Annotated in this window: 185 protein-coding genes, 5 tRNA genes, 1 rRNA gene, 9 pseudogenes, 2 riboswitches and 1 other annotated feature; of the genes and pseudogenes, 24 read left to right on the forward strand and 176 right to left on the reverse strand. The window is 48.4% G+C overall.

Translation table 11 applies throughout. The annotated features are described in order from the left end of the window. The coding region (locus DW085_RS09355) for an RNA-binding domain-containing protein (protein ID WP_243033988.1) at positions 1-1,420 on the forward strand (1,420 nt) is incomplete at its 5' end. Between the two features lie 75 nt (positions 1,421-1,495). Then, positions 1,496-1,710 (forward strand): annotated as a pseudogene (locus tag DW085_RS20555) (type II toxin-antitoxin system YafQ family toxin); the annotation flags it as partial. 231 nt (positions 1,711-1,941) lie between these two features. Here DW085_RS20555 and DW085_RS09365 read toward each other — a convergent pair. Continuing rightward, positions 1,942-2,229: a hypothetical protein gene (locus DW085_RS09365; protein WP_107001445.1), complete on the reverse strand. Its 288-nt coding sequence runs from the start codon at positions 2,227-2,229 to the stop codon at positions 1,942-1,944. Between the two features lie 102 nt (positions 2,230-2,331). Next, the gene (locus tag DW085_RS09370) at positions 2,332-2,652 is read right to left on the reverse strand and encodes an AAA family ATPase (RefSeq protein WP_107001446.1); all 321 of its coding nucleotides are present in this window, start codon (positions 2,650-2,652) and stop codon (positions 2,332-2,334) included. A gap of 107 nt (positions 2,653-2,759) precedes the next feature. Here DW085_RS09370 and DW085_RS09375 point away from each other — a divergent pair, with 107 nt between their 5' ends. Further along, the gene (locus DW085_RS09375; protein ID WP_118468350.1) at positions 2,760-4,307 is read left to right on the forward strand and encodes a glucan-binding protein; all 1,548 of its coding nucleotides are present in this window, start codon (positions 2,760-2,762) and stop codon (positions 4,305-4,307) included. A 228-nt stretch (positions 4,308-4,535) separates the two neighbouring features. Further along, on the forward strand, positions 4,536-6,212 hold the full coding sequence (locus DW085_RS09380; protein ID WP_118468352.1) for an AAA family ATPase: 1,677 nt from the start codon (positions 4,536-4,538) through the stop codon (positions 6,210-6,212). Between the two features lie 203 nt (positions 6,213-6,415). Here DW085_RS09380 and DW085_RS09385 read toward each other — a convergent pair whose 3' ends face one another. The 3 genes from DW085_RS09385 to DW085_RS20560 form a co-directional block, all read right to left on the reverse strand. Then, the gene (locus DW085_RS09385; protein WP_243015228.1) at positions 6,416-7,942 is read right to left on the reverse strand and encodes an AAA family ATPase; all 1,527 of its coding nucleotides are present in this window, start codon (positions 7,940-7,942) and stop codon (positions 6,416-6,418) included. Positions 7,943-8,346: 404 nt separating this feature from the next. After that, on the reverse strand, positions 8,347-9,729 hold the full coding sequence (locus tag DW085_RS09390) for a glucan-binding protein (RefSeq protein ID WP_347475045.1): 1,383 nt from the start codon (positions 9,727-9,729) through the stop codon (positions 8,347-8,349). Continuing rightward, a complete protein-coding gene (locus DW085_RS20560; protein WP_347475046.1) occupies positions 9,723-9,944 on the reverse strand; it encodes a hypothetical protein in 222 nt (73 codons plus the stop codon). The genes DW085_RS09390 and DW085_RS20560 overlap by 7 nt, the downstream gene beginning before the upstream one ends. A gap of 632 nt (positions 9,945-10,576) precedes the next feature. Here DW085_RS20560 and DW085_RS09395 point away from each other — a divergent pair. Both DW085_RS09395 and DW085_RS09400 read left to right on the forward strand, forming a co-directional pair. Then, entirely contained in the window at positions 10,577-12,364 is a 1,788-nt protein-coding gene (locus DW085_RS09395; RefSeq protein ID WP_118492369.1) for a phosphotransferase, read from the forward strand. Positions 12,365-12,687: 323 nt separating this feature from the next. Beyond that, positions 12,688-14,058: an N-acetylmuramoyl-L-alanine amidase family protein gene (locus DW085_RS09400; protein WP_118492371.1), complete on the forward strand. Its 1,371-nt coding sequence runs from the start codon at positions 12,688-12,690 to the stop codon at positions 14,056-14,058. Between the two features lie 111 nt (positions 14,059-14,169). Here DW085_RS09400 and DW085_RS09405 read toward each other — a convergent pair whose 3' ends face one another. The 24 genes and pseudogenes from DW085_RS09405 to DW085_RS09505 form a co-directional block, all read right to left on the reverse strand. Then, positions 14,170-16,287 (reverse strand): glutamine synthetase III, encoded by a 2,118-nt coding sequence (locus DW085_RS09405; RefSeq protein ID WP_118492373.1) that lies wholly within the window; start codon positions 16,285-16,287, stop codon positions 14,170-14,172. 103 nt (positions 16,288-16,390) lie between these two features. Continuing rightward, complete coding sequence (gene fba, locus DW085_RS09410; RefSeq protein ID WP_022360285.1) at positions 16,391-17,254, reverse strand: class II fructose-1,6-bisphosphate aldolase; 864 nt, start codon at positions 17,252-17,254, stop codon at positions 16,391-16,393. A 118-nt stretch (positions 17,255-17,372) separates the two neighbouring features. Then, positions 17,373-18,857: a threonine synthase gene (gene thrC, locus DW085_RS09415; protein WP_118481948.1), complete on the reverse strand. Its 1,485-nt coding sequence runs from the start codon at positions 18,855-18,857 to the stop codon at positions 17,373-17,375. Positions 18,858-19,045: 188 nt separating this feature from the next. Next, on the reverse strand, positions 19,046-20,557 hold the full coding sequence (locus tag DW085_RS09420; RefSeq protein ID WP_243033989.1) for an SEL1-like repeat protein: 1,512 nt from the start codon (positions 20,555-20,557) through the stop codon (positions 19,046-19,048). 37 nt (positions 20,558-20,594) lie between these two features. Further along, on the reverse strand, positions 20,595-21,476 hold the full coding sequence (locus tag DW085_RS09425) for a TPM domain-containing protein (protein ID WP_117796045.1): 882 nt from the start codon (positions 21,474-21,476) through the stop codon (positions 20,595-20,597). Beyond that, complete coding sequence (locus tag DW085_RS09430) at positions 21,473-22,390, reverse strand: TFIIB-type zinc ribbon-containing protein (RefSeq protein WP_243033990.1); 918 nt, start codon at positions 22,388-22,390, stop codon at positions 21,473-21,475. The genes DW085_RS09425 and DW085_RS09430 overlap by 4 nt, the downstream gene beginning before the upstream one ends. Further along, on the reverse strand, positions 22,369-22,557 hold the full coding sequence (locus DW085_RS19755) for a hypothetical protein (protein ID WP_243033991.1): 189 nt from the start codon (positions 22,555-22,557) through the stop codon (positions 22,369-22,371). Before DW085_RS19755 ends, DW085_RS09430 begins: the two co-directional genes overlap by 22 nt. 5 nt (positions 22,558-22,562) lie before the next feature. Further along, positions 22,563-23,885 (reverse strand): SPFH domain-containing protein, encoded by a 1,323-nt coding sequence (locus DW085_RS09435; protein WP_118492375.1) that lies wholly within the window; start codon positions 23,883-23,885, stop codon positions 22,563-22,565. A 55-nt stretch (positions 23,886-23,940) separates the two neighbouring features. Continuing rightward, the gene (locus DW085_RS09440; RefSeq protein WP_243033992.1) at positions 23,941-24,834 is read right to left on the reverse strand and encodes an ABC transporter permease subunit; all 894 of its coding nucleotides are present in this window, start codon (positions 24,832-24,834) and stop codon (positions 23,941-23,943) included. Between the two features lie 7 nt (positions 24,835-24,841). Beyond that, a complete protein-coding gene (locus tag DW085_RS09445) occupies positions 24,842-25,804 on the reverse strand; it encodes an ABC transporter ATP-binding protein (protein WP_118293392.1) in 963 nt (320 codons plus the stop codon). After that, on the reverse strand, positions 25,804-28,260 hold the full coding sequence (locus DW085_RS09450; RefSeq protein ID WP_118492377.1) for a hypothetical protein: 2,457 nt from the start codon (positions 28,258-28,260) through the stop codon (positions 25,804-25,806). The genes DW085_RS09445 and DW085_RS09450 overlap by 1 nt, the downstream gene beginning before the upstream one ends. Before the next feature lie 196 nt (positions 28,261-28,456). After that, entirely contained in the window at positions 28,457-29,596 is a 1,140-nt protein-coding gene (locus DW085_RS09455; RefSeq protein WP_347475048.1) for a HAMP domain-containing sensor histidine kinase, read from the reverse strand. Next, the gene (locus DW085_RS09460; RefSeq protein WP_118492379.1) at positions 29,586-30,290 is read right to left on the reverse strand and encodes a response regulator transcription factor; all 705 of its coding nucleotides are present in this window, start codon (positions 30,288-30,290) and stop codon (positions 29,586-29,588) included. Before DW085_RS09460 ends, DW085_RS09455 begins: the two co-directional genes overlap by 11 nt. 158 nt (positions 30,291-30,448) lie before the next feature. Further along, positions 30,449-31,099, reverse strand: coding sequence for a hypothetical protein (locus DW085_RS19760; protein WP_243034000.1), 651 nt, complete (start codon positions 31,097-31,099; stop codon positions 30,449-30,451). A gap of 39 nt (positions 31,100-31,138) precedes the next feature. Continuing rightward, positions 31,139-32,404 (reverse strand): annotated as a pseudogene (locus DW085_RS19765) (polyphosphate kinase); the annotation flags it as partial. After that, on the reverse strand, positions 32,335-32,574 hold the full coding sequence (locus DW085_RS19770) for a hypothetical protein (RefSeq protein WP_243033993.1): 240 nt from the start codon (positions 32,572-32,574) through the stop codon (positions 32,335-32,337). The pseudogene DW085_RS19765 and the gene DW085_RS19770, both read right to left, overlap by 70 nt. A 2-nt stretch (positions 32,575-32,576) precedes the next feature. Further along, positions 32,577-34,142, reverse strand: coding sequence for an HD domain-containing protein (locus tag DW085_RS09470; protein WP_118293389.1), 1,566 nt, complete (start codon positions 34,140-34,142; stop codon positions 32,577-32,579). Between the two features lies 1 nt (position 34,143). Beyond that, a complete protein-coding gene (locus tag DW085_RS09475; protein WP_182430021.1) occupies positions 34,144-35,442 on the reverse strand; it encodes an ATP-binding protein in 1,299 nt (432 codons plus the stop codon). Between the two features lie 105 nt (positions 35,443-35,547). Continuing rightward, positions 35,548-36,672 (reverse strand): bifunctional chorismate mutase/prephenate dehydratase, encoded by a 1,125-nt coding sequence (locus DW085_RS09480; RefSeq protein WP_107001429.1) that lies wholly within the window; start codon positions 36,670-36,672, stop codon positions 35,548-35,550. A 3-nt stretch (positions 36,673-36,675) separates the two neighbouring features. Next, a complete protein-coding gene (locus DW085_RS09485) occupies positions 36,676-37,419 on the reverse strand; it encodes a lysophospholipid acyltransferase family protein (protein WP_118492381.1) in 744 nt (247 codons plus the stop codon). Between the two features lie 296 nt (positions 37,420-37,715). Next, positions 37,716-38,159: a type II secretion system protein gene (locus DW085_RS09490; protein WP_118472612.1), complete on the reverse strand. Its 444-nt coding sequence runs from the start codon at positions 38,157-38,159 to the stop codon at positions 37,716-37,718. Further along, on the reverse strand, positions 38,131-38,313 hold the full coding sequence (locus DW085_RS09495) for a DUF4250 domain-containing protein (protein WP_022360303.1): 183 nt from the start codon (positions 38,311-38,313) through the stop codon (positions 38,131-38,133). Before DW085_RS09495 ends, DW085_RS09490 begins: the two co-directional genes overlap by 29 nt. Before the next feature lie 20 nt (positions 38,314-38,333). Beyond that, complete coding sequence (locus tag DW085_RS09500) at positions 38,334-38,570, reverse strand: hypothetical protein (RefSeq protein ID WP_333490915.1); 237 nt, start codon at positions 38,568-38,570, stop codon at positions 38,334-38,336. A gap of 165 nt (positions 38,571-38,735) precedes the next feature. After that, positions 38,736-39,689, reverse strand: a complete 954-nt coding sequence (locus tag DW085_RS09505; RefSeq protein WP_118492383.1) for a hypothetical protein — start codon at positions 39,687-39,689, stop codon at positions 38,736-38,738. Between the two features lie 841 nt (positions 39,690-40,530). Here DW085_RS09505 and DW085_RS09510 point away from each other — a divergent pair. Then, positions 40,531-41,475 carry a D-2-hydroxyacid dehydrogenase gene (locus DW085_RS09510; protein ID WP_022360306.1) on the forward strand — a complete coding sequence of 315 codons (945 nt, stop codon included), beginning with the start codon at positions 40,531-40,533 and terminating at the stop codon, positions 41,473-41,475. 120 nt (positions 41,476-41,595) lie between these two features. Here DW085_RS09510 and DW085_RS09515 read toward each other — a convergent pair whose 3' ends face one another. The 9 genes and pseudogenes from DW085_RS09515 to DW085_RS09555 form a co-directional block, all read right to left on the reverse strand. Then, complete coding sequence (locus tag DW085_RS09515; protein ID WP_118492385.1) at positions 41,596-42,030, reverse strand: protease complex subunit PrcB family protein; 435 nt, start codon at positions 42,028-42,030, stop codon at positions 41,596-41,598. A gap of 55 nt (positions 42,031-42,085) precedes the next feature. Continuing rightward, the gene (locus tag DW085_RS09520) at positions 42,086-43,228 is read right to left on the reverse strand and encodes an ABC transporter ATP-binding protein (RefSeq protein ID WP_118492387.1); all 1,143 of its coding nucleotides are present in this window, start codon (positions 43,226-43,228) and stop codon (positions 42,086-42,088) included. A gap of 28 nt (positions 43,229-43,256) precedes the next feature. Beyond that, positions 43,257-44,333 (reverse strand): iron ABC transporter permease, encoded by a 1,077-nt coding sequence (locus DW085_RS09525; RefSeq protein WP_118492389.1) that lies wholly within the window; start codon positions 44,331-44,333, stop codon positions 43,257-43,259. A gap of 36 nt (positions 44,334-44,369) precedes the next feature. Next, positions 44,370-45,704: an ABC transporter substrate-binding protein gene (locus DW085_RS09530; RefSeq protein WP_243033994.1), complete on the reverse strand. Its 1,335-nt coding sequence runs from the start codon at positions 45,702-45,704 to the stop codon at positions 44,370-44,372. Between the two features lie 152 nt (positions 45,705-45,856). After that, positions 45,857-46,651, reverse strand: a complete 795-nt coding sequence (locus DW085_RS09535) for a sirohydrochlorin cobaltochelatase (protein ID WP_118492393.1) — start codon at positions 46,649-46,651, stop codon at positions 45,857-45,859. A 218-nt stretch (positions 46,652-46,869) separates the two neighbouring features. Further along, the gene (gene spoIIID, locus DW085_RS09540; RefSeq protein WP_117796058.1) at positions 46,870-47,151 is read right to left on the reverse strand and encodes a sporulation transcriptional regulator SpoIIID; all 282 of its coding nucleotides are present in this window, start codon (positions 47,149-47,151) and stop codon (positions 46,870-46,872) included. Positions 47,152-47,239: 88 nt separating this feature from the next. Continuing rightward, entirely contained in the window at positions 47,240-47,719 is a 480-nt protein-coding gene (locus DW085_RS09545) for an acyl-CoA thioesterase (RefSeq protein ID WP_107001412.1), read from the reverse strand. Positions 47,720-47,963: 244 nt separating this feature from the next. Continuing rightward, positions 47,964-49,178, reverse strand: coding sequence for a cytidylate kinase-like family protein (locus tag DW085_RS09550; protein WP_243033995.1), 1,215 nt, complete (start codon positions 49,176-49,178; stop codon positions 47,964-47,966). 13 nt (positions 49,179-49,191) lie between these two features. Then, positions 49,192-50,591 (reverse strand): annotated as a pseudogene (locus DW085_RS09555) (sodium:proton antiporter). Positions 50,592-51,457: 866 nt separating this feature from the next. Here DW085_RS09555 and DW085_RS09565 point away from each other — a divergent pair. After that, the gene (locus tag DW085_RS09565) at positions 51,458-52,351 is read left to right on the forward strand and encodes a glycyl-radical enzyme activating protein (RefSeq protein ID WP_107001410.1); all 894 of its coding nucleotides are present in this window, start codon (positions 51,458-51,460) and stop codon (positions 52,349-52,351) included. 347 nt (positions 52,352-52,698) lie between these two features. Continuing rightward, positions 52,699-54,252, forward strand: coding sequence for a BCCT family transporter (locus DW085_RS09570; protein WP_118293379.1), 1,554 nt, complete (start codon positions 52,699-52,701; stop codon positions 54,250-54,252). Positions 54,253-54,304: 52 nt separating this feature from the next. Here DW085_RS09570 and DW085_RS09575 read toward each other — a convergent pair whose 3' ends face one another. The 14 genes from DW085_RS09575 to DW085_RS09630 all read right to left on the reverse strand — a co-directional run bounded on the left by DW085_RS09575 (position 54,305) and on the right by DW085_RS09630 (position 67,844). Further along, a complete protein-coding gene (locus tag DW085_RS09575; RefSeq protein WP_107001408.1) occupies positions 54,305-56,563 on the reverse strand; it encodes an excinuclease ABC subunit UvrA in 2,259 nt (752 codons plus the stop codon). Between the two features lie 139 nt (positions 56,564-56,702). Beyond that, on the reverse strand, positions 56,703-56,942 hold the full coding sequence (locus DW085_RS20565) for a hypothetical protein (RefSeq protein ID WP_347475049.1): 240 nt from the start codon (positions 56,940-56,942) through the stop codon (positions 56,703-56,705). Between the two features lie 20 nt (positions 56,943-56,962). Beyond that, positions 56,963-57,295: a helix-turn-helix domain-containing protein gene (locus DW085_RS20570; RefSeq protein ID WP_347475050.1), complete on the reverse strand. Its 333-nt coding sequence runs from the start codon at positions 57,293-57,295 to the stop codon at positions 56,963-56,965. Between the two features lie 204 nt (positions 57,296-57,499). Next, positions 57,500-58,255: a HesA/MoeB/ThiF family protein gene (locus tag DW085_RS09585; RefSeq protein ID WP_182430848.1), complete on the reverse strand. Its 756-nt coding sequence runs from the start codon at positions 58,253-58,255 to the stop codon at positions 57,500-57,502. A gap of 20 nt (positions 58,256-58,275) precedes the next feature. Beyond that, the gene (thiS, locus tag DW085_RS09590) at positions 58,276-58,473 is read right to left on the reverse strand and encodes a sulfur carrier protein ThiS (protein WP_022360324.1); all 198 of its coding nucleotides are present in this window, start codon (positions 58,471-58,473) and stop codon (positions 58,276-58,278) included. A 39-nt stretch (positions 58,474-58,512) separates the two neighbouring features. Next, the gene (locus DW085_RS09595; protein WP_207662794.1) at positions 58,513-60,723 is read right to left on the reverse strand and encodes an aldehyde ferredoxin oxidoreductase C-terminal domain-containing protein; all 2,211 of its coding nucleotides are present in this window, start codon (positions 60,721-60,723) and stop codon (positions 58,513-58,515) included. A 15-nt stretch (positions 60,724-60,738) separates the two neighbouring features. Beyond that, on the reverse strand, positions 60,739-61,125 hold the full coding sequence (locus DW085_RS09600) for a 4Fe-4S binding protein (protein ID WP_022360326.1): 387 nt from the start codon (positions 61,123-61,125) through the stop codon (positions 60,739-60,741). Further along, complete coding sequence (locus DW085_RS09605) at positions 61,125-61,577, reverse strand: rhodanese/MoeB/ThiF domain protein (protein ID WP_022360327.1); 453 nt, start codon at positions 61,575-61,577, stop codon at positions 61,125-61,127. Before DW085_RS09605 ends, DW085_RS09600 begins: the two co-directional genes overlap by 1 nt. A gap of 13 nt (positions 61,578-61,590) precedes the next feature. Next, entirely contained in the window at positions 61,591-63,498 is a 1,908-nt protein-coding gene (locus DW085_RS09610) for a molybdopterin biosynthesis protein (protein ID WP_118492399.1), read from the reverse strand. A 74-nt stretch (positions 63,499-63,572) separates the two neighbouring features. Then, positions 63,573-64,802, reverse strand: a complete 1,230-nt coding sequence (glp, locus tag DW085_RS09615) for a gephyrin-like molybdotransferase Glp (protein ID WP_118492529.1) — start codon at positions 64,800-64,802, stop codon at positions 63,573-63,575. A 249-nt stretch (positions 64,803-65,051) separates the two neighbouring features. Beyond that, positions 65,052-65,192: riboswitch (molybdenum cofactor riboswitch) on the reverse strand. A gap of 142 nt (positions 65,193-65,334) precedes the next feature. Beyond that, positions 65,335-65,727, reverse strand: coding sequence for a hypothetical protein (locus DW085_RS19775; RefSeq protein WP_243033996.1), 393 nt, complete (start codon positions 65,725-65,727; stop codon positions 65,335-65,337). Then, positions 65,685-66,044, reverse strand: coding sequence for an ATP-binding cassette domain-containing protein (locus DW085_RS19780; RefSeq protein ID WP_243033997.1), 360 nt, complete (start codon positions 66,042-66,044; stop codon positions 65,685-65,687). Before DW085_RS19780 ends, DW085_RS19775 begins: the two co-directional genes overlap by 43 nt. Further along, a complete protein-coding gene (locus tag DW085_RS09625) occupies positions 66,031-66,714 on the reverse strand; it encodes an ABC transporter permease (RefSeq protein WP_022360331.1) in 684 nt (227 codons plus the stop codon). The genes DW085_RS19780 and DW085_RS09625 overlap by 14 nt, the downstream gene beginning before the upstream one ends. 209 nt (positions 66,715-66,923) lie before the next feature. Continuing rightward, complete coding sequence (locus tag DW085_RS09630; RefSeq protein WP_022360332.1) at positions 66,924-67,844, reverse strand: substrate-binding domain-containing protein; 921 nt, start codon at positions 67,842-67,844, stop codon at positions 66,924-66,926. Positions 67,845-67,972: 128 nt separating this feature from the next. Further along, positions 67,973-68,094, reverse strand: a riboswitch (molybdenum cofactor riboswitch). 587 nt (positions 68,095-68,681) lie between these two features. Here DW085_RS09630 and DW085_RS09635 point away from each other — a divergent pair. Both DW085_RS09635 and hypD read left to right on the forward strand, forming a co-directional pair. After that, positions 68,682-69,602: a trans-4-hydroxy-L-proline dehydratase activase gene (locus DW085_RS09635; protein WP_118468393.1), complete on the forward strand. Its 921-nt coding sequence runs from the start codon at positions 68,682-68,684 to the stop codon at positions 69,600-69,602. Between the two features lie 5 nt (positions 69,603-69,607). Continuing rightward, the gene (gene hypD, locus DW085_RS09640) at positions 69,608-72,055 is read left to right on the forward strand and encodes a trans-4-hydroxy-L-proline dehydratase (RefSeq protein WP_118492401.1); all 2,448 of its coding nucleotides are present in this window, start codon (positions 69,608-69,610) and stop codon (positions 72,053-72,055) included. A 158-nt stretch (positions 72,056-72,213) separates the two neighbouring features. Here the strand turns inward: hypD and DW085_RS09645 are convergent, their stop codons facing one another. From DW085_RS09645 to DW085_RS09805, 34 genes and pseudogenes are all read right to left on the reverse strand, one after another. Continuing rightward, positions 72,214-73,296, reverse strand: coding sequence for an ethanolamine utilization protein EutH (locus DW085_RS09645; protein ID WP_118492403.1), 1,083 nt, complete (start codon positions 73,294-73,296; stop codon positions 72,214-72,216). A 97-nt stretch (positions 73,297-73,393) separates the two neighbouring features. After that, positions 73,394-74,461, reverse strand: a complete 1,068-nt coding sequence (locus tag DW085_RS09650) for a 2-hydroxycarboxylate transporter family protein (RefSeq protein WP_347475058.1) — start codon at positions 74,459-74,461, stop codon at positions 73,394-73,396. After that, positions 74,419-74,685, reverse strand: coding sequence for a 2-hydroxycarboxylate transporter family protein (locus tag DW085_RS19785; RefSeq protein ID WP_243033998.1), 267 nt, complete (start codon positions 74,683-74,685; stop codon positions 74,419-74,421). The genes DW085_RS09650 and DW085_RS19785 overlap by 43 nt, the downstream gene beginning before the upstream one ends. A 21-nt stretch (positions 74,686-74,706) precedes the next feature. Then, entirely contained in the window at positions 74,707-75,852 is a 1,146-nt protein-coding gene (locus DW085_RS09655) for an SEC-C metal-binding domain-containing protein (RefSeq protein ID WP_182430849.1), read from the reverse strand. Positions 75,853-76,212: 360 nt separating this feature from the next. Next, positions 76,213-76,725, reverse strand: a complete 513-nt coding sequence (locus DW085_RS09660) for a nitroreductase family protein (RefSeq protein WP_117796070.1) — start codon at positions 76,723-76,725, stop codon at positions 76,213-76,215. A 29-nt stretch (positions 76,726-76,754) separates the two neighbouring features. Continuing rightward, positions 76,755-77,258 carry a transcription elongation factor GreA gene (gene greA / locus DW085_RS09665; RefSeq protein ID WP_022360596.1) on the reverse strand — a complete coding sequence of 168 codons (504 nt, stop codon included), beginning with the start codon at positions 77,256-77,258 and terminating at the stop codon, positions 76,755-76,757. A gap of 3 nt (positions 77,259-77,261) precedes the next feature. Further along, the gene (gene glmM / locus DW085_RS09670; protein ID WP_118492405.1) at positions 77,262-78,614 is read right to left on the reverse strand and encodes a phosphoglucosamine mutase; all 1,353 of its coding nucleotides are present in this window, start codon (positions 78,612-78,614) and stop codon (positions 77,262-77,264) included. A 179-nt stretch (positions 78,615-78,793) separates the two neighbouring features. After that, complete coding sequence (rfbD, locus tag DW085_RS09675) at positions 78,794-79,648, reverse strand: dTDP-4-dehydrorhamnose reductase (RefSeq protein ID WP_107001395.1); 855 nt, start codon at positions 79,646-79,648, stop codon at positions 78,794-78,796. Then, positions 79,648-80,670 carry a dTDP-glucose 4,6-dehydratase gene (rfbB, locus tag DW085_RS09680; RefSeq protein WP_022360599.1) on the reverse strand — a complete coding sequence of 341 codons (1,023 nt, stop codon included), beginning with the start codon at positions 80,668-80,670 and terminating at the stop codon, positions 79,648-79,650. Before rfbB ends, rfbD begins: the two co-directional genes overlap by 1 nt. Before the next feature lie 14 nt (positions 80,671-80,684). Continuing rightward, on the reverse strand, positions 80,685-81,578 hold the full coding sequence (gene rfbA, locus DW085_RS09685) for a glucose-1-phosphate thymidylyltransferase RfbA (protein WP_022360600.1): 894 nt from the start codon (positions 81,576-81,578) through the stop codon (positions 80,685-80,687). A gap of 178 nt (positions 81,579-81,756) precedes the next feature. Next, positions 81,757-82,536, reverse strand: coding sequence for a class B sortase (locus tag DW085_RS09690; RefSeq protein ID WP_118492407.1), 780 nt, complete (start codon positions 82,534-82,536; stop codon positions 81,757-81,759). Next, positions 82,505-82,993, reverse strand: coding sequence for a deaminase (locus DW085_RS09695; RefSeq protein WP_022360603.1), 489 nt, complete (start codon positions 82,991-82,993; stop codon positions 82,505-82,507). The genes DW085_RS09690 and DW085_RS09695 overlap by 32 nt, the downstream gene beginning before the upstream one ends. A gap of 31 nt (positions 82,994-83,024) precedes the next feature. After that, complete coding sequence (gene prfA / locus DW085_RS09700; RefSeq protein ID WP_107001390.1) at positions 83,025-84,101, reverse strand: peptide chain release factor 1; 1,077 nt, start codon at positions 84,099-84,101, stop codon at positions 83,025-83,027. A gap of 18 nt (positions 84,102-84,119) precedes the next feature. Continuing rightward, positions 84,120-85,118, reverse strand: coding sequence for a HemK/PrmC family methyltransferase (locus DW085_RS09705; RefSeq protein ID WP_118492409.1), 999 nt, complete (start codon positions 85,116-85,118; stop codon positions 84,120-84,122). A 32-nt stretch (positions 85,119-85,150) separates the two neighbouring features. Beyond that, positions 85,151-86,107 carry a DUF1385 domain-containing protein gene (locus tag DW085_RS09710; RefSeq protein WP_118492411.1) on the reverse strand — a complete coding sequence of 319 codons (957 nt, stop codon included), beginning with the start codon at positions 86,105-86,107 and terminating at the stop codon, positions 85,151-85,153. An 86-nt stretch (positions 86,108-86,193) separates the two neighbouring features. Continuing rightward, positions 86,194-86,403 (reverse strand): 50S ribosomal protein L31, encoded by a 210-nt coding sequence (rpmE, locus tag DW085_RS09715; RefSeq protein ID WP_022360607.1) that lies wholly within the window; start codon positions 86,401-86,403, stop codon positions 86,194-86,196. Positions 86,404-86,719: 316 nt separating this feature from the next. Then, positions 86,720-88,530, reverse strand: a pseudogene (rho, locus tag DW085_RS09720) (transcription termination factor Rho). Positions 88,531-88,795: 265 nt separating this feature from the next. After that, on the reverse strand, positions 88,796-90,118 hold the full coding sequence (locus DW085_RS09725; RefSeq protein ID WP_118492413.1) for a replication-associated recombination protein A: 1,323 nt from the start codon (positions 90,116-90,118) through the stop codon (positions 88,796-88,798). A 9-nt stretch (positions 90,119-90,127) separates the two neighbouring features. Beyond that, positions 90,128-90,835, reverse strand: a complete 708-nt coding sequence (locus DW085_RS09730; RefSeq protein ID WP_182427303.1) for a polysaccharide deacetylase family protein — start codon at positions 90,833-90,835, stop codon at positions 90,128-90,130. Between the two features lie 234 nt (positions 90,836-91,069). Next, positions 91,070-91,909 carry an undecaprenyl-diphosphate phosphatase gene (locus DW085_RS09735; RefSeq protein WP_022360611.1) on the reverse strand — a complete coding sequence of 280 codons (840 nt, stop codon included), beginning with the start codon at positions 91,907-91,909 and terminating at the stop codon, positions 91,070-91,072. 12 nt (positions 91,910-91,921) lie between these two features. Continuing rightward, positions 91,922-92,595 (reverse strand): annotated as a pseudogene (locus DW085_RS09740) (uracil-DNA glycosylase). 165 nt (positions 92,596-92,760) lie between these two features. After that, positions 92,761-93,423 carry a hypothetical protein gene (locus DW085_RS09745; RefSeq protein ID WP_118492417.1) on the reverse strand — a complete coding sequence of 221 codons (663 nt, stop codon included), beginning with the start codon at positions 93,421-93,423 and terminating at the stop codon, positions 92,761-92,763. Positions 93,424-93,587: 164 nt separating this feature from the next. After that, positions 93,588-93,959 carry a 50S ribosomal protein L7/L12 gene (rplL, locus tag DW085_RS09750; protein WP_107001383.1) on the reverse strand — a complete coding sequence of 124 codons (372 nt, stop codon included), beginning with the start codon at positions 93,957-93,959 and terminating at the stop codon, positions 93,588-93,590. A gap of 104 nt (positions 93,960-94,063) precedes the next feature. Beyond that, complete coding sequence (gene rplJ / locus DW085_RS09755) at positions 94,064-94,552, reverse strand: 50S ribosomal protein L10 (protein ID WP_022360614.1); 489 nt, start codon at positions 94,550-94,552, stop codon at positions 94,064-94,066. 47 nt (positions 94,553-94,599) lie between these two features. Continuing rightward, positions 94,600-94,734 (reverse strand) — a sequence feature (ribosomal protein L10 leader region). Positions 94,735-94,770: 36 nt separating this feature from the next. Next, the gene (gene ispD / locus DW085_RS09760; protein ID WP_107001382.1) at positions 94,771-95,538 is read right to left on the reverse strand and encodes a 2-C-methyl-D-erythritol 4-phosphate cytidylyltransferase; all 768 of its coding nucleotides are present in this window, start codon (positions 95,536-95,538) and stop codon (positions 94,771-94,773) included. 116 nt (positions 95,539-95,654) lie between these two features. Beyond that, a pseudogene (gene tsaD / locus DW085_RS09765) lies at positions 95,655-96,700 on the reverse strand (tRNA (adenosine(37)-N6)-threonylcarbamoyltransferase complex transferase subunit TsaD). Positions 96,701-96,828: 128 nt separating this feature from the next. Next, positions 96,829-97,740, reverse strand: a complete 912-nt coding sequence (locus DW085_RS09770) for a ribonuclease Z (protein ID WP_118293360.1) — start codon at positions 97,738-97,740, stop codon at positions 96,829-96,831. 221 nt (positions 97,741-97,961) lie between these two features. Further along, the gene (locus DW085_RS09775) at positions 97,962-98,204 is read right to left on the reverse strand and encodes a hypothetical protein (protein ID WP_181357235.1); all 243 of its coding nucleotides are present in this window, start codon (positions 98,202-98,204) and stop codon (positions 97,962-97,964) included. 116 nt (positions 98,205-98,320) lie between these two features. Next, positions 98,321-98,725, reverse strand: a complete 405-nt coding sequence (locus tag DW085_RS09780) for an ACT domain protein (protein ID WP_022360619.1) — start codon at positions 98,723-98,725, stop codon at positions 98,321-98,323. Between the two features lie 85 nt (positions 98,726-98,810). Next, the gene (gene rimI, locus DW085_RS09785) at positions 98,811-99,299 is read right to left on the reverse strand and encodes a ribosomal protein S18-alanine N-acetyltransferase (RefSeq protein WP_118492421.1); all 489 of its coding nucleotides are present in this window, start codon (positions 99,297-99,299) and stop codon (positions 98,811-98,813) included. Further along, positions 99,299-100,048, reverse strand: coding sequence for a tRNA (adenosine(37)-N6)-threonylcarbamoyltransferase complex dimerization subunit type 1 TsaB (gene tsaB / locus DW085_RS09790; RefSeq protein WP_118492422.1), 750 nt, complete (start codon positions 100,046-100,048; stop codon positions 99,299-99,301). Before tsaB ends, rimI begins: the two co-directional genes overlap by 1 nt. Positions 100,049-100,071: 23 nt before the next feature. After that, a pseudogene (tsaE, locus tag DW085_RS09795) lies at positions 100,072-100,496 on the reverse strand (tRNA (adenosine(37)-N6)-threonylcarbamoyltransferase complex ATPase subunit type 1 TsaE). Continuing rightward, positions 100,493-100,990, reverse strand: a complete 498-nt coding sequence (locus DW085_RS09800; RefSeq protein ID WP_118492424.1) for a YcxB family protein — start codon at positions 100,988-100,990, stop codon at positions 100,493-100,495. Before DW085_RS09800 ends, tsaE begins: the two are co-directional and overlap by 4 nt. Before the next feature lie 93 nt (positions 100,991-101,083). Next, positions 101,084-103,236, reverse strand: a pseudogene (locus tag DW085_RS09805) (Tex family protein). 232 nt (positions 103,237-103,468) lie between these two features. On the opposite strand from DW085_RS09805, the gene DW085_RS09810 reads away from it, so the two are divergent. After that, a complete protein-coding gene (locus tag DW085_RS09810; RefSeq protein ID WP_118492426.1) occupies positions 103,469-103,849 on the forward strand; it encodes a hypothetical protein in 381 nt (126 codons plus the stop codon). A gap of 93 nt (positions 103,850-103,942) precedes the next feature. Here the strand turns inward: DW085_RS09810 and DW085_RS09815 are convergent, their stop codons facing one another. From DW085_RS09815 to DW085_RS09835, 5 genes are all read right to left on the reverse strand, one after another. After that, positions 103,943-105,160, reverse strand: coding sequence for a homoserine dehydrogenase (locus DW085_RS09815; RefSeq protein ID WP_118492428.1), 1,218 nt, complete (start codon positions 105,158-105,160; stop codon positions 103,943-103,945). A gap of 5 nt (positions 105,161-105,165) precedes the next feature. After that, entirely contained in the window at positions 105,166-105,609 is a 444-nt protein-coding gene (locus DW085_RS09820) for an ACT domain-containing protein (RefSeq protein ID WP_107001373.1), read from the reverse strand. Between the two features lie 204 nt (positions 105,610-105,813). Next, the gene (gene prfB, locus DW085_RS09825) at positions 105,814-106,941 is read right to left on the reverse strand and encodes a peptide chain release factor 2 (RefSeq protein ID WP_117796089.1); all 1,128 of its coding nucleotides are present in this window, start codon (positions 106,939-106,941) and stop codon (positions 105,814-105,816) included. Between the two features lie 212 nt (positions 106,942-107,153). Continuing rightward, a complete protein-coding gene (secA, locus tag DW085_RS09830; RefSeq protein ID WP_117796090.1) occupies positions 107,154-109,736 on the reverse strand; it encodes a preprotein translocase subunit SecA in 2,583 nt (860 codons plus the stop codon). A 145-nt stretch (positions 109,737-109,881) separates the two neighbouring features. Next, positions 109,882-110,265, reverse strand: coding sequence for a hypothetical protein (locus DW085_RS09835; protein WP_118492430.1), 384 nt, complete (start codon positions 110,263-110,265; stop codon positions 109,882-109,884). 372 nt (positions 110,266-110,637) lie between these two features. Here DW085_RS09835 and raiA point away from each other — a divergent pair, with 372 nt between their 5' ends. Then, positions 110,638-111,165, forward strand: a complete 528-nt coding sequence (gene raiA / locus DW085_RS09840) for a ribosome-associated translation inhibitor RaiA (RefSeq protein ID WP_022360630.1) — start codon at positions 110,638-110,640, stop codon at positions 111,163-111,165. A 112-nt stretch (positions 111,166-111,277) separates the two neighbouring features. Here the strand turns inward: raiA and DW085_RS09845 are convergent, their stop codons facing one another. From DW085_RS09845 to trxB, 4 genes are all read right to left on the reverse strand, one after another. Next, positions 111,278-112,945 carry a formate--tetrahydrofolate ligase gene (locus DW085_RS09845; protein ID WP_118492432.1) on the reverse strand — a complete coding sequence of 556 codons (1,668 nt, stop codon included), beginning with the start codon at positions 112,943-112,945 and terminating at the stop codon, positions 111,278-111,280. A 125-nt stretch (positions 112,946-113,070) separates the two neighbouring features. After that, the gene (locus tag DW085_RS09850; protein ID WP_118492433.1) at positions 113,071-113,715 is read right to left on the reverse strand and encodes a cyclodeaminase/cyclohydrolase family protein; all 645 of its coding nucleotides are present in this window, start codon (positions 113,713-113,715) and stop codon (positions 113,071-113,073) included. Between the two features lie 254 nt (positions 113,716-113,969). Continuing rightward, positions 113,970-115,517 carry an SH3 domain-containing C40 family peptidase gene (locus tag DW085_RS09855; RefSeq protein WP_118492435.1) on the reverse strand — a complete coding sequence of 516 codons (1,548 nt, stop codon included), beginning with the start codon at positions 115,515-115,517 and terminating at the stop codon, positions 113,970-113,972. A gap of 211 nt (positions 115,518-115,728) precedes the next feature. Next, positions 115,729-116,646, reverse strand: a complete 918-nt coding sequence (gene trxB, locus DW085_RS09860; protein ID WP_118492437.1) for a thioredoxin-disulfide reductase — start codon at positions 116,644-116,646, stop codon at positions 115,729-115,731. A 448-nt stretch (positions 116,647-117,094) separates the two neighbouring features. Between trxB and DW085_RS09865 the strand changes: the two genes are divergently transcribed. Further along, positions 117,095-117,826 carry an SDR family oxidoreductase gene (locus DW085_RS09865; RefSeq protein ID WP_118492439.1) on the forward strand — a complete coding sequence of 244 codons (732 nt, stop codon included), beginning with the start codon at positions 117,095-117,097 and terminating at the stop codon, positions 117,824-117,826. Here DW085_RS09865 and DW085_RS09870 read toward each other — a convergent pair. The 7 genes from DW085_RS09870 to DW085_RS09900 form a co-directional block, all read right to left on the reverse strand. After that, the gene (locus tag DW085_RS09870; protein ID WP_118492441.1) at positions 117,823-119,247 is read right to left on the reverse strand and encodes an MBOAT family protein; all 1,425 of its coding nucleotides are present in this window, start codon (positions 119,245-119,247) and stop codon (positions 117,823-117,825) included. The genes DW085_RS09865 and DW085_RS09870 overlap by 4 nt on opposite strands. 558 nt (positions 119,248-119,805) lie before the next feature. Beyond that, positions 119,806-120,861, reverse strand: coding sequence for an electron transfer flavoprotein subunit alpha/FixB family protein (locus tag DW085_RS09875; protein ID WP_118492443.1), 1,056 nt, complete (start codon positions 120,859-120,861; stop codon positions 119,806-119,808). Between the two features lie 29 nt (positions 120,862-120,890). Beyond that, a complete protein-coding gene (locus DW085_RS09880) occupies positions 120,891-121,682 on the reverse strand; it encodes an electron transfer flavoprotein subunit beta/FixA family protein (protein WP_107001363.1) in 792 nt (263 codons plus the stop codon). Positions 121,683-121,755: 73 nt separating this feature from the next. Beyond that, positions 121,756-122,907, reverse strand: coding sequence for an acyl-CoA dehydrogenase (locus DW085_RS09885; RefSeq protein WP_107001362.1), 1,152 nt, complete (start codon positions 122,905-122,907; stop codon positions 121,756-121,758). 130 nt (positions 122,908-123,037) lie between these two features. Beyond that, positions 123,038-123,874 (reverse strand): 3-hydroxyacyl-CoA dehydrogenase NAD-binding domain-containing protein, encoded by an 837-nt coding sequence (locus DW085_RS09890; RefSeq protein WP_107001361.1) that lies wholly within the window; start codon positions 123,872-123,874, stop codon positions 123,038-123,040. A gap of 40 nt (positions 123,875-123,914) precedes the next feature. Further along, entirely contained in the window at positions 123,915-124,691 is a 777-nt protein-coding gene (locus tag DW085_RS09895) for an enoyl-CoA hydratase-related protein (RefSeq protein ID WP_022358585.1), read from the reverse strand. A 101-nt stretch (positions 124,692-124,792) separates the two neighbouring features. After that, positions 124,793-125,974, reverse strand: coding sequence for an acetyl-CoA C-acetyltransferase (locus DW085_RS09900; protein ID WP_107001360.1), 1,182 nt, complete (start codon positions 125,972-125,974; stop codon positions 124,793-124,795). A 505-nt stretch (positions 125,975-126,479) separates the two neighbouring features. Between DW085_RS09900 and DW085_RS09905 the strand changes: the two genes are divergently transcribed. Then, positions 126,480-127,823, forward strand: coding sequence for a butyryl-CoA:acetate CoA-transferase (locus tag DW085_RS09905; protein ID WP_118472575.1), 1,344 nt, complete (start codon positions 126,480-126,482; stop codon positions 127,821-127,823). Positions 127,824-128,042: 219 nt separating this feature from the next. Here DW085_RS09905 and DW085_RS09910 read toward each other — a convergent pair whose 3' ends face one another. The 5 genes from DW085_RS09910 to DW085_RS09935 form a co-directional block, all read right to left on the reverse strand. Next, the gene (locus tag DW085_RS09910; protein ID WP_118492445.1) at positions 128,043-129,722 is read right to left on the reverse strand and encodes a DUF5722 domain-containing protein; all 1,680 of its coding nucleotides are present in this window, start codon (positions 129,720-129,722) and stop codon (positions 128,043-128,045) included. A gap of 286 nt (positions 129,723-130,008) precedes the next feature. Continuing rightward, the gene (locus tag DW085_RS09915; protein ID WP_118492533.1) at positions 130,009-132,012 is read right to left on the reverse strand and encodes a heavy metal translocating P-type ATPase; all 2,004 of its coding nucleotides are present in this window, start codon (positions 132,010-132,012) and stop codon (positions 130,009-130,011) included. Positions 132,013-132,181: 169 nt separating this feature from the next. Beyond that, positions 132,182-132,400 (reverse strand): cation transporter, encoded by a 219-nt coding sequence (locus DW085_RS09920; protein WP_022358590.1) that lies wholly within the window; start codon positions 132,398-132,400, stop codon positions 132,182-132,184. 128 nt (positions 132,401-132,528) lie between these two features. Continuing rightward, complete coding sequence (locus tag DW085_RS09925; RefSeq protein ID WP_022358591.1) at positions 132,529-132,888, reverse strand: metalloregulator ArsR/SmtB family transcription factor; 360 nt, start codon at positions 132,886-132,888, stop codon at positions 132,529-132,531. Between the two features lie 716 nt (positions 132,889-133,604). Further along, positions 133,605-134,774: an iron-containing alcohol dehydrogenase gene (locus DW085_RS09935; RefSeq protein ID WP_022358593.1), complete on the reverse strand. Its 1,170-nt coding sequence runs from the start codon at positions 134,772-134,774 to the stop codon at positions 133,605-133,607. 716 nt (positions 134,775-135,490) lie between these two features. Between DW085_RS09935 and DW085_RS09940 the strand changes: the two genes are divergently transcribed. Beyond that, positions 135,491-135,757: a phosphopantetheine-binding protein gene (locus DW085_RS09940; RefSeq protein ID WP_118492449.1), complete on the forward strand. Its 267-nt coding sequence runs from the start codon at positions 135,491-135,493 to the stop codon at positions 135,755-135,757. On the opposite strand, the pseudogene DW085_RS09945 reads toward DW085_RS09940, so the two are convergent. The 21 genes and pseudogenes from DW085_RS09945 to DW085_RS10035 all read right to left on the reverse strand — a co-directional run. Further along, positions 135,754-135,978 (reverse strand): annotated as a pseudogene (locus tag DW085_RS09945) (SAM-dependent methyltransferase); the annotation flags it as partial. The gene DW085_RS09940 and the pseudogene DW085_RS09945 sit on opposite strands and share 4 nt — an antisense overlap. Before the next feature lie 45 nt (positions 135,979-136,023). Next, on the reverse strand, positions 136,024-136,551 hold the full coding sequence (locus DW085_RS09950) for a low molecular weight protein-tyrosine-phosphatase (protein ID WP_347475059.1): 528 nt from the start codon (positions 136,549-136,551) through the stop codon (positions 136,024-136,026). A 110-nt stretch (positions 136,552-136,661) separates the two neighbouring features. After that, positions 136,662-136,823, reverse strand: coding sequence for a hypothetical protein (locus DW085_RS19135; RefSeq protein WP_182430850.1), 162 nt, complete (start codon positions 136,821-136,823; stop codon positions 136,662-136,664). Between the two features lie 122 nt (positions 136,824-136,945). Beyond that, entirely contained in the window at positions 136,946-137,794 is an 849-nt protein-coding gene (locus DW085_RS09955; RefSeq protein ID WP_182430851.1) for an AAA family ATPase, read from the reverse strand. 218 nt (positions 137,795-138,012) lie between these two features. Further along, a complete protein-coding gene (locus tag DW085_RS09960) occupies positions 138,013-138,288 on the reverse strand; it encodes an AAA family ATPase (protein ID WP_118492453.1) in 276 nt (91 codons plus the stop codon). Between the two features lie 24 nt (positions 138,289-138,312). Beyond that, entirely contained in the window at positions 138,313-139,122 is an 810-nt protein-coding gene (locus DW085_RS09965; protein ID WP_118492455.1) for a DUF2971 domain-containing protein, read from the reverse strand. Positions 139,123-139,232: 110 nt separating this feature from the next. Then, a complete protein-coding gene (locus tag DW085_RS09970) occupies positions 139,233-139,832 on the reverse strand; it encodes a site-specific integrase (protein ID WP_118492457.1) in 600 nt (199 codons plus the stop codon). Between the two features lie 58 nt (positions 139,833-139,890). Next, complete coding sequence (locus DW085_RS09975) at positions 139,891-141,165, reverse strand: hypothetical protein (RefSeq protein ID WP_147353940.1); 1,275 nt, start codon at positions 141,163-141,165, stop codon at positions 139,891-139,893. A gap of 135 nt (positions 141,166-141,300) precedes the next feature. Then, positions 141,301-141,930 (reverse strand): site-specific integrase, encoded by a 630-nt coding sequence (locus tag DW085_RS09980; protein ID WP_118492461.1) that lies wholly within the window; start codon positions 141,928-141,930, stop codon positions 141,301-141,303. Positions 141,931-141,945: 15 nt separating this feature from the next. Next, on the reverse strand, positions 141,946-142,950 hold the full coding sequence (locus DW085_RS09985; protein ID WP_333489841.1) for a PDDEXK nuclease domain-containing protein: 1,005 nt from the start codon (positions 142,948-142,950) through the stop codon (positions 141,946-141,948). Positions 142,951-143,060: 110 nt separating this feature from the next. Then, the gene (locus DW085_RS09990) at positions 143,061-143,666 is read right to left on the reverse strand and encodes a type IV toxin-antitoxin system AbiEi family antitoxin domain-containing protein (protein ID WP_118492465.1); all 606 of its coding nucleotides are present in this window, start codon (positions 143,664-143,666) and stop codon (positions 143,061-143,063) included. 262 nt (positions 143,667-143,928) lie between these two features. Next, entirely contained in the window at positions 143,929-144,819 is an 891-nt protein-coding gene (locus DW085_RS09995) for a Fic family protein (protein ID WP_118492467.1), read from the reverse strand. Between the two features lie 271 nt (positions 144,820-145,090). Continuing rightward, complete coding sequence (locus tag DW085_RS10000; protein ID WP_118492469.1) at positions 145,091-145,378, reverse strand: ATP-binding domain-containing protein; 288 nt, start codon at positions 145,376-145,378, stop codon at positions 145,091-145,093. Positions 145,379-145,380: 2 nt separating this feature from the next. Beyond that, positions 145,381-145,545, reverse strand: a complete 165-nt coding sequence (locus DW085_RS19140; RefSeq protein ID WP_182430852.1) for a hypothetical protein — start codon at positions 145,543-145,545, stop codon at positions 145,381-145,383. Beyond that, positions 145,545-145,808, reverse strand: a complete 264-nt coding sequence (locus DW085_RS10005) for a DNA-directed RNA polymerase subunit alpha C-terminal domain-containing protein (RefSeq protein ID WP_118492471.1) — start codon at positions 145,806-145,808, stop codon at positions 145,545-145,547. Before DW085_RS10005 ends, DW085_RS19140 begins: the two co-directional genes overlap by 1 nt. A gap of 20 nt (positions 145,809-145,828) precedes the next feature. Further along, complete coding sequence (locus tag DW085_RS10010) at positions 145,829-146,353, reverse strand: O-acetyl-ADP-ribose deacetylase (protein WP_118492473.1); 525 nt, start codon at positions 146,351-146,353, stop codon at positions 145,829-145,831. Next, the gene (locus DW085_RS10015) at positions 146,354-146,695 is read right to left on the reverse strand and encodes an arsenate reductase family protein (RefSeq protein WP_118492475.1); all 342 of its coding nucleotides are present in this window, start codon (positions 146,693-146,695) and stop codon (positions 146,354-146,356) included. Position 146,696: 1 nt separating this feature from the next. Beyond that, positions 146,697-146,915 (reverse strand): aspartate dehydrogenase, encoded by a 219-nt coding sequence (locus DW085_RS10020; protein ID WP_118492477.1) that lies wholly within the window; start codon positions 146,913-146,915, stop codon positions 146,697-146,699. Beyond that, a complete protein-coding gene (locus DW085_RS10025; protein WP_118492479.1) occupies positions 146,902-147,375 on the reverse strand; it encodes a YaiI/YqxD family protein in 474 nt (157 codons plus the stop codon). Before DW085_RS10025 ends, DW085_RS10020 begins: the two co-directional genes overlap by 14 nt. A gap of 24 nt (positions 147,376-147,399) precedes the next feature. Beyond that, on the reverse strand, positions 147,400-147,771 hold the full coding sequence (locus tag DW085_RS10030; RefSeq protein ID WP_022358968.1) for a VOC family protein: 372 nt from the start codon (positions 147,769-147,771) through the stop codon (positions 147,400-147,402). Further along, positions 147,740-148,147 carry a DUF4186 domain-containing protein gene (locus DW085_RS10035; protein ID WP_118492481.1) on the reverse strand — a complete coding sequence of 136 codons (408 nt, stop codon included), beginning with the start codon at positions 148,145-148,147 and terminating at the stop codon, positions 147,740-147,742. Before DW085_RS10035 ends, DW085_RS10030 begins: the two co-directional genes overlap by 32 nt. Before the next feature lie 39 nt (positions 148,148-148,186). On the opposite strand from DW085_RS10035, the gene DW085_RS20180 reads away from it, so the two are divergent. Beyond that, positions 148,187-148,318 carry a hypothetical protein gene (locus tag DW085_RS20180; RefSeq protein ID WP_279221096.1) on the forward strand — a complete coding sequence of 44 codons (132 nt, stop codon included), beginning with the start codon at positions 148,187-148,189 and terminating at the stop codon, positions 148,316-148,318. A gap of 27 nt (positions 148,319-148,345) precedes the next feature. Here DW085_RS20180 and DW085_RS10040 read toward each other — a convergent pair whose 3' ends face one another. Further along, a complete protein-coding gene (locus DW085_RS10040; protein ID WP_118492535.1) occupies positions 148,346-151,192 on the reverse strand; it encodes a TetM/TetW/TetO/TetS family tetracycline resistance ribosomal protection protein in 2,847 nt (948 codons plus the stop codon). Between the two features lie 356 nt (positions 151,193-151,548). Between DW085_RS10040 and DW085_RS10045 the strand changes: the two genes are divergently transcribed. Next, positions 151,549-152,919 carry an MATE family efflux transporter gene (locus DW085_RS10045; protein WP_118492483.1) on the forward strand — a complete coding sequence of 457 codons (1,371 nt, stop codon included), beginning with the start codon at positions 151,549-151,551 and terminating at the stop codon, positions 152,917-152,919. A gap of 193 nt (positions 152,920-153,112) precedes the next feature. On the opposite strand, the gene DW085_RS10050 is transcribed toward DW085_RS10045, so the two are convergent. The 3 genes from DW085_RS10050 to DW085_RS10060 form a co-directional block, all read right to left on the reverse strand. Further along, complete coding sequence (locus DW085_RS10050) at positions 153,113-153,970, reverse strand: DUF975 family protein (RefSeq protein ID WP_118492485.1); 858 nt, start codon at positions 153,968-153,970, stop codon at positions 153,113-153,115. A 276-nt stretch (positions 153,971-154,246) separates the two neighbouring features. Then, positions 154,247-154,891 (reverse strand): cytidylate kinase-like family protein, encoded by a 645-nt coding sequence (locus DW085_RS10055; protein WP_118473028.1) that lies wholly within the window; start codon positions 154,889-154,891, stop codon positions 154,247-154,249. Between the two features lie 145 nt (positions 154,892-155,036). After that, the gene (locus DW085_RS10060) at positions 155,037-156,326 is read right to left on the reverse strand and encodes a galactokinase family protein (protein WP_107001339.1); all 1,290 of its coding nucleotides are present in this window, start codon (positions 156,324-156,326) and stop codon (positions 155,037-155,039) included. Positions 156,327-156,738: 412 nt separating this feature from the next. Here DW085_RS10060 and DW085_RS10065 point away from each other — a divergent pair, with 412 nt between their 5' ends. Then, positions 156,739-157,677, forward strand: coding sequence for a TIGR01212 family radical SAM protein (locus DW085_RS10065; RefSeq protein ID WP_118492487.1), 939 nt, complete (start codon positions 156,739-156,741; stop codon positions 157,675-157,677). A gap of 2 nt (positions 157,678-157,679) precedes the next feature. Here the strand turns inward: DW085_RS10065 and DW085_RS10070 are convergent, their stop codons facing one another. The 6 genes from DW085_RS10070 to htpG form a co-directional block, all read right to left on the reverse strand. Then, the gene (locus DW085_RS10070) at positions 157,680-158,939 is read right to left on the reverse strand and encodes a CapA family protein (protein ID WP_243023788.1); all 1,260 of its coding nucleotides are present in this window, start codon (positions 158,937-158,939) and stop codon (positions 157,680-157,682) included. Positions 158,940-159,008: 69 nt separating this feature from the next. Further along, positions 159,009-159,578 carry a DegV family protein gene (locus tag DW085_RS10075; RefSeq protein ID WP_347475061.1) on the reverse strand — a complete coding sequence of 190 codons (570 nt, stop codon included), beginning with the start codon at positions 159,576-159,578 and terminating at the stop codon, positions 159,009-159,011. Next, positions 159,470-159,850, reverse strand: coding sequence for a DegV family protein (locus DW085_RS20575; RefSeq protein ID WP_347475055.1), 381 nt, complete (start codon positions 159,848-159,850; stop codon positions 159,470-159,472). Before DW085_RS20575 ends, DW085_RS10075 begins: the two co-directional genes overlap by 109 nt. Before the next feature lie 273 nt (positions 159,851-160,123). After that, a complete protein-coding gene (locus DW085_RS10080) occupies positions 160,124-161,191 on the reverse strand; it encodes a type II CAAX endopeptidase family protein (protein ID WP_182430853.1) in 1,068 nt (355 codons plus the stop codon). Positions 161,192-161,239: 48 nt separating this feature from the next. Further along, positions 161,240-161,506, reverse strand: a complete 267-nt coding sequence (locus DW085_RS10085; RefSeq protein WP_118473033.1) for a DUF2007 domain-containing protein — start codon at positions 161,504-161,506, stop codon at positions 161,240-161,242. Positions 161,507-161,716: 210 nt separating this feature from the next. After that, a complete protein-coding gene (gene htpG / locus DW085_RS10090; protein ID WP_118492490.1) occupies positions 161,717-163,720 on the reverse strand; it encodes a molecular chaperone HtpG in 2,004 nt (667 codons plus the stop codon). A gap of 355 nt (positions 163,721-164,075) precedes the next feature. Here htpG and DW085_RS10095 point away from each other — a divergent pair, with 355 nt between their 5' ends. Next, entirely contained in the window at positions 164,076-164,570 is a 495-nt protein-coding gene (locus tag DW085_RS10095; RefSeq protein ID WP_107001332.1) for a DUF5721 family protein, read from the forward strand. Between the two features lie 43 nt (positions 164,571-164,613). On the opposite strand, the gene DW085_RS10100 is transcribed toward DW085_RS10095, so the two are convergent. Both DW085_RS10100 and DW085_RS10105 read right to left on the reverse strand, forming a co-directional pair. Beyond that, positions 164,614-165,144, reverse strand: coding sequence for a MurR/RpiR family transcriptional regulator (locus DW085_RS10100; protein ID WP_147352817.1), 531 nt, complete (start codon positions 165,142-165,144; stop codon positions 164,614-164,616). After that, positions 165,084-165,479 (reverse strand): MurR/RpiR family transcriptional regulator, encoded by a 396-nt coding sequence (locus DW085_RS10105; RefSeq protein WP_118492494.1) that lies wholly within the window; start codon positions 165,477-165,479, stop codon positions 165,084-165,086. The genes DW085_RS10100 and DW085_RS10105 overlap by 61 nt, the downstream gene beginning before the upstream one ends. Positions 165,480-165,733: 254 nt before the next feature. Between DW085_RS10105 and DW085_RS10110 the strand changes: the two genes are divergently transcribed. From DW085_RS10110 to DW085_RS10120, 3 genes are all read left to right on the forward strand, one after another. Further along, positions 165,734-166,576, forward strand: coding sequence for a carbon-nitrogen hydrolase family protein (locus DW085_RS10110; RefSeq protein ID WP_233430262.1), 843 nt, complete (start codon positions 165,734-165,736; stop codon positions 166,574-166,576). Beyond that, positions 166,577-168,157: a BCCT family transporter gene (locus tag DW085_RS10115; protein ID WP_118492496.1), complete on the forward strand. Its 1,581-nt coding sequence runs from the start codon at positions 166,577-166,579 to the stop codon at positions 168,155-168,157. 237 nt (positions 168,158-168,394) lie between these two features. Further along, a complete protein-coding gene (locus DW085_RS10120) occupies positions 168,395-169,345 on the forward strand; it encodes a DMT family transporter (RefSeq protein ID WP_118492498.1) in 951 nt (316 codons plus the stop codon). An 88-nt stretch (positions 169,346-169,433) separates the two neighbouring features. Here the strand turns inward: DW085_RS10120 and DW085_RS10125 are convergent, their stop codons facing one another. The 16 genes from DW085_RS10125 to DW085_RS10195 all read right to left on the reverse strand — a co-directional run bounded on the left by DW085_RS10125 (position 169,434) and on the right by DW085_RS10195 (position 184,023). After that, a complete protein-coding gene (locus DW085_RS10125) occupies positions 169,434-170,816 on the reverse strand; it encodes a sodium/glutamate symporter (RefSeq protein WP_107001328.1) in 1,383 nt (460 codons plus the stop codon). Positions 170,817-170,962: 146 nt separating this feature from the next. Beyond that, complete coding sequence (locus tag DW085_RS10130; protein ID WP_118293910.1) at positions 170,963-171,820, reverse strand: DUF6282 family protein; 858 nt, start codon at positions 171,818-171,820, stop codon at positions 170,963-170,965. A 3-nt stretch (positions 171,821-171,823) separates the two neighbouring features. After that, the gene (locus DW085_RS10135; protein ID WP_107001326.1) at positions 171,824-172,789 is read right to left on the reverse strand and encodes an alpha/beta hydrolase; all 966 of its coding nucleotides are present in this window, start codon (positions 172,787-172,789) and stop codon (positions 171,824-171,826) included. 259 nt (positions 172,790-173,048) lie between these two features. Further along, the gene (locus tag DW085_RS10140; RefSeq protein ID WP_107001325.1) at positions 173,049-174,221 is read right to left on the reverse strand and encodes a M14 family zinc carboxypeptidase; all 1,173 of its coding nucleotides are present in this window, start codon (positions 174,219-174,221) and stop codon (positions 173,049-173,051) included. 347 nt (positions 174,222-174,568) lie between these two features. Next, positions 174,569-175,705, reverse strand: coding sequence for a sodium ion-translocating decarboxylase subunit beta (locus DW085_RS10145; RefSeq protein ID WP_118492500.1), 1,137 nt, complete (start codon positions 175,703-175,705; stop codon positions 174,569-174,571). A 516-nt stretch (positions 175,706-176,221) separates the two neighbouring features. Continuing rightward, a complete protein-coding gene (locus DW085_RS10150; RefSeq protein ID WP_107001323.1) occupies positions 176,222-176,611 on the reverse strand; it encodes an Asp23/Gls24 family envelope stress response protein in 390 nt (129 codons plus the stop codon). 307 nt (positions 176,612-176,918) lie between these two features. After that, on the reverse strand, positions 176,919-177,236 hold the full coding sequence (locus tag DW085_RS20580; protein ID WP_347475062.1) for a SpoIIIAH-like family protein: 318 nt from the start codon (positions 177,234-177,236) through the stop codon (positions 176,919-176,921). Next, on the reverse strand, positions 177,209-177,649 hold the full coding sequence (locus DW085_RS20585) for a SpoIIIAH-like family protein (protein WP_347475057.1): 441 nt from the start codon (positions 177,647-177,649) through the stop codon (positions 177,209-177,211). The genes DW085_RS20580 and DW085_RS20585 overlap by 28 nt, the downstream gene beginning before the upstream one ends. 14 nt (positions 177,650-177,663) lie before the next feature. Further along, positions 177,664-178,344, reverse strand: coding sequence for a stage III sporulation protein AG (locus DW085_RS10160; RefSeq protein ID WP_118492502.1), 681 nt, complete (start codon positions 178,342-178,344; stop codon positions 177,664-177,666). After that, the gene (locus DW085_RS10165; protein ID WP_118492504.1) at positions 178,319-178,987 is read right to left on the reverse strand and encodes a stage III sporulation protein AF; all 669 of its coding nucleotides are present in this window, start codon (positions 178,985-178,987) and stop codon (positions 178,319-178,321) included. Before DW085_RS10165 ends, DW085_RS10160 begins: the two co-directional genes overlap by 26 nt. Before the next feature lie 3 nt (positions 178,988-178,990). Then, complete coding sequence (locus DW085_RS10170; protein ID WP_118492506.1) at positions 178,991-180,199, reverse strand: stage III sporulation protein AE; 1,209 nt, start codon at positions 180,197-180,199, stop codon at positions 178,991-178,993. Positions 180,200-180,247: 48 nt separating this feature from the next. Beyond that, a complete protein-coding gene (locus DW085_RS10175) occupies positions 180,248-180,634 on the reverse strand; it encodes a SpoIIIAC/SpoIIIAD family protein (protein WP_107001319.1) in 387 nt (128 codons plus the stop codon). Between the two features lie 172 nt (positions 180,635-180,806). Then, positions 180,807-181,001, reverse strand: coding sequence for a stage III sporulation protein AC (spoIIIAC, locus tag DW085_RS10180; protein WP_022359269.1), 195 nt, complete (start codon positions 180,999-181,001; stop codon positions 180,807-180,809). A gap of 13 nt (positions 181,002-181,014) precedes the next feature. Next, positions 181,015-181,536 carry a stage III sporulation protein AB gene (locus DW085_RS10185; RefSeq protein ID WP_107001318.1) on the reverse strand — a complete coding sequence of 174 codons (522 nt, stop codon included), beginning with the start codon at positions 181,534-181,536 and terminating at the stop codon, positions 181,015-181,017. Continuing rightward, on the reverse strand, positions 181,527-182,582 hold the full coding sequence (locus DW085_RS10190) for a stage III sporulation protein AA (protein WP_118492508.1): 1,056 nt from the start codon (positions 182,580-182,582) through the stop codon (positions 181,527-181,529). The genes DW085_RS10185 and DW085_RS10190 overlap by 10 nt, the downstream gene beginning before the upstream one ends. A 55-nt stretch (positions 182,583-182,637) precedes the next feature. Next, positions 182,638-184,023: an MATE family efflux transporter gene (locus DW085_RS10195; protein ID WP_117796871.1), complete on the reverse strand. Its 1,386-nt coding sequence runs from the start codon at positions 184,021-184,023 to the stop codon at positions 182,638-182,640. Between the two features lie 138 nt (positions 184,024-184,161). Between DW085_RS10195 and DW085_RS10200 the strand changes: the two genes are divergently transcribed. Next, positions 184,162-184,383, forward strand: a complete 222-nt coding sequence (locus tag DW085_RS10200; RefSeq protein ID WP_107001315.1) for a hypothetical protein — start codon at positions 184,162-184,164, stop codon at positions 184,381-184,383. Positions 184,384-184,410: 27 nt separating this feature from the next. Here DW085_RS10200 and rlmH read toward each other — a convergent pair whose 3' ends face one another. The 20 genes from rlmH to DW085_RS10300 form a co-directional block, all read right to left on the reverse strand. Next, a complete protein-coding gene (gene rlmH / locus DW085_RS10205) occupies positions 184,411-184,890 on the reverse strand; it encodes a 23S rRNA (pseudouridine(1915)-N(3))-methyltransferase RlmH (RefSeq protein WP_022359275.1) in 480 nt (159 codons plus the stop codon). Further along, positions 184,887-185,915 carry an alpha/beta hydrolase gene (locus tag DW085_RS10210; protein ID WP_118492510.1) on the reverse strand — a complete coding sequence of 343 codons (1,029 nt, stop codon included), beginning with the start codon at positions 185,913-185,915 and terminating at the stop codon, positions 184,887-184,889. Before DW085_RS10210 ends, rlmH begins: the two co-directional genes overlap by 4 nt. 83 nt (positions 185,916-185,998) lie before the next feature. Continuing rightward, positions 185,999-187,975: a DUF6320 domain-containing protein gene (locus DW085_RS10215; RefSeq protein WP_243033999.1), complete on the reverse strand. Its 1,977-nt coding sequence runs from the start codon at positions 187,973-187,975 to the stop codon at positions 185,999-186,001. Positions 187,976-188,066: 91 nt separating this feature from the next. Then, positions 188,067-188,768, reverse strand: a complete 702-nt coding sequence (locus DW085_RS10220) for a response regulator transcription factor (RefSeq protein ID WP_118468546.1) — start codon at positions 188,766-188,768, stop codon at positions 188,067-188,069. A 31-nt stretch (positions 188,769-188,799) separates the two neighbouring features. After that, the gene (locus DW085_RS10225; protein WP_118492512.1) at positions 188,800-189,579 is read right to left on the reverse strand and encodes a helix-hairpin-helix domain-containing protein; all 780 of its coding nucleotides are present in this window, start codon (positions 189,577-189,579) and stop codon (positions 188,800-188,802) included. A gap of 85 nt (positions 189,580-189,664) precedes the next feature. Further along, the gene (locus tag DW085_RS10230; RefSeq protein ID WP_022359281.1) at positions 189,665-190,096 is read right to left on the reverse strand and encodes a DMT family transporter; all 432 of its coding nucleotides are present in this window, start codon (positions 190,094-190,096) and stop codon (positions 189,665-189,667) included. A 182-nt stretch (positions 190,097-190,278) separates the two neighbouring features. Continuing rightward, a complete protein-coding gene (locus DW085_RS10235) occupies positions 190,279-190,962 on the reverse strand; it encodes an SIMPL domain-containing protein (protein ID WP_182430854.1) in 684 nt (227 codons plus the stop codon). Positions 190,963-191,205: 243 nt separating this feature from the next. Next, a complete protein-coding gene (locus DW085_RS10240) occupies positions 191,206-192,060 on the reverse strand; it encodes a bifunctional 5,10-methylenetetrahydrofolate dehydrogenase/5,10-methenyltetrahydrofolate cyclohydrolase (RefSeq protein ID WP_118492516.1) in 855 nt (284 codons plus the stop codon). A gap of 72 nt (positions 192,061-192,132) precedes the next feature. Continuing rightward, positions 192,133-192,465, reverse strand: a complete 333-nt coding sequence (locus tag DW085_RS10245) for an AzlD domain-containing protein (RefSeq protein ID WP_117796890.1) — start codon at positions 192,463-192,465, stop codon at positions 192,133-192,135. 41 nt (positions 192,466-192,506) lie between these two features. Further along, positions 192,507-193,253: an AzlC family ABC transporter permease gene (locus DW085_RS10250; protein ID WP_118492518.1), complete on the reverse strand. Its 747-nt coding sequence runs from the start codon at positions 193,251-193,253 to the stop codon at positions 192,507-192,509. A gap of 34 nt (positions 193,254-193,287) precedes the next feature. After that, the gene (locus DW085_RS10255; RefSeq protein ID WP_107001309.1) at positions 193,288-193,596 is read right to left on the reverse strand and encodes a hypothetical protein; all 309 of its coding nucleotides are present in this window, start codon (positions 193,594-193,596) and stop codon (positions 193,288-193,290) included. A gap of 5 nt (positions 193,597-193,601) precedes the next feature. Next, positions 193,602-195,314 carry a single-stranded-DNA-specific exonuclease RecJ gene (recJ, locus tag DW085_RS10260; protein ID WP_118492520.1) on the reverse strand — a complete coding sequence of 571 codons (1,713 nt, stop codon included), beginning with the start codon at positions 195,312-195,314 and terminating at the stop codon, positions 193,602-193,604. 34 nt (positions 195,315-195,348) lie between these two features. Next, positions 195,349-195,873 (reverse strand): M48 family metallopeptidase, encoded by a 525-nt coding sequence (locus DW085_RS10265; RefSeq protein ID WP_233430259.1) that lies wholly within the window; start codon positions 195,871-195,873, stop codon positions 195,349-195,351. A gap of 16 nt (positions 195,874-195,889) precedes the next feature. Beyond that, a complete protein-coding gene (locus DW085_RS10270) occupies positions 195,890-196,315 on the reverse strand; it encodes a hypothetical protein (protein ID WP_022358685.1) in 426 nt (141 codons plus the stop codon). A gap of 620 nt (positions 196,316-196,935) precedes the next feature. Beyond that, positions 196,936-197,009 (reverse strand) — tRNA-Arg (locus tag DW085_RS10275). Positions 197,010-197,165: 156 nt separating this feature from the next. Continuing rightward, positions 197,166-197,238: transfer RNA gene (locus DW085_RS10280), tRNA-Val, on the reverse strand. A 61-nt stretch (positions 197,239-197,299) separates the two neighbouring features. Then, a tRNA-Asp gene (locus DW085_RS10285) sits at positions 197,300-197,373 on the reverse strand. A 38-nt stretch (positions 197,374-197,411) separates the two neighbouring features. Then, positions 197,412-197,485, reverse strand: a tRNA-Ile gene (locus tag DW085_RS10290). A gap of 22 nt (positions 197,486-197,507) precedes the next feature. Next, positions 197,508-197,580: transfer RNA gene (locus tag DW085_RS10295), tRNA-Asn, on the reverse strand. Positions 197,581-198,081: 501 nt separating this feature from the next. Continuing rightward, positions 198,082-198,241, reverse strand: a 23S ribosomal RNA gene (locus tag DW085_RS10300); the annotation flags it as partial.

Consider the following 198,241-nt stretch of genomic DNA (forward strand, 5'->3'; position numbering starts at 1 on the left):
AGAAAGAAAGAAAGAAAGAAAGAAAGAAAGAAAGAAAGAAAGAAAGAAAGAAAGAAAGAAAGAAAGAAAGAAAGAAAGAAAGGTGAATAGTATGCTTTCGTTTGAGAATCAAGAGGTGGAATTTAAGCAAGAATATGTACCTGAGATTCGAAAAGAAGTAATTGCCTTTGCAAATGCTTCTGGAGGTACTATTTTGATTGGTGTTAGAAAAGATGGAGCAATTATTGGCGTAGATGATCCAGATGCAATCATGCTTCAGGTTGCAGGTTCTTTAAAAGATTCTATCGCACCTGATATTATGCCTTTTGTCAATATAAAAACTGTGGAAATTGACGGAAAAACGGTCGTTGAAATTAATATTGCAACAGGAACGAATCGTCCATATTATATTCGGGAAAAAGGTCTAAAGCCCAGTGGTGTATATGTTCGAAAAGGAAGTTCTTCACAACCCATGACAGATGAGGGCATCCGGGAAATGATCATTCAAAGCGGCAGATGTTCCTATGAAACAAGCCGAAGCATGAATCAGGATTTGACATTTGAGTATTTTGAAAATGAGATGCACAAACGAAAAATTGCGTTTGGAAGATCACAGATGCAAACATTAAAACTGATAGGTGATGATCATTTATACACAAATCTTGCATTGCTATTATCGGATCAATGTGAAGTAACAACAAAAGTGGCTCTTTTTCAAGGAACAGATAAAGCGGTTTTCAGAGATAGAAAGGAATTTTCTGGTTCTATTTTAAAACAATTGGAAGACGTTTATCAGTTTATTGATTTAAACAATAAAACGCAAGCCAGTTTTTCGGGTTTAATCCGTATTGATAAAAAAGATTACCCAGAAGAGGCAATCAGAGAAGCGCTTTTAAATAGTATCGTTCATCGAGATTATTCGTTTAGTGGAAGTAATATTATAAATATTTATGACGATCGTATAGAAATTGTCTCATTGGGAGGATTGGTTTCCGGACTGGAATTAAATTCTATTTTTCTGGGTGTATCGCAGCCAAGGAATCCTAATTTGGCAGCTATTTTTTATCGCATGATGTTAATAGAAAGTTATGGTACAGGAATTGGAAAAATTCAACGAGCCTATGGAGATAACGAAAAAAAGCCTTTTTTTGAAACAGCAAAAGGTGTTTTCCGTGTTACACTTCCAAATAGAAACGAAGGAATACAAAAGCTGTCAAAACCAAGGAAACGTCTGGTAGCAGTTTACCGACAGCCGCTATCTTCTGAAAAAGCTGAAATTCTCTCATATGTAGCAGAGCATAAAAAAATAACAAGAAAAGAAACCGAAGCGCTTTTAAATATAGGTACAACAAAAGCGTATAGGATCTTAAAGGAATTATCCAGTGCCGGAAAATTGCATATAAATGGTTCTGGAAAAAATGTTTATTATACAGGAGAGTAAGCGATTAGCTAAATCAGAACTTAAACGTGCAAACTGGAAGCTCGGATTCCGATTCAGCTTTGCTGACCTGAAAAGATGAAAGAAACCAAATATACCGTTAAATACACGACCGGTTTCAAAAAAGACTACAAACGAGCCATAAAGCGTGGCATGAAGATCGAGCTGCTGGAGCAGGTCGTAGCATTGCTGGCAATGGGCGAGCCGCTGCCGGATAAGAACCGCGACCATGACCTGTCCGGCGATTGGGCAGGTCATCGGGAATGTCATATTCTCCCGACTGGCTGCTTGTGGATGGTGTTTGTCAGCGTGTCAAAATTCTCATACTTGTCAATCAAGGCTATAAATTTCTCTGCTGATTTCTGGCTCTGCTCGTAGCCGGTAACAGCCTTTTCCAGTTCCGCGATCTCAATCTCAAGTTCGTCTTGAAACAAAAATGCTCTAAGTGATTTCTTCACTAACCATGACAAATATCATGATTAAGAAGTCACTTAGAGCATATATCATTTCTTGTTTATCTGTCTTTATTTTTCTTTTGGCTGCACGCAGCGGCTGAATCCCCGCTCGCTTACATAAAGTACGGCTGCGGCCGGAATTGCTGTTACGCAGACAACCAGCAGGTTAAAAATCCATTTAAAATTGGTAATGAAGTGCAGGCTCTGCGGAACTGTGATTTTATCATATAAAAATGCCAGAATCTGTGGATCTCTGGTTAAAGTAAATGCTAAAAATGCCACTCCGATTCCCAGCACAATCGCCATGCCAAAAAGGATTCCCCAGACACTCCAGGTTGTTTTTGTATTAGCTGTCATACTCGATTGCCTCCTTAAAATTGATGGCTTTAGTGTAACGCAAAGATGTGTTCCTTTTGTGAAGAATACATAAAATTTCTGGTTATCTTTGTAAAAAGTATTTTATATACAAAAAGCAGCATACAGAGGCACGATTTTCTTGTTTTCATCAAATACAATTAATGTTGTTTCGCGGACAATCGTCTGACTGGATATATGAGAAAGAATCGGAACCAAGTATTCAGGACTAATGTCTTCATCAAATGTCTGCTTAAGCTTTGGATTTGTATCAAAATTAAAGTAAACAGTATTTTCGTAATGGGTACGTCCAAATTCGAGAACAGAATAGGTTTTGCCTACCTGTCTGGCCCCCTGCAATATCAATGGTTTGCGATGTTTACTGTTTTTCCAGTATTCTAAAAATATTGTAATTTTTCGATACATGAAAACACCTCCCGATACTTTTCCATATCCGAAGTATAATGACCTGGTAATGCAGTTAGGATTTCGAGAAAAATATTTCAAAAAGTAAAAAGGAGAGTGCATTAATTATGAGAAAGCAGACTAAATTAGTTGCAGTACTTTCTGCAGCAGCTTTACTCGCTATGGGTGCTTCCATGACTTCTTTCGCAGCTGGTTGGGAGAAAGATGACGCTGGTGTTTGGCACTACTATGACAGCGACGATGAGATGGTAACAGGCGAGTGGAAAAAAGACGGTGGTAAGTGGTTCTATCTGGATGATGACGGCAACATGCTGACAGATTCTTGGGTAGACGATGACTACTATGTAGCTGAAGATGGTCATATGCTGACTAACGAGTGGAAGAAGACCGTGTCCGATGACGATCAGGATGATCCGGACGAGGATGGCGAAAGCTGGTACTACTTCGGCAGCAAGGGTAAAAAGACCACTTCTGATGATAAAAAGATCAATGGCAAGACTTACTTCTTCGATGAAGATGGAAAAATGCAGTATGGTTGGTATGCTGATTCTAACAACAACGTATACTACTTAGGCGAAGAGGATGACGGTGCTAGAACCAACTCTTCTTGGCTGTGGTTAGCTGCTCCGGATTCCGAAGATGATGATGAGAAAGATGCAGCAGATGCCGTAAGCCATGATTCTCAGAATGATGATGATCCGTGTGATGAAGAAGGTTGGTACTGGTTCGGTAGCGACGGTAAGATGTACAAAGACGCTAAGCAGAAAAAGATCAACGGTAAATACTACTACTTCAACAATCATGGTCAGATGCTGTATGAGTGGATCAATGGTGTTAAAGCAAACGTGGCTTCCAATGCAAAACTGGATAGCGATTCCATCGAAGCTACCGCTTCTGAAGTACGTTACATGAACGTAGTTGAAGAGGGCTGGAGAGCTGATGGCTGGTATCAGATCGATGGTGCTGATGCACTTAAGGCAGGCGATGATACCGATTGGTATTACTTCAAAGACGGTAAGGCTAAGAAAGCTGATGACGGTGAGAAGAACAATACTGACTTAACTGATGACGGTGCTAAAGTATATACCAAGAAGATCAAGATCAATGGCAAGAACTTCTGCTTCAATGAAATTGGTCAGATGCAGACTGGTTTACAGATGATCGATAAGAAATTCTACTACTTCGACAATGATGGTTATATGAAGACCGGCAAGATTGCTAATGTTGAAGAAGAGGATGATAACTACACCTACTACTTCGAGACCAAGAATGGTAAGAATGGTCAGGGTTATACAGGTGAGAAATCCGGTTACCTTTACTGGAATGGCAAGAGACTGGAAGCAGATGATGATTACAGAATCTATGTTGTAGATAAGAAATACTATCTGGTAAACAACAAAGGTAAACTTCAGAAATCTACTTCTAAAGAGTATGATGTAGAAAATTTTGGTGATGACGTTAAGTTTACGTTCAGAAACACATACGAGATTGCCTCTTCTACTAAAGATGGTTCTGAGGGCACCTATAAGAACGCCGCTACATTACCGAAGATTGAGCTGTTCGACAATGCAATTTATCAGGATGCACTGGGCGTTACACACTACGAGAATACAGATGCTTACGAGGCAGCACAGAACGCTGTAGCTAATAAATAATCTATATCTCAAATAACATTTAAAGAAGAGCTGTTACACAAACGTGTGGCAGATCTGAATAAAATGAAAAGGGTTGTGCACTTATATGGTGTAACAACCCTTTTTTGTTAGGGCGATTCCCAGGGGACTTTTTCTATCTTTTCAATCTCTTTCTCCACCTTGTTTCCCCCAGCCTTTCATGATATGATAATAAAAACAGCCTGATTTTTCGAAAGGAGCGATGATTCTATGACGAATCTTAATATTCCGGTTGGCGTCTCGGATTTTTCTCAGATACGTGAAAATGAATATTACTATGTGGATAAAACGGGACTCATTTCGGAATTATTAAAGAAAAGCACAGCAAACGTCACGCTGATTACTCGCCCCAGACGATTTGGAAAGACGCTGGCTATGAGTATGCTGGAACATTTTTTCGATATTCGACATGATAACCATTCGTTATTTCAAGATTTGGAAATCAGTCATGAATCAGCTATTTGTCAAACATGGATGAATCAGCGTCCGACTCTTTTTATTACCTTTAAGGATGTAGATGGGATTACATTTGACAGTGCTTTTGATATGCTGAAATTTGTCATATCCCAGATATGCATCGAATACTCTTATTTGGAGCAAAGCGATGCCGTCAGCGATGCATATAAAGAGATTTTTAAACGACTAAAAAATCAGACTGCATCTGCAACAGATGTAAAGGGTTCTATCCTGATTTTGATGAAAATGATGCAGGCTTATTATGGGAAGACAGTTATTCTTTTGTTGGATGAATACGATGTTCCCGTTGCGAAAGCAAGCAGCAATGGGTATTATCAGGAAATGCTGGAAATCATGAAAGCAATGATGAGTACCTCATTAAAAGATAATTCCAGCCTCTGCTTTGCGGTTGTGACAGGATGCTTGAAAATTGCTAAAGAAAGTATCTTCACTGGAACCAATAATTTTGTTTCGGATACCATCACAGATTCTCGATTAAATGAATATTTTGGCTTTACACAAAACGATGTAAATCAGATTTTAAAGGAATCCAATACTGCCGAATATTCGGATGAAATTAAAGCCTGGTATGACGGTTATCATTTCGGATGCTTTGATGTATATTGCCCGTGGGATGTGATGAATTATCTTCGGGATCTTCAGCATAATCCTTCCATGAAGCCTGAGAGTTATTGGAAGAATACAAGCGATAATGCAATTATTCGCTCTTTCATTGATTATGCTGGAAGCAGTATCACAATGAAATTGGAAAAATTATTGTCCGGCGGATATATTTTCCAAAAGATTGAAGAAAATTTAACCTATGATTATCTTCATTCTTCCGAGGATAACTTATGGAGTATTTTATATTTAACCGGTTATCTGACGCGCGTTCGAGAGATGGATATTCAAGAAACTATTCCAGATGGAACAACCGCGTTGATGATTCCGAATAGGGAAATCAAAGATATTTTTGAGTCAACAATTATAAAATGGTTTAACGAATCAACGAAGCATTGGAACCGCACAGAATTATTTCATGCGGTATGGGATGGAAACAGCGACAGGATGACGGATGAGATGAATAAACTTTTAAGAAAAACCATCAGTTATCATGATTACCGAGAAGACTTTTACCATGCATTTCTGGCAGGTATTTTTACTGGTGCCGGTTATGTGGTGGAGTCGAATAAAGAGCATGGAGAAGGACGAAGCGATGTGATTGTCTACGACTCTGAAAATGGACAATTGGCCCTTTTTGAAGTGAAATATTCCAGCACGCTTGACCAGATGAAACAATCCTGCCAAAAAGCACTTGCCCAGATCGATGAAAAAATGTATGCAAAAGAATTTGAGGATTCCTATGATAAAATTTTGTGTTATGGAATTGCTTTTTTTAAGAAACGCTGCCTGGTATATTTGAAAGATTGAATTAGTAAACGGTACAACGTTCGACCTTGACAAAAAGAGGACTCCGCCACCTCAGACTTCTCTGAAGTGACGGAGTCCTCTTATATCAAGCTATCAGCTTAATGATTCAGATTTGAATTGGATGTCAAATCACATCGGCCGCAAAAAGAGGATTTCTCAATCAACATCTCTTTTTACTGCCGCCGTGACAAATAACTTGCTTTTCATTTTTTAAATTCTAAAATTTTACATTCATGTTTTCGCGTCTTTAAATCATAATTGATTCCAACCAGCAGCATATTTCCTGAATAATCTTCCAGATTCTGGAAATATTGTTTTTTTAATATCTGGTGAATTGCGCCTTCGGCCGATTTGTTCCATTTTAGTTCGACAATCAAAGCTGGCTTATCCGGAAATTCTTTTCGCGGTAAATAAACTATATCTGCAAATCCAGATCCCGATGGAAATTCACGATAAACCTGATAAAAGTTTCTGGCAGCGTAGAGTGCCAGTGATACAGTATAACTCAGTGCATTTTCATTATTATACTGTAAATGGGATGTTTCAAAATGAGCCTGTTCCATATAGACAGCTACTTTTTCTTCATCTTTTCTCCAGATAGCATTAAGTAAATCAGCTGAGTTTTTCAATGCTTTCGAGACCTCTCCCCATTGAGAAACCGAAACCGCATTTACAAACTCTCCACGGATTTCATTATTCGGAATAAAAACTGATTTATGGCTGAAATCGTATCCAAGATATCCCAGATGAATCAGCAAAGTCAGGACATCATCCTCGCTGTGAAATGTCGTCATATCATTGCTGAAACTGCCTGTATTGACCGGTACCATTTCTCCGGCCATCATGCTGAGAACATCGTCTTTCAGCCCATCAAAATTCATGTCAATATATCCGCGCAGTGCCTCAAATGTTTCGGTCTGGTTCCAATAAGAATCGCAGATACCAGAAGTCATAGCAGCCACAACCGAACGCGGACTGTAAATAGAAGAGGCTTTTTCAAAGCGATATCCATCATACCATTCTTTGATTTCTGCCAAATCCATTTGATAATCTGAGCAGAGGCAGCGCACCTCATTTTCTGTGAAACCGACATATTGCGCCAGAACACCTGGATTTGCCATCGAGAATTCATCAAACATATTGAGCGCAGAATGGGTACCGTATTTTTTTATTGGCAATATTCCTGTCATATATGCCAGATGTATATGTGCCTTATCCTTTAGAAAATCACGAAGAAAATCCAGATATCGTTCCTGAGCCGCTTTATCTTCTGCGTATTCCCTAAAAATACAATCCCATTCATCAATGATTATAATAAATGGCTCATTTGTTTCAGCATAAATTTCCTTCATATTTTCCGTCAGATCTAATTCATCATAAAAATCAATCGTTGGATATTCACGGCGAATTTCTCTCATGAGTGAACGCCGGATCCGCTGAATCAATTCTTCTACATTAGAGCTTCGACTTAAAAATTCCTGGATATTTAAAAATATAGTTGTGTAAGTGTTTAAATATTTTTTATAATCTTTTGAACAGCTGATTTTTCGGTCTTTAAATAAAGTATCAGACTGACATCCCTTACTATAATAAGCAGCCAGCATATTGGCTGTAATGGATTTTCCAAATCTCCTTGGGCGGCTGACGCAGATATTTTTCTGGTTTGTTGCCAGCACACTGTTGGTATAAGAAATCAGCTCTGTTTTATCTACATAGATCTGAGAATGCACCGCTTCTGAAAAAGCTGCGTTTCCGGGATTTAAATATATACCATATGGCTCCCTCTCTTTTTAATAAACTGCACGTTTATCACACATCATGATAATTTGTTGTTTTTATTATCATATCATGAAAGAATCAGTGAAACAAGACTTGGAAGATATGCTTAAACTCAAAATGATAGTACTGCAGAGAGTTTTGCATATTCTATTCTTTAACTGACAGAGGGCAAATGCAGTCATACAGACAGGCTTCATTTACATTGCGACCACATAAAAAACTCCGCCATCTCGAAACACTTCGAGGTATCGGAGCTCTTTTTACTAAAAAAGAAGCGGCATTCCAGGAAATATCCTGAAATACCGCTTCTCAATTATCCTAGGTCAAATGACTAATCGAATAAAATTCAGATTAATTATTTGTTTAATCCTAACCAACCTTCAACAGCCTTAGTACCAGCCAGATTTGTGTAGGTATAAATATCGTCATCATACAGCTGGATGAACGGTACAGATACGATCTGATCCTCTGTAACAACATCTTTACCAAACTGAGCTTCTGCATCAGCAATCAGATCCTCAGCTTTGATTGTCTTACCGCTAGCTAAAGTAACGGATACAACTTTCTTGCCGCTGATCTCTACTTTTACATCATCCTCAGCGATGCCCTTGTTCTCGATGTCATACTTCTTGGAGGTCTTCTGAACTTTACCCTTGGTATTGGTCAGATAGATGTCTCCATCATAGTAGTACAGTCTGTAGTCATCATCTGCATCCAGTCTCTTACCGTTGAAGTACAGATAATCATCTTTCAGACCATTGTAGCCAAGACCATTCTTACCATTCTTGGTGTTGAAGTAGAATGTGTAATCATCATCGTCGTTCTCTACAGATGTTACGCGGCCAGTCTTCTGATAGCCGTTGGCATCGAAGTAGTAGAATCCGCCGTCAGCCTGGCAGTACTGTAAGCCATCCTGCATCTGACCTTTTTCGTTGAAGGAGAAGTATTTACCTTCAATTTTGATTCTCTGAACGTATACAGCTCCGTCATCATCGTAAGTAGCGAAGTCTTTGGAACCGCCATCAGCGTATTTAACTTCACCGTCATCGATGTAGTACCAGTCTGTATCACCATCAGCATCCAGATCCTCAGCGCCGTCGATCTGATACCAGCCGTTACCTCTGGAACCATCTTCAACTTCGTTGTAGTATCTCATTACGCTGGTTGTAGCTAATTCGCCCTTAGCAAGGTTACCATCAAGCTGTGCGTTGGAACCCTGTTCAACAGCCTTACCATCAATCCACTCGTACAGCATCTGACCGTGCTCGTTGAACATATAGTATTTGCCGTTGATTTTCTTCTTGCCTGTGTCATGATATGCTTTACCAGAAGACTGGAACCAGTACCAACCCTCATCATCACAGTTGTCATCTTCAGAACAATCAAGAACTACTTCCAGATCATCATCATCATCCAGATCGTTCTCATTGTTACCGGATTTCTCAAGCCACAGCCACTTAGACTCAGCTCTCCAACCTTCGTCCTCAGTACCTAAGTAGTATGCGTTGCCGTCTTCCTCGTGCCAGCCATACTGCATCTCACCATCTTCGTTGAAGTAGTAGGTCTTGCCATTGATCTTCTTATCTGTATCGGTAACTTTTTTACCTTTGTTGTTGAAGTAGTACCAATGCTCGCCGCCGTCTTCCGGATCATCTTCATCCTCATCAGCCATGGTCTTTTTCCACTCGTTGGTCAGCATATGACCATCTTCAGCTACATAGTAGTCATCATCTACCATGTATCTGTCTCCATCTCACCATCTTCGTCAAGATGGAACCATTTGCCGCCATCTTTCTTCCACTCGTCGGTTACCATCTCATCATCGCTGTCATAGTAGTGCCAAACACCAGCGTCATCTTTCTGCCAACCAGCTGCGAAAGAAGTCATGGAAGCACCCATAGCGAGTAAAGCTGCTGCAGAAAGTACTGCAACTAATTTAGTCTGCTTTCTCATAATTAATGCACTCTCCTTTTTACTTTTTGAAATATTTTTCTCGAAATCCTAACTGCATTACTAGGTCATTATACTTCGGATATGGAAAATTATCAATAGTTTTTTTACAGAATTTCCAACTTTTTATTTTGAAGTGGAATATTGTCTGTATTTCCTATGTTTCTCTTCCCTGTGAAGTACTGCCTTTCTCCGATACATTCACATTATAATACACGTTTTTCCAAAATACCATAACATTTATCTGTGCATTTTCTTACGGATTTTTTACGAAAATTCTTTATGGTTTCGTAATTGTATTTATATTTGTACAATCATGTTTTAACCGCCAAAATGCCTATATTTCCAGTATTTTTTACGTTTCTTATTTCCCACAGACCACCTTATCAAGCCTTTCGTCACTGTTCACGCATACGTGCCCAGTAACAGTCTTTATTCTTCCCCCCGCAGCATTGCTTTTTCCGTTTACTTTCTCTGTGTTTATGCTATAATGTTCATATATCACTTTTAATTTTATTTTTTGAACACACAACAGCTAGAACCTATTTTCACTCTTATCCATCTATAATGATGACGAAATACGTGAATATATATAAGAGAAAAATAAAAGAATTTAATAATTCAGGAGGTTTTATATGGATCGCTATGGACTGATCTGCCGGAGTTTCTATGAGAATCCGGATGTGACCCAGCGGGAGCTTGCTTCGATTTTGAATCTTTCCCTGGGGACTGTGAATAAATTGCTTGGGGACTGCCTGGAGGAGGCATTTCTCATGACGGATATGGATACGGGAAAATATCTGCTGACCGAACAGGGGCTTAAGTATCTGGAACAATTTAAAGTGGATGGCGCCGTCATTACCGCCGCCGGGTTTGGCTCCCGGTTTGTGCCGCTGACGTTTGAGACACCGAAGGGGCTTCTGGAAGTGTTTGGCGAGCGGATGATTGAGCGCCAGATCAAGCAGCTCCATGAAGCGGGGATCACGGATATCACAATTATCGTCGGTTATTTAAAGGAAAAGTTTGAATATCTGATCGACAAATATCAGGTCAAACTCCTCTATAACCCGGAGTACGCCACCAAAAATAATCTGGCTACGATCTACCATGCCCGCGAGCTGTTCCGCGGCCGCAATATGTATCTGCTTGTCTCGGACAACTGGATTCGAAATAATATGTACCATAAGTATGAGTGCGGCGCGTGGTACTCTTCCGTTTACATGGATGGTGAAACGTCAGAGTGGTGTCTTTCTTCTAATAAAAAGGGGCGTATCACATCGGTGCAGGTCGGTGGGCATGATTCCTGGGTCATGTATGGACCTGCGTTCCTCTCGCGTGATTTTTCCAACCAGCTGATTCCGCTCATTGAGGAAGCCTATCATCAGCCTGGCACAGAACAATGGTACTGGGAACAGGTTGTCGTCGATCATATCAAAGAACTGGATTTTTCGATGAACTGCCAGCCGGCGGATCAGGTCTATGAGTTTGAAAACCTGGAAGAGCTGCGCCTGTTTGATCCGAAATATCAGAATCATTCGGACAATGCCGCCATGCAGCTGGTCGCACACGTTTTCAATGTAAAAGAGGAAGCGATACACAACATCCGCTGTCTCAAATCTGGTATGACAAACCAGTCGTTCCTGTTTGAACTGGATGGAAAACATTATATCTGCCGCATTCCGGGTCCGGGAACAGAATTTCTGATTAACCGAAAAGAAGAGGAGGCTGTTTACAAGGCGGTCACACCGCTTGGCATTACCGAACATATTTTGTATTTTGACGGAAAAACCGGCTACAAGATCGCCCAGTATTATGAGGGCGCTCGGAATGCGGATGCAAAAAACCCGGAGGAGATGGCCGCCTGCATGGAGATGCTGCGGAAGCTGCATCATTCCGGCGTGACGGTTCCGCACACGTTCCGCATCCGGGAACGGATTGATTTTTATGAGAGGATCTGCCGCGGACATGAAGAAATGCTGTTCGAGGACTACCCGGCGGTCCGCGCCCGGATGAATGAACTGATGGATCGGCTGGATACACTGGAACGTCCTTGCTGCCTCTCCCATATTGACTCAGTTGCGGACAATTTCCTGTTTCTGCCGGACGGCTCCCTGCGTCTGATCGACTGGGAGTATGCAGGCATGTGCGATCCACTCATTGATATTGCGATGTGCAGTATTTATTCATATTATTCACAGGAAGAGCTTGACCACCTTCTGGAAGAATACCTCCAGCACGCCCCATCAGACGAAGAACGCTTTGTCACGTATGCCTATGCGGCGCTCGGAGGTTTCCTGTGGGCGCTCTGGGCGGTCTTCAAGAGTATGGAAGGACGCGAATTTGGCGATTACACGATCGTGATGTACCGGTATGCGAAAAATTATTATCGAAAAATTGTTTCCGAGGACTTGTTAAAATTGTAATATTTCCGTTAGGTATTTTACATTTATCTATGTTATACTTATAAAGTAATTTGATATGATACCAGGGTCAAAAGGTCAGAAGTTCGACGCAAGCTTGCTTGCAGGAGAATTTTTGACCTTGGGACCCGCCAAAAACATGAGTAAGTAGCCATTTTTCAAAGAAAAATGAGCGAATTACGAATGTTTTTGAAGATTGCGGGAGCATATAGTGCGGAGCATCTGGTATCAGAGGGGTCAAAATGCCTTTTGACCCCAACATCTTTGATATTAATTTCTACTGTAATCATAAATAACGATAAATCACATTGCAAGGGGGATACGCGATGCGGAAAAGATATGCAAAACTGCTTGGGCTTGCCTGCCTGATCGGTGCCATGGGGCTGCTTCCTTCTTCCCAGAGCCGTGCGGCCGGATGGCTGAAGGACGGAAACTACTGGTACTACATGACCGACGACGGTCAGAAGCATACCGGATGGGTACATATCGGAGAGAAATATTATTATATGGATGACTCGACCGGCAAGATGGTGACCGGATGGCGTCAGGATTCATCCACTTCCGCCTGGTATTATTTCAACCAGAGCGGCGAGATGATGACCAAATGGCAGAAAATCAACAACTACTGGTACTATTTTAACCAGTACGGTGTGATGCAGAAGGGCTGGCTCCAGCTTGATACGGTCTGGTATTATCTGGGCGATGATGGACGGATGTTTACCAACTGGCAGAAGATGGATAACGGCACCTGGTATTATTTCGGCACGGACGGGGCGATGCGGACTGGCTGGCAGAAGGTAAACAGCACCTGGTATTATCTCGACGAAAATGGAAAAATGCTGACCGGTTGGCAGCTTATTAAAAATGAATACTACTATCTCCATGATGGCAAGATGCTGACTGGCTGGCTCAATGACAGCAACGGAAACACCTACTACATGGACAAGACAGACGGCAATATGAGCCGCGGCTGGAAGCAGATCGACGGCACCTGGTACTATTTCAATGAGTACGGACACCGTCAGAAAGGCTGGATTAAGGTATCCGGCACCTACTATTATCTGGATGAGAACGGTAAGATGGCTTCGAACACAACCCTGACGATTGATTCGGTGAAATACACCTTTGCCAAGAGCGGTGCGTGCCAGAATCCACCGTCCAGTCTCTCCGGCATGAGCGACAGCTATTTTGACCCAAGTGCTTCACAGGGAACAGGGACTTCGTCTGGCAGTTCTTCTTCAAGCAGCACTTCGGGGCCAAGCGGAACGGCTTCGAACAATTCCAATTCAGGAACCTCCAGTTCAGGTAACACCAACAATTCGAATAGTTCCGATCCTTCGACCAGTTTTACTGCACCGGGAAGTTCCAACAGCTCCAGCTCGTCAAATGGTTCTTCGTCGGGCACAACCGTTCCGATTCCTGGAAGCGGCTACAGCAGTTCCACTTCCACGCCGGGCGGGACTTCCAGTTCGTCAGGCTCTTCGAATAACCAGACAAACAGCAGTTCCACCAGCGATACCGGCAATGTACCAAGCCGCATCTACAGCAACGGCACGACTTACACCGCACCGACGACATCAAGCTCCAGCTCGTCAGGCTCTTCGTCAAATTCATCCGATAAACGGATTAACGGATTTACCTCCAATCAGGGCGATACGATTCAGGAGGGGCAGACGCAGGGTCCTGGGCGGAAATAAACCGTATTTGCAAAATATATAATTGAAATAAAAAAGATTTTGACCAACGATTCATAGCCTATATCGATGGTCAAAATCTTTTTAATTAAAATCATACCTTCTAAAAGCTGCCTACACCTCAAACACCAAATCCCCATAACTCGGAAATGGCCATAATTCTTTATCTACCAGCATTTCCAGTTCGTCTGCCGGTTTACGGAGAGCTACCATCGCCGGGCACACCTTATGCAGATAGGCGAATGCTTTTTCTTTGTTATCCTTGATCGCAGATGCCTTTGCCAGGATATCTTTGAGTGCCGCCAATGCCACCTTCATCTCTGAGAGTTTATCAGAGGTCTCTAAAAGCAGTTCTTTCTGGACACTGACATCGGCCTCCTCACAGGCAGTCCGGACGGCTGTCAGGGAGGAAGCAAGCTGAGTCGTATATTTGACAACCGCCGGGATGATCTGCTTGCCTGCCATGTCGATCATCGTCTTCGCCTCGATGTTAACAGTCTTGGAATATGCCTCATACTCGATCTCGGCACGGGATTCCAGCTCGGTCCGGGTGTACACGCCAAATTCTTCAAAGAGCTTGATCGCTTTCTCGGTCCGGATTGCCTCGACAGAATCGATACCCGCTTTCAGGTTCGGGAGTCCACGGCGCTCTGCCTCTTTAACCCATTCCTCAGAATAACCATTTCCGCTGAAAATGATACGGCGGTGCTCTGCAAACAGACGCTTGATGATATCATGGACTGCGCTGTCAAAATCATCGCTGTTTTCCAATTCGTCCGCAGCCTCTTTAAACGCTTCTGCCACGATCGTGTTGAGCACGACGTTCGGGGATGAAACAGAATCCGAAGAACCAACCATACGGAACTCGAATTTGTTACCGGTAAACGCAAACGGTGAAGTACGGTTGCGGTCGGTTGCATCCTTGACAAAATCCGGAAGTGTCGCTACTCCCGTCTGAAGTACCTCGCCTTTCTTAGAATGTGCGGCTTCGCCCGTGCTGCACAGCTGATCGATAACATCCTCCAGCTGCTCGCCCAGGAAAATAGAGATGATCGCTGGCGGCGCCTCTGCCGCACCCAGACGATGATCGTTGCCCGGAATCGCGGTGGACTCGCGCAGCAGATCCGCGTGTCTGTCAACTGCTTTCATGATGCATGCCAGAACCAGAAGGAACTGTACATTTTCGTGCGGCGTCTCGCCCGGATTCATCATGTTGATGCCGTCGTCGCTCGTCAGGGACCAGTTGTTGTGCTTACCGGAACCATTGATTCCGTCAAATGGTTTCTCATGCAGCAGACAGGTCAGACCGTGATGTCCTGCGACACGCTTCATCGCCTCCATGACCATCTGGTTGTGATCGACTGCCAGATTGACCTGACAATAGGTTGGTGCTAATTCATGCTGTGCTGGTGCAACTTCGTTGTGCTGTGTCTTTGCACTGACGCCCAGACGCCACAGTGTCTCATTTAACTCTTTCATGAATGCACCGACTCTCGGACGGATGCTTCCAAAATAGTGATCATCCATCTCCTGTCCTTTCGGCGGCATCGCACCAAACAGGGTACGACCGGTGTAGATCAGGTCTTTTCTCTGTAAATATTTGTTCTTATCAACCAGAAAATACTCCTGCTCCGGTCCCACATACGGAATCACCCGGTGGGAAGTCGTATTTCCAAACAGGCGGAGAATCCGGAGTGCCTGCTCGTTGATTGCCTGCATGGAACGCAGCAGCGGTGTCTTCTTATCCAGTGCTTCGCCGCGGTACGAACAGAATGCAGTCGGTATGTAGAGTGTCACGCCCAGCGTATCTTCCCGCAGAAATGCCGGGGAAGTACAATCCCAGGTTGTATAGCCGCGTGCCTCAAAGGTGGAACGAAGTCCGCCCGACGGAAACGAGGATGCATCCGGCTCGCCCTTAATCAGCTCTTTACCGGAAAACTCCATGATAACGCGTCCGTTGGAATCCGGTACGGAGATAAACGCATCATGTTTTTCTGCCGTAATGCCGGTCAGCGGCTGGAACCAATGGGAATAATGCGTCGCACCGCGCTCGATCGCCCAGTCTTTCATCGCGTGTGCGACAACATCTGCGATGGACGGATCCAGCTCAGCTCCGTCTTCAATGGTTTTCTTCAGTTTTTTGTAAACACTTTTCGGAAGGCGTTCCTGCATCGCCTTGTCATTAAACACATTTTTTCCGAAAATTTCCGGTACATTGATAATCTCGCTCATTCAATCCCTCACATTAATATGAAAACAGACCGGACCGCCGGTATGTATATCCGCGTTGCGAAATGTACATCCCTGCAGTCCGGTCATGAACCTTACTTATTCATCAGGCTTTTCCGATAGAACCGAACAGTTCCATCTTTGTCTTAACCGTCTCTTTGATCGCCTCAAAACCAGGTGCAAGAAGTTTACGCGGGTCAAATCCTTTGCCCTGCTGATCCTTACCAGCCTCGATATACTGGCGGGTTGCCTCTGCAAATGCCAGCTGGCACTCAGTATTTACATTAATCTTCGCTACACCTAAAGAAATGGCTTTCTTGATCATATCTTCCGGAATACCGGTACCACCGTGAAGAACCAGCGGCATATCGCCTACTTTTTCTTTTACGGCTGCCAGCGTCTCAAAGCTTAAGCCTGGCCAGTTTGCCGGATATTTGCCGTGGATATTGCCGATACCTGCTGCCAGCATATCAACTCCGAGGTCTGCAATCGCCTTGCACTCGTTCGGATCTGCACATTCGCCCATACCGATCACGCCGTCTTCCTCGCCGCCGATGGAACCAACCTCAGCCTCCAGGGAAATACCTTTCTCCGCGCAGACTTTGACTAATTCTTTGGTTTTCTCTACGTTCTCGGCGATCGGATAATGGGAGCCGTCAAACATGATGGAAGAAAATCCAGCATCGATACATTTGTAGCAGCCCTCGTAGGTGCCGTGATCCAGATGCAGCGCAACCGGAACCGTGATGTTCAGCTCTTCGATCATCGCTTTTACCATCGCAGATACTGTCTTAAAGCCAGTCATATACTTGCCTGCGCCCTCTGAAACGCCTAAGATAACCGGTGAGTTCTGCTCCTGTGCCGTCAGTAAAATCGCTTTGGTCCATTCAAGATTGTTGATGTTGAACTGACCAACCGCATATTTGCCATCTCTTGCCTTCTGAAGCATTTCCTTCGCACTAACTAACATATACAAACCTCCTCGTTGTCTCTTTTTGATCTAACCAGAGTCTATTATATACCATAATTCAGTATTTGCCTAGCCTGTCAAAAAAATAACAGGCAATTATTTTAATATTTTGTAACTTTTACTGTAAAATCTCCGAAACGGTCTTCTCCATCTCCTCCGGCTTGCACTGGCGGTTGTGACGGATCTCTGCCTTGCGGATCTCCTCGATCGCCTGCGGGATCTTCACGCCGGATGCTTTCTCCATCTCGTCGATAAGCTCGAACTCGCCCTTGCCTTCTTCGCTGCCGAAGATTGCCTCCATGACGCTGCGGGAGAATTTATATGGGCTTGCCGTCGATGCGATAACTGTCTTCTTGGTATCGCCTGTCTCCTTCACATAGTTATGGTATACGCAGGATGCAACGCCGGTATGCGTATCGATCATATAACCGGTCTCATCGTAGAGACGCTTGATCTCGGCTGCATTTGCCGCCTGATCGGCATAGCCGCCGACAAAATCTGCCATGCGCGCACGCATCTCGTCGGTAACCGAATATTTGCCATCTTTCGAAAGCTCTTCCATGCGTTTCTTGGTCTCCTCCGCATCGCAGCCGGTGGAGAGATAAATCAGACGTTCCAGGTTGCTGGAAATCAGAATATCCATCGACGGGGAAGAGGTCAGGATGAATGGACGGTTCTTGTCATATACGCCTGTCTTAAAGAAGTCGTACAGAACTTTATTGTCATTGGACGCGCAGATCAGCTTGTCGATCGGCACACCCATCTGTTTTGCAAAATAAGCAGCTAAGATATTGCCGAAGTTTCCGGTCGGAACGGTTACATTGATCTTCTCACCGTTCTCGATCTCGCCGTTTTCAAGCAGTTTTGCATACGCATATACATAGTATACAACCTGTGGTACGAGACGACCGATGTTGATGGAGTTTGCGGAAGAGAGCTGATAGCCTCTGCCTGCTAATTCTTTGGCAAATTCTTTGTCACCGAAGATTTTCTTGACGCCGCTCTGTGCATCATCAAAGTTTCCGGAAATACCGACAACGCTTGTGTTCGCGCCCTTCTGGGTCAGCATCTGCAGCTCCTGCACACGGCTGACGCCGTCCTTCGGGTAAAATACGATAATTCTGGTTCCCTCAACGTCTGCAAAACCAGCCATCGCTGCTTTTCCGGTATCGCCGGAGGTTGCGGTCAGGATCACGATCGTGTTCTCCGCATGGTTCTTCTTCGCCGATACGGTCATCAGATGCGGCAGGATCGAGAGCGCCATATCCTTGAAGGCAATCGTGCTTCCGTGGAACAGCTCCAGATAATATGCTCCGTCTGCTTTGACAAGCGGCGCAATCTCTTCCGTATCAAACTTACTGTCGTAAGCGCGCTCGATACAGGTTTTCAGCTCTTCCTCTGTGAAATCAGTCAGGAACTGCTTCATAACTGCATAAGCTACTTCCTGATATGTTTTATGGGATAATTCTTCCAGGCTGCAATCTAACGCCGGGATATGATCCGGCATGAACAGGCCGCCGTCTGCTGCCAGTCCCTTTAAGATCGCCATCGAAGCCGTTACGTTGTTTTCACCGCCACGGGTACTGCTGTAATTGATTGCCATGATTTTCATCCTCTCTTTTTATCTTTCCCCGTCGTCCCCATCTTTGCAAAGGATGCCGGAGTCAAACTTTCTGCCATGTAAGTGTTCTGTGTGGTTTTGCAGTTCTCCCGCAAAGTTACGGAACCCCCTGCTCACTTTAGTTAAAAATTCTATCATACTTTATGGCACAGCGCAAGAAAAATCCCCCCTTAATACGTGATCTTCCAGCGCCCAAACAATCCCTTCTTAAAATGGGAAAACCGCCGTGAAGCACTCTCATTTCCCATCTCGATCGCCTTCTGGTAGCACTGTGCCGCCCGCTCGAGATCTTCCGGGGATTCATTTTTCCGTTCGTAGATAAATCCAAGCTCATAGAGTGCATATCCGTCACATTCCGTCTGTGCCGCCCGCTCAAAAAGCTCCTTCGCCTTATTTTCATCGGCGGTGCAGCCTTCTCCCTTCATATAGAGATAGCCTAACTTGGATGCAGACTGCAGACTTCCGGCTTCCTCGCACCGGTTCAGCCACTCAAATGCTTTTGCATAATCGCGGTCTACTCCCTCTTCGCCCTGGAAATACAGGCATCCAAGAATCTCCATGCACTCTGGATTTCCCTGCGAAGCGCCTTTTTCGTACCAGGAAACCGCCTGCTTCATATCAATCTCGCCGTTCAGACCATCCCGATAGATATTTCCAAGCTCCAGGCTTGCCTGTCCGTCGGTCTCGATCCCAGCTGCCTCCCGCAGAAGTTTTTCTGCCCGGACAGTGTCCTGCTCATCGGACGGGCGCAGATACAGGCGGGCTAACGGAAGCGCCGCCTCTTTGATGCCTGCCGCATATGCTTTTCCATACCAGTAAAACGCTTTTTCATCATCGCGCTCCACCAGTTCATCCTGATAGAACAGATTTCCAAGTTCTTCAAAGCTCTCCGCCTCGTTCCGCGCCGCGGCTCCTTCCAGCGCCTGAACGGCCGCCTGAATATCGCGCTCTGTGCCCTGTCCGTTTAAGTACATCTGCCCCAGATACAGCATGGCGCGGGAAGACCCCTGCTTTGCCGCCGCATAGTCATATTGGAATGCAGCTTCCCAGTCTTCTTCCTGGCGGTAATGTTCCCCCATCTGGAAGAGTCCCCAGACCTCCCCGCTGGCGGCGCACTGGTTCGCCCAGCGAAGTGCCTCTTTTTCATCTTTTTCCCGGTATGTACCATTCTGGCAGCATTTTCCCATCTTAACCATCGCCGGGATAATGCCGCCGTCCGCCGCCCGTTCGTACCAGAAGAGGCACTGCTCACGGGCGCTCTCAGTCTTCGGCATATAATCGGCCAGATCTTCCCACTCAACTGCCTCGCCCATCTGCCACGCGGCATAGACATCGCCCATCTCAGCGGCATCCCGCACCTGACGGTAACTTTCCTCGATGGAATAACGTGCCGACTGCTTCATCTGTTCGTCATACTGACCGGCGCGCAGCGCTCCTAACACTGCCCGGGCACTTCCCGCCGAAGCCCCCCGCAGGTAACATTCATACGCTTTTTTCTCATTGAACCCGACAGCCCCGTCCCCCCAGCTGTAACAGTGTCCTAAAAAGAACCATGCTTCTGCATCGCCCGCATATGCCGCCTCTTCCAGCCAGGTAACTCCCTGGGCGTACATCGCATCGTTACACTGTTTCCAGATCTGGTCTGCACCTTTCTCACATAAGCCTGTCATCAGGATTGTCATATATCATTCATCCGCCTTCCACACGAAATTGTATCAATTAAAACTTTCTGCCTCCACCGCCGTGCATCCTTCCGCTGCTGCCCTGATGTATGGTCGTCCTTCCAGCCGAACCGCCCGAAGCGCCCGGACCCGGATTTTTCGGAATCCGTCTGGTCACTACCGATCGGTTTACAAACTGCTCCTCATTTTGGACAAAATGCAGCGCACTGTCCGCCCGGTATGCCATATGGAAACCCAGCGACTGGCGGTGTTCTTTCTGCATCTTATACTGGCGCATCACCGAAAAGCACGGGAGTGCCGCCACGATCGCTGCCGCAACCGCCGCAAACAGCACCTCATACCATTCCAGGGAATGTTTTTTCTCCTCGCGCACCTGCGTATACTGTCCCGCCGGAACGCCCATCTCCAGATAATTTTCGATGCTGTCGATCGCCCCCAGCGCGCCTTCCGCATAGTTTCCATCCGCCACGCTGTCATATGCCGCATCCAGCACCTTCTCTACCCGCGCATCCGTCAGCACCTTCATCGCATACCCGGTGGTAGAAACGTATATCTCCCGGTTGTCCATATCGATCGAAAGCAGAATACCACTCGCATCGTCCCCGACGCCCAGTCCGTGGCTGTCGTAAAAATCATCGGCATAGCTTTCCGCCGATTCTCCCTGTGCGTCCTCGACTGTCAGTACCGCCAGATCGGCATCCTGTGAATCACGCACCTCATCGATCCGTGTCTCCAGCTCCTGCACTTCTTCCGCGCTGAACAGTCCCGCCTCGTCGAAGACGCGCGTGCCTTCCGCCGCCCATATAGGGCTGACCTGTGAAAATGAAATAAATGCTGCAACGGAGAAGCATATAAAACCTTTCAGCCGTCCATATTTCTTCTTTTTCTGTGTGACTCCCGCATTTTGATTCTCTATCATATCAGGTATCCTCCCAGCAGCAAAAGTACAAACACAGGAATGAAAATCGTCAAAAACAGGCGCACCAGTTTTTTCGAATCAACCGGCAGGACGCCGCAGACCTTTCCATTTTCCCCATTCATGGCAAAATAGTACATCTGCCCGTTCTTCGGATCCGGGTAGGTCATCATCCACACTGGAAGCATAGCATAGTTCCATTTTTCCCCCGTGATGGTCTCCCGGTGGTTCCGGATATCCACATGATCGTAGCCGGAGACGCTATTTTGCAGAGATTCTCTCGTATACTGCTTGATCTCCTGCTCAATCTCCTGTGCGAATTCTTCCTTTTCCCGGTCGCGCCGCTCCGCCCTAAATCCCAGAAAATAGCCTGCCTGAAACGGGCGCAGCTTCTTCATATCAAACGGAAGCACGGTCTCGGCAAGGCTGCGGTCCGCCTGCTTTAACGCGTTGCGCGCCACATCCTTGATGGGAAGCTCCGCCTTTTTCTCCAGATGGTAACGGCTCGTCTCGATATACTCGATCTCCCCCGACACCGTCACGCGTTTCCGCAGCGCCTCCGCCTGCATCTCACCGGATACCTGGCAGCTATACATCCAATATGGATAATAAATTCCCTCCAGATACTCCATCTGACGCGGCGAGTAGAAATCATCCGGCACATACTTTTTCTTCTGAATCCAGTTTTTAAAGATTTCTTTTGCCTTTTTCTTGTCGATCTCAAACGGAATCAGACCGTCCGGGCGGTATTTACCGTCCAGACTTCCCGAAAGAACCACCGGATTGTGGCAGTAACAGCAGTACGTGGACGCCGTCGTCTCCTGTGCCACAATCTCCGCGCCGCAGCTCGGGCAGGTATAGAGAACCATCTTAGACTCCGCCTGCTTCTGGCTCTCTATCTTTTCCGCTTCCGGCATTCCCCCCGGCTTCGAAGCTCCTCTGACTTTCTGGCTGCCTCTTCCATCTCTTTCAACGTCTCTTCCGTAAACGCTGAGAGGCAGTATTCACATTTAAATTTCTGCGTCTTCGGATCAAACACCAGCCCGCCGCCGCAGTTTGGACACTTATATGATTGTATCTCCATACGCCCTATGACCTCGGTTTTCCGCATTCGGAACAAAACTTACCTGTATTGACCGTTCCGCAGCTGCAGGTCCACGGACCGGCTGGTCTTGGCTTGCCGCACTCGGAGCAGAACTTTCCGTGGTTGACATTGCCGCACTCACAAATCCAGGATTCCTCCGGAGCTGCCGCACTGCCCTGCGGCGCTGCGTTCTGTCCTGCCGGTTGTGCATAGCCGCCCTGTGGTGCCTCATTCATCTGTCTCGGCTGCTGTGCATAACCACCCTGTGGCGCTCCATTCGCCTGCCCCGGCGCATAGCCGCCCTGCGGTGCCGCATATCCCTGCCGCGCCGCCTGCTGCATCTGCATCTGCTGCAGGTTGGACGCCGATGCGGCGCCCATAAATCCGCCGCCGAAGTTCATGCCGGCGCCCATTCCCATGAAGCCTGCCATCGCACCGCTTCCGTTGGAACCGGCTGCCTCAAAGCCGCGTGCCATCGCGCCCTGTACATACCCCTCGCGCACCGACGGGTCGCCGAGCATCGCGCCCTGATTCCGCATATTGATGAGTTTCTGCGATTCTTCATCATAGGAAATGCTGGCGATACCGACTGACTGGATCTCCATGCCACGCAGACGATTCCACTCTTCATCCAGCGTCTCCGCCATATAGCGTCCCAGTTCCCTGCCTTTGGAGGCTACAAAGGAAATCCGCACGCCATCCGCCGACATCTGGTTGATCGAGGTCTGCAGCGCTTCCAGGAACTCCGCTAAATACTGCTCATTGATGGAATCAATCTCCACCTGATCCTGATTTTTCGGAATAGCCTCCGCATAAAATTTCAGTGGATCCGTGATCTTGATGGAGTAAGTTCCATGTGCGCGCAGAAACAGCTCGGAATTATAGAATAAATCAAAATAGTTGATCGGCGTCCGTGTGCCGAACTTGATTCCCTTGATCTCCTGGAGATTAATATAGTAGACCTTCTGTGCATACGGCGTCTGTCCGCCATAACGCACACGGTTGAAGGATTCTTTCAGTGCATCGCCGAACTGTCCGTTAAACAGAGACGGCAGGGATGAATTCTGCACTGTATAATAACCCTCTTCCGCTGTATAATCAACGACCTTACCGCCGTCCACCAGCATCATAAACTGATTCGGGTACACATGGATCATAGAACCATTGGACACCGTTTCCGGTGTCCTCTTCCGGTTCTCCCCGCGGCGTGTCTGCACACCCGCTGAAAATACGGTCTGTTCCCCCATATTTTCCGGTTCAATCACTTCCAGCCACTGATCTGCCAGCCCGCCGCCGACCGCGTGTGCCGCTGCTCTGATAATTCCCATACTCACTGCCTCCTTCTCCAAATTCATAGTTTCTCTGTTTTTCTGCTTTTTCTATCTATCGGTTATCATTCCCTTTATTTTTCCCATGCCGATTCCATTTTCCCGGCGTGATCGCCCATACTGCTGCCGCGATCAGCACCATCGCCAGCATACACTGCAAAATCAGGCTGCACGCCGTCCAGTGTGCTGTGATCGCATTGTCTGGAAATACGCCAAACAGTGGCTCGAACCATTTTCTCATGTCGCCGCTTCCCGCCTGTCCGTTAATTACATTATAAAACGAGACAGCCGGATTGAAAAGAAAGAGATAGCGTAAAATGCCGGAACTTGCCATTTCCGATGCATTGAGATTAGATGCATACGAATCTGCCGCCCGGAACGCCATCCGGTATGCAAACAGATTGACCGCCATCGTTCCCGCCGTCAGCGCCACCACCGTCACATAGGAGCAGACGGTCGATACCGTCGAGCGGCGCAGCACCGATGAATAAAAGATCCCGATACTGCCCGTTAAAATTGCCACAACACCGTGGCACAGAAACAGCATCCCGATGTCACGCAGCGTAATACCCCCGTAGACAAATACGAGCGCCTGTACCGGAAGCGCCGAGACCGCCAGCACCAGCATCGTCACCAGCGAGGACGCCAGTTTTCCAAGCACCATGTCACGCGGCTCCATCGTGGTCGTCAGCATCAGTTCCAGCGTCTGGCGTTCCCGCTCGCCGCTGATACTGCTGGCAGTCAGAGCCGGCATGATGAAAAGCAGCATGATAAATTCGATCGAGGAGACGAACGTGTAGAGATCCAGAAACTGCGAATACTGGATCTCCGCCGTCGTCCTGACCTGATCCGCCACCGAATACATATTAAACAGTGCCACCGCCGCCAGGATACTGTTAAAAACAAACAGAATCGCCATCATGCGGATGCTGCGGCTTCCGACTGTCATTTCCCTCCTAAATACCGGATTCCATCTCATGTTTCAGCACCGCCCTCTCTTCTTCATGTTCTGTGATCTGCATAAACAGTGATTCCAGGCTTCCCTTCTCGCGCATAAAGCTGCTGACCATCACATCTGCATCGATAAGCTGCTGCAAAAGCAGCGCCTCATCCTGCCGATCCCCCAAAAAGCCCAGCTTGATCTCATCCCCCTGCACCGCGATCGTCTGCACGCAAGGATGGCTTTTCAGGATCGCAAGCGCCTTTTCTTTCTGGCTGAAAATCGAGATCAGAAGCGGATTGGACGAGTTGATCCGCGCAAAAATCTGATCCATGCTGCCCTGCAGAACCGTTCTTCCCTGCTCAATGATGCCGATCGAGGTACAAAGCTCTGATAATTCCGATAAAATATGGGAGCTGACGAGCAGCGTTTTTCCCTGATCGCGCAGTTCTTTCAGAATCGCCGTATACTCCACCCGGGTGCGAGGATCCAGCCCGGAAGCCGGTTCATCCAGGATCAGAAGATCCGGATCGTGGATGAGCGCCCGCGCCAGACATAGGCGCTGCTTCATACCTCTCGAAAGCCCGTCCACGAAAAAGTCCTCTTTATCTTCCAGCCGCACCTGTTCCAGAAGCGTATGGCAGCGCGTCCGCGCCTGCAGCCCCGTAATTCCGTAGCAGGATGCGAAAAATTCCATATATTCCGATACTTTCAGGTTATCATATACTCCGAAGAAATCCGGCACATAGCCGATCCGCCGCCGGAGTTCTTTTCCGTCTGAGTAAACATCCAGTCCGCCGATCTCCACCTCGCCCTCGTCGGGAACGAGAAGTCCCGCAAGAATCTTGAGCGTCGTCGTCTTGCCTGCCCCATTGGGACCCACGAATCCAAAGAGTTCCCCGTCCGCGACCTCCAGATTCAGCCCATCCAGCGCTTGAAAATTGCCATATCGTTTTCTGAGGTTTTTAATCGTCAGCATCACTCTCTCCTCCCTACGACATAGATTCTTGGAAGCTGGCTTTCCCAGCCATACTCTCCCGTCTGTTCCGGCACATATTTGACGGTCAATGTGTTCGACGGAGACAGGTACGGCGAAAGCTCCTTTGCCGAATACTCTGATTTCAGCTCAATCCGGTCATTGCGCCCGGTCTCATAGTTATAAAAATACATACTTCCGGAGAAGGATGACATATACGGATAGAGCGGATTTTCCGAAAATCGCGGTGACAGAGTCTCAAACGTAAGCTTTTCAATGACAAGGTCACTTCCCAGCGAATATTCGACCGTCGCAGCCTCCGCTGTTTCCCCGCTATACATTGTGTTGTACGCCGCCTCATAATTTCCGGCGAGCACCGTTGGATCTTCCTCAAGCGCCGAACGGTAAAGTTTTCCGTCTTTTTCACGGTTCAGCGGGATTGACTCGGTCACCATGCAAAATCCTTCCCGAAGTGTCCTCGCATCCGCCAGGAAATCTTCCTCTCCCTGGAGCTTCCGGGTTGAAAATGCCACCAGGCACGCCTCAGACGGATTGCGCCCCGCGCCGGAATCCAGATAAAAGCTCAAAAGTCTCGTCCACTCCTGCGCCTTTAAATAGTCCGGATCCTCAATCTCCGCTTTCTCATACTGATCCGCCCCGGTCACCATCTGTGCTGCCGCATACGAATAGCTGACCGGATAATCGCAGCTCTCCTTTCCATCCAGAGAAACCGTCTGCCCAGGCTCTAATCTTCCCAGCAGCACCGCTTTCCCATTGATGAGCAGAGCCGCATTCTCCAGCGGTTCCTCAAAACAGTTTTTTACCGTTCCCGACACCACGCCGTCAAAATAGGAAATATTTCCCTGAACGCCCATCGCGTCCGTTTTCTCCAGCTCACGACGCAGGGTAAACAGATTCGGTGAAAATGCGACCGTATCCCGCATTTTAATTTCGACCCGTTCCGGCTGATAAACAAAGTTTGTATGATACTCTTCCTCACCGGTAAAGCGCACCGCCGAAACCGCATCGTAATAGTAACTGCGCGTCATCGGGCGCACCTCATAGCCCGGCTTTAAGCTCACCGAATACGGCTTGTTATAAGGGCTTCGGATGTTCATATAAGTGGCTTCTTCCGCCTCTTCTCCCGAGGTATCCAGAATCGACGCATACGTCACAAACGGCTCCCGGAAGCGTGTCTTTACGCCCAGCGCATAAATAATGCCGGTAAACAAAAACGCCCCCAGTGTCACCGCCGGCAGATAATACCGGTAAATTCCCCGCTTTTTTAAGTAGAAATAGATGCCCGGACCGATCAAAAGCAGATAGACCACCACGATCACCGTATATGCCGCAACCTTCGGAAGCCGCCCCGCATTGCCGGTGTTGACCAGCCCCTGTACGCTGAAATACGAGCCCGAATAACCGTAGTAATCCTCCTGTGCCAGCTCGTCCACGGTATCACTTCCCAGCACCAGCGTATACAGCTTTTCAAATGAGGATGGATTGGCCAGACACAAATCGCTGATCGCATCCATCGAAAAGGCAGCTGCCACGATCCGCCCCTGTTTGCAGTTCGTATGGGATAACAGCGGGAACACTTCCCCCGCCAGCAGAGTGCTGCCGTTCTTCAGGTTCACATCGACGCATTCTGCCTGGATCTCCCCCGTCTGCTCGCCCGGTGCCGTCTCCCCGCCCAGACTGACCGGAACGATTACCGCATCCAGATACGGCGGCTCCAGCACCTTCTCTGCAAACCTGCCATAATTTCTCGCACAATCCACACCGCCGCCAAAGAGGATCGTACCGCCGTCTTCCACCCAGCGCCGCAGCGCCTCATACTGGACATCGCTGAGCGAATCCAGGTCAAATCCAGACACAATTACCAGATCCAGCGGATCGTAACCCAGCCGGTTATCCGGCGCCTGCTCGGCATCCAGAAAAACCGCCCGCGTCCGAAGCGTCCCATACCGGATGCCCGCGCCGTCTAAATAAGAAAGTGCCTCCGGCGTATCCGTCAAAATTCCGATATAGCTCTCCGCAACGTCCTCCTCAGAACCAAGTTTCAGACGTTTCCGGATGACCGTTTTCCCGTTTACATCCTGTACCGATACAAACATCTGATCTGCCCGCACACCCAGCGGGATATAATATTCTTGTTCAAACTTCTCCCCCGCTGCCAACGATACCGGATAAGAATACTGGTACGCCTCCAGACTGGACTGTGCGGTCAGAAACTCCAGCGTTCCCTCAAACGGCGCTGTATCATTATTCAGAAGGACCGTTACCCGAAGGTAACGGTCACTCTTTGCCGTATTGTCAAATCCATAGGAAACATCCATCGACAGCGGCGCATCTGCTTCCTTCTGTGAGGCATATGCGTACCCTGCAGGAAGGCAGAATAGTGCCATCCATCCGATCAATATCGCAAAAAAGAACTGTATTCCCCTCTTTTTCTGCATCCTTTCTCTCCCTATCTGTAACTGTTCACGCATACGTGCCCAGTAACGGAATTTGCCGTGGCTTCGCATTTAAATACGGCAAATTCCTGCTGCCACCATGTTTTCTTACGGCACTTTCGGTTCCAAAAGTGCCTACCTGTGAACAGTAACCAAAAATCCATTAAAATGTCTATCAGATTCTTTCCCACACTCGCCTTTACGGCGTCTGGAAATTTTCCCTGTTGATGTCAAAATTCGTCCGCAGGCGCACCGTAAAGACCGTTCCATTCAGATCGCTCGTTACCTGAATCGTGCCGCCGTGCATATCGACGATATTTTTGGCGATCGCCAGACCTAACCCTGTGCCGCCCGTGTTGGTCGATCGCGACTGTTCCACGCGGTAGAATTTATTAAATAAGAGAGGCAGCTCGTCTGCCGGAATCACGTAACCGTAGTTCGTCACCGAGACGGTCACGACCTCTTCCTCCGCATGAATCTGCACCAGCACCCGTTTTCCGTCCGCACCGTACTTGATCGCGTTATTGATCAGGTTGTCAAAAAGGCGCGCCAGAAGATTTCCGTCTGCCGTGATAACCTTGCCCGGGACATTGCTCTGCAGCTCGTAGGAGAGGTTTTTGTCCTTGAAGCTCGGATAAAATTCCTCCAACAGCTGGCTGAGCAGTTTGACGATGTCCACCTTCGACACGTGCATTGCCACTTTTCCATAATTCATTTTGGTAAAACCAAACAAATCTTCGATCAGTTTTTCCAGACGTTTCGATTTTGCATAGGCAATATCAATATATTTTTTCTGCATTTCTGCAGGAATCTCCACCTTGCCGGACAGAAGTTCAAGATAGCCGATGATCGAGGTCAGCGGTGTCCGCAGATCGTGTGCCACATTGGTAATCAGCTCGTTCTTCGTGCGCTCCGCCTCGCGCTCCTTGTCCATCAGATTCCGGATATCCCCGACCATCTTATTTAAATTGACCGCCATCGCCGTAAACTCGTCGTCGCCCCGCACCTCGATCGTCGTATTCAAATCGCCCTCGGAAATATTCTGAATCGCGGACGAGATCCGGCTGATATAGCGCATGGACCGCTCCTGGAGGGCAAAAAAAGTGACTGAGAAGATCGCGATGCCCGACAGAAGATAGACAAATGCCATCAGTGTCTCTGTCTCCGTCAGGCGCAGGAAAAAAGAATCCCGGTACCGCGTCTCCCGCAGATAGCTGCTGATCATCGAAACATTGGCAATCAGAAACACCTCCACCAGGCATGCCACCACGGTGCTGTAAACGATGTTCATGACCATCCGTGTCCGGAATCGGCGACTCATATCTTTTTTATTTTTCAATTTTGTATCCTACCCCCCAGACCGTTGTAATGATCTTGTTCTGTCGGGTGTCCTCCTTCATCTTGCCGCGAAGCCGTCTGATATGTACCATAACCGTGTTATTTGCCTCGTAGACTTTCTCATTCCACACCTTCTCAAAGATTTCATCGGTGCTGAAGACCCGCCCCGGATTGGATGCCAGCAGATACAGAATGTCAAATTCGATCGGCGTCAGCTTGATCTCCTCGCCGTACACCATCACTTTATGATTATCTTTGTTGATCGTGAGTCCTTTGATCGAGATCTCATTTTTAACCTGATTTCCTGCACCGCTCTGCGGATTTAACTGCGTATAGCGGCGAAGCTGTGATTTGACGCGCGCCGTCAGCTCCAGCGGGTTAAATGGTTTCGTCACGTAATCATCCGCGCCGGTTCCCAGTCCCAGAATCTTATCCAGATCCGCTGAGCGCGCGCTCAGCATGATGATCGGGATATTGTTCGTCTCCCGGATCTTGCGGCACATCTCCAGACCATCCATCCCCGGCATCATGATATCGAGAAGCACCAGATGAATCGTCTCCTTCTCCAGAATCTCCAATCCCTCTAACGCATTGGATGCTTTATATACTTTATAACCATCACTGACCAGATAAATCTCCACCAGATCGGCAATCTCTTTCTCATCATCCACCACCAGAACGTGTATTTCAGACATAAAAAAACCTCCCTCATATGTAATGCAGGTTCCCGGTATCTCTATGCGAAACACCAGACGAATATACCTGTTTCCAGTTTACCATATGGGGAGGATTTATGCTTTAAAAATTTATTACATTTTTGGAGAATTTTGCTTATCTGCGAACTGCAATTTCTTTATTGTTCCAGCGGAATAAACACCCTCATCGCCGCCGGGTCCTGCTTTTTTCCAGCTTCCTTCGCCGCCTGCACTGCCTCCGCACAGAAGGTATCCTGCGCGCAGACCGGCTCTTTGCCACGGCGGTTGCGTTTAGCGTAGGTTCCGTCCGGTCTCAGGTACTGCGCCTTGACATTGTCGGCAAGCTGTACCTCTAAGATGTGACAGATGCGTGCTTTCAGCTTCTCATCCTCAACCGGGAAGAGAATCTCCACACGACGGTCGAGGTTTCGCGGCATCCAGTCGGCACTTCCCATGAAAATCTGCGGTTCACCGTCGTTCTCGAAGTAGAAAATACGGCTGTGCTCAAGGAAATTTCCAACGATCGAGCAGACCGTTATATTCTCGCTTAATCCCGGAATCCCGGCGCGCAGACAGCAGATGCCGCGAACGATGAGCTGTATTTTTACCCCCGCATTGGACGCCTCGTAAAGACTCGCAATGATCTCACGGTCGCACAGGGAGTTCATCTTTGCCACGATCCGCGCTGGAATACCTTCGCGGGCGTTGCGCGTTTCCCGCTGGATCAGGCGCAGAAAACGTCCGCGCAGCCACAGCGGCGCCAGCGACAGCTTGTTCCAGCCAAGCGGCTCCGAATAACCCGACAGCATGTTAAAGACTGCAGTCGCATCCTCACCGATCAGCGGATCACAGGTTAAAAGACCGCAGTCGGTGTAGAGTTTTGCCGTCGAATCGTTGTAATTTCCAGTTCCCAGATGGACGTAGCGGCGGATGCCTCTTCCTCGCGGCGCACCACCAGCGTGATCTTACTGTGTGTTTTCAGCCCAGCAGACCGTAGATAACGTGGCAGCGGCTTTTTCCAGCATCTTCGCCCAGAGAATATTGTTTTCCTCGTCAAAACGGGCTTTCAGCTCAACCAGAACCGACACCTGTTTTCCATTGTCCGCCGCTTCGGCGAGCGCCGCGATAATCGGGGAGTTACCGCTGACACGGTAGAGTGTCTGCTTGATCGCCAGCACCTCCGGGTCGCGGGCAGCTTTCTTGATAAAATTGACGACCGGCTCAAAGGTCTCAAACGGGTGGGTCAGCAATATATCGCCTTTGCGGATATTAGCAAAAATATCATCCTCATTCATCAGCGCCGGAACCGGCTGCGGCGTGTACGGCGGTGTCTTAAATTCGTCAAAGCCCGGCAGACCGAACACCTTCATGAGAACGGTCAGATCAAGCGGTCCGTCAATCTCATAGATCGCGTGCCCGCCGACGTGCAGCTCCTTTTTGAGGATGTCTAAGAGGCGCTTGTCCGCCTTTTTCTCGATATCCAGGCGGATGACCTCGCCCCACTGGCGTTTCTTGAGCTTCTGCTCGATCTCCTTGAGCAGATCCTCCGCCTCATCCTCGTCGATGCTCAGATCGGCATTTCGCATGACACGGAACGGATGACAGCTGATAATATCATAATTTAAGAACAATTTGTCGATGTTCCGCTCGATGACTTCTTCCAGATAAATGATAGATTTGCCCTCCTGGCACGGCAGCTCCACCACGCGTGGAAGCCCGCCCGGCACGCAGACCATCGCAAATTCCAGCTCGCCGTCTCCCTTTTTCTTGCGAACCAGCGCGGCGATATTTAACGATTTATTGTGAATAAGCGGGAACGGGCGGGAGGAATCAACCGCCATCGGCGTGAGGACCGGGTAGACCGATTCCTCAAAATACCGATCAACGTACACCGCTTCTTCCTTCGTAAGCTTCTCATGCTCGGTGACCACGCGCAGACCGTGCTGTTTTAAGAGCGGCAGGAGCATCCGGTTGTAGGTCCGGTACTGATTCTCGACCAGCTCATGCGTTTTTCCATCGATCGCATCCAGCTGTTCCTGTGCCGTCATACCCGCAATATCCCGCTTCGTATAATTGGCGTGAACCATGTCCTTGAGGGATGCCACGCGGACCATGAAAAACTCATCCAGGTTCGACGCGTGATGCTTAAAAATTTCAGGCGTTCAAACAGTGGGGTCGTCTTATCGCGCGCCTCACCCAGAATCCGGTAGTTAAATTCCAGCCAGCTCAGTTCACGGTTTACATAATTTTCAGGTTCTCCGTATTTCAACACTGCATCCGACATCCTTATACCCCTCTTTTCTGCCTGAGTACAGGCCGTATTCCAAAGACTTCCTCAAAGAAATCTGCCTTCTGGTCAAATGAATACTGCTCCAGCACGATACTCTCCGGACAGTCCGTCGTAATCACCAGACTGCCGTTCCGCACAGCGATGCGGCTGTCGCTCAGCTTCTGGCGGTGGCTGCGGTCCATCGAATTGGCCAGACGCAAAATTGCCGTCAGCTTCGCAATCAGGATCGTCAGCTCTCTCCGGGAGGTTCCAAGCCCCGCATACTGGGACAGATCCGACTCCAGGATGACCTCATCGTAGGCATATTCCTGAATGTTGTAGCGCACGATATTGGCTACAACCTCGCGCTCCAGATGGGAAATTCCGATGATCTCCGTATCCATGATAATCTGGTACGAGCTTTCCGAACCGCGCGTGATGCTGACAAACTTGCCGCAGTCATGCAGTGTCGCTGCGATCTTTAAAAGCAGGCGTTCCCGCGCTCCCAGACCATGGTATTTTTTCGTTGCATCAAAGATCATCTCCGCCGACCGCTCTACCTCGCGCACATGTGCGCCGTGGCAGCGGTAGCGCTTCGCCATCTGGCGCGCCGTTGAGAGGATATCTGCCTCAAAATCATGATGAAAGCGGACCAGACGGTTTTCCTGTGCGTACTCTGCCGCGATACCATCACAGAGTGTCGTCCCCGGTGCCCAGATATAGGAAGCACCCGTCATGTCTAATACCTTCCGGTAGAGAATCGCACTTGGAATCAGTACTTCTGCGTAATCCTGCGGCAGCTCATAGCGCTCCTGAATCTCCTCCGAGGACATTCCAATCAGCTTCTCGCAGAACACGCCAAATTCCTTTGCCGTGAACCGCGCCCCGCCTTTTTCATGCATGCCGCGGCTGATCATATAGTTCATTGTCTCGCCGGTCGCAATCAGCGTCTCGATCTGATGCTCTTTTAAAAATATCTTCCGGAATGTGTATAATTCATTTTCTACCAGCTCGTCGATGATCGCCGGGATCTTCCGGTAATCGACGCGCCAGTGTGCTGACATTTCGCTTAAACGCAGCACGCCGAGCAGAAGGTTCTGCGTCGATACCAGTACCTCCTCATCAAAGAGGGAGATCTGGGTGCTTCCGAATCCGACATCCATCAGCGCCGCGCCATTTTTCACGGTGCGCTGGAATTCTTCCTCCCTGGCTGCAACAGCTTTATAACTCTTAAAACGCAGCTCCGAGTTGTTCATCGTGCGGACCCGGAGTCCGGTACGCACCAGAATCCGGTCCAGTACCATCTGGCTGTTCCGCGCCTCCCGAAGCGCACTGCTCGCAAATGCCCGGTAATCCGATACCCGGTATGTTTTCATCACTTCCCGGAACTTATTCAGGACCTCGCACATTTCCTCCACGATCTCGTGGCTCAAACGTCCGTCATTGTACGTGTCTTTGCCAAGCGCCAGCGCATGGCGCACATGATCGATCTCGCGGATTCCGGCGGAAGCAGAAATCTCGAAAATTCCCAGCTCCAGTTCGAAGGAACCCACATCAATAGCGGCAAAGGTTTTAACGGTCATATTACTTGATCTCTCCTTTCAGCTTGCTGCGTAAATTTGCAATAAACTGGGTGGCAGTACGTCCGGACAGCCCGCCGTGGCTTAACTCCCACTTGTTGGCTTCCAGAAGCAGATCTGCCTCCGGCATATGGATGTGGTATTTGTCTGCCAGCACGCGAACGATGTTCTGGAATTCTTTCTTGTCCGGTGAGCCGTAGTAGATCGTGACGCCAAAACGCGCAACCAGGGACAGTTTTTCCTGCACCGTATCGTTGGAGTGCAGATCGTCGTCCAGCTCGCGCTTATCACTGAATTTTTCGCGGATTAAGTGGCGGCGGTTCGATGTCGCATAGATCAGGACATTCTGCGGCTTGATGCCGAGACCGCCTTCAATGATTGCTTTCAGATATTTATATTCCAGCTCATATTCCTCAAAGGAAAGGTCGTCCATATAAATGATAAATTTATAGTTGCGGTCTTTGATCTGCTCCAGGACGTCTGACAGTCCGCGGAACTGGTGCTTATACACCTCGATCATGCGGAGTCCGCGGTCATAATACTGATTTAAGATCGCCTTGATACTGGATGATTTACCGGTACCGCTGTCACCGAAAAGCAGGCAGTTGTTTGCCGCGCGCCCCTCGATAAATGCCTCGGTATTCTCAATCAGCTTGGCTTTCTGCAGCTCATAGCCTACCAGATCGCTCAGCTCGATATGTTCCACGCGCGTGATCGGCTCGATATCGACCTGTTTTGCCTCGTCATCCATGATAATATGGAATGCTTTGTTAAGGCCAAACTTGCCAACACCAAATTCTTTATAAAATTCGGTCACGATATCCTGAAATTCCTGATCACTCTCCGCATTCTCCAGGGAAACCGATAATTCAACGATCCGATCGCGGATGCGGTGGTTGAACGCCTTGCTGTTTTCCAGCGCATTTTCGTAATGCTTCATCTCCGACCAGATGCCGTTCTCAGTCTCGTCCAGACGGGCAATATCCAAGGAAAAAAGCTCTCTGACCTGTGCAAAATCGTGGCGTGCAAGCTCGCTCAAGCTGCCGCCGACCGGTCCGATGATCTCACAGGATGTGCTGTAGGCATTTTCATTGTTTGCCATGCAGAACGCCAGGAAACAATGCCACAGGTTTCCGCGGAATCCATAGGTCACTGCCAGATCGATGAGCTGACTCGCGCATGCATATGCATCCGGGCGTGCCTCGCCTTCTTCTGGTTTTAAGAGGCTGCACATGTCGTCAAATAACTGCTGATACCGCAGGTTGCGATATAAAATCATCGTATTTTTTCTTTTTTCTTCCATCATTCTGCCTTTCCGGTTACCATCACATGCTTTACGGCACTTTCAGTGTCAAAAATGCCTGCCCGTGGACAGCAACCCATTCTGTCTTGTCCTAAGCTAAAGAGACTAGTAATTTCCTAATATTTTTACATTTTTCGCTTCGCGCATGATTCCGTACAGTGCATTCTGCACACCGGCATCCTCCAGGTTTCCCTCGATGTCCACGAAGAAGCGGTACTGCCAACTCTCCTCCGGGATCGGCCGGGACTCGATCATACGCATATTGACGTCATTGAAAATAAAATTGCCGAGCATGCTGTACAGCGTACCGCTGCGGTGCGGCAGCTCGAAACAGAGGCTGATTTTCTCTGCGCCCGCCTGATAGACGCGATCCTTCGCCAAAATCAGGAAACGGGTCGTATTGTCCGGACAGTTGTTGATCGGACCTGCCAGCTTTTTGAGCCTGTAAATCTCACCTGCCACCTCACCTGCGACTGCCGCCTGTGACGGATCTTTCTCATCGCGTACCTTCTGTGCCGCCACAGCATTATTTTCCATGCTGAGCTGCTGCCAGTCGTGCTGGTTTAAGAAGTCGCTGCTCTGCATCAACGCCTGCGGATGGGCAAAAACACGCTTCACATCGGAAAGTTCCGCGTCCGGTGTGCCAAGCAGGTAGTGATGTACCGGCAGAAATGTCTCCGCCACGATCACATTGTCGTATTTTAAAAGCAGATCATAGTTGTCCGTCACGGCACCGGCGGAAGAATTTTCAATCGGAAGCACCGCAAAATCAGCTTTTCCCTCCTGAATCTCCACCATCATATCCTCAAACCGGCGTACATGATGGATATCCGCGTCTTTTCCAAAGAACTGCAGCGCCGCCGCATGACCGTAAGCGCCCTCTAATCCCTGGAACACCACGCGTTTTCCGGCGGTTTCAAGCTTCTCCACCTTATGGAAGCCCAGATCCGGACCGCCGACGCGCCCTGCGATCGTCTGATACTGATACCGGCGGCTCAGCGTCATCATCTGCAAAAACAGCTCGGCAACCGCCTGCTTGTTAAACTCGCCCTCTGCCATCGCCTGAACTGACTCGATCTTCTGTTTCTCACGCTCGGCGTCGTAAACCGCCTTTCCGGTCGCGATCTTATACTCTGCCACCTCGCTGCAAAGGCGCATTCTCTCCTCAAATAACTTTTCTATCTGGGTGTCAATCTGGTCCAGACGCCCTCTTATCTCCAGCAAATCCATCTCTTAGCTGTTCTCCTTTTCCATCTCTGAAAGCATCCCTGCGATCTTTTCTCTCGTATATGCGCCGACAAACTTCCGGTTCTCCGGATCCAGCTCTTTCACGATGAACGGCTCGCCGAACTCAATCACGACATGGCTCGGACAAATAAGCGGAATATGCTTCTCAAAGACCTCCGCTGTTCCCTTGATCGCCACTGGAACAACCGGACAGCCAGATTTCTCTGCAATCTTCAAGCTTCCCTCTTTAAATGGAAGCAGATCTGAAAGCTGTTCATTTTTATTGCGGGTTCCCTCCGGAAAAATCCAGACAGAAACGCCGCGGCGCACCTTCTCGATCCCCGCCAGAATCATTTTTAAACCTTCTTTTATATTATTCCGATCTAAAAACAGACAGTTGACATTGAGCATCCATTTTGACAAGAGCGGAATCTTCTCCATCTCTTTCTTTGCCACAAATCCCATCAGTCCCGGAACCGTCGTATAGCCAACCAGGATATCAAAATAGCTCCGGTGGTTTCCCACATAGAGCACCGGGCGATCCTGCGGAATATTTTCATATCCGCGCACCTCTACCGTCACACCTGCCATTTTGAGCAGTTTTTCAAAAATATTACGCACCATCTGGGTGCTTTCTTCCTCCACTGCGACCGGATCTACCTGTCCCTGTTTATCCATACGGTGCAATGTGCCGATGGAACCAACAAGGAAGCTGACGATCGTTCCTACTATCTTTATCGCGCGAAACATACTGATACCTCTCTTTTCTCTTGTATCTGTCCGAAACCGTCTGGTTTTTATCCTGCTATTTTCATTTCCAGACAGACTGCTTTACTGTCTCATTATATAGAAAGAAGCAGGGTTTTACAAGACTTTCCTTGTAAGACATCCTGCCTCTGCTACTGTTCACGCATACGTGCCCAGTATCGGAATTTGCCGTGGCTTCGCATTTAAATACGGCAAATTCCTGCTGCCACCACGTTTTCTTACGGCACTTTCGGTTCCCAAAGTGCCTACCTGTGAACAGTAACCTGCCTCTCTATTTTTTATGGATTCACAATCTCCGTCTTTCCGCTGATCAGCGCTTCCACCTCGATTCCACCTATCTCGCACAAGATTCCCTCATAGCTTTCCAGTGTATCGCTGTAATACACGCTGTAGATAGACACATCCTCAGAAATCTCTCCATCCAGATAGTTTTCCAGCGGATTTTCTCCCAGATCCCGGAAAGAACCACCCAGATCCATCATCAGCTCCCAGCTTTCCGGATGAATGTCCTGTTCATCCAAATCATGTAGATACATCCAGAGCGCCATGCATAGAATCCTCGCCTCGGCTTTCGCCCGCACTTCCTTCGCTTTCTGTACCTGTCCGGACATGATCGGGATCGAAACTGCAACGAGAATCGCCACAATCCCGGTCACGATCAGCAGCTCTGCCAGCGTAAAGCCTGACCGTGCCCTAGCGGAACTGGTTCTTTTCTCTGTCATAGGTATATCCCACCGCCTGCAGCTTCTTCTCAAGCTCCGACCGTTCTGTATCAAACGCACTGCATAATTCATCTAAATCCGGGTAAAAATCTCTGAGCTGTGTGTTCACAAAACTCAGGCACATAATCGGATCGTTCGGTATTTTTCCTGCCATCTTTTTCCCTTTCTGTCCTTTTATTCATACTCAAACGTAACCGTCACATAGTAACCGCGGTCATTTTCCTCGATCGCCTTTACCACGCCGTGATCGGCGGGAATCCGGTCATTCAGCTTAAAAAGCCCCGACATCGCCACCGCCGGTTCAATCATATAATTGACATTAAACGGCGTCACCGACTCCGTCACCTCTACTGTCTGTCCGACTTCTACCAGTCCCGGACGTTCCATTTTAAATACAACATCTCTTGTCACGCCGTTTTTCCTCTTCTTTCTGGTCTGATCCCCAATTCTGGCTGCCGGCATATCCTCACGCCGTGCCTCTGATTTCAAATTTTTTTTACACGAACCATAACCGCCAGCTTACCAGTTTTCTAGTATACGGCACTTTTTTCCTTTTATCAACTGCGCCCACATAACCTACCGTTCGTTTTTTTCACGCGCCATCCGCCGCAGCTGCCGAAATCCAAGCCATGCCAGTAAAAGCAGCAGCAGACTTACACTGATCGTCAGTCCGTAGTGAATCCACCGTCTCCAGAACGGAAGCGGGAGGTTTTCCACCGGCGCAGTCTCTGTTTCCACCAGAGTTCCCGGATCCACTTCTATTTCTGTCATCTCTTCCACATCCAGTTCCGCTTTTTCATACTCCATCCGCCTCCGGTAACGCTCATATTCCGGAAGTCTGACCGTTCCCCCGTACACTGCCCGGCAATCCCATACGCGGCGTTTTGCCTGTACCGCCGCATTGCGGCACCAGATGCCAGCCTCATCCTGATAAGCATCTCCCTCCCAGCTTGCCGACTCAATCTGCACCTCATCCTCCGATAGCCCTGCACTTGCAAGCAGGTCTTCCCTGCACGCCTCCAACGGCGGCACTTTTTCATCATGCATCACGGCAGTTCCACCCAGCCGGTATGTGTCCGCCCCGTATTCGTGAAATACGACCGAAATCTCAAATCCATCCTGCCAGTGTTCGTTCTCATAAGAGGTTCTTTTCAGATCCAACATAACCGATACGGTCTTCCGGCTCTCCCGATCCTCCACCTCCATCGGCGCTCTCGCCGGGATCTCCTGTTCCCGCGTCACGGATGGATAGACCATCTCCCCCGAAACCTCCCGCGTTCTGCCGCGCACCGGCACCGCCTCTATCTCTGTCCCCACAAGCCGGTAGGTAATTTCCCCCTCTTCCAGATATTCTTCCGGCGCTTCTGGTATCTCAACCTCTTTCAAATAGGAAGAAGAATAACGGATCCGCCGTTCTCCCGCCTTATCTTCCTGTGCGTAAGCCTGTCCGCCGGTGCCCTGCAGGCACAGCAGCACAAACGTCAGCACTGCCAGCCTCCCGCCATATCTTCTGTCTTCTCTTTTCCCCATACATTCTCCCTTTCTGCCATTCCCCGGCAAATGTCTCCTGCCAGCCGAACCGCATTCTTTCGTAAGCACGTTCTAAATTTCCGTACTCCTCTCTCAACCTTCTCCATCCTTTCTAAAATTGTTATTGTTCACGCATACGTGCCCCGTAACGGAATTTGCCGTGGCTTCGCATTAAATGAACCGTAACCTGAAATTTTCTGTGCTGAGTTTAAATCAGCATAAAATACCGCATCACACACAAATATCATTCAAGATATAAGATGCCATGTTTTCTAAATGCCGATATGATGTTACTGTTCACGCATATGTGCCCAGTAACGGAATTTGCCGTGGCTTCGCATTTAAATACGGCAAATTCCTGCTGCCACCACGTTTTCTTACGGCACTTTCGGTTCCAAAAGTGCCTACCTGTGAACAGTAACGATATGATACTTATATTCAGCACTGCTCAATCATATGACTGCTATTTTTTTGTTTCATAGGACGCAGTTTCCCCTGAAACAAAAAATGCATTATGAAATTTCATAAATACCCGGATATTTCTGTGAATCACAGATGCCCTCTTTGCGGGCAGAATCATCGAATGCCGTCCGGAACCGGACTTTGAACTGCATCGTACCTTTATTATAGTCTGCCCTATCTCAAAATACAATTTATAAATCGCTCTCGCGGCATTTTCTACAAAAACACCTTTTTATCCAGCATTTACTTATAAGTGTTATATAAAAAATCGAATACGAGTTTCTTTTTGGTACGGCAAAATGACTTGACTGAACAGCAGATTTTAGGTATACTTGCATATAGGTACATTTTACAAAATAAGAGCGGAGGAAATTAAACTATGAAGTGTCTTATCATTGACAAAGTATACGCTGGTATTGCTGAAGAACTCAGCAAATACATGGAAGTTAAAACTGCAGAGAATCTGCCGTCCACCAAGGATCAGTTATTAGCTGAAATCGGTGACGTAGACGTTCTGATCATGCGTGTAGATCCGAAGATCGATCAGGAGATCATCGACGCTGCTAAGAACCTGAAGGTTATCGGCGTTTGCTCCGTTGGTCTAAACCACATTGATATGGACTATGCAAAATCCAAAGGAATCCAGATCTTCAACGCACCGGGCTTAAACGCTAACGCAGTTGCAGAGCTGACCATTTCCAAGATGTTAGATATCTCCCGTGGTACTTTCACAGCTAACTACGATGTAAAAGTAAAACACGAGTGGAACAAATATAAATTCGAAGGTCGTGAGCTTCGCGGCAAGACTCTGGGTGTTATGGGCTTCGGTCGTATCGGTAAGAGAGTCGGCGAACTTGGTCGTGCATTTGGTATGACTGTCGTTGCTTACGATCCATTCCTGAAACCGGAAGATTTCGAGAAAGAGCATGCAACTGGCATGTCCGTAGACGAGATGTTAAAGGTAGCTGATTTCGTATCTATCCACGTACCGCTGACACCAGAGACAAAGGATCTGTTCAACGCTAAGTCCATCGCTGAGATGAAGGATGATGCAGTTGTTCTGAACATGAGCCGTGGTGGTATCGTAAACGAGAAAGACATGTACGAGGCTCTGAAAGCTGGCAAGATCGGCGGCTACGCAGCAGACGTTATGGAGAACGAGCTGGCTGGCAGCGGTCTGACAGGTGATGATACATTCGCAAGCCCGCTGTTCGAGTGCGACAACTTCATCGTTTCCCCGCACATCGGCGCTCAGTCCGTAGATGCTTCCAGAGACATCGGACTTCACATCATTTCCAAGGTAAAAGAGGCTCTTTCCCTGTAATCAGGAAACCAGTCTTATACTCATATAGGAAATCCTGCGGAAATCGTTCTGCAGAAACTGCATAAAGACAGGAACCGGATGATACTCTCGCCGGTTCCTGTTTTTTTGTTTCATAGGAAACTACTGGAATACCACTGGTTCCTCCAGCAGTTCCGTCCGCAGCACAATATACGGATACGACGGCTCTTCCCCGGTCGGCTCGCTTCTCTCCGGTCCTTTTAACTCGGTCTTGACGATGATCGAATTGTCCGTCAGGTACAACTCCGGAACCGTAATGCTGTAGCCGCCGGTCTCCTGCTTGCCGTACCCGGCAGCTATGTAGAGGTCATTTCCGCTTGTGTAAGTCAGGCGGAAGGAATCGTTCTTCTTTTCTTCTATGATCTGCGACAGCTCCTGCGGCGTCTCATCGGGACCTATGACGGCAAATTCCAGATCCCGCAATTTTTCTGCCTGTTTTTCACCGCCGCATGCAACCGCATAGACCCCCGCCAGAAAGATTCCCATCACAGCCATAAGGCTTAGAAGCCATTTTTTCCTGCTTTTCTTACTTTTCATCAAATAAAAAACCTCCCGCTCCCCTGCACGCAGCCACGCGGCAAAATGCTTTGATTTACTGCATTTTATGAAGCGGAAGGTTGTGATATTCTATCTTTTTTCCTTTTTCCCTGGCATACGCCAGCAGCCGGTCGTTCGCCGCCGCCCAGCCCCCATACTGCCTGCGGCACGCAATCACGCACTGGCACGCATCCAGACATTCTCTGGCTTCTTGTTCCTTTTCCTCTGATATTTCTTCAAATGCGGGGACTGCAATCAATCTGGACGCCAATGTACAAGCCGCCGGATAATCTAAGTCGGCTTCCGATACGATCCCTGCCGCAAACGTGGTTCCAGCTCTCTGAAGCTGCCAGAAGACAGCGCGCCCGCTTCCTCCTCCTGCCAGCACAAACACCTCTGGTGCCCCCTCCGGACGTGGAAGCTCCATACTGCCGCCTGTCTGACGGAAGCGCCCTTCCTCGACCTGGAACAGCTCGGAAAGATGTTCCGGAGTCAGCATCTCTTCCGGGCGTCCAAACCGGCTTTCCTGCCCCGGGCTGACGCACAGCACCCAGTCAGAGACGCGCTCCGCCAGATCAAGTTCATGAATGGATAAAATGACTGCCACCTTCTTGCGGCGCGCCAGCTCCTGCAAGACCGACATAAATTCCAGCTTATAACGGATATCCAGATAGGAAGTCGGCTCATCGAGAAGCAGCAGTTCCGGCTCCTGACAGAGCGCCCGCGCCAGCATCACCCGCTGCCGCTGACCATCGCTGAGCGTCTGGAAGTCCCGCTCCCGAAGCTCTGATACCTGCACTGCCTCCATCGCCTCATCAACTGCCTTCCAGTCCTCCTCCGAGAGGACACCAAACCGCCCCGTGTACGGATAACGCCCGGCTGCCACAACATCCCGGCAGGTCATCCACTCTGCATGGATCTTTTCCGTAAACATGACCGCCATCCGCCGTGCGCGCTCCGTTCCCTTCATTCCCAGAAGGTCCGCGCCGTCTAGGTAAACCGCGCCTCCCATAGGGGGAAGCTGCGCGGCGACACTCTTTAAAATGGTCGATTTTCCGGCTCCATTCGGTCCGACTAAAGTCAGGATCTCACCCTTCCTTATCCCGATCCGGACTGGATTTAAGATCTGTTTTCCACCGTATCCAACCTGTAAGTCCTCTGTATAAAAGTAGATCTTCTCCTCAGTTTCTGGATTCATGGTATTTTCTCCTCTGCTTCTCTATGCTTCAGGTGCTCTTTCGATGTTTCCGCATCATCACAAAAATCACGACCGGCGCACCGAAGACAGCTGTTACCGTGCTGATGCTCAATTCCGTCGGGGCAAAGACCGTCCGCGCCAGCCAGTCGCTGATCAGGCAGAACACGCTTCCGCCCAGGAAACAGCCCGGAATCAGCACCAGCGGTCTTGTATCGGCAAACAGCCAGCGGATCAGATGCGGAACCGCGATTCCAACAAAGGAAACCGGACCGGCAAATGCCGCTACGCAGCCAGATAATATGCTGGACAAAATCACCATAAAGAAACGCAGTTGTGCAACACTGACTCCCATGCTTTTCGCATACGTCTCCCCCATCTGGTATGCGCCGATCGGCTTGGATAACAGAAACACCGCTGCCGCTGAGACAAAGGTCACGCCCGCCATGACTGCCACATTTTCCCAGGTCATACCAGAAAAACTTCCGCGCGACCAGTTATGCAGGTTGACAATATCCGCATCGCTGGCGAAGGTCACAACAAAATCCGTGATTGCCGAGCAAATATAGCCGATCATCACGCCCCCGACGATCAGCATCGCCATCTGTTCCATTTTCCGCGCGACCAGGAGCACAAACAGCATAGAGAGAAGCGCTCCGGCAAATGCCGCTGCCACCAGCATCCCCGAATTGATCGTAATATTCCATTCCAGAAATCCGACCATCACAAGTGCTACCAAAAGCTTTGAACCAGAAGAAATTCCCAGCACAAAGGGACCCGCGATCGGATTGTGGAAAAATGTCTGTAACAGATACCCTGACAGTGCCAGCGCCCCGCCAAGGATCAGCGCCGCCAGCGCGCGCGGCAGACGGATCTCCCAGATGATCGTCCATGCCATTCCACGCAGCTTAGGCTCCCGCAATTCCTCTAAAAATTCCATGAGTGGAACCGATACACTGCCCGAGCAGGCGCTCCAGATAAGCGACAGGAGCAGCAGCACAATCAGAAGCAGAAATGCGGCTGCGATCCGCACCTGTCTGCCTGCCTGCGTCAGGTTTCTTTGTCCTTTTTCCTGTTTTTGTCTGTTTGCTTCTGATACTGAACGCATCGTTTCTCCTATCTATCTTTATTATACTTTCCTTCCTCACGACTGCAATTTATACAGATATGTCCCATCTTCCTGGCTTCCGCTGAAAATCGCATGGATATCTTCCAGCATCGCTCCAACTGACATAGATTCCTGATAGAGATTCTTCGTCGTACACCAGACATTTCCCGCCTGTACCGCCTTGAAATCCTTGAGAACCGACGCTTTTGCCAAAAGCTCCGAAATTGAGTGAACCTCCCCGTCGATTGTGCTGTTATAAATCAGATAATCGGATTCTTTCGCGGCTGCATAAAATTCTTCCATCTGCATATTGACGGTCGAAGACCGCTTTCCGTCATCCCCCAGATGACCGAATATGTATCTGCCGCCCGCTAATTCTATCATTTTCGGTATATAATCAGAGGAACGGCGCACGTTCACGCTGCCCTGGTTCGTAATATAGAAAAATGCCGCCGACGGCTTTTCCGCCTGTGCCGTCTGTTCTGTTTTTACGCTCCCGCCTGCGTTCTCCACATCCGAACCTTCTTCTGTAACTCGCTGCAAAGCCGCTTCCTGCTTTGCAAATGCCGCTTCCGCCTCTTTTTCTTTTCCGGTCAGCACTCCATACAGGCGGATCCATTCCGTCCGTCCCAGCGGATGTGCTTCGTAGCTGGAATGATCCACAATCACCGGGATTCCGAAGCTTTCCAGCTTTTCTTTTACCTCCGGCGAATGGAGAATCATCGTATTTTCTATTGCCAGACCGCAGCCCTCCGAGACGATCCGCTCATAATCCGGTTCGCTGTACTTGCCTGCGTAGAGAATTGACCCATTCTCCATCGCCTCCTTTGCCTCCGGGATGTACCAGCCCGACGCATCGGTTCCCGAAAACCGGATATCCGGGAGCGCTCCCAGCATCCGGAACATATCCATGGTCGCGGTCGCTACCAGATAAATCTGTTTGACCGGGCGCTTAAGCACCTGGATCGAATCCGGAAGATCTTCCGGCACCTTTCCGCCCTCTGGAATCAGAAGAAAACGGCTTCCATCCGCAACCGAAACTGCTTCGTACTGTATCCCGTTCGCATCCTCATAGGTATCGACCGCAAACTGGGTCGCATAGGCAAGCTCCATCCGCGATTTCCAGGTCAGGAACGCACTGATCGCCTCACCCGGCTGTGGAAGTGATGCCTCCGCCACCTGTGCATCCACGTTTTCTGCCGGCTGGGACACTTTCGTACCTTTACCCGCCTCATTGGATGTCTCACTGGCAGATGTAGACGACGCTGCCGCCACCGCACTCTTTCCCGTATTTCCACAGCCGCTCAAGAGCAGCACCCCCATAAGCGACAGCCCTACCATCCTAAGTGCCATTTTCTTGTTACTGTTCACGCATACGTGCCCAGTAACGGAATTTGCCGTGGCTTCGCATTTAAATACGGCAAATTCCTGCTGCCACCACGTTTTCTTACGGCACTTTCGATTCCAAAAGTGCCTACCCGTGTACAGTAACCTTTTCTTTCCCATTATCCATCCTATTTTCTTCATTTTTCCCACTCTGCCTCTCTCACGTGCGCCACATACAGCTTCCGGATCGCCTCAACCTCTCCCAGTCCCCGGATGCGGCATTCCACCTGGTATCCGGCGCGTTCCAGGCGGCTCTTCCAGGAATCCTCCTCTTCACCTGCCATATCCTGATTCGCATGGTCGCCTGCAACCACCATGAGCGGCTGCAGCACTGCCCTCTGATAGTGTTTCTGCGCGCCCAATTTCTCGATCACCGCCTGTAAATCCGGCTGCGCCTCCACGGTTCCGATGTAATAATTTGCATAGCCGCCCGCGATCATCCTATCCTGCATCTTCTGATACACCTGATTGGAAGCCGCGTCCGTCCCATGCCCCATCAGGCAGAGTGCCGTTTTTCCATCGTCATATCCGCCCAATTCTCCTGTCATCGCCCGAATCACCGCATCCAGATCCGCTTCACTGGCAAGAAGCGGTGCTCCCAGCGCCAGCCGTTCAAAACGCCCCTGATTCGCTTCCACTTCCGCTTTTACATCCATGTATTCAAATCCATCCATCAGATGGGTCGGCTGCACAATCAGACTTTTAATCCCATCGGCTGCTGCCCGGTCAAGTGCCTCCTTCAAATTGTCGATCGACCGTTGATCCCGCTTTTTCAATTTATCAATGATCCTCTGGCTGGTAAATGCCCGGCGCACCTCATATGCCGGAAATGCCTCCGCCACTGCACGCTCAACCGCTCCGATCGTCTTTTCTCGGCTGTCATTGTAGCTTGTCCCGAAGCTGACTACCAGGATTGCCTGTCTTGGTTCCATCTATCATTCTTCCTCTTTGTTTTTTATCTTTCAATTCAGAATTTTCCCGTTCCTCCTACGCTGCCATATGCCTGAATCTGGCTGACATATAGCTTTATGAATCGAAGCTACTATAGCATATTTTGAAATAGTTTGCAATGAAGCAGAAAAAATGGCACTCCGCCCGTCCAGGCGGAATGCCCCTTTTTCTGCTTTCAGCTCCAATTTTACCAGCTTTTCTATTTCTCATCCCGGCTGCACGCGCGCAGCTGGTGCTCATGCTCATATTTTTCTTTCGTCGCCATCCCGCCCCGGATATGGCGTTCCGCTTTGTTGATGTCCAGTACCACACGCGCCCGGGATGCAAGCGGCGGATTGATATGGGAAAGGCGCTCGGCCACATCTTTATGCACGGTAGATTTACTGATCCCAAATTTCCGGGCCGCCTGCCGCACTGTCGCATTGTAGTCTATGATGTAATTAGCGATCGCAACCGCCCGTTCCTCGATATATTCCTTCATGGGAGTTCCCCTGAGAACGTTTTTTACATCTTATTACATCGGTTTCCGGTTTATGCAAATTCCCTTTCCCAAACAAAAACACTGCCGATTAGTAGTTCTCCGCACGGCGGTGTTTCCGCAAGTCGTTTCTCTTCACGCCAGCTTCCCACTCTGCCTTCTCCTCATCGGTCTCGACAAGCAGTCCCGGAACTTCCATCGGATGCTCGTTTTCATCCAGCGCTACCATAACCACATAAGCGGTATTAACCAGTTTACGTGCGCCGCTTAAAGACTCTACGAATGTATCGACGCGCACTTCCATGGAGGTTCTTCCAACGTAAGTCAGCTTACCCTCGATAATCAGGGTATTGTTCAGGTGGACTGCCTCTTTGAACTGCAGGTTATCAACCGATGCAGTTGTCGGATTGCAGTGCGCGTGGCGGCGCGCAACAACGGTCGCTACAACGTCGATCCATTCCATCAGCTGACCGCCAAACAAACGACCAGCACCATTTAAGTGACTATTTAATACAAGCTGTGTCTGGATAACAGCTGAATCCGCTACGCGGCGCATAATTCTTTCTTCCATAATTTATTTCTCCTTTCGAGAAGGATGCCTCTTCCAATCTCCCGCTTTCGAAGGACTTCCCTGTGATATGGTACCTAGTATACTGGCTTTCCCTCAAATTTGCAAGTATTCCGCCGCAAAAATTCTGAATCTTTTTAGTTATACATTCTATTGGCAGTAAACTATAAATGTAAAAAAACGACCGAAGAATCTGGGAGCAGCGTCTGTTGTCTTTCGCTGACTCCCATCATCTTCAGCCGTTCTCTTATTTATCCTCTTCCCGCGCCATGATCATCCGATAGATGAAATCCACGGTTCCATCGATACCGTAGCTGGCACTGTTGATACAGAGATCATAGTTGTTGGAATGTCCCCAGTTTCGGTTTGTATAATAATGATAGTACTGGCTGTGGACATGATCCAGATGCTTTAACATATGGCGTGCCTGCTTGACCGTCAGGGAACTGTCAATCTCCATCGCACGTTTGATACGCTGCTCAAACGGCGCCGTGATGTAGATACTGATATGCGGGATGTTGTTGTTTGCCATGATGGCATCTCCGCATCGTCCCAGAATAACAAAATCTTCCTTCTTCGCCATGTCAACCAGAAGGTCGCTCTCGTTGAAGAAGACCGCATCACGCTTCGGCAGTCCGTGGAAACGGCTGAACTCGCGCATACGCTGGCGCAGGGTCAGATGGCGCTCCGGGATGAATGCCTCACTCGGGTTTACATTGGCATTCTGATCGTGCGCCTGCTCTTTCTTGATTCCCGGCTTGATTCCGTAGCTGACAGAATCCTGTATAGAATCCTTCTGAGCCTCGAGACGTTTCAGAACCGCTTCAAAGATCTCCGCGTCGTAGAAATTGATTTTCAGCTTATCTGCCAGCTTAAATCCGATATTTACACCGCCGCTTCCGTAGGTCCAGCTGATACATACGATCAGGTGGTCATTTTCGGAGAAACGGTTTTTCAGGTTAAATGTATTCAGCTTCGCCAGCTCTGCGTTGATAACGTCGCCGCTCGCGAAACTGGTCGGCAGACTCATGACTTCGGTCAGAATCCGGTTGTACTCGGTCATGACGAGCTTCCGCTCTTCCTTATTCTCGATGGTACGCGCCATGTTTCCGATCAGGGCAATCTCACTTCGAACCAGGTTACCCTGCGGGCGTGTCAGCATCAGATGAGTCAGCTCATCCACGCAGCGCTTCCGGTCACGGTTGAAAACACGTCCCAGAGAAGAACCTAACTGTGCATAAACCTCCGCATCCAGATCGTAAATACTCTCCGCCAGTTCACGGATTCGTTTTTCATCTCTTCCAGGCACCGTGCTGCCCGGCTTCTTCCCTGCTGAATCCTTTTCGGCTGCATTTTCCGCACCCGTTACTTCATTCGCATACTGGGCGCTGTCCTTTTCAAGCGCCTGCTGCGTCTGATTTTCCATATTATCTGTATTGGTATGTTCCTGATTGTTGCTCATCGTCACTCACCCCCTATAAAAAGAATAACAGCATATCAAGTGCAAAGACCGGAACCAGAATACCGAACGACCAGAGCAGATATCCGAAGAAGGACGGCATACGCACACCGTTTTCATCCGCAATCGACTTAACCATGAAGTTCGGTGCATTTCCGATGTAGGTGTTCGCACCCATAAATACCGCACCACAGGAGATCGCCATCAGCATCTTGATCGGAACCGTTCCCAACGTCGTCACCATGCCCTCCGTAAATCCAAGCGCACCTGCCGTTGTTAAAAATACCAGATAAGTCGGCGTGTTATCCAGGAAGCTGGACAGCAGACCGGTCGCCCAGAACATTTCAAACGGCTCGGAGATGCCCAGGTTCGCGCCATTTGCTTTCAGAATCATCAGGCTGGCTGCATCGTGATGAAAATACCGATAAACAGAACCGCAACCTCCTGAATCGCGCCCCAGGTAAAATGGTTCTCACGGCGGATCTCAACCTTCGTGGTCTTGAAGGACAGGAAGGCCGCCGCCAGAATGATCACAATCTCAATGATGGCCGGATAGCTTAATTCTACCTCTCCAAACAGGTGGATGCCAAGCACCTTTCCGGCTGCATCCTGGAACTGCGGCATGGACGGTAAGGTACCGCTTAAAATAACGGCTGCCACGATCATAACCAGAAAAATCAGGTTGTGCGCGCCGCGCAGCTTCACTTCGGTACCCGGTTTGCTGATATCCGGTTTCAGGCCGCTCGCGATATCCTGACGATATGCCCTCTTATCAATAAAATAGAAGATTGTCAGCAGCACCAGCATATTGAAGAATAAGATCGGTGCCAGATGTAAGCTCCAGAAGAACGGTACGCCGCGCATGAAGCCCATCAGCAGCGGCGGGTCACCGATCGGGGTCAGACATCCGCCGATGTTGGATACAAGGAAAATAAAGAAGATAATGATATGACGTTTCTTCTTTCTCCATGCATTCATCTTGACAACCGGACGAATCATCAGCATACTGGCACCGGTCGTACCGATCCAGCTTGAAAGCAGGGTTCCCAGTGCCAGTAGTCCCACATTGACACGCGGAGAACCCGCCAGGTCACCGGACATCGTGATATTACCGGCGACGCAGAAAAGTCCAAATAACAAAATAATAAAGGTCAAATAGTCATTGACCAGGCATTCCAGAACCGTTTCCAGTGCTGTCCCCGCACTGTAACGCATCGCAAACGGAATGATAAAAAGAATTGACCAAAGAGCAACCGCATGAGGCTGGTGCTCTTCCCACCATTCTGCCTTCACAAGCGGCAGAATCGCAATACAGAGAAGCAGTCCCGCAAATGGAATACACATCCAGAGCGGCACAGAGGATGCCGATGCACCGCCTTCCTGTTCTGCTGCCAGAGCCGTCATCGGATTTGCCATCAAAAATAATCCCAGGCTCGCGCAAAACGCACTCAATCTTTTCACCTTCGTAACCTCCCAACTTTTTTCTTTTTTGTTTTACATTTTTCCATTTCAGCCACCCATTATAACAAGTTTATTTCCTAATTACAACCGTGTTTTTCACGTTGTAAGCGTGATTTTCCGTAAATTTTTCGTTAAAAGTACCTTATATTAATTCTTACTAATAAGTGTTGTAAGTCTGTGCTCATAACATAAACAAATACCTCTTTTGTGTATAGAAATTATGTATAATACTGTAATTTCACGTTAGTGCCTTTTTGTGTAATAGGGGATTCCAAGGAATTTCCTATTACACAAAAAACCGCCCGCCGATATCCCGACAGACGCTTCCTACATTCATATATAACTTTCTCTTGAAATATACTCTCTTTCCAGAGTTCATATTTCAATTCCATATCTTCCCCGCTATCTTCCATCTTTTTCCTGCAGCTGTTTTCGCGCTTCATTTTAAGCCAGCCGCCCGATCTCTCGCGGTATTCCTTCGTGGTTTCTTTTTCGATATGTGCCAGTTGGCAAATCTGCCGCTGTATAACCTGCTCTTTCGCAGCGTTCACACATATTCTCTCTCGAACCTGTTTTATTATAGCGCTTTTTTGTAAAATTTATTTCCACTTTTTTGTCAAATCTTTGTAAAAAAATCAAGCAGCAAATTGGAGAAACTGTCTCATTTACTTTTTATCTTCTTTATGCTATAGTTAGCCTGTATTTTGCATTCAGATGTATTACGAATCCATTCGGAAATTCCGGTGCCATCCCGTGCCGGAATACTCAATGTCTTATCGTGTTTTATAAATATCAGAAGGATTTTCAGGAGTATTGTATTCATGCAGGCGAATATATTTAAGATCAAACGAAATGAATTGGCTGACGGTTCCGGGCTGCGGACTACGATTTATTTTAAAGGATGCCCACTGCGCTGTGTCTGGTGTTCAACACCGCAGGCGCATGAGCGCCCGACCCGGATTCTCTGGGACAGTAAGCACTGTCTCTACTGCAATCTCTGTGTCAGCGAATGTCCCACCGGAAGTCTGGCATTTTCGGACAACCGTCTCACCTTTACCCCGGACACCTGTACATTCTGCCGTGCCTGTACGGATCACTGTCCTTCCCGAATGCTTCATTTCGTCGGTCAGATGATGGATATGGATGAAATCATGGAAAAAATTCTTGCCGACCGGGAGCTCTATGGAAATGGCGGCGTCATTCTCTCCGGCGGCGATCCGCTGATGCAGCCGGAAGCAGCCACCGCTGTCCTGAAAAAATGTAAAGAACACGGCATCCGCACCGCGATTGAGACGACCGCTTTCGCCAAACCGCTGGCTTTCTCCCGCTTCATCGCCAACGCGGACATGATTATCATCGATTTAAAACATTATTCTGAAAAGAAATATGTCCAGTTCACCGGTGTCTCAAATCATTCGATTCTGGAAAATCTGGACTTTGCCATCTCTATCGGAAAAAAAGTGGCGGTCCGCATTACCATTACCCCCGGCATCAACGACACGCTCATCGATGCCCGCAGGTATGCCCACCTTTTGTCTGAGCACCACATCAGACATGTAATTCTGCTCTCCTATTCAAATCTGGGGATCATTAAATATGAAAAATACACGCAATCTCCGACGCTTGCCCGCGAGCAGACCTTCTCCGGCCAGGATATGGAGAATTATGCGAATATGCTGCGCGGACTGGGATTTGATGTGCAGATTGAGCAGTAGGGAGGCGGCAAGTTTTTTCCATTGCCGCCTCCCATACATTTTTCTATCGATTCGTTACTGTTCACGCATACGTGCCCAGTAACGGAATTTGCCGTGGCTTCGCATTTCAATACGGCAAATTCCTGCTGCCACCACGTTTTCTTACGGCACTTTCGGTTCCAAAAGTGCCTACCCGTGAACCGGTAACATCTATTTCCTTGTTTCTCTATTTTTTCCCAAATTTTTCATTGATTTTTTTTCCACCCAATGCTATAATGTGTTCAATATTTAATTTATTTATCAAAAAATGAACATGAACCATTTGCAAAAATCCTCATTTTTACAAATGATTTAAAAGGAGGTTTCCCATGCAAAATCCACAATCCCAAACAGCGCCAGAGCCAAAACGCCTGGACTGGACCACGATGGTCGTCCCATTTCTTCTTATTATAATACTCTGTCTCTGCTTTCTGGCTGCGCCAGATGCATCCAAGGCAGTGTTGGAAAATCTCCGGAGCTTTCTCGGGGAAAACTTCGGTGTCGGCTACCTTGCCATCGGACTCGGCATTTTTCTTCTGTCAATCTACATCGCCTTTTCCCGCTACGGAACCATCCGGCTCGGAAAACCGGATGAGAAGCCGCTCTATTCCAATTTTGCCTGGGGTTCGATGATGTTTACCTCCGGACTTGCGGCGGACATTCTCTTTTACTCCCTGTGTGAGTGGGTTCTCTACGCCAATGACCCGCATCTGGCAGAAATGGGCAGTATTCAGGACTGGGCGAGCACATACCCGCTCTTTCACTGGGGTCCGATCCCGTGGGGCTTCTATGTCGTGCTCGCCGCTGCCTTTGGCTTCATGCTTCATGTGCGCGGCTGCCATAAACAGAAATACTCCGAAGCCTGCCGCCCGATCCTCGGAAAACACACAGACGGGCTTGCCGGAACCCTGATTGATCTGATGGCGGTCTTCGCACTGCTGGCCGGCACAACCACGACTTTTACGCTGGCGACCCCTCTGATGAGCCAGATCGTCTCCGAACTCTTCGGATTCGGCGACACCCGCCTCATCACCATCGCGATTCTGGCAGTCACCTGCCTGGTATATACCGTTTCCGTCGTGCGTGGCATGAAGGGCATCCAGAAGCTCGCGGCGTCCTGCGTCTACCTCTTCTTCGCTCTTCTGGCGTATGTGCTGCTGTTTGGCGGTGAAGCTCGCTATATCATCGAAACCGGCTTTTCCTCCATCGGAAATCTGGTACAGAACTTTATCGGACTCTCCACCTACACCGACCCACAGCGCACCACCTCATTTCCGCAGACATGGACAATGTTCTACTGGGCATACTGGATGGTCTGGTGCGTCGCTGCCCCGTTCTTCATCGGAACCATCTCTCGTGGACGTACGATCCGGCAGACAATCCTCGGCGGCTACGTGTTCGGGCTTGGCGGCACGTTTGTGAGCTTTATTATCCTCGGAAACTACAGCCTGGGACTCCAGGTGTTCGGAAAACTGGATGTCATGGGGCTTTATGCCGCCAGTGGCGACCTCTATTCCACAATCACTGCCATCATCCGCACGCTTCCGCTCGCCCCGATGGTTCTCGTTCTGCTCGCGGCGGCGATGATCGCCTTCTATGCCACCAGCTTTGACGCGATCGTACTGGTTGCCTCCGCCTACTCCTACAAGAACCTGACAAGCGAGGACGAACCGCACATGGCGATCAAAACCTTCTGGTCCCTGAGCCTGATTCTACTGCCGATGGTCCTCATTTTCAGTGATAATTCAATGGCAAACCTGCAGACCGTGTCCATCATTGCAGCATTTCCGATCGCGTTTATCATTCTCCTGATCGTGGCGGCGTTTTTTAAGGATGCGAAGAAATATCTTTCAAGCTGCCATGGTATTGAGCGAATTGATTGATTAAAAATATCCCGAATGCACTTTCCGATGCATTCGGGATATTTTTCTTTATCTATAAGCTCTCCCGCAGATACTCCCGCGTCACACTCCGCTCCGCTTCCAGCATCTCCTTCGGTGTCCCGGCAAAGAGCAGACTGCCGCCTGCGAGTCCGCCGCCCGGTCCAAGCTCCACGATATAGTCGGCGTCCTTCATCACATCCAGGCTGTGCTCGATGATAAACAGTGTATTGCCCTGATCGGTCATCCGGTTGAAAAGCTTCATCAGACGGCGGATATCGTCGAGATGCAGCCCGTCAGTCGGCTCATCCAGAATAAATATCTGTCCCCGCTCATCCAGCTTGCTCGCCAGCTTCACACGCTGCAGCTCGCCGCCGGAAAGCGTCGTCATCGACTGATTCAGGTGCAGGTAACCGAGTCCGACCTGTACCAGCGTATCGAGTTTCTTCACAAAATCCGCATCTTCAAAGAACTGGATCGCCTGACGGACGGTCATATCCATGACTTCCGCAATATTTTTTCCCTTGTACTGATAGTGCAGCACTTCCTCCGAATACCGCGTTCCGTGGCAGACTTCGCAAACCGTCTCAATCGAATCCATATATGCCATATCCGATATAATTACACCTTTTCCCTGGCACGCCGGGCAGGCGCCCTTGGAATTGAAACTGAAATATGCCTGTGCGACATGGTTCGCTTTCGCAAAAAGCGCCCGGATCGCATCCGCGATATCCAGATACGTCGCCGGGGTCGAACGCAGATTGATACCGATATCCTTCTGCCGGATCGAGATCACCTCGCCTGGATACTGACTCGTAAAATATTCCATCAGGGAGCTTTTTCCCGAACCAGCCACACCAGCGATGACCGTCATCACGCCAAGCGGCAGTTTTACGCTCAGATCTTTTAAGTTATGAAGCTTCGCGTGCTCAACCTGATACCATCCGTTCGGCTTGCGGTACTCCATCTTCATCGGCGTTTTCGTCCGCAGCATCCGCCCGGTCACAGTGTCCGCTTTCAAAAGGTTCTCGTAGCTTCCCTGATACATGATCTGTCCACCGTTTATGCCCGCTTCCGGTCCCATATCCACAATGTGATCCGCCAGAGCGATGACTTCCCGGTGGTGTTCCACAATCATCACGGTATTTCCGTGCTCTTTCAGCTTGATCAGCGAATTTTTGAGATTCTGGATATCGCGCGAATGCAGTCCGACGCTCGGCTCATCCAGCACATACATCATATCGGTAAGCGGCGAATTGATGTAACGCGCGATCTTGATACGCTGCGCCTCGCCGCCGGAGAGAGTGTCGGTTCCACGGCTTAAAGAAAGATAGCTGAGTCCGATCTCAATCAGCGCATTCATCCGCTTCAGGATCTCGGTCTTGATATCGCGCGCCAGCGGATCGTCGATCTGGCGGATAAACTCTGCCGCCTCCGGGATCGGCATATCCGAAACCTCGCAGATATTTTTTCCGTTAATCAGGCAGCTACGGATCTTTGCATTCAGTCTCGCCCCGTGGCACTCCGGACACGTAAAGGTGCTGACAATGCGATCCAGCTCCTTCTTGTGAAGCTGTCCTTCCTTAGATGTAATGATACTGCGGTACATACGCGGATAAATGCCCTCGTACTTCGCGGACTTCGGCCAGTTTGCCGGCGGGTTTTTCAGGCGGATCTGCGGCGAATAGAGAAATAAATCCATCTCCTCCTTCGAATAATCCTTGATCTTCTTGTCCAAATCAAACAGACCGCTGTACGCGTACCGCTTCCACCGCCATGCACCGGTCGTGAACGCCGGCCACTGGATAACGCCCTCATCGTTTAGGCATTTATCAAAATCCACCAGCTTGTGGATGTCCAGCTCCGTCACAACACCCAGGCCCTCACAGCGCTCACACTTGCCGCTCGGATGGTTGAAGGAAAAGCTGTCCGAATAGCCGACAAACGGTTTGCCCACACGTGAGAAGAGCAGGCGCAGCAGCGCATAGATATCGGTGTATGTGCCGACCGTTGAGCGGGAGTTTGCCACCGGCTTTTTCTGATCGATCACGATCGTGACCGGAAGATTCTCCATGCGCTCAACCTCCGGACGACCATATTTCGGCAGAAACTGCTGGACAAAACTTGGAAATGTCACATTCAGCTCCCGCCGCGACTCTGCCGCAATCGTATCAAGGCAGAGCGATGATTTGCCCGAACCGGACACACCGGTAAAAACCGTGATTTTCTTTTTCGGAATTTTCAACGACACATGTTTCAAGTTGTTTTCCGTTGCATTCACAATGCTTATGTACTCCTGATTTTCTCGTTCCATCTGGCATTTTTCCTTTCTTAAGCTGCATTTTCCCGTCCCAGTATTTTAAAAGTACTCCATTCTATCCTGATCTGCATGCGGCTATCACGCACAAAAGCAGACAGAAAATACCCATAAGAAGCATTTTCCGTCTGCTTTTTTATTTGGCTTCCTGCTTTACACGCACTCCGCCGAACAGCAGAGGCATTGTCTTTCTTGTATACTCTCCAAGCGCATAGCCACCGTCTGAAATGCAGTAATCATAGATGATTGCCCTCTCACAGAGTGCATACATATGTGCGATCTCGTAATATGGCATACTGCGGGTAATCTGCCCCCGGCGCTGCCCCTCATCGACCAGCTGATTTACCATCTTATAGTAAAAACGGTTCTGGTTCAAAAGATGCTTATCCCCCTTTGTCACCACCTGCGAGGAATAGAGTGACGCCAGAAGCCTACCGGGATATCCGACTCTATCAGATCATGTACACTGAAGCAGAGCGTCATAAGCTTGTCAAAGCTGTCCATCTCCGGATCCAGCGCCTGCATTACCTCTTCATACTTTGCATCAAAGATCTCTGGAAGAGATGCCAGAAGCTCATCCTTTCCACTATAATAATGATAGAAGCTTCCCTTTGATGTTCCAGACTGCAGGATAATCTCATCGATCGTCGTCTCCTCATATCCCTTCTCATGAAACAATTTCCATGCAACACGGGCAATTTTTGCTTTTGTGTTATTACCCTTCGCCATTTGCCTTTTACCTCTTAACTTCTCAATAATCGTAATTTCAGAGAAACATTCCTGGTCATCTAATTTACCTTTTTGTTTACCTGAATCCAGCCGAAAGCAGAGTGGATAATCTTCCTCATCTGCTTTCGGCAATCTAATTTATTTTATCATTCTTTTCCTGTGAAGTAAAGAGATTGTTCCATATGTCTATTTTTAATACCGTTTTCACGTCCGGTGAACTTTGGTATGTGTATGGCAGCTGCACTGGGGATGCACCGGAACTTCTATCAGATCCGTGGACCACGTTTTGGCATCAATGAACAGCATTTTTCCAATCAGCGGCTCTCCCTTGCCCAAAAGAAGCTTCAATACTTCTGCCGCCTGCATACACCCGATCATGCCGGGAATCACGCCAAGCACACCATAAGCAGCCGAATTCGGGTTTCCGGATGGGTCCTCTGCCTCCGGACAGAGACAGCGCAGACATGGTCCGTCCGATGCGAACACGGTAACCTGTCCCGCAAATTCACAGATAGCTCCATATACATCCGGCTTTCCCAGCTTCATACATGTGTCACTCAGCAGATAGCGGGTTGGAAAATTATCCGAAGCATCCACAATCACATCAAACTTTGCAAGAATTTCTTCTGCATTTTCAGCTGTAATTCCCTCTGGGTATACTTCTACCTGCACCGAATGGTTCCGGCTCTGAAGCTGCTCCGCCGCCAGTTCTGCTTTTGCCTTTCCAATGTCCTGTTCCCGGTAAAGGATTTGCCGCTGCAGATTGCTGACATCCACCCGGTCAAAATCAGCAATCCCGATCGTACCGACTCCTGCTGCTGCCAGATAGAGGCTGACGGGAGATCCAAGTCCCCCCGCCCCGACTACCAGCACCCGGCTTTCCGCCAGCTTTTTCTGTCCTTCTTCTCCTACCTCCGGCAGGAGAATATTTCTTTTATAGCGTTCTTTGTCTATCTCCAAACCAGCGTCTCCTTTCTGAATCAACCGCCCCCCAGTAAATGATAAATCTTCAAATCATCTGCTTCTTCAAGTGTTACTTTATCATAGTCTTCTGGCCAGACCAGCTGCCCATTTACCTTCACGACCAGCTTGGGCCAGGTAAATTTCATGTGTTCCATCACACCCCTGATTGTCAGTCCTTCATGCCAGTCCGGATATGGACGGTTATTCAGTACCATTATATCCACTTCCCTTCTGCAACGTATTAATGAATAGTCTTACTGAAGCGGCTCAACTACTTCCAAAAGCTCCGGAAGATCCATGCCAAGCTCTTTCAGGTGTGCAATTGTCGGAACACCGTTTAAATTCCAGCCGCGCTTCGGATATACCGCATCAATCAGCTTCTCATATTCCCCTTCTCTGTGCTTTCTGGTCGCAGCCATCTTTTCCTTTAAGGACATTTTTTCGACTTCTTCTTTTGTAAAACCAACCAGCTCTACCAGCTGACCATCGTAGCGCTCCTGACGGGACAGATATTCTTCTTCCGTAACCGGTCCCTGGGAACGGTATGGAATCGCATCGTTCGCACGCAGTCCCTTGCCAAGACGAATGTTGAAAACACGCTGGAAATTGTAGACGCGCTCGGACATTTTAATCATCTCATCCCTATCAATCTTGACCCCAGTAACACCATAATAAAGATCCAGATAGTTATCTACGTGCTCCGGTACCTTCGCCGGTTCATCGGTCAGGCTGTTGTCAGCCGGTACAATATCATTCCACGGCAGCTTGCAAAGTCCCAGAAGACCAAACCAGGTTCTAAACATCGGATAGTAATACAGCGCCTCCGCCTTATCCTCAAAGGTAGGAATCTGGTTATTTACCTGATCCATGAAAATCAGCCATGCCTCATCATGCTGCGGTCCCTTATTGGTCAGACCATAGCCGCCCTGCTGCGCCAAGGATTCTTTGGAAGCATACTCTGAATATTCAAGTCCCTTCTGTTCCATCGCAATATCATTCATGAAATCCATATCGCCCCAGCCCTGCGCTGCAAAATACTCTTTCTGCTTGTGGCTTCCAAGTGCCGCAATCTTGCCAAAGCCTTCGTTTCGCGCCATCTGGTGCAGCAGCTCCAGCTCCGCCTCTGCATTGCCCCATACAAGCTCCAGACCGCCGGTTCTCTCCTTATTCAGGATACCATTTTCATAGCATTCCATCAGGAAGGCAGTCATGGTGCCAAAGGAAATCGTATCAATGCCATATGTATCACAGTAGAAATTCACTTCCAGGATTACCTGCGGATCGGTTACGCCGCAGTTCGGACCAACACCGGCTGCTGTCTCATACTCCGGACCATCCACACATACTTTATGTCCCTTATACGGACCTGTCTTTAATTCAAACTGATCGGCTGTTTTAGCACACGCCATCGAACATCCATACCAACATCCGTCCGCTCCGCCCTGGGTCAGCCATTTATTTCTCCATACCTCCGGTGCCATCTCATCGATCTTATCCGTTCCGCCATATTTATAATTGCGCGTCGGCAGAATATCATAATCGCTCATGATACGCAGGGAGTATGCTGTTCCGGATTTACGCATTGAATTCTGTTTGTCATCCTGTGTCGCCACCTCACGATGGAATTTCAGGCCATCCCGGTTCAGGATACTGATATCATATACATGGTTCAGATTTGCTTTTACGCCTTTAAAATGGCATACCAGCGCTTTAATGTGCTTGTCCGCAAAGACACGTCCGATACCACCACGTCCAGCCTGTTTTAAGCGGACTACATTTCTTTTCGGATCATAGAATGTAAAATTCAACATAGAGAGGTTGCAATGATCCGCCGCTGAACCAGAACATACGACCGCCACGTTTTTGCGATCATTGTCATCCTCCGCATACATGGTTGTCAGCTCTTCTCCCAATACATGTGCATCTTTATGCTCTAACGGTGCTTTTTCAATTGAAACGGTTCCCTTATTGCCATCGATGACAATAATCACGTCTTCCTCCGCTTTTCCAGTCAGCTCGATCACATCAAATCCGGAGAATTTTAAGAATGGACCAAAATATCCGCCGACGTTTGAATCAATCGGGATATCTGTCATCGGTGAAATGCTGCATACCAGGCATTTTCCGGTACCGCCGTACTGCGTAATTCCGGCAATCGGTCCTGCCGACATGGTAATGGCATTTTCCGGAGAGTCCCACTTTGTATCCGGCTTCGTTGCATCCCACAGATAACGCAGGCAATAACCTTTGCCGCCGGTAAATTTTTCTTTGACCTCCTGAGGAATGTCGATCATATCGATGGTGTTATCTGTCACATTGATTCGAAGGCGCTTATCCGTATATCCATGATACAGCGGCTTTGGCTCATATGTAACCTGATTGAGAACCGTGTGGGCCTCTTTCATTTTTTTGATTTCTTCCATATCTGCGTCCGCATAACGCGGAAGATCACACATTTTAATCATGCCTTTCTCCTCCCTTTACTCTTCTACCAGACGGATCGCTCCGGTCGGACATGCTTTTACGCACAATCCGCACGCCGTACATTTGGACGGCTCCAGATAATCATCACACTGTACCATAACATTCTCCGGACAGAATCCAACGCACATCAGACAACCGGCACATTCTTTCTTGTTCAGCCGGTAAACGCCTCTCGCATCCTCCGTAATCACACCTGTATTGCACACTTCAGAACATTTTCCACACTGTGTGCACACAGCAATATGATGGCTTCCATCCTCCTTGTCGGTAATGCGGATGCAGGATTTCATTGGATCCGAAACCTTGTAAAATGCCTTCGAACAGGCTTCTTCGCACTGGTGGCAGCCAATGCAGAGTGATTCATCTTTCTCTAATCGTCTCATCACAGTTCCTCCTTTTTGCCTAATTTCATTATTTCATCCGAAACAGATACATATCCGTCCCGAATCACTTCCAAAAATATGGCTCCTGCCGAAAGGCGGCAGAAAACTCCTTTTTCATGGTAAATACACTCTGGAAAACACTTTTTTCCATACCCGGAGACGCGGAACACCGCCCCTCCCGCCGCCAGAAGATCCCCCGTATTTAACTGAGTGGTATCTATTCCCTCCGTTATCAGGTTTGCCTTGTAGCGACGGAAGCAGAGTCCCGGTTCTGTCTGCTTCTCCATCCAGTCCCGGGCTTCTCCCGCCAACAGCGAAGTCTGCCTTTCACCTCCCGCTGCATGCCGGTCACCCTCCATTCCGATCCCCCTTCGGAACCAGGCGCTCTCCACGGCTTCTCCCGGCTGTCCCCTCTGCCGGAACACATATAATTCACGCACAACTGCTCCCATCTAATCCCCTCTTTTATAAATATAAAATTTCTCCGGTTCTTGCCAGCCCATAACCACCGAGCTTCTCCACTCTCTCTGCAAACTCCCGGCTTTTCAAAACCGCCAGAAAATGCTGTACCGGTGGAAAATCCAGAAATCTGACTGGAATCGCAAAGTCATACTCTTCCCGTCCAATCTCAATAAAATCAAGTCCCATTGCCCTGGCTGCCGACTGGATTCCCATGCCCGCGTCTGCATCGCCGCCGGACACGGCAGCCGCCACTGCCATATGCGTTGCCGCCTCTCTGTCATATCCGTGAATCTCTTCCGGTGAAATACCGGCTTCCTTCAGCTTATAATCAAAAAGGACTCTTGTCCCCGCTCCTCTCTGTCGGTTGACATAATTCAAGCCACGTAGATCTTCAATTTCATGGATTCCAAGCGGATTTCCTTTTTTTACGATAATTCCCTGAATTCGCTCACCCCCCTTGACAAGTGCCATTTTTTCACCCGCAAACAGTTTTTTCAGGATCGCAATATTATATTCTCCTGTCTCTTCATCCAGCAGGTGAGTCGGAGCCAGATGCGCCTCTCCCCGCTTTAATGCCATTAAACCGCCCATACTGCCTACATGCGTACTGGAAAGGTAATTACCCGGGTACATACACGGCAGCAAATCTGCCATCACATCCAGAATCAGATCATGGCTTCCGATTGCCACTGCCGTACTTCCAATTTCCTCCAGAGAACGGTATAGCTCTACGTCAACGGTATCTCCCGCCTCGACCCCCTCGCTGTTCTGAGGAATCACACAGAACCCGTCTGCCCGCACCAGGCTCATCGCTGCTCCCGCCCCGCGCGCCAGTGGAGAAGCGACGAGCTTGTCGCCCACTTCTCCTACTTTCACCCGCACATACTCTTTATGTTTCAGGGATGATACAAGGCGTTTAGATATGACAGCCCGCACCGTCGTGCCGGCTGTTTCTGTACGTCCTGCCAGTTTCTGCAGCACAGGAATTACAAAATTTTCAAAGTTGATATAGGCGGATACCGGATATCCCGGAAGTCCGATCACCGGTTTTCCATTGACAATCGCCAATATTACCGGTTTTCCCGGCTTGATTGCCACCCCGTGTACCAGAACCTCCCCCAATTCCCGAAGTACATGAACCGTAAAATCTTCGGTTCCAGCACTGGAGCCGGCATTGACAATTACCATGTCATAGTTTTCAACCGCCTCTGCCACCTTTGCTTTCAATGTTTCATATTCATCCGCAATCGGCGGAAAACGATGGGGCGCACCGCCATGTTCCGTTACCAGTGCCTCAAACACTCTCGAATTCGATTCGATGATGTCCCCATCCCTGGGTTCCTGTCCCGGCTCTATGATTTCGGTTCCCGTCGGAAAAATCGCTACCGACGGCTTTTTCAACACCTCAATCTCTGTAATTCCGCCAGACAGGAGAACACCTATATCAATCGGGCGTATCTCATGATAACCGGGCATCAGCATCTCACCCGCTACGATATCTTCTCCGATCGGGCGCACATGCTGCCATGATGCAGCTGCATCCGTAATCTGCACCGAGCCATCCTCCTGCTCCAGCAGATCCTCCGCCATGATAACTGCATCGCATGGTGCGTGAATCGGATCGCCCGTATCCACCACTGTAAAATCTGTACCTGGATATAGGGTAAGTGGTTTCCGCTCCGATGCTCCTTTTGTTTTCTCTGCCTCAACCGCGATTCCATCCATCGCCGCCGCATTGTAAAGCGGAGAACAATATTTCGCATAGACTGCCTCTTTTGTAATCCGGTGCAGACTTTCCGTCACGGGAATCCATTCTGCCTTGGGTCTTAATAATTCCTCCAGTGCTTTCTGGTAAAGGGCTTTTGCCTCCTCCACCGGTGTATTATTCAGATATAAATTTCTCTTTCCCATCTCTGCCTCTATTCTGTTTCCACCAGGCTCTGCCGATCCTTTATTCTCCGTCGCCCTTCTGGAAGCAATTCATTTTAAAAACGGTATACCTTCACCTGCTCACCTTTCTTCAGTCCCTCCTGATTCATATCAATCAGAACGTAGCCGTCTGCCTCTGCCATCGTCGAAATCAAGCCTGATTTTCCAAATACCGGTTCTGCCTCCAGCCCCTGCGGAGCCATTTGAAGCTTTACCAGCAGGCAGGTTGTTTTTCCGGGTGCCCCCGCCAGGTTCGTTGTCATAAAGGCTTCTAGCGGAGGTTGATCTGGCTGACCGGTTACCTGCTTCCAGAGCCACACAAATAATAAGTGGAAAACGGTAAGCGCTGCTGCCGGATGCCCAGGAAGTCCTCCTAACAGCGTATGTTTCTCTTTATCATATCCCAGAATCGTCGGTTTTCCCGGTTTCAGTGCCAGCCCATGGGTAAATACTCCCTCCTTGGAGATGCGGTTTAATATCTCCATAGTCATATCTTTCTTTCCCTGGGAACTTCCTCCGGAGATCAGAATCAAATCACAGGCTTTGACCGCCTCCCTGATTTTCTCCTCTAAAAGTACTTCTTCATCCTTCACTGCCTCTGCCGAAACAAGCTCCAGACCTGTCTTCTTCACATAACATGACAGCGCCCATGTATTAATATCCCGCACCTGCCCCGGTCCAGGAACCTGATCGATCCTGACCAGTTCGTCGCCCGTCGATAGAACTGCCACCTTCCACGGTTTAAAAACCGGCACCTGCACCACGCCAAGCGCTGCCAACGTTCCCGCCTGCGCCGGGCCAATCCGGGTTCCCGCTTTAAGGACTATATCCCCGGTTTTTACATCTTCTCCCGGAAGCACGATGCATTTTCCATACGGAACATTTTCATACAGGGCAACCTCATCTGTTCCGAACCGTTCACTGTATTCTACCATCACCATGGCATCTGCCCCTTCCGGAACCATGCCGCCGGTCGGTACATAGGCACAGGTACCCGGTTCAATCTTTGATACCGCCGGATGTCCTATCTCTACTTCTTCCAGCACCTTCAGAAAAACCGGGATACTTTCTGTTGCGCCCGCCGTGTCCTTTGAACAGACTGCATACCCATCTACACTGGAACGGCGGAATGCAGGAATCATTTCCTCAGAGACAATATCTTCTGCTAAAATGCAGCCAGATGCATCTGCAAGCGCAACCCGCTCCGTCTCTGGCAGGCACTCTTTTGCCGCTTCAAGCAGACGTTTCCGCGCCTGCGCCAGCGTATCAACTTTCAATAACTTCATATTTCCTCCCTTGCGGCATGATTCTTCTTCGCGAAGGTATGCATCCATGCGAAGTGCTTTTGATTCATAGACCGCCTCTCCGAATGAAACAGAAAAACGAATACAGAAAACATTCCGCTCTCTGTATCCGTTCCTGATAATGCAGTCTGCCTCTTATGGCTTTCTGCTGATATGCACTTATCTACATCAGGCTTTGCTTGGGCTGGCGGAATTTACTGCTCTTTTCCAGAACTTCCGGGGCTTCATCCCGGTCATCCGAGAGCTATTCCTTTCCAATGCATCGTCTGATGCGGGGAGGCACCCGCGTTTCCCCGGATACCCATTGGCTTTTCTTCCATCCTGTCAATCGGTTCACAGCTTAGGCAGAAAAGCTCGAAATCAACTCTGTATAACTGCCGCTCTCGTGCGACAATTCTCTTTCTCATGATTTTCTACCTGAAATTATACCACATTTTCACAAACTGTGTCAATCATCCCAAGCAAAACTCTTTCCATTTTTTTCATATTCAGCGCAATCTCCTCACATTTTTATTCATATTTCTGAATTTTTTTCATTTTCACGATATGAAACCTCTGTATCTGCCAGATATCGGCGTATGGACGGGTGAGACGGGTGAAGAAGGATTTCTTCCGGTGTTCCAGACACCAGAACATTCCCCTGCTCCATAAAATGTACCTGGTCACAAATCTTGCGGACATGCACCAGCTGATGGCTGATTAGCAGCCATGTCATCTTATTTTTCGTCTGCTGCTCCCGCATCAGCTGTTCAAACAATTCTGTACTGTCAGGATCCAGGTTGGAAAGAGTTTCATCAACAATCACAAACGCAGGGTCAAATACCAGGGCCCTGATAAATGATAATTTCTGCTGTTCCCCGCTGCTCAGGGAACGGGCATACTGATTTTTTTCTGCAGAAGCCCACATCGTTCCAGCCAGGCATCCATCTTCGCCTCATCTGGGCGGATTCCCCGTATTTTCAGCGGATAGATCAGGTTCTGATACACCGTATCATGCAAAAGATACGGTCTCTGTGTTGTCATCGTGATATCCCGGGGTGTCAGTCCCTCGTAATCAATCCTCCCGCCATCTGGAACCAATATCCCCTGTATCAGCTTGGAAAGTGTTGTTTTTCCGCAGCCATTGGTTCCTATCAGACCATGAACCTTCCCGCTCTCCAGATACAGTTCCTCGATTTGAAGCGTAAACTGACCCATCTTCTTTTGCAGCTTAGAGATTTTCATCCGGTGTCTCCTCCTGTCTGAAATGTTCTGCCAATGTCTGTACCGCAAATGCCAGAAGCATCAGGATCACTCCCAAAAATACCCCTTCATAATAATCGCCTGCACCTTTCAGGGTTGAAATCGCAGTCGTCATTGTCCGGGTGCTGTTTTTTATATTTCCACCTACCAGAAAGACCGCCCCGACCTCACTGATGGAACGCCCATATCCAGACACAACCGCAAAATAAATTTCATTTTTCATTTCACGCAGCAGAAGCCGCGCGGTCTGATGCCGGTCAGCTCCCATCGTCCTGGCAAACGCCCGGATCGAAGGCGCCGTGCGGACCGCATATGAATATACCATTCCACAGACGATCGGAGTGATGATCAGAACCTGGGCTGCCACCATTCCTTTGATCGTAAATACCCATCGAAGCGCCCCAAACGGACCTTTTTTTCTCAAAAGCATATATGTGAGCAGTCCGATGACGACCGGAGGTGCTCCCATCAAGGTCCGGTTCACGCGGACTACCAGCTTTTTTCCTGGAAATTTCGTCTGCTCCAGCACAAGTCCCAGAAAAATTCCAAGCATGGACGCAATCAAGGTTGACCAGAAAGACATCACCAGCGTTACCCGGATAGAATCTATCACTCCGACCGTACCAAAAAATTTTGAAAACAGGTTTCCCATATTTTTTCTCCCAGCATATCCACTGAAACACCTTATGTTCTGCAGGCGTTCTCATTTTCTCAATTCTTAATGACAGAAAACCGGAAAAAGTGCATCCTCCCTTCTCCGGTTTCCTGTTTATACATTATAAATTCTGCAAGGTTCAACTGCCTGCTTTATTCGTTTAAATACGCTAATCCCAGCACTGCCGCATATCATCCGGCAGTATTCTATTTCTGCTCTGCATTCGGGAAGAATAACGGCTCGCCGTACTCCTTTACGCCGTATTCACCGATCAGCGTCTGGATTTCCGGAGAACAGATCCACTTGATAAACGTATTCGCCGCCTCGTTGTTGACATCCGGATATTTCTCCGGATTTACTGCGATAACGCCGTACTGGTTTAAAAGTTCCTTGCTGCCTTCACATACAATATCCATATCCGGGAAATCTGCCTTCTTGGCAAGCCAGGTACCGCGGTCAGACAGGCAGTAGCCACCTTTTTCATCTGCCATCGCCAGTGTATCAGCCATTCCAGCGCCTGCCGATACATAGTTTGGATTGCTCTCATAATCTGTAATTCCCAGCTTCTCCCAGATTCCGGTCTCCTTGTTATGGGTACCAGAGTTGTCTCCACGGGACACAAATGTCAGCTGCTCGTCCATGATCTGCTTAAATGCAGCGTTGATATCATCCGTCTTTGCAATCGGACCATCCTTCGGTCCTACGATCACGAAATCATTATACATAACCTGGAAGCGCTCTACACCGTAGCCGCTCTCCACAAATTCTTCTTCTTTTGCTTTAGAATGAACCAGTATCACATCGACTTCACCATCTTTTGCTTTCTGAATCGCATCACCGGTTCCTACTGCCGTCCACTGTAAGTCAATACCTGTATCCTCTAAAAAGATTGGCTTTAAGTAATCCAGAAGACCTGTATTATCGGTACTGGTCGTCGTTGCCATCAGAAGCGTCTCTCCGGATGCTTCCTTGGTCTCCTCTGCACTGCTTTCCTCAGCAGCCTCTGCGGTTGTCTCTGCGGCGCTTTCCGCCTCCGTTGTCTCTTTTGCGCTTCCGGAGCAGGCTGTCATAGACAATGCTGTCATGGCCGCCATTGCCAATGCAATGATTCTGTTTGTCTTCTTCATGAAATTGTTCTTCTCCCTTCTTTTGTTTAAGAATACGCTGAAAAACATTTCATCGGAACGAGACTCTGGCAGAGGATGCGCCGCCTTTTACCAGCTGCCTTTCTTCCTAAATAAGCAGCAGGTCCTACTTCTCTTTCCAATGCATTTCTTTCCAAATGCGGGAGGCATCCGAGTTTCCCCTGATACCCATTGGCTGTAAACCCTGACAATATACTGTGTTAGGTTTTTCAGCTCGAAATATAGTTTTCCTGGCTTCTGCTGTCCGGGTTCTTCTAATACTTCCCGAAACATCCTTATACATTTTTACTATACCATGTCAAAATTCCTCTTGTCAACCGGGCAACTTTCACATGAGCGAAATTTTTTCATTTTTTCAAGCTTCTTATTTATTTTGTTTTTTCTTTTCTACTGCTCTTTTCTACTGTTATTCTGGATTTTTAGTCTTTTTTCACTTCTATCTTGATTTTCCCTTTTCATATTTGTGCGATGCTCTTTTAACTGTGCTTAATTTTTTGTTTTTGTTTTGTATTTTATGAATATTCACACCATTTTATCTTTTCTACAATTTTCACTTTCTTTTCACGCATAATATCCTCACTTTTGCCGATTGTAAGCCCCATTTTTCTATGGTATCTTATATGTTATATTAATTTTCTTTTATAGTCATTCCGCACTCCGCTTGTTTCAGCGTGATCGGATGATTATTTTTCAGATTCGTCTGTTAAAAATTAAATTAATACATTTTTTTCAATTTACTCTTGTATTCTTGAGATGGTTGTAGTATTATAGACTCAGAACTAGAACACAGTCTAGTTTTTTGCAAAGGAGGGGGAAAGAATGGCAGAAACTCCTTACATATTTAACATCCAGAAATTTTCAACGCACGACGGCGATGGTGTCCGCACCACGATCTTCTTCAAGGGATGTCCCTTACGCTGCATGTGGTGCCACAACCCGGAGAGTCAGCATTATTATAAGGAACTGATTTTTCATCAGCACAAATGTACCACCTGCGGCCGATGCGTTGCAAAATGTAAACAGGGAGCCAATTCCATCGTAGACGGCAAGATTGTATTTGACCGTTCCAAGTGTACCGCCTGCGGCGTCTGTACCGACTGGTGCATCACAGAGGCCCGGGAGTTGGCCGGTAAGGAATACACGGTAGATGCACTTGTCAAGGAAGCGATGAAGGACAAAATCTTCTATGAGCAGTCCGGCGGCGGTGTAACACTCTCCGGCGGCGAGGTTATGGCTTCCCAGCATATGGACTATGTGGAAGAAGTCTGTCGCAAGCTCCACGAGAACGGTGTCAGCATTTTCATCGACACCAGCGGCTACACAGATTATAAGAATCTGAAGCGGATTCTTCCTTACGTAGATGTTTTTCTCTACGACATCAAGGTGATGGATCCGGAAGACCACAAGAAATATATCGGCGTTGACAATTCACTGATTCTTGAGAACTTAAAGAAATTAAGTGATGAGGGCGCTGGTCTTTACATCCGGCTTCCGATTATCCAGCAGGTCAACGCAACCGATGAACACATTGAAAGTGTCATCCATTTCCTGAAAGAAAACAATATTCACGCGCGTCAGGTAAACCTTTTACCTTATCATGACATCGGAAAGGGTAAATACGCCAGCCTCGACATGGAGTACCATGATGACGAGATGAGCGTACCGGTGTCCGAGCTTATGGAACACTTTAAGTCCATGTTCGAAGAACAGGGATTCAACAAAGTCAATATAGGAGGATGATTTAAATGGCAGAGAAAATTGATACTTCATTCGTAATCAACACACCAGAAGGTCTGTTAAAAGACAACGACCGCGGATGTACCGAGAGAATTAAAAGACTGAGAAGAATCAGCCATTCCACCCAGCCGCATCTGGATCTGGAAAGAGCAAAAATTGAAACCGATGTTTACAAAGAGTACGAAGGTTCCGTATCTGTACCGGTTTTAAGAGCTCTCGTTCTGAAAGAGTACTTCTCCAGAAAAACTCTTTACTTAGGCGATGATGAGCTGTTAGTTGGTGAGAAGGGCAAGGACCCGCAGTGTTCACCGACTTTCCCGGAGCTGTGCTGTCATACCATCGAGGATATGCACATCATGAACGATCGTAAACTGGTTAACTTCACCGTTACCGAAGACGATCTGAAGCTTCAGGAAGAAGAGATCATTCCGTACTGGAAGAACCGTGCAGTCAGAGAGCATCTCTTAAAAGCTATGACCCAGGAGTGGAGAGACTGCTATGAGGTTGGTATGTTTACCGAGTTCATGGAGCAGCGTGGACCGGGTCATACAGCCGGCGGCAAGAACTTCTACATCAAAGGCTACGGTGACTACAAGAAGGAGATCGAGCAGGCTATCAAGGATCTTGACTATTTCAATGATCCGGAAGCTTACGACAAAGAGCAGGAGCTTCGCGCTATGGATATCTGCTGCGATGCTATCATTATCTTAGGTAAGAGATATCATGATCTGGCTCTTGAGAAAGCTGCTGAGGAGAAGGATCCGGTCAGAAAAGCAGAGCTCGAGCAGATTGCAGCTAACTGTGCGGTTGTTCCGGAGCACAAACCGGAGACCTACTGGCAGGCACTTCAGATGTACTGGTTTACACACCTTGGTGTTACAACCGAGTTAAACCCGTGGGATGCATTTACACCAGGTCGTCTGGATCAGCATCTGATTCCGTTCTATGAAAAAGATACCGCTGCAGGTACTCTGGATGATACAAGAGCTCTTGAGCTTCTTGAGTGCCTCTGGGTTAAACTGTTCAACTCTCCGGCTCCGGTTAAAGTTGGCGTAACCTTAAAAGAGTCCGGTACATACGTAGACTTCGCAAACATCAACTCCGGCGGTGTTAAGGAAGATGGTACTGATGCAGTTAACGCTGTTTCTTACTTAATCCTTGACTGTATGGAAGATATGAGACAGAACCAGCCGAACTCCAACGTACAGATTTCCAAAGTTACTCCGGATAAGTTCTTAAAGAGAGCTTGCGAGATCGCTCGTCAGGGCTGGGGCCAGCCGGCATTCTACAATACCGATGAGCTGATTCAGGAGCTGGTAAATCAGGGCAAATCTCTGGTAGATGCAAGAAACGCTGGATGCTCCGGATGTGTTGAGACAGGTGCATGGGGAACCGAGGCTTATTGGCTGACCGGTTACTTAAACATCCCTAAGTGCTTACAGCTCGCTCTGTATGATGGCTACGATGTAATGTTCAAAAAACAGATCGGACCGCACACCGGCAAAGCAGAAGACTTCAAATCCTATGACGAACTGTGGAACGCATTCAAGACACAGCTTGAGTACATCATCGATGTTAAGATGCGCGGCAACCTGGTTATCGAGAGAATCTACTCTCAGATGATGCCGGCTCCGTTCCTTTCCATATGTACCGATGACTGTATCAAGAAAGGTAAAGACTACAACGCAGGCGGCCCGAGATACAACACAAGCTACATCCAGGGTGTTGGTATCGGCACTATTTCCGATGCACTCTCCGCTATCAAGTTCAACGTATTTGACAATCAGAAGTTTACCATGAAAGAACTCATCGACGCTATGAACGACGATTTCAAGGGCCATGAGGACATTCTGAACCTGGTTAAGAATAAAACTCCGAAATACGGCAACGATGATGATTATGCAGATGACATCATGGTAAGTGTATTCAATGAGTACAAAGATTATATTACCGGCAGACCGACCACCAGAGGCGGTGTATATCATGTAGATATGCTTCCGACCACCTGCCACGTATACTTCGGTGATGTTATGATCGCTACTCCGAACGGCCGTCTGGCTCATAATCCTCTGTCTGAGGGTATCTCTCCTGAGAAGGGTGCTGATATCAACGGACCGACCGCAGTTGTTAAATCCTGCTCCAAGATGAACCACTGTGAGACCGGCGGTACTCTGCTGAACCAGAAGTTTACTCCGGCTGCTATCGCAGGCGAGAAGGGTATTGACAACCTGGCTGCTCTGATTCGTTCCTACTTTGCTATGAACGGACATCATATGCAGTTTAACGTTATCGACCGCCAGACTCTGATCGAAGCTCAGAAGAACCCGGAGGAATACAAGGAACTGATCGTCCGCGTAGCCGGATACAGTGACTACTTCCGTAACCTGGATAAACCGCTTCAGAATGAGATCATTGAGAGAACCGAGCAGAGCTTTGGAGGCTGTGGCTGCTGTTAATTGCTCGCAACCGTTTGACAACTCTAAAAATCTTCATTGCAACATATTAATGCCTTCTATGAAAATGATATAGCCCCAAAAGGGCGGAAAGCCCCGGCAGCGAAACTGCCGGGGCTTTCTTATTTCTTTATCCTTATCTCAATATCAGATATTCCGCTCTACTCTGTTATCATTTTTGACCTTCTCATACAAATAACCGCCAGGGCAACTGCCAATCCGCCTGACAGCACCTTGCTGATCATATAGGCTGTTACCCAGTTTCCCGGTATCAGGGACGCTACAAGGGTCATCTGACCGCCTACCACATAGGCGCCTGCAACAGAGAAAGCCGCATTTAATACTTTTCCGCGCTTATCCATCTTGGAAAACAATGGCAGCATCGCAAGGCTCTGTATAAAGGAAAGGAACAGTCCGACAACTGCCTCCTCATTGATACCCAGGATCGCCCCGATGCGCTGGATCGGCTTTTGGAGACGTTTTAACGCCACCTGCGACAGCACCAGACCGCCGCACGCTGCGATGACCATACGGAGTACCATAAAAAGCATTTCCTCAATCAGAGCATTCTCGACAACCGCATACTTCGGCATAAAAATTCCGAAGACTGCCACACCAAACAGGAAAAAACTAAAAATACGGATCGCATTTCCGATGAAAATCATGATCTTCATCGTCAGCTCCGGAACCAGCACAAATGCCGCAATCAACACCACGCACAGCACCAGCACCGGGATCATATTAAAAAAGAGCTGACGGACAGGCAGACCCAGCATCAGACCTCCGACCGCCAGACCAGACGGTATGGCAATCAGCCCGAAGATGAATCCCCGCATCAGCTCTCCTATTTCATCTTTTCGAACGGCTGCCAGAAAGACCGGCAGCTGGTATCCGACCGTCATTCCCAGACTGCCTGCTACCATCGCACCGGTAAATGCTGCCAGCGCCGGTGTCGCCGCCAGCTTCTGTGCCATGCCAAGCGCCCCCATATCCGGCGCCAGAAGGCAGCTTGGAATGAGCGCCGGATCAAATGGCATATGCTTTGCCGCCTCCGCAATCGCTTCCGCGTGCGTCTGCACATATGTAACTCCGATCGCATAAAATCCTACCGTGGACATCGCCAGACCGCCCATCGTGGCAAGCCCCTTTTCAAAGTTCGGCATCAGCCCCAGCTTTCCTCCCAGTATCTCATCCAAAAGCCCGGCTGCCGCAAATACAAGCATGATCGCAATGAATATGTTCATAAGACCTACCTCTCAGCTTTTCCCTATTTCTCTATTCCCCTGTTTTCACTTATTTTCCCTCTATCAGGCACATTTCTCTGTCAATCACAATTCTTTTTTACCTCGCCAGCAGCTGTATCAGCACGCCCCCGATGGTCAGCATCAGTGCCCCGCAGGAACGCGTCACAATCTGTGCAAATGGAAGCAGTTCCATCCGTTTTGAACTGCTGAGCACCGCTACATTTCCGGAGCCGCCCATGTTCGTTGTACACATCCCCGCTGCGATCGATGATTCCAGCGGATAAAATCCCATCTTGATGCCGATCAATCCGGCGGTCAGTGTGATCGCCCCGACAATCAGCACGACACTGAGCAGATAAAATGGAGTGATCGTGTGTAAAATCGTCTTTAAATCAATCAGCGTCGCCCCGATTCCGGTCAGCGCCGCCGCTGTCCAGCTGTGGATCGCGAACTGTCCCCACTCTCTCGCCGCGTCCTCCAGGCGCTCTGAAAGGATTCCCGTTCCCTTCACAATCACAACTGCTACAATCATCCACGCATACGTCGGTACAATCGAAATAAAATGATGGCAGAGCGCCCCCAGTTCATAAAATGCCATTGAAATGATAAGCCCCGTACATAAGAGTGCGAAGGTCGGTTTCATCGGAGGCTGTTTCTTCACTTCGTGACCATCATTGACAAGGCAGCCATTTCCGGTCAGGGATGGCTTTCGCTCGCCGATATTATTGGCTAAACCGCCAAAAATGATCGCCACACAATTTCCCAGCACCGTCGCCGGTGCGATCCGCGTCAGGATCTGTCCGGCGTCCGTCCCCAGAACCGACGAATACATTGCCGACAGAGGCACTGCTCCCGCCGTCATGCCGCCGCTCGTCATCGGAATACCGATATACAGGATGCCTTCCAGAAAACTATCCCCCATCACCATACCGAGCAGACCTGAAAGTATCACGCCGACTGCCAGCGATATGACAGCTGTCGGAAGCAGTTTCACCGTTGCGCGGATCAGAAGCCCGCGGTCGATATTGAAAAGACTTCCTGTGATCAGCGCTGAGATATAGAAGACCAGAAATCCTTCTTTGTTGACAAAATTGTCCAGGATCTCATGCGTCTGCTCCGGAATTAGCCCCAGCGCCTGGATGACCGCCGCCCCCAGAATACAGATGACCGAGCCGCCAGGTACGTTTTCACAACCGGTGTATGATTTCCTAAAAAATTGAGTCCCCCGCCCAGCACCATCAGCGCAATCATGCCGCCGACCAAGCCTGCCGGAAGACAGTCCATATACATACAGACCACCACCAGCGCCAAGATGCCTAGATACAGAGGGATGGAAAAACCAGCGATCGTATTAGCTTTGCCAGATATTTCTTTCCTCTCTTGCTGCATTTTTCATTTCACCTCTGAGTATTAATTTCTTCCACAACACTTCTTATATTTCTTCCCAGATCCGCAAGGACACGGATCATTCGGATAAATCTTCTCCACCTTTTTCGCGGTTACCGGTGCTGGCTGGGACATTTCCGGCACCATCGCCGGCATGCCGCCGATCATACCTCTCTCACTTAATTCCCATGGTTTATTTCCACGGTTTTCTTTTGTTCTCGTATTGTTGAACGCATCCATGAGAAGTCTTAAAAATTCGCCCATCTGCTGCTCGCTCTGGAAAACAATCCCTTCTTCATGCATCTTATTCATCAGTTCTGCCGGTGATTTTCCTTCATAACTGCTGGCCCACGTCTCAAAGCACCATCTAGCCGCTTTCTCATACGGCACATCCAATTTTTTTATGAAATAGGACTCCAGCTCCTTATAAGCCAGTACCCCTGCCTCATACCCTTTCTGACAGATTTCATCCAACTGCTGTGCAGACGGAATATAGAATTTTTTATTCTGCTGCTGTTTCAACAAAGCAGTGAGTCCATCCCCCTCAAAAACTGGAAGATGTACATACAAGCCCCTCTCGGAATAAAGCGGATTCTCTTTCGGCAGGTTCTGCATTCCCAGTTTCTCCATCGGGAAAATGCAAGATTCTGTGATGTCCTCCGGCATTTCCTGCAGCATCCCGATCATTTCTTCGATCGTGCCTTTCACCTTCAATTTGTACAGTTCATACAAAATTTCCAGCGGCGCAATCTCATAATAATCGATAAAGAAGCTGATACACTTCATCAGCCAGCCTTTTTTGCTCTGAACCGCCCGGAATGCCTCATCGTCAATCCCGCTAAAACCCTGTGCAATCTCTTCAAAGACAGTAAAGCAGTCACTCACTTCCTCAAAACTTCCAAGTACGTATTTATATAACTGCATTCCATCCATAATCTCTTCTGCAGAAATTTTCTGTGGCTCGGTACAGGCTTTGCGAAAAAGCACCATCTGCTCTTTCGTCAGGCATGAAAGTCTACCCCGGAGTGCCTCTTCCGTCGTTAAATATTCTACAATTCGGTCAATCAGGTCATCCTTTTTAAGTCGGGAACAGTTCTTTAACTCGTAGCTTCTTGCTTCGTTTAATAAGTCTTCTTTGGTCCATTCTTTTAAATATTCTCTTAATAACATACCATTTCCTTTTCTCATCTTACATCGTTTCATGCTTCTCTTCATATTTTTTTATTATACTTTTAAATGCACATGGATTGCAAGATATATCGTTACATATTTCTGCTTCGCGCGAGTGCGCATCATTGACATTACACAAAAATACAGCCTGTCTCCAAACTTCTCAGGAAACAGACTGTATCGATTAAGGATTATGGTAAATAAAGGATTGTCGTAACTGTTCAGTAGGTCTGCGCATTTACTGCGCTGACCGTACGAAAACATGGGCCAGCAGGCAAAAATCCCATTGCCGCAGGCAATTTTTAATGGATTTTTGCGCGTGACTGTGAAGGTACTGAACAGTTACGGATTGTCTATATTTTACAGAAATACTGCCAGCTCTTCCAGAGGCTTGCGATCTGCATGCAGCCTGGACGGATGAGCTGTCTCTGCCGGATATCCAAGCGGCAGATAGGCCGTCGGCTGTAAGCCCTTCATCTCCGGGAACTGCTCCAGCAATTTTTCTGGATTAAACATACCAACATACGTTGTTCCCAGTCCCAGTTCTGCTGCCTGCAGCATCATCTGGGAAACCGCCAATGTCACATCGATCTCTCCATGGTTTTTCCCGTCCTCTTCCCGTTTCCAGGAAATCTCTGGATCATAGGCTGCTACAATCACAACCGGCGAATGAAAATGACACGCCGTACATGCATCCGCTTTCGCCAGAGCCTCCTCACTCTGCATCACGAAAAAGCGCTGTGGCTGTAAGTTATGTGCCGTCGGGGCTTTGCGTCCTGCCTCCAGCACTTTCTGTAATTTTTCCGCCTCAACCGGGCGGCTGTCAAATTTACGAAGTGAATAACGTGCATCACATAATTCTTCAAATTTCATAGTAATCAAAACTCTCCTTTGTATTGCAACTAATAACTACGAATCCGATCCGAATCCTCTTCTCCCGTTTTCTCGATCTTCCGGATCTCCACCACATAGCTGCTCTTATCGTTGACCTTCACTTCCACCTGGTCACCCACATGGTGTCCTTCGATCGCTTTTCCGAGCGGCGACTCGATGCTGATCCGGTTTTCCAGGGAATTGCCCCGGATGCTCGTTACCAGACGGTATACTTCTTCCTCGTCGTCATCCTCAAAATACAGGGTAACCGTATCATTCATTCCGACCTCATCCGGGCGGGATTCTTCCGATACGATCTTAGCGTGCTTCAGCATATTTTCCAGATAGCGAATACGGCTTTCATTCCGGTTCTTATCCTTCTTAGCAGCATAATATTCGAAGTTTTCGCTCAAGTCACCCTGTGCGCGCGCCTCCTTGACCGCCTCGATCGCCTCTTTGCGGACCACCAGCTTCCGATGGTCGATCTCTTCCTGAATCTTCTTTACATCACTTTCTGTCAGCTGCTCTCTCATGTCTTACTCTGCCAGTCCCTTTTTTTCTATCATTTCTATAACCTGTGCTACATATTTTCCGCAGATTTCATCCGTCGGTGCCTCGACCATCACGCGGATCAGCGGCTCCGTACCACTCGGACGAACTAAGATTCGACCGGTATCGCCCAAGGCATCCGATACCGTCTGAACCTCCGCCTGCACGTCGCGGTCTGCCTGCGCCGCCTCTTTATCCTTGACTCTGACATTTTTCAGAACCTGCGGATAAATCTGCACCTCATCAGCCAGCTTTGCAAGTGTCTCTTTCTTCTCCAGAATCACTTCCATCAGCTTTAATGATGTCAAAATGCCATCTCCGGTCGTCGCGTGCTTGCTGAAAATGATATGGCCCGACTGCTCGCCTCCCAGGCAGTGACCGTTCTGGGACATATTTTCATAGACATACTTATCGCCAACCGCCGTCTTCTCATAGGAAATGCCCTCGCGCTCAAATGCCTTATAAAGACCGAAGTTCGACATAACCGTGGTGACAACCGTATTGTTGACCAGCGTCCCCTGTTCTTTCATGTATTTTCCACATACATAGAGGATCTTGTCGCCATCCACCAGCTTGCCCTCACTGTCCACTGCCAGGCAGCGATCCGCATCTCCATCATAAGCGAATCCAACGTCCAGATGATTTTCAACCACATATTTCTGCAGTCCCTCGATGTGGGTGGAACCGCAATTTGTATTGATATTCAGACCATCCGGCGTGTTGTTGATGACATGTGTCTCCGCGCCCAGTGCGTCGAATACGTTTTTCGCAATCGCGGAAGCGCTTCCGTTTGCACAGTCAAGACCTACCCGCATATTTTTGAAAGACCGTGTTGCCAGGGAAATCAGATAACCGATATAGCGGTTGCGTCCCGCCGCATAGTCAACGGTGCGTCCGATCGCATCGCGCTTGGCAAATGGAATCTCGCCCATCTCGCCATCCAGATACGACTCAATCTTCTCGATCGTCTCCTCCTCCAGTTTCTCGCCGCGTCCGTTGATAACCTTGATTCCGTTGTCATAGTATGGATTGTGGCTTGCGGAGATCATGATACCGCAGTCAAACTCCTCGGTGCGTACAACATACGATACACTCGGAGTGGTTGTCACGTGAAGCAGATAGACATCTGCGCCGGAAGCGGTCAGTCCCGATACCAGCGAATATTCAAACATATAGCTGCTGCGTCTCGTATCCTTGCCGATCACAACCCGGCAGCGATCTGCTTTCGTCTTCTGTCCATAATACCAGCCCAGGAAACGACCTACTTTATAGGCATCCTCCACGGTCAGCGTCACATTTGCCTCGCCGCGGAATCCGTCTGTTCCAAAATATTTACCCATTTTAAGAGCTCCTCCTACATCACCAAATACAGAGTCCAAAGGTCATGTACATTTATGGAAATCCCCCACTAACATACATGACCTTCTACGATTTTGATTCCAACCTAAAGAAAATCCTGCAGCCAACGGCACTTCACACTTTCTGCCTCTGCTGCTTTCTATGTCTGATTGCACATTTTTTACTGAATTTCTTTCAGATAGCGACCTACCGCATCCTGCCAGGACGGAAGGCGCTCAAATCCGTTGTCCGAAAGTTTTTCTTTGCTGATCCGGCTGTTCATCGGGCGTTTTGCCTGACCCGGATAAGCAGCTGTATACTCGGCAGTGCTGACCGGCGTCACCTTGACATCCATGCCCGCCTGCTTAAAGATCTCAACTGCAAATTCATACCAGCTGCAAAGTCCTTCATTCGTCGCATGGTAACGACCATATTTGTCACTCTGAATCATATCAACCAGCAGACGCGCCAGATCGTATGTGTAAGTCGGGGAACCGATCTGATCATCCACAACACTGACTGCCCCGCGCTCTTTGCCAACGCGCAGCATCGTCTTGATGAAGTTCTTGCCGTTCACGCCAAATACCCACGCGATACGGACGATGAAAAACTTCTTTACCAGCTCCTCGACTGCCAGCTCACCCTCATACTTCGACTGACCGTAGGCGTTGAGTGGTTCCCGGTGGTCATCCGGCTCCCACGGGCGGGTGCCCTGACCGTTGAATACATAATCGGTGCTGATGTACATCATTTTGATGTCCAGACCTTTGCAGACCTCAGCGATATTTCTCGTTCCATCTGCATTGACTTTACGGCAGAGTTCCATGTTCTGTTCCGCTGCGTCTACTGCAGTATATGCAGCGCAGTGGATCACTGCATCCGGCTTTGCCTCGGTGATCACGCGGCGGCATGCCTCTGCATCGGTAATATCCATCTCATCGACATCCACACCGATGCCAGTAAGACCCTGTTTTTTCAGCTCATTCATCACGTCATAGCCAAGCTGGCCTTTAACGCCTGTCACTAATACTCTCATTATAATCTATCTCCATACATTTTTTCGAAGTACTGGCTGTACTCACCGCTTAAAATGTGTTTCCACCAGTCCTGATTGTTCAGATACCAGTCGATCGTCTGGCGAATGCCGGTGTCAAAATTGTATTTCGGCTTCCAGCCAAGCTCCGTCTCGATCTTGGTCGGATCGATCGCATAACGGCGGTCATGACCCGGACGATCCTTGACGTAACGGATCAGGCTTTCCGGCTTGTCCAGCGCTTTCAGGATGGTTTTGACAACCTCCAGGTTGGTCCTCTCATTGTGTCCGCCGATGTTGTAAATCTCACCGACGCGTCCCTTGTGGAGAATCAGATCGATCGCCTCACAATGATCGGATACGTGCAGCCAGTCGCGAACGTTCGCGCCGTCGCCGTATACCGGAAGTTCCTCGTCTGCCAGCGCACGGCTGATCATCAGCGGAATCAGCTTCTCCGGAAAATGATATGGACCGTAATTGTTGGAGCAGCGGGATACTGTCACTGGAAGTCCGTAGGTTCTATGGTATGCCAGTACAAACAGATCCGCACTCGCCTTGGAAGAAGAGTACGGGCTGGAGGTATGAAGCGGGGTTGTCTCCGTGAAGAAGAGATCCGGGCGGTCTAACGGCAGATCGCCGTATACCTCATCGGTCGATACCTGATGATAACGTTTAATTCCATAGGTGCGGCAGGCATCCAGCAGGGTGGTCGTTCCCATGACATTGGTACGGACAAATGCCTCCGGATCCGTGATGGAACGGTCTACATGGCTCTCTGCTGCAAAGTTTACTACGATGTCCGGCTTTTCTTCCTCGAAGAGTTTAAACACGAAGTCGCGGTCTGCGATATCGCCGTGTACAAATTTGTAATTTGGTTTGTTTTCAACCGGTTTCAGTGTCTCTAAGTTGCCCGCATAGGTCAGAAGATCCAGATTGATGATCTGATACTCCGGGTATTTATTTACCATATGGTGTACGAAGTTTCCGCCGATGAATCCGGCTCCGCCTGTCACGATAATCTTCATTGTTTTAACTCCTTTTAATTCTGATGTATTTTATCAACATATTTCCCATCCAGTACGTCTTTCAGATATTTGCCATACTGGTTTTTCTTGTATACCTCGTATGCCTCCAGCACTTCTTCCTTGCTGATCCATCCGTTTAAGTACGCAATCTCCTCCAGGCACGCGATCTTGCGGTGCTGGTGGGTCTCTACTGTCTTAACGAAATTGGTTGCCTCAACTAAAGACTCATGTGTACCGGTATCGAGCCAGGTAAAGCCCTGTCCCAGAAGAATAACATCCAGATCGCCATTTTCCAGATAGATGCGGTTCAAATCGGTGATCTCAAGCTCACCTCTGGCAGACGGTTTTAACTGTTTCGCATACTCTACTACCCGGTTGTCATAGAAATACAGACCCGTTACACAGTAATTGGACTTCGGTTTCTCCGGCTTCTCCTCGATGGAGATCGCCTTGCCCTGGTCGTCAAATTCTACGATACCGAAGCGCTCCGGATCATCGACATAGTAGCCGAATACAGTCGCGCCCTCTTTCTTGGCAGAGGCAGCACGCAGGCGTTTCACAAGTCCCTGACCCTGGAAAATATTGTCCCCCAGAATCATCGCTACGGAATCATCCCCGATGAACTCCTCGCCGATGATAAATGCCTGTGCCAGTCCATCCGGACTTGGCTGCACGGCATAGCTTAAATGTAAACCAAACTGATGTCCATCGCCCAACAATTCCTTAAAACGCGGTGTGTCATCCGGTGTCGAAATAATCAGAATATCCCGGATTCCCGCGTTCATCAGAACGGAGATCGGATAGTAAATCATCGGTTTGTCATAAATCGGAAGCAGCTGTTTGGAAGTTACGCGTGTCAGCGGGTAAAGGCGTGTGCCTGAACCGCCTGCTAAAACGATACCCTTCATATCTTGTTCTCCTCATATGTTTTATTTTCACGCCTCTTTTCTAAAAAAAGGCAGATCTCATCACTATAAGTAATATACCACATTTGCCTGCTGCTTGCAAATTTATTTGCCTTACACTTCTTCTATGTTTACACATAATTTTCCCTCTACTGTTCTTGCATTCCACAACCCATGAGCATCATTCATCCACTGCATACACAATCGTCCGCGCATCCGCAAATTCATAACTGCATGTCACAAAGGAATACAAGTGGGAAACCTCCTCGTCTGGCAGTTCGCGAAACCGGCATCCCTCCGTCATTTCTTCTATATAAGGATGCATCTCCGACCGATCCGCAAATTCCGTCCTACGCCGTTCCCCCTGACTGCCCGCAGTGAGCGCTGCAATCAGACGGAGTGTCCGCCTTTTCCCATCTGGGAAATAGAGGTAAGCAGTCCGATGCTTCTGGAAGAAATCTTCGTCTTTCAGGCGGACCAGCTCGGAAAACCGGCTTCCGTCCTTCATATGATGCCCGTAAAAGATCGAATGAAAATCCGACGCATCCGGTGCACTCTCGCAGTCCAGAAAGACGGTCCCGGCTGGATCTGGTTTTCCATCCAGCCCGATGCTGCGGTACGATTCATTGTCGCTTGTCTGGACAATCGGTTCGTCGATGTGAGTACCGGGAATGCGAATCCAGGCAATGACGTCAGCATTCTGGCATTTTAAGGCTGCGAAATCTGGCTGCCATATCGGCTCTGACGCATCTGAATCAGATTTTCCAGATAAATTCTTCTCTACCTTTCCTTCAGATTGTGAATCTCTGTTTTCCGCCCTTCTAACCGCATCCCCCACACCATCCGCCAGAACCAGACATCCAATCACGATCAAAAAAGCACAGAAGATGCGGCGTGCCCAGCGGGCAGCGCCGTCTCCTGTGCGCTTCTTAGTACCCAAATTTTCCTTCCAGCGATTCATCTTCGCGGATCCAATCTTCTACATCGACTTTTCGGTACTCATTTTTCGTATCACGGATATAGACATGTTCAATTCCGGCATTGATTACCATGCGCTTGCACATCGAACAGCAGCTCGATTTTTCCACATACCCGCCGGTTCTCGCATCGACACCGGTCAGATACAGCGACGCGCCGATCATGCGCTCTCTGGAGGCACTGATCAGGGCATTTGCCTCGGCATGGACACTGCGGCACAACTCGTACCGCTCGCCGCGCGGCACATGAAGCTCCTCGCGGATGCAGCGACCGATATCGGAACAGTTTTTCCGTCCGCGCGGGGCGCCCACATAGCCGGTCGAGATAACCTCATCGTTATTCACAATCACTGCCCCGTAGTGCTTTCGCAGACAGGTACTCCGCTGCGAAACCATTTCCGCCAGATCCAAATAATAATTGACTTTATCTCTTCTTTCCATATAGGATCCCCCTTCCGTTTTCTCTAATTCTTTAGATGCCCTCATTCATCTTCGCCAGCTTCGCCGCCTGATCGGCTGCAATTAAGCTGTCAATGATCTCATACAGATCGCCGTCCATGATCGAATCGATCTTATACAAGGTCAGTTTGATGCGGTGCTCGGTCACACGTCCCTGCGGGAAGTTATAGGTACGGATCTTCTCGGAACGGTCACCGGTACCGATCTGGCTGCGGCGTTCTGCCGCTTCCTCGTTCTGGCGTCTCTCCAGCTCCAGATCATATAGCTTGGAACGCAGAAGACGGAACGCCTTTTCCTTGTTCTGTAACTGCGATTTCTCAGTCTGGCTGTAGATCACGATACCGGTCGGAATATGGGTCAGACGTACCGCGGAGTCAGTCGTGTTGACACACTGTCCACCGTTTCCGGACGCACGCATAACGTCAATACGGATATCTTTATCATCGATGACAACGTCCACATCCTCTGCCTCCGGCATCACGGCAACCGTCGCGGTCGAAGTATGGATACGTCCGCCGGACTCGGTCTCCGGCACACGCTGTACGCGGTGGACACCGCTCTCGTACTTCATCTTGGAGTAAGCGCCCTGGCCGGTAATCATGAAAACGACCTCCTTGAAGCCGCCGATTCCATTTTCACTGACGCTGACAAGCTCAGTTTTCCAGCGGTTGCGCTCTGCAAAGCGCACATACATACGGTACAGTTCGGACGCAAATAATGCCGCCTCATCGCCGCCTGCACCTGCACGGATCTCGACGATAACGTTCTTTTCATCGTTCGGATCTTTCGGAAGAAGCAGAATTTTTAATTCCTGCTCCAGATCTTCAATGCGCTTTTTCGCAGCATTTAACTCTTCCTTCGCCATCTCGCGCATCTCCTCGTCGGATTCCTCATCCAGAAGCGCCAGACTGTCCTCTACGTCCTGTTTTGCCTTCTTATACTCTTTATATGCCTCCACAATCGGAGCCAGATCCGACTGCTCCTTCATCAGCTTGCGGAAACGATTTGTATCGCTTGCCACTTCCGGGCTGCCGAGCTCTTCCATCAGCTCTTCATAACGGATCAGCAAATCATCCAATCTGTCAAACATGATATCCTCCTCTATCGTCTAACGGTTCCACCGTGCCTTTACCACGCGGTTAAGCCCCGGCTCATCCTTTATCACTTCTATCTCCCGATACCCGGCGATGGTCAGTATCCGGCTGACCGCCTCCGCCTGATCATATCCTATCTCAAAATATACGCAGCCGCCCTTGTTCAGATGTTTGCTGCACTCCAGCGCCAGAACCCGGTAAAAATACAGACCGTCCTCGCTGCCGTCCAGCGCCAGCCGCGGCTCATGGTCGCGTACCTCCGGTTCCAGACCGTCGATCACCGCCGATGGGATATACGGCGGATTCGACACAATCACATCGTACATGACATCCGCCTCCACTGCCTGAAACAGATTGCTCTGCAAAAGTGTCAGGCTGTGTTCCTCGATCTCTGCCTGCAGGCGCGGTCCCTTTGCCAGCCACGTTTTCAGGCGGATGCACCACGGATCCTCCGATACCTGAAACGATTCTGACCGCGCAGTTCCCTTCTGAATCAAAAAGAGACGTCTCGCATTTTTCTTTGCCACGCGCAGCGCCGCCTCGGAAATATCCACCGCCGTCACGTTCTGGTAGCCGCCAAGCACGGCAAGGCTGATCGCGATACAGCCGGATCCGGTACACATATCCAAAAGTTTCAGATCCTTTTCCGGGTAATCCCGAAGAACCCGCTCAACTAACGTCTCCGTATCCTGGCGCGGAATCAGGACATTTTCATCGACAGAAAATGTCATTCCCATAAAATCCTGCATTCCCAGAATCTGCTGCAGTGGAATGCGCTCTGCCCGTTTCTGAAGCATTTCCTGATAGCGCCCATAGCCCTTTTCCAGGCGTTCCGCATGGATCGGACGGTTCTGATCCAGATAATAATGCACCCGGTCAATCTCGAACGCCGCTTCCATCAGATACCAGGCATCCGTCCCTGCGTCCGGCACACCCGCCTCACTTAAGCGCGCGCCGCCCTCATCCAACAGTTCTCTCCAGGTCAGGTCTGTTCTTCCGTTTTCCTCGCTCATCGACTCATCCCCTCTGTCGTACCGTGTTCTATTTATGACTCTTCCAGCTGCTTTTCCCAGCCTGGGAAATTCTCCGTCAGGTATTCTCTCCAGTCAAAAACTGCCTCGGTCGCCGCGATCGCCACCTCAATCATCGAGTCATCCGGCTCCTTCGTCGTCAGACCCTGCATCCACATACCCGGACGGCTCACCAGATCCATAAACTTCGAATTGCTCCGTCCGGCGCACTGCAATACCTCATATGATATACCTGCAATGACCGGAACCAGAATAATACGGCTCAGAATCCGCATCCAGATCGTATCGACCCGGATCACCATAAACATCAGAATACTGATCACCATGACAATCAATATGAAACTGGTACCACAGCGCTTGTGCTCCTTAGAGCTCTCGCGCACATATTTTACCGTCAGCGGATGTCCGTGTTCCACACAGTTGATGCACTTGTGCTCCGCCCCGTGGTACATAAATGTCCGCCGGATGTCCTCCATCCGCGAAACGAGTTTAATATAGATAATAAAAATCGCGATCCGGATCACACCTTCCAGCACTGCCATCAGATGATCCGATGTGATAACTCCCTTAAACAGGTTCGCAATCCCCAGCGGCAGGAGCATAAAAATAGCAATTGCCAGGATAAACGAAATTACCAGCACTGCTGCCATGATCGCACTCTCCAGCTTCTCGCCGAACACACGGTCTAAAAGCTGTTCGAATTTTCCCGGCTCTGCATCCTCATCATCTTCAAAAAAGCTGGCGGAATACGACAGACTCCGCATGCCGATGATCATCGAATCTGCAAACCGGAACACGCCGCGCACAAACGGGAGCTGTAAAATCTTCGCTTTTTTCGTGATACTCTGGTATGTGTCTTTTTTTACTTCTATCTCTTTGTCAGGCCGGCGGACTGCCACTGCATAGTCCTCGCCTTTCATCATCATGATTCCTTCAATTACCGCCTGACCGCCAATTCCTGAATACTTCATGCTGTCCTTTCAAAATAAAAAAAGAAGAAAACAAAAAGGCTGAGTTTAATGTCGCCACTAAAACCCAACCTTTACATGGTTCAAACTTATTTGCCTGCGTTGATGCCGTACTTGCGGTTGAACTTATCGATACGTCCGCGGGCAGCGGCTGCTTTCTGCTGGCCTGTGTAGAATGAATGACACTTGGAGCAAACCTCTACGTGGATGTCTTTCTTGGTAGAACCAGTTACGAACTCGTTACCACAGTTGCAAACTACTTTTGCCTGATAATAGGCTGGATGGATTCCTTCTCTCATTTCTTTCACCTCTCTGAATTTTTCATTGCGATTTCCGACCGCTTTTTTAATTGCAAGCCGTCTTAAAACGGCTCTATATAAAGCTCCGCACATCCAGGCACGCTATTCCATCATTTAAGCGTTCCTTCCACTCGTAAGGACGACTCACGCAGATGTCAGAACTACCGTCTGTTAATACAGCCTTATAATTATATCATGGTGTGTACTTTTTAGCAAGCAATTTTATCTATTTTTCAATACTATTTTTCTTCTTACAGTCCTGTTTTCCTGCCTGGAAGAAAGTCCTCACAGATGCGCTATTGGTGAAACATGATTTTTAGTAAAATGACCCCTTTTTCCGCGTGATCTCCACAAATTCCGTATTGTTCTTCGTCTTGGCAAACAGATCCAGGATCCGCTCAACGGTATCCTCCGGTTTCTGCGTGTTGGTCGCCTTGTGAACGATATCGACCGCTTCCGCCTCGGCGGACGAAAGAAGCAGATCATCTCTTCGCGTACCGGAACGCAGGATATCGAGCGCCGGGAAGATGCGCTTCTCGGAAAGTTTGCGGTCAAGAACCAGCTCCATGTTGCCGGTTCCCTTAAATTCCTCGTAAATAACATCGTCCATACGGCTGCCCGTCTCAATCAGCGCGGTCGCCAGAATCGTCAGGCTGCCGCCCTCGCGTATATTTCTCGCCGCACCGAAGAAGCGCTTCGGCATATGCAGCGCTGCCGGATCCAAACCACCTGAAAGAGTTCGTCCACTCGGCGGAACCACCAGGTTGTAAGCCCTCGCCAGACGGGTGATACTGTCTAAAAGAATCATAACGTCCCTTCCGTGCTCGACAAGGCGCTTCGCCCGTTCTACTACCATCTCCGACACACGTTTATGACGCTCCGGCAGCTCGTCAAACGTTGAATAGATGACCTCGACATTTTCTCCCGTTACCGTCTCACGGATATCTGTCACCTCCTCCGGACGCTCATCAATCAGAAGGATGATCAAGTGCATTTCTGGATGGTTCTTTGTGATGGTCGTCGCCACCTGCTTTAACAGGGTGGTCTTTCCGGCTTTTGGCGGGGATACGATCATGCCTCGCTGTCCTTTTCCGATCGGGGACAGCAGATCCATCACGCGCATCGCCATGGAAGTCTTAACCCCCGGATATTCCAGGTGCAGACGTTCATTTGGGAAAATTGGCGTCAGATTTTCAAAATTCGGACGTTTTTCCACCACGCTGGTCGGGTATCCATTGACCGAATTAATATATAATAATGCGGCAAATTTCTCCGTCGCCGACTTCACACGACGGCTTCCGCGCACGATATCACCAGTTTTCAGATTAAAACGGCGGATCTGGGACGGCGCCACATAAACGTCATTTTCACCCGGCAGGAAGTTTTCACAACGGATAAATCCAAATCCATCCGGCATAACCTCCAGGATTCCGTTCGCTCGATGCCGCTGTCCAGCTCCTGAAATTCATTTTTCAGATCCTCCATGCGTGCATTTTCCACCTCAGTACGGGTGCTTTCCATCTGCTGCACCGGCGCGGTACGTTCCGGCTGACTGTACTCGGAGGCTGCTTCTGCCATCTGCGGTGCCGGTGCGGTATGTTCCGGCTGGCTATACTCGGTTCTTGCGCTCATCGCTTCATTGTAATTGTTACGCGGCACATAGGAATTTCTCTGATACCCCTCTCGCTGCGTGTACTCGCGTCTGCGATTATCCTGATAACGGGTATTATTATTCTCACGGCGTGTATAGGAGCCGTATTCATTCCGGCGGTATCCGCCTTCGCTGCGGCGCTCATAACTGGAATTCTGCCCTCCCGCAGCCCGTTCTCCGTTGGCAGATCTCCGCGGCTGCGAATACGTCTGTGCCGATGTATTCTGCCCTGCATCCGTTCTGCGCGGCTGCACGTGCATTTCCGTTCTCTCTGCCGGTTCCGCCGATCCAGCCGGATGCTCACTGACAGAAGCCTGGGGCGTTTCTTCTTTCTGTCCCTCTTCCACCGGCTTCTCAAGTTCGCACAGCCTGTCTATGATCTCCGCCTTTTTCAGGGTGCTGATCCCCTTTAACCCCTGTGCCTTCGCCATTTCCCGAAGCTGCACCAGAGGGAGTGTCTTTAATTTTTCTCTCATATAATTCTCCTTGCCCTGTTTAATTGTGTCATATTCTCTGGGATTCAAAAATCAGAAATAAGAAACGTGTGGATGTCTTCCAGGTACTTACACGAAACCGGACAGGCAGATACCTGCCCGGCATACCTTTTTAACATAGCCTTTTATGCTGTGACTGCTCTTTATCCTGCAGCCACCTTGGTTTTATTATAAACGGTTTTCATAAAAATTCAAGTAGACATTTTCTTCATACATATCAATTCAGGAACATATGGGAAGCTTTTTCTCATTCAGAGCCCTTCAGGAAGCGCAGCCACTCCCCAATCTTCTTCTCATACCCATTTTCTGACGGGCGGTAAAATGTGCTGCCCTCCAGTCCATCCGGCAGGTACTGCTGCTTCACATAATGGTTCGGATAATCATGTGCATACTTGTACCCGTCGCCATGCCCCAGCTTCTCCGCCCCGCTGTAATGGCAGTCGCGCAGATGGGACGGCACCGTAAAGTTGCCCTTTAACCTGACCGCCTCCTGTGCCTCATCGACCGCCACATACGCCGCGTTGCTCTTCGGTGCGCTCGCCACATAGGTAGCCGCCTGCGACAGGATAATCCGCGCCTCCGGCAGACCAATCCGCTCCACTGCCAGCGCCGCGCTGACCGCAACCTGAATCGCCTGCGGATCCGCATTGCCGACATCCTCCGATGCACAGATCATGATACGCCGCGCAATAAATTTGATATCCTCGCCTGCATCCAGCATCTTCGCCAGATAATAAACTGCCGCATCCGGATCGGTACCGCGCATACTCTTGATAAACGCTGAGATCGTATCGTAATGGTTGTCCCCCGTCTTGTCATACTTCACGGCACGGCGCTGGATGCACTCCTGCGCCACATCGAGTGTAATGTGAATCAGCCCATCTCCACTCCGTTCCGTTGTGAGAATACCAAGCTCGATCGCATTGAGCGCCGCGCGCGCGTCTCCGCCTGCCATATCGGCCAGAAAATCGAGCGCCTCGTCCGTCGCCTCCGCGCGATAGCTTCCCATGCCCTTTTCCTTGTCATGGATCGCCCGCTCTAAAAGCTCGCGGATATCCGCATTTTCCAACGGTTTCAGCTCAAAAATACGTGATCGGGAAATCAGCGCCCCGTTGACCTCAAAATACGGATTCTCCGTCGTCGCACCAATGAGCAGAATCGTCCCGTCCTCAACAAACGGCAGAAGATAGTCCTGCTGCCCCTTATTAAAGCGGTGAATCTCGTCGATAAACAGGATCGTGCGCTTTCCGTACATCCCCAGCGCATCCTTGGCATCCTGCACGACCTGTTCCATATCTTTTTTCCCCGCCACCGTCGCGTTGAGCTGCTCAAAACGCGCGCTCGTCGTGTTGGCAATCACGCGCGCCAGCGTCGTTTTGCCCGTTCCGGGCGGTCCGTAAAAAATCAGCGATCCGAGCTTATCCGCCTTGATCGCCCGGTACAAAAGCTTATCCTTTCCTATGATATGCTTCTGTCCCACCACCTCGTCAAGCGTGGACGGGCGCAGCCTGGATGCCAGCGGTGCCTCCTGCTCGATCGTATTTTTCCGCATATAATCAAATAAATCCATCGTATCCTCTCAATCAATCAGACATTCTTCTATTGTAACAAAAGTATATCCTTCCGCCGTCAATGTGTCAATCGTTTCAAGCGCTGCATCGACCGAAGTCTGATATGCATCATGCATCAGCACCACTGTGTGAACCGCCGCATTTTTACAGATATGCTTCACAATCCGCGCCGTATTCCGGCTTTTCCAATCCAGCGTATCGACGTCCCAGAACACCGGCGTCATCGACACTCTCTCCTGAAGCTCCGTACTCCATGAACCATACGGCGGACGTATGTATTCCGGACGTTTTCCCGTGACCGCCTCGATCCAATCGGCCGTCTCCCGAATCTCCTCCACGCTCTTTTCAATCGGCTGGCGCGCCAGATCCACATGTGCCATGCAGTGAACCCCGATGAGATGACCGTCTTTAGCCATCTGTCGCACCAGTTCCTCATTACCCGGAATATTTTCCCCGACCAGAAAAAAAGAGGCTTTCACGCCCCTCTCGCGCAAGCCGTCCAGCAGCTTTTTCGTGTACACCCTGTGCGGTCCATCGTCGAAGGTCAGCGCCAGCTCCCCGCCGGAAAAGCATTCCGGGGAGGAAACCGTCTGGTCCGCCTGCTCCACTTTTGCCAAATCTTCCCACTGCATCCCCACTGCCAGCCTGCACACGATTCCTAAGAAACACAGATCCAGCAGCACTGCCGTGCACAGGCAGAGCAGTTTTTTCCTCATGGAACCCTTATTTTGAATGATCCGATTTACCATTTTAGACGTGTCAGCCCTGAACTGTGACAGGGCATCCCCTTTATATTTGCGTTTCCGCTTCCATGTATTATATGAACGCAAAAAAGGATCCAGACCTCCGCATTTCTGTCAGGTCTGAATCCTCTTTTTCTATTTAATGTGCTCTCGGAATCTTTCCGCCAGCCGCAAAAGCAAGTGCAGGAAAGACTCCGAGAGTACATTTTAACCTACTAGCGCCGAAATACCAAAGTAGGACAACACCACGATACCAAGCACAATCCGATAATATCCGAAAAACTTGAAATCATGCTTGCGGACATATCCCATCAGGAACTTGATCGAGTACACGGACACGCCAAATGCGACCACCATACCAAGAACCAGATAAATGAACTCCGCGAAAGAAAATCCGCCGCCCTGAATGAAAAATTTCACAATCTTTAAAAAACTCGCACCGAACATAACCGGAATCCCAAGGAAGAATGAAAATTCTGCCGCCGCCGGACGTGAACAGCCGATCAGCATCGCGCCCAGAATCGTCGCGCCCGAACGGGAAGTACCCGGAATCATCGCCAGCACCTGGAAACAGCCGATCAGTGCCGCTGTCTGGAACGAAATCTGCGTCACGCGCTCAATCGGAAAATGACGGTGTACGTTTCGATTTTCCAGTACGATAAACAAAACGCCGTAGAGAATCAGCATCGCTGCTACGACATAGCCATTCATCAGCTTATCCATGAAATGGTCAAGCGGAAGCCCAATCACCGCTGCCGGAATGCAGGCTATAATAATTTTTATCCACAAACGGATTGTACCGCGCTTCTGCGCCATCGATTTGTGCGGTGAAAACGGATTCAATTTATTGAAATACAGCACCATAACCGCCAGAATCGCACCCAGCTGGATGACAACCATAAACACTTCCCGGTACGCCTCGCTGACATCCAGATGGATGATCTCATCCACCAGAATCATATGCCCGGTACTGCTGATCGGAAGCCATTCCGTGAAACCTTCCACGATTCCCAGTACAATTACCTTTAAAATCTCAACAAAACTCATGTCTGCTCCTTCCTACACGTTTTCTATCTGCCAGTCGATCGGGGCAACACCATGTTCTTTTAAAAATTCATTGGTCTTGCTGAATGGGCGGCTGCCGAAAAATCCGCGGTACGCAGACAGCGGGCTCGGATGCGGTGCTTCGAGAATCAGATGCTTCGGATTATTAAGCATCGATTTCTTCGCTTGTGCCGGACGTCCCCACAGAATAAATACCATCGGACGGTCCTGCTCATTTAAGATCTTGATCGCAGCATCCGTAAACTCCTCCCAGCCGATTCCACGGTGGGAATTAGCCTGATGCGCGCGGACGGTCAGAACTGTGTTCAGCAGCATGACTCCCTGCTTCGCCCATTTCGTCAGATAGCCATTGTTCGGGATGTAGCAGCGAGATCATCGTGCAATTCCTGATAAATATTCACCAGGGACGGCGGGATTTCCACATCCGGCTTTACCGAAAAGCAAAGCCCATGCGCCTGTCCCGGACCATGGTAGGGATCCTGACCTAAAATAACCACCTTTACCTCGGAAAGAGGGGTAAAATCAAATGCATTGAAAATATCATTCGCATCCGGATATACAACATGCGTCTCATATTCCCGTTTCACAGTATCGTATAACTTTCTGTAATATGGCTTTTTAAACTCTCCGCTGAGCGGAGCCAGCCAGTCATTACTGATTGCTCCCATTGCCCTATCCTCTCGTCCATGTCATTTTCTGTCGTTTTCTGTCAAACGATGGTTCCATTTTAGCACAATCGAAGCGGTTTCTCAAGTTTTGCTTCCCAAATGTCCCCTCCGCAGATAAGTGGACGTTACTGTTCACGCATACGTGCCCAGTAACTAAGTGGACTCTCAATCGCAGGAAGCAAAATTGCGGATAAAGCCGACCGAATTCTGCGGAATCGATACGGTCCTCTCCTGAATATCTCCGACAATCTGGTAAAACTTCTGGTTTATCCGATACATATGCGATTTGCGGTTAAAAAAGACCGTCTTTTCAAAGGGCCAGCGGATGACGGTCGGCGTCTTGAAATCCACTCCCAGCTCGAGAATCAGAAGCGCATGGTTTAAGGTTCCAGCCAGCCATTCCCGGTAGAGATTCCAGCTTTTCAAATAACCTTCCTCGATATACGGATTCGCCAGAACTGTGTTTTCTGTCAGCGGCGCCCCACAGTGCGGGCAGATACCATCCGCCACCTCGCCGCGCTCCCAGATATCCTTCGTACAGCCTTTCGAACACTGAAGCCAGTTCACATTACCGCACGGCGCCGTGATTTTCGCTTCATCCAACGGGCTTTCAAAGATGCGCGCATCCTTTGCGGTTGTCACGATAAAATAATCCTTCCCCTCTGTCATCGATGCCAGCGCCCGGTATGCCTCCTGTACCTCCGCGCCTCCCGCCTTCTCCCATTCGCTTCCAAGCCCAATCAGCAGAAATTCGCACACCTTAAGCCGTTCCCGAAGCGTTTTAAGTTCCTCATCTGCTGCCGTTTCATTTCTTGTCTTCTCTGCCATCTTGATTTGATTCCCCCGTTTAAAAAAGAGTCTGCATCTTCGCGGAGTATTTTTTATTTCATAGGACGCAATTTCCTATGAAATAAAAAGAGCCCGGCATGCGCTCACGCACACGCCAGACTCCCCATCTGTAATGCAATTAGCTCTATGCGAAATTACTTAAATTACTTTAAGGTAACTTTAGCGCCTTCAGCCTCTAATTTAGTCTTGATGTCCTCAGCCTCTTCCTTGGAAGCGCCAGCCTTAACTACCTTCGGAGCACCGTCAACTACTTCCTTAGCCTCTTTCAGACCAAGACCTGTAGCTTCACGAACTACCTTGATAACTTTAACTTTGTTCGGGCCAACCTCTGTCAGCTCTACGTCGAACTCAGTCTTCTCTTCTGCTGCCTCAGCTGCACCTGCTGCTGCTACAACAACGCCTGCTGCTGCGGATACACCGAACTCTTCCTCGCAAGCTTTTACTAAATCGTTTAACTCTAATACGGATAATTCTTTGATTGCCTCAATGAACTCAGCTGTTGTTAACTTTGCCATTTTAATATTCCTCCTGTGATTGAATTTTAAATCGGCCTTATGCGGCCTCTTGCTTTACTATGCGGCTCTCACGCACCTTACACCCTGCTTTGTAGGTAAGGGTCTTATGCCTCCTGCTGCTCTGCGATCTGTTTGATAACACGAGCGAAGTTTGTGATCGGAGACTGCATGCTTCCAAGAAGTTTTCCAAGAAGAACTTCTCTGGACGGGATGGTTGCGATAACCTGCATGCCCTTTGCATCGTAGTAAGTATCCTCTACAACGCCGCCCTTGATCTCAAGCTTGTCTGCTTTTTTAGCGAACTCAGCTAAAATTCTTGCCGGAGCTGTAGCATCCTCTTTGGATACAGCCAGAGCGGTCGGACCCTCCAGATTCGGCTCCAGAGCCTCGAACGCGGTACCCTTAGCAGCGAAACGAATCATGGTGTTCTTATATACTTTATAAGTAACACCAGCTTCTCTTAACTGCTTACGGAGCTGTGTGTCCTGCTCAACTGTCAGTCCACGGTAGTCAACTACTACTGCGCCCTTAGCGCCGTTGAATAATTCTGCGATTTCAGCAACAACCGGCTGCTTTAATTCAACTTTTGCCATGATTGGTTTACCTCCTGTTTTATTTCTATAACCGCCTGGTAAACGTTTTCTGTAAAATAAAATCCCTCCGTCACACGCAGGACAGGGGGATAGAAATATACAACGATATCAGTTCCCTCGGCAGGCGTATTAACCTTATGCCTTTCGGCACCTGCTGTCTTCGGCAGTTAAACACGATAAATACTATAACATAGAAGTCAAGGGTTGTCAATAGACTATTAACTTTTTTTATTTTGTAAAAATGCAGCCGCGACCTCCATATCCTCCGGTGTTGTCACCTTGATATTCCGGTAAGAACCTTCGGTCAGGCGTACCTTGTGATCGGTCATCGTCTCGACCACCATCGCATCATCCGTCACTCCCTGCTGGTACTCTTCCCGACTCATCATCTTGTCATACGCCGCGCGGATCAGCGGGTAAGTAAATCCCTGCGGTGTCTGAATCATCCAGACATGCGCCCGTTCCGGCGTCACAGAGGCAAATCCGTCCGCATCCACCAGCTTGACCGTATCCTTTGACGGCATGCCTGCCACTGCTGCGCTATAACTTCGTATATCTGATACGATACGTTCAATCATCGGCTCGTCCACAAACGGACGCGCCCCGTCATGAATCAGGACGCAGTCCCCCTCCCCATAGGAAAGCTGGCTGCCGAGCGCCTTTAACCCCTCGTAGACCGAATGGTAGCGCTCTTTTCCGCCCGCAACGATAGCGCGCACCTTGGAAAATCCATATTTTCCTACAATCTCGTCCCGGCAGTACGCGATCTCATCCGCCCCGGTCACCAGAATCACATCATCGACCCGGCTCTCCTCAAACGCGTGAAGTGCATACCAGATGACCGGCTTTTCCTCCAGAAGGAGAAACTGCTTCTGAATATTGCTTTTCATCCGTTTTCCCTGTCCGGCTGCCAGAACGATAGCGGCGGTGCGGGTCGGATGCGGTGTAATTTTCTCTTTCCCAAATTGATCCAATGTATGTTCCATCTCGTTTCTCCTCCATGCCAGAACGATCTCTTAAAACACTCTTTTTCCACTTTTTGTCAAATCAATATTTTTAAAAAAAATTAACCGCAAAACAATTCTTCCTGAAAAAATTTGTATTATCTCTCGCCCAGCTTCAAATTCGGCACCGCATTCAGATCCCAGCCTGCGCGCGCGCCCTTCTTATATTCATAGTACGCCGCCGCGCCGATCATCGCCGCATTGTCCGTACAGAAGATCGGTGACGGATGGAAGAACTGGATGCCCGCCTCTTTACAGGCCTTCTCCATGCCCGCCCGGAGAGCGGAGTTGGATGCCACACCGCCGGCGATCGCCACGCGCTTATAGCCGTGCTGTTTCGCCGCCTCGATCGTGCGCGATACCAATACTTCCACAACCGCATTCTGGAACGAAGCCGCCAGATCCGGCACATTGATCTCCTCGCCCATCATTTTCGCATGGTTAATATAATTTAAGACCGCCGATTTTAAGCCGCTGAAGCTGAAATCATATGGATTGTCGCCCACTTTTGCCCGTGGAAACTCAATCGCATGTGGATTCCCCTCTTTTGCCGCCTTATCGACCTTCGGACCGCCCGGATAACCGAGCCCGACCGCGCGTGCCACCTTGTCAAACGCCTCGCCTGCTGCATCGTCTCGGGTGCGTCCCAGAATCTCAAATTCGCCATAATCTTTCACAATCACCAGATGTGTATGTCCGCCTGACACGATCAGGCACATGAACGGCGGTTCCAGATCCGGATTTTCGATGAAATTTGCCGATACGTGCCCCTCGATATGGTGTACGCCGACCAGCGGCTTCTTCGCCGCATACGCGAGTGCTTTGCTTCCGCCACACCGACCAAAAGCGCGCCAACCAGCCCTGGACCGTAGGTAACTGCAATCGCCGTCATCTCCTCCAGACTCATATGTGCCTCTGTCAGCGCCTCTTCAATAACCTGGTTGATCTTCTCGATATGCTTTCTCGACGCAATCTCCGGCACAACGCCGCCAAACAGCGTGTGAAGATCGATCTGGGAAGATATGATATTGGAAAGAACGGTACGTCCGTTTTTCACGACTGAAGCTGCCGTCTCATCACAGGAACTCTCGATTGCAAGAATGTAAACATCTTCTGATGGGTGTCCGTTTTCTGTATCATGCACGGAAATCTCTGCCCTCGATACCGGAGCTTTCCCCGGTCCCCGTTCCAATGCTCCTGAAACTGGCATTTTCATCCGTTCTTCCTTCTTTTCTTCTATATTCTCTCTCTTTTCTTCCGTCTGCATCGCCCTTACTCCTCATCAAATCCCAGCTCTGCCGTCCAGCCATCACGGGCGGCTTTCGCTCTCGGGAATATCTCACGCACTTTATCCATATAATCATCCGGACGGATGAGCGACGGGCTGTAATGAGTCAGCCACATTTCCTTCGGCTGGGCCTCCTTCGCCAGGTGCGCCGCCTCCTGGAATGTCATATGCTTGTATTCTCTCGCCTTGGCTTCTTTCCCGTCCTCGCCGTACATGCCTTCACAGATAAACAGATCCGCATCCTTCGCGTACTCCGCAATTACCGGAAGCGGTCTCGTATCGGTACAGTATGACACCTTGATTCCCTTCCGGTCACCTCCGAGCACCATATCCGGTGTCAGCGTTCTGCCCTCCTCCTCGATCGTCTCCCCCTTCTGCAGGCGGCTCCAGAACTTCTGCGGAATCTCCTGCGCCCGCGCGCGTTCCACATCGAACCGTCCCTTTCTCGGAATCGAAATCGAGTACCCATAACAGGTCACATTATGGTTGACCCGGTACGCATCGATCACATACGGTCCAATCTGAAGCTGCTGTCTCGGCTCCGTCAGCTCGATAAACTCAAGCGGAAACGGCAATTCCGGCGCGATCGTCCGCAGTGCCGTCACCACGCGTTCCAGTCCCTTCGGTCCAATCATCGTGATCGGCTCCGTCCGCTCCGCATTTCCCATCGTCAACAAAAGTCCCGGCAGACCGCTGATATGATCCGCGTGATAATGTGTAAAACAAATCACATCCACCGGCTTCGGGCTCCAGCCCTTTTCTTTCAACGCAATCTGCGTGCCTTCCCCGCAGTCTATCAGCAAATTGCTGCCCGAGCAGCGGACCATCAAAGCCGTCAGCCACCGATACGGCAGCGGCATCATCCCGCCCGTTCCCAGCAAACATACATCTAACATGGAACATCCTCTTTTCTATTAAATAAATGATTTATAATAAATCTTTTTAATTAAAAGTCATGCAAAAAGCTGTCAAAACAGCTTTTCTCCTAACTCCCATATCATTTAATAATATCATAAAGAAATACTATGTTGCAAGCCAGAAATTCAGCAATCCAATTCACTGGCGAGACGCAGATGGCGCACCGCCTGTCCCGCGTTTCTCCGTTCCCCTCACGACTCTACAATAGTTCCGTCCTCTCCTCCTTATCTGCCTCAATCAGAAATTCCCGCGTCACTCCATCATAGCACTCCTCGCACAGATCAAAATGATGCACCTCCCCATCTTTCTCCGAAAAATAGTCCCATGCCACATCAAAATGCGCCGCTCCTTCGCGCAGAATGCCTTCTTTCACCGCCAGCTTCTTCCCGCACCGGTTGCAGACAACCGACAGAAGAATGCCGCTCTCTCCATATTTTCTCATGCTCTCCTCGCCTTTCTCTTCTATATACACAAAATGGAGAAGCCATGTCCTCCACAGCTTCTCCATCATTATACTGTTTTTTATACCGGTTTTTAAGCGGAAAGTGCTGGAAATACTTACAGTACCTTATATCCCTTCGATGTCAGGCAGATGCTGACCTCCCTCACATCGTCCGTGTGAAGCACCATAACCGGCTTGCCAGAATCACGATTGAAGGAGAGATACAGGTAATCTACATTGATATTGCTCTCTTCGAGGGAAATTAACAGACGGTTGAGTGCTCCGACCTCGTCATCCAGTTCGACGCCAAGCACCTCTGTCAGACGGCAGAGATAACCAGCTTCCGCCAGCACTTTCTCCGCGTGCTCTGGATTAGAAACAACCATACGGATAATACCGTACTCCGCACTGTCATTCGTGATCGAACCCCAAATGTTAATATTCTCCTTCTGAAGAAGGGATGTAATATTCTGTAAACGTCCTTTCTTATTCTCTGCAAAAATAGATACCTGACTCAGCATATGAACCTCCTACCGTTCTTTTCTTTTGATTTAACACTGTAAAGTGTTACGCTTTTATCTGTTAAACAGTATACTCATTTCCATTTCATCTGTCAATGCTTTTTCCGCTTCTTTTCCAATAAATCAGCGCATCTTCCGTCGGCCCGCTGTAATAATTCTTCCGAACCGCCTCTTTCTGAAAGCCATACGCCTCATACAGCGCAATCGCCGGGGCATTAGATGCACGCACCTCCAAGGTGATATCCTCGACGTTTTCTTCCTCTGCTTCCTTTAACAGCCGTTCCATCAGAAGCCGCCCATAGCCGCGCCCCCGGCACGCGCCGTGAACCGCGATCCGCATCAGCTCGCCTTCCCCGGCAATGACGCGGAAATTGCAGTAGCCACGGACGGTTTCATCCTCTTTCAGCACCCAGGTTTTATCCCAGCTGCTCGTCAGCAGATCCTGTAAAAGCTTCTCCGACCATGCATCCGAAAAGCATTCCAGTTCCAGTGCCCGGACCGCAGGAAGATCCCCCGGCTGAAAATCCACTATCTGAACACGAAGCTCTTTTTGCGTTCCCGTTCCTGCCGCCATTATTTCTTCTCCACGACCACAATACCGGCTGCCAGCTTATCCATCTCGCCCTGGCGCTCTGCGACCTCGCGCTCGCGCTCCGCCTGCGATTTCCGCAGATAATCCGGCTTGTGCTCGGCTGCCGTCTCGGTCTTTCCCTCTGCCAGATACACTGCGCCAAGCGCTGCCACCGCCGAAGCTCGCTGACGGCTCGCCTGTGCCGGTGCAAACGAATACGGCACCTTCATCTCTTCCTCGATCACCGCCCGGTTGACCGGCACACCGTCCCCCAGGAAAATCACGCGCTCGCCGCGCTCATTTAACTCAGCAATCAACGCATGGATATCCGTAATGTACTGTTCTTTCACAATCTCGAACTTCTCTTCATACCGATAGAGTCCCGTGTACACCTGCTGCCGTCTCGCATCCAGCATCGGGCAGATGAGCGCCGAAGCCCCGTACAGACAATATCCCATCGCATCCATCGTCGGCACATGGATCAGCGGCTTCCCAAGCGCCAGTCCCAGTCCTTTCGCTGTCGCAGAGCCAATCCGAAGCCCCGTAAAAGATCCTGGACCGCCGGATACTGCGATTGCATCGATGCTTTCCAACGGCACCTCCAGCATTTTCACAATCTCATCAATCATCGGAAGAAGTGTCTGCGAATGCGTTTTTTTCAGATTCACCGTATATTCCGCCGTGATCACATCATCCGTAACAATAGCAACCGATGCCACCAGGGATGCGCTTTCGATTCCCAAAATTCTCATTTTCTCTTTCCTCCTGTCGCCGGCTACTGCTCGTTTACTGAAATTTTCCGGTAATCAAAGCCCTTTTCCAAATCCTTTTCAATCGTGATCTGGATCGGATGTTCCGGCAGGATCTCGCGGATGCGCTCCGACCATTCGATCAGGCAGATGCCCTCGCCGTAGAAATAGTCCTCATAGCCAATCTCATCCATCTCGTCCACATCGCCGAGACGATATACATCAAAATGGTAGAGCGGCAGGCGCCCATCGTCGTACTCCTGCACGATCGTGAAAGTCGGGCTGTTGACCGGTTCCTGAATTCCAAGTCCCGCGGCAAACCCCTGCGTAAAAACCGTCTTTCCTACGCCCAGATCACCATTCAAACAATACACCTGCCCTGCCTGCGCTTCCATTCCAGCTTTTTTCCAAACGCATACGTCTCTTCCGGGCTGTTTGTTTCTATCATCATGCTCGAATTCCTCTTCTCTTTTCCTGCGGCAGATTTCTTGTAAGCATACTGAGAAAAATCTGCTCCTCCGAACCTCTGAACACGCGCTTCGGCATCAGGTACGCCTTGTCTCGACCCAGGTAAAGCACATAGATTCCCGCGATCTTTTTCACTTTTACCAGCTTATCCCAGCTGATCTCACCCTTGCCGTTCGCCTGGCGGGCACGGATGCCCTCGTCTCCAATGTGAAATACAATCTCAGCTCCCGTTTTCGCATCCCTGGCGGTGCGCTCTGCCTGTTTCCAGATTGCAAAAATCTGAAAGCCTGTCAAGGCAATCACTCCCAGAATCACCAGATTCGTCACCTGCGTTCCCAGACGTTCCTCGCTGGCTGACGCTGCAATAATAACGAGCACCGTCAGTATGATGCATCCGATTCCACGCAGTCCCGCCCAGAAATTGTACATCGAATAAATAAAAATCTCTTTTGGCTGTATTTTTACACGTAAGTCCATTTTATCTTCTCCCTAATTTTCTATGCCTTATCCGCCGCCCCATTCCAGTCAGCGCTCCTGCATCCTATAACCAACGGCTGAATCTGCCGTGGTTTACTTCGTCTCCCGGATTTTCATCGTCAGCGAAATGCGCTTCTTCGCCACATCAACCGCCAGCACCTTGACCTCCACGATATCCCCGACGCTGACCGCCTCCAGCGGATGCTTGATATAGCGGTCTGTCATCTGGGACACGTGAACCAGACCATCCTGATGCACGCCGATATCCACAAACGCACCGAAATCAATGACATTCCGCACGGTTCCTTTTAAAATCATGCCCGGCTTCAAATCCTTCATTTCCAGCACATCCGTGCGGAGAATCGGCTTCGGCATCTCCTCACGCGGGTCGCGCGCCGGTTTTTCCAACTCGCTCACGATATCGAGCAAGGTCGGCTCGCCGATCGAAAGCTCTTTTGCCAGCTTTGCCGTATCCGCGATCTCCTTGCGGATATTGCGGATGCCGCCCGCCGCGATCTCCTTCGGATCATGTCCAAGCTGCTTTAAAAGCGCCTCCGCTGCTTTATAGCTCTCCGGGTGCACACTCGTCGCATCGAGCGGATTCTTGCCGCCCTGGATCCGCATAAATCCGGCGCACTGTTCATACGCCTTCGGTCCCAGCTTCGCCACCTTCAAAAGCTCACGGCGCGTTGAAAATGCGCCATTCTCCTCCCGATATGCCACGATATTTTTCGCAATCGTCTTGTTAATGCCGGAAATATAGGCGAGCAGCGGCGCCGATGCCGTATTCAGATCCACGCCGACCTTATTTACGCACGTTTCCACCACGCCCTGCAGCGCTTCGCTTAAATTTTTCTGGTTCATATCATGCTGGTACTGACCGACTCCAATGGATTTCGGATCAATTTTTACCAGCTCCGCCAGCGGATCCTGCAGGCGTCTCGCGATCGATGCCGCGCTTCTCTGTCCGACATCAAACTGCGGAAATTCCTCCGTCGCCAGCTTGCTCGCCGAATAAACCGACGCGCCCGCCTCATTGACGATGACATACTGAACTTTCTCCGGAATTTCTTTTAAGAGTTCCACGATGATCTGCTCAGATTCTCGGCTTGCCGTACCATTCCCCACTGAGATCAGGGAAATACCGTACTTGCGGATCAGCTTTTTCACGATCTCCTTCGACTCTTCCACGCGGTTCTGCGGCGCAGTCGGGTAAATGACCGTCGTATCGAGCACTTTTCCCGTCTCATCCACAACTGCCAGCTTGCAGCCCGTCCGGAATGCCGGATCCCAGCCGAGCACCACGCATCCTGCGATCGGCGGCTGCATCAGGAGCTGTTCCAGGTTCTTGCCAAATACCTGAATCGCGCCGTTCTCTGCCGTTTCTGTCAGCCCCGCGCGGATCTCGCGCTCGATCGCCGGTCCGATCAGGCGGCGGTAGCTGTCCAGAATCACTTCTTCCATCACGCGCGCCGCATCCCCATCCGGCGGATAATCAGCTGTTTCTCCATATACCGGACAATCTGCTCCTCCGGCGCTATAAGCTTCACGCTCAGAATCTTCTCTTTCTCACCGCGGTTGATCGCCAGCACACGGTGTCCCGCCAGCTTTTTGACTGGTTCGGAGAAATGATAGTACATCTCGTACACCGACTGTATCTTCTCATCCTTTGCGGATGCCTCCAAAAGACCGTCCTGCATCGTCTTTTTACGTGCGTAGTTGCGGTATTTTGCCATCTCGCTGATCTGCTCAGCCAGAATATCACGCGCGCCGTCTATTGCCTCTGAAACATCTGCAACACCCTTTTCTTCCGACACGTACTTCGCCGCCTCCGCCTCCAGGCTGCCGCCCGCTTCCTGCTTGTAAATCCAGACTGCTAACGGTTCCAGCCCTTTCTCACGGGCAATTCCGGCACGGGTGCGCCGTTTCGGGCGGTACGGAAGATAAAGATCTTCCACCGCAACCAGCGTCGCCGCATCGCGGATCTGTTTCTCCAGCGCCGGAGTCAGCTTCTCCTGGGCGCGGATCGCACCGATCACCTGCTCCTTTTTATCCTCCAGATTCCGAAGATAGCGCAGACGCTCATCTAGCTGGCGCAGCACCTCATCATTCAGGGAACCGGTCGCCTCCTTGCGGTAGCGCGCGATGAACGGGATCGTGTTTCCCTCATCGATCAGCTTTACCGCCGCTTCGACCTGATTTCTCCCTATCTGAAGCTCTTCTTTCAATGCCTGTATAATATCCATGCAAAAACTCTCCTTCAATATCAATACGCTGTTTAATCATACCATTCCAGCGCATATTTCGCAAGTCAATGCCTAACTGGACAAGCGGCTTTATTCATGATACACTTTTATCGGATTCAATCCGCCAGATGGGCATAGATTTTGTTTTGCCCTATTCAGCGGCTGTCTCTAATTTTCAGAAAAGGATGTAGCTGTTTTCTTTTTTCACAGTTATGAAAGGATTAGATATACGATGAGTTATTACGATGAAACACCTTCTCCGAAGGAACATTCAGATACAAATGAAACCCGGCGCAATCGTTCGCGCCGCTATGCCACGATGTCAATGATGTGCGGCATCTTCGCATTTTTCTCCCTGTTTTTGAGTTTTTCCGCCGCGATTCTGCTCGGAATGTCGGCGAATGTACTGTTTGTCCTATCCAAGGAGGAAGGACAGCCGCGGCGCGGCAGCGCAGTGGTCGGGCTAATACTGGGAGTTATGTCTACCATCTTTGGAGTAGTTGAGTTTTTCTGCCTGATCCAGGTGTACCATATGATTACGGATCCGCAATATGCGCCGTTTTTTGATCAGGCAATGGAGTTGTATGAGAGTTTGATTGGTCCGTTACAATAAAATGATTGGCAAGAGGACCTTTTTCTGTGTATTTCTTGCGTTAAAAAGCACACCGCGTCATGAATGACTTTGGCGTGCTTTTTACTTTATATCCTATTTTGTATAGCGAATCGTCTGGCGGATATCTTCCTCGAATACCGCTGCCAGTTTCCGGAAGCGTGCTTCGGTCATTTCTCCGGTTATGACCGCAAATTCGTCCATCTCCGGGAGTTCGATGGTTTCTGCTTCACCGAAGGCTGCACGCACATCGGCAAGTTTGTCGGCTGATTTGCCTGCCAGTCGGAGGAAGTAGCTGAAGGTTACTTCGCCCATCGGTGCAACTGGCTGTTTTTCGTCGGTCCAGCCGGTCGGGATGTTGTCTTCCATGTGTCCGGCGATCTCTACGATGTCGCTGACGACTGCGCTGGCGGTCGGGAGTTTTCCGGCGCCGCTGCCGTAGAACATGACGGTTCCAAGTGTATTGCCGCGAACCATGACTGCATTGTATACGTCATTGACTGCAAAGAGCGGATGATCCGGTCCGATCATCATCGGGCATACATAGACGCTGGCTTTATTGCCTTCCATGCGGCTGGTTCCAAACAGTTTAATCGAAGTTCCCAGCTTTGCCGCATATTTGAAATCAGTATCGGTAATCTTTGTGATGCCCTCGGTCGGCACATCTTCGTAATTTACTTCTTTTCCAGTTGCCAGTGAGGTAAGAATCGTGATCTTGCGGCAGGTATCGTAGCCTTCTACGTCTGCCTCCGGGTTGCGCTCTGCATATCCGAGTTCCTGCGCTTTCTTCAAGGCTTCCTCAAAGGTCTGACCTTCTCTTGCCATCTTGGTAAGGATATAGTTGGTTGTACCGTTTAAGATACCGCTGATTTCCTCGATCTTCTCGCCTGCAAGAGACTGAGTCAGCGGACGCAGAAGCGGAATGCCGCCGCCTACGCTGGCTTCGAAGAGGAAGTTTAAGTTCTTCTCGCGTGCAATCGCCAGAAGCTCGGTGCCGTGTGCCGCTACAAGTGCCTTGTTGGAGGTCACAACGTGCTTACCGGCTAACAGGCACGCTTTTGCAAACTTGTATGCCGGATTGACGCCGCCCATCGCCTCTACAACGATCTCTACTTCTTCGTCTTTTTCAATGATCTCAAAATCATGAACAATCTGCGCTTCGTGCGGATCACCCGGAAATTCACGCAGATCCAGAATATATTTTACTGCAATCTCTTTGCCGGTTTTTTCTGTGATTTTGTCTTTGTTGGTTTCTAATACTTCTACGACTCCGGAACCAATTGTTCCATAGCCCATCACTGCTACCTGAATCATAATCTTTACTCCCTGGCTATAATTTTTACGTTGTGTACTCCCGAATTTTCTTCCATCTCTTCGACCATATGCGATATATTTCCGGTATCCGAGCGGACTTCCACGCTGAGTGTCAGCGTCGCCACATTGTTGACCGGAATACTCTGATGAATCGTCAGAATATTCGCCTTGTAAATCGCTACGATATGAAGAAGATCCGATAAAAGTCCCTGTTCATCATCCATCTGCAGCACCATGGTAATCGTTTTGCCCTTGGCGTTGTCGTAAAATGGAAAAATATCGTCCTTATACTTATAAAAGGAACTCCGGCTGATCCCAAGCTGGTCGGTCGCCTCCTGAATCGTCATCGCCTTTTCCGACGCAATGAGCTTCTTCGCTTCCGCCACCTTCAAAAGGACTTCCGGCACTGCTTTCTGCTTTAACAGATAATACTTTGTCTTTTCTTCCATTCCATCTCCGCTTATGTACGCACCAGAAATACATTTGTGTTTACCAGGAAGATATTATCACATTTATTGACGCTCTGCAATCTATTTTTTTCATAATAATCGAATTGTATCTGTAAAAAAACAGCCTGAACTGACGGCACTCGACAGAGTGTTTTCTTCTCTGTCAAACTTTTGTGCCGCCAATCCAGGCTGATTTATCTTCTTTTACGCCTCTTCTGTCTTCTGGTTTTTCAGGCTGATCCACTTTAAATACGCACTGATAAACAGATCAATATCTCCATCCATTACCGCGTTCACATTGCCATTTTCAGCGTTCGTCCGGTGATCCTTGACGAGCGTGTACGGCTGCATAACGTAGGAACGGATCTGGTTTCCGAAGTTAATGTCCTTGACATCGCCGCGGATGTCGGACAACTTCTCGGCATTCTCCTGTTGTTTGAGCAGGTACAGCTTTGCCTTTAACATCTGCATCGCCTTGTCCTTGTTCTGGAACTGGGAACGCTCATTCTGGCACTGTACGACGATACCGGTCGGCAGATGCGTGATACGGATCGCGGAGGACGTCTTGTTGATATGCTGTCCACCGGCACCACTCGAGCGATAGGTATCGATCCGCAGATCGTCCGGATTAATCTCCACATCCAGATCTTCTTCAATATCCGGCATGACATCACAGGAAACGAACGAGGTCTGACGCTTGCCAGCCGCGTTGAACGGGGAAATACGGACCAGACGATGGACGCCTTTCTCCGATTTCAGGTAGCCGTAGGCATTTTCGCCGTTGACCTGCAGTGTGATGGACTTAAGTCCCGCCTCGTCGCCATCCAGGAAATCAAGCACCTCGGTCGTAAAGCCCTTTTTGTCCGCCCAGCGCTGGTACATACGATACAGCATACTGCACCAGTCCATCGCCTCGGTACCACCCGCGCCCGCGTTCAGCTTGAGGATCGCGTTGCAGCCGTCGTACTCGCCGGACAGGAGTGTCTTTGTGCGGAGTTCTTCCAGCTCTTTGACGAACTCATCTAACATCTCCTGAATCTCCGGAATCATCGCCGGGTCATTTTCCTCATAGCCCATCTCGATCATGACCTGGATATCCTCATACTGCTGTTCAAGGTGCTTGTAGCCATCCACTGTATCTTTGAGATTTTTCGCCTCACGGACCGTCTTGGTCGAGCGCTCCGGATCATCCCAGAAGCCCGGTTCTTCCATTGATTTGTCAAGCTCCGTGATGCGGCGCTCCTTATTTTCCAGATCCAGGGAATCCTTGACCTCTTTCAGCGTCTCATCGTAGGTTGATAACGTATACTTAAACTGATCTAATTCAACCATGCTCTCACCTTCTCCATTCTCATCTATCTGCTGCCATTTTTCTCAACGGTTCAGCATTCTTTCAGTTATATTTTGTTACGGATCACACACATATAGACCGTAACTCTTTTTTATATTTGGAAAAATTCCCGGAACCAGGTATTTCGCCATAGTTTCGGGAATTTTCTGCACAGACTGCTGCAAAATCACAGCAGCCTGCCTTCTTTCATCTATTAATTCTTCGCGTACAGCTTCCGTCCACAGCACTGTTTGTACTTCTTGCCGGAACCGCATGGGCACGGATCGTTCGGGTAAATCTTCTTCTCCTCACGCTTCTTCGGTGCCTGCACGGTGCTGTCGTCACGGTTGGTTCCCGTTACCTTGGCAGCCGGTTCACGCTCGACCTTCTGCTCTGCACGGATGTGGAACAGAATACGGACGGTATCCTCACGGATCGCTGCCGTCATGCTGTCGAACATCTCATAGCCGCTCATCTTATACTCAACCAGCGGGTCTCTCTGACCATATGCCTGCAGACCGATGCCTTCGCGCAGCTGATCCATATCGTCGATATGAGCCATCCACTTTGCATCAACCACTTTCAGAAGGATCACGCGCTCCATCTCGCGTACCTGTTCCGCGCTTGTAAACTCTGCCTCGCGTGTCTCATAAAGCTTCGTTGCCGCCTCTTTAAGCATATGTTTCAGCTCGTTTTTCTTCATATGCTGCTGGTCTTCCGTCAGCTGAATCGGCTCTAACGGGATAACCGGAAGCAGCAGGGAATTTAACTCGGACAGATCCCACTCAGCCGGTTCCTGCTCATCAGAGATGGACATATCTACGGCGTTTTCTACGATATCCGTGATCATCTTCATGATAACAGAACGCATATTCTCACCATCCAGTACACGGCGGCGCTCTGCGTAGATTGCCTCACGCTGCTCGTTCATAACCTCGTCGTATTTTAACAGGTTCTCGCGGATACCGTAGTTGTTGGTCTCGATCTTCATCTGTGCTTTCTCAATCGCCTTGGAAAGCATCTTGTGCTCGATCTGCTCATTCTCCGGTACGCCCATCGCGTTGAACATATTCATCAGACGCTCTGAACCGAAGAGACGCATCAGGTCATCCTCCAGGGACAGGTAGAAACGTGATTCACCCGGATCGCCCTGACGTCCGGCACGACCGCGCAGCTGGTTATCAATACGTCTGGACTCATGACGCTCTGTACCGATAATCTTTAAGCCGCCCAGTTCTCTGGAAATCTCATCCAGCTTGATATCCGTACCACGACCTGCCATATTAGTCGCGATCGTAACGGCACCATGGATACCTGCATCTGCTACGATCTCAGCCTCCAGCTCATGGAACTTCGCATTTAATACCTTATGCGGAATGCCGCGTCTTGTCAGCATCTTGCTCAGAAGCTCGGAAGTCTCGATCGTAATGGTACCAACCAGAACCGGCTGTCCCTTTTCATGGGCTGCTGCCACTTCCTCGACAACCGCATGGAATTTCTCTTTTTTCGTCTTATAAACCGCATCCTCGTAATCAATACGCTGTACCGGTCGGTTCGTCGGGATGGAGATAACGTCCATCTGGTAAATGTTACGGAATTCCTTCTCCTCGGTCTGTGCCGTACCGGTCATACCAGCCTTCTTGTTGAACTTGTTGAAGAAGTTCTGGAAGGTAATGGTTGCCAGCGTGCGGCTCTCACGGCGCACATGTACGTGCTCCTTCGCCTCAATCGCCTGATGGAGACCATCGGAATAACGGCGTCCCGGCATGATACGTCCGGTAAACTCATCGACGATCAGAACCTCGTCATCTTTTACCACGTAGTCCTTATCGCGGAACATCAGGTAGTTGGCACGCAGTGCCAGAATGATGTTGTGCTGGATCTCCAGGTTCTCCGGATCCGCCAGGTTTTCGATGTGGAAGAAATCTTCAACCTTCTTCACACCAGCCTCGGTCAGGTTGACTACTTTATCTTTCTCATTGACTACGAAATCGCCTGTCTCCTCGATCTCCTCGCCCATGATGGCTGCCATCTTGGAAAATTCTGCTGATTCCTCGCCCTTTTCCAACTGACGTGCCAGAATATCGCAGACCTCATAGAGCTTCGTGGACTTGCCGCTCTGTCCGGAAATGATAAGCGGGGTTCTCGCCTCATCGATCAGGACGGAATCGACCTCATCGATGATCGCATAGTCCAGATTCCGCATAACCATCTGCTCTTTGTAGATCGCCATGTTGTCACGCAGATAATCGAAACCAAGCTCATTGTTGGTAACGTAGGTAATATCACAGTTGTAAGCTTCCCGGCGCTCGTCGGAATTCATCGAGTTTAAAACCACGCCGACCGTCAGACCGAGGAATCTGTGAACCTCGCCCATCCACTCTGCATCTCGTTTTGCCAGATAGTCGTTGACGGTAACGATGAATACACCCTTTCCAGCCAGCGCATTTAAGTACGCCGGTGCGGTAGAAACCAGGGTTTTACCCTCACCAGTACGCATCTCTGCGATACGTCCCTGATGCAGGACGATACCACCGATCAGCTGAACCGGGTAATGCTCCATATTTAATACTCGTCTCGCCGCCTCACGCACGGTTGCAAATGCCTCCGGCAGAAGGTCGTCCAGCGTCTCGCCGTTCGCAAGGCGCTCTTTGAACTTGCGCGTATTGTCACGCAGTTCATCATCCGATAAGGCAGTCATCTGCTCGCGCATACCTAGAATCTTATCCACGATCGGGCGGATCAGCTTCAGCTCGCGTTCGCTGTGGGTACCAAACACTTTCTCTATCAGATTCATGCTTTTCTCTCCTATTTCTTGCTTTCTCATTCTTTTTTCGTTTTTATAGCTCAATGTATGATATGTTTTAGATCGAAAAGATCGTATAGGTATAGTTATACAATCTTATTTATTCTAACACTAACAGGGATTTTATTCAATGATTTCATGATTTTTTTACATTTATTCTGCGCACACGCCCGGCTGAGATAAGCCGAACCTGCCGTACCCGGAAAATCCCAGCCATAAAACAAGACCCTCCATACACGAACAAAGGAACCTGCTGTAAAACGCTGCCTCCCTGCCTATCCAGGTAAAACGTTTTTTCTTCTGCCAGCCCGCCAACTTTATGGTAAACCAGACAAGTTGCACAAAATATATGTTCGACTTTCTTGTTGTCCACATTATCCACATTTTGTCCCCAGTTTTGTGGATAAGTTTTGCACACCCATTTTTTCCCTTTTTTAGGGAAAATGGAGTTTTGCACCGACTTATCCACATTATCCACAATTTCCGTCTGTTCACGAAGCACCCATTTTCCCCGGCGCATTTTGATTTCTTTTTTGTTCAGATCTCATAAACTTGCATATTTCTTCCAAAAATACAAGCAGATCTATTGACAAATGAAGAACCCTCGCATTGCCTCCAAACCCCCGTTTTTTCTAGCTTTTTCGGCCTTTTTCTGTTGCAAAAACACACCCATTCTGCCCTATCCTGCAAGACTCTTTTTTCATATTTCATTGTCCGCCGCACAAACCGCGCGCAAATCCCTTATAAAACAACAGCAATTCGTGAAAAATCAAACGACACAGTATTTCGACCTGTTTTTCAATTAATTGTGTTGACAATTTTGCGAAAAAGGTTGAATTTAACATCCAAAAGTGGTATACTATAGCCATCCCAATAAAAAGGAGCGATGATTATGCGTTATAAGATTACTGGAAGAAATATCAATGTTACCCCGGGGTTAAAAGCAGCTGTAGAGGAGAAGATCGGAAAGTTAGAGCGATACTTCAATCAGGACACTGAAGTGAATATCACACTTACGGTTGAGAAAGATCGTCAGAAGATCGAGGTTACCATCCCTGTCAAAGGCACCATCATCCGTGCAGAGCAGGAAAGCAACGATATGTATGTATCGATTGATTTGGTAGAAGAAATCATCGAGCGTCAGCTCAAAAAATATAAGAATAAAATCGTAGACAAGAAACAGGCGGCCGTTGCATTCTCTGACCTCTTCATAAACGAAGAATATGATTCCAACGACGAAGTAGATATCGTCAAAGTAAAGAAATTCGCTATGAAGCCGATGGATCCGGAAGAGGCTTGTGTACAGATGGAACTCTTAGGACATAGTTTCTATGTATTCCTGAATTCCGAGACCGAGCAGGTCAATGTTGTTTACAAACGTAAAGGCAACACCTACGGATTGATCGAACCAGAATTTTAATTCATCGCTTCGTACTATAAGTAGACAAGTTTCCTAGCAAAAAGGGGAGCTGCCATGTGGCAGTTCCCCTTTTTGCGTTGTGTTAAGTTCCATTCATATCCTATTTCTTTTCTTAGAACAGACCCGTGATCCGTCCATTCTCATCGACATCGATCTTCTCTGCCGCCGGCACCTTCGGAAGTCCTGGCATCGTCATGATGTCGCCGGTCAGCGCTACGATGAAGCCTGCGCCCGCGGATACTTTCAGGTTGCGGACAGTTACTGTAAAGTTCTTCGGTGCGCCGAGCAGCTTCGCATTGTCCGAAAAGCTGTACTGCGTCTTCGCCATACAGATCGGATAGTTACCAAATCCAAGCTCAGTCAGGCGTTTTGCCTGCTTCTTTGCTGCATCCGTGAGTACAACGCCGTCGCCGTGGTAGATCTTCTTCACGATCGCATCCAGTTTCTCCTCGATCGTTGTATCGGTCTCGTAGCAGTAGTGGAACTCGCTCTCAGTCTCGCACAGGCGGATGACTTCTTTTGCCAGCTCCTCGCCGCCTTCTCCGCCTTTCGCCCATACCTCGGACAGAGCTACATTGACACCGACCTCATGGCACTTATCCTCGATCAGCTTTAATTCTGCCTCGGTATCCATTGGGAAGCGGTTGATCGCTACGACACACGAAAGTCCATATACCTTGGTAATATTTTCTACATGCTGCATCAGGTTCGGAAGTCCCTTCTCCAGTGCTTCCAGATTCTCTGCGTTTAAGTCAGCCTTCGCCACGCCGCCGTGATGCTTCAAGGCACGTACCGTCGCTACTACAACGACCGCCGACGGTTTCAGCTCTGCCATCCGGCACTTGATATCCAGGAATTTCTCCGCACCCAGGTCAGCGCCGAAGCCAGCCTCTGTGATCGTGTAATCACCCAGCTTTAATGCCATCTTTGTCGCAATGACGGAGTTACATCCATGCGCGATGTTCGCGAACGGACCGCCGTGGATAAATGCCGGTGTATGCTCTAAGGTCTGTACCAGGTTTGGTTTCAGGGCATCCTTTAAAAGAGCCGTCATCGCGCCCGCTGCTTTCAGATCACCGGCAGTGACCGGTTCCTCGTCATAGGTATAACCTACGATAATCTTGGAAAGGCGTTCTTTCAGATCCGTAATGTTGCGTGCCAGGCACAAAACTGCCATGATCTCGCTGGCAACCGTGATGTCATATCCGTCCTCACGGGTCACGCCATCCACGCGGCGTCCCAGACCATCTACGATGTTGCGGAGCTGACGGTCATTCATATCGACAACACGCTTCCAGGTAATGCGCTTCGGATCGATGCGGAGTGCATTGCCCTGATAGATATGATTGTCCAGCATCGCTGCCAGCAGGTTGTTTGCTGCGCCGATCGCGTGGAAATCACCGGTAAAATGGAGGTTGATATCCTCCATTGGAATGACCTGTGCATATCCGCCGCCAGCTGCACCACCTTTGACACCAAAGACCGGTCCCAACGACGGCTCACGAAGCGCTACGGTTACCTTTTTGCCAAGACGTTTCAATCCGTCTGCCAGACCGACCGTGGTCGTGGTCTTTCCTTCTCCGGCTGGAGTCGGGTTGATCGCGGTCACCAGAATCAGTTTTCCATCCTTGCCCTCGGTCTCCTTCAGAAGACTGTAGTCTACCTTTGCCTTATAATTTCCATACTGCTCCAGATACTTCTCGTCTACGCCTGCTGCCTGTGCAATCTCACCGATTTTCAGTGGATTCGCTGCCTGTGCAATCTCAATATCTGTCATCATTACTCCTGTACCTCCCTGTTTTTGCGGTTTTGCCTGTTCCGGAAGTTTTCACACAGTGAATGTTATCTGCTTTATCTTCTGTAAAGAAGATCCCCCCTGTGAATTTCCCGGAAAGACTGTGAATGTTATCTATTATATACTGTGTCTGACAATTTGGAAAGACACAAAATTGATTTTTCACAAAAAATTGCATCCGATTCCAGTTTTTCTACTTTTTTCCCAAGTTCTGATACATAACTTTCGTCCTTGATCGATGCCAGATTGATCTTCACATTAAAGAGGGCACCCACAACCGCTGTCCGGGCTAACATCGCCGCAATCAGACCGTCGGAAACGGCACCTTTATTGCCCCTCTTTACGACCGCTTCCGCCATCGGAAAAATCTTTGCCGCTGACTCCGCAATCGCAAGCGGCGCTTCGGTCGCCTCTTTTAACCCCTGCTGCAGGGCGGCAGTGCGGATTTTTTTCTCCTCCTCCGTCTCCTTCGGAAGCTTCAGCGCTCTCATATATCCATTGAACGATTCGCTGTCCTTTTTGATCCCCGCCAGCAACTCCTCATGCAGCGCAGCGCCCTCAGCTGCCAGCGCCTGCATTTCCTCCTGCACCCCGGCATATGTTTCCTTTCCGATCGTCAGATTTGCCACCATTTCCATCAATGCCGCGCCCAGCGCCCCCACCATCGCCGACACGCTTCCGCCGCCCGGTACAGACGCCTTCGAAGCAGTTTCTTCTACAAACTGGTTTACGGAAAGTTCTCTTAATTCTGCCATGATTTTTCTCCTTTTTTATAAAAAGAATGTGCCTTGGCACATTCTCGCGCCGAGCGCGGTCGCTTGCGACATGTTTCTGCTTCGCGCGAGTGCATACATTTTCCTATAAAAATGAAAAAATACCGCAAAATTACTTGTCTCACCGTTCAGAAATCTTCTGCCCCGCTGGCAACGTAATTTTGCGGTATTCCCACCGAGCCCTACGGATATGAAATCGTTCCGTAAGAACCGATATACTCCTTTATCTGCGTTTACTAATTTAAGAATGAAACTGCCTTACACGGTGTTCGGTAGTTGGACGGCGAAATCTTGATGCCGCTCTTTGCCGTACTTGCGTGGATAACCTGTCCATTGCCTATGTAAAGTGCTACGTGATTGATATAATTGCCGCTCGCATAAAAAAGCAGATCGCCCGGCTGTACTGCGCTGACCGCAACCTCCTTGCCCTTTGCCGCCTGATCTCTCGAGCTTCGTCCGGTTGAAATACCGAAATGTGCAAATACACTCATTGTAAATCCGGAACAGTCCGCGCCGTTTGTCAGACTGGTTCCGCCGTATACATACGGATTTCCAAGGAACTGCTTTGCATATGCCACAACCGCAGAACGGGTAGCATTTGTTACTTCATTTCCAGAAGAGGACGTACCGCCTGTGCCTGGTCCGCCGCCCGGTCCAACGCCGCTTGCAGTGGTCGCTTTCGTCGCTGCCGCTGTAGTCGGCGCTTTCGTCTCAGCTGCCTTTGTCGTCTCCTTGGCTGCCGCTGTCGTCCCAGCTGCCTTGCTTTCGCTCGGATTCGCCTCTATTGTTCCGCTGTAGGAAGTCTCCGGTGCTTTGGTCGTCTCTTTGGCAGCTGCCGTGGTTTCCTTCGCAGCTGCCGTGGTTTCCGCTGCCCTCGACTCTTCCTCGGCTTTCTTCTTTACCTGTTCCAGGTTCTCGATCGCCGCATTCGCTTCCTGTTTCAGTTTTTCTTCTTCAGCTTTCTGCTGCTGTTCCTCAGCTACGGAAACTGCCTGCTTAAAGTCTACCTGCGTCGTAATATAATCTTTATACACATATCCGACCAGATCATTATCGACGGAAATCTTGGCAAAATCGCCCTCTTCTCCGATCACCTCATACTCTGCATCGGCAGAAAGAAGATCCAGCGTCTTGCCCTCTAAGCTCGGCGTCTCTCTCAGGCGAAGCGTAGAGGTATTTGTAACCTTCGCGTAGGTTGTGCCGACTTCCCTGGCAATCTTGGACGCCTCCTCACCGGTCACAAAATACTGTGCTTTAATATAACCGGTCACGGAACCCGACTGGATATGGTACCATTTGCCGCCCTCGCCGTCCACCGTGTCCAGAATTGTCGCCGCACAGTTATTGTAAATCTTTCCGACTACCTCGCTGCCTGTGCTCGCCTGTGCGCGAACATTGACATAATTGGTCACACGGGAAATCGCGATATTATCGTAGATCGACTTGGACATCGCGCGGACAACCGCCTCAGTCTCGCCAGTTGTCTCCTTTGGCTGGGCTTTCGTCTCTGCTGGCACCTGTGCCGGTTTGGCTGTCTGCGCACCGCCTGCCACGCCCGTCTGACCGGCTCCCGCCACTGCCAGAACTTCTTTAGAAGCAAATGCCTCCGCCAGCTCTTTTTCCGGGTTCAAGCTGCTCGCATAGTAATTATTGATCGCCACTGACGCGCCAGCGACCGGGGCATCCGTCTCCAGATTCATCGCCGCCTGGGCGCTCATCTGTCCCGTCCCTGCCATCACAAGGCACGCTCCTGATACTATCAGAAATTTCAGCGTTTTTCTCATAAGAACCTCCTACTCTTCTGTCCATTCTGTTCCGTCGTTTTATCTCAAACTGTAACTGTTCAGTACCTTCACAGTCACGCGCAAAAATCCATTAAAAATTGCCTACGGCAATGGGATTTTTGCCTGCTGACCCATGTTTTCGTACGGTCAGCGCAGTAAATGCGCAGACCTACTAAACAGTTACTCTGTTTTCTTCTATGTTAAAAATGAGTTATGCCTGAAGATATCGCTCTGCAGATGCCACGCAGTTTGCGCCGTCCGATGCCGCTGTCAAAATCTGGCGCAGCGCCTTGGTCCGGACATCTCCGGCTGCAAATACGCCCGGAACGCTCGTCTGACCGCTCTCATCCGCCCGGATGTAACCCTGCTCATCAAGCTCTAACTGACCCGCATACAGCTCACTCTCCGGTGCGATGCCGACTGCAATAAAGACACCCTCCACGTCCAGCCGTCTCTCTTCTCCGGTTTTGGTCTGTCTCAGCCGCAACGCCTCCACCTGAGCGTCCCCTTCAATCGCAACCGTCTCGCTGTTCCAGACAAATTCAATATTTTCAAGCGCCTGTAAGCGCTCCTGCAGCCGTTTTGCCCCGCGAAGCTTGTCTCTGCGGTGGACGATATATACTTTTTCACACATCCGTGCAAGAAAAATCGCATCTTCCAGCGCCGCGTCGCCGCCGCCCACAACGGCAACCGTCCTTCCCCGGAAAAATGCCCCGTCGCAGGTCGCGCAGTATGAAACGCCTGCCCCGCGAAGTTCCTCTTCTCCCGGCACCTCCAACGTCCTGTGATGTGCTCCGGATGCCAGAATCACACAGCGTGCCTCATACGTCTCTTCCTCGCAGACTACTTTCTTCACATTTCCTGAAAGCTCGACCTGCACGACCTCATCCTGTACAACTCTTGCTCCCAGCTTGTTTGCATGCTCCCGGAACTGTCTGGAAAGCTCAAAGCCGGTCACACCCGGAAATCCCGGATAATTGTCCACCTCCCAGGTATTCAGCACCTGTCCGCCGCTGATTCCATTCTTCTCTATCACAATCGTGTCCAGACATGCCCGCTGTGCATAAATCGCCGCACTCAAGCCAGCTGGTCCGGAACCAATGATTATTATATCATACATGGTATACAGTTCCTTTCTTCCGAATCTGTTCGGTAATTGATCCGCTCTATCGCTGTGTCAGATCCATTTGGTTTTAGTATAACACATTTTGGCACTTTCATACAATGCTGTAAAACACTCAGAACAGCAAAAAATGGATGAAAATTTCTTACGATTTTATGACAGGCGGAAAAATGAAACTATTTCATGAATTTTAAATACATGCTATAATTCAATCAAATATGATGTTGGGGTCAAAAGCTTTTGACCCCTCTAATACCGAATTGCTCTGCACTGCGTGCTCCCGCAATTCTCAAAAACATTCGCAATTCGCTCATTTTTCTTTGAAAAATGGCTACTTACTCATGTTTTTGGCGGGTCCCAAGGTCAAAAATTCTCCTGCAAGCAAGCTTGCGTCGAACTTCTGACCTTTTGACCCTGGTATCATCAAATATACGCATATAAGGAGTTTACTGCCATGAATCATAAAACTATCCTCGTAACCGGCGCTTCCCGCGGAATCGGGAAAGCGATTGCATTAACCTACGCCAGGAATGGCTGGGATGTCGTGATTACCTGCCTGAGGCGGGAAGAAGAATTAAAAAAGACCCAGCGCGAAATCGAAGCGCTGGGCGTTTCCTGCCTTGCCTGGATGGGCGATGCGGGCGATTTTGAGAGCTGTTCCCGCCTGTTTGACGCGATCCGGGTGCGCTTCGGTTCCCTGGATGTCCTCGTCAACAATGCAGGAATTTCCTACATCGGTCTGTTCCAGGATATGACGCCGGACGAGTGGAACCACATTCTCAATACCAACCTGACCTCCGTCTTCAACTGCTGCCGCCTCGCCGTTCCGATGATGGTGTCACGCAAATCGGGACGCATTCTCAATATTTCCTCCGTCTGGGGCATCTGCGGCGCTTCCTGCGAAGTCGCCTATTCTGCCACTAAAGGCGGCATCAACGCCATGACGCGCGCCCTCGCGAAGGAACTTGCGCCGAGCAGCATCCAGGTCAACGCGATCGCCTGCGGCGCTATTGACACCGAAATGAACCAGTTTCTCGATGAAGAAGAACGGAATGCCCTACTGGAAGAAATTCCAGCAGGACGTATGGGGCGTGCCGAGGAAGTCGGAAAACTGGCATACCAGCTGGGGAGCGAGGACTCCTATTTAACGGGACAGATAATTCAACTGGACGGCGGCTGGATCTAAAACCTGAAATAAATAAACGGATTATACGTGCTGCTGACGAGATACATGGTACACAAAAACAGCAGCACAGCCATAATCACAATATCCACTGTCTTTGTCACTTCTTTCTCATACAGATGCTCCCGCAGCTTCGGGCATATACTCTGCACGATGCCCGAAAGCAGCACGCCCAGCACCGCAAGAAAAATCACCTTCCGATTCACGAACAGCGACGCCGGATAGATGCCGTTCTCCCAGGTAAACATCTGATGCAGGATCACTTTCGCATCCGCCAGCGTATCGGCGCGGAAGAACACCCAGCCAACCACTACAACCAACGCCGTATAGATGTGATTCAGTCCCCGGAAGCAGTTCTTCTCCAATAGCTTCCCAAGTCCCATGCGTTCCACCACCAGAAACAGCCCATGGTACAATCCCCAGATGATAAAGGTTGCCCCAGCGCCATGCCAGAGCCCGGTCGCAAAAAAGACAATCAGCAGATTAACATACGTCCGCACCTGCCCTTTCCGGTTGCCGCCCAGCGGGATATAAAGATATTCCCTAAACCAGGTCGAGAGTGAAATATGCCAGCGTCTCCAGAACTCGCGGATCGAGGTAGAGATATACGGATAATTGAAGTTCTCCATAAAATCAAATCCAAACATTTTTCCCAATCCGATCGCCATATCCGAATATCCCGAAAAATCGAAATAAATCTGAAGTGTGTACAAAACCGCCAACATCCACGCATTGACCGTTCCCAGCTGTGCCAGCGGTTTCTCCATCATCCAGTCCACCGTCGCCGCAAAGGTATTAGCAAACAACATTTTTTTCGCCAGTCCGTAGGAAAAGCGCTTGATTCCATACGCCATCCCCTCCGCCGTACACTGCCGGTCCCCAATCTGTTCGCAGACATCGTGATACTTGACGATCGGTCCCGCGATGAGCTGCGGAAAGAAGGAAATATAGAGCGCCAGATGAAAGATATTTTTCTGCGCCTGAATCGTCCCCCGGTACACATCCACCACGTAGGAAAGCGCCTGAAACGTGTAGAAGGATATTCCGACCGGAAGAGCAATCTCGCGGAAAGAAAGTGTATGTGCGCCGCCCGCAAAGCGGCTTAACAGAGAATTTGCAATCTCGACTGCGAAGTTAAAATATTTGAAATAGCCCAGAACAAGGAGGTTTAAAAACACGCAGGTTGTAACAGCAAGGCGCATTCTGTGTTTACTCTGCATCCTCCCAATCCACAATCCAAAGAAATAATTCAGCCCGATCGAAACAAGCATCAGAATCACATACTTCGGCTCGCCCCACGCATAAAAAAAGAGACTGGCAGCCAGAAGGACGCCATTGCGGATATGCAGATTTTTCGTTATAAAATAAAGCAAAAATACCGCTGGCAAAAAATACCATAGGAACACAAGGGAACTAAATAACATAAATCATACCATCCTGTATTTGTTACTGTTCACGCGTACGTGCCCAGTAACGGAATTTGCCGTGGCTTCTCATTTAAAGACGGCAAATTCCTGCCGCCACCACGTTTTCTTACGGCACTTTCGGTTCCAAAAGTGCCTACCCGTAAACAGTAACCTGTATTTTCTTATATAGCAGATAAATCATATCTATATTCCAGACACTCTATTATACGGGTAATCCCCCTTAATCTGTCAAGTGTTTTTGACCAAAATAAAGAATGTGCCTTGGCACATTCTCGCGCCGAGCGCGGTCGCTTGCGACATATTTCTGCTTCGCGCGAGTGCGCATCCTCGCGGAGCGTTTTTTGTTTCATAGGACGCAATTTCCTATGAAACAAAAAAACCCTGCCTCCCAGGTTCATCACCTCGGAAACAGGGTTCTCTTTACTCGCTGGCACGGGACTGCGGAGTACTGGGTGGAGTAAATCCGTCCAGCCGGCGCTGTCTCATATATTTATCAGAGAAAAACATACAAAACTCTACTGCTATATGCTAAGAAGATTTCTCTTCCTATTTTAATTAGTTGTTCTTAGCTGCTGCTTTAGCTTCTTTGATCTTCTCAGTCAGCATCGGAACGATCTTGTTTAAGTCACCTACTACGCCGTAGTCAGCAACATCGAAGATCGGAGCAGACTCATCTTTGTTGATAGCAACGATGATGTCAGACTCTTCCATACCTGCCAGATGCTGAATAGCACCGGAGATACCGATTGCAAAGTATACGTTCGGGCGAACAGTCTTACCTGTCTGACCTACCTGAAGATCCTTCGGCTTCCAGCCAGCATCTACAACTGCACGAGAGCAGCTTACGGTACCGCCGATAGCCTCTGCCAGATCATCCAGAATCTTGAAGTTCTCCGGGCTTCCTACGCCACGACCGCCGGATACAAGGATCTTAGCATCCATGATATCAACGGTGTTGGATACAGCCTTAACAACTTCCAGAATATCAACATATTTGTTGTTCTTTGTGAATCCCGGATTGAACTCAGTAACAACAGCTTTTTTGCCAGCTTCCTTCGGAGCCTTCTGCATAACACCCGGACGAACGGTTGCCATCTGCGGACGGAAATCCGGGCAAGCGATGGTAGCGATGGTGTTGCCGCCGAATGCCGGACGAGTCATAAGCAGCTGATTGTGCTTTGTCTCTCTACCCGGAACCGGATTCATCGGGAAATCACCGATATCAAGTTTTGTACAGTCTGCAGTCAGACCTGTATGGATTCTAGCGCAAACACGCGGACCAAGGTCACGACCGATTGCAGTAGCACCGATCAGGAAGATTTCCGGTTTGAACTCTTCGATAACAGATGCGATTGCATGTGTGTACGGCTCTGTACGGTACTCTTTTAATTCCGGATCGTCTACAACGATAACCTTATCTGCGCCGTACTCTGCTAACTGATCTGCAAGACCCTTAACGTCAGAACCAACTAAAACAGCGGTTACTTCTACTCCTAAATCTTTTGCTAATTCTTTACCTTTGCCAATCAGCTCATAAGCGATATTGCTGATAACATTATCCACCTGCTGTGCAAAGACAAATACGCCCTTATATGCTTCTAAGTTGTTCATCTTATTCACCACTCTTTTCTATAAAATAATTAGATAATGTGTTTCTCTGCCAGTTTGCCAACGATATAATCTGCGGAAGCTGCCGGATCAAGTTCTACTTTCTCGCCAGCACCCTTTCTTACCTTATCGGAAGCTTTTGCGATCTGTGTCGGTGATCCCTTCAGACCAAGGTTGGAATCCTCAACCTCTTTCAGATCTTTTCTGCCCCAAACGGTGATCTCTTTTGCATATGCATCAAAGATTCCGCCCGGAGTCATATAACGCGGCTCGTTTAACTCTGCAAGAGCGGTTAAAAGACACGGAAGCTGTGCTTTTACTACATGATATCTATCATCATACTGACGCTCAACTACGATGTATTTCTCAGCTTCGTTTACTTCACGAATCTTCTGAGCGTAGCTGATTACCGGAAGGCCAAGGTGCTCGGAGATCTGCGGACCTACCTGAGCGGTATCGCCATCGATAGCCTGACGGCCAGTAATGATTAAGTCATAATCCAGGTTGCGAAGTGCGCCTGCGATTGTCTGGGAAGTAGCCCAGGTATCTGCACCACCAAGTACACGGTCAGTTACAAGAACACCATTGTCTGCGCCCATAGCCATAGCCTCGCGAAGAACCTCTTCAGCCTTCGGAAGACCCATAGTAACTACGGTAACCTCTGCACCATACTGATCTTTTAAGCGAAGCGCTGCCTCCAGACCTGCTTTATCATCTGGGTTCATGATTGCCAGCATTGCGCTTCTGTCAAGAGTACCATCCGGGTTAAATTTAACTCCGCCTTTGGTATCCGGAACCTGTTTTACACAAACTACAATTTTCACGGTATTTTCACTCCTTATTTTTTTCTTTTTTCTCTATAGGACTGAGATTGTTCTGATTTCTCTGCAGACTGAATTATTTTAACAGATCAGCGGAGATAACCATTCTCTGAACCTCAGATGTACCCTCGTAGATCTCAGTGATCTTAGCATCACGCATCATACGCTCTACGTCGTACTCTCTCGTGTAACCGTAACCACCGTGAAGCTGTACAGCCTTGGTTGTAACTTCCATAGCAACCTCTGCTGCATACAGTTTAGCCATAGCTGCTTCTACAGAATAGGTTTTCTGTGTCTTCTTAGCAACGGCTGCTCTGTAAACAAGGAGCTGAGCTGCTTTAACTTTGGTAGCCATATCTGCCAGCTGGAACTGAGTGTTCTGGAACTGACCGATAGCACGACCAAACTGTTTTCTCTCTTTTACATAATCAACAGTTCTCTCAAGAGCGCCCTCTGCAAGACCAAGTGCCTGGGAAGCGATACCGATACGTCCGCCATCCAGGGTATGCATAGCGATGTGGAAACCTTTGCCCTTCTGGCCAAGCAGGTTCTCTTTCGGGATACGGCAATCTGTGAAGATCAGCTCGTATGTAGCAGATCCACGGATACCCATCTTCTTCTCTTTGGTACCGAAGGTGAAGCCCGGAGTTCCTTTCTCTACGATAAATGCAGAGATCTCTTTTTTCTTTCTGCCCTTTACTTCAACAACGCCTGTTACAGCGATGATAACGTAAATGTCAGCCTCTTTACCATTGGTAATGAAAACTTTGGAGCCGTTTAATACCCACTCGTCGCCGTCTAATACAGCCTTGGTCTGCTGACCCTGAGCATCTGTACCAGCACCCGGCTCAGTAAGACCGAAAGCACCAAGCTTCTCGCCCTTAGCAAGCGGAACCAGGTATTTCTGTTTCTGCTCTTCAGTACCGAAAGTCTGGATCGGATCGCAGCACAGAGATGTGTGTGCAGATACGATAACGCCGGTAGTACCACAAACTTTGGAAAGCTCCTCAACGCACATAGCGTATGTTAACGGATCACAGCCCTGTCCGCCATACTCCTTCGGAACCGGGATGCCCATGAAGCCAAGCTTCTGCATCTTTTTAACGGTTTCCTCCGGGAAGTGCTCTGTCTCGTCAACTTCCTGTGCCAAAGGTTTTACTTCGTTCTCGGCGAAGTCATGGAATAACTTTCTCGCCATTTCATGCTCTTTACTTAATGTAAAATCCATGTGTCTATTCCTCCATCATTTTCTTATATACGCTTAAGAGGCGGCTTTAAGCGCCGCCCCGTTGCGGTTCTTAAAAATCTGGTACTCTATTATGTTTTCATCTGGTCAAGAAGCCAGACTTATGTACATATTAGTTGTACTTGTAGAAGCCTTCGCCAGACTTACGGCCAAGCTTGCCGCCGCGAACCATCTTTCTAAGAAGCGGCTGCGGACGGTACTTCGGGTCACCAGTCTCAGACTGAAGTACTTCCATGATAGCCAGAACAACGTCCAGACCTACCAGGTCGCCCAGTTCAAGCGGTCCCATCGGATGGTTAGCACCCAGCTTCATAGCGGTATCGATACCCTCTACAGAAGCCTCGCCCTCAGCGTAGATACCGATAGCTTCGTTGATCATCGGGATGAGGATACGGTTTACTACGAAACCAGCGCCCTCTTCTACCTGTACCGGGATCTTGCCGATCTCTTCAGAGATCTTCTTAACTTTGTCAACAATCTCTACCGGAGTGTTTAAGCCTGCGATAACCTCAACCAGCTTCATAACCGGAGCCGGGTTGAAGAAGTGCATACCGATAACCGGGCGGTCAAGACCTGCACCGATCTCAGTAATGGACAGAGAAGAGGTGTTGGTAGCGAATACGCAGTCTGCCTTGCAGATAGCGCCCAGCTCTTTGAAGGTCTGTTTTTTGATCTCCATGTTCTCGATTGCTGCCTCAACTACGAGATCGCAGTCGCTGCAGATAGTCTTAACGCCGGTATGGATTCTGGCAAGGATCTTGTCTGCATCCTCTTTTGCCATCTTTCCTTTTGCTACTCTCTTCTCAAAGTTCTTGGAAATTTTCAGTTTGCCGTTGGAAGCAAACTCTTCGTTAATATCACACAGGCATACTTCATATCCATCTACCTGGGCAAATGCCTGAGCGATTCCGGAACCCATGGTTCCTGCACCAATAATACCAACTTTCATGACAAATCCTCCTGAAATTATACAACTATAATTTAACTAACTATCTATTGTTAAACTGCTCCACTTTCCGTTTCTCAAGGAATGCTTGCATACCGTTCTTCTGATCTTCTGTCTCGAAGCATCCGCCAAACAGTTTTTCCTCGATCACGATAGCCTGATCCATATCAGTCTGAAGTCCGTCGTTCATCGCCTTCTTGCTGTTTCTGACAGCGATCGGAGCCATCTTTGCGATAGCGCCTGCCAGCTTCTTCGCAGCCGGCATCAGCTCTTCCTGTGTATAAACAGCATTTACAAGTCCGACACGGTATGCCTCGTCCGCTTTGATGTTGCGGGACGCAAATACCATCTCTTTTGCCTTGCCCGGTCCGATGAGACGTGCGAGTCTCTGTGTACCGCCGAAGCCTGGTGTGATACCCAGACCTACTTCAGGCTGTCCGAATAATGCATTGTCCGAGCAGATACGGATATCACAGCTCATGGCAAGCTCGTTGCCGCCGCCGAGTGCGAAACCGTTTACTGCCGCGATAACCGGAACCGGGAAGGTTTCGATCTTGCGGAAAATATCGTTGCCGAATTTACCGAAGTGCTCGCCCTGCTCCTTGGTCATCACGCTCATAGCAGCGATGTCAGCACCGGCTACGAAAGATTTCTCTCCTGCGCCGGTCAGGATAATTGCACGAATTTCGGAAAGGTCTACTGCATCAAATGCAGCTTCAATATCCTTCAGCACATCCTCGTTTAACGCGTTCAGTGCCTTCGGACGATTAATAGTTATGACTGCGACGTGTCCGTCTACCTCATAGTCTACAAATCCCACTTCCAGTTCCTCCTAAAAAGCTCTTGAATTGAAATACGTAAAACCAGAAACAGCCGGAGCGCCGGGGATAAGCCCCGACGACTCCGGTTCTGCGTCAGAAATTAGTCTCTCTCAACGATCGTTGCGCAGCCCATGCCGCCACCGATACACAGAGTAGCCAGACCCTTCTTAGCGTCACGTTTCTGCATCTCGTATAACAGAGTTGTCAGGATACGGCAGCCAGATGCTCCTACCGGATGTCCGATAGCGATTGCACCGCCGTTTACGTTCAGGATGTCTTTGTTGAAGCCAAGGTCACGAGCTACAGCGATAGACTGAGCTGCGAATGCCTCGTTTGCCTCGATCAGGTCGAAGTCTTCTACCTTCCAGCCTGTCTTCTTCAGAACTTTCTTGGTAGCTGCAACCGGTCCAATACCCATGATGCTCGGATCTACACCGCCCAGAGCGCCTGCTACCCATGTAGCCATCGGTTTGATACCCAGTTCTTTTGCTTTCTCTTCGCTCATAACAACTACAGCTGCTGCACCATCGTTGATGGAGGAAGCGTTACCAGCTGTTACACGTCCGTCTTTCTTGAATGCCGGACGAAGCTTGCCAAGAACCTCTACAGTGGAACCCGGACGCGGACCCTCATCGGTATCTACGATAACAGTCTCTTTTTTCTTCTTAACTTCGATCGGAACGATCTCGTCTTTGAAACGTCCAGCCTCGATAGCTGCGCAAGCCTTCTGCTGGCTAGCTGCTGCAAACTCATCGAGTTCTTCTCTTGTGATACCCCACTGATCGCAGATGTTCTCAGCGGTGATACCCATGTGGTAATCGTTGAATGCATCCCACAGAGCGTCATTTACCATGGTGTCGATCATGGTCGCATTGTTCATACGGTATCCGTAACGAGCCTTCATCAGAGCATACGGAGCTGCGGACATGTTCTCTGCACCACCAGCTACTACGATGTCAGCATCGCCTGCAAGGATCATATCTGCTGCTGCGTTTACAGCATTCAGACCAGAACCGCAAACCACGTTCAGGGTAACTGCCGGAACTTCTACCGGAAGACCAGCTTTCAGAGACATCTGACGTGCTACGTTCTGACCAAGACCAGCCTGGATAACACATCCCATGTATACGTGATCAACCTGCTCCGGAGCAACGCCTGCTCTCTTCAGAGCCTCCTTGATAACTACGGCACCCATCTCAGCTGCTGGAACAGTACTGAGCTGGCCACCCATAGAACCTACTGCGGTACGGCATGCACTTGCAATTACGACTTTCTTAGACATTGAAAAAATCCTCCTTGAAAATGATCCACCACGTAAATAACACAACTGCAGTAAATAGTAAAATAGTGATAAATATGATAGTGTATTTGTATCTTAACACCCCACGCGGCTCCTGTCAAATAATTATCAATGGATTTATAAAGATTTAAGATTCTCATTTTTCCGCGTACAATCCACTTATTTCTACATCGTTTTGATCGCCTTTAGGCGGAATGCACAATTTTTTTCTTCCGTTTTCTCAATAAAAGTGGTCTTCTCTGGCATTATAACCAACATGGTATTTTGTTTGTGAATTAATAGACAAAGTCATTTCTTTTCTATTTACATACACTTATATCTGTAATTCATAAATATGAATATGTCGTCATTTTCCCCTATTTTGTCCTCCGCCTCTTTCGTTGACAAGGGGTAGTGGAGATGATACACTGATAAACAACGGGGGATGTCCGAATCACGCATTTGTACGGACTTCTTCATATTATTAAAAAGGACAAGGTGAATAAGTATGGATTACAAGAAACTGTATGCAGAAAAGCTGGTTTCCGCTGAAAAAGCTGCTTCCGTCGTTAAATCTGGCGACTGGGTTGACTATGGCTGGACCACCGGCACTCCGGTAGCAGTCGATGCTGCTATCGCAAAACGTCTTCCGGAACTGGAGAATGTAAACTTCCGCGGCGGTATCCTGATGTGGGTACCGGAGATCTTCAAGATCGAAAACCCGGCAGCTCATATGACCTGGAACTCCTGGCACATGAGCGGTATCGAGAGAAAGGCAATCGCACAGGGATTCAGCTTCTATGCTCCGATCCGTTATTCCGAGCTTCCGAGATACTATCGTGAGTCCGCAACCAAACCGGATGTAGCTGTATTCCAGGTCGCTCCGATGGACGAGCACGGTTATTTCAACTTCGGACCAAATGCTTCCCATATGGCAGCCTGCTGCGAGACTTCCAAGGTTGTCATCGTAGAGGTCAATGAAAATATGCCAGTCTGCCTCGGCGGATTTGAGAACGGCGTTCATATCTCCAACGTAGACATGATCGTAGAGGGCAGCAACCCGACCATCGCAGAGATGGGAGGCGGCGCAGCAGCGACTGATGTCGATGAAGCAGTTGCAAAACTGATCGTAGACGAGATCCCGGATGGTGCCTGCTTACAGTTAGGTATCGGCGGTATGCCGAACGCAGTTGGTTCCCTGATTGCGAAATCTGACTTAAAGGATCTGGGTGTTCACACCGAAATGTACGTTGACGCATTCGTTGATATTGCCGCAGCCGGCAAGATCACAGGCGCTCACAAAGCACTGGACAAAGGCCGTCAGGTATACGCATTCGGCGCTGGTACCAAGAAACTGTATGACTACTTAAACAACAACCCGGCCTGCATGAGTGCTCCGGTTGATTACACCAACGACGTCCGCACCATCGCAGCCCTGGACAACTTCATGTCCATCAACAACGCGGTTGACCTCGACCTCTTCGGTCAGGTAAATGCAGAGTCCGCAGGAATCAAGCACATCAGCGGTGCAGGCGGACAGCTTGACTTCGTTCTGGGCGCTTACCTGTCCAAGGGCGGAAAGAGCTTCATCTGCTGCTCCTCCACCTTCAAGAACAAGGCTGGCGAGCTGCAGTCCCGTATTCTCCCGACCTTAAATCAGGGTTCCATCGTAACCGATACACGTGCAAACCTGCACTACCTGGTAACCGAGTACGGTAAAGTAAACTTAAAGGGTCTTGCAACCTGGCAGAAATGCGAGGCTATCATCTCCGTTGCACATCCGCAGTTCCGCGATCAGCTGATTAAGGAAGCTGAGAAGATGCATATCTGGAGACAGAGCAATAAGATCTGATAAGAACTCAAGATCTGATAAAATCGGCAGAATTCGGAGACAAAATCCAGCAAACCATCTATGGTATCTGAGACTCCCGGTTCTCCGATACATCAGATACGTTTATTTTCTAAAAAAAGTGCTTTTCCTCTCAAGAAATTTTCTTCGAGAAGAAAGGCACTTTTTTATTTATACTTTTTTCTTATAGTTTTTGTTCTACAAGTCTGTGTCTACCATCCGCTACTGTTCCAGAGACTTCCACCGGAAGTTCGGAATCACATCCGACCACTTATTAATTCCGATGATTGATTTTGCAAAATTCGAAGTTTCCAGCGTGTATCTCTTCTGATCAATGTCGTGGAAAACTCTCCAGAGCTTTCGATCCTTTACCGCTACAATCTCATTGCCCTGATTCATATCACAGGACCACAGACCGAAGCTTAAGCCTGCCCTTACCTCTGACGGCGCATCGACCTGACGACTCAGAATGTACGCGTCGATATACGGGTTACTGTCCACGATATAGTAAGAATATGCAAATGCCGCCGCCTGGATATCCGACACATCGCCGCGCGTCAGACTCTGTGCAGTAAATCCTTCCTCCGTCAGAATGACATGGCGCACCTCGCCGGATGCTGTCTTCATCGAATCCTGATTCAGATAATCGGTCAGTACATGCAAGTTTGCAAAGTTGACAATCGGTGAATCTGCACTCTCGGTTACCAGCCCCGTTGCCGGATCATCCCAGAATTCCGGTTCCGTCATCGGGTACGGATACGGATGGTAGGCAATGCCCCAGTCCATCTGACCTTCCGTTACTGCCAAGGCGTTAAACGTATCAACAATGCCTTTGCCCGTATAATGCACCTGATCGTTCAGGTTCTCATACGGAGCTCCCCACCAGAAATCAAGTGAAAAATAAACCCGGTCATTCGCACTTGTGCTCTTGATCGCCGTGTAGAACGTGCGGAATGCCTGCTGATACGTGGATACATATGCATTCAAATCTGCCGGTCCCATGTAGTTCCAAATCTGGTTGTTGATCTCATTGCCCAGAATCCAGTTGGAAATCTTCGCATAATTTGAATTATGATTCTTGCCGCTGTAACGATCCGCCAAAAACGCGAAGATCGCACGCGTTGTCTCAAATCCTTCCTGTGTCTTCGTGTTAAACATATAATAATTGGCGCTCGAAGATTTCGCAGTTCCCTCATGAACCAGTTCCGGGTGCGCGTCATTCCAGTCATTTAAAACGATCGCCGTCACGGATATATCTTTTCCGATATATGTACTGATCACCTTGTCATAATTTTCAACCACCGACTTATTAAAATGATACGTTTTTCCATCGTACTCATAATCAATGCCACTTCCTAAAAACTGGGAAAATGCGATATTGACCGCCACATGTTTGACACCCAGTGTAAATGCATCGTTGAGCATATTTAACTGGATATTCAAGCCCTTTTTCGTCAGCGGCGTCTTAAACGCATCCTGATTGGATGCAACCACCTCCGGATTTGTGATATAATGCGCCGCGCCAACTGCCGTAAATGCAGTTCCGTCAAACACTGCCGGAACAAACCGGCTGTAAAGGCGGTCCTGGGCAGTTCCCTTGTTTAAAGGAATCGAGACGGTCCTCGTCTCCCCTGCGCCTACGCTGCTGACATAATCAGTCCGGCTTCCAATCTCCGACTCATACGGCCGCAATTCAAACAGATAAATCTTTCCGTCCGTCCCCGTTGTATCACCGTTGCTTGAAAGTGAAATATCCACTGTATTCTGCCCCGAACCAATCAGACAGGAGCCGATCGAAGCGGTTATCTGAAACGTCTGCGCCGCCAGTGCTGTGAACGCAGCCGCCACACTCAGGCAGACCGCTGCAGCCAGGACAAGCGCCGTTTTCATCCATTTTTTCATCCTGTTCCTTCCTTTCCGTCTAATATCCTATGGTATTTGATCATACTTCATTCTTCCGTCAGATTCAATTACTATTTTATTAAGGATTATTACAACTATTTTGGAAATTCTGTATGATTCCCAGCATTTTATCTTTCCCAAGCCTTGATTTCTTTCTTATTCCTATTCTTTTACCACTTGCAAATATTGGTTTTATATATAAATCCCTTAGAGCCGCAAATTTAAAAAGCTACAGTTTCCGGAACCATCAAGTATTCCTTCCGCCATAGCTTTTTGATATTAGCGATTATTTAGTTCTTAATGCCCTCATCGCATTTAAAATTGCAATGACGGAAACACCGACGTCCGCAAACACGGCTTCCCACATATTAGCCACTCCAGCCGCGCCCATCAGAAGCACAACCGCCTTAACCGCCAGGGCAAACACGATATTCTGGTGCGCAATTGCCATTGTCTTGCGTCCGATTTTAACCACACCTGCAATCTTCGCCGGGTTATCATCCATCAGGACAATGTCCGCCGCCTCGATCGCCGCGTCACTTCCCATGCTTCCCATTGCAATACCGACATCTGCGCGGGAGAGAACCGGTGCATCGTTGATGCCGTCGCCGACAAATGCCAGCTTCCGCTTTCCAGTCATCTCCGCCAGCATCTCCTCGACCTTCTGCACCTTATCCGCCGGAAGCAGCTCCGTGTACGCCTGATCGATGCCAACCTTCGCAGCCACCGCCTCGCCGACCGCTTTCCGATCGCCCGTCAGCATAACAGTACGGCGGATTCCAGCCGCCTTCAGTCCACGGATCGCATCCTCCGTCTCCGGCTTGATCGTATCGGCAATCAGGATACTTCCGGCAAATTTTCCGTCCTTTGCCAGATAAATCACAGTGCCGATGCCGTCGCATTCCTGATACGGTATATTTTTACTCTTCATCAGGCGTCCATTACCCGCCAGAACTATGTGACCGTCGATCGTTGTCTCGATACCATGACCGGAAATCTCGTTGGTTTCACCGATGCGGGTTAAGTCGATCAGGGGTTTGCGTACCACTCCCTGCACACCCTCTTTGGACTGCACCTCTTTTATTGTGTCATTGTCAGCATCCAGAACGATTTCCGCTGTTCCCGCATTCGCCTTTTGAGTTTCTGCTTCTGCCAAACTGCCTTTTCTCTCACGATACGCCTCCCGTATCGATTCCGCGATCGGATGCGTCGAATAATTCTCGGCATACGCCGCCAGCTCCAGAAGCTCATCCTCACTGATTCCCGCCGGATGCAGCTCCGTCACTTTAAACTCGCCCTTCGTCAGGGTGCCTGTCTTATCAAATACAACCGTATCCAGCTCCGAAACTGCCTCCAGATAATTGCTTCCCTTGACTAACACACCGATGCGGGATGCAGCACCAATGCCGCCAAAGAAGCTAAGCGGAACCGAAATCACCAGCGCACACGGGCAGGAAATTACCAGGAAAATACAAGCTCTCTGAATCCACTCGCCAAATTCTCCGCCCAGCACAATCGGCGGCACAAATGCCAAAGCAACCGCCGCGATCACGACCATCGGCGTATAATATCTGGCAAACCGAGTGATAAAGTTCTCCACCTTCGCCTTCTTGCTGCTGGCATTCTCCACCAGCTCCAGAATCCGTGCCACCGTCGAATCATCAAATTCTTTCGTCACGCGCACCCGCAGAAGCCCGCTGCCATTGACACATCCGCTGATGATTTCATCCCCGGCTGCCGCACGGCGCGGTACCGATTCACCAGTCAGCGCCGAGGTATCGATCATCGATTCACCCTCTACCACCACGCCATCCAGCGGAATCCGCTCTCCCGGCTGCACCACGATGATGTCATCCACTTCCACATCGTCCGGATCGACCTGCTCTATCTGTCCATCTTTTTCAATATTGGCATATTCCGGGCAGATATTCATGAGATCGCTAATCGACTGGCGCGAACGGTTGACCGCATAACTCTGAAACAGCTCGCCAACCTGATAGAACAGCATAACCGCAACCGCCTCAGAAAACTCGCCCACACCGAACGCCCCGAACGTCGCTACTGTCATGAGGAAATTCTCATCAAACACCTGACCATTTTTAATCCCCCGGAACGCCTTGTATACAATATCCCATCCAATAATCAGATACGGAATTAAAAATACGACTAACTCTGTCCATGGCTGCGGCATTCCGGCAAATACATTCATTTTTTTCGCTGCTGCCGCCGCGATATATACGATTGCCGCCGCGACGATCCGCTTCAGCATCGTTTTCTGCTTCTGATTCATAAAGCCTCCCTTCATTCTGGAAACACGTTCCCTGAAAAAAAAGATATAGGAAAATGTGCCGGCACAGCTCATTTGCCTATATCTTTTTACTTTGCCCTTCTGTGCATTACACAATCTGATTTTATTCTTTTAAAAAGCAGCTTTTGATCCGATTATGCCTTTTCCAATTTTACATATTAATAATGCAGTCCGGTTCCACCTTCTTGCACACTTCTACAACCTCTTTCATGATCTCGTCGAAACGTGCGTCATCCGCATCGATCGTCATTTTCTGCATCATAAAGCTGACACTCGCATCATTGACTCCATCCAGCTTCTTGATCGCATCCTCCATCTTTGCTGCACAGTTTGCACAATCCAGATCAGTTAATTTAAATTTCTTCTTCATGATAATCCTCCTCTTTTTATTGAGTTATAAATTTTTAATGTTTGCTTTCCGAGACCTGCAATTTTTTTCTTTACAGATAGCACCGCTTTCACATTCATTCAATCCATTATCATCATTCAAGGAACTTGCTATTCTTTAATATGCTCAAAGCCCTGGTTGATAATCCGGTAAACGTGGTCGTCTGCCAGCGAATAGAACACCGACTTTCCGTCCCGGCGGCTCTTGACAAGCTGCGACTGCTTGAGAATCCGAAGCTGATGCGAAATCGCCGACTGCGTCATATTAAGCAGCTGTGCAATGTCGCAAACACACATCTCCGACTCAAACAGCACAAACAAAATCCGGATCCGCGTCGAATCACCAAATACCTTAAACAGCTCCGCCAGATCATACAAATCATCGTCATCCGGCAGCATTCCCCGGACCGACTGCACAACCTCATCGTGAACAGCACACTCCTCACAGCACTCTACATCATGAATTGCCATCCGATTTCTCCCTTCATGCTACGCGTTTCTGCCCTGCTTCACTGCTTCTTTCGTGAAAGCAGTTTGCAGGATTTTATCAAGATTTCTTTGAAATATTTTTATTTATATGAATCATTGTTCATATGTTCATTATATGAATGTAACTGGGAAATGTCAAGAAATATTTGTAGGAATTTAAAAGGAGTAAATGAAATGTTTTCTCAATTATAAAATGCTGCAAAAAAGACTGTTCATACAGACAAAATCCACTAAGTAATGCGCGTAAATGTGCTTCTTTCTGCCCGGTTTACAGATGATACTCTGTAAGCCGGCACAGTTCAAATATCTATTTTCTACATCCTATGCTTTTTTGTCTATTTATGAACAGTCCGTTCTTTTTTATTCATTATTATATATCTTTTGCAGTTTATTTTTTCGACACTGCTTGAGCTATATTATCCATTGGTATATTGTCCATCGTCGGATGATCTTTTGCCTCTTTCTGCAACCCCGACTTAGACTTCTAATAGAATCTCTCCTCGCCCGGAATCGCATCCAAATGTTCCTGCCATTTCTCAGCCGGTACATCATGAACCGATACCGTCACAACCTTCGGATCCTTCTTTAATTCTTCTGATACCAGCGCTCTGACCTTCTCAGCCAGCGCTGCCTTCTCTTCCCGGCTCCGTCCCGGTACATAGATATTGCAATGTGTGGCATGATTTTCCTCCTTTGTACTAATAGCACTCTTCCAAAATATCCAAGATTTCCGCGTGCGTCAGCTGCCGATACCCGCCGTCATTGCGGATACATGAATCAGCAATCGTTTTCAGCAGGCTCTGATCTGTGATTCCCAGTTCCCGCAGCGTCCCCGGCAAACCAATCTCATGAATAAACGCCTGCAATGCGTCAATTCCGCCAAATGCCAGTTCTTCCTCATCGCCGCCATCTGGTGACATTCCCCAGACATTTACGGCAAATTTCACAAATTTCTTGATGCCGTCCCGGCAAATTCGACGATAATACGCCGGATGGATCACGCCAAGTCCCATGCCGTGGTTGCAGTCCGTGTAAGCCCCCATCTGATGTTCAATCATATGCGCCTCAAAATCACACTGTTTTCCTAATTTGATAATGCCAATCTCCGCCATCGTGGACGCCCACATCAGGTTGCTGCGCGCCTCATAATTTTCCGGTTCCCGGATCGCCACCGGCAGGTTCTCAATAATACTCCGCATCAACGCCTCCGAGATCGCATCCGAAAGATTATCCTCATCCGGTGCACTGAAATATGTCTCCATCACATGGCTGAGCATATCAAAACCGCCCGCTGCCGTCTGGAGTGGAGAAACCGTGTAGGTATATTTCGGGTCCATCATCGCAAACACCGGATTGCAGCGCGGATAATTCCGGCTCGTCTTAATTTTCTGTTCCTCATGGGTGATTACACCCTCGCCGTTGACCTCGCTTCCAGTGCCGACCACGGTCACAATCACGCCCACCGGAACCGGCTCAAAATCAATCTCGCCCTTTTTGATCCAGTATTCCTCCCAGACGTCCTTGTCCGTCGCAGCCGCCATTGAGATCGCCTTGCTGCAGTCCATGACCGAACCGCCGCCCACTGCCAGAATCAGATCTACCTGATTTTCCTGTACGACTTTTTTCCCTTCCATCACCTTGCTGTAGGTCGGATTCGGCATGATGCCTGAAAATTCTATCACCTGTTTTCCAGCCAGCTTTAAGACATCCATCACTTCCTGATAAATACCATTCGTCTTGATCGAGCCGCCGCCATATGCCAGCATCACCGTTTCCCCATACGGCTTCACCGCCTCCAGCAGGTGCTCTTTCACACAGCCTCCGCCAAAATAAATCTTTGTCGCATTTTCAAATGTAAACGCCCGCATCGTTCCCTGTCCTTTCTGAACCCGTTCCGGCAAATGCTTTTGCATCCGCCTGATGTTCTGCCTTCTTCTTTGTAGATATGTTTTTTTGAATCTTTATTTTGATTATTTTTCTCCTTTATCTCAGATTCATCAAATGTTCAGCTATAACTCACACTAGATTTGACAAGTTCTCTGTAAGTGTTCATATTATATCACGATTCGCATCTTCGATGCTTACCGCTGCTGACGCAGCTATCGTGATCGCCATTCGCCGTTCGCCATAAATCTGCAAGCAGCTCTCTGGCTCACTTGCGCTCATTATATCATATTACCTTTTTACATTCTATCTTTTTCAGAAATTTCACGCATATATTTTCATTTTTATGAATAAAATTGCACAAACTTATATCTGCGTGTCATTTTTATTTTCCCATCCACTTCCAAAATATTTTCCGAAATTTATGATTTCTTCACATTCCGAACATACTTTTATCACATTTTTTCGATATAGTAATACGCGTAAAGGCAAAAGACCTTTCATAATATACTTTTTCATACCTACGCCGACAGGAGTCCGTTCCTGTCGGCTCCTCCTATTTTAAGGGATATATCTACTCAAGCGGGCAGTTTCATGATAAAATAAACACACAGATAGAATCATCTCACAAACACAGATTCTATGTTAAATTTACAATAAAAATAGCTGCATGAATCACATATATTAGGAGGAACTTCTCATGAAACACGAACTGACGCAGGAAGAAATCCTGGTTGAAATAAAAGACATTCTATTAGAATACGTAGAAATCACCCGCCCGCTGACACCGGCTGACCGCCTGATCGACGATCTGGGGCTGGATTCATTTTTGATCGTATACTTTATCACAGAGATCGAAGACTGCTTCGAGATCGATATTCCGGAAACGGATTTTATCGAGCTTGTCACGGTCAAGGATCTCTGCGAACGGATTCAGCTGGAAATAAAAAAGCACTCCCCTTATTAATACCAGCGTGTCATCGGCAAGTCATTATCAATTCCTTTTGTAAATAAAATCTGGTGCAGACGCAGATTTTCCACATCTAGGATATAAAATCCATCTGCTGAACCACAAGAAATCATTTCCCAGAGACTTAGAACCATTACGCCCGGGAAAATATATTTTTTAATCCACGAATCGCCCGGATGTTCCTCCAGCACACTGATAAAATGTAGCAGAAACAGTCCGTTCCTTCCATCTTAACCTGAAATGGATACTCATCAAACTTTTGGTTATATCTGTCCCTGTTCTTTCAGATATGCCAGAAAACCCACACAGCCCTCCAGAACATCTTCATACGTTGCGTCAAAATCACCCGTATACCACGGATCCGCGATGTCACGGTCTGAACCTGCAAATGTGAGGAATTTATATATTTTCCCCTCCGGATCGCCTTTCAGCATCCGGTTTAAATTTCGGATATTGGCACTGTCCATACCTATAATATAATCAAATTTCTCATAATCCGCCCACGTCACCTGCCGCGCCCGGTGCGGCACCAGAGGAATTCCAACCTTCCTCAGCTTATTCACCGTCCCCCGGTGCGGTGGATTGCCGATTTCTTCGGTGCTTGTGGCGGCGCTGTCGATAAGGAAGTTGGCGGAAAGCCCTTGGGATGCGACTTTGTGGGTGAAGACACTTTGGGCCAGGGTGGAACGGCAGATGTTGCGTGGCAGATGAAAAGTACTCGTATATTCATATAAACTCCTTTCAAAAGGCGCTTTTCTGCTGCCATTTGCAGCATTTTGCGCGGTGTTAATTTTTCTTTATGTATTGGTCATTTCTGTATATAAAATGCAAATCTTAGCAAAATATTGCAAGATGTGTACAGCAAAAGTAGTAGAAACGGAGTAAAAAGCGGGTGGGGTTACTACTTTGATCTTTTTTGTTCTTTCTCTAGTTCCTCGTATACCATATCCCATTCTTTTTCTTCACGCCATTCGTCGTTTCTCTCTATTATGGCTTTTCCGTCAGAATTGTATTTTGTATTATGGATAGCCATTTTATACGATTTATCATTGTATTGTTTCATATTGCTCATCATTTTCTCCTTCACTGCAATTCATTGAACATGCTCTCTATTCCCTTTACAACGTACACTATATTTCCCATTTGTATTGCTACTCTTTTATTTATAGTATTGCTAAATATTTTTTATCTACATAATTCTATTAAGAATTCTATAGAAGTTCTTAATTCTTCCTTAGTATACGTATTGCCTGAATCTGGATGATCTATTGCATTTCGAATGTATGTACTTAACGTTTTATACTGAGTATTTCTGTATTGGGAACTTTTTCCATATTTATTCGCATCATATAAAGGATGATTTTTTATATAGTCATCGCATTCTTTTATCCCATGTTTTTGAGTTTTTGCCTGAAGATATCCATATAACTGGATATGATAATCTATCGAAACTATATTAAACGCAAGGTAATTTGTTTCTGCTGATGTAATTGTAGGCAAAACTGATGGAGCTGTTATTCTTACAGGAACTATGGCATTTTCTTTTTCTTTTAATACAATAATTAATGTATTCTGGGGATTTTGTAACGCTGATTTTATTACATATTCAGAATGTGTTGCAAAAATCATTTGCGCCAACTGAATGTTATCTTTTATAAAAAGTTTACTATAGTAATCCAGTATTTTTTCCTGCCATCTCGGATGCATGCTTAGTTCCGGTTCATCAACCAATACTACACCACCTTTTAGCGGATTTATATTTCTCAAAAGTTGCGTTCCTCTAAATACAATTTGCTTTTCTCCAGTACTAAGGCAGTCAACCGGTATACTTTTACCATTCTTACTAAAAATTATCTTCTTTTCATTAGGATCTGTCTCATCCACTTCTTTAAATTTCATCCGTTCAAAAAAATCATTAAACGCTAATTCAAATCGATATAGCTTGGATTGCTTCTTAAATTCTTCAAAATTAATATTGGCACCATTTTTTGTTATTCGCATCCATTCAGCATTATCTTGTGAAGACAAATCCACTAGCAACTGTTTTATATTAGTAAAATCCTCTCTTTCATCATCATTATACTTATTATCATCAATTTGCTCTGTTGTAGAAGACTTTACTATATTTGTCTTAAAACCTGAACGTGCTTTTGAATATGCTATACCATAATGCCTAATATCTTCTAAATCATTATTAATGGTTTCTCTATTATTATTTTTATTAGAATAAATCCCCTTTTTCTCTCCTGTTTTTAGTGACTCTCTTTGATGAAACCTAATTTATGGTTATCTTGATCTCCGTAATATATTCTGAAATCGTCATCTTCAATTTTATACTCAATATAATCAAACGGGGTAACAGCTCCCAAATTCAAAAACTCACTTATTGTATTTAAAATTGTAGTTTTTCCAGTGCCGTTTTCTCCTGCTAAAATTATTGTATTATATATTTCTCCATCATCCTTTGTAAAATCAAGTTCAAGGTTTCCTAACACCGAATGATTTTTCCATTTAATTTTTGATATCATATTTTTATCCTCCAAAAATTAATCTTACTGAAAATCATAACAAATATGATTTTCATCCACATATCTTATTATTTCACTACTCATATATTGATTACATTTATTGCCAATAATTATTCTCGAAGTAGTCATCTTAAAGTCAGTAAGTGGTTTTGCAATTCCTTTATATCCCCTTCGCTCTTTTATATTGTATTCAACACGTACTCCGTTAAACTCTGCAAGATCATACGGACAATATAATATTCTTACCTCTTTCTCCCTAGTCGAATCGATTCCAGCATTCGAATTATATGAATTTTTAACAACCCAAGGAATAATGGATAATGCCATTCCCTCATTTTTTATCGCAGCAATAATCATCTGTGTAAAATCAATTGCGCTTTTATCACAATACTCAACTGGATACAAAAAATCAAAATCTCCAACATTATATTCTACACAAACGCCATTACCTCCCGATGCATATTCTCTCCACATATAATCTTCATATGAATACGTAAGAGATAAAACATCATACATCTCTGTAAGATAATTAGTAATTAACTTTATGTAATCTTTACTACAACCCGTTTTGCTAACAACTTCCTCTATTTTGTAATTAATTTGGAACTCAGTGTCATCATTTAGTGTCTTATAAAATGAAAACCATATCTTCTCTTCTTTTAATGTTTTTAACTTCATCTCACCATGTTCTTTAAATGATATAAATTTGTAAACCTTATTATCTTTTAGAAGCGTTTTTAAGTATTCTATTTTGTATGATGTGGCCAAATCTAGCTTATTTTTCAAATTTCCCATACGTGACAAATATTCATCATAAAATCCTATGCCATACATATAATCCCTCATTTCAATAAAATTAAACACATCTATTATATCGTCATTTCTACCACTTTTCCATAATAAAAACGCCCCAGCCTATGCCAGAGCGTCATCATTCTACCATATTAAATCGCCTTAAACATCCTCTGCGACACCGGCTTCTCCCCTTGCGTCCGTTCCAGTTCCTTTCTGGCATTCTGCAGGTCCTCCAGCCGCTTCAATTCATTCTCTGCATCCTCAAGGCCCAGATGCGTATAGGTGTTAAGCGTAACCCCTATATCACTATGTCCCATAAGGTACTGCAGCGTCTTAGGGTTCATTCCGGATTTCGCCATATTGCTGCAATACGTATGCCGGCAAATATGCGGCGTGATATTGGGCATCTGCACCCGATAAATATCGTTGTACCACTTCACCATATGATTAAACCGATGTTCCCAGTGCATTGCCACCAGTGGCAGGCCTTTGTCATCCAAAAACAGGAACCCGGTGTATCCATCCACCACCTTTTCTACCTTTGACTTCTCCCTATCCTCAATGATGGCCTGGAAGCATTTTGCAACATCCTCTGTTATCGGCAGTTTCCTTGTGCCGGCAGATGTTTTTGTTGGCTCAATTACTAAGGTCATATCGGATAACCTTTGAAGCTGATGGTCAATATTCACAATCCTGTTTTCCAAATCGATATCCTTAATCGTAAGGCCGCAAAATTCTGAAATTCGCATACCAGTATGGAAAAGTATGTATACTACTTCATAATATTTGCAGTATACATTTTTTTAATTAAATAACAAGTTGATCTCTCAATATGGATTCCACGGTTTCATACTTCTTATTCTTGTATGAAATCTCAATTAACTTTATTTTATGTTCCTTTGCATACTTTCTTTTTTCCTCATCATTTCTTTGTTGGATAATAAATTTATGTTCTCCACCAAATTCTTCAACTGGCATAAAGTGCTGCTCACCTTGACATTCAATTAATGCCCATACCTTTCCTTCTTTATATATAGCAAAATCAAATCGTAGCGGTGTTTCATTATCAATTCCATACACACCATCAAAAGAGACTTCCACCCTATAATCAATACCATTTTTCATCAAAATATCAGTTACAATCCACTGAAACGAAGAAATCGCATGGCAATCACAGAAAACATCACTCCAATATCCTCCATAGGCTCTATATCCATATTCAGTAGATGGAAAAATGCCAAATTTATCGCACTTTATCAATTTTTCTTTTCCACACAAATAACATCTGCAACGATACTCTTTATATATTGTAATATCATGATATTTCTTTTCATGTCGTTGCGTATAATATGGGGTAGGTGCACTCTCTAATGAATTGTTCACACATTCAAGTACATCAAGCGACTCGTACCTTCTTCCCACATAATCAATATTATAATTCTTTGCCAGTTTTCTCGGAATTGTAGCTATTGTCCTTGCATCCTTTTCTGCTAATTTTATTAATTCCTTGCTTCTTTTTTCATTCCATGCATCACAATAGTCTGTTGCCGGAACAATCTTATCTTTATTATCTACCAAACATACTGCTTCATTGTTCTCATACTTCCTTCTTTTATTGTAATTAGCATTACTAGCTTTTATAGAATAAGTAAACTTCGATGAGCAATACATTGGCTTATAACAGACCTTCGGTTCTGTTTTCAATGTTCGTTCAGAATAATATCGTATTTTTCCACACTTTCTGCACTTACATTTATAATGTATAATTTCCTTTTCTTTATGTAAACTGGAAATAACTTTTTCAAAATCAGCAATCTTAACCGAATCACCATAAACTTCAAAATTAACAGGCTTATATAAATATGCTGGTGTAATAATACTTTTTTCACCATTCCACCCATGCCAATCTCTTCGAGCATATTCACCTTTTTCCACAGCTTGAAGAAAATTTTTCTTTTCTTCTTCTATATTAGATATGCGTTTTTCTATAATTTTTCTATATTCTTCACCATCATCTAAAACTTGCAAACACCCACATTTCATTCCTACCATAACATCTATTCTTTCTACTACGGTTTCCAAAATAAAAATCATCCCTCTCCTACATAGTCAAAATCCCCTTTATGATATTTTACCATATAAACTACATTCTCACCAGTCAAAAAGGCACCCAAGCTATAAGCCTGAGTGCCACAAATCTATATCAATATTCTATTATCAAATCACCTTGAACATATTCTGTTTCAAAGGCTTATCATCCTTGTCCGAAATCCCCATCTCTTTTCTTGCATTTTCCATCCCCTGCATCTTCTGAAGTTCTTTCTCCGCATCCTCAAGTCCAACATGGGTGTAAACATTAAGTGTCACGGCAATATCCGAATGCCCCATGAGGTACTGCAATGTCTTAGGATTCATGCCAGATTTCGCCATGTTAGAGCAATATGTATGACGGCATACATGGGGTGTGATATTTGGCATCTGTACCTTATAAATCTCGTTGTACCTGCCCACCATACTGTTAAATCTGTGTTCCCAGTGCATGGCAACCAGCGGCATTCCGTTCTTATCCAGAAAAAGAAATCCAGTGTATCCACCTAACACTTTCTCCACTTTATATTCTGGTCTATCTTGAATGATTGCTCGAAACATTTCTGTAACTTCTTTTGTCATTGGAATTACCCTTGTTCCGGCATTCGTCTTTGTCGGCTCAATCACATACTCCATCTTCGAAGTTCTCTGCAACTGATGGTCGATATTGATGGTTCTTTTCTCTAAATCAATATCTTTCATCGTCAATCCAAAAAACTCCGAGATTCGCATACCTGTATGAAAAAGAATGTATATCACTTCATATTCTTAGGTTTATTTAATCCGTTTCTGAATATCTTCAACAGATGGCAGTTGCTTTTCCAGATTATCCGGCAAACTACTGGTTATTTTGTATTCGCTTACACCAATCGGCTTTGAAATATCTTTGAGCGAATATTCTGCGACCACATTATTTTTGCTTTTGCACAGAAGCAAACCAATGGACGGATTATCCTGCTCTTTTTTCAAAATGCCGTCCACGGCTGACAGATAAAAGTTTAGCTGACCAGCATATTCCGGCTTGAAATCACCGGTTTTCAATTCGATAACTACATAACAGCGAAGATTCAGGTTATAGAACAACAAATCAATGTAAAAATCATCGCCGCCTACATTCAGGTGATACTGGTTTCCCAGAAATGCAAACCCTGTTCCAAGCTCCAGAAGGAGCTTGGTGACATCCCTAACAAGTGCCTGCTCAATATCCCGTTCGAGCATATCTTCCCGGAAAGGAATAAAATCAAATACATATGGGTCTTTCATTGTCTGCACCGCAAGTTCACTTTGCGGAGACGGTAAGCGGTGATCAAAATTTGTAACTTTATCTGCCAGAACCTGTCTCTGATACAAGTTGCTTTCAATCTGATGGACAAGAACATTTCGAGACCAGCCGTTTTCCGCTGACTTTTTAATATACCATTTACGTTCATCCATATCAGCGACCTTATCCAGAAGAACTATATTGTGACCCCATGGAATTTGTGCAACAACCTGTTGCACAAATTCTCGGTCTGGATAAATCTCTGCGAATTTTGCCATATACTTCAAATTACGAACAGAATATCCTTTGCTTTCTGGAAAAGCAATTCGAATATCTGCTGCAAGGTTATCAATAAACTTGTTTCCCCATGATTTATGTTCATTGATTACGCAACCAATATCATAATAAAGAAGCAGCATATCTGCATTCACATGAACTGCCGCACGATATTGTGCCGCAGTAATTTCACTCTTAATATTTTCAATAATGGAAATATACTCAGCCGTATTCATTAACATACTCATCGTCTCGCTTTCACATAATTCCTATCATTATTTTCTCTATATAAGATGCTCATAAACAATTTTTAAATAATTCAGGTAACCACATGAGCATAGATACAATAATATCAGCCATCCAGCAGCACTGACATCAATTCGTTGACTTTCTTGTACACCCTTAGCTTTTTTGCATATATGGAAAGATTTTGCAGATTCTTCCTCTCATCCTTTGCATAAGCATTCAATGCCTTACTAAATATTTCATGATCAAGCCTTGAACGATATTTGAAGCAATCACAAATCGTACGCTCTCGATCATATATGGAGAGCTTAACCCCGGAAAAATCATCCGCTACTCTCCCCAGTTCATATATTTCTGGTTGAACATAATACGTTTGCAAAGCCAGTGCATCTACATCCAATTTTGTCCGAGACATAGATCTCGGAACAGCAATCGACCATTTCCGAGGTGCAAAGCCACTATAACCATAATGAAAAAGAGCCGATTTCACACAAATAATTGCCTTTGGAATCAATGTTGCAATAAGTTGTTCTTCAGAAGATGTGTCCCAATCGGCAAGTTGATAGTATCCGTGTCGAATGCGTTCAAGGTATCCGGTATTACAAAGATTCACAACATCAACAGCGGGTATGCCAGCTGCAACAAAATCTGATGTTTTTGCAATACCGCCCTTTTCTATAATTACCTGTTTTGAAAGAGTTTCCTTATCCACATATTCACCAACTTTTTATTAAAAACTACACACAATCAATTTGCTTCGGTGCTTATATTTTATTATATCATCCAAATTGAATTAATCGATAATTTCACACACAGTTTTATAATTTCTGTGTATGAAATTTTTAATTCTGGATTTCAGCCTGATGTGGTAAGCTAAAACTGGACACATGAAGCAACGCTACATAATTCTGCAATTATGATCTATATATTCACTTCAAATCGAATGTGTTTTTTACATTTTAAAAGTTACTTCCTTAATACCCAATCCTAAAATAATCCAAATACGCTTTATACTTATCCTGTGCAGTCAGGCAGGTATCTGTCAGATAGCCTTTTTCGTTGTCCCATTCCTTTAGCCCTCGGTAATAGAACATCTTCAGATCGTCCTCAATGATGAAAGGAACGATATTGTATTTCAGGCACTCTTTAAACATGATCAATCTGCCCACACGGCCGTTGCCGTCCTGGAACGGATGGATCCGCTCAAACTTCACATGGAAGTCCAGAATATCTTCAAAGGTCTTTTCTTCCTTAGCGCTATATTCCGTCAGCAAGGCCTTCATTTTATCGGCAACTTCTTCCGGAAGGGCTGTATCCCTGCCGCCGACTTCATTCGGGAGTTTCTTATACTCGCCAACAGCAAACCAATCTTTTCTGGAATCACTGGTGCCGTTCTTCAAAACCAAGTGAAGTTCTTTGATGAACTTCTCCGTCAGAGCTGCTTTTGCATGATCAATAAGCATGTCAATGCAGCGGAAGTGATTTGCTGTTTCGATCACGTCATCCACATTTAGCACTTCTTTTTCTACGCCAATGGTGTTGGTTTCAAAGATATATCTGGTTTGATCGTGCGTCAGGCGGCTTCCTTCCATATGGTTGGAATTGTATGTCAAATCAATCTGTGTTTTATGGTAGATTCCACCGGAATATTTACTTACCTTCTGCTCTTTCAGAATATCCAACAGAGTAATTGGTCCTTCTTTTCTTTTGTTGATACGCTCCGGTTTTTCTGCGTTTTTCGGAATGTTCCATGTCTTGCCGGTAAGAAACGCACCGTTCACACGCCCCTGGGCGCAGTAATTTCTAACACTGCGCTCTGACACATCCCACTTTTTCGCTATTTCAGCAACTGAAAGATATCGCATCTATGATCCTCCGCCATAAAATCTATCCTCAAAACTACGTTAATCTATTACATATTATATCACATCATCGGCAAAAATATCAACATTTTCCGAGTTTGGCTGTTGGATTTTTGCCGCCACAGGATACTTAGGTTTTCGACGATATTCCGTAAAATACACTGATTTACATAAAAGCATGATTAGGATTGCGTCAACTAATGCTTTGCGTGTACACCTATAAGAAAAAGATCTCCCAATACCATGCGTACTTGGTATTGAGAGACCTTTTTTCCTAATCACTGATGCATTCGGTACAGTTAACTATAGTTGCTACATTCTTCATTTTTAAGCCAGACTTCCCCAATATATTATTTATATTCTTTGCAAATTGGCCTGCACTCCAATCACCATTGACATATACCAAAATTAGCTTGGTTTTAGCTCTTGTGGCTGCAACATAATGGTTATAAACATCTTCTTCACTTGACAGTTTATAGTCAGACACAAACAAAACTACTTGTTCAAACTCCAGTCCTTTCGAAGAGTGAAAGGTAATCGCAATTCGTTTCAATTCATCCATATTTACTGCAGATTGTCATCTTCACTATTTCCATCTACAGCCAATTCACACTTTATATCCTTTATAATTATTGAAACATTCCTCATATTTTTTGAAGAAAAAGAAATCTCCTGATCACTCCAACTTCTAATGCTATTTTTAATTTCAAATACAACCTTTGAAATCACTAAATCATCTCCTCGCCAATTTGATGTGAAATATAACCAATAGAAAATTTAAATTCTCTCACACTATGAAGCTTTATGCCTTGCTCTTCACAAATCTGATATAATTCCTGTAGTGCCGCCTGCCCCATATTACGAAACTTTATAAAATGTTCCTTTGGATATTCTCTCAATACTTCCAATGACTCAAATCCATTTCTTCTGAGAATATTCCGTAACCTGCTCGACATTTCAATATCATCATAATTTATTTTTTCAGCGTACATAAAAGCTCCCTTTTGTCATTTTATTTGTCATATAACTTATCAACCTCTGCTTCATATACTGATTCAGTATAAGTATCAAACAGCACCCATTCCACCAAATCAAAGCTGTCCGGATTATCCTGCAAGAACCCGTTTACTGTATGTACTGCAATCTTTGCTGCCAACTCAACCGGAAAACTATATACTCCCGTTGATATAGAAGGAAATGCAATAGACCTGATTCCATTATCCATTGCCAGCTTCATGGAATTAAAATAGCAGTTAGCAAGAAGTTCCTCTTCTCTATTCCTTCCACCATTCCATATCGTTCCTACAGTATGTATCACATAATCACATGGCAGATTATAGGCTTTTGTTATCTTTGCTTCTCCAGTCTCACATCCGTGAAGTGTCCTGCACTCCGCCAGAAGCTCCGGTCCTGCTGCTCTATGAATCGCACCATCTACACCGCCTCCACCAAGAAGAGAGTTGTTTGCTGCATTCACGATTGCCTGCACCTCTGTTACTTTTGTTATGTCTCCCATTAAAGTCTTAATTAAGTACATTTAGTTCCATCCTTTCCAGATATCCGGCTGATAACCAAGTGTTGATTGCTTTCCGTTTCTTACTACTGGTGTTTTAATTACCTGTGGATTCTCAAGCACCTTGTCGAGCTTATCTTCATCTGCGATATACTTAATAAGAGCAAGTAAATCCTTGTCCTTGCCATCCCAATTAACCATATTTTCTAATCCACCATTTGCCTGAGCTACTGAATTAAATTCTCCTTTGCTCATACCTTTTTCTTTCATATCAATGAACTGATACTTTATGCCCCGCTCCTTGAAAAAACGCTCCGCCTTCTTAGTATCATTGCATTTCTTTGTTCCAAATATCTGTATATTCATATCAGTATTCCTTCTCTATCTCTCCATTTATTCCATACATTTTCTTGAATGCATCAAGGTCTGCCTGGTTCTTAATCAGCATAATCTCTTCTATCTTACCTGTATGAATGTCCTTAAAGCCTGCAACCTGCTCGCCATTACATATGCTCGCTTTGATTACTGGTTTCTTATTTTCTTTATCATATGTCTTTGTAACTATCTTTTTCTTAAATAGTCCCACTCTGAGTACCTTCTTTTGACTTTGCCATCAGTATAAGTTTTTCAAAGGACTGTGCAAAGCGTACATCATCTTCTTCTGTACGCTTTCTCGGTCCTTTCATATGATTCTTATGAGAGCTACGCCTTGCCTTCTTGTTAAGATGTCGCTCCATAAGCATCTGATCTATGTTCTCATTCGTGTACCACTTGCCTGATTGGTGAATAGCATATGCACCTTTTCCAAGAGCCATAGCAGCGACACCATAATCCTGAGATACTACTACATCCCCTTTATGGCAAATACTAATCAGCTTATAATCTACAGCATCTGCTCCTGCACCTACTACAATCACCTCGCTGTAATCAGAATACAAAATATGATTCGTATCACACAGCAATGTGGTGGAAATATTGTATTTTCCTGCTATTGTCTCAACAATGTCCACTACCGGACACGCATCTGCATCTACAAATATCTGCATATTTTTCCTCAAATCCACATCATATCAGTTGTGATTAACTGGTGTTCGTACTTCTATAAGATTTCCTGATGGATCATAAAATCTTACAAGCTTCTGTCCACCTTCAAGTTCCATTAATTCCGTAACATAACTTACAACATACTTGCCAGACTCCAGTTTTTCAATAATACCTTCTATATCATTATCTTCAAAATAAAGTTCTGTCATATTGTTATGTGGAGTTGTAGGTATTTCTGTACTGTCATACCATACATCTACATCCTGTAATACAAGCCCCTCAGACATTATTACATTACCTTCCAGCCTTGTAATCACACGCAATCCAAACAGTTCTTCATAAAAATCAATTGATTCGTCAATATTATCAACAATGATCAATACATTTTTCAAACTCATATTTTTTGTCCTGCCTCTCCATTTCTCGTTGAATCCATGTCATAATTACATCTACAAGGTAATCCTGCTGCACCTGACTCAATTCCTTGCCTGGCTGCATTTTATGCCACTTTCGTATGCACTCCCTACAACATGTTGCCGTTGCGTGCTGAGCAATAAATACTGGGTGACCTTTCATCGGTGTTTGTTTACCATCATTCGCTATATATGCGGGAGCTTCTCTCTTTGCAATAAATTCCTTTACATGTTTCTGGATTGTATCCAACCCTTTTTCATGTATGTAATCAATATCTTTCTGTTTCAGATGAAAACTGCTTCGGAACTTTGAATTATCCAGTCGCTCAAATAACTGCCTGTACCATTCATCCTTAGTCATTAAAACTTCACTACTTCCAGCTCATGGGATAGACCGGTTGTGACACTGCCGCTCGACGCTTCCCCGTCCTTTGAGATCGGCATCGCCGCCCCCGTACGGGAAATGCAGTCGCCTGCGGCAGCAGAACTGATGAAATTTATGCAGAAGGATCTGATTCATGCCTTCGAGTAATCTATACGAAAATCCGCTTTTTATACATTACTCGTCCTTCTTCACCTGCCGCAGCACCTCCTCCGGCACCGAATCCAGCAGATAATTTTTATGTCCGCTATGCGGTCGGTTGGTATGCTCACGTGTCTGATTCTTCACACGGTCTACCTCTTCCTCAAAATCCCGCGCCGAATACAGCCCGCAGCCCTGCCCACGGATGATGATCTGTTCCAGACGGTCGGAGGTCGCTACCATCACCGTATATTTCCGCCCATTTTCATGGGCAAATTTCTCGATGTACTGGTCAGCTGTCTCCGCCTCTTTCGTAAAGACTACATGAATGTTGTGGTAATCCGTCACCTCCGTCCGGTGTCCCTGCACCCGGTAAGCATCGAACACCGCTATCACCTCGATACCGCGGCTTCCCTGATAATCGCATAGAATATCCAGCAACTTACCACGGGCGCTGTCAATGTTGATCTTTGCCAGCTCATTTAACTCGTCCCAGGAGAAAATAATGTTGTAGCCATCTACCAGCAAGTATTCCCGTACCGCCGATGCCATTTTCCCTTTGGAGCCGCCGGTTCTGCTGCCCGCTCCGCCACTTTCCGGCGCTTTGCCTGCATGTTCCAATTTTCCTGCATTTCCAGCCACAGAACTTCCCGATTTTCCTTCACTTCCAGATGCCAAAGTTTCAGCTGTCCCGACTTTCGAATCGCTCTTCTGTCTCACCGCTTCCTGCCTCCGCGCCGTCTCTCCGTACACTCCGGCACCATAGGTTTCCGCCGGGCGTTTGCTCTTTCCGCCCCACCGGCGTTTTCCGCCGTCTTCCTTTTTATTTGCATGGTAGGTGCGAGCGAGAATCGCATCGACCTCGTCCGTTCCGATCCACATTTCTTCCGAAGCGCCGCCGCCCTGTCCATCCGAGGAGCGCGCACCCAGCTCAGGGATCGCATCCATCCGCCGTTTTCCATTGGAATCGCCCAGGCAGCTTTCCAGATGCATATAGTCTTTGACCTCATCCCAGTTGACGACAAATCCCGCTCCGTGCGTACAGAAAACAGATCCGCTCGGGTTTGCCAGATCCGCATCCGGATCATACCCGGCTGCCGCAATGATTTCTTCTTCATTGTGGCACGGTCCGTAGCCATCGAGCGTGCAGATCATCTGTCCCAATCCGCCCGTGTACGCCGTCACCTCCGTCTGATATCCATCGAGTGCCGATACCGGGGCACGTCCGGTTAATATTGCCTGCCCGTCCTCCAGCGCCGGTCCCTCAAAGACGGCAAACCGCCGCTCCAGATCGGTCATTGCACGTCCCACCATCTTGTCCGGTATCGTCAGGTGAAAGGCATAAAATGGTTCCAACAGCACCGAATGCGCCTGCATCAGTCCCTGACGGACCGCCCGGTACACGGACTGTCGAAAATCGCCGCCTTCTGTATGTTTCACATGGGCGCGTCCCGATTTCAGTGTAATTTTCATATCCGTGATCGGCGCCCCAATCAGAACACCCCGGTGTACCTTTTCTTCCAGATGCGTCAGCACCAACCGCTGCCAGTTTTTACTTAAAATATCTTCACTGCAATCGGTATCAAATACCAGCCCGCTGCCCGGTTCTCCCGGCTCCAGAAGCAGATGTACCTCCGCATAATGGCGGAGCGGCTCAAAATGCCCGACACCCTCGACCGTATCGGTGATCGTTTCTTTATATACAATGCTGCGCCCGCCAAACCGGACATTTACCCCAAAACGCTCTGCAATCAGGCTTTTCAGAATCTCCATCTGGATCTCGCCCATGATCTGGGCGTGAATCTCTTTTTTTTCTTCCTCCCAGACAATATGAAGCTCCGGCTCTTCTTCCTCTAATTGAAGCAGTTTCGGCAGCATCGCCGCCGCATCCACGTCCTCCGGAAGCTCGACGCGATACGTCAAAACCGGCTCCAACACCGGTTCCGCGCCCATTTCACAGACTCCAAGCCCCTCGCCCGGTTTCGTGTGCAAAAGTCCCGTCGCCGCACAGATCATGCCCGCCGGTGCCTCGCTCACCGCCTCATACTTATCGCCTGAATACAAGCGGAGCTGATTTACCTTTTCCTCGCCGATCCGGTCTTTGACATGCAGCACGCCGCCCGTGATCTTCATATAAGTCAGGCGTTCGCCCTGGCTGTCGCGCACAATTTTAAATATTTTCGCCCCAAATTCGTCCGGATACACTGGTTCCAGCGTATATTCTTCCAAACCGCGCATAAAATCTTCCACGCCCGTATTTTTGAGCGCCGAACCAAAATAACACGGAAACAGATCCCGGCTGGCAATCCGGCTGCGGATCGCATCTTTAGACACCTGTCCCGTCTCCAGAAATTCCTCCAATTCCGCTTCGCCGCTGACTGCTGCCTCTTCATAGAAACTTTCCGTCCCGTCCGCACCAAAATCAACGAAGTTGCCGCCCAGCGACTCTTTTAGGTCGCGCAGGACCTCCTGTTCCCGTCCCGGCGCCAGATCCATTTTATTGATAAAAAGGAACGCCGGAATCTGGTAGCGCGCCAGCAGCCGCCACAGCGTCCTTGTATGTCCCTGCACGCCGTCTGAACCGCTGATGACCAGCACCGCATAGTCCAGCACCTGAAGCACCCGCTCCATTTCCGCTGAAAAATCCACATGTCCCGGCGTGTCCAAGAGCGTCACATCCATATCATCCCATGCAAGCCGCGCCTGCTTGGAAAAAATCGTGATTCCGCGCTTTTTCTCCAATTCATATGTGTCCAGGAACGCATCGCCCTTGTCCACCCGCCCCAGATGGCGGATCATGCCGCCCGCATAGAGCATCGCCTCTGATAATGTTGTCTTCCCCGCATCTACGTGCGCCAGGATTCCCACCGCCAGTCTCTTCATGTATGTTACCCTCATTTCCGTTCTATATGAAAAAGAATGTGCCTTGGCACATTCGGGCGTCTCGCGCAGTCGCTTGCGACATGTTTCTGCTTCGCGCGAGTGCGCATCCTCGCGAAGCGTTTTTTGTTTCATAGGACGTAATTTCCTATGAAATAAAAATCACTCTACCCGTTATGATACCATGTATGTCACTGATTGTAAAATACCGCGTGCTGACCAGCCCGCTTCTATATCACAAAAAAAGTGCCTCTATTTTTCTTTTTTTTCGTGATTTTTCGGATTGCCAATTTTATGTATTTCTTATAAAATCTACTCTCAGAGTTTTATAATCGTTTTTTAGAAAGGATGGTTTTTCCATGAGCCGCTCTTCGCAACGCTCTACCATAAAAGATATGACAAACGGGAGCCCGGCAAAGCTGATTCTGGGCTTTGCGGTTCCGATGCTGATGGGACTTCTGTTCCAGCAGTTTTACAGCATGGTCGATACGATCATTGTTGGAAAATTTCTCGGTGTCGATGCACTGGCTTCGGTCGGTTCCACCTCCGCCATCAACTTTATGATTAACGGTTTCGTCATCGGCGTCTGCACCGGGTTTTCCATTCCGGTTGCACAGCGGTTCGGCGCACAGGATTACAAGGACATGCGCCGTTTCGTCGCCAATGCCGGATGGATCGCCTCCTGTTTTGCCGTGATCATGACCGTGATCGTCTGCCTGATGACACGCCAGATTCTCGTCTGGATGCAGACGCCGGACAATATCATTGACGGCGCGTACAGCTACATTTTCTTCGTATTCGCCGGTATCCCGGCAACCTACCTGTACAATACGCTGGCGGGCATCATCCGTGCGCTCGGCGACTCCAAAACGCCGGTCTATTTCCTGATTTTATCCAGCCTTTTAAACATTGCGCTGGATCTGCTTTTCATCGTACAGATCGGAACCGGCACCGCCGGAGCTGCCTATGCAACTGTTATCTCTCAGGCAGTATCCGGTATTCTCTGCCTGATCTATATGAAGAAAAAATTTGAAATCCTGCATATGCACCATGAGGAAACGCGCATCAGCGGCAGACACATTTACATTCTCTGCAAAATGGGTGTGCCGATGGGACTCCAATACTCGATCACCGCGATCGGCTCGGTTGTCATCCAGACTGCCATCAACTCCCTAGGTTCCATCGCAGTTGCCTCCGTCACCGCAGGTCAGAAGATCGGCATGTTCTTCTGCTGCCCGTTTGACGCGCTGGGCGGCACGATGGCAACCTACGCCGGACAGAACGCCGGTGCCGGAAAGGTAGACCGCATCCGCCAGGGCGTCCGGTCCGCAACTCTCATCGGCGGCATCTACTCCATTGCGGCGTGCATCGTGCTGACCGTGTTTGGCGGCTTGATTCCGCTTCTCTTCGTCGATGCTTCGGAAACAGTTGTAATCCATCAGGCGCACCAGTTCCTGACCTTCAACTCCCTGTTCTACATACCTCTGACAATCGTCAATGTATGGCGTTTCACGATTCAGGGAATGGGCTACAGCCTGCTCGCCATCCTGGCAGGTGTCTGCGAAATGATCGCCCGCGCCATGGTCGGCTTCCTGCTGGTGCCGATCTTCGGCTACATCATCATCTGTTTCGCCTCGCCGCTCGCATGGCTCTTTGCAGATGCATTTTTGATTCCAGCATTTTTCTATTGCCAGAAACATTTGCTGGCTGAGAAAGCACGGATGGACTAAAACAAAATAAATAATACAACTCAAAAAAACTCCTCAGAAAGCTTTCATTTTGACCACTTTCTGAGGAAATTTTTGATTGCAGATTCTTATTTTGGACTTTCGCCAATTTGATTTTCAAAGATTTTTATTGTTCCGTCTATCCTTACACAAGCACAGTTCTATGCAAATGATTTCATTTTTGTACAGACAGAGTTCACGCATTTTCACTTTCCTCCGGCTCATTCTCACTCCACTTATCCTGCATTTCTATCTCTTCTATTTGCCTCTTCTCATCCCGCACATCCCTATAAAATGCCGCAAATGCCGCCTCCTCATATGGGCGCAGAAACAGATAGCCAATATTGAGCGGTCCCATCAGCCCTACCAGAAACAGCACTGCCAGAAACAGCACGGTCACACCACTGAGCCTTCCCTGTGTATACAAAAGAACCGCTGGTATTATATATTGAATGCTGCAGATCAGCCGCCAGCCGATAAAGCTAAAGGTCAGGCAGAATAAATTCCATTTTTTCCCATCCATCAGGCGGCGCGACTCGGTGATCGCCTCGTTAGCGGAATATTCTGGATGTTCCATCAGCACATATGGTGTCATCGCATAGCTGTACGTCTTTATGAAACCCGGAACGAAAAACAGGCAGGTCCAGCAATATATATAAAAGCCGCGCACAAATACCATCGCTACGCCATCTGTGATCCGCGAAAACTGGGAAAATAAATCAGAAAAGGACGCTTCCTTTTTCTCTGCCAGATTCAGATGGAAACGAGCGTATCCCATCTGCCCCGCACCTCCAATAATAACCACCATCAAGCCCCAGATAAGCAAAAGCACCCAGGGCAGAAGCATGCTGCGCATCGGAAATACCTGCGTCAGCACATTCTTCACTTCCGGTCGTGCCTGTATCACTTTTTGCAGCTCTGATATTCCATTTGGCGCCGTATCGGCAATCTCCGCACCGATCAGGGACGCTGCTAATCCCGTTCCCATCGCAAGTTTCCAGTTTCCGCGCAGTGTCTCACGCGCCATTTGCCTAAATTCAGATGCACTTCTCATGCTTTTTCCCCCTTTCTTTCTGAAATCATTGTATCATTTTTCCATTTTGACCGTCAATATGCCACTTCAAACCGTAAATAATTTGTAATAAGATCGTAATGATTCTACTGTCGTCAAAGGAAATTTCAGAATGCCGGAATCACTCTCCCAGCATTCTGGGAGCTGATTGAGCTGGCGATCCGCTGGCACTTCTCATCTTCCAAATCTGCCCTGCTTCCTACAATCTTCAACTGAAATTTTTAGCCTGCATCACAGACAGGTTGTTTACATTTTTCCCTACTTCATATACCCGCGCAGCTTCACATATTCCTTGATCAGCTCCGCCGTCTCGTCCAGTCCGAGGCGGGTCGTATTGATCGGAAGATCGTAGTTCTTCATGTTTTTCCAGTCATTTCCAGTAAAATATTTATAATAATTCTTCCGCTCATTCTCAATCTTCCGGATGCGCTTCTTCGCTCTTTCTTCACTGATGCAGTCTACTTCCATAACGCGTTGCACGCGGCGCACACGGTCGGCATAGACAAAGATGCGGACCAGATTTTCGATCTCCTCGTCCTGATCCAGCACATAGCCAGCCGCACGGCCCACAAATACGCACGGTTCCTGTTCTGCCAGCTCCCGCATCACCATCGCCTGGAATTTAAACAGGTTATCCGGCGATGTCACATCGCCTTTCAGGGACGGCTTTCCGAACACATCTGCCTTCTTCGCGCCAGTCAGACGGTGAAGCAGGTTGTTTCCCGCTTTCTCATCCGCTAAACGGAAAAATTCCTCTCCAACCGCACTCTTCTCCGACGCCATCTTTAAGATCTCATCGTCGTAGAAATGAAGCCCCAGCTCCTCTGCCAGCTTGCGTCCCACAATACGTCCTCCGCTTCCGTACTCCCTCTCGATTGTGATAATCAGATTTTTATTTCCCATAAACTCCACCGCCTTTCTATGTCCCAGTTTTATCTGCAAAACAGCCTGTCTTTTGTCTATGCAAATCTCCATGCCGTTTTCTTATTTGCATCTCTTTCTGCACATCACTTTTTGACACATCTTTCATTCCGTCCGGAATTTTTCTTTAGATGCGATCGCTCACACAGATCGCGCCGTGCGGACGGATACTCATGCGATATACATTTCCCTTACCGGTCGCATTTTCAATGTATTCTGTATACTCGTCCACCAGATCATTCGGAATCATCGCCATGATGACACCGGCAAATCCGCCGCCATGAACCCGGCACGCGCCGCGTCCTTTTTTCGCAATAAACAGCTCTGTCAGCGCCAGTGCAATGCTGATGCCCTGCTCCTGCACGTCTGCAGTCGTGTATACATTCTGAAGCCATTTCCAGGAAGAATTGCCCGAAGCTGTGATTCCCTCCAAAAAGGCAGCAAAATCATTTTCCCGAAGGGCCTTTACTTCCTGCTCCACTCTCTTATTTTCCTCAAAGAAATGGAACGCACGCATCACGGAACGATCTCCCGCAAATGCACGCACTTTCGCCAGGTTTGCGATCACCTCTTCCTCGGAAATCTCCGCGCAGACCTCTTTGCCAAAGTACTGCGCTACTTTTTTCATCTCGTTTGGAACGGAAGAATAATCTGCGCTCAGATCCGCGTGGCCTTTTCCCGTATTTACAATCATCAGGCTGTGATCCTGCGCGCCGAAATCAAAATCAATCTTCTCCACAACCGGCGCTTCCGGATTTTTAAAATCGATCGTAATCAGACCGCCGACCGCGCATGCCATCTGATCGAGCAGACCCGACGCCTTGTTCCAGAACTTGTTTTCTGCATATTTTCCGATGTGGGCGTAGGTGACAACATCCATCTTTTCCTCGTTAAACATCGTATTTAACATAGAGCAGATCAGCATCTCATAGGAAGCCGAAGAACTGACGCCCGCCGCGCTGATAACATTGCTGGTAATGTATGCGTCAAATCCGCCGACCTTGTATCCTCTCTCCTCAAAGCCCTTTAAAATGCCCTTTGTCAGGTCGATGGTGCCGCTCATACCCGTGCTCGGTTTCAGGTCGCTTAAATGGATGCTGAAATTTTGATGAAATGTCTCACTTAATATGCGGATCGTGTCGGTTCCGTTCGGTGCCGCCGCTCCGACGCAGTCCAGGTTGATGCTGCCCGCCAGCACCTTGCCATGATTGTGATCGGTGTGGTTGCCGCTGATCTCCGTCCGTCCCGGAGAAGTAAACAGCTTGATATCACGTTCCCCATATGTTTTCTCAAAGCGCTCTGCCACATAGCGGTAACGCGCCCGGTTCTCCTCCGCTTTCTCTGCCCCGTATAATTCTGCCATCAGCACTTTCGTTTTCTCAGATTCCAGCTGTTTCAGTGTTTCTTTGACTGACATATCCCTTCTCCTTTTCCCCAAATTGTTTGTTACTGTTCACGCATACGTGCCCAGTAACGGAATTTGCCGTGGCTTCGCATTTTAATACGGCAAATTCCTGCTGCCACCACGTTTTCTTACGGCACTTTCGATTCCAAAAGTGCCTACCCGTGAACAATTGTTTCCTTTATATGATTATGATTTCAGATATTTTGATTTCATCTGACTTCTTGTATGTATTATATCATTTTCCTCAAAATGCCTCAATACGATATTCTTTCGTGTATTTACAAAATGCTGTGGTTCTGGTAAGCTTTCATTTATATAGTAAAACACAGGAGTCCGTATGAAGCAAACCACTCAAACATACCTATCATTACCCGAAACATTCCATCCTGCATCCACCACCTCCGGCAAACAGCCGGATTCCTCCATGCCCCGCTGCTACTCCGACGGTCGTCCCTACTATTCGTTAAACGCATGGCTGAAAGACCAATTTGGGCAGAAAATCTACAAGCTGGCGCTCGACGGCGGCATGACCTGTCCCAACCGGGACGGTACGCTGGGAACGGGCGGCTGTATCTTCTGCAGCCACGGCGGTTCCGGCGATTTTGCAGAGCCGGCTCACACTTCCGTGACCGAACAGATCGAAGCGGCAAAGGCGCATGTCGCAAATAAAATAAAGGGTGGAAAATATGTCGCATATTTCCAGTCCTACACAAATACCTATGCGCCTGTCTCCTATCTGGAGCCGCTTTTTTCCGAAGCAATCGCCCACCCGGACGTGGCTGCCCTGTCCATCGGAACCCGCCCGGACTGCCTGCCGCCGGATGTCCTGGAGCTTCTCGCCCGCTTAAACCGCCGAAAACCGGTCTGGGTGGAACTGGGACTTCAGACCATCCATGAGGAAAGTGCTGCGCGCATCCAGCGCGGTTATTCCCTCCCAGTCTTTGAAAATGCCGTCCGTGAACTGAAATCCGCCGGTCTGACCGTCATCGTCCATGTCATTCTGGGGCTGCCTGATGAAACGAAAGCTCAGATGCTCGATACCGTCCGCTATCTGGCCGATTTCCAGCCCGCTATCGACGGCATCAAACTTCAGCTTCTCCACATTTTACGCGGCACGAAGCTGGCAGAGCTCTACGAACAGGCACCTTTTCCGGTCTTTTCAATGGACGAATACATTGAGCTGCTGATCGAATGTATCCGCCTGCTGCCGCCCGATATGGTCATCCACCGGATCAGTGGCGATGGACCGAAAAAATTGCTGGTCGCACCGGAATGGAGTGGAAATAAGCGGGCGTTTTTGAATACGTTTTCCAAGGCACTGCGGGAAAGCGGGTGTTTTCAGGGGCAGGATTTCACGAATTGATTTTACTGCACCTGCACTTTTCCATTCTCATCAATCTGCACGCCGTCCGAAAGCCCCTGTATCTTCTCGTAAAACGCCTCTTTCTTCCCCACATCCAGCTCTCTCGTATATCCGGCAGATGAAGTTGCAGGCACAATCGAAAGCGCCGTCTCTCCCTGTGCATCTAGCGACGCCTGCACCAGCATTGTCTCCGGAATCGAACTTCCGAACACAAAATTTCCCAGACTGTACAGAATCCATTTTCCATGATACAGCTCAATCCCCTGCAGCACATGTGGATGGCTGCCAACCACCAGATCAGCGCCCGCGTCGATGTACTGATGTCCCATCTCCCGCTGGTACGCCTCTGGCTGCGTGTTCCGCTCGATACCCCAGTGGACATAGACAACCAGATAATCACACTCTTTCTTTACCTTCTGGATCTCCTGCACGACCGAAGCCGTGTCATACGCCGAAAACATGCCCGGATGCGACGATCCTGCCGCCCATCCGCCCGTCGGAAAGACGCGCGACGCGCCCAGAAAACCAATCTTTTTTCCATTTTTCTCAATGATCTGCGGCTGTTTCGCCTCTTCCAGATTTTTTCCCGCCCCAACATGCAAAATCCCGGCACTGTCCAGCGTATCGCACGTGTCCAGCAGTGCGTCCGTGCCGTAATCTAGCGCATGGTTGTTCGCCACCGTCACGATGTCTGGTCCGATCTCCTGTAAAATAGACACGCGGGACGGCGATACCCGGAACGTAAACTGTTTATCCGCCGCCTGTGTTCCCCGGTCGCTGAACGGAAATTCCAGGTTTGCCATAAAAATATCAGACTCCGCGATCGTCTCCCGCAAACCCTCTCCGAGGACGCCACCGATACCTCCCACACGGTCGTAGGCATTTAAAACATGGTTGGAAAAATAGATATCTCCGGCAAACAGAAGCGAACACTCATTTGAATCATTTTCTCCCGGTTCTGCCTCAAGTTTGCCGGATTCACCCTGCCCCTGCATTTCCACCCTCAGTTCCGCGCCATCTACCTGTTCTGACTCCACCTGCCCGTCTATATCTGTTTCCGGATCAAGCGTTTCTTCCGATACCGTTTTGTCTTTTGGCTCCAATGAGATTGTCTCTTTCCATATGGAACCTCCCGCCTGGCATCCGCCAAGCAAAAGCGTCATTCCTGCCAAAATTGTCAAATTTCCAATTCTGGATAAAAGAAATGCCGTCCGGTATCTGAACGGCATTTTCGTGCATTTACTAAAAAATGTATGCTTCATTTTTCCTCAATCAATCGCAGCTGTCCGGCGTTTTCCACCTTTCCAGCTGTCATCACCCACTCTTTCTCCCTACAGTGTCATAATGATTCCGCCGTCGCCCGCATATACGGTTGCAACGCCAGCCGTATTCGTGATCACTACCTCACGGAAGTTTGCCCGTTTACACATGATCTCTTTCACGTGCTCAGCACGTTCCGGGTTATTACAGTGTGCGATCACCAGACGTTTGCTTGTGGTATCGCCGCCCTCTTTGCACGCAATCTCCGCCATCCGGTCGAGCGCCCGGGTCATGCCGCGCGCCTGATCAAGCTTGATGATCGTACCGCTGTCCGCGCCCATAACCGGCTTGATATTCAGCGCCGACGCGATAAAAGCCGTCAAACCGGTCAGACGGCCATTTTTCTTTAAGAAATCAAGTGTCTCAATGACGAAATACGTGTTCATCGAATCCCGATATGCCTCCGTCTGCCTGCAGATCTCCTCAAACGGAAGACCTTTCTCGCACAGATCCCGGATGAACAGCGCAATATTTAACTCGCCCGCCGACGCCGACAGGGAATCAATGACTGCAATCTTCTTCCCGTCCGTTCCGTTCTCTTCCTCATAAAGCGTTTTGCCAAAGCCGCCGAGTTGTAGCAGCCGCTCAGATGGTTCGAAAGCGTTACCACGAAAATATATTCTGCCTCGCCCTCAAATGCTTCCTTGAAGCTCTCCGGCGATGGACACGCCGTCTTCGGGCACTCGGAACTTGCCTTTACCTTTGCCAGAAACTCCTTCTGGTTAAATGTCTCATCATCCGTTACCTTGTAATCCCCTATCTGCAGGGTCAGCGGAATCATCTGAAAATGCGGATCCACTTTCAGTTCCTCCGTCAAATCCATGCAGCTGTCACCAATAATTTTATATAACATAACGTCCTCCCGTTACGCAATTCACATCACGTAGTATTCATTACTATTTATTATAGTAATCACACAGTAGGAAGTCAAGCAGAATCCCGTGAAATACATGCTGAAATACATGACAAACACATGAACAGTGTTACTGTTCACGCATACGTGCCCAGTAACAGATTTTACCGTGGCTTCGCATTTAAATACAACTAATTCCTGCTGCCACCACGTTATCTTACGGCACTTTCACTTCCAAAAGTGCCTGCTTGTGAACAGCAACTGACCACCACATCATCTCGACAAGAAAAACGCCATCGTAATCAAACTTACCAGAATAAATGCCACTGTTCCGAGATTCCCATACATTGCCCCACATATATTGCGGAATTTCACTCCCTCTGGGAGTGCCCCATCGGACAGCCGGATTTTCCGGAAATTGAAAATCAGCAGAACAAACGCCCCGATGATCGTGCAGCCCATAAACCCGGTCATCAGAAACGTGATAAACAGCGGCAGCAGCGTATCCTGTGTTCCAAGCATCGCTATCACTAACGACCAGCTGTTGATCAGAATATGCAGCAGACAGTTATAACGCATCCGTCCCGTCTTCACCGCCACATACCCCAGAACCACGCCAATCACCGCCGCATAGAGAAACTGCGTCACATTTCCGTGCATCAGACCAAACATCAGCGCCGTGTAGGTAATCGCCGCCTTATCGCCAAAACGGCGCAATCGGTTTAAGAGTTTCCATCGAAAGATATATTCCTCAATAATGGGTCCTAAAAACCCTACATATAAAATCATTACCGGCGAGAGCGAATCCAGCATCTCGTTGACCGGGTTCATCGCGGATGCATCGCCGCCGCTACTTGCCGCCACCGCATCATTGATTGCATTTCCCAGCAGGTTAAAGATAGTTCCAAATCCCTGTGCCAAAATAAAAAACATACAGAACTGCAGGAAACTAATCTTCATTTTCTCTGCCCGTTCTTCCGGGACAAGGCGCAGAATTAAAAATACGAATGGAAGAACCAGCGCATAGATGACCAGCGTGCTTCCGCCGTCCTCATACCACGCTGCATTTACCATCCGGTTCAAAAACGTACTGATCACGCCTCCGTCCGCCCATACGTTGCCAGCCACTTCCAGAAGTATGCTGACAAGTACCGTCATCACACTGAAAAATGCCAGCGCCCAGCCGAGGACATTGCAGACACGGCGCACCTCGCGGCGGCAGGTTTTTCGGATTTGTTTCGGACTCTGAACCGCATTCTGCAGCTCAGGTTCCGTTTGCAGACCATTTTCTTCTGCCTCCCGCTGCCAAAGATCCGATTCGTTCCAGTTTCCCTCTCCCATTTTCTCTCCTTCGTCATTCAGGTCTTTCATTCCCAGAAAATACCTGTTTTATCTTCCGGCGCTTTCTATCACACGGCGCGCCTTTTCCTCCTCTGCTTTCTGCACATAAAACAGATATTCCCGTTCCGATGCCGCATTTTCTCCCGCACTTCCCAGCCTCGCCCGCTGATTGCCGGAAAGCACGCCCGATTTCAGACGGTTCTGCACCTTGACCTGATACTCAATTCCCGCCTGTTCCAGCTGCTCCCGGATCGCCGCCTGCCGTTTCATATCAAACGTCGCGCCAACCTGTTTCCATCCTCCGATTCCAAACATACACGCACCTCCCCGTCAAATCTGAAAAAACCTTGCTAAGTGCTCCTATTCTATCATAAATACTAAATTCGTGAAATAGTGAATCCCATTTGCTCTCTTACGACAGGTAATAAAAGAGCTGCCACATTTACGTGCAGCAGCTCCGTTATCATATCATATATGATATTTTAACATATTTTCCTATATAAAACAGTCCTAAACCAGACGCCCTTAGTTCAGCATCATACCCATAATCTCATTCGACCGTGCGATAAACTTCGTCATGCGCTCCGGTGTCAGGGAACCGTGGCTGAGCTGTGCCAGGTCGTAGAGCTGTTCGCAGATCTTCGGCGTATTCTCGCCATCCGTGTGCTCTAAGACGTACTGAACGAGCTTGTTGTTCGCGTTGAGTACCAGCACCTGACCGCTGCCGCCGAACATCGACGCGTCCATGCCCATGTTGTACATCTTCATCATATCCTGCATACGGCGTGTTTCCTCCGACAGGGTGATCATCGAAGAAATCTCAGCATCCTTCAGCTTCTCAACCTTTACCTGCAGCTTATCATCGCCCAGTGCTTTCTTGAAGGTCTCTGTCAGCGTCTCTTCCTGTTTCTTGAGCGCTTCCTTGTCCTCTTCCTTCACTTCCTCGCGCAGCGTGTCATTGACATCGGCATCAATACGCAGGAATTTCAGGTTCTCATGCTTCTGCTCTTCCTGGCTGATGAATGGATTATCAATGCTGTGAGACATGATGATCGCATCCTGTCCGTTTGCCTTGAACATGTTGATGTACTGGCTCTGCTCTTTCTCATTTGTTACATAGTAGATCTGGTTCTCATGACCTTCCTCTTTCGCCTTATCCATGCAGTCTTTCAGCGTCAGATATTTTCCGTCCAGGTTCTTGTAGATGATGTAATCATCCATCTTCTCAGCAAATTTCTGATCCTTTAAGCAGCCAAATTTGATAAATGGAGCGATATCGTCCCAATATTTCTCATAGGTCTCACGGTCTGTCTTGCACATACCGGTCAGCTTGTCCGCTACCTTCTTGGTGATGTAATCGGAAATCTTCTTTACAAATCCATCATTCTGCAGCGCACTTCTCGATACATTCAACGGCAGATCCGGGCAGTCGATCACACCCTTTAAGAGCATCAGGAACTCCGGAATGACCTCCTTGATATTATCCGCGATAAATACCTGGTTATTGTACAGCTTGATGGTGCCCTCGATGCTCTCATACTCCATGTTGATCTTCGGGAAGTACAGGATTCCTTTCAGGTTGAACGGATAATCCATGTTCAGGTGAATCCAGAACAGCGGTTCCTTGTAATCCATAAATACCTTGCGGTAAAATTCTTTGTACTCTTCCTCGGTGCACTCGTTCGGATGCTTGTTCCACAGCGGGTGAATGTCATTCAGTGCCACCGGACGTTTCAGGATCTTATATTTCTCGGTTCTCGGAGATACCTCCACGGTCTCTTTCGTGCCGTCCTCTTTCTCCTTTTCCTCGGTCTTTGCTTCCTCGACCACCGTCTCAACGATGGTGTCCTTATCGGTCAGCTGATCCTTCTCGATCGTCTCATACTCCGGCTCTGCCGTTGCATTTTTCAGGTAAATCTCAACCGGCATGAAAGAGCAGTACTTCTGGATGACTTCACGTGCGCGATACTCATTGCAGAACTCAGTGCTGTCTTCATTTAAATAAAGGACAATCTTGGTACCATTGCCTTCCTTATCGCCCTTATCCATCGCAAACTCAGTGCCGCCCTCAGACTCCCAGTGAACCGGCTCTGCGTCTTTCTTATAAGAAAGAGTATCGATCGTAACCTTGTCCGCTACCATGAATGCAGAATAGAAACCTAAACCGAAATGACCGATGATCTGGTCTTCGTTTGCTTTGTCCTTATATTTTGCCAGGAAATCCTGTGCACCGGAAAATGCGATCTGGTTAATGTACTCTTCCACTTCCTCGGCAGTCATACCGATACCATTATCCTCGACGGTAATCGTCTTGTCCTCGGAATTGACGGTAACCTGAATCTTATACTCCGTCTCCCCCGGCTCCTCATACTCGCCCATCAGCGCCAGCTTTTTCAGCTTCGTGATCGCGTCGCATCCGTTGGAAATCAGCTCACGATAGAAAATATCATGATCGGAATAAAGCCATTTCTTAATGATCGGGAAAATATTCTCGCTGTTGATTGATAAACTTCCTGTTTTTGCTGCCATATCTATACACTCCTTTTGATTGCAAAATACAGTGGATATCCGCTCCCGGAAATGGAGTCTGGCAGTTTCACTCTGCCGCGTCCAATCCTGCTATCCAGCTACATAAATATACGCTTGTAAAATTCTTTTTTTGTGATTTTCCATCACCGTGACTCTTATTTTAATACCAGCGTTCCAAGATGTCAATAGAAAATTAGCACTCATTTTTGTTGAGTGCTAATAAATTTTAAAATTCTCCGTCTTGCCAATAAGAAGTCACTTGCGTCCCCCTCCCGCCTGCGATAAAATAGAATCTACGTTATTGTTTCTACATTACACAGAAAATAACGAATTTACCATCTCAGCGAGGACACATATGATTGCCTGCAATATCTGTGATATAAAATTATTTACCAAGAAACTGTTCATCGGAGAGACATTTGACCGCTTTCTGCTCAAGGAAGCGGAGATCGTAACGTTCAACACCTTCTCCATCGACGGACGCGTCCATAAAAGCTTTTATTCCGAAGAAGAGCGTGCCGAGGGGCAGATTGAAGAATATTCAACCTGGAAAACTCTGCGCCCGTTCTGTTTTTCCCTCATAAAAGGAAAAAAGCTTCCGGAGCGCTTCTCCATCATTTTGAAGCTTCCGAAAGCTGCCACCGAACAGTTTCTGACCGCCCGCAAAAGCCAATGGCTCCCGGAGCAGGTCGGCGGACTGTTCTTAAATATTCATTATGAAAACCAGCATTTAAGCTGTGTCACCGGGCTGTCGCTCAACCAATTTACGTTAGACAAGACGCTGGAACGCGAGTGGGACGAGTCGATCCGGACATTTTTGCGAAAAGAAGAGCTGCCGTTTGAGGAATAACGGCAGCCCTGTTTTATCGGAATTTCCAGTTACACATCTTCGATTAATTCTCCCAGAGAATCAGTCCATTGTCATTCAATGCCTGTTCGATCTTTTCAATATTCTTCGTGGATTCCGGTGCGGTCCGTCTTCCCAGTTCACTCATGAGCGCCTCCGTTACCAGCATCAAAGCAGTATCACCGCTCGGATGGTTCACAGAATTCGTATCAATCACTACATCTGCGATCTTTACCAATGGATTTAAGCTTGTATTTGTGATCAGTATCATCGGGATTCCCAGGTTATGTGCTAACTCTGCCACACGAATCGTCTTTTTCGTACATGGCCAGACCGAATACACTAAAAGCACATCCTTCGGCGTCGTATTGATTGCAATCCGGTCATAGACAAACTCTTCCTCCCGGCTGAGCTGGCGGATATGCGGATAAAAGCGCTCTGCCACATATTCAAAATACAGCGCCAGCGCCTTGCTGGAACGCATTCCCAATATATAGAGCTGATCTGATTCCAGCATCAGCTGGATTGCCGCCTCAAACTGGGAAATGTTTGACGGCGTACAGAGATTTTCAAGCACCTGGATTCCGTCCGCGATCGCATATGGAACGTATCCCGGCTCGCCGTCTCCGAGGTACGGGAAAATTCTTGCCGCAGGCTACGGTACGGCGTTGTATTTTTCAAAAGCGATTCCTGTGCCAATGCTTTCTTAAATGTAGTGTAGCTGTCAAAGCCCAGAAGCTGTACCAGACGCATGACCGTCGTGCTTCCCACACCCGCATTTTCCGCCAGTTCCGCCACCGTCATCACGCCGATCTTTTCATAATTCAGCGCCAGATAATTGCAGAGAATTCTCTGTTTTTTCGGTACGGCGTCCTTGATTTTTATGATCTGTTCCAATACTTCATTGCCCATCGTTTATCCTCATTCATTCCAAGATTCTCACTCGATTTTCGTTTGGTTTTATTATATACTTTCCTTACAAATTCGTCAATTTGACATTTGTTTTTCGTCAAAGCAGACAAATTTCGGAGGATTTCTTTGTAAAAAAGGTAAATTTTATTCTTTATTATTGTATTTTGGTTGATTTATTCCTTTACAAATTCTATAATCATATCATAAATGTCGTTTATGGAATAAATATTCTATTTTAGGAAGGGGATACTCAAATGCAACAAACTCGATCACCTTACCAAATCGCCATGCTCCAGATGAACTGCGATTTGTTCCATGTTTCTAATAATCTTGACAAAGCAGAGAAACAGATCCGGGAAGCAGCCGCTCACGGGGCAAAATTGATTTGTCTGCCAGAGGTATTTAATGTCGGCTATCTCGGCACCTGCATCCCAGATATGATGAAGCTCGCCGAAATCGAAGATGGACCTTCCTTGACACGGATGCGTAGTCTGGCAAAGGAACTTTCAGTCTTTATTCTGGCTCCGATTCTTTTTTCCACCCCATCTGGAGTCGAAAACTCTGCTTTTTTGATCGATGATACCGGCACGATTCTCGGGCATTATTCAAAAACGCATCCCGTCGGAGACGAACGAACTTATCTGCAGCGCGGCACCCAGTACCCGGTCTTTGAGACAAAACTCGGAAAGATCGGCGTCGTCATCTGCTACGACGTATGCTTTCCAGAAACCGTCCGCCTGCTGACACTGGCCGGTGCCGAACTGGTTTTAGTCCCGGCCGCATGGCGCGCCAGCTACTATTTCAAAGAATGGTGGGATTTAAACCTTGCGTGCCGTGCCCTGGACAATCTTGTATACATAGCCGCAGTCAACCGCTGTGGATTGTCCGGCGATGAGATCTTCGCAGGAAAAAGCCAGCTGGTAAGTCCTATTGGAGAACGGATTGACAGCTGCGGCGTCCAGGAAGAAGCTATTTTATATGGAAGCGTTGATTTAAACCGGATTGCAAAAGAACGTGATTTTAATACCGTTCTGACCGACCGCCACCCGGAGGACTATCGTCCTATCTGGGATACACCCTACAAGGAGGAATCATAAATGACTGATAAAAATGCTAAAAATGAAAACTCAAAAATTCGCATCATGACCTTTTTCCCGCCATTTATTATTCTGGTCGCGTTCCTTGTTTTAAGCCTTGTCGATCAGGAAACTTTTCTGGGAGTCATCAATAATATCAACAACTGGATCATCAAAAATCTCGGCTGGGCTGCCAGCATTCTCGCCCTTGCAATCGTAATCGTCGCCGTTGTTGCCATGTTTTCCAAATTTGGCGATGTACGAATCGGCGGTGAGGACGCCAAACCAGAACTGAGCAATTTTTCCTGGTTTACTATCGCCCTTACAACGACCATGGCAGCCGGTGTCCTCTTCTGGGGACCAGGAGAACCGATCGCACATTACGCGTATCCGCCGACCGAATTATACGGCGTTGAACCTTCTACCAGCGGTTCCCTGAAATTTGCCATGGAAACCATGTTCCTTCACTGGACGATCGTTCCGTATTGTATGTATACGGTTCCGGCTGTTGTATTTGCTTTCATGTATTATAACGCAAAAAAGCCGTATTCCATCGCCAGTGAAGTTTCCCCTCTTCTGGGCGACCGCTGCTACCATCCTCGCTGGATGCAAACCATCGACGCAATCACCTTATTTGCCATCGGCGCCGGTATGGCTGGTTCCGTCGCACAGGCATTCATGAATATTTCCGGCGGTATCTCTAAAATATTCGGTCTTCCGTCTAATGCCCGACTCTGGTTTATGGTTGGCATCGTGGTTGCAGCCGTTACCGTTGCAACTGCTGTTTCCGGTATCCAGAAAGCCATGAAGCACGTTTCCAATATCAATGTATACGGCTTTGCCATTTTCCTGATTTTCCTGCTGGTATTTTCAAATGCCTCCTTCCTGTTCAACCTCTCTACCGAGGCATTGGGTGGTTTCGCAGGTACCTTTATTGAACGTATCTTAATCACCGGTGAATCCGTTGGAACCCAGTGGCCGCAGTGGTGGACCACGTTCTACTGGTTCAGTTGGATGGCATGGGCACCGACCTCCGGAGCTTTCATGGGACAGATCGCTTATGGACGCAAGGTAAAACACGTTCTTGGATTATATGTAGGTCTTTGTGCTTCTGTCAGTGCTATCTGGATGGTTTTAGTCAGCGGTACTTCCCTGTGGGTACAGACCTCCGGACTGTTCGACCTCGTTGCATCTTATGACCGCGGTGTTGAAAATGTTCCTTATGATATGTTAGGCGCACTTCCACTTGGAAATCTGATCATCCCGTTATTCGTGGTTCTGATCTTCCTCAGCACCATTACCGCCTGCAACTCCAACTGCATCGCCATGGCTGGTATCTCTACACAGGGCATCAACCCAGACTTCCCGGACTCCCCGATGTGGTTAAAGCTTGTATGGTGTGTCGTTCCGATGGCAGTCGGCTATATCATGATCGCAACCGTTGGTGTCAATGGTGTCAAGATCATCGCAAACTTCGGCGGAATGTTCGCCGCCCTCATCATGATCGGCGCAACCGCCAGTCTGGGAATTCTGATTAAAAATTATAAGAAATTTGACAAAACAGACGCTGGCAGTCTGATAAGGCATAGCCTTTCAAATTAAAAACATTCACATAAAATTTAAAAACATAAAAAATAAAGAAACCTCTGCAATTCTTCCTTGATTACAGAGGTTTCTTTAACATATATTTCCTATATTGAACCATTTATCATTATATCATAAGTACTAAATTCAGCTTTCGCCTTTGGCTCGGCTTCATTAAGTGCTTAGATATGACTCGCACTAAGTTCGAAAACACCTCACTAAGTGCTCATATTATATCATATTGAAAGGGATGTCATGAAATTTGCACAAACTAATCCAATCTTGGGAGCTATCCTATACAATTTCTTATTCGGTATCTCTTATTTACCGCTAAAAATCTTAACTGCACGCCTAAATGGAGATACTGCACTACTAATTGCGCTTCGTTTTGCAATCTGTCTTGTGATACTTTACGCCTTAAAACATACCGGACGAATTCATCTGCGTTCTCTTCGTGATATGGGCATATCTATTCTTCCTATCTGTATTTTCCAGCTGCTTAATGGCTTTTTTGAAACCACCGGCATGTGCTTCTATCCTTCTGGGAAAGCAAGTGTGGTTCTGGCATTAATCCCGCTAATTACCACCTTACTTGCCATTCCGTTTTTCCATGAAAAGCCCTCTGCAGGACAATTTTTCTTTATTCTTCTTAGCTTTTTAGGTGTTTTCATTGTTGCCGGAAATTCTGAGGATAAAGCTGCAACCGTATGGGGCTTTTTCCTGTTGTTGATGGCTGCCTTTATGTCCTCCTCCTTAAATCTCTGTATCCGGAAGCTCGGAAACCATCTGACACCTCTGGACATTACCTATGCCATGAGCTTCGCTATGTTTGCTATTTATGGAAGTATTTCTCTGATAAAGCACCTGGTTTCTAACGAGCTCACCGAATTATTTCGTCCGCTCTCGGATCCTGTTATCATCGGCTGCCTTCTTGCCTTATCCATTGGCTCCTCACTTTATGCATCAGCACTGCGGAATGTAATTTTTACCCATATGACCATGGCTACTGCATCCAGCTTCAGCGGCATCTCCACTGCTACAGCTGTACTTACAGGCGTTATTATTCTGAGAGAGCCTTTCGGCTTCCGTGAATTCTTTGGTCTTGTACTCGTACTTCTGGGGATCTGGGTGTCAATGCACTTCACCATAAAAATGGGAGATTTTCTTCCTCCCATCATTCTCCTTTATTTCACCTACATTAAATAAACTTCCGAGGCGAATTTTCTATCAATAAAAAATGTGTGGCTATTCATTTTCATGTCCAACCACACATTTTTTCATAATATACGAAAACTTATTTACTCATAACTTCTGCTTCGCCTTCCCGAAGCTCATTCATCTTCTCCTTATGTACACCAAAGCATTTTGCACATATCAGGAAAAGTACCACCGCTATTCCCGTCTCAATCGCACCAACTGCAATACATCCCATGGAAACCGCCAAAATTGGTGTAAATGCAATGATAAACACCTCAATCACGGACTGAAGCGTGTACGAATATCCATAATCATTTAACGTTCCGCTCTTTCCTTCCGGGTCTACAATTCGAAGCAGCGTAACACCAATTGCCACAACACCCGTTGTCCATCCAAATACAAAAATAGAACGCTCAAACCAGAAATTTCGGAACAGCTTCTGTCCAACTACAAATACTAAAAACAGGGAGGTCAGCAGTCCTAATACACATAAAAGTAAAATCGGACCTGCAAATTCGAGTACAACAGAAATAGAAATAGATGCCACACCAAAGCCAACCAGATAATCGGTTACCATCGAACCAATCCGTCCTTCCACATGCTCATCAATACTGTCTTTAAAACGAGTATGCCCTATAATCGTGTTAATAATGACACCAAATATCATTGCCAGGCACATAACCGGTAATTCTACATTCGGTAAGAACTGTTTATAAAAATCGTAGAACTTATAACCACACAGTGTTGCAGTCAGCGTGAGTGCAAGATGAAATGCCAACGGATCCATACTCATTGGATTGATGGTTTCTTCTCCCATCGAATTTCTCTTACCTACTGGAACGATTCCTGTGCGGCACTCTTCCGGAAGAGATTCCGCTTTTTCTACCAGACGTGTTCCTCCATGTCTGGTTGCATAGTTAATACAGGCAATTCCTACAAACAAACCAACTAACAGGCCCACGGTTGCAAACGTCTGCCCCAGTACAACGCCATCTTCACGTCCCAGTGAATTGTTAAGTGCCGTTCCAATCGTTGAAGCATAGCCATGTCCACCGCAAAATCCAGATGGCATCAGCAGGGCAATTTCTGTAAATACATTTGGAAACAAAATTTTCATCAGTGCGCCGCCTACCAGCAGTGCAATACCAAAACAGAAAAATTCAGCTCCCATATTGACACAAAAGGAATCGCCCACCTTTGTCAGAATCTGTTTTACATTGGTTTTATCTTTTTTCCCCAGGAACAAACCGCCAAATAATACACATACCAGCATATAAGCATAACTTCCTATTTTACCGCTCCACGGAATCACGTTTAAAAACTGCGGTCCCAGGACAAGTCCCATCAGACCTGCCAGAACAGACGCTGGAATATAAAACATCTGCAAAAATTTTATACGGGAACGCAGGAACTGGGCTATAATCAGCAGCAGCGACATAAATGCAAAATCATATAGAAACGACATATTGGTATATTCCATAGATATCCTCCTTCCAGTACACTATATTATCCCTTACCTTCTTAAAAGTACTTCTCGAAAGAAATAAAAAGGTCAAGAATTCTTATAAGTAAACTTATAATTGATTTCTGACCTTTTTATTTTTTCATATTCAATTATCAAATTTACTATAACTCTCCCAGCACCTTCCGGGGCACCGTATGCGTCATCACATAAATCTCATCTTCCGTGATTCCCTCATCCAGCAATGTCTGCATAAACAACTTCATCGCTTCCACCGGGTGTTCTCTTGAAGTCTGCCCCCGATCCGTTACCATAAAACAGTGTTCTGCTCCGACTACCCGGATATGGTCTGCCATCTCCTGCGCCGTGCATTCCTTTTCTGCCACATTATACCAGCATTTTTCAATATAAACGCCCAGAGCTGCCAGCTGTTTCTGCGTTTTTACATCGACACGCGTCCGCGGAAATTCTGGATGTGTCAGAACCATACGGTTTCCCTGCCGGATTCCCTCCTGACACAGGAGAATACTTTCCTCCGGGCTGATGTGCCCGGTCGCGACTGCCGCATCATACTTTCTGGCAATCCTCAAAATCTCCAAAACCTCCGCCCTCAGCTCCCCTGTTTCGGTCAGGATAGAGATTCCAGAGCGGTCAAAGAAATCTCCCGGCATATTCCCGGAACACAAAGAGTTCTTTGCGTCCCGGGTCGGCATCCACACGATACGGCATCCGCGCTTCATCGCATTTTCAACCGCATATGGATTGAGTCCTCCGACTGGCCAGTTTAACACCAGACCGCCATAGGCTTTCGTACACGAAGCACAGTGGATATTAGCCAGAATTGCCCGCGCAATCGTGGACTCATAGTGAGATTTCAGCATAATTCCTGCCATTCCGGCTCTCCCGGCTTCTTCTAACAGCCCGTAATCATCCAAAACTCGATGAAAGGGGGACGGGGCTGCGTGCATATGGAGGTCATACGCTCCCTGCATTAAATATGCAATCTCTTTTTCTCTGTCCATAGATTATTTCTGTAAACCAAACTGGAATGCTTTCAGATTCTCCTTGTAGAATGCTGCCAGCGCGTCAGCCAGTGCCTGGAACTTCGGATCGTCGTCGAACATCCACTCATTGTGCTTGCCATCTACATAGTATAACTGCTTCGGCTCCTGTGCCAGACGGTATGCTTCTTCCGCCTCTACACGCTGATGCAGCTCGTTATAATAGCCATGACCTACAAAGACAGCACGCGGTGCGATTCTCGGAAGCAGGTCTTCTACGTTGAAACGGATGAAGCTCTCGCCGATTGCGGTGCTCATCGGGGTCGGGAACTCCTCGCCGTTATCCTTGTTGACAGAATCGCCGATACCGCCGTTGATCTCTTTTAATACATGGTCTGTATAGAAATCGCCGCTCTCTGTGATGTTCGGATAATCGGTGTACGGATGCATCAGAACCGGATCGTTGGTTGTAATTCTCTTGATACGGTCTTCTCTGAGGCGTGCAACGCTCTTTCCAAACTTATCATTTCCCATGCCGTCACGCATCCAGCGCTCGCCATTTACAAAGCTGTTCAGGGTTGCAATCGCTTTTACTTCCTTGTCACGCGCTGCAACGGTTACGCATACAGCACCGCCGACACCCCATCCAAGAAGTCCGCAGCGTTCCGGATCTACTTCCGGCTGAATCTGCATAAAGGTAAATGCGTTTGCCACGTCTTCAACCTCTGTCTCAAGGGTTGTGTACTTCGGCAGGCATGGATGAACATTCTCACTCGGCTTAAATCCTCTGTAATCGAAGCCCATGCATACAAATCCTCTTGCTGTTAAAGCTCTTGCAAACAGTGCCGGATAGCACTTATTAACGCCGGTCCATCCAGAGTTACACAGAACTGCTGGTCTCTTCTCGCCCTCTTTGTAATCATCCGGGAGATAAATATCTCCTACCATCTTTGCGCCTTCGCTGTAGAATACAACTTCTCTTGTTTTCATGTTGAAATCCTCCATTTCATTTAATTTGTTCTTTTTTGTCGTTTATGGAATTTTTGTTCCTTTTGTGATTTTATATTAGATCATGTTGCAGAATTTGTCAACCATATTTTCGAAAAAAGAATGTATTTTCCATTTTGTATAGTTTTAGCTTCCTGTTTTTGTTGATTCGTTCCAAATCTTGAAACAAAAAAGGATGCACGACCACTTCCAACTCCAGTCGCACATCCTTTTTCTATCTAATCTTCATTTTATTCCATCATCAATGTGTCGCCACATAATATCCCAGCGTTGCCGGGACTGCCTTATTCTGGTTCCAGATCGCCGGATATTCCGAGAAAGATACCGGGCAAGTGGAACGTCCTACCTCGATCGTGATACCAGGGATGCCTGCTGCCTGCTGCAGCCAGTCCTTCAAGCCGCCGACGCCCTTGCTTCCAAGAACGGAATAACCATTCAAGGCATGAACAGCGTTTGCCAGCGCCTTGGACTCTGCCGCTTTCTGGTTGTTCTGCGTATCCCAGTAAATCACATTTCCCATCGCATGATAGTTGATAACCGCATTGAATCCCGTTCCCTGAATCAAGTTCGCGATTGCCTGGCTCTCCGGCTCTGACAGTGGGTTGGTTCCCTTATAACCATTTGCAGACGGATGGGTTAAAGACACATTGATTCCCTCCCAGTTTGCCGCAAAGTTATAGTTCAGATCGACACCGCGTGCATTCGCCTTCCAGCGTCTCATATACTCTTCATAGCTGACCGTTGTCCGGCTGGATGCCTTGTCCGCCGCGTACGCCGCCTGCATCGTCTGGCGCAGTTCCTCCGACTGGATACCATTCTCGCCCATCTGGCTGATCGTGACTCCATCCGGATTCAGCATCGGCACAAAATGAAATGCCACCTGTCCCAATATGTTAGAAAGCGGCTGCGTCATATAGGTACCATTATTCGTAAATCCAGCTGCCAGATACTCGAGCTGCTGCATCATCAGCGGTACAACGATATACTCTCTGGCATGAATCGCCCCCTGGAACAAAATCTTCTTGGATGCGTTCGGATTGCCGACAATCACATCGTAGATATCACGTCCGTCCGCCGATTTTCCAATCGATTTCACGGTCACTGTTCCCGGATAACGGCTTGCCAGCGCCGAAATATCGTTTACCATCTGGCTATAGGAATACTTATCCACCGGATTGACAACCGGATTGGATAACGTCTGATTATAATAGGAATTATCCGCCTGCTGTCCCGCATTCGCGTTCGTGGTTCCCGGACCGCCCGGTCCGATCACTGGTGCTGCCGCTGCCGGATCATCCGCCGGTCCTGCATACGCTGTAACTGCCGATAAGCTGCTGCACACAACTGACAGGGATAAACAAGTTGCCAAAGCGCCTTTTCGCAGCAGGCGCTGAATTTTATTTCGTTGACTCATTCTCATGTCTCCTTCTAGCCCTTTCAAACTCTTACAAACAATGTTTCTATTATAGATTTACCTCTGTCGAATGTCAACGAACTGCACAAAACTGAAAGAAAAAAGAAAGATACTTTTTCCAATTTATATTTTACTTTAACTTACCTAAAATCAGCACCACTGCCGTAATAATCAGGACAACGACGAAAATTCCCGCCATTCCTTTTCCCATAATTGCCAGCGAAATCAAAAAATTATTCCACATCCGATATTTTCCTCCATCTCAATCAGTGCAATGGCTGTCTCTTGATTTTTCATCATTCAAGTGCAGCCTTCCTTTTCCATTTTATCTGCCCGACAGACCTATATTACAAATACTGGCTTACCAGCTTAATGACCAGTCCGCCCGCGATGACCGAGGCGATCTGCCCCGATACATTGGCGCCGACCGCATGCATCAGGATAATATTTCCCTTTTCCTCCTCCATCGCCAGCTTCTGCACCACGCGTGAGGACATCGGGAATGCGGAAATGCCCGCCGCACCGATCATCGGATTGATTTTCGTCTTCAAAAACAGGTTCATAAATTTAGCAAACAGCACACCGCCGATCGTATCAAAGATAAATGCAATCAGACCGATTCCCATAATCAGAAGCGTGTCAACCCGCACAAACGCGTCCGCACGCATGCTGAACGAAATCGTGATGCCAAGCAGCAGGGTAATCAGGTTTGCCAGCTCGTTCTGTGCCGTCTGGGAAAGTGCCGGAAGCACGCCGCACTCACGGATCAGGTTTCCAAACATCAGAAATCCGACCAGCGCCACCGATGCTGGAGAAATCAGTCCGACAATGATAGTAACCACAATCGGAAATACGATCTTGGTCGTTTTGGACACATTTTTCGGACTGTAGGTCATGTGAATCTGGCGTTCTTTTTTCGTCGTCACCAGACGGATCGCAAATGGCTGGATGATTGGCACCAGCGCCATGTAGGAGTACGCCGCCACCGCGATTGCGCCCACATAGTTGGAATGCATGATCTGGGAAACCAGAATGGAAGTCGGTCCATCCGCCGCACCGATGATTCCGATCGACGCCGCATCCCTGAGTTCGAATCCCATCAGCGATGCCGCACAGATCGCAAAGAAAATGCCAAACTGCGCCGCCGCACCAAATAAAAACATGATCGGCTGTGACAGAAGCGGTCCAAAGTCAATCATTGCCCCGATTCCGATAAAGAGCAGAATCGGAAGCGCCTCCGACGCGCCGATCGTCGTCTCAAACAGCCACTGTATGATACCCGGTGTCTCCCCGATGCCCTCCGTCACCTGATTAATGACGCCGGATAATGGCAGGTTTACCATGATCGCGCCGAATCCCATCGGCAGAAGCAGCGCCGGTTCGTATTCCTTTTTGACCGCCAGCCAGATCAAAAGCCCGCCGATCAGATACATCACAAACTGCTGCGGCGTGATCGCCATGACGCCTTCCCATAAAAATTCCATGTTGTTCCTCCTGTTAATTTTGTTTTCCTTCATAAATATTCTGTTTCCTGGAGCCCCTTGCCAAGATACACCTGCTCTGGCAGCTGTCTTGCTTCGCGCCAGACATGCATCCATAAAAGAATGTGCCTTGGCACATTCTCGCGCCGAGCGCGGTCGCTTGCGACATGTTTCTGCTTCGCGCGAGTGCGCATCCTCGCGGAGCGCTTTTTGTTTCATAGAACTCAATTTCCTATGAAACAAAAAGACTTTCAGCATACGTTTCATCCACATATGCTAAAAGTCTTGTTCCTCACATTTGAATCATACGGCACACGCTTTTTGTTACAAAAGCACACTGCCATCTGACTTACACAAGGCATGTAACCATGAGGTTTACTATCCTCAGGGTCTGTTGGTTACATGGTTATAACTACTCCCTTTTAACGCGATCATCATATCATACGGTTTTTTCCCCGTCAAGGTCAAACTGAGTATTTTGTGTTAAGAAAATGAAAAGCTACGAAAACACGAAACCTGCTATGCTTCCGCCGGCATATTGACACCCGCGATCTTAATATTAACTTCCAGAACCATCAGACCGGTCATATTTTCAATCGCTGTCTTTACTTTGTCCTGCACCTTTTCACTGACTGCCGGGATGCTGTAGCCATATTTCATATTTAAGGACAGATCCACAATCACGTGATCCTCGGTTACGGTCACTTTCACGCCCTTGCTCAAATTTTTCATGCCGAGCTTTCCGACCAGTTCATTTGTGATATTGCCAGCCATCGAATCGACACCGTCTACCTCGGTCGCTGCCAGACCTGCGATGATCGCCACTACCTCATCGGCAATTTTCACTTCTCCAATGCGGTCCTTTTCATATACGATATGTGTGCTTCTATCTTCTGCTTCTCTCGCCATTCCAAATCCCTCCTGACCACTTCCATGTACGCCCGGAATCTTCTCTTCCCACAAAAAACAGATGCTCGAATACTTCCAGAAATACATTTCAATTAAGTGTTTTTATTATACCAAAAATACAGGAGTTTGCAAAGGCATTTCCAGTTCGAATCTTATCCGAGTTACTGTTCACGCATACGTGCCCAGTAACGGAATTTGCCGTGGCTTCGCATTTTAATACGGCAAATTCCTGCTGCCACCACGTTTTCTTACGGCACTTTCGGTTCCAAAAGTGCCTACCCGTGAACATTAACTCATCCGAACTTCCTCAATCTCCCAGGTTTAAAAGGGAAATCACGATATTTTCCGCCGATATCTCGGTTTTCCGTTTTACAATATCCTCGATCTGCGCGCGCTGCGGATCTGTGATGGACGGCGCGTTGACAACGACATCCACTTTTCCATCCGTGATGCTGACAACCGGATCGGCAAATCCTTTCGCCATCAGAAGCGTTTCCGCTGCATTTTCCTTCTCCGCTATCGCATTGAGTGCCAGCATATCCTGAACGGCTGCCTCTTTTGCCGACGCATCCAGATTTTCATTGTTAATCAGGGCATTCAGTGCTTCGCGGTTCTTGGCGCGGATCTGTTCACGCTGAGCTGTACATTGGCTATGTACTCTGCCACGCCGGTTCCGCCTGTCAAAACCGCCTCGCCCGGGTTATCGACTGCCGGATTGTCCGCAGATGCCTCCTCTCCGTCCGCCGCCCCCTGCGCTGTGCCCTCCTCACTGCCTGCTGCCAGCGGATCGCCCTCTCCCGGATCGTCAAAACTTGCAATCTCCTCATATTCACCGTCCGCCACGCTTCCGGACACCGCCTGATTTTCCGAATATATATCGCTATCTGAAATCTTGGTCGCCCCCGCTTCATATGTATCCGCCCCCGGCAGATCGGATTTTCCCGCATAGTTGAGATACCCCGCCGCCGCAATCATGATCGCCAGCGTCGTGATGATGATTTGATTTCTCCTGAAAACGCGTTTCATCTTCATTCTCATATTTGCATACTCCTTTATTCCACCCGCTTTAATACTTTTATTTTATGTGCCGGCAGTCCGAATAATGCCTGCATCGCTTCCGAAATTTCCTTCTGTACCGACGCATTTCCTCCTCCCTGTGCGCTGATCACGATACCGGAAATCTCCGGTGCCAGCTCTTTTTCAACTACCGGTTCCCCGCTGCCTGAACTTCCCGCCAGCACGGTGCTCTCCCGCAGCGATTCATCCGCCTGCTGCCGCGTACCACCCGAAGAATCCGTCTCCGAGGTGGCCACCCGGCTTCTCTCCTTATCCACCCGCAGCACCTTTTCCGAAGAAGAAAACAGAGTCAGCATCACATCCACCTCACCCACGCCGTCCACCTTCTTTAAAACGTCCCGGATCCGCTGCTCCAGGCGAAGCTCGTAGAGGCGGTTGGTGTCCTGCCTGGATGCAGTGCCTGGCAGACCTGTTTCGACATCCGAACCACTCTCTTCTGAACTTCCATTTTTGTCCTGCCCTGCTCTATGCCCAGAGTTTGTTTCTGTTTCACTCTCCGCCCATCTTTCCCCTGACCGCAAGACTCCCGTCTCACTCGTCTTCTTCCCAAACGGCGCATATAAGATCAAAATTGCCAGCCCAAGCACCAGCAAAATCAGCCATTTTTCATTTCGTTTGACCCATTCCTTGTCAAGGTTCCATCCTGACTTCCACATGATCCGCCTCCACCTGATAAAACGATGCCAGCCGCTGCTGAAGCTCCCAAATCTTTTCCCCATTCATCCATGAAACTGCCTGCGCGGCGGCGGGTTCTCCCTGCTTCTGCTCCTGTTCAAGTGAAATTTCAATCGGGGAAATTTTTTCTATTTCAATCATCGAACTCGGATCCTCCTGTTCCGCCGCTTCCATCCCCGCTTCCATCCCCGCCTCACTTCCCGCCACATACACCGTCACACTCCGCACCGAGGCAAATTGCTCCGACTCCGGATCTTTTTCCAGCTCTACGTCCGCCTTTTCCACGGAAAATCCCGCTTCCGCTGCCACCCGCACTGCCTCCTTGGACGCTTCCGCCTCATACTGGCTCAAAACCATATTTCTACGCCGCACCTCTATCTCATCCATCTCACTTTTCAGCTCGCCCGCTTCATTTTCAAACGAAAGAGATGTAAACAGATAATTCAGCCGCTCCTCCAGCCGCAGCCCGTCCGTCAGCGGCTTAAGCACAATCAGAAGCAAGATACAGCCCGCAAACAGGCGAATATATTTTTCATACTTATGTGCGGGCAAAAGCCCGGTCAGAACGGTCAGAAACACAAGATAACTGACGATATTCCCCGCCCAGTGAGTAATTACTTCCATCTTCTACCCCACAAAATAAGCCGCGTTCGTGCTCGCACACACCACCGCGATCGAAAGTGCAAATAACACCAACGCCGAACCAGCTGCTGCCAGCAAAAAATAAAATCCTTTCGCCACAGCGCCGACTGCCTCCACCACCCGGCTATCACTGACCGGCTGCAAAAGCGCCGCGCTTCCCTGGCACCCCAGATAGAGGATTAAAAGTTTCAAAAGCGGCAGAAGCGACACCGCCGCCAACACAAGCACTCCCCCGATGCCCACCGTATTCCGGATCAGGACGCTGCTTCCAAGAAGTACCTGCGACACTGCCGCCGCGCCCTGTCCGATTCCCGGTATCAGGCTGACCGCCCGCCGCAGCGCCGTCTGGCGCATCGAATCTGTATACGGCGCAATCATTCCCTGCAGCACATGAAAGCCCAGCACCACTCCCAAAAGCGCCTTGCTGCCCCAGCGCATCCCCTGTTCCAGCAATTCCAACGCTTTTGAAAACAAATCCTTCGAGCTTAAATGTCCCGCCAGCGACAGCAGGACATACAACTGGGTGCATGGCAGAAACAACTGTAAAAACACCCATTCCGCCACATTGACAGAAGCAAGTGTCCACGCATATCCGGCTGCTGCCGAGGTACTTCCCCCGGAAAAGGAAACAGCCAGAAAAAAAGCAGGAACCAGCACCCGGACAAATTCAAAGAGCTGCTCCAACAGTGTCCGCGTGATCCGCACCCCATTCAAAAAACTGGCGGCAAGCAGTGTAAAAATCAGAAGATACGTGACATAAAAGCCCATCTCCGATACCTGACTGTCGGCAAAGAGACTCGAAAAGCTGGCGAACACCGCCCCTAAAATTCCCAGAAGGATGACCTGCCCCATCCATCTGCCATTTTCTGAAATTTCCCGAAATAGGGCTGTCCGGCAAAAATCCATCAGCATCCGAACCGCACTCTGATAATTGCCAGAGAGAAGCATCGAAAGGATTTCCCGGAATGAAAGCCCCGGGACTGCCGAACCTCCCGCTTCCCTTAAAAATGCTTCGATTCTGCTTAAATCCAGTGAGTTCAGAAGAGAATCCATGTTCTCGCCAGAAACACTGAAATCCGAATCTTCGGATATCTTTTCACCATTTGCCGCCGACACCGTTAAATGATTTCCTGCCATCAAATATACACTCAAGAATATAACGCTCACTGCCCGCACAACCATCTTTGTTCCCACCGTCACCTGCTCTCACCATCTCTCCGCTTTTCTGCACTTACCACTTCCCTACGCCAAAAACTGCTTCACCGTCTCCAACAATGCCAGCAGAATCGGCATACTGACCGCCAGAATGGACAGCTTCGCAAATATCTCAATCTGTGTTCCCAGCGAACCGTACCCGGCATCCTTGCAAATCCCGGAGGCAAATTCGGCAATATAAGTAATTCCCGCCATTTTCAAAAGCGCCGACAAATACACTGGACTGATCCCGATGCAGGATTCCATCGTCCGAAGTGTTTTCAGAATCACTTCCAGCTTTCCCGCCGCATAGAAAAAGAGACACAGCCCCGCCGCCATCACAATGTACGTCCCATACTCGCTGCCTTTTCCCTTGAGCTGGACTGCCAGAAGAACTGCCGTGATCCCAAGAACCGATACGGTTAAAATTGACATTTTTTACCGTCCTTCCCTGCAATGTACTCTCGGAGTCTTTCCTGCACCCGCTTTTGCGGCTGATTTTTCGCCAGCTGCACCCGAATTTCATCAACGTATGCCTCAGAAATTTGGGCTCAACTGACAAAAAATCATCTCACAAAATCAAGCACAGAAGGATTCCGAGAGTCCATTACAACGCAAACAATTCCTTCATCGTCTCAAACAACTGATAAATATACGGCACCATCCAGAACAGTACCAAAAGAAGACCCGCAAGACTTGTGAGAAATGCCTGTTCCTCCCGCCCGCTGTGTTTGAGGATCTGGCAGAGGACGGAAACCAGGATACCGACTGCCGCAATCCGAAATATTAGATTAACTCCCATTTTCTTCCCCCACTTACATCAACACCACTGCCAGAAACAGCCCGCCTAGTATCCCAAGTCCCCAGCACAGCCGTTTCTTCTCCGGCTCTTCCCGCCGCAGCTGCTCAATCGCCCGTTCCAATTCTTCCAGATACAGTGCCAGCGTCTTTTGCTGCATTTCCAGATCGAGATACCCGATGCTGTTTCCAAACCGGCACATCAGCTCCCATTCCTCTGTTCCTAACATCGGACGAATCCCCTGCTCTTCCAGAACCGCTTCCCAGATACTCCCAAACGGACACTCTGGATTCGCTTCCAGCCGCTCTCCTGCCACCAAAAATAGTTTTCCCGCTTTTCCATCCCCGCGTGCCCCCGCCCGGCACAGTGCCAGAGGAAGAACTGCCTGTGTATACCCAATCTCTCCCTGCAGTCCCGCGGCAATCCGTTTTACTTCCTCCAAAAAACGCCTCCGGCCAATCAGGCGCAATGCCTCACCCCCGCCAATCCCCGCACACGATACACATACAAGGCAGATTCCAAGCAATTTTATCCACATATGAGCTCCTCGCCAGCTGCATCATATACCGCCTCCACCGTTCCCGGTCCGCGTCTATTTCCCAGCACCACATACCGCTCAAACCGTTTTTCTTGCAAAAAAGAGGCCAAGCCCGGTTTTTCCCGGATGTCCTCCATCGAATTTCCATGTACGGTTGCCAGAATCCTGCAGCCACAGTTCATCACATAGCGAAGCGCCTCCAAATCATTCTCACCGCCGATCTCGTCCACCGCGACCACCTCCGGTGCCATCGAGCGGATCAGCATCATCATTCCCTCCGCCTTGGGGCAGGCATCCAGCACATCTGTCCGGCAGCCAACATCGTTTTGCGGGATTCCCTGATAACAGGCGGCAATCTCCGAACGCTCATCCACCACCCCGACCGTCTGCGCCCTCACTTTTCCACCATGCTGCTTCCTCATCTCCACCATTTTTCCAGCTTTATTTTCATGTCCTGCACCTGCCTTAGGCCGTTCAAAGCTCCCCGTCAAAGCAGAGCCCCTATCCTTTCCCTCTTCTCCATCCGACACCATCCGGATCAGATCCCGCAGAAGTGTTGTTTTTCCGCATCTCGGCGGCGCAATCAGAAGCGTATTCCGGATACTTCCCGTCCCTGGATCCGTCAAAATCGACCGTATTTTTGCTGCACATCCTATCATCTGATGCGAAAAACGGACATTTAAAAAGGTTATCGGATGAATCGCCTTTATATGTCCGTTTTCCAGTATCGTCCTTCCAGCCACGCCAATCCGGTGTCCGCCCTGCACGGTCAGAAACCCCTGCCGGATTTCCTCCCCGTAAGCATAGAGAGAAGAACGAGCCGCGCATTGCAGCGTTTCATCCACATCCTCCCGGCTGACCCGGAATCCACTTCCGGCTGTGTACTCTTTATTTTTATATATGTAATACAGCGGCGCGCTAACTCGCAGCCGTACCTCTTCCATTCCATCCGCCTCAAGCGGAAGCGCCAGAAGCTGCTCCCGGATATTCCGGGAGAAAAAATGAAACAGCGCCCTCACATCCTGCTTTGATTGTTCCTCCTTCATCAGCCCGTCCTCCTTACCTCAATATATGAAGGACTGGCTAAAATATACCATCCGCCTATGCATGCACGGACGCACTTTCCATCCGCCGCAGCCGTCTCACCTCCACGCCTGCCATCGCAAGCGCCACCACGCCCGCCACAAAGTCCGCGATCGGTCCGGCATACATGATGCCGTCAATGCCGATAAACAGCGGCAGAATCACAATCAGCGGCAGTAAAAAGAGAATCTGGCGCGTCAGGGACAGGAAAATACCCTTTTTCGGTTTTCCAATCGCCGTAAACAGGTTCGACGCAATCGGCTGCACACAGTTTAAGAACGTGAAAAACAGGTAAATCCGGAAATATTTTTCCGCAAACTGGAAATACATCTCCGATCCTTCCCCGAACAGCCCGATGATCGGACGCGGAATCAACTGGAAACACGCAAAGGACACCGCCGACACCGCAAATCCCCACCTGAGCGCCAACCCATACACCTGCCGCACGCGCGCATAATTTTTCGCGCCATAATTGAAACTTGCGATCGGCTGCATGCCCTGCGAAAGACCGATGACGATCGAAAAAAACACCTGATTGACCTTCGTGATAATGCCGGCACACGCCAGCGGAATCGATTCCCCATAGTCCGAATGCGCACCATAGTAGGTCAAGGATTTATTTAACACGATCTGCACCACCAGCATCGCAAGCTGGTTGAAAAATGCCGCCGCCCCCAATGAGGTAATCATGCTTACATATGTTCTCTGTGGTCGAAGATGCGCCGCTGTCAGCCGTCCGTTTTTGTAACGGCGCAGATACCGGATAATCAGGATTCCTGAAAAAATCTGTCCAATGATCGTCGCCAGCGCAGCACCCGCCATTCCCATATGTAATCCAAAAATAAACAGCGGATCGAGCACTGTATTGATCAGCGCCCCGGATAAATTGTAAAGCATCGCATTAAGCGGGCTTCCGTCCGCCCTCACCAGATGCCCGCCGCCGTTGGTCAGAATCAGAAATGGAAATCCCAAAGCCGTGATACCCGTATACGTTTTGGCATACGCCAGCACATTGTCCGGCGAACCGAAAAAGCGCAGCATCGGCGTCAGGCAAAAAAGCGCCACAGTCCCCAGAATCACACCGCTTCCAAACAGAAGCGTCGCCGCATTTCCAATATAAAATAACGCCTTTTCCCGATCGCCGCCTCCCAGCGTCAGGTTAAAGGACGCCGCACCGCCGATTCCAAACAGAAGCGCCAGCGCCACACAGGAGATCGTCAACGGAAACGCCACGTTCGTCGCTGCATTCCCCAGCTCTCCCACGCTTCTTCCGATAAAAAACTGATCGACGATATTATAAAGGGCACCTACCAGCATCGCGATAATGCTTGGCACCGCAAACTGCCGCAAAAGCCCGCCGATCGGCTCCGTGCCTAGTATATTTTTCTTCTGTACCTGTTCCATGAATCTTGATTCTCCTGTCTACGTTACTGCGAACAGTTACCAGTCTACCTCTCATTACTGATAATTTTTCCTCTTTACATGCCTTCCCCGCGCATGATACACTACCATCAGTTATTAAAACGGAAAGGACTTAATCACATGAATCTTTCATCCTTACTGCAATTTCGGGACGAGTGGGCGCGTTTCAAAGCCCGCCACCCTAAATTTTCCCCTTTTCTGAAAGCCGCCTACACCCGCGCGCTGCGCGAGGACAGCGTCATTTCCCTAAAAGTGACCGCCCCGGACGGAACCGAGGTGGCATCTAACTTAAAGGTCAAAAAAGAGGATCTCGAACTGCTCTCACGCATTATGAATAGCTGATTTTTAATCACCCATCATGCATTATGTCTACTTATGGTACGGTTCTCCTTTTATAATCCGGAAACTCCGGTAAATCTGTTCCAGCAAAATCACGCGCATCAGCTGGTGTGGAAAGGTCAGGCGCGAAAAGCTGATCTTCGTGTCTGCACGGTTTAACACCGCCTGCGACAACCCCAGCGAACCTCCGATGATAAACTGCAGATGGCTCTCACCTCGCACGCCCAGGTCTTCCATCCATGCCGCCATCTCCTCCGAGGAACGCTGCTTTCCATCGATCGCAAGCGCAATCACATACGCGTCCTCCTTGATATGCGCCAGAATCCGCTCGCCCTCCTTGTCGCGGATCTGCGCTTCCTGCAGCTCACTCGCCTTATCCGGCGTTTTTTCATCCGCCACCTGCACGATCTCCAGACGGCAGTAACGCCCCAGCCGCTTGCTGTACTCCGCGATCGCCGCCTCCAGATATTTTTCCTTAATTTTTCCTACTGTCACTAACGTAATCTTCACTTTTTAAGCTCCCGTTTTAAAAATGCCAACAGATTCAGCCGCGCCCGGTCTTCCGTCTCTTTGCGTCTCGTTTTTACCTTTTTCACGACCGTTCCCTCCGGCTCCCGATGAATCCGGTAGATGATCCGCAGATATTCCGCGACCTCTTCCCATGCCTCGCGGCTCTCCGGAATCAGGTCGAGTCCCATCTGAAATACATGGAACATCCCGTCATAGACCGAGCAGCGCACCTTGACACCCTCGGCGCGCGCCTTTTTCGCTACCGCCCTCGTATCATCTAAAAGCACCTCATACGCGCCCACCTGCATCAGCATCGGCGGAAATCCTTCAAAATCTCCAAACAGCGGTGACAGATACGGATTTTTCGGATTGGCATTCCCGATATAGCTGCACTGGTACAACATATTTTCCTTCGAATTGCCAAACAGCGGATCGATCGTATAGTTTTCCTCATACGATGCCCCGCTCAGACTTACATCCGTCCACGGCGACATCGTGATAATGCCCGCAGGAAGCGGCAGCCCGTGATCTTTCGCATACAGACAGAGCGCCAGCGCCAGGCCTCCGCCCGCCGAATCCCCGGCTACCACGATCTGGGATGGCTGGTATTTCTTCTCTTCCAGAAGCCATCGGTACGCGTACACCGCATCCTCCAGCGCCGCCGGATACGGATGCTCCGGCGCCACCCGGTAGTCCGGCGTCAGAACATCCGCGCCGAAGCTGATCTGCGAATACTTAACCGCAAACCGCCGGTAAATATTTTTCATCGGACCGATATACCCGCCGCCGTGCAGCTGCAAAATGACGCGCCCCGTCACCGCCTGCTTCGGCTTCAAATATTCCATCACAAACTGTTCTGTTTTTACCAGCTCATAAATATATTCCGCCGGACATCTCCACGCCGGTTCGACCGGATTTTTCCGGAATTCGCCGGTCTGGATCGGCTTCTTTAACGATGTCTCCATCACGTCACTCATCATATCACGCGTCAGATTGCCTATCATGCTGACTGTTTTCCGACTCATGCTTCTTCCCTTTCTTTCATCCAAATTTTCAATCTTCGTATTTTTATAGACCGTTCCTTTACTGTGACCGATTTTCCTGCCATTTACACATGAAACCGCCTCTTCAATTCCCGCTTCACACTCCGGTCGCCCAGAATCACCGTCGCCGCCAGCGCTGCCACCGACACACCTGCTGCCAGCACCGTCAGACGCGGATGATGCGTCCACCCGATTTTCCAGAAAATCAACGGCACAAAGCTCAGAAATGTAATTGTGATCTGATACATAAAATAGCTCTGCCAGTTCATCCGGTTGACTAACATCATCAGAAGAACCGCCGCCACCTCAAACAGTGCGACGCATGGGATCGCGTAGTCCACCGACCACCCCCGAAGCCCTGTAAGCGCGTCAATCAGAAGCAAAATTGCCTGAATTCCCAGGGACTGCCGCACCAGCGTTCCTGCCAGGCTCGCATGCCGCATGACCGAAAACCGCAGCGTCATCGCCACATATGCCGCCGCGCCCGCCGTCAGAAGCGACCATTTAAACGGAATCCGATGATAAGTCGCCAGATTCGTAAGCCCCGCCAGAAGCGATACGAGCACCAATGACACATAAAATCCCCGCACCGCACGGCGCACGCGCTCTCGATCCTGAGCAATCACTGGATAACGTCCTTTATCATGCTCCGTATCCGTGATTCCATTGCTCTCTCGCTCTACCCGGATGCCCTTTTCCTCCAAAAAGTGAAAGAAAAACTCCGGAAGCCGGTTCTCTGCCATCGCGCTCGTAAACGACAGGCATAATTTCCCGTCATACGCCACCGCCCCGCATTTCATCCGCTGCTTCGGCGATGCGCCGACAAGAAGCTGAAAGCCCTCGATCGAATCTTTCAGTTCCTCCCGAACCTGCGCCGGTCCGATGTTGGAAAATGTCATCGTGTGGGCGCGGCTGGTGTGCAGAAAAATCAACTGCATCGCCAGATGTTTGACAAATAGCGGGATCGCCCGCACATACCATTTTTTCTCATTCGACACATTGTAGGAGATCGTCTCCTCCAGCCGCTCCTTCACGATCTGCTCATCCATCTGGCGGCCCACAGACGCAATCACTTCTTCCAATGCCTCCGGTGCCTTTCCCGCCGCCCACGAAATATTCACGACAGCAAAGAAGTTTGCCAGCGTCTCCGACTCAAAAAAATTCCGTAGGTTCACCGGAAGATTGAGCGCCACCGGACGTTTCAGCGTTTTCCCATCCGTCTCCGTCTGGATGATCGCCCAGAGAAGCACCGCCGCCAGATATTTGGTGATGCTGACACCCACCTTCCTGCATTCCGTCTTCAGTGCCGACACCTCAATCGTCCCCTGCAGCACTGCCATCTGATCAAATGGGAGAAATTCCCCCTGAATCGCAATCGCCGGTCTGCTGTTATAATGCCGATGCGGCAGTTTCCGGTAATGTCGCAGATAATCGTCCTCCCGGAGCGGCGAAAACTCCCGCTCCTGCACCATAACCGGCAATTTTTTCACCAGTTCCAGATAATGTTCTGTAAGCCGTGAAGCAAACCGCAGCGCCCCCAGTCCGTCCGTCAACCCATGAAACACTTCAAAATTGATCCTGCATCCATAGTAGCTCACACGGAACGGGAACCGCGCGCCCCGGTGCGGATCAATGAAACGGCACGGTGCACTCTGTTCTTCTTCCACGCCCGGATTCCGGTTGTTCGTCTCAAAATAATACCAGAAAAATCCCTTCCGCAGCTTCACCCGGAAATTTTCAAACTCCGGAAGTGTCCGCACAAGCGCCCTTTGCAAAAGCTCCGGATCTACTTTTTCTTTCAGAACCGCCGAGATCCGGAATACACTGCTTAAATCCTCGCCCGACACCGCCGCAAAGAGCTTCGCCGTGTTATCCAGCCGCCTCCATGCGGCGCCCTGGATGCGGAGACGCTTTTTCTTTGGTTTTTCCTCTCGTTTCTTCTCCACTTTTTCTGAAACTATCTGTCCCGGCTCTTCCTGCTTCCCTGCAATTTCATCCTTCTGATCCTGTTTTTGGTTTTCCTCGTTCATTCTCTGCCCCATCTGCCTTTGCCACCTAAAGAAAAAGAGCAGCTGCCGGGATACACACTCCCCTGCAGCGCCCCTTTCATCCTCTTCTGAGTTCTTTTCTACATTACCGAATCCGGAAGTAGTACCCCACGCCCCATTTCGTATGTACATATTTCGGATCACTCGGACTCGGCTCGATCTTCTCGCGCAGCCGCCGCACATGAACGTCTACGGTGCGAACATCGCCGCCCGCCGCCGCCCGGTTGCCCCAGACAAAGCGCAGCAGCTCCTCGCGGCTGTAAACCTTGCCCGGATTGCACACCAGGAGCTCCAGAAGGTCAAATTCCTTCGCGGTCAGATTGATCTCGCGGGAAGCGATAAAGACCCGGCGGCTGTCCGAATCCAGCGTCAGATCGCCCGCCTCGATGACTTTCTTTGTCTGCTGCGGCTCCTGTCTCGATTTCTTGGAGTTGCGGCGCAGGATCGCCTTGATGCGCGCCTTTACTTCCAAAATGTTAAATGGCTTCGTGATATAATCATCGGCGCCGTATTCCAACCCCAGAATCTTATCCATATCGTCGCCTTTTGCGGTCAGCATAATGATCGGCATCTCGGAGAACTCCCGGATTGCCTGGCAGACTTCAAATCCGTTCAGCTTCGGCAGCATCACGTCCAGAAGAACCATATCATACTCCATCTCCTTCGCCATCTGAAGCGCTTCCTCCCCGTCATAGGCGCAGGCAACTTCAAATCCATCCTGTTCCAGACTGAAACGGATTCCTTTTACTATTAATTTTTCATCATCTACCACTAATACCTTCGCCATTCTCCACCTCAACCACTATGCTTCTATCTCTCTATACTGTAATCTTATCTTTTATCTTCTGAAATGCCGCGTTCTTGATGCCAGGCACCTTCATAATATCCTCAATCGTCCGGAAACCGCCCTTCTGCTCCCGGTAAGAAAGAATCGCTTCCGCCCGCGCCGCACCGATACCGTTTAAAGTCATCAACTCTTCTTTGGAAGCTGTGTTTAAATTAATCAATGCTGCACTACTTCCAGATTTCTGCGAAGCTGACTCGCTGCCATTCCCAGCAGCGCCTCCGGCTCCCAGAAACCCGGAGACATCCTTCCCTGTTTCCTGATATTTCCGAATCTCTTCCCGGCTCGGAATCCGAAGCTGCTGTCCATCCTCGATCGCCTGCGCCAGATTTACATATTCCTGCGCCGCCTCCGACGTCATCCCGCCCGCCTTTTCAACCGCCTCATACATACGGCTGCCCGCCGGAAGCTCATAGACGCCCGGTGCGGCTACCTCGCCGCAGACGTGGATATATAGGATTCTCGGTTCCGGCGTTTGGGGATTTTCTTTTGATTGCCCCTCAGGCGCAGCGTTCTCTGCTGCTTCATTATCCCCATCCACTGCCCCGCTGTTTGACCGTTTTGCTGGACGTTCGGAGTTTTCCTGCGAATCATCCTCTTCTTTTGAAAAACTGTTCTGCGTCTCCAGCACCACCGTCTGCTTCTCTCTCCGGCTCTGCACACCAAAACACAAAACAGCCGCCAAAAATACCACGCCGACTGCCCCTGTTCGCATCCATCGTTTCCGATTTACTGTTTGATTTGTCTGTTTCATCTTCTGCACCCCTCTTTTTCCGAGGCGCGTTTTGTCCGTAATTCTATTCTAACCAAAACCCCCTTTAAACACAAGCAGAAAATTTTTATTCCCATCTGAAAATCACAATCCCCGCAATCGCAACCGCCGCCCCGATCGCCTTGCGCCACTCAAATCCCGCTTTCTCCACACCGAACCAGCCAAACACCTCGATCAGGTAGGCCACCAGGATCTGCGCCACGACGATCAGAAGCGCTGATTTTGCCGGTCCCAGCGCGTCAAAGCTCTTGATGACCGTGTACGTGATAAATGCCCCGATCACGCCGCCGGTCAGCATATACCGCGGTTCGATCTGCCAAAGCTCCGATACCGCGCCGCGCCCCGTAAAAAGCCACATCAGCAGGCAAACCACAAATGCACTTATCTGCACCCAGCCAGCCGATACCCACATGCTGGTCTGCTTCATCACGGCAGAATTAAACACGCCCTGTATACTCATGAGTGCGCCGGAAACCAGCGCGGTTATCATTCCCCACATAAAAAATAAACCTCCGCATTCTGTTCTACATTCTCATGAAACAGCAGCCGTTTCCGACCATTCATTTCACACTGTTAGTATCCCAGATATGCGAAGGTTTATACAATTTGTGTTTATTCCCTTTTCCTGTTTAAAATCCGATTTTTCCTCCGAAACCAGACAACCTTTCATGCAGCTGATCCCTATTGAATGGAAAACGTAGCCGACACCTCTGCCTCAACATCCACCTGCCCCGGCATCAGGTTTCTGCCTGCACCCGCATCTTCCATCGCCATTTCCTTCATCGCCATGCCGCTGCTGTAAGAAGTGTCATAATAACGCGCCTGCTGACCGCTGCTGTACTCCTGCACATTCGTCATCGTTCCCAGCTTGCAGCCGCCTGCCTCCGCCATCGCTTCGGCTTTCACGCGCGCCGACTCAATGGCTTTTTTGAGCGCTTCCTGATAAATCTCATCAAAATTGCTGCACTGGTACTGGACCGAATCGATCGAATTGATACCCGCATTGACCGAATCGCTGATGATCGCCCCTGCATCCTCAATCGCAACATCCGATACAACAACCTCCGTCGTCATCTCATAACCAGTGATCTTCTTGCCATTGTCCCAGTCATAGATCGGATTCAGCCCCAGACCGCTCGTCTGCACCGAGGTATCTGCAATTCCCTTTTCCTTCAAAAGCGCCAGAACCGCATCCAAATCCGTCTGATTCTCCGACTGGCAGGTGCTCGCATCCGCCGCCTGTGAATAGACACTGTAGGTAATTTCCGCAATATCCGGCTCCGCTTGATTTTCTCCTGGCTCGTCACCGTGATCCCCGTATTTTCCGCCGACTGCACCGTCACCGATGCCGGTGCGGACGTACAACCTGCCAGACCTGCCGCCGACGTCATTGTCATCGTTCCTGCTGCCAGCAGAAATGCCATCCTGTTTCGCATCATCCCCATTTTTCTCATAAAAAATTCCTCCCGTTTTTCTGTTTCATCCGTGAGTTCCACCCCACAATGGGTTCGGACCTTCCGGAATAACTGCTGGTACACTGTCATTCTTACTATAGTTATACCTGAAAACGAGAGGAAATGTATTGCTTTTCTCTTAACTTTCTTTCGCTTATTTATTACTATTTTTTTCCTGTTTCATCCGTGCTGCGCGCACCAGATGCTGTGCCAAAACCGCCGTCGTCACGCCGCCGACACCGCCCGGAACCGGGGTTGCCGCCGAAGCAGTTCCTTCCAGATCGGCAAAATCCACATCGCCGCAGAGTTTTCCATTTTCATCTACATTGATCCCAACGTCAATGACAACCGCATCCTTTTTTACATAAGTGTGGTTAATCATCGCTGCTTTTCCCACGCAGGCAGTCAGAATATCCGCCTCCCGGCATACCTCCGGCAGGCTGGCAGTTCTCGAGTGGCAGATGGTCACGGTCGCATTTTCATGCAGAAGCAGCATCGAAAGCGGGCGTCCCACAACCATGCTTCTTCCTACGACTGCCACCCGTTTGCCAGAAAGCGCGATATCGTTCATTTTCAGCATGCATACCACTGCCTCCGCCGTACACGGCGCAAAACCGCTCGTATCGCCGCTGAACACCTTTGCGATATTGACTGGGGAAATACCGTCCAGATCCTTCGCCGGATCGATCATTTTTTCAATATCCTGCTCGTTGATCTGTTTTGGAAGCGGGCGCAGCATTAAAATACCGTCCACCGACGCATCCGCATTGATCGCCGCAAACTCCCTCTTAAATGCCTCGTCCGAGATATCTCCCGGAAATACCTTCGATTCCACCTCAAGCCCGAACGATGTCAGCTTCTTCGTCGCGCCTTTCTCATAGGAAATATCATCCGGATTCTCGCCCACCCGGATAATCGTCAGTTTCGGCACCCATGTCAGGGTTTCCAGCCCTTTTTCCACCTGCTCTTTCAGCTTTGCCGAAACAGCGGCTCCCTTCATTGTAATCATCTTGTCTGCACCTTTCGTTTTTATTTATGATGAATTTCCCGCGCTTTCGCGCATATTCATTTTAAATTTTTCTTAAAATGAAAGCGACGCCAAAAGACCGGCTCCGCCTGCCATCTCAAGCAGGTAAACCGTCACAATCGCCGCGATCGCCACTACCACCAGGCTCTTTCCCTTATATCCCAAAATCACCGCTACGATCGTTCCTCCGACCGCCGAATAGAGATGTCCTGTGGAGGTAAATACATCCGGAAATGTCAGTGCTCCCAGCACTGCATACGGCGTATAATCTAAGAAAGATCGGATAAACTTCGAACGGATCTGTTTCCGGAAAATCGTAACCGGAAGAACACGTGGAATATATGTAACCAGTGCCATCAAAAGGACACAGGTCAGCACGTATTTCATATCGAGTGTTCCGGCTGCTCCTGCTGCCTCTGCTGTATTCATCATTCTGCCCCCTCTTTCTGACTCTCGTCCTGACCGGCTTCTTTACCGTCGGGATCATGCGGGAATTTCCATGCACCGAACGCCGATGCCGCGATCGTAACCAGAATCACCCGGAAACCGGAGGAAATACCGGCAAAAACCGGAACATATTTTAAAATGCACACCATCACAACTGCCAGAATGATGACGCAGCACACCGACCGCGATTTGCGTGCCGCCGGCAGAATCAGTGCAATAAACATCGCGTACAGGGCAATTCCCATCGCATTCTGCAGCGCCTGCGGCAGAACCGCCGAGATCGCGCCTCCCAGCCAGGTTCCAAGATTCCACCCCAGAATCGGCATCGTGATAAGTCCCAGCATATACGACGCTTTCAAAATGCCCGGATGCAGGGAACTGACGACAAACGTCTCATCCGTGATGCCGAATGCCAATGCCAAGCGCGCCCCGGTTCCCGTCTTTTCATCGAGCTTCTGGGACAGGGACAGTGACATCAGCATATAGCGCAGGTTAATGACAAACGTCGTCAATGCCACCTCAAAGTACCCAGCCCCCGCCAGAATCAGGTTTGTCCCTGCGAACTGTCCGGCGCTCGTTAAGTTCGTCAGCGATATAAAAACTGCTACCCAGACCGACAGACCGCCCGACACCGCCAGGAAGCCAAACGTAAAGGAGACCGGCAGATACCCCAGTCCAATGGGGATACCGCTCTTTAGCCCCTCATAAAATGTCTTTTTCCAACTCATTCTACTTTTTCACTCTTTCTGTTCACGCAACCGTCTATTTTTCAGGCTTCACATACCGCGCATGCTGCCCGTTCAGCCACTCTACCCCGCTCACAATTCCTTCTTCCGAAAACGGAAATTCCTCGCGGGTCTTCTCCTCTTCCGGCGTTGCGTCGTATCCATATGGTTCCGGCCACGATGTCACGGTCAGGACTGTCTCCTCGACCGTCTCGCCATCTGCGCCGTCTTCTTTCGGTACTTCGCGCTTTGTCATCTCCATCCGGTAGCGCATCCCGGTATCACTTCCGGTAAATTTTTCTTTTTTCAGGAAATTGACCGGCATCACATCTTTTCTCGTTATCATGCCATTTACCCCCGGAATTTATAACGGCGAATCACCGCCTGCAGCGTTTTTCTTCCATTGTACTCATTGATGTCCGGATAATACACGACGTCGATCTCCCGCCGTCCGGCGCGCTCTTCCTCAAACGCCGTTCCGTCACCGAAATATAGCGCCTCGATCGCGTGTCCGTCTGTCTCTTCCAACGTCATTTTTACGACATTCCGGTTGCGCCCCAGCACGCGGCTCGCCCGGATGCGAAGTGATTTCTCTGCAAACAGCGGTTTTTCGTTACCCTGTCCAAACGGTTCGAGACAGGAAAGCTCCCTCACAAGTCGTTCTGTCACATATCCCACCGGCATCGGCACATCGATCCAGACTTTCGCTTTAAAATCTTCCTCCGTCAGCCCCGCATTTTCATTCAGTCTGCGCCGGAACTCGTCAATGTTCTTCTCTTCCAGCGAAAGCCCGGCTGCCAGCGGATGCCCGCCAAATTTGAGCAGCAGATCGCTGACCTCTGTCAGCTTTTTAAACATATGGTACTCATCGATGGAACGTCCCGAGCCTTTGACCGCCTCCTCGCCGCGCGTCAGCACGATCGCCGGCTTCTGATAATATTCCCTCAGGCGCCCTGCAATAATGCCCGCCAGCGATTCATGGCATTCTGGCAGAAAGACCACCAGCACCTTGTCCTTCTGGTACCAGCTCTCTACCTGCAGCTTCGCCGCCTCAGTCCCCTGCTCGGTCATATCCTTGCGGGTATCATTTAATTCCTTAAGTTCCTCTGCCAGGCGTTCCGCCTCTTCCTCACTCTGCGCCCGCAGAAGCGCCAGCGCTTCCTTTGCCGTTTTTAATCGTCCGCCCGCATTCAGGCACGGTCCAATGACAAATCCGATATGGTATGCTGTGATCGCCCCCAGATCAAGATTATTTTTCTCCGCCAGTCTGCGAAGCCCTAGATTTTTGGTCTGCGCCATCTTTTTAAGACCGTATTTTACCAGAATCCGGTTCTCATCCTGCAGCTTCATCACATCACCGACCGTCGCAATCGCGGCAAATTCAAGCAAATCCAGCCATTCCATCTGCGGCACGCCCCGGCGAGCATATAAAACCTGCACCAGCTTGTACGCCACCACTGCGCCGCAGATCTCCGGAAATGGGTACGGACAGTCTGCCTGTTTCGGATCGATCACCGCATCCGCCGGGGGAATCTTCTCTTTTTCCCCATCTAAGGGCACCTCATGATGATCCGTGATGACAACCGTCATGCCATATTTCTTCGCCAGCTCCACCTGATGGAACGCGGAAATACCATTGTCACAAGTCAGAATCACCTCCACGCCGTCCGCGTGCGCCTGTTCGATGATCGATTCATTGATTCCGTAGCCATCCTTGATGCGATCCGGTATCTCAAAATCTACATCACTGCCCAGCCGTTCAAATGCCTGCAATAATATGTACGTCGAACAGACGCCGTCAATATCATAATCACCGACGATCCGTATCTTCTTTCCAGTATCCACAGCCTCGCACAGGATGGAAACGGCACGCTCCATATCTTTTAACAGCATCGGATCATACAGATCATCCAGCGTGCCATTTAAATAGCGGTCGATCGCCGCCTCTCCTTCGATCCCACGGTTCCGGATAATACGCGCCGTAACCGGATCGATCCGAAACCGCGCCCCGATCTGCTTAAAATCTGCTTTCTTGGTCTGAAGCATCCAGACTTCTTCTGCCATTTTGTTCCTCCTATTATCTAGATGTACTTCTTTTCTATATCACATACTCCCTAAGCCGCCTGCGCCGTTCCCGCCAGTCCGGCAGTATATTCTCCACCTGCGTCCAGAAACGCGCGGAATGGTTCATTTCCAGCCGGTGTGCCAGCTCATGGACAATCACATAATTCATCAGATCCTCCGGCAAAAGTGCCAACCGCCAGTTAAAATTTAGGTTTCCAGCTGCGCTGCAGCTTCCCCAACGCGTTTTCTGGTTCCGGATTGTGATTTTTCCATAGGTTACGCCCATGCACGCCGCATATAAAGCAACCCGGTGCATGAGCACCGGGCGCAGCTTTTCTGTGAAATTTCGGATTTCTTCCGCTCCATATGTTTTCCGGTTCCTCTGGCGTTCCACCGCTTCTTTATAATGGACTTCTATCCAGTCGCGGTGCTCCTCGGCAAACCGCATCGCAGCCTGCACCGAAGCCCTCCTCGGAATCCGGAGTACCAGGCGTCCTTCCGCCGTGATCTGGATGGCGATCGTCTTCCGGGAAGACCGAACCACCTCACATGGAATCAATCCTTCTTCCGGCTCATCAGATAACGGAGAATGCCATGGGTTTTGTATCCTCAAGTATTGCATACAATTTCCCGTCTCTTTCATCGATTGTGCGCGCCGCATCTTCCAGTGCGCGTTCCAGACGTTTTTCCAGTTCTTTCTTCTCATCATCCGCCGCTTCATCCCGGATTACTTCCAGGCAGTAATCATCTGCCAGGCGGGCAGCCAGCATCTGTACCAGACCATCCAATGTCTTCTCCGGTGTCTCCAGAATTTTCTTAAACTCCGGATCCTCCGGCTGTTCTTCTGTATCCATCTCATACGGATCCCGCTCGTTCATCTCAATCACATTCATCCATTCCGGTTTTTCATCGGCATTGGTAAAATTCATCTGACCGACCAGGCAGTCGTAAATCTCTGCCTCGCTCGATATCTGCTTCATATCTAACTGAACTAACTGCATCTCTTCTCCTTTCCGCTGTGTCAGAATCCGTGATGCATCTCCCAGCTTCTTCCCAGCCTTTCTATTTTATTCTGCCCACTTAAAACCTACGCGTTCAGCAGCGCCACCGCTGCAAAAAACGGCACCAGCCATTTAGCGACAGAACCAATTTTTATCAGATATTCTGTTTTCATAATTCCTCCACGCGGTCTTTCATAGAAACCGCAAAGCTATCTGCCTTGATAGGGACAGCCCTATTATTATATCGGTCATGCGGTAAAAAGTCAATTCCGGGCTGTCGTAAACGGAATAAAGAATGTGCTCAGGGTTACGGTTCGCACACGTGTGCCCATCAACGGGATTTTGCCGATACTGCACATTCTAAATCGACAAAATCTGCTGCCAGAACTGTATCGTACGGAATTTTCAGTTCAGAAAATTCCTACCTGTGAACAGTTGCTGCCTTGACACATTCTCGCGCCGAGCGCGTCGCTTGCGACAACCTGCATCTTCGCGCAAGTGCACATCATTGGCACGTTAGTGCATTTTTGTGTAATAGGAAATTCCTTGGAATTCCCTATTATACAAAAAAAGCACCCTCAAAAGGATGCTTTTTGCTCTCTGACAACCAGAGAAATCGACGTGCGTGAGAAGATTCGAACTCCCGACACCTTGGTCCGTAGCCAAGTGCTCTATCCAGCTGAGCTACACACACATACTTTTTATTCTTAACGAACAAGTCATATTATACAACTCATTCTGAAGAATGTCAACTGTTTTTTAGATTTTTTTGAATTTCTTTTATTGTTGATTCATTTCAAATTATATCGATATAACAACCAGAAATTCTTCTTACTTTCCAACAATGAAATGGGGCCTACAGGGCTCGAACCTGTGACCCTCTGCTTGTAAGGCAGATGCTCTCCCAGCTGAGCTAAGACCCCATTACGATACTCTGTCCCTCAATCCGCTTACGCGAACCAATTTATAACAGTCGTATCAAAACGACCCGGATGGGGTTCGAACCCACGACCTCCGCCGTGACAGGGCGGCGCTCTAACCAGCTGAGCCACCGGGCCAAATATTAAATTATTTATTTACCTCATATTGGGTAGAGTGGACCTTCGGGGACTCGAACCCGGGACCGACCGGTTATGAGCCGGTTGCTCTAACCAACTGAGCTAAAGGTCCATAAAGTATATGGATCAAAAAACTCCCCGAGTAGGACTCGAACCTACGACAGCGCGGTTAACAGCCGCGTGCTCTACCGACTGAGCTATCGAGGAATATTGCTTTCCAACAACGTAGATAAGTATAACCGATTATATTTTAAATGTCAACTACTTTTTCAAAAAAATCGAAAAATCTATTCTTTTCATCGGATGTTACCGTCTTCTCGCTGCATGAGCAGCATGACGCATCCTTAAATTTCGGGTTCAGAACTCATATAATCTTGGCAAAAATAGAAAGAGATATTCTTTCTGGCGACGCAGAAACAGCACAGCGCTCAAAAAGAAATGTGCAAAACACCAGATACCTCCGCGGCTATAAAAAGCAGAAAACAATGAGTTTTCTGTCAACGCATACGTGCGCATCATTGGCACGTTAGTGCCTTTTTGTGTAATAGGGACTTCCAAGGAATTTCCTATTACACAAAAAACCGTCATACATTTCTGTACAACGGTCTTTTTTACATATCTTCAAAACTGCACACTGAATTTCTTCTACTCTCTATCTTTCATCCTTCAGGAAATAACTTCCTCTTTCCTATCCTTAACCATAACCTTTTGGTTAAGCCCTCGACCGATTAGTAACAGTCAGCTTCGTACATTACTGCACTTCCACCTCTGCCCTATCTACCTCGTCGTCTTCAAGGGGTCTTACTACTTGCGTATGGGATATCTCATCTTGAGGGGGGCTTCACGCTTAGATGCCTTCAGCGTTTAT

Origin of the sequence: Clostridium sp. AF50-3 (assembly GCF_003477445.1) — a bacterium.
GTDB lineage: Bacteria > Bacillota > Clostridia > Lachnospirales > Lachnospiraceae > Otoolea > Otoolea fessa.

What these genes read in the sequence shown, in the direction of transcription:
- DW085_RS09365 (WP_107001445.1), bottom strand. Translation starts at nt 2,229, where the DNA reads ATGACAGCTAATACAAAAACAACCTGGAGTGTCTGGGGAATCCTTTTT.
- DW085_RS09370 (WP_107001446.1), bottom strand. Translation starts at nt 2,652, where the DNA reads ATGTATCGAAAAATTACAATATTTTTAGAATACTGGAAAAACAGTAAA.
- DW085_RS09375 (WP_118468350.1), top strand. Translation starts at nt 2,760, where the DNA reads ATGAGAAAGCAGACTAAATTAGTTGCAGTACTTTCTGCAGCAGCTTTA.
- DW085_RS09380 (WP_118468352.1), top strand. Translation starts at nt 4,536, where the DNA reads ATGACGAATCTTAATATTCCGGTTGGCGTCTCGGATTTTTCTCAGATA.
- DW085_RS09390 (WP_347475045.1), bottom strand. Translation starts at nt 9,729, where the DNA reads ATGGTAGATGATGACTACTATGTAGCTGAAGATGGTCATATGCTGACC.
- DW085_RS20560 (WP_347475046.1), bottom strand. Translation starts at nt 9,944, where the DNA reads ATGAGAAAGCAGACTAAATTAGTTGCAGTACTTTCTGCAGCAGCTTTA.
- DW085_RS09395 (WP_118492369.1), top strand. Translation starts at nt 10,577, where the DNA reads ATGGATCGCTATGGACTGATCTGCCGGAGTTTCTATGAGAATCCGGAT.
- DW085_RS09400 (WP_118492371.1), top strand. Translation starts at nt 12,688, where the DNA reads ATGCGGAAAAGATATGCAAAACTGCTTGGGCTTGCCTGCCTGATCGGT.
- DW085_RS09405 (WP_118492373.1), bottom strand. Translation starts at nt 16,287, where the DNA reads ATGAGCGAGATTATCAATGTACCGGAAATTTTCGGAAAAAATGTGTTT.
- fba (WP_022360285.1), bottom strand. Translation starts at nt 17,254, where the DNA reads ATGTTAGTTAGTGCGAAGGAAATGCTTCAGAAGGCAAGAGATGGCAAA.
- thrC (WP_118481948.1), bottom strand. Translation starts at nt 18,857, where the DNA reads ATGGCAATCAATTACAGCAGTACCCGTGGCGGTGAAAACAACGTAACG.
- DW085_RS09420 (WP_243033989.1), bottom strand. Translation starts at nt 20,557, where the DNA reads ATGACAATCCTGATGACAGGCTTATGTGAGAAAGGTGCAGACCAGATC.
- DW085_RS09425 (WP_117796045.1), bottom strand. Translation starts at nt 21,476, where the DNA reads ATGATAGAGAATCAAAATGCGGGAGTCACACAGAAAAAGAAGAAATAT.
- DW085_RS09430 (WP_243033990.1), bottom strand. Translation starts at nt 22,390, where the DNA reads ATGCCGGAAGCGGAAAAGATAGAGAGCCAGAAGCAGGCGGAGTCTAAG.
- DW085_RS19755 (WP_243033991.1), bottom strand. Translation starts at nt 22,557, where the DNA reads ATGGAGATACAATCATATAAGTGTCCAAACTGCGGCGGCGGGCTGGTG.
- DW085_RS09435 (WP_118492375.1), bottom strand. Translation starts at nt 23,885, where the DNA reads ATGGGAATTATCAGAGCAGCGGCACACGCGGTCGGCGGCGGGCTGGCA.
- DW085_RS09440 (WP_243033992.1), bottom strand. Translation starts at nt 24,834, where the DNA reads ATGACAGTCGGAAGCCGCAGCATCCGCATGATGGCGATTCTGTTTGTT.
- DW085_RS09445 (WP_118293392.1), bottom strand. Translation starts at nt 25,804, where the DNA reads ATGCTGACGATTAAAAACCTCAGAAAACGATATGGCAATTTTCAAGCG.
- DW085_RS09450 (WP_118492377.1), bottom strand. Translation starts at nt 28,260, where the DNA reads ATGCAGAAAAAGAGGGGAATACAGTTCTTTTTTGCGATATTGATCGGA.
- DW085_RS09460 (WP_118492379.1), bottom strand. Translation starts at nt 30,290, where the DNA reads ATGTCTGAAATACACGTTCTGGTGGTGGATGATGAGAAAGAGATTGCC.
- DW085_RS19760 (WP_243034000.1), bottom strand. Translation starts at nt 31,099, where the DNA reads ATGCTGTCGGGTTATTCGGAGCCGCTTGGCTGGAACAAGCTGTCGCTG.
- DW085_RS19770 (WP_243033993.1), bottom strand. Translation starts at nt 32,574, where the DNA reads ATGTCGGATGCAGTGTTGAAATACGGAGAACCTGAAAATTATGTAAAC.
- DW085_RS09470 (WP_118293389.1), bottom strand. Translation starts at nt 34,142, where the DNA reads ATGACCGTTAAAACCTTTGCCGCTATTGATGTGGGTTCCTTCGAACTG.
- DW085_RS09475 (WP_182430021.1), bottom strand. Translation starts at nt 35,442, where the DNA reads ATGGAAGAAAAAAGAAAAAATACGATGATTTTATATCGCAACCTGCGG.
- DW085_RS09480 (WP_107001429.1), bottom strand. Translation starts at nt 36,672, where the DNA reads ATGGATTTGCTGGAGATAAGAGGGCGTCTGGACCAGATTGACACCCAG.
- DW085_RS09485 (WP_118492381.1), bottom strand. Translation starts at nt 37,419, where the DNA reads ATGTTTCGCGCGATAAAGATAGTAGGAACGATCGTCAGCTTCCTTGTT.
- DW085_RS09490 (WP_118472612.1), bottom strand. Translation starts at nt 38,159, where the DNA reads ATGACAGAGAAAAGAACCAGTTCCGCTAGGGCACGGTCAGGCTTTACG.
- DW085_RS09495 (WP_022360303.1), bottom strand. Translation starts at nt 38,313, where the DNA reads ATGGCAGGAAAAATACCGAACGATCCGATTATGTGCCTGAGTTTTGTG.
- DW085_RS09505 (WP_118492383.1), bottom strand. Translation starts at nt 39,689, where the DNA reads ATGGGGAAAAGAGAAGACAGAAGATATGGCGGGAGGCTGGCAGTGCTG.
- DW085_RS09510 (WP_022360306.1), top strand. Translation starts at nt 40,531, where the DNA reads ATGAAGTGTCTTATCATTGACAAAGTATACGCTGGTATTGCTGAAGAA.
- DW085_RS09515 (WP_118492385.1), bottom strand. Translation starts at nt 42,030, where the DNA reads ATGAAAAGTAAGAAAAGCAGGAAAAAATGGCTTCTAAGCCTTATGGCT.
- DW085_RS09520 (WP_118492387.1), bottom strand. Translation starts at nt 43,228, where the DNA reads ATGAATCCAGAAACTGAGGAGAAGATCTACTTTTATACAGAGGACTTA.
- DW085_RS09525 (WP_118492389.1), bottom strand. Translation starts at nt 44,333, where the DNA reads ATGCGTTCAGTATCAGAAGCAAACAGACAAAAACAGGAAAAAGGACAA.
- DW085_RS09535 (WP_118492393.1), bottom strand. Translation starts at nt 46,651, where the DNA reads ATGGAACCAAGACAGGCAATCCTGGTAGTCAGCTTCGGGACAAGCTAC.
- spoIIID (WP_117796058.1), bottom strand. Translation starts at nt 47,151, where the DNA reads ATGAAGGAATATATCGAGGAACGGGCGGTTGCGATCGCTAATTACATC.
- DW085_RS09545 (WP_107001412.1), bottom strand. Translation starts at nt 47,719, where the DNA reads ATGGAAGAAAGAATTATGCGCCGCGTAGCGGATTCAGCTGTTATCCAG.
- DW085_RS09550 (WP_243033995.1), bottom strand. Translation starts at nt 49,178, where the DNA reads ATGAGCAACAATCAGGAACATACCAATACAGATAATATGGAAAATCAG.
- DW085_RS09565 (WP_107001410.1), top strand. Translation starts at nt 51,458, where the DNA reads ATGCAGGCGAATATATTTAAGATCAAACGAAATGAATTGGCTGACGGT.
- DW085_RS09570 (WP_118293379.1), top strand. Translation starts at nt 52,699, where the DNA reads ATGCAAAATCCACAATCCCAAACAGCGCCAGAGCCAAAACGCCTGGAC.
- DW085_RS09575 (WP_107001408.1), bottom strand. Translation starts at nt 56,563, where the DNA reads ATGGAACGAGAAAATCAGGAGTACATAAGCATTGTGAATGCAACGGAA.
- DW085_RS20570 (WP_347475050.1), bottom strand. Translation starts at nt 57,295, where the DNA reads ATGGCGAAGGGTAATAACACAAAAGCAAAAATTGCCCGTGTTGCATGG.
- thiS (WP_022360324.1), bottom strand. Translation starts at nt 58,473, where the DNA reads ATGGTACTGAATAACCGTCCATATCCGGACTGGCATGAAGGACTGACA.
- DW085_RS09595 (WP_207662794.1), bottom strand. Translation starts at nt 60,723, where the DNA reads ATGATTAAAATGTGTGATCTTCCGCGTTATGCGGACGCAGATATGGAA.
- DW085_RS09600 (WP_022360326.1), bottom strand. Translation starts at nt 61,125, where the DNA reads ATGAGACGATTAGAGAAAGATGAATCACTCTGCATTGGCTGCCACCAG.
- DW085_RS09605 (WP_022360327.1), bottom strand. Translation starts at nt 61,577, where the DNA reads ATGGGAGCAGTTGTGCGTGAATTATATGTGTTCCGGCAGAGGGGACAG.
- DW085_RS09610 (WP_118492399.1), bottom strand. Translation starts at nt 63,498, where the DNA reads ATGGGAAAGAGAAATTTATATCTGAATAATACACCGGTGGAGGAGGCA.
- glp (WP_118492529.1), bottom strand. Translation starts at nt 64,802, where the DNA reads ATGAAGTTATTGAAAGTTGATACGCTGGCGCAGGCGCGGAAACGTCTG.
- DW085_RS19775 (WP_243033996.1), bottom strand. Translation starts at nt 65,727, where the DNA reads ATGTGGGCTTCTGCAGAAAAAAATCAGTATGCCCGTTCCCTGAGCAGC.
- DW085_RS19780 (WP_243033997.1), bottom strand. Translation starts at nt 66,044, where the DNA reads ATGAAAATCTCTAAGCTGCAAAAGAAGATGGGTCAGTTTACGCTTCAA.
- DW085_RS09625 (WP_022360331.1), bottom strand. Translation starts at nt 66,714, where the DNA reads ATGGGAAACCTGTTTTCAAAATTTTTTGGTACGGTCGGAGTGATAGAT.
- DW085_RS09630 (WP_022360332.1), bottom strand. Translation starts at nt 67,844, where the DNA reads ATGAAGAAGACAAACAGAATCATTGCATTGGCAATGGCGGCCATGACA.
- DW085_RS09635 (WP_118468393.1), top strand. Translation starts at nt 68,682, where the DNA reads ATGGCAGAAACTCCTTACATATTTAACATCCAGAAATTTTCAACGCAC.
- hypD (WP_118492401.1), top strand. Translation starts at nt 69,608, where the DNA reads ATGGCAGAGAAAATTGATACTTCATTCGTAATCAACACACCAGAAGGT.
- DW085_RS09645 (WP_118492403.1), bottom strand. Translation starts at nt 73,296, where the DNA reads ATGAACATATTCATTGCGATCATGCTTGTATTTGCGGCAGCCGGGCTT.
- DW085_RS19785 (WP_243033998.1), bottom strand. Translation starts at nt 74,685, where the DNA reads ATGCAGCAAGAGAGGAAAGAAATATCTGGCAAAGCTAATACGATCGCT.
- DW085_RS09655 (WP_182430849.1), bottom strand. Translation starts at nt 75,852, where the DNA reads ATGTTATTAAGAGAATATTTAAAAGAATGGACCAAAGAAGACTTATTA.
- DW085_RS09660 (WP_117796070.1), bottom strand. Translation starts at nt 76,725, where the DNA reads ATGAAATTTGAAGAATTATGTGATGCACGTTATTCACTTCGTAAATTT.
- greA (WP_022360596.1), bottom strand. Translation starts at nt 77,258, where the DNA reads ATGAGAGAGCAGCTGACAGAAAGTGATGTAAAGAAGATTCAGGAAGAG.
- glmM (WP_118492405.1), bottom strand. Translation starts at nt 78,614, where the DNA reads ATGGGTAAATATTTTGGAACAGACGGATTCCGCGGCGAGGCAAATGTG.
- rfbD (WP_107001395.1), bottom strand. Translation starts at nt 79,648, where the DNA reads ATGAGAGTATTAGTGACAGGCGTTAAAGGCCAGCTTGGCTATGACGTG.
- rfbB (WP_022360599.1), bottom strand. Translation starts at nt 80,670, where the DNA reads ATGAAGATTATCGTGACAGGCGGAGCCGGATTCATCGGCGGAAACTTC.
- rfbA (WP_022360600.1), bottom strand. Translation starts at nt 81,578, where the DNA reads ATGAAGGGTATCGTTTTAGCAGGCGGTTCAGGCACACGCCTTTACCCG.
- DW085_RS09690 (WP_118492407.1), bottom strand. Translation starts at nt 82,536, where the DNA reads ATGAATCGCTGGAAGGAAAATTTGGGTACTAAGAAGCGCACAGGAGAC.
- DW085_RS09695 (WP_022360603.1), bottom strand. Translation starts at nt 82,993, where the DNA reads ATGGAAAGAAGAGATAAAGTCAATTATTATTTGGATCTGGCGGAAATG.
- prfA (WP_107001390.1), bottom strand. Translation starts at nt 84,101, where the DNA reads ATGTTTGACAGATTGGATGATTTGCTGATCCGTTATGAAGAGCTGATG.
- DW085_RS09705 (WP_118492409.1), bottom strand. Translation starts at nt 85,118, where the DNA reads ATGAGCGAGGAAAACGGAAGAACAGACCTGACCTGGAGAGAACTGTTG.
- DW085_RS09710 (WP_118492411.1), bottom strand. Translation starts at nt 86,107, where the DNA reads ATGAAGTATTCAGGAATTGGCGGTCAGGCGGTAATTGAAGGAATCATG.
- rpmE (WP_022360607.1), bottom strand. Translation starts at nt 86,403, where the DNA reads ATGAGAGAAGGAATCCATCCAGCCTATTATCAGGCAAAAGTAGTTTGC.
- DW085_RS09725 (WP_118492413.1), bottom strand. Translation starts at nt 90,118, where the DNA reads ATGGATTTATTTGATTATATGCGGAAAAATACGATCGAGCAGGAGGCA.
- DW085_RS09730 (WP_182427303.1), bottom strand. Translation starts at nt 90,835, where the DNA reads ATGAGGAAAAAACTGCTCTGCCTGTGCACGGCAGTGCTGCTGGATCTG.
- DW085_RS09735 (WP_022360611.1), bottom strand. Translation starts at nt 91,909, where the DNA reads ATGAGTTTTGTTGAGATTTTAAAGGTAATTGTACTGGGAATCGTGGAA.
- DW085_RS09745 (WP_118492417.1), bottom strand. Translation starts at nt 93,423, where the DNA reads ATGGCAGAGAAGACAAGAAATGAAACGGCAGCAGATGAGGAACTTAAA.
- rplL (WP_107001383.1), bottom strand. Translation starts at nt 93,959, where the DNA reads ATGGCAAAGTTAACAACAGCTGAGTTCATTGAGGCAATCAAAGAATTA.
- rplJ (WP_022360614.1), bottom strand. Translation starts at nt 94,552, where the DNA reads ATGGCAAAAGTTGAATTAAAGCAGCCGGTTGTTGCTGAAATCGCAGAA.
- ispD (WP_107001382.1), bottom strand. Translation starts at nt 95,538, where the DNA reads ATGGAACATACATTGGATCAATTTGGGAAAGAGAAAATTACACCGCAT.
- DW085_RS09770 (WP_118293360.1), bottom strand. Translation starts at nt 97,740, where the DNA reads ATGTTAGATGTATGTTTGCTGGGAACGGGCGGGATGATGCCGCTGCCG.
- DW085_RS09775 (WP_181357235.1), bottom strand. Translation starts at nt 98,204, where the DNA reads ATGAGAAAATATGGAGAGAGCGGCATTCTTCTGTCGGTTGTCTGCAAC.
- DW085_RS09780 (WP_022360619.1), bottom strand. Translation starts at nt 98,725, where the DNA reads ATGCTGAGTCAGGTATCTATTTTTGCAGAGAATAAGAAAGGACGTTTA.
- rimI (WP_118492421.1), bottom strand. Translation starts at nt 99,299, where the DNA reads ATGGCGGCAGGAACGGGAACGCAAAAAGAGCTTCGTGTTCAGATAGTG.
- tsaB (WP_118492422.1), bottom strand. Translation starts at nt 100,048, where the DNA reads ATGAGAATTTTGGGAATCGAAAGCGCATCCCTGGTGGCATCGGTTGCT.
- DW085_RS09800 (WP_118492424.1), bottom strand. Translation starts at nt 100,990, where the DNA reads ATGGACTTACGTGTAAAAATACAGCCAAAAGAGATTTTTATTTATTCG.
- DW085_RS09810 (WP_118492426.1), top strand. Translation starts at nt 103,469, where the DNA reads ATGAGTTATTACGATGAAACACCTTCTCCGAAGGAACATTCAGATACA.
- DW085_RS09815 (WP_118492428.1), bottom strand. Translation starts at nt 105,160, where the DNA reads ATGATTCAGGTAGCAGTGATGGGCTATGGAACAATTGGTTCCGGAGTC.
- DW085_RS09820 (WP_107001373.1), bottom strand. Translation starts at nt 105,609, where the DNA reads ATGGAAGAAAAGACAAAGTATTATCTGTTAAAGCAGAAAGCAGTGCCG.
- prfB (WP_117796089.1), bottom strand. Translation starts at nt 106,941, where the DNA reads ATGGTTGAATTAGATCAGTTTAAGTATACGTTATCAACCTACGATGAG.
- secA (WP_117796090.1), bottom strand. Translation starts at nt 109,736, where the DNA reads ATGAATCTGATAGAGAAAGTGTTTGGTACCCACAGCGAACGCGAGCTG.
- DW085_RS09835 (WP_118492430.1), bottom strand. Translation starts at nt 110,265, where the DNA reads ATGCGCCGGGGAAAATGGGTGCTTCGTGAACAGACGGAAATTGTGGAT.
- raiA (WP_022360630.1), top strand. Translation starts at nt 110,638, where the DNA reads ATGCGTTATAAGATTACTGGAAGAAATATCAATGTTACCCCGGGGTTA.
- DW085_RS09845 (WP_118492432.1), bottom strand. Translation starts at nt 112,945, where the DNA reads ATGATGACAGATATTGAGATTGCACAGGCAGCGAATCCACTGAAAATC.
- DW085_RS09850 (WP_118492433.1), bottom strand. Translation starts at nt 113,715, where the DNA reads ATGGCAGAATTAAGAGAACTTTCCGTAAACCAGTTTGTAGAAGAAACT.
- DW085_RS09855 (WP_118492435.1), bottom strand. Translation starts at nt 115,517, where the DNA reads ATGAGAAAAACGCTGAAATTTCTGATAGTATCAGGAGCGTGCCTTGTG.
- DW085_RS09865 (WP_118492439.1), top strand. Translation starts at nt 117,095, where the DNA reads ATGAATCATAAAACTATCCTCGTAACCGGCGCTTCCCGCGGAATCGGG.
- DW085_RS09870 (WP_118492441.1), bottom strand. Translation starts at nt 119,247, where the DNA reads ATGTTATTTAGTTCCCTTGTGTTCCTATGGTATTTTTTGCCAGCGGTA.
- DW085_RS09875 (WP_118492443.1), bottom strand. Translation starts at nt 120,861, where the DNA reads ATGAACAACTTAGAAGCATATAAGGGCGTATTTGTCTTTGCACAGCAG.
- DW085_RS09885 (WP_107001362.1), bottom strand. Translation starts at nt 122,907, where the DNA reads ATGGATTTTACATTAAGTAAAGAGCATGAAATGGCGAGAAAGTTATTC.
- DW085_RS09890 (WP_107001361.1), bottom strand. Translation starts at nt 123,874, where the DNA reads ATGAAAGTTGGTATTATTGGTGCAGGAACCATGGGTTCCGGAATCGCT.
- DW085_RS09900 (WP_107001360.1), bottom strand. Translation starts at nt 125,974, where the DNA reads ATGTCTAAGAAAGTCGTAATTGCAAGTGCATGCCGTACCGCAGTAGGT.
- DW085_RS09905 (WP_118472575.1), top strand. Translation starts at nt 126,480, where the DNA reads ATGGATTACAAGAAACTGTATGCAGAAAAGCTGGTTTCCGCTGAAAAA.
- DW085_RS09910 (WP_118492445.1), bottom strand. Translation starts at nt 129,722, where the DNA reads ATGAAAAAATGGATGAAAACGGCGCTTGTCCTGGCTGCAGCGGTCTGC.
- DW085_RS09915 (WP_118492533.1), bottom strand. Translation starts at nt 132,012, where the DNA reads ATGAATCAGAAGCAGAAAACGATGCTGAAGCGGATCGTCGCGGCGGCA.
- DW085_RS09920 (WP_022358590.1), bottom strand. Translation starts at nt 132,400, where the DNA reads ATGAAGAAGAAATTTAAATTAACTGATCTGGATTGTGCAAACTGTGCA.
- DW085_RS09925 (WP_022358591.1), bottom strand. Translation starts at nt 132,888, where the DNA reads ATGGCAATTCATGATGTAGAGTGCTGTGAGGAGTGTGCTGTTCACGAT.
- DW085_RS09935 (WP_022358593.1), bottom strand. Translation starts at nt 134,774, where the DNA reads ATGCGGGCGTTTACATTTGAAAATGCGACAAAGATTTATTTTGGCGGA.
- DW085_RS09940 (WP_118492449.1), top strand. Translation starts at nt 135,491, where the DNA reads ATGAAACACGAACTGACGCAGGAAGAAATCCTGGTTGAAATAAAAGAC.
- DW085_RS19135 (WP_182430850.1), bottom strand. Translation starts at nt 136,823, where the DNA reads ATGAAACAATACAATGATAAATCGTATAAAATGGCTATCCATAATACA.
- DW085_RS09960 (WP_118492453.1), bottom strand. Translation starts at nt 138,288, where the DNA reads ATGATATCAAAAATTAAATGGAAAAATCATTCGGTGTTAGGAAACCTT.
- DW085_RS09965 (WP_118492455.1), bottom strand. Translation starts at nt 139,122, where the DNA reads ATGTATGGCATAGGATTTTATGATGAATATTTGTCACGTATGGGAAAT.
- DW085_RS09970 (WP_118492457.1), bottom strand. Translation starts at nt 139,832, where the DNA reads ATGCGAATTTCAGAATTTTGCGGCCTTACGATTAAGGATATCGATTTG.
- DW085_RS09985 (WP_333489841.1), bottom strand. Translation starts at nt 142,950, where the DNA reads ATGTTAATGAATACGGCTGAGTATATTTCCATTATTGAAAATATTAAG.
- DW085_RS09995 (WP_118492467.1), bottom strand. Translation starts at nt 144,819, where the DNA reads ATGCGATATCTTTCAGTTGCTGAAATAGCGAAAAAGTGGGATGTGTCA.
- DW085_RS10000 (WP_118492469.1), bottom strand. Translation starts at nt 145,378, where the DNA reads ATGGATGAATTGAAACGAATTGCGATTACCTTTCACTCTTCGAAAGGA.
- DW085_RS10005 (WP_118492471.1), bottom strand. Translation starts at nt 145,808, where the DNA reads ATGTACGCTGAAAAAATAAATTATGATGATATTGAAATGTCGAGCAGG.
- DW085_RS10010 (WP_118492473.1), bottom strand. Translation starts at nt 146,353, where the DNA reads ATGTACTTAATTAAGACTTTAATGGGAGACATAACAAAAGTAACAGAG.
- DW085_RS10015 (WP_118492475.1), bottom strand. Translation starts at nt 146,695, where the DNA reads ATGAATATACAGATATTTGGAACAAAGAAATGCAATGATACTAAGAAG.
- DW085_RS10025 (WP_118492479.1), bottom strand. Translation starts at nt 147,375, where the DNA reads ATGCAGATATTTGTAGATGCAGATGCGTGTCCGGTAGTGGACATTGTT.
- DW085_RS10030 (WP_022358968.1), bottom strand. Translation starts at nt 147,771, where the DNA reads ATGAGTTTGAAAAATGTATTGATCATTGTTGATAATATTGACGAATCA.
- DW085_RS10035 (WP_118492481.1), bottom strand. Translation starts at nt 148,147, where the DNA reads ATGACTAAGGATGAATGGTACAGGCAGTTATTTGAGCGACTGGATAAT.
- DW085_RS10040 (WP_118492535.1), bottom strand. Translation starts at nt 151,192, where the DNA reads ATGAAGAGACTGGCGGTGGGAATCCTGGCGCACGTAGATGCGGGGAAG.
- DW085_RS10045 (WP_118492483.1), top strand. Translation starts at nt 151,549, where the DNA reads ATGAGCCGCTCTTCGCAACGCTCTACCATAAAAGATATGACAAACGGG.
- DW085_RS10050 (WP_118492485.1), bottom strand. Translation starts at nt 153,970, where the DNA reads ATGAGAAGTGCATCTGAATTTAGGCAAATGGCGCGTGAGACACTGCGC.
- DW085_RS10055 (WP_118473028.1), bottom strand. Translation starts at nt 154,891, where the DNA reads ATGGGAAATAAAAATCTGATTATCACAATCGAGAGGGAGTACGGAAGC.
- DW085_RS10060 (WP_107001339.1), bottom strand. Translation starts at nt 156,326, where the DNA reads ATGTCAGTCAAAGAAACACTGAAACAGCTGGAATCTGAGAAAACGAAA.
- DW085_RS10065 (WP_118492487.1), top strand. Translation starts at nt 156,739, where the DNA reads ATGCCCCGCTGCTACTCCGACGGTCGTCCCTACTATTCGTTAAACGCA.
- DW085_RS10070 (WP_243023788.1), bottom strand. Translation starts at nt 158,939, where the DNA reads ATGAAGCATACATTTTTTAGTAAATGCACGAAAATGCCGTTCAGATAC.
- DW085_RS20575 (WP_347475055.1), bottom strand. Translation starts at nt 159,850, where the DNA reads ATGTTATATAAAATTATTGGTGACAGCTGCATGGATTTGACGGAGGAA.
- DW085_RS10080 (WP_182430853.1), bottom strand. Translation starts at nt 161,191, where the DNA reads ATGGGAGAGGGAAACTGGAACGAATCGGATCTTTGGCAGCGGGAGGCA.
- DW085_RS10085 (WP_118473033.1), bottom strand. Translation starts at nt 161,506, where the DNA reads ATGTTTGGAATCGGAGGATGGAAACAGGTTGGCGCGACGTTTGATATG.
- htpG (WP_118492490.1), bottom strand. Translation starts at nt 163,720, where the DNA reads ATGGCAGCAAAAACAGGAAGTTTATCAATCAACAGCGAGAATATTTTC.
- DW085_RS10095 (WP_107001332.1), top strand. Translation starts at nt 164,076, where the DNA reads ATGATTGCCTGCAATATCTGTGATATAAAATTATTTACCAAGAAACTG.
- DW085_RS10105 (WP_118492494.1), bottom strand. Translation starts at nt 165,479, where the DNA reads ATGGGCAATGAAGTATTGGAACAGATCATAAAAATCAAGGACGCCGTA.
- DW085_RS10110 (WP_233430262.1), top strand. Translation starts at nt 165,734, where the DNA reads ATGCAACAAACTCGATCACCTTACCAAATCGCCATGCTCCAGATGAAC.
- DW085_RS10115 (WP_118492496.1), top strand. Translation starts at nt 166,577, where the DNA reads ATGACTGATAAAAATGCTAAAAATGAAAACTCAAAAATTCGCATCATG.
- DW085_RS10120 (WP_118492498.1), top strand. Translation starts at nt 168,395, where the DNA reads ATGAAATTTGCACAAACTAATCCAATCTTGGGAGCTATCCTATACAAT.
- DW085_RS10125 (WP_107001328.1), bottom strand. Translation starts at nt 170,816, where the DNA reads ATGGAATATACCAATATGTCGTTTCTATATGATTTTGCATTTATGTCG.
- DW085_RS10130 (WP_118293910.1), bottom strand. Translation starts at nt 171,820, where the DNA reads ATGGACAGAGAAAAAGAGATTGCATATTTAATGCAGGGAGCGTATGAC.
- DW085_RS10135 (WP_107001326.1), bottom strand. Translation starts at nt 172,789, where the DNA reads ATGAAAACAAGAGAAGTTGTATTCTACAGCGAAGGCGCAAAGATGGTA.
- DW085_RS10140 (WP_107001325.1), bottom strand. Translation starts at nt 174,221, where the DNA reads ATGAGTCAACGAAATAAAATTCAGCGCCTGCTGCGAAAAGGCGCTTTG.
- DW085_RS10145 (WP_118492500.1), bottom strand. Translation starts at nt 175,705, where the DNA reads ATGGAATTTTTATGGGAAGGCGTCATGGCGATCACGCCGCAGCAGTTT.
- DW085_RS10150 (WP_107001323.1), bottom strand. Translation starts at nt 176,611, where the DNA reads ATGGCGAGAGAAGCAGAAGATAGAAGCACACATATCGTATATGAAAAG.
- DW085_RS20585 (WP_347475057.1), bottom strand. Translation starts at nt 177,649, where the DNA reads ATGAGAATGAAGATGAAACGCGTTTTCAGGAGAAATCAAATCATCATC.
- DW085_RS10160 (WP_118492502.1), bottom strand. Translation starts at nt 178,344, where the DNA reads ATGTGGAAGTCAGGATGGAACCTTGACAAGGAATGGGTCAAACGAAAT.
- DW085_RS10165 (WP_118492504.1), bottom strand. Translation starts at nt 178,987, where the DNA reads ATGGAAGTAATTACTCACTGGGCGGGGAATATCGTCAGTTATCTTGTG.
- DW085_RS10175 (WP_107001319.1), bottom strand. Translation starts at nt 180,634, where the DNA reads ATGTCAATTTTAACCGTATCGGTTCTTGGGATCACGGCAGTTCTTCTG.
- spoIIIAC (WP_022359269.1), bottom strand. Translation starts at nt 181,001, where the DNA reads ATGGGAGTTAATCTAATATTTCGGATTGCGGCAGTCGGTATCCTGGTT.
- DW085_RS10185 (WP_107001318.1), bottom strand. Translation starts at nt 181,536, where the DNA reads ATGTGGATAAAATTGCTTGGAATCTGCCTTGTATGTGTATCGTGTGCG.
- DW085_RS10190 (WP_118492508.1), bottom strand. Translation starts at nt 182,582, where the DNA reads ATGAAGGAGGAACAATCAAAGCAGGATGTGAGGGCGCTGTTTCATTTT.
- DW085_RS10195 (WP_117796871.1), bottom strand. Translation starts at nt 184,023, where the DNA reads ATGGAACAGGTACAGAAGAAAAATATACTAGGCACGGAGCCGATCGGC.
- DW085_RS10200 (WP_107001315.1), top strand. Translation starts at nt 184,162, where the DNA reads ATGAATCTTTCATCCTTACTGCAATTTCGGGACGAGTGGGCGCGTTTC.
- DW085_RS10210 (WP_118492510.1), bottom strand. Translation starts at nt 185,915, where the DNA reads ATGAGTCGGAAAACAGTCAGCATGATAGGCAATCTGACGCGTGATATG.
- DW085_RS10215 (WP_243033999.1), bottom strand. Translation starts at nt 187,975, where the DNA reads ATGGGGCAGAGAATGAACGAGGAAAACCAAAAACAGGATCAGAAGGAT.
- DW085_RS10220 (WP_118468546.1), bottom strand. Translation starts at nt 188,768, where the DNA reads ATGGCGAAGGTATTAGTGGTAGATGATGAAAAATTAATAGTAAAAGGA.
- DW085_RS10225 (WP_118492512.1), bottom strand. Translation starts at nt 189,579, where the DNA reads ATGAAACAGACAAATCAAACAGTAAATCGGAAACGATGGATGCGAACA.
- DW085_RS10230 (WP_022359281.1), bottom strand. Translation starts at nt 190,096, where the DNA reads ATGTGGGGAATGATAACCGCGCTGGTTTCCGGCGCACTCATGAGTATA.
- DW085_RS10240 (WP_118492516.1), bottom strand. Translation starts at nt 192,060, where the DNA reads ATGATTACAATGAAGGGAGCCGCTGTTTCGGCAAAGCTGAAAGAGCAG.
- DW085_RS10245 (WP_117796890.1), bottom strand. Translation starts at nt 192,465, where the DNA reads ATGAAATACGTGCTGACCTGTGTCCTTTTGATGGCACTGGTTACATAT.
- DW085_RS10250 (WP_118492518.1), bottom strand. Translation starts at nt 193,253, where the DNA reads ATGAGTTGGAAAAAGACATTTTATGAGGGGCTAAAGAGCGGTATCCCC.
- DW085_RS10255 (WP_107001309.1), bottom strand. Translation starts at nt 193,596, where the DNA reads ATGATAACGAGAAAAGATGTGATGCCGGTCAATTTCCTGAAAAAAGAA.
- recJ (WP_118492520.1), bottom strand. Translation starts at nt 195,314, where the DNA reads ATGGCAGAAGAAGTCTGGATGCTTCAGACCAAGAAAGCAGATTTTAAG.
- DW085_RS10270 (WP_022358685.1), bottom strand. Translation starts at nt 196,315, where the DNA reads ATGCAGTTAGTTCAGTTAGATATGAAGCAGATATCGAGCGAGGCAGAG.